Origin of the sequence: Desulfuromonas sp. KJ2020, assembly GCF_024197615.1 — a bacterium.
Taxonomy (GTDB): Bacteria; Desulfobacterota; Desulfuromonadia; order Desulfuromonadales; family SZUA-540; genus SZUA-540.
Map to the genome: position 1 here is coordinate 1323161 of NZ_JAKUKE010000001.1, position 230686 is coordinate 1553846.

At 60.6% G+C, this 230686-nt stretch carries 207 protein-coding genes, 1 other RNA gene and 1 riboswitch (2 of these 209 cut by a window edge); of the genes, 92 read left to right on the plus strand and 116 right to left on the minus strand.

Going from position 1 to position 230686, the window contains the following annotated elements:
• Both MJO47_RS06045 and MJO47_RS06050 read left to right on the plus strand, forming a co-directional pair.
• On the plus strand, window positions 1-1751 hold the 3' portion of the coding sequence (locus tag MJO47_RS06045) for an Ig-like domain-containing protein (protein ID WP_253960216.1). 508 nt of this gene lie to the left of the window's left edge; the window shows 1751 of its 2259 coding nt (coding positions 509-2259); the start codon falls outside the window, past its left edge; its stop codon occupies window positions 1749-1751.
• A gap of 14 nt (window positions 1752-1765) precedes the next feature.
• Entirely contained in the window at window positions 1766-2869 is a 1104-nt protein-coding gene (locus MJO47_RS06050) for a hypothetical protein (protein WP_253960217.1), read from the plus strand.
• A 168-nt stretch (window positions 2870-3037) separates the two neighbouring features.
• Here the strand turns inward: MJO47_RS06050 and MJO47_RS06055 are convergent, their stop codons facing one another.
• Window positions 3038-3622 carry a hypothetical protein gene (locus MJO47_RS06055; protein ID WP_253960218.1) on the minus strand — a complete coding sequence of 195 codons (585 nt, stop codon included), beginning with the start codon at window positions 3620-3622 and terminating at the stop codon, window positions 3038-3040.
• Between the two features lie 154 nt (window positions 3623-3776).
• Between MJO47_RS06055 and MJO47_RS06060 the strand changes: the two genes are divergently transcribed.
• Genes MJO47_RS06060 through nudC form a run of 3 tightly spaced genes read left to right on the plus strand, consistent with a single transcriptional unit; the run spans window position 3777 to window position 6105 of the window.
• A complete protein-coding gene (locus MJO47_RS06060; RefSeq protein ID WP_253960219.1) occupies window positions 3777-4655 on the plus strand; it encodes a diacylglycerol kinase family protein in 879 nt (292 codons plus the stop codon).
• Between the two features lie 20 nt (window positions 4656-4675).
• Window positions 4676-5188, plus strand: coding sequence for an NUDIX hydrolase (locus tag MJO47_RS06065; protein ID WP_253960220.1), 513 nt, complete (start codon window positions 4676-4678; stop codon window positions 5186-5188).
• Between the two features lie 14 nt (window positions 5189-5202).
• On the plus strand, window positions 5203-6105 hold the full coding sequence (nudC, locus tag MJO47_RS06070; RefSeq protein ID WP_253960221.1) for an NAD(+) diphosphatase: 903 nt from the start codon (window positions 5203-5205) through the stop codon (window positions 6103-6105).
• Here the strand turns inward: nudC and ald are convergent.
• Window positions 6084-7190: an alanine dehydrogenase gene (ald, locus tag MJO47_RS06075; RefSeq protein WP_253960222.1), complete on the minus strand. Its 1107-nt coding sequence runs from the start codon at window positions 7188-7190 to the stop codon at window positions 6084-6086. The genes nudC and ald overlap by 22 nt on opposite strands.
• An 80-nt stretch (window positions 7191-7270) precedes the next feature.
• Between ald and MJO47_RS06080 the strand changes: the two genes are divergently transcribed.
• Window positions 7271-7519: a DUF4911 domain-containing protein gene (locus tag MJO47_RS06080; RefSeq protein ID WP_253960223.1), complete on the plus strand. Its 249-nt coding sequence runs from the start codon at window positions 7271-7273 to the stop codon at window positions 7517-7519.
• An 11-nt stretch (window positions 7520-7530) separates the two neighbouring features.
• Here MJO47_RS06080 and MJO47_RS06085 read toward each other — a convergent pair whose 3' ends face one another.
• The gene (locus tag MJO47_RS06085) at window positions 7531-7920 is read right to left on the minus strand and encodes an OsmC family protein (RefSeq protein ID WP_253960224.1); all 390 of its coding nucleotides are present in this window, start codon (window positions 7918-7920) and stop codon (window positions 7531-7533) included.
• A 34-nt stretch (window positions 7921-7954) separates the two neighbouring features.
• Window positions 7955-9079, minus strand: coding sequence for a DUF362 domain-containing protein (locus tag MJO47_RS06090; RefSeq protein WP_253960225.1), 1125 nt, complete (start codon window positions 9077-9079; stop codon window positions 7955-7957).
• A 300-nt stretch (window positions 9080-9379) separates the two neighbouring features.
• On the opposite strand from MJO47_RS06090, the gene MJO47_RS06095 reads away from it, so the two are divergent.
• From MJO47_RS06095 to MJO47_RS06110, 4 genes are all read left to right on the plus strand, one after another.
• Window positions 9380-10390, plus strand: coding sequence for an SPFH domain-containing protein (locus MJO47_RS06095; RefSeq protein ID WP_253960226.1), 1011 nt, complete (start codon window positions 9380-9382; stop codon window positions 10388-10390).
• Entirely contained in the window at window positions 10320-13655 is a 3336-nt protein-coding gene (locus MJO47_RS06100; protein WP_253960227.1) for an AAA family ATPase, read from the plus strand. The genes MJO47_RS06095 and MJO47_RS06100 overlap by 71 nt, the downstream gene beginning before the upstream one ends.
• Window positions 13656-13765: 110 nt before the next feature.
• Window positions 13766-14209 (plus strand): Hsp20/alpha crystallin family protein, encoded by a 444-nt coding sequence (locus MJO47_RS06105; RefSeq protein WP_253960228.1) that lies wholly within the window; start codon window positions 13766-13768, stop codon window positions 14207-14209.
• A 225-nt stretch (window positions 14210-14434) separates the two neighbouring features.
• Window positions 14435-15787, plus strand: a complete 1353-nt coding sequence (locus tag MJO47_RS06110; protein WP_253960229.1) for an acyl-CoA dehydrogenase family protein — start codon at window positions 14435-14437, stop codon at window positions 15785-15787.
• A gap of 110 nt (window positions 15788-15897) precedes the next feature.
• Here the strand turns inward: MJO47_RS06110 and MJO47_RS06115 are convergent, their stop codons facing one another.
• The 7 genes from MJO47_RS06115 to MJO47_RS06145 form a co-directional block, all read right to left on the minus strand.
• The gene (locus tag MJO47_RS06115; RefSeq protein ID WP_253960230.1) at window positions 15898-16764 is read right to left on the minus strand and encodes a mechanosensitive ion channel family protein; all 867 of its coding nucleotides are present in this window, start codon (window positions 16762-16764) and stop codon (window positions 15898-15900) included.
• Between the two features lie 435 nt (window positions 16765-17199).
• Window positions 17200-18318 carry a mechanosensitive ion channel family protein gene (locus MJO47_RS06120; RefSeq protein WP_253960231.1) on the minus strand — a complete coding sequence of 373 codons (1119 nt, stop codon included), beginning with the start codon at window positions 18316-18318 and terminating at the stop codon, window positions 17200-17202.
• A 67-nt stretch (window positions 18319-18385) separates the two neighbouring features.
• On the minus strand, window positions 18386-18916 hold the full coding sequence (locus MJO47_RS06125; RefSeq protein WP_253960232.1) for a thermonuclease family protein: 531 nt from the start codon (window positions 18914-18916) through the stop codon (window positions 18386-18388).
• Entirely contained in the window at window positions 18913-19338 is a 426-nt protein-coding gene (locus MJO47_RS06130) for a hypothetical protein (protein WP_253960233.1), read from the minus strand. The genes MJO47_RS06125 and MJO47_RS06130 overlap by 4 nt, the downstream gene beginning before the upstream one ends.
• Before the next feature lie 19 nt (window positions 19339-19357).
• A complete protein-coding gene (gene larE / locus MJO47_RS06135) occupies window positions 19358-20179 on the minus strand; it encodes an ATP-dependent sacrificial sulfur transferase LarE (protein ID WP_253960234.1) in 822 nt (273 codons plus the stop codon).
• 127 nt (window positions 20180-20306) lie between these two features.
• Window positions 20307-21227: a cysteine synthase A gene (gene cysK, locus MJO47_RS06140; protein WP_253960235.1), complete on the minus strand. Its 921-nt coding sequence runs from the start codon at window positions 21225-21227 to the stop codon at window positions 20307-20309.
• A gap of 41 nt (window positions 21228-21268) precedes the next feature.
• Window positions 21269-21736 (minus strand): Rrf2 family transcriptional regulator, encoded by a 468-nt coding sequence (locus MJO47_RS06145; RefSeq protein WP_253960236.1) that lies wholly within the window; start codon window positions 21734-21736, stop codon window positions 21269-21271.
• Between the two features lie 143 nt (window positions 21737-21879).
• Here MJO47_RS06145 and MJO47_RS06150 point away from each other — a divergent pair, with 143 nt between their 5' ends.
• Window positions 21880-22374, plus strand: a complete 495-nt coding sequence (locus MJO47_RS06150; protein ID WP_253960237.1) for a flavin reductase family protein — start codon at window positions 21880-21882, stop codon at window positions 22372-22374.
• Between the two features lie 82 nt (window positions 22375-22456).
• Here the strand turns inward: MJO47_RS06150 and MJO47_RS06155 are convergent, their stop codons facing one another.
• Window positions 22457-23797 carry an NAD-dependent malic enzyme gene (locus tag MJO47_RS06155; RefSeq protein ID WP_253960238.1) on the minus strand — a complete coding sequence of 447 codons (1341 nt, stop codon included), beginning with the start codon at window positions 23795-23797 and terminating at the stop codon, window positions 22457-22459.
• Window positions 23798-24055: 258 nt separating this feature from the next.
• Here MJO47_RS06155 and MJO47_RS06160 point away from each other — a divergent pair, with 258 nt between their 5' ends.
• Window positions 24056-24907 (plus strand): response regulator, encoded by an 852-nt coding sequence (locus tag MJO47_RS06160; protein WP_253960239.1) that lies wholly within the window; start codon window positions 24056-24058, stop codon window positions 24905-24907.
• A 268-nt stretch (window positions 24908-25175) separates the two neighbouring features.
• On the opposite strand, the gene ssrS is transcribed toward MJO47_RS06160, so the two are convergent.
• Together ssrS and MJO47_RS15610 are read right to left on the minus strand one after the other, a co-directional pair.
• Window positions 25176-25355, minus strand: a non-coding RNA gene (gene ssrS / locus MJO47_RS06165) — 6S RNA.
• Between the two features lie 212 nt (window positions 25356-25567).
• Window positions 25568-25966 carry an RCKP-type rubredoxin-like domain-containing protein gene (locus tag MJO47_RS15610; protein ID WP_371926632.1) on the minus strand — a complete coding sequence of 133 codons (399 nt, stop codon included), beginning with the start codon at window positions 25964-25966 and terminating at the stop codon, window positions 25568-25570.
• Here MJO47_RS15610 and MJO47_RS06170 point away from each other — a divergent pair.
• Together MJO47_RS06170 and MJO47_RS06175 are read left to right on the plus strand one after the other, a co-directional pair.
• Window positions 25871-26788, plus strand: a complete 918-nt coding sequence (locus tag MJO47_RS06170) for a DMT family transporter (protein ID WP_253960240.1) — start codon at window positions 25871-25873, stop codon at window positions 26786-26788. The two genes, MJO47_RS15610 and MJO47_RS06170, sit on opposite strands and share 96 nt — an antisense overlap.
• Window positions 26789-26877: 89 nt before the next feature.
• Window positions 26878-27024, plus strand: a complete 147-nt coding sequence (locus MJO47_RS06175) for a hypothetical protein (protein ID WP_253960241.1) — start codon at window positions 26878-26880, stop codon at window positions 27022-27024.
• A 44-nt stretch (window positions 27025-27068) separates the two neighbouring features.
• Here the strand turns inward: MJO47_RS06175 and MJO47_RS06180 are convergent, their stop codons facing one another.
• The 8 genes from MJO47_RS06180 to MJO47_RS06215 all read right to left on the minus strand — a co-directional run bounded on the left by MJO47_RS06180 (window position 27069) and on the right by MJO47_RS06215 (window position 34864).
• Window positions 27069-27815: a TIGR02266 family protein gene (locus MJO47_RS06180; RefSeq protein WP_253960242.1), complete on the minus strand. Its 747-nt coding sequence runs from the start codon at window positions 27813-27815 to the stop codon at window positions 27069-27071.
• 167 nt (window positions 27816-27982) lie between these two features.
• Complete coding sequence (gene lysA / locus MJO47_RS06185) at window positions 27983-29251, minus strand: diaminopimelate decarboxylase (protein WP_253960243.1); 1269 nt, start codon at window positions 29249-29251, stop codon at window positions 27983-27985.
• A gap of 87 nt (window positions 29252-29338) precedes the next feature.
• A complete protein-coding gene (locus MJO47_RS06190) occupies window positions 29339-29803 on the minus strand; it encodes an Lrp/AsnC family transcriptional regulator (RefSeq protein WP_253960244.1) in 465 nt (154 codons plus the stop codon).
• 126 nt (window positions 29804-29929) lie between these two features.
• On the minus strand, window positions 29930-30664 hold the full coding sequence (locus tag MJO47_RS06195) for a DUF1847 domain-containing protein (protein ID WP_253960245.1): 735 nt from the start codon (window positions 30662-30664) through the stop codon (window positions 29930-29932).
• A 42-nt stretch (window positions 30665-30706) separates the two neighbouring features.
• Complete coding sequence (locus MJO47_RS06200; protein WP_253960246.1) at window positions 30707-30952, minus strand: GSU3529 family protein; 246 nt, start codon at window positions 30950-30952, stop codon at window positions 30707-30709.
• A gap of 96 nt (window positions 30953-31048) precedes the next feature.
• Window positions 31049-32179, minus strand: a complete 1131-nt coding sequence (locus MJO47_RS06205) for a metallophosphoesterase (protein WP_253960247.1) — start codon at window positions 32177-32179, stop codon at window positions 31049-31051.
• Between the two features lie 2 nt (window positions 32180-32181).
• A complete protein-coding gene (locus tag MJO47_RS06210; RefSeq protein WP_253960248.1) occupies window positions 32182-33984 on the minus strand; it encodes a chorismate-binding protein in 1803 nt (600 codons plus the stop codon).
• Between the two features lies 1 nt (window position 33985).
• Complete coding sequence (locus tag MJO47_RS06215) at window positions 33986-34864, minus strand: 4Fe-4S ferredoxin (protein ID WP_253960249.1); 879 nt, start codon at window positions 34862-34864, stop codon at window positions 33986-33988.
• Window positions 34865-35035: 171 nt separating this feature from the next.
• Here MJO47_RS06215 and MJO47_RS06220 point away from each other — a divergent pair, with 171 nt between their 5' ends.
• The 3 genes from MJO47_RS06220 to MJO47_RS06230 all read left to right on the plus strand — a co-directional run bounded on the left by MJO47_RS06220 (window position 35036) and on the right by MJO47_RS06230 (window position 38529).
• Window positions 35036-36670, plus strand: a complete 1635-nt coding sequence (locus tag MJO47_RS06220) for an ABC-F family ATP-binding cassette domain-containing protein (protein ID WP_253960250.1) — start codon at window positions 35036-35038, stop codon at window positions 36668-36670.
• Window positions 36671-36726: 56 nt separating this feature from the next.
• Window positions 36727-37221, plus strand: a complete 495-nt coding sequence (locus tag MJO47_RS06225) for a peptidylprolyl isomerase (RefSeq protein WP_253960251.1) — start codon at window positions 36727-36729, stop codon at window positions 37219-37221.
• A 75-nt stretch (window positions 37222-37296) separates the two neighbouring features.
• Entirely contained in the window at window positions 37297-38529 is a 1233-nt protein-coding gene (locus tag MJO47_RS06230) for a YbfB/YjiJ family MFS transporter (protein ID WP_253960252.1), read from the plus strand.
• 4 nt (window positions 38530-38533) lie between these two features.
• On the opposite strand, the gene MJO47_RS06235 is transcribed toward MJO47_RS06230, so the two are convergent.
• On the minus strand, window positions 38534-39517 hold the full coding sequence (locus tag MJO47_RS06235; RefSeq protein ID WP_253960253.1) for a serine/threonine protein kinase: 984 nt from the start codon (window positions 39515-39517) through the stop codon (window positions 38534-38536).
• Window positions 39518-39673: 156 nt separating this feature from the next.
• Between MJO47_RS06235 and queF the strand changes: the two genes are divergently transcribed.
• The 6 genes from queF (at window position 39674) to MJO47_RS06265 (ending at window position 45714) form a co-directional block, all read left to right on the plus strand.
• Window positions 39674-40504, plus strand: a complete 831-nt coding sequence (gene queF / locus MJO47_RS06240) for an NADPH-dependent 7-cyano-7-deazaguanine reductase QueF (RefSeq protein WP_253960254.1) — start codon at window positions 39674-39676, stop codon at window positions 40502-40504.
• 39 nt (window positions 40505-40543) lie between these two features.
• Entirely contained in the window at window positions 40544-41287 is a 744-nt protein-coding gene (locus MJO47_RS06245) for an SDR family oxidoreductase (protein ID WP_253960255.1), read from the plus strand.
• A gap of 87 nt (window positions 41288-41374) precedes the next feature.
• A complete protein-coding gene (locus tag MJO47_RS06250; RefSeq protein ID WP_253960256.1) occupies window positions 41375-41704 on the plus strand; it encodes a pyrimidine/purine nucleoside phosphorylase in 330 nt (109 codons plus the stop codon).
• 88 nt (window positions 41705-41792) lie between these two features.
• Window positions 41793-42620 carry a S1 RNA-binding domain-containing protein gene (locus MJO47_RS06255; RefSeq protein WP_253960257.1) on the plus strand — a complete coding sequence of 276 codons (828 nt, stop codon included), beginning with the start codon at window positions 41793-41795 and terminating at the stop codon, window positions 42618-42620.
• Between the two features lie 10 nt (window positions 42621-42630).
• The gene (locus tag MJO47_RS06260; protein WP_253960258.1) at window positions 42631-44658 is read left to right on the plus strand and encodes a molybdopterin oxidoreductase family protein; all 2028 of its coding nucleotides are present in this window, start codon (window positions 42631-42633) and stop codon (window positions 44656-44658) included.
• A 15-nt stretch (window positions 44659-44673) separates the two neighbouring features.
• Window positions 44674-45714 (plus strand): GMP reductase, encoded by a 1041-nt coding sequence (locus MJO47_RS06265; RefSeq protein ID WP_253960259.1) that lies wholly within the window; start codon window positions 44674-44676, stop codon window positions 45712-45714.
• A gap of 75 nt (window positions 45715-45789) precedes the next feature.
• Here MJO47_RS06265 and MJO47_RS06270 read toward each other — a convergent pair whose 3' ends face one another.
• Window positions 45790-47187, minus strand: coding sequence for an MATE family efflux transporter (locus tag MJO47_RS06270; RefSeq protein WP_253960260.1), 1398 nt, complete (start codon window positions 47185-47187; stop codon window positions 45790-45792).
• A 72-nt stretch (window positions 47188-47259) separates the two neighbouring features.
• Complete coding sequence (locus tag MJO47_RS06275) at window positions 47260-47871, minus strand: arylesterase (protein ID WP_253960261.1); 612 nt, start codon at window positions 47869-47871, stop codon at window positions 47260-47262.
• 202 nt (window positions 47872-48073) lie between these two features.
• Here MJO47_RS06275 and MJO47_RS06280 point away from each other — a divergent pair, with 202 nt between their 5' ends.
• The gene (locus MJO47_RS06280) at window positions 48074-48457 is read left to right on the plus strand and encodes a hypothetical protein (RefSeq protein ID WP_253960262.1); all 384 of its coding nucleotides are present in this window, start codon (window positions 48074-48076) and stop codon (window positions 48455-48457) included.
• Between the two features lie 73 nt (window positions 48458-48530).
• Here the strand turns inward: MJO47_RS06280 and MJO47_RS06285 are convergent, their stop codons facing one another.
• Complete coding sequence (locus MJO47_RS06285; protein WP_253960263.1) at window positions 48531-50429, minus strand: long-chain fatty acid--CoA ligase; 1899 nt, start codon at window positions 50427-50429, stop codon at window positions 48531-48533.
• Window positions 50430-50607: 178 nt separating this feature from the next.
• Here MJO47_RS06285 and MJO47_RS06290 point away from each other — a divergent pair, with 178 nt between their 5' ends.
• From MJO47_RS06290 to MJO47_RS06300, 3 genes are read left to right on the plus strand one after another with little or no spacing between them, the layout of a single operon-like run.
• A complete protein-coding gene (locus MJO47_RS06290; RefSeq protein ID WP_253960264.1) occupies window positions 50608-52365 on the plus strand; it encodes a DUF4388 domain-containing protein in 1758 nt (585 codons plus the stop codon).
• A 46-nt stretch (window positions 52366-52411) separates the two neighbouring features.
• Window positions 52412-53482, plus strand: coding sequence for a type IV pilus twitching motility protein PilT (locus MJO47_RS06295; RefSeq protein WP_253960265.1), 1071 nt, complete (start codon window positions 52412-52414; stop codon window positions 53480-53482).
• Window positions 53483-53498: 16 nt separating this feature from the next.
• The gene (locus MJO47_RS06300; RefSeq protein WP_253960266.1) at window positions 53499-54281 is read left to right on the plus strand and encodes a 4Fe-4S binding protein; all 783 of its coding nucleotides are present in this window, start codon (window positions 53499-53501) and stop codon (window positions 54279-54281) included.
• Between the two features lie 60 nt (window positions 54282-54341).
• On the opposite strand, the gene MJO47_RS06305 is transcribed toward MJO47_RS06300, so the two are convergent.
• The gene (locus tag MJO47_RS06305; RefSeq protein ID WP_253960267.1) at window positions 54342-54758 is read right to left on the minus strand and encodes a GreA/GreB family elongation factor; all 417 of its coding nucleotides are present in this window, start codon (window positions 54756-54758) and stop codon (window positions 54342-54344) included.
• A gap of 37 nt (window positions 54759-54795) precedes the next feature.
• Window positions 54796-55392, minus strand: a complete 597-nt coding sequence (locus MJO47_RS06310) for a DUF2179 domain-containing protein (protein WP_253960268.1) — start codon at window positions 55390-55392, stop codon at window positions 54796-54798.
• 426 nt (window positions 55393-55818) lie between these two features.
• Between MJO47_RS06310 and MJO47_RS06315 the strand changes: the two genes are divergently transcribed.
• Entirely contained in the window at window positions 55819-56670 is an 852-nt protein-coding gene (locus tag MJO47_RS06315) for an MBL fold metallo-hydrolase (RefSeq protein WP_253960269.1), read from the plus strand.
• A 108-nt stretch (window positions 56671-56778) separates the two neighbouring features.
• On the opposite strand, the gene MJO47_RS06320 is transcribed toward MJO47_RS06315, so the two are convergent.
• The 3 genes from MJO47_RS06320 to MJO47_RS06330 all read right to left on the minus strand — a co-directional run bounded on the left by MJO47_RS06320 (window position 56779) and on the right by MJO47_RS06330 (window position 58904).
• Complete coding sequence (locus tag MJO47_RS06320) at window positions 56779-57078, minus strand: type II toxin-antitoxin system RelE/ParE family toxin (RefSeq protein ID WP_253960270.1); 300 nt, start codon at window positions 57076-57078, stop codon at window positions 56779-56781.
• Window positions 57078-57320 carry a type II toxin-antitoxin system ParD family antitoxin gene (locus MJO47_RS06325; protein WP_253960271.1) on the minus strand — a complete coding sequence of 81 codons (243 nt, stop codon included), beginning with the start codon at window positions 57318-57320 and terminating at the stop codon, window positions 57078-57080. The genes MJO47_RS06320 and MJO47_RS06325 overlap by 1 nt, the downstream gene beginning before the upstream one ends.
• A 99-nt stretch (window positions 57321-57419) precedes the next feature.
• Complete coding sequence (locus tag MJO47_RS06330; RefSeq protein WP_253960272.1) at window positions 57420-58904, minus strand: YdiU family protein; 1485 nt, start codon at window positions 58902-58904, stop codon at window positions 57420-57422.
• Window positions 58905-59338: 434 nt separating this feature from the next.
• Here MJO47_RS06330 and MJO47_RS06335 point away from each other — a divergent pair, with 434 nt between their 5' ends.
• The 5 genes from MJO47_RS06335 to MJO47_RS06355 all read left to right on the plus strand — a co-directional run bounded on the left by MJO47_RS06335 (window position 59339) and on the right by MJO47_RS06355 (window position 64681).
• The gene (locus MJO47_RS06335; RefSeq protein ID WP_253960273.1) at window positions 59339-60076 is read left to right on the plus strand and encodes a hypothetical protein; all 738 of its coding nucleotides are present in this window, start codon (window positions 59339-59341) and stop codon (window positions 60074-60076) included.
• 60 nt (window positions 60077-60136) lie between these two features.
• The gene (locus MJO47_RS06340) at window positions 60137-61588 is read left to right on the plus strand and encodes a DUF3466 family protein (RefSeq protein WP_253960274.1); all 1452 of its coding nucleotides are present in this window, start codon (window positions 60137-60139) and stop codon (window positions 61586-61588) included.
• A 587-nt stretch (window positions 61589-62175) separates the two neighbouring features.
• A riboswitch (cyclic di-GMP riboswitch) is annotated at window positions 62176-62254 on the plus strand.
• Window positions 62255-62532: 278 nt separating this feature from the next.
• A complete protein-coding gene (gene traT, locus MJO47_RS06345) occupies window positions 62533-63282 on the plus strand; it encodes a complement resistance protein TraT (protein WP_253960275.1) in 750 nt (249 codons plus the stop codon).
• 209 nt (window positions 63283-63491) lie between these two features.
• Complete coding sequence (locus MJO47_RS06350; RefSeq protein ID WP_253960276.1) at window positions 63492-63746, plus strand: DUF4282 domain-containing protein; 255 nt, start codon at window positions 63492-63494, stop codon at window positions 63744-63746.
• Between the two features lie 245 nt (window positions 63747-63991).
• Window positions 63992-64681 carry a hypothetical protein gene (locus MJO47_RS06355; protein WP_253960277.1) on the plus strand — a complete coding sequence of 230 codons (690 nt, stop codon included), beginning with the start codon at window positions 63992-63994 and terminating at the stop codon, window positions 64679-64681.
• 181 nt (window positions 64682-64862) lie between these two features.
• Here MJO47_RS06355 and msrA read toward each other — a convergent pair whose 3' ends face one another.
• From msrA to msrB, 6 genes are all read right to left on the minus strand, one after another.
• Complete coding sequence (msrA, locus tag MJO47_RS06360; RefSeq protein WP_253960278.1) at window positions 64863-65453, minus strand: peptide-methionine (S)-S-oxide reductase MsrA; 591 nt, start codon at window positions 65451-65453, stop codon at window positions 64863-64865.
• A gap of 46 nt (window positions 65454-65499) precedes the next feature.
• Window positions 65500-66603: an ABC transporter permease gene (locus MJO47_RS06365; RefSeq protein WP_253960279.1), complete on the minus strand. Its 1104-nt coding sequence runs from the start codon at window positions 66601-66603 to the stop codon at window positions 65500-65502.
• 3 nt (window positions 66604-66606) lie between these two features.
• Window positions 66607-67731 carry an ABC transporter permease gene (locus MJO47_RS06370; protein WP_253960280.1) on the minus strand — a complete coding sequence of 375 codons (1125 nt, stop codon included), beginning with the start codon at window positions 67729-67731 and terminating at the stop codon, window positions 66607-66609.
• Window positions 67728-69464, minus strand: a complete 1737-nt coding sequence (locus MJO47_RS06375; protein ID WP_253960281.1) for an ATP-binding cassette domain-containing protein — start codon at window positions 69462-69464, stop codon at window positions 67728-67730. Before MJO47_RS06375 ends, MJO47_RS06370 begins: the two co-directional genes overlap by 4 nt.
• Before the next feature lie 4 nt (window positions 69465-69468).
• Complete coding sequence (gene hlyD / locus MJO47_RS06380; protein WP_253960282.1) at window positions 69469-70476, minus strand: secretion protein HlyD; 1008 nt, start codon at window positions 70474-70476, stop codon at window positions 69469-69471.
• A 314-nt stretch (window positions 70477-70790) separates the two neighbouring features.
• Entirely contained in the window at window positions 70791-71291 is a 501-nt protein-coding gene (gene msrB / locus MJO47_RS06385; RefSeq protein WP_253960283.1) for a peptide-methionine (R)-S-oxide reductase MsrB, read from the minus strand.
• 223 nt (window positions 71292-71514) lie between these two features.
• On the opposite strand from msrB, the gene MJO47_RS06390 reads away from it, so the two are divergent.
• Window positions 71515-71991, plus strand: coding sequence for a DUF4112 domain-containing protein (locus MJO47_RS06390; RefSeq protein ID WP_253960284.1), 477 nt, complete (start codon window positions 71515-71517; stop codon window positions 71989-71991).
• A 22-nt stretch (window positions 71992-72013) separates the two neighbouring features.
• Here the strand turns inward: MJO47_RS06390 and MJO47_RS06395 are convergent, their stop codons facing one another.
• Complete coding sequence (locus MJO47_RS06395) at window positions 72014-72904, minus strand: LysR substrate-binding domain-containing protein (protein ID WP_253960285.1); 891 nt, start codon at window positions 72902-72904, stop codon at window positions 72014-72016.
• Between the two features lie 105 nt (window positions 72905-73009).
• Here MJO47_RS06395 and MJO47_RS06400 point away from each other — a divergent pair, with 105 nt between their 5' ends.
• On the plus strand, window positions 73010-73936 hold the full coding sequence (locus MJO47_RS06400; protein WP_253960286.1) for a YeiH family protein: 927 nt from the start codon (window positions 73010-73012) through the stop codon (window positions 73934-73936).
• Window positions 73937-74061: 125 nt separating this feature from the next.
• On the plus strand, window positions 74062-76353 hold the full coding sequence (locus MJO47_RS06405; RefSeq protein WP_253960287.1) for a cation:proton antiporter: 2292 nt from the start codon (window positions 74062-74064) through the stop codon (window positions 76351-76353).
• A gap of 122 nt (window positions 76354-76475) precedes the next feature.
• Here the strand turns inward: MJO47_RS06405 and MJO47_RS06410 are convergent, their stop codons facing one another.
• Window positions 76476-78110 carry an ABC-F family ATP-binding cassette domain-containing protein gene (locus MJO47_RS06410; protein ID WP_253960288.1) on the minus strand — a complete coding sequence of 545 codons (1635 nt, stop codon included), beginning with the start codon at window positions 78108-78110 and terminating at the stop codon, window positions 76476-76478.
• A gap of 224 nt (window positions 78111-78334) precedes the next feature.
• On the opposite strand from MJO47_RS06410, the gene MJO47_RS06415 reads away from it, so the two are divergent.
• From MJO47_RS06415 to MJO47_RS06430, 4 genes are all read left to right on the plus strand, one after another.
• A complete protein-coding gene (locus MJO47_RS06415; protein ID WP_253960289.1) occupies window positions 78335-78991 on the plus strand; it encodes a methyltransferase in 657 nt (218 codons plus the stop codon).
• 24 nt (window positions 78992-79015) lie between these two features.
• Entirely contained in the window at window positions 79016-79261 is a 246-nt protein-coding gene (locus MJO47_RS06420; RefSeq protein ID WP_253960290.1) for a YheU family protein, read from the plus strand.
• Between the two features lie 62 nt (window positions 79262-79323).
• Entirely contained in the window at window positions 79324-80169 is an 846-nt protein-coding gene (locus MJO47_RS06425; RefSeq protein WP_253960291.1) for a methyltransferase domain-containing protein, read from the plus strand.
• 117 nt (window positions 80170-80286) lie between these two features.
• The gene (locus tag MJO47_RS06430) at window positions 80287-81615 is read left to right on the plus strand and encodes a hemolysin family protein (RefSeq protein ID WP_253960292.1); all 1329 of its coding nucleotides are present in this window, start codon (window positions 80287-80289) and stop codon (window positions 81613-81615) included.
• Window positions 81616-81675: 60 nt separating this feature from the next.
• Here the strand turns inward: MJO47_RS06430 and MJO47_RS06435 are convergent, their stop codons facing one another.
• Together MJO47_RS06435 and MJO47_RS06440 are read right to left on the minus strand one after the other, a co-directional pair.
• Window positions 81676-83946, minus strand: a complete 2271-nt coding sequence (locus MJO47_RS06435; protein ID WP_253960293.1) for an ATPase, T2SS/T4P/T4SS family — start codon at window positions 83944-83946, stop codon at window positions 81676-81678.
• A 103-nt stretch (window positions 83947-84049) separates the two neighbouring features.
• Window positions 84050-86800 (minus strand): HAD-IC family P-type ATPase, encoded by a 2751-nt coding sequence (locus MJO47_RS06440; protein ID WP_253960294.1) that lies wholly within the window; start codon window positions 86798-86800, stop codon window positions 84050-84052.
• Window positions 86801-86990: 190 nt separating this feature from the next.
• Between MJO47_RS06440 and MJO47_RS06445 the strand changes: the two genes are divergently transcribed.
• On the plus strand, window positions 86991-88031 hold the full coding sequence (locus tag MJO47_RS06445; RefSeq protein WP_305882402.1) for a cytochrome-c peroxidase: 1041 nt from the start codon (window positions 86991-86993) through the stop codon (window positions 88029-88031).
• Between the two features lie 85 nt (window positions 88032-88116).
• Here the strand turns inward: MJO47_RS06445 and MJO47_RS06450 are convergent, their stop codons facing one another.
• Window positions 88117-88737 carry a cytochrome c3 family protein gene (locus MJO47_RS06450; protein WP_253960295.1) on the minus strand — a complete coding sequence of 207 codons (621 nt, stop codon included), beginning with the start codon at window positions 88735-88737 and terminating at the stop codon, window positions 88117-88119.
• Between the two features lie 197 nt (window positions 88738-88934).
• Here MJO47_RS06450 and MJO47_RS06455 point away from each other — a divergent pair, with 197 nt between their 5' ends.
• Window positions 88935-89270, plus strand: coding sequence for a YegP family protein (locus tag MJO47_RS06455; RefSeq protein ID WP_253960296.1), 336 nt, complete (start codon window positions 88935-88937; stop codon window positions 89268-89270).
• 69 nt (window positions 89271-89339) lie between these two features.
• On the opposite strand, the gene MJO47_RS06460 is transcribed toward MJO47_RS06455, so the two are convergent.
• The 30 genes from MJO47_RS06460 to MJO47_RS06605 form a co-directional block, all read right to left on the minus strand.
• A complete protein-coding gene (locus tag MJO47_RS06460; RefSeq protein WP_253960297.1) occupies window positions 89340-90575 on the minus strand; it encodes an LL-diaminopimelate aminotransferase in 1236 nt (411 codons plus the stop codon).
• Between the two features lie 101 nt (window positions 90576-90676).
• The gene (dapB, locus tag MJO47_RS06465; protein WP_253960298.1) at window positions 90677-91480 is read right to left on the minus strand and encodes a 4-hydroxy-tetrahydrodipicolinate reductase; all 804 of its coding nucleotides are present in this window, start codon (window positions 91478-91480) and stop codon (window positions 90677-90679) included.
• A gap of 41 nt (window positions 91481-91521) precedes the next feature.
• A complete protein-coding gene (dapA, locus tag MJO47_RS06470; protein ID WP_253960299.1) occupies window positions 91522-92397 on the minus strand; it encodes a 4-hydroxy-tetrahydrodipicolinate synthase in 876 nt (291 codons plus the stop codon).
• A gap of 156 nt (window positions 92398-92553) precedes the next feature.
• Entirely contained in the window at window positions 92554-93321 is a 768-nt protein-coding gene (locus MJO47_RS06475) for a hypothetical protein (RefSeq protein WP_253960300.1), read from the minus strand.
• Window positions 93322-93326: 5 nt separating this feature from the next.
• Window positions 93327-94706, minus strand: coding sequence for an argininosuccinate lyase (gene argH, locus MJO47_RS06480; RefSeq protein ID WP_253960544.1), 1380 nt, complete (start codon window positions 94704-94706; stop codon window positions 93327-93329).
• Window positions 94707-94765: 59 nt separating this feature from the next.
• Window positions 94766-95893, minus strand: coding sequence for a hypothetical protein (locus MJO47_RS06485; RefSeq protein ID WP_253960301.1), 1128 nt, complete (start codon window positions 95891-95893; stop codon window positions 94766-94768).
• 14 nt (window positions 95894-95907) lie between these two features.
• Window positions 95908-96450, minus strand: a complete 543-nt coding sequence (locus MJO47_RS06490; RefSeq protein WP_305882404.1) for an NUDIX domain-containing protein — start codon at window positions 96448-96450, stop codon at window positions 95908-95910.
• Window positions 96451-96476: 26 nt separating this feature from the next.
• A complete protein-coding gene (locus MJO47_RS06495; protein ID WP_253960302.1) occupies window positions 96477-97697 on the minus strand; it encodes an argininosuccinate synthase in 1221 nt (406 codons plus the stop codon).
• Between the two features lie 74 nt (window positions 97698-97771).
• Complete coding sequence (locus tag MJO47_RS06500; protein WP_253960303.1) at window positions 97772-98509, minus strand: RDD family protein; 738 nt, start codon at window positions 98507-98509, stop codon at window positions 97772-97774.
• A 20-nt stretch (window positions 98510-98529) separates the two neighbouring features.
• The gene (argF, locus tag MJO47_RS06505; RefSeq protein ID WP_253960304.1) at window positions 98530-99438 is read right to left on the minus strand and encodes an ornithine carbamoyltransferase; all 909 of its coding nucleotides are present in this window, start codon (window positions 99436-99438) and stop codon (window positions 98530-98532) included.
• 55 nt (window positions 99439-99493) lie between these two features.
• Complete coding sequence (locus MJO47_RS06510; protein WP_253960305.1) at window positions 99494-100687, minus strand: acetylornithine transaminase; 1194 nt, start codon at window positions 100685-100687, stop codon at window positions 99494-99496.
• Window positions 100684-101574, minus strand: coding sequence for an acetylglutamate kinase (gene argB / locus MJO47_RS06515; RefSeq protein ID WP_253960546.1), 891 nt, complete (start codon window positions 101572-101574; stop codon window positions 100684-100686). Before argB ends, MJO47_RS06510 begins: the two co-directional genes overlap by 4 nt.
• 45 nt (window positions 101575-101619) lie before the next feature.
• Window positions 101620-102945, minus strand: coding sequence for an ATP-dependent protease ATPase subunit HslU (hslU, locus tag MJO47_RS06520; protein ID WP_256502283.1), 1326 nt, complete (start codon window positions 102943-102945; stop codon window positions 101620-101622).
• Window positions 102942-103472 (minus strand): ATP-dependent protease subunit HslV, encoded by a 531-nt coding sequence (gene hslV, locus MJO47_RS06525; RefSeq protein WP_253960306.1) that lies wholly within the window; start codon window positions 103470-103472, stop codon window positions 102942-102944. The genes hslU and hslV overlap by 4 nt, the downstream gene beginning before the upstream one ends.
• Before the next feature lie 154 nt (window positions 103473-103626).
• The gene (locus MJO47_RS06530; protein ID WP_371926634.1) at window positions 103627-104748 is read right to left on the minus strand and encodes a response regulator; all 1122 of its coding nucleotides are present in this window, start codon (window positions 104746-104748) and stop codon (window positions 103627-103629) included.
• Between the two features lie 12 nt (window positions 104749-104760).
• Window positions 104761-105105: a cupin domain-containing protein gene (locus MJO47_RS06535; RefSeq protein WP_253960308.1), complete on the minus strand. Its 345-nt coding sequence runs from the start codon at window positions 105103-105105 to the stop codon at window positions 104761-104763.
• Window positions 105106-105134: 29 nt separating this feature from the next.
• Complete coding sequence (gene alaS / locus MJO47_RS06540) at window positions 105135-107777, minus strand: alanine--tRNA ligase (protein WP_253960548.1); 2643 nt, start codon at window positions 107775-107777, stop codon at window positions 105135-105137.
• Window positions 107778-107790: 13 nt separating this feature from the next.
• Window positions 107791-108249, minus strand: a complete 459-nt coding sequence (locus MJO47_RS06545) for a regulatory protein RecX (protein WP_253960309.1) — start codon at window positions 108247-108249, stop codon at window positions 107791-107793.
• On the minus strand, window positions 108236-109399 hold the full coding sequence (locus MJO47_RS06550; protein WP_253960310.1) for a type IV pilus twitching motility protein PilT: 1164 nt from the start codon (window positions 109397-109399) through the stop codon (window positions 108236-108238). Before MJO47_RS06550 ends, MJO47_RS06545 begins: the two co-directional genes overlap by 14 nt.
• 3 nt (window positions 109400-109402) lie before the next feature.
• A complete protein-coding gene (recA, locus tag MJO47_RS06555; RefSeq protein ID WP_253960311.1) occupies window positions 109403-110425 on the minus strand; it encodes a recombinase RecA in 1023 nt (340 codons plus the stop codon).
• A 78-nt stretch (window positions 110426-110503) separates the two neighbouring features.
• Window positions 110504-111079: an RNA 2',3'-cyclic phosphodiesterase gene (gene thpR, locus MJO47_RS06560; protein WP_253960312.1), complete on the minus strand. Its 576-nt coding sequence runs from the start codon at window positions 111077-111079 to the stop codon at window positions 110504-110506.
• An 8-nt stretch (window positions 111080-111087) separates the two neighbouring features.
• A complete protein-coding gene (locus tag MJO47_RS06565) occupies window positions 111088-113157 on the minus strand; it encodes an ATP-binding protein (protein ID WP_253960313.1) in 2070 nt (689 codons plus the stop codon).
• A 54-nt stretch (window positions 113158-113211) separates the two neighbouring features.
• The gene (locus tag MJO47_RS06570; protein WP_253960314.1) at window positions 113212-114450 is read right to left on the minus strand and encodes a CinA family nicotinamide mononucleotide deamidase-related protein; all 1239 of its coding nucleotides are present in this window, start codon (window positions 114448-114450) and stop codon (window positions 113212-113214) included.
• 12 nt (window positions 114451-114462) lie between these two features.
• A complete protein-coding gene (locus tag MJO47_RS06575) occupies window positions 114463-114930 on the minus strand; it encodes a phosphatidylglycerophosphatase A (RefSeq protein WP_253960315.1) in 468 nt (155 codons plus the stop codon).
• A 3-nt stretch (window positions 114931-114933) separates the two neighbouring features.
• Window positions 114934-116121, minus strand: coding sequence for a nickel pincer cofactor biosynthesis protein LarC (gene larC, locus MJO47_RS06580; protein WP_253960316.1), 1188 nt, complete (start codon window positions 116119-116121; stop codon window positions 114934-114936).
• Window positions 116118-116876 (minus strand): nickel pincer cofactor biosynthesis protein LarB, encoded by a 759-nt coding sequence (larB, locus tag MJO47_RS06585; RefSeq protein WP_253960317.1) that lies wholly within the window; start codon window positions 116874-116876, stop codon window positions 116118-116120. The genes larC and larB overlap by 4 nt, the downstream gene beginning before the upstream one ends.
• Before the next feature lie 86 nt (window positions 116877-116962).
• Window positions 116963-119242, minus strand: coding sequence for a DNA translocase FtsK (locus MJO47_RS06590; protein WP_253960318.1), 2280 nt, complete (start codon window positions 119240-119242; stop codon window positions 116963-116965).
• A 15-nt stretch (window positions 119243-119257) separates the two neighbouring features.
• On the minus strand, window positions 119258-120049 hold the full coding sequence (locus MJO47_RS06595; protein ID WP_253960319.1) for an undecaprenyl-diphosphate phosphatase: 792 nt from the start codon (window positions 120047-120049) through the stop codon (window positions 119258-119260).
• A 69-nt stretch (window positions 120050-120118) separates the two neighbouring features.
• On the minus strand, window positions 120119-121801 hold the full coding sequence (locus MJO47_RS06600) for a ribonuclease J (protein WP_253960320.1): 1683 nt from the start codon (window positions 121799-121801) through the stop codon (window positions 120119-120121).
• A complete protein-coding gene (locus tag MJO47_RS06605; RefSeq protein WP_253960321.1) occupies window positions 121798-122514 on the minus strand; it encodes a 1-acyl-sn-glycerol-3-phosphate acyltransferase in 717 nt (238 codons plus the stop codon). Before MJO47_RS06605 ends, MJO47_RS06600 begins: the two co-directional genes overlap by 4 nt.
• Window positions 122515-122655: 141 nt before the next feature.
• Here MJO47_RS06605 and MJO47_RS06610 point away from each other — a divergent pair, with 141 nt between their 5' ends.
• Window positions 122656-123129: a single-stranded DNA-binding protein gene (locus MJO47_RS06610; protein ID WP_253960322.1), complete on the plus strand. Its 474-nt coding sequence runs from the start codon at window positions 122656-122658 to the stop codon at window positions 123127-123129.
• 71 nt (window positions 123130-123200) lie between these two features.
• Complete coding sequence (locus tag MJO47_RS06615) at window positions 123201-123776, plus strand: HEAT repeat domain-containing protein (protein WP_253960323.1); 576 nt, start codon at window positions 123201-123203, stop codon at window positions 123774-123776.
• A 67-nt stretch (window positions 123777-123843) separates the two neighbouring features.
• Here the strand turns inward: MJO47_RS06615 and MJO47_RS06620 are convergent, their stop codons facing one another.
• The 4 genes from MJO47_RS06620 to MJO47_RS06635 all read right to left on the minus strand — a co-directional run bounded on the left by MJO47_RS06620 (window position 123844) and on the right by MJO47_RS06635 (window position 129250).
• The gene (locus tag MJO47_RS06620; protein WP_253960324.1) at window positions 123844-125178 is read right to left on the minus strand and encodes an HD-GYP domain-containing protein; all 1335 of its coding nucleotides are present in this window, start codon (window positions 125176-125178) and stop codon (window positions 123844-123846) included.
• Between the two features lie 4 nt (window positions 125179-125182).
• Window positions 125183-126766, minus strand: a complete 1584-nt coding sequence (locus MJO47_RS06625; RefSeq protein ID WP_253960325.1) for a HEAT repeat domain-containing protein — start codon at window positions 126764-126766, stop codon at window positions 125183-125185.
• Between the two features lie 68 nt (window positions 126767-126834).
• Complete coding sequence (locus MJO47_RS06630) at window positions 126835-127404, minus strand: hydrolase (protein ID WP_253960326.1); 570 nt, start codon at window positions 127402-127404, stop codon at window positions 126835-126837.
• 1 nt (window position 127405) lies between these two features.
• On the minus strand, window positions 127406-129250 hold the full coding sequence (locus tag MJO47_RS06635) for a long-chain fatty acid--CoA ligase (protein WP_253960327.1): 1845 nt from the start codon (window positions 129248-129250) through the stop codon (window positions 127406-127408).
• A gap of 110 nt (window positions 129251-129360) precedes the next feature.
• On the opposite strand from MJO47_RS06635, the gene coaE reads away from it, so the two are divergent.
• Window positions 129361-129996 carry a dephospho-CoA kinase gene (gene coaE / locus MJO47_RS06640; RefSeq protein WP_253960328.1) on the plus strand — a complete coding sequence of 212 codons (636 nt, stop codon included), beginning with the start codon at window positions 129361-129363 and terminating at the stop codon, window positions 129994-129996.
• Here coaE and MJO47_RS06645 read toward each other — a convergent pair.
• Window positions 129923-130645, minus strand: coding sequence for an alpha/beta fold hydrolase (locus tag MJO47_RS06645; RefSeq protein WP_253960329.1), 723 nt, complete (start codon window positions 130643-130645; stop codon window positions 129923-129925). The two genes, coaE and MJO47_RS06645, sit on opposite strands and share 74 nt — an antisense overlap.
• A 230-nt stretch (window positions 130646-130875) precedes the next feature.
• A complete protein-coding gene (locus MJO47_RS06650; protein WP_253960330.1) occupies window positions 130876-131658 on the minus strand; it encodes an IclR family transcriptional regulator in 783 nt (260 codons plus the stop codon).
• A gap of 301 nt (window positions 131659-131959) precedes the next feature.
• On the opposite strand from MJO47_RS06650, the gene MJO47_RS06655 reads away from it, so the two are divergent.
• A complete protein-coding gene (locus MJO47_RS06655) occupies window positions 131960-132412 on the plus strand; it encodes a universal stress protein (RefSeq protein ID WP_253960331.1) in 453 nt (150 codons plus the stop codon).
• A gap of 44 nt (window positions 132413-132456) precedes the next feature.
• Here the strand turns inward: MJO47_RS06655 and MJO47_RS06660 are convergent, their stop codons facing one another.
• The 6 genes from MJO47_RS06660 to MJO47_RS06685 form a co-directional block, all read right to left on the minus strand.
• On the minus strand, window positions 132457-133365 hold the full coding sequence (locus MJO47_RS06660) for a sugar phosphate isomerase/epimerase (RefSeq protein WP_253960332.1): 909 nt from the start codon (window positions 133363-133365) through the stop codon (window positions 132457-132459).
• 63 nt (window positions 133366-133428) lie between these two features.
• Window positions 133429-134952, minus strand: coding sequence for a cation acetate symporter (locus tag MJO47_RS06665; RefSeq protein ID WP_253960333.1), 1524 nt, complete (start codon window positions 134950-134952; stop codon window positions 133429-133431).
• Between the two features lie 10 nt (window positions 134953-134962).
• Window positions 134963-135295, minus strand: a complete 333-nt coding sequence (locus tag MJO47_RS06670) for a sodium/substrate symporter small subunit (protein ID WP_253960334.1) — start codon at window positions 135293-135295, stop codon at window positions 134963-134965.
• Window positions 135296-135344: 49 nt separating this feature from the next.
• Window positions 135345-136580, minus strand: a complete 1236-nt coding sequence (gene truD, locus MJO47_RS06675) for a tRNA pseudouridine(13) synthase TruD (protein WP_253960335.1) — start codon at window positions 136578-136580, stop codon at window positions 135345-135347.
• Window positions 136573-137271, minus strand: coding sequence for a tRNA (guanosine(46)-N7)-methyltransferase TrmB (gene trmB, locus MJO47_RS06680; protein WP_253960336.1), 699 nt, complete (start codon window positions 137269-137271; stop codon window positions 136573-136575). Before trmB ends, truD begins: the two co-directional genes overlap by 8 nt.
• Before the next feature lie 87 nt (window positions 137272-137358).
• The gene (locus tag MJO47_RS06685) at window positions 137359-137682 is read right to left on the minus strand and encodes a c-type cytochrome (protein WP_253960337.1); all 324 of its coding nucleotides are present in this window, start codon (window positions 137680-137682) and stop codon (window positions 137359-137361) included.
• A 225-nt stretch (window positions 137683-137907) separates the two neighbouring features.
• Here MJO47_RS06685 and aroF point away from each other — a divergent pair, with 225 nt between their 5' ends.
• The gene (aroF, locus tag MJO47_RS06690; RefSeq protein WP_253960338.1) at window positions 137908-138918 is read left to right on the plus strand and encodes a 3-deoxy-7-phosphoheptulonate synthase; all 1011 of its coding nucleotides are present in this window, start codon (window positions 137908-137910) and stop codon (window positions 138916-138918) included.
• Here aroF and MJO47_RS06695 read toward each other — a convergent pair.
• Window positions 138915-139778, minus strand: a complete 864-nt coding sequence (locus MJO47_RS06695; RefSeq protein WP_253960339.1) for a metallophosphoesterase — start codon at window positions 139776-139778, stop codon at window positions 138915-138917. The two genes, aroF and MJO47_RS06695, sit on opposite strands and share 4 nt — an antisense overlap.
• Before the next feature lie 190 nt (window positions 139779-139968).
• On the opposite strand from MJO47_RS06695, the gene MJO47_RS06700 reads away from it, so the two are divergent.
• The 13 genes from MJO47_RS06700 to MJO47_RS06760 all read left to right on the plus strand — a co-directional run bounded on the left by MJO47_RS06700 (window position 139969) and on the right by MJO47_RS06760 (window position 159369).
• Complete coding sequence (locus MJO47_RS06700; RefSeq protein ID WP_253960340.1) at window positions 139969-141171, plus strand: FprA family A-type flavoprotein; 1203 nt, start codon at window positions 139969-139971, stop codon at window positions 141169-141171.
• 115 nt (window positions 141172-141286) lie between these two features.
• A complete protein-coding gene (locus MJO47_RS06705; RefSeq protein WP_371926649.1) occupies window positions 141287-142612 on the plus strand; it encodes an alanine/glycine:cation symporter family protein in 1326 nt (441 codons plus the stop codon).
• A gap of 47 nt (window positions 142613-142659) precedes the next feature.
• Window positions 142660-144825 (plus strand): primosomal protein N', encoded by a 2166-nt coding sequence (gene priA, locus MJO47_RS06710; RefSeq protein ID WP_253960342.1) that lies wholly within the window; start codon window positions 142660-142662, stop codon window positions 144823-144825.
• Between the two features lie 309 nt (window positions 144826-145134).
• Entirely contained in the window at window positions 145135-146481 is a 1347-nt protein-coding gene (gene gdhA / locus MJO47_RS06715; protein ID WP_253960343.1) for an NADP-specific glutamate dehydrogenase, read from the plus strand.
• A 394-nt stretch (window positions 146482-146875) separates the two neighbouring features.
• Complete coding sequence (locus MJO47_RS06720; RefSeq protein ID WP_253960344.1) at window positions 146876-149614, plus strand: bifunctional glycoside hydrolase 114/ polysaccharide deacetylase family protein; 2739 nt, start codon at window positions 146876-146878, stop codon at window positions 149612-149614.
• On the plus strand, window positions 149589-150320 hold the full coding sequence (locus MJO47_RS06725; protein ID WP_253960345.1) for a tetratricopeptide repeat protein: 732 nt from the start codon (window positions 149589-149591) through the stop codon (window positions 150318-150320). Before MJO47_RS06720 ends, MJO47_RS06725 begins: the two co-directional genes overlap by 26 nt.
• Window positions 150317-153109, plus strand: a complete 2793-nt coding sequence (locus MJO47_RS06730; RefSeq protein WP_253960346.1) for a tetratricopeptide repeat protein — start codon at window positions 150317-150319, stop codon at window positions 153107-153109. The genes MJO47_RS06725 and MJO47_RS06730 overlap by 4 nt, the downstream gene beginning before the upstream one ends.
• A 27-nt stretch (window positions 153110-153136) precedes the next feature.
• Complete coding sequence (locus MJO47_RS06735) at window positions 153137-153661, plus strand: penicillin-binding protein activator LpoB (protein WP_253960347.1); 525 nt, start codon at window positions 153137-153139, stop codon at window positions 153659-153661.
• Between the two features lie 3 nt (window positions 153662-153664).
• Window positions 153665-154978 carry a PelD GGDEF domain-containing protein gene (locus MJO47_RS06740; protein ID WP_253960348.1) on the plus strand — a complete coding sequence of 438 codons (1314 nt, stop codon included), beginning with the start codon at window positions 153665-153667 and terminating at the stop codon, window positions 154976-154978.
• Entirely contained in the window at window positions 154975-155982 is a 1008-nt protein-coding gene (locus MJO47_RS06745; protein WP_253960349.1) for a lipopolysaccharide assembly protein LapB, read from the plus strand. The genes MJO47_RS06740 and MJO47_RS06745 overlap by 4 nt, the downstream gene beginning before the upstream one ends.
• Window positions 155970-157499, plus strand: coding sequence for a GT4 family glycosyltransferase PelF (gene pelF, locus MJO47_RS06750; protein ID WP_253960350.1), 1530 nt, complete (start codon window positions 155970-155972; stop codon window positions 157497-157499). Before MJO47_RS06745 ends, pelF begins: the two co-directional genes overlap by 13 nt.
• Window positions 157487-158857: an exopolysaccharide Pel transporter PelG gene (gene pelG / locus MJO47_RS06755; protein ID WP_253960351.1), complete on the plus strand. Its 1371-nt coding sequence runs from the start codon at window positions 157487-157489 to the stop codon at window positions 158855-158857. The genes pelF and pelG overlap by 13 nt, the downstream gene beginning before the upstream one ends.
• A 104-nt stretch (window positions 158858-158961) precedes the next feature.
• Window positions 158962-159369, plus strand: coding sequence for a hypothetical protein (locus MJO47_RS06760; protein WP_253960352.1), 408 nt, complete (start codon window positions 158962-158964; stop codon window positions 159367-159369).
• Between the two features lie 49 nt (window positions 159370-159418).
• Here the strand turns inward: MJO47_RS06760 and MJO47_RS06765 are convergent, their stop codons facing one another.
• Window positions 159419-162001, minus strand: coding sequence for a PEP/pyruvate-binding domain-containing protein (locus MJO47_RS06765; RefSeq protein WP_253960353.1), 2583 nt, complete (start codon window positions 161999-162001; stop codon window positions 159419-159421).
• A gap of 209 nt (window positions 162002-162210) precedes the next feature.
• Between MJO47_RS06765 and MJO47_RS06770 the strand changes: the two genes are divergently transcribed.
• The gene (locus MJO47_RS06770) at window positions 162211-163401 is read left to right on the plus strand and encodes a murein transglycosylase A (protein ID WP_253960354.1); all 1191 of its coding nucleotides are present in this window, start codon (window positions 162211-162213) and stop codon (window positions 163399-163401) included.
• Here the strand turns inward: MJO47_RS06770 and MJO47_RS06775 are convergent.
• Both MJO47_RS06775 and MJO47_RS06780 read right to left on the minus strand, forming a co-directional pair.
• Window positions 163396-163926, minus strand: a complete 531-nt coding sequence (locus tag MJO47_RS06775) for a shikimate kinase (RefSeq protein WP_253960355.1) — start codon at window positions 163924-163926, stop codon at window positions 163396-163398. The genes MJO47_RS06770 and MJO47_RS06775 overlap by 6 nt on opposite strands.
• 76 nt (window positions 163927-164002) lie before the next feature.
• Window positions 164003-164995: an NAD(P)H-quinone oxidoreductase gene (locus MJO47_RS06780; RefSeq protein WP_253960356.1), complete on the minus strand. Its 993-nt coding sequence runs from the start codon at window positions 164993-164995 to the stop codon at window positions 164003-164005.
• 420 nt (window positions 164996-165415) lie between these two features.
• Between MJO47_RS06780 and MJO47_RS06785 the strand changes: the two genes are divergently transcribed.
• Window positions 165416-165682 carry a type II toxin-antitoxin system Phd/YefM family antitoxin gene (locus MJO47_RS06785; RefSeq protein ID WP_253960357.1) on the plus strand — a complete coding sequence of 89 codons (267 nt, stop codon included), beginning with the start codon at window positions 165416-165418 and terminating at the stop codon, window positions 165680-165682.
• A 77-nt stretch (window positions 165683-165759) separates the two neighbouring features.
• Entirely contained in the window at window positions 165760-165987 is a 228-nt protein-coding gene (locus MJO47_RS15615; RefSeq protein ID WP_371926635.1) for a type II toxin-antitoxin system RelE/ParE family toxin, read from the plus strand.
• Window positions 165988-166095: 108 nt separating this feature from the next.
• Here MJO47_RS15615 and MJO47_RS06795 read toward each other — a convergent pair whose 3' ends face one another.
• Window positions 166096-166470, minus strand: a complete 375-nt coding sequence (locus MJO47_RS06795) for a c-type cytochrome (RefSeq protein WP_253960359.1) — start codon at window positions 166468-166470, stop codon at window positions 166096-166098.
• Between the two features lie 1046 nt (window positions 166471-167516).
• Here MJO47_RS06795 and MJO47_RS06800 point away from each other — a divergent pair.
• Window positions 167517-168191, plus strand: a complete 675-nt coding sequence (locus MJO47_RS06800; RefSeq protein WP_253960360.1) for an NAD(P)/FAD-dependent oxidoreductase — start codon at window positions 167517-167519, stop codon at window positions 168189-168191.
• Window positions 168192-168230: 39 nt separating this feature from the next.
• On the opposite strand, the gene MJO47_RS06805 is transcribed toward MJO47_RS06800, so the two are convergent.
• Together MJO47_RS06805 and MJO47_RS06810 are read right to left on the minus strand one after the other, a co-directional pair.
• Window positions 168231-168932 (minus strand): response regulator transcription factor, encoded by a 702-nt coding sequence (locus MJO47_RS06805; RefSeq protein WP_371926650.1) that lies wholly within the window; start codon window positions 168930-168932, stop codon window positions 168231-168233.
• A complete protein-coding gene (locus MJO47_RS06810; protein WP_253960362.1) occupies window positions 168932-169888 on the minus strand; it encodes a sensor histidine kinase KdpD in 957 nt (318 codons plus the stop codon). The genes MJO47_RS06805 and MJO47_RS06810 overlap by 1 nt, the downstream gene beginning before the upstream one ends.
• A gap of 147 nt (window positions 169889-170035) precedes the next feature.
• Here MJO47_RS06810 and MJO47_RS06815 point away from each other — a divergent pair, with 147 nt between their 5' ends.
• From MJO47_RS06815 to MJO47_RS06835, 5 genes are all read left to right on the plus strand, one after another.
• On the plus strand, window positions 170036-171133 hold the full coding sequence (locus MJO47_RS06815; RefSeq protein WP_253960363.1) for a nitronate monooxygenase family protein: 1098 nt from the start codon (window positions 170036-170038) through the stop codon (window positions 171131-171133).
• Window positions 171134-171295: 162 nt separating this feature from the next.
• A complete protein-coding gene (locus MJO47_RS06820) occupies window positions 171296-172402 on the plus strand; it encodes a radical SAM/SPASM domain-containing protein (RefSeq protein WP_253960364.1) in 1107 nt (368 codons plus the stop codon).
• A gap of 86 nt (window positions 172403-172488) precedes the next feature.
• Window positions 172489-173517 carry a uroporphyrinogen decarboxylase gene (hemE, locus tag MJO47_RS06825; RefSeq protein ID WP_253960365.1) on the plus strand — a complete coding sequence of 343 codons (1029 nt, stop codon included), beginning with the start codon at window positions 172489-172491 and terminating at the stop codon, window positions 173515-173517.
• A gap of 55 nt (window positions 173518-173572) precedes the next feature.
• The gene (hemH, locus tag MJO47_RS06830; protein WP_253960366.1) at window positions 173573-174550 is read left to right on the plus strand and encodes a ferrochelatase; all 978 of its coding nucleotides are present in this window, start codon (window positions 173573-173575) and stop codon (window positions 174548-174550) included.
• Window positions 174547-174729: a hypothetical protein gene (locus MJO47_RS06835; protein ID WP_253960367.1), complete on the plus strand. Its 183-nt coding sequence runs from the start codon at window positions 174547-174549 to the stop codon at window positions 174727-174729. The genes hemH and MJO47_RS06835 overlap by 4 nt, the downstream gene beginning before the upstream one ends.
• Window positions 174730-174785: 56 nt before the next feature.
• Here the strand turns inward: MJO47_RS06835 and MJO47_RS06840 are convergent, their stop codons facing one another.
• The gene (locus MJO47_RS06840; RefSeq protein WP_253960368.1) at window positions 174786-175676 is read right to left on the minus strand and encodes a DnaJ C-terminal domain-containing protein; all 891 of its coding nucleotides are present in this window, start codon (window positions 175674-175676) and stop codon (window positions 174786-174788) included.
• Between the two features lie 302 nt (window positions 175677-175978).
• Here MJO47_RS06840 and hemG point away from each other — a divergent pair, with 302 nt between their 5' ends.
• Together hemG and MJO47_RS06850 are read left to right on the plus strand one after the other, a co-directional pair.
• Window positions 175979-177388 (plus strand): protoporphyrinogen oxidase, encoded by a 1410-nt coding sequence (hemG, locus tag MJO47_RS06845; RefSeq protein WP_253960369.1) that lies wholly within the window; start codon window positions 175979-175981, stop codon window positions 177386-177388.
• A 12-nt stretch (window positions 177389-177400) separates the two neighbouring features.
• Window positions 177401-178351 (plus strand): hypothetical protein, encoded by a 951-nt coding sequence (locus tag MJO47_RS06850; protein WP_253960370.1) that lies wholly within the window; start codon window positions 177401-177403, stop codon window positions 178349-178351.
• Between the two features lie 60 nt (window positions 178352-178411).
• Here MJO47_RS06850 and MJO47_RS06855 read toward each other — a convergent pair whose 3' ends face one another.
• The 16 genes from MJO47_RS06855 to MJO47_RS06930 all read right to left on the minus strand — a co-directional run bounded on the left by MJO47_RS06855 (window position 178412) and on the right by MJO47_RS06930 (window position 195751).
• Complete coding sequence (locus MJO47_RS06855; protein ID WP_253960371.1) at window positions 178412-179344, minus strand: universal stress protein; 933 nt, start codon at window positions 179342-179344, stop codon at window positions 178412-178414.
• A 23-nt stretch (window positions 179345-179367) separates the two neighbouring features.
• Complete coding sequence (locus MJO47_RS06860) at window positions 179368-181524, minus strand: cation:proton antiporter (RefSeq protein WP_253960372.1); 2157 nt, start codon at window positions 181522-181524, stop codon at window positions 179368-179370.
• Between the two features lie 187 nt (window positions 181525-181711).
• On the minus strand, window positions 181712-182353 hold the full coding sequence (locus MJO47_RS06865; protein ID WP_253960373.1) for a formate dehydrogenase subunit gamma: 642 nt from the start codon (window positions 182351-182353) through the stop codon (window positions 181712-181714).
• Entirely contained in the window at window positions 182343-183317 is a 975-nt protein-coding gene (locus MJO47_RS06870) for a 4Fe-4S dicluster domain-containing protein (protein WP_253960374.1), read from the minus strand. Before MJO47_RS06870 ends, MJO47_RS06865 begins: the two co-directional genes overlap by 11 nt.
• 91 nt (window positions 183318-183408) lie before the next feature.
• A complete protein-coding gene (locus MJO47_RS06875) occupies window positions 183409-184005 on the minus strand; it encodes a TetR/AcrR family transcriptional regulator (protein ID WP_253960375.1) in 597 nt (198 codons plus the stop codon).
• Between the two features lie 122 nt (window positions 184006-184127).
• Window positions 184128-184961, minus strand: a complete 834-nt coding sequence (gene extS, locus MJO47_RS06880) for a selenite/tellurite reduction operon c-type cytochrome lipoprotein ExtS (protein ID WP_253960376.1) — start codon at window positions 184959-184961, stop codon at window positions 184128-184130.
• Window positions 184937-185350, minus strand: coding sequence for a selenite/tellurite reduction operon b-type cytochrome membrane protein ExtQ (gene extQ, locus MJO47_RS06885; protein ID WP_253960377.1), 414 nt, complete (start codon window positions 185348-185350; stop codon window positions 184937-184939). The genes extS and extQ overlap by 25 nt, the downstream gene beginning before the upstream one ends.
• A complete protein-coding gene (locus MJO47_RS06890) occupies window positions 185347-185967 on the minus strand; it encodes a cytochrome b N-terminal domain-containing protein (protein ID WP_253960549.1) in 621 nt (206 codons plus the stop codon). The genes extQ and MJO47_RS06890 overlap by 4 nt, the downstream gene beginning before the upstream one ends.
• A gap of 6 nt (window positions 185968-185973) precedes the next feature.
• Window positions 185974-186372 carry a ubiquinol-cytochrome c reductase iron-sulfur subunit gene (locus MJO47_RS06895; protein WP_253960378.1) on the minus strand — a complete coding sequence of 133 codons (399 nt, stop codon included), beginning with the start codon at window positions 186370-186372 and terminating at the stop codon, window positions 185974-185976.
• Window positions 186327-187559 carry a selenite/tellurite reduction operon b-type cytochrome iron-sulfur cluster-binding subunit ExtO gene (gene extO, locus MJO47_RS06900; RefSeq protein ID WP_253960379.1) on the minus strand — a complete coding sequence of 411 codons (1233 nt, stop codon included), beginning with the start codon at window positions 187557-187559 and terminating at the stop codon, window positions 186327-186329. The genes MJO47_RS06895 and extO overlap by 46 nt, the downstream gene beginning before the upstream one ends.
• On the minus strand, window positions 187510-189360 hold the full coding sequence (gene extM / locus MJO47_RS06905; protein WP_253960550.1) for a selenite/tellurite reduction operon c-type cytochrome ExtM: 1851 nt from the start codon (window positions 189358-189360) through the stop codon (window positions 187510-187512). The genes extO and extM overlap by 50 nt, the downstream gene beginning before the upstream one ends.
• Before the next feature lie 211 nt (window positions 189361-189571).
• Window positions 189572-190888, minus strand: a complete 1317-nt coding sequence (extKL, locus tag MJO47_RS06910; RefSeq protein WP_253960380.1) for a multiheme c-type cytochrome (seleno)protein ExtKL — start codon at window positions 190886-190888, stop codon at window positions 189572-189574.
• 87 nt (window positions 190889-190975) lie between these two features.
• The gene (extJ, locus tag MJO47_RS06915) at window positions 190976-191212 is read right to left on the minus strand and encodes a selenite/tellurite reduction operon protein ExtJ (RefSeq protein ID WP_253960381.1); all 237 of its coding nucleotides are present in this window, start codon (window positions 191210-191212) and stop codon (window positions 190976-190978) included.
• A 27-nt stretch (window positions 191213-191239) separates the two neighbouring features.
• The gene (gene extI / locus MJO47_RS06920; RefSeq protein ID WP_253960382.1) at window positions 191240-192433 is read right to left on the minus strand and encodes a selenite/tellurite reduction operon porin ExtI; all 1194 of its coding nucleotides are present in this window, start codon (window positions 192431-192433) and stop codon (window positions 191240-191242) included.
• A gap of 67 nt (window positions 192434-192500) precedes the next feature.
• Window positions 192501-194993, minus strand: coding sequence for a selenite/tellurite reduction operon rhodanese-like protein ExtH (gene extH / locus MJO47_RS06925; RefSeq protein ID WP_253960383.1), 2493 nt, complete (start codon window positions 194991-194993; stop codon window positions 192501-192503).
• Window positions 194994-195085: 92 nt separating this feature from the next.
• Complete coding sequence (locus MJO47_RS06930) at window positions 195086-195751, minus strand: TetR family transcriptional regulator (protein WP_253960384.1); 666 nt, start codon at window positions 195749-195751, stop codon at window positions 195086-195088.
• A gap of 457 nt (window positions 195752-196208) precedes the next feature.
• Between MJO47_RS06930 and MJO47_RS06935 the strand changes: the two genes are divergently transcribed.
• From MJO47_RS06935 to MJO47_RS06970, 8 genes are all read left to right on the plus strand, one after another.
• Window positions 196209-196793 carry a molybdenum cofactor guanylyltransferase gene (locus MJO47_RS06935; RefSeq protein ID WP_253960385.1) on the plus strand — a complete coding sequence of 195 codons (585 nt, stop codon included), beginning with the start codon at window positions 196209-196211 and terminating at the stop codon, window positions 196791-196793.
• Complete coding sequence (mobB, locus tag MJO47_RS06940) at window positions 196790-197299, plus strand: molybdopterin-guanine dinucleotide biosynthesis protein B (RefSeq protein WP_253960386.1); 510 nt, start codon at window positions 196790-196792, stop codon at window positions 197297-197299. Before MJO47_RS06935 ends, mobB begins: the two co-directional genes overlap by 4 nt.
• A complete protein-coding gene (locus MJO47_RS06945) occupies window positions 197296-197631 on the plus strand; it encodes a LysR family transcriptional regulator (protein WP_253960387.1) in 336 nt (111 codons plus the stop codon). The genes mobB and MJO47_RS06945 overlap by 4 nt, the downstream gene beginning before the upstream one ends.
• On the plus strand, window positions 197631-198410 hold the full coding sequence (gene modA, locus MJO47_RS06950) for a molybdate ABC transporter substrate-binding protein (protein WP_253960388.1): 780 nt from the start codon (window positions 197631-197633) through the stop codon (window positions 198408-198410). The genes MJO47_RS06945 and modA overlap by 1 nt, the downstream gene beginning before the upstream one ends.
• A 3-nt stretch (window positions 198411-198413) precedes the next feature.
• Window positions 198414-199283, plus strand: a complete 870-nt coding sequence (gene modB / locus MJO47_RS06955; RefSeq protein WP_253960389.1) for a molybdate ABC transporter permease subunit — start codon at window positions 198414-198416, stop codon at window positions 199281-199283.
• A gap of 1 nt (window position 199284) precedes the next feature.
• Complete coding sequence (locus tag MJO47_RS06960) at window positions 199285-200358, plus strand: ABC transporter ATP-binding protein (protein WP_253960390.1); 1074 nt, start codon at window positions 199285-199287, stop codon at window positions 200356-200358.
• A gap of 13 nt (window positions 200359-200371) precedes the next feature.
• Entirely contained in the window at window positions 200372-201580 is a 1209-nt protein-coding gene (glp, locus tag MJO47_RS06965) for a gephyrin-like molybdotransferase Glp (RefSeq protein WP_253960391.1), read from the plus strand.
• A gap of 246 nt (window positions 201581-201826) precedes the next feature.
• The gene (locus MJO47_RS06970) at window positions 201827-204538 is read left to right on the plus strand and encodes an ATP-binding protein (protein WP_253960392.1); all 2712 of its coding nucleotides are present in this window, start codon (window positions 201827-201829) and stop codon (window positions 204536-204538) included.
• Between the two features lie 15 nt (window positions 204539-204553).
• Here MJO47_RS06970 and def read toward each other — a convergent pair whose 3' ends face one another.
• The 6 genes from def to MJO47_RS07000 form a co-directional block, all read right to left on the minus strand.
• A complete protein-coding gene (def, locus tag MJO47_RS06975; protein WP_253960393.1) occupies window positions 204554-205054 on the minus strand; it encodes a peptide deformylase in 501 nt (166 codons plus the stop codon).
• Window positions 205055-205057: 3 nt separating this feature from the next.
• The gene (locus MJO47_RS06980) at window positions 205058-205597 is read right to left on the minus strand and encodes a glycine cleavage system protein R (RefSeq protein ID WP_253960394.1); all 540 of its coding nucleotides are present in this window, start codon (window positions 205595-205597) and stop codon (window positions 205058-205060) included.
• A gap of 148 nt (window positions 205598-205745) precedes the next feature.
• Entirely contained in the window at window positions 205746-206903 is a 1158-nt protein-coding gene (locus tag MJO47_RS06985; protein ID WP_253960395.1) for a choice-of-anchor F family protein, read from the minus strand.
• Between the two features lie 716 nt (window positions 206904-207619).
• Window positions 207620-208972: a hypothetical protein gene (locus tag MJO47_RS06990; RefSeq protein ID WP_253960396.1), complete on the minus strand. Its 1353-nt coding sequence runs from the start codon at window positions 208970-208972 to the stop codon at window positions 207620-207622.
• A 145-nt stretch (window positions 208973-209117) separates the two neighbouring features.
• A complete protein-coding gene (locus tag MJO47_RS06995) occupies window positions 209118-209525 on the minus strand; it encodes a hypothetical protein (protein WP_253960397.1) in 408 nt (135 codons plus the stop codon).
• Between the two features lie 53 nt (window positions 209526-209578).
• Window positions 209579-210784, minus strand: a complete 1206-nt coding sequence (locus tag MJO47_RS07000; RefSeq protein ID WP_253960398.1) for a choice-of-anchor F family protein — start codon at window positions 210782-210784, stop codon at window positions 209579-209581.
• Between the two features lie 827 nt (window positions 210785-211611).
• Between MJO47_RS07000 and MJO47_RS07005 the strand changes: the two genes are divergently transcribed.
• From MJO47_RS07005 to MJO47_RS07030, 6 genes are all read left to right on the plus strand, one after another.
• On the plus strand, window positions 211612-211815 hold the full coding sequence (locus tag MJO47_RS07005) for a SlyX family protein (RefSeq protein ID WP_253960399.1): 204 nt from the start codon (window positions 211612-211614) through the stop codon (window positions 211813-211815).
• Window positions 211812-213425 (plus strand): radical SAM protein, encoded by a 1614-nt coding sequence (locus MJO47_RS07010; protein ID WP_253960400.1) that lies wholly within the window; start codon window positions 211812-211814, stop codon window positions 213423-213425. The genes MJO47_RS07005 and MJO47_RS07010 overlap by 4 nt, the downstream gene beginning before the upstream one ends.
• A gap of 81 nt (window positions 213426-213506) precedes the next feature.
• Entirely contained in the window at window positions 213507-214862 is a 1356-nt protein-coding gene (gene mgtE, locus MJO47_RS07015) for a magnesium transporter (RefSeq protein ID WP_253960401.1), read from the plus strand.
• 13 nt (window positions 214863-214875) lie between these two features.
• Entirely contained in the window at window positions 214876-216987 is a 2112-nt protein-coding gene (locus tag MJO47_RS07020) for a bifunctional diguanylate cyclase/phosphodiesterase (RefSeq protein WP_253960402.1), read from the plus strand.
• A gap of 74 nt (window positions 216988-217061) precedes the next feature.
• A complete protein-coding gene (locus tag MJO47_RS07025; protein ID WP_253960403.1) occupies window positions 217062-219038 on the plus strand; it encodes a cation:proton antiporter in 1977 nt (658 codons plus the stop codon).
• A 22-nt stretch (window positions 219039-219060) separates the two neighbouring features.
• On the plus strand, window positions 219061-219471 hold the full coding sequence (locus MJO47_RS07030; RefSeq protein ID WP_253960404.1) for a YbaN family protein: 411 nt from the start codon (window positions 219061-219063) through the stop codon (window positions 219469-219471).
• 3 nt (window positions 219472-219474) lie between these two features.
• Here MJO47_RS07030 and MJO47_RS07035 read toward each other — a convergent pair whose 3' ends face one another.
• Entirely contained in the window at window positions 219475-220578 is a 1104-nt protein-coding gene (locus MJO47_RS07035) for an LbtU family siderophore porin (protein ID WP_253960405.1), read from the minus strand.
• Window positions 220579-220624: 46 nt separating this feature from the next.
• On the minus strand, window positions 220625-221311 hold the full coding sequence (locus MJO47_RS07040) for a DUF3793 family protein (protein WP_253960406.1): 687 nt from the start codon (window positions 221309-221311) through the stop codon (window positions 220625-220627).
• A 261-nt stretch (window positions 221312-221572) separates the two neighbouring features.
• Between MJO47_RS07040 and MJO47_RS07045 the strand changes: the two genes are divergently transcribed.
• The 7 genes from MJO47_RS07045 to MJO47_RS07075 all read left to right on the plus strand — a co-directional run.
• Complete coding sequence (locus MJO47_RS07045) at window positions 221573-222889, plus strand: ferric reductase-like transmembrane domain-containing protein (RefSeq protein ID WP_253960407.1); 1317 nt, start codon at window positions 221573-221575, stop codon at window positions 222887-222889.
• A 255-nt stretch (window positions 222890-223144) separates the two neighbouring features.
• Window positions 223145-223903 (plus strand): DNA repair protein RecO, encoded by a 759-nt coding sequence (recO, locus tag MJO47_RS07050; RefSeq protein ID WP_253960408.1) that lies wholly within the window; start codon window positions 223145-223147, stop codon window positions 223901-223903.
• 154 nt (window positions 223904-224057) lie between these two features.
• Window positions 224058-224927, plus strand: coding sequence for a glycine--tRNA ligase subunit alpha (gene glyQ, locus MJO47_RS07055; RefSeq protein ID WP_253960409.1), 870 nt, complete (start codon window positions 224058-224060; stop codon window positions 224925-224927).
• A 48-nt stretch (window positions 224928-224975) separates the two neighbouring features.
• A complete protein-coding gene (gene glyS, locus MJO47_RS07060) occupies window positions 224976-227042 on the plus strand; it encodes a glycine--tRNA ligase subunit beta (protein WP_253960410.1) in 2067 nt (688 codons plus the stop codon).
• Window positions 227043-227132: 90 nt separating this feature from the next.
• Window positions 227133-229796 (plus strand): pyruvate, phosphate dikinase, encoded by a 2664-nt coding sequence (gene ppdK, locus MJO47_RS07065; RefSeq protein ID WP_253960411.1) that lies wholly within the window; start codon window positions 227133-227135, stop codon window positions 229794-229796.
• Between the two features lie 158 nt (window positions 229797-229954).
• Window positions 229955-230491: a YeeE/YedE thiosulfate transporter family protein gene (locus MJO47_RS07070; RefSeq protein ID WP_253960412.1), complete on the plus strand. Its 537-nt coding sequence runs from the start codon at window positions 229955-229957 to the stop codon at window positions 230489-230491.
• Window positions 230488-230686: the start of a DUF6691 family protein gene (locus tag MJO47_RS07075; RefSeq protein ID WP_253960413.1), read on the plus strand. It continues 329 nt past the right edge of the window; only the first 199 of its 528 coding nucleotides appear in the window; its start codon is at window positions 230488-230490; its stop codon lies beyond the right edge, outside the window. The genes MJO47_RS07070 and MJO47_RS07075 overlap by 4 nt, the downstream gene beginning before the upstream one ends.

Genomic DNA, 230686 nt, shown 5'->3' on the forward strand with positions numbered 1-230686 from the left:
CCGATATTGGCGCTGCTAATTTCCTGTTTCCCGCCGTTGGTTTCCGCGGGACCCTGAGCGCTCCTATCGGGCCGTTTCTGACCTGGCCGAACTACGAGACGAATGAGTCCCTGCAGGTGCTGGAGCTGGATCCCGACACCGGAGAGCCGACCGGGGTGATCCTTGAGCAGTATGTCGGCAATCCCAATGTGGCCAGTACGGTTGTCGGTGGCCCCAACGGCAATATCTTCCGCGTGCAAGGCCCCGGAGGCATCGATGTTCAGACGGACCAATTCTTTGTTATGGGTAAAGTATTCGACCCAACCAAAGCCCTGGTACCTTACGAATACGCCAACTTCCCCGAACAGAAATTGCTGGATCTCGGCCCCGTGAATCGCGTCACTCCTTTCGCCGATCCTTCCCTGGGGGAAGTCACCGGAGTTGATCATGACTACGCGGTGGGCTACCCCATCTGGTATCAGGAAAACCTGGGGACGGCGTTGGAGCCGGTTGCAGGGGTTCAGCTCACCCTCTGTACCCCTGGCGACGCCATGTGCATTTCTGATCCCATAGATCCTACCAACACCACTCAGACCACTCTGCGCACCGGCGGCGAGGGTTTCTGGTGGTCGGCGGATGCCCGCTTTGATGTGCCGGCAGGACGAGCCGCCCTGGTCTTGGGACTTGAGGCAACGTTCGGCGGCGCCGAAGCACTGATAGACGGCCAGCAGATTGCTTTCGGTCGAGTACGCATCCGGGTCGATACGGCGGAAGCCGGAACATACCGGGTGACCCACCCTTATGGCCAGATCGTTTTTGAAGATGTGCCGGTCGATGACAGCGGCATCAACTACACCGCCGATATCGGTATCGCCGATCCCTCCGACCCGGATTTCGCTTTCGTCGGGGCCATGTACAGCGATATCGGCCCGACGTTCCTCAAGTGGGACACCTTCGATCCGAATCCCGCCAATTCGGACCCCCTTCTGCGGACCCCCAGCGCGGCTGGTGAAGGGCTGTTCAATTATTATGTCGGAAATCCTGGTGTGGAACACACCGTCGTGGGCAGTCCCTTTGGCACGAACTATTTCCGTGTTGAAATTCTGGACGACAGCGACTGGCGTCTCATCGGTGAAACCGACCAGTTTGCCGTATCCGGGAAGATTTACGATCCGGCGACCTTTGAGTTCGCCATCGACCCTGCCGCACCGGTAGCGACCAATGATGCGGCGACCCTTGATCTGGCTGTTGCCAGCGAGGTGACGGTCAATGTCCTGGGGAATGACGTTTTTGCGGATGGCGCGCCGGTCACGGTCGGCGTTCTCCCCGTCGGGGAGGCATTCGGTCCTGAAAACGGTACCGCCGTGGCCAACAATCCGGCCGGGACGGTGACCTACACGCCCAGTGCCGACTTTGCCCAAACCGGTGGGGTTGATACCTTTGCCTACAATATTGTCGATGGCTCAGGTCTGACATCGAATACCGCCATTGTGACGATCACTGTCATCCCGATCGAAATAATCACTATTGACCGGGCCCGCCTGAATAATCGCAATCTCCGCTTGGATCTGCGCGGCACCAGCAACTTCCCCGGCACCAGTCTCACGATCCATGCCGGTGCGGCGGATGGTCCAGTTGTCGGCAGCGTGGTTGTTGGCGACAACGGTCGCTGGAGCTTCCGTGGAACGGCGACAGCCAATCTTACCAGTGTGACCCTCGTTTCAAGCTCTAACGGTGGGACCACGGTCACCCAGGCGCTGCAGGTGCGCTAATCAAGGAGGCAACTATGAACGCATTTATAAAACAGTTGATCCCATTCTCTCTTGTCACCTTGTTGGTGGCAGGCTGTGGTGGCGGTGGAAGTTCCTCTCCTCCCGGCGCTCTTGAAGCCGGAGGAACCGGCGTCACTCTGGAACAGATTGACGACGGTACGGGAACGGCCGTGACAGTCAATTATTCGGCTGCTCTGGACGTCAACGGCCTTAACCAGGTCATCGGGTTCGCCGAAGTGACAGCGGGCAATCCCTTCGCCGCTTCGTTGTGGACCGTAGACACCAGCGGGGACGCCGTCGTCCAGCCTGTCGCTCTGGCTCCCCTTGTTGATGGTCAATTCGCCGCGGCCTTCGCCATCGATGAAGACGGCCGTTCCGTTGGCCAGGCTGATGATGGCACCCGCCTGGTAGCCGTCCTCTGGGCAAACCCTGCCGCCCCGGTGACTTTGCCGCAGTTGGCCGCGACCGGCAACTATGCGGCTTACGCCATCAGCGCCGATGGTACTCTTGTTGTGGGTTCCGCCATGGACGCGACGGGCGCAACGCGCGCCGTTATCTGGCAAGCTGACGGTAATGGTGACTTTGTCGATTCCCCCGTGGTGCTGCCGGTAAACATTTTTGCCAGCAGCGGCGTTGTAAGCCATTTCAGTGCGGCAAATGGCGTCGCCCGGGTTGACGCTCTCGAAATCCTGGTTGTCGGTGAAGCCATTGCCGGCAATGGTGATATCCACGCGGCTCTCTGGCGGTCAACCGACGGTGGGGCCGGATTTGTTCCCGTGAACCTTGGGGTGGATTATGTCGCTAACGCCGTAAACAGTGCCCGTCAGGTGGCGGGTGAAGCCGATGCGACGCTCTCTCCCGTTACCTGGACAATCAGCGAGCTGGGTGTGGCTTCCGCACCTGTTGACCTGGCGGCGGCCGGAAGTGCCGTTGCGATCAATGAAAATGGTCGAGTTGCCGGCTGGAGCGAGGTTGCCGAACTGGCTACGGTTTGGGACGGATTGACCGCTAAAACACTCTTCAATACGGCGAGTCAGGCATACGGCCTGAACAATGACACCCAACCCCTGGTCGTGGGTCAGGAGGGGGGACAGGGTTTTATCAAACGCGCCAATTAGATCCCACGTCAAGTGGTGACATCCAAGCGGCTGTTCCAGATTCGGGACAGCCGCTTTTATTTTTCCTCATGGATATTTTCCAGATTTGCTTGGAATGGCAACGAAGCACTGTACGTTAGTCTTTGAGGACCAACCGCTGACTAAGAAATACCCGCAGGAGAAGACGAGTCAGATATCCTCGCCCTGTTCCCAACGGGCCGGCACCACGTGGCAGCAGGCGCCTTTGCCCGCTCTTTCCCGGTAGAGGCGGGCAAAAAAACGCAAGGTGACCACCTTGTGGATCGCGGCCTGGGTGAAGCGATAGAGGAATTTTCGCCCCAGGGATGGCTTGCTGCTGCCGAGCAGCAGGGGGCAGAAGTCGGCAAGGCGCAGGGTCAGGCGCACCGTCTCCGCCAAGGGTTCGCAGGAAAAGGTCAGTTCGCCCCGGTCGCAGCTCTGCGGCTGCACCAGCAGGCCGCCGCTGATGGCCAGGGTCAGGCTCTGGGCCTTTCCATCCGATGCCGCCCTGGGGCCGTCGAAGGCCAGCAGCGAGAGGCGGGTGCCCAGCAGGCGGAAATGGACCTGGCCTTGCGCGCAGGTGGGGCGGATGAGGCCGAGGGTAAAACGGCGGATGTGCTGCAGGTAGCGTTCGAAAAGACTCGCGGCGCTCAGGCCGGCGGCCAGTTCGGCCGGCAGGTCCATCTGCTGCATGGAGAAGACGGAAGCGTCCTGCCGCAGGATCTGCTGACAGGCGATGCGGGAATCATGATCCATAATTTCTTCCGAGAAAAGAATTCGCTAACGGAGGCAGCATAGCACTCCGAGGGCATCCTGTCAGCCCGCAGGGCGTCGACGGGATTTTTTTCCCTGGTCATTCTGCAATCCCCCTTTTGCCAATGTTCCGGCTTCTGCTATGATGCGCCCTGCTATGAATAACACCATCAAACTCATCGCCAATCCCGTGGCCGGACGCAATGCCGGTCAGAAAATCGAACAGGCCCGCGCCTATTTCGAGGCCCGGGGCTATGCTGTCGACCTGACCTTGACCCAGGCCAGGGGGGATGCCGCCCTGGCGGCCTGTCAGGCCCGTGACGGCGGCTATTTTCGAGTGGTCGCTGCCGGTGGCGACGGTACTCTCAACGAGGTTGTCAACGGCCTGGTTCCTGCCGAGGTCCCGCTCGGGTTTCTCCCGCTGGGAACCACCAACGTCTTTGCGCTGGAGGTGGGAATCCCTTTCGAGGTCGAACAGGCCTGCGCTGCCGTCCTTGAGGGGGAGGCGCGTCCCGTCTGCCTGGGCAAGGCCGGCGACAGCCGCTTCCTGCTTATGGCGGGGGTCGGTTTCGACGCCGAGGCGGTTTGCCGGGTCAGTCAGCCGCTCAAACGGCGGCTGGGCAAGCTCGCCTATGTCATCAGCGCCCTGCAGGTCTGGCTGACCTCTCCCCCCCGTGAAATTCTGATCGAAATGGAAGACGGCAGCCGGCAGACCTGTTATGGCCTTATCCTCTGCAATGCCCGCTGCTACGGCGGACGCTTCGTGCTGACGCCGGAGGCCTGCCTGGAGTCGGATGACCTGGAAGCCTGCCTGTTCCTCCGAAAGGGCCGCCTGGCCCAGCTGCTCTACGGTCTGCGCATTGGGCTGCATCGGCCGCTAATGCCGCCGGGGGTGCGTATCGTCAAGGCGCGCCGCCTTGTCTTGTCCGGTGACGGGGTGGCCGTGCAGCTCGATGGCGACTGCGCCGGCCGTCTGCCGGTGACGGTCGAGGCCGTGCCGGGGGAACTGACCCTGATGTTCCCCCGCCTCCCCTGATTCTGCCAGGAGCTTTGCTTATGAAAAAACAGGAGATTTTCAATGGTCGGGTGATTTCCCTGGCCATCGAGGAACACGAGCTGCCCGACGGCCGCCGCGCCGACTTCGAGATCGTGCATCATGCCGGCGGCGCTGCCGTCCTGCCCATCCTCGACGACGGCCGCGTGCTGCTCATCCGCCAGTACCGGCCCGCCGGCGGCGGCATGATCTGGGAAATTCCCGCCGGCCGTCTCGAAGGGGGCGAAGCGCCGGAGACGTGCATCCACCGTGAACTGCAGGAGGAGGTCGGCTACCGGGCCGACCGGATCGAGCGCCTGGGAGAGATGCTCACGGCCGTCGGTTTCTGCGACGAGGTGGTCCATCTCTTTGTGGCCCGCGACCTCACACTGGTGCCAGCGGCGCCGGAGCCCGACGAATATATCGAGGCGGTGCCCATGCCCCTCGCTGAGGCGCTGCGGCTACTGCGTGCCGGTGAAATCCCCGACGGCAAAACGCAGCTGGCCCTCCTTCTCCATCTGCAGAATCAGCCTTAAAAGAGCTATATCCGATGCCACCCTTACCTTCATTCTACGAGTCGACCCTGCATCTCCCCTTTAACCGGGCCGCCCTGGACGGCCGTCTGCTGCTGTCCACCCCCGACCAGGCGGTAGGGATGGATGGTGCCCATTGGGTGCTGCTGCGCGGCACGGACGTGCTCATGACCGCGCCGTCCGCAGGCGAGCCGGTCTGGCCGCGAACCGGGGATCCTGCTTTTGCCGAGCTGCCTTGCCAGCATGCCGTCTTTCTGGGGAGCTGGGACGGCCAGCCCCTCTACGCGGCGCGTCTGCCCCGGCAGTTTGAGGCGCCGGCGGGATTTTCCCTGCATAATCTGCTGGCGACGACGCCCAGCCTCGATGGAGCGCAGCTCTCCCTGGGGGGGCTGGCGCACCAGATTCTGCACTGGGAGAGGAATAGCCGCTTCTGCTCGGGTTGTGGCGGCGAGCTGCGGCATCTGCCCGGCGAATGGGGCAAGACGTGTGTCGCCTGCCAGTATGCCCATTTCCCCCATATCCACCCGTGCATCATCGTGCTGGTGCGGCGCGCGGGTGAAGTACTGCTGACCCGCAAGCGGGAATGGCCCGCCGGGCGTTACAGTCTGGTGGCCGGCTTCGTCGAGTTCGGCGAATGTCTGGAGGAGACGGTGGCTCGCGAGGTGTTGGAGGAGACGGGGGTGCGGGTGAAAAACGTTCGCTACGTGGGGAGCCAGAGTTGGCCCTTCCCCAGCCAGCTGATGGCCGGGTTCGTCGCCGACTATGACGGCGGCGAGGTGCGGGTGGAAGAGAAGGAGCTGGAGGATGCGCGCTGGTTTCCCCTGACGGACCTGCCCACCCTGCCGCCCCAGCGCAGCATCGCCCGCTATCTGCTGGATCACTTTATTGACCTGCGGACTCAGCCCGCAAACGGGGTATAAACTTTGCCCTGGGCCCTGGCCACCGCTTCGTTGCAGAGGCGGCCGGCGTAGGTATTGAGGCCGCCGGCCAGCGCCGCATTGCTGCGCACGGCCTCGGCCAGCCCCTTGCCGGCCAAGGCGCGCACGTAAGGCAGGGTGCGGTTGGTCAGGGCGAAGGTGCTGGTCCGGCTCACCGCCCCCGGCATGTTGGCGACGCCGTAGTGGATGACGCCGTCGACCACATAGGTCGGCTCGTCATGGGTGGTGGGATGGGTGGTGGCGACGCAGCCCCCCTGATCGACGGCCACGTCGACAATAACGCTGCCCGCCTCCATGCCCCCGACCATCTCGCGGCTCACCAGCTGGGGTGCCCGGGCGCCGGCGATAAGGACGGCCCCGACGAGCAGATCGGCGCGGTGGATTTCTTCCTCGATATGCTGCGAGTTGGACATCAGGGTCTGCAGACGGTTGCCGTACTGCTGGTCGAGAGCGGCCAGCCGGGCGGCGTCGATATCGAGTACCGTGACGTCGGCGCCCATGCCCACGGCGATGCGGGCCGCGTTGCTTCCCACCGTGCCGGCCCCCAGGATCACCACTTTGCCCCGGCGCACACCGGGGGCTCCCGCCAGCAGCACCCCCTTGCCCCCCTGCTCCTTCTCGAGAAAATGGGCTCCCACCTGCACGGCCATGCGGCCGGCAATCTCGCTCATGGGGTGCAGCAGCGGCAAGCTACCGTCCGCCTGTTGCACCGTCTCATAGGCGATGCCGGTGACCTGGCGGTCGAGCAGGGCCGCCGTCAGTTCCGGGGCCGGGGCCAGATGAAGATAGGTGAAGAGGAGTTGTTTCGGCCGCAACAGGGGGTATTCCACCGGTAGCGGCTCCTTCACCTTGACGATCAGCTCCCCCCTGCGGTAGATTTCCGCTGCCGTCGGGACGATTTCCGCCCCCGCCCGCGCATACTGGTCGTCGTCGAGGCCGCTACCATAGCCGGCCCGGCACTCCACCAGCACCTGGTGGCCGTCCTCGACGAGGGTGCGCACCCCGGCCGGGGTCAGGCCGACGCGGTATTCGCGGGTCTTGATTTCCTTGGGCACGGCGACGATCATGGCGGCGGTCCTCCCTTTCACCTGTTTTATTGTCGTGTCGCGAACGAGCTGTCGGGCCGGTCCGCGGCCAGGAGCATCTTATGGACACCCCCTTTGTCAAACGTGTTTACCGCACCCCCCGTCAGCATATCGCCTACCTGCGCTTCGTGCTGGAGAGCTATGACGGTCTCGCCTTTATCCGCACCCTCGACAGCCGGCAGGCCCTGGTGGAGATCGCTTACCCGCCTTCGCGTCGCCTCGACGCCGAAGCCTTGCTGAGCGCCCTCGCCCAAGAACTCCCCCTGGAAGAACAGGATCCGGCTATTGCCGCCGATTATCCCCCTCTGTAAGTCACAGGTTTTCAGGCAATACGCATGTCGAACTCGGGCGGGTCGAGGATAGCGCGTTTAACTGAGCACTGTCCTGCCGCTCGCAAAATAGCCTTGCCATACTTTTCCGGAAAATCCGCCGGCAGTTCAAAGGTCAGCATCACCCGGGTGAGGCGACGGCTGTCCGGGTCCCGTTCCCAATCCAGATGCAGCTTCAACCCTTCCACGGAGAGCTGTCGCTGCTGGCAGAAGCGCAGGGCGTAGTAGCCGGCGCAGGTGCCGATGGAGGACAGAAAGAACTCGAAGGGGGCCGGGGCGCTGTTGCCGCCGCCATCCTCTTCGGGTTGGTCGGTGTGGATGGTGAAGCCCCGCACGCTGGCATTGACCGCCGCGCCGCCGGGAAAGGTAATCTCCATGGGCATGCTCTGTCTCCTTCTTTTTCAGTGAATTATCCGCCTACCAGCTCTTCCCCTGCGGCTCCAGCCGGATCAGCTCATATTGCCGACTCCCCAGGCCGATGACCTCGGCGTGCTCCAGGGTGATCTCCCAGTCGATAGCGGGATGAACCCCCTTGAACTTGTCGCCGCCCGGCTCGTGTCCCTGCTGCAGAGCCGTGTTCGGCAGCCCCTGGGTCTGGTTGACCAGGTCGGCGCAGGCCTGGTCGAGCGCCACCGGGTCGGTGGCGGCCAGAATGCCGATATCCGGCACGATAGGAGCGTCCGAGTGGCCGTAGCAGTCGCAGGCGGGAGAGACCTGGGTGATGAAGTTGACGAAGAGGGTCTGGCCGTCCTTGCCCTGCACGGCTCCTTTGGCGTACTCGGCCATCTTCTTCATGACCCGAGGGGCTTCCTCGTTCCACTGGATCTGGATGGCCTTTTCCTCGCACACGGTAATGCAGCGGCCGCAGCCGGTACATTTGGCGGCGGTGATAAAAGCCTTGCCTTCGACGAAGGCGATGGCCTCGTGGGCGCAGGCTTTCAGACAGGCGGCGCAGAACTTCTCCGCCACCTTCGGGGCGACGTTGGAGTGCTGCTCCAGTTTCCCTTCGCGGCTCGAACAGCCCATGCCCAGATTCTTGAGAGCGCCGCCGAAACCGGTGAGCTCATGGCACTTGAAGTGAGAGACGGCGATGAGCACGTCCGCTTCGAGGATTTCCTGGGCGATGGAAACCGAGGCGAGCAAGCCGCCCTCGATGGGGACGCGCGTGGCCGACTGGCCGCGCAGGCCGTCGCACATGACAAGGGGAGCGCCGGCCACGGCATAGGCGAAGCCGTTTTCAATGCCGCAGGTCAGGGCGGAGACCGCCTCTTTGCGTTCGCCGGGGTAGAGGGTGCAGGAATCGGTGAGAAAAGGCTTGCCGCCCAGGGCCTTGACCCGGTCAACCACGCGGCGCAGAAAGGTGGGGCGGATGTAGGCATGGCCGCCCTTTTCACCGAAATGGATCTTGACGGCGGTCAGGTCGCCGCGCTGGACAACTCGCTCAATGCCGGCGGCGTCCAGCAGGCGGGTCAGCTTATTGAAGAGGTTTTCTCGGTGGCCGGCACGCATGTCGGCGAAATAGACGGGAACCTGGGAACTCATGATGGTCTCCTTTGTCGGGATAAGAGCGGTGCAGGATCGGCAGCGCTTGCTACCAAATTATGGCCGCTCGACCCCGAGAGGTCAACCGTTCCCCTGGGCATATTGATATTTTCAGGGAAGGGTGGCGTAGTGGCTGTTGGGCTCTCAATGATTGAAAGTAAACAATGTTTTAAAACAAAAATAGTGGTCCGGATCAGCAGCATTTGACGATATGTGTTTGCCACCTGTGGAACAAAAAAGCTGTCGAGAAAAACTTTAAAATAGTGTTATAGTTTATGGCATATCACAGGAGAGGTGACTATGGAAGCCGACCAGCGTTTTCGACTTTTGCATCGAGCCCGCATGAAAGCCCTGCTCAAGCGGGGAGCGTTGACTCTTCTGGTGGGCGTCATGGTCTACTACGGGGTGGCCCTGGTCTACGCGACCAAGACCATTTATAAAGTGCGCAAGAATTACGCCGTGGTCCTGGAAGACCTTTCGGGCGAGCGGCGGGTGGTCCACAGCATCGGCTGGCATATGCGACTCCCCTTTTTCACCCGCATCGAGCTGGAGGTGCCCCTGATGAACCAGGAACTTCATCTCGGCGGCAAATCTCAGGAGGAACGCATCATGTCACGGGGGAACGTGGCCCTGTGGACCAGCGCCATGATGACCTATCGCATCGGCGACCTGGAGACCTGGGGCATCGAGAACAAATCACCCCAGACCCTGCTGCAGAACGATTTCGACGGCATCGTCAAGGACGTCATGCAGGGGCACAGCGTCGATGAGCTCATCTCCGACCGCGAGAAGATCAAGGAACAGATCTACCAGGCCCTCAAGCAGCGCCCCATCAACGAAGGGGGGCCCAACCTGGAGCAGAAGTACGGCATCGAGGTGGTCTCCTTCGTTCTGCGGGATACCCGCTTTGGCGATAAACTGGCCGAGGCCAGCGAGGAAAAGAAGCGGCGGGAGCTCATTGCCGAGGCCGAAAACTACGCCGCCGACCTCGAGGCCAGCCGAACCCGCAAGCTTTACGCCGCCTACAGCGATTCGATCCGCGAATTCCGCACGGCCGTTGGTCTGCAGGAAGGGGAGGAGCGTTTTCTGTTCGAATTTCTCAATCAGCAGAAATGGGCCACCGCCTACGAAAAAAACCAGCAGGGCCAGAATACCTTCGTATTGAACAACACCGCCGGCGCGACGCCGGTCGTCCTGCCGGCGCCGCCCGAGCCGGCCAGAAAGGAAGAGCTTTCTCCCCATGAGCAGGCCGCGAAAAACACGGTCTCCAGTATACGTCCGGCTCTCCGAGAAGCGCATCAGGCAGATTGAGGCGCTGGTTGAGCAATGGAACTACGAGACCCGCCTCTTCGTACTGCGCCGACTGCGGCAGTATGACCCGACGCCGACCCTCTTCGGCCGCCTGCGGGCCTGGCTGCGGCGGCTGCTGAAGCCATCCGAGCGCAATTTCCAGAACCTGCGCAACCCGGAGCTGCTCAGCGACTGGCGGCGACGGTTCGAGGTGTCCGGCTCGCAGAGTGCCTCGGCCGCCTGGGAAAAGATTCTCGAGCGTGAGCTCGACTGGCACGACTACCAGTACCTCACCTTTCTGCTGGCCCACAAGACCACCGACATCTTCGTGCCGCCGCCCCTGCTGGAGACCTTCCGCAAGCTCTATCACGCCCACATTCTCAAAGAGTACACCGAAGATCCGCTGGTGCCGCGAGCGCCCCTCGTGCTGGTGGTGGGCAGCAGCGGCAGCGGCAAGAGCGCCACGGTCAAGCAGGCCATCGAGGAGGCCGTCTTTGCCAACGAGGTGCGCCCCGTCATCGATTTGGAGGTCAAGCGCGAGGAGGTGCTCTCCGATCAGCCTTTCTGGCGTCACCTGGAGGATGTCGACCCCGAACTGGCGGTGCGCATCGAGCGGCGCCGCAAGGTGGAGCGCCTGCGCTTCTGGTCCCGCGTCCCCCTGATCCGCTACCTCTTTCGCGAGCGCATCGGTCAGGCCCTCTCCTCCCTCGAAGAGCAGGGGGTCTGGGTCGACTATGCCATGATCACCCCCAACGACTACCAGACGGCCTGGGCGGGGGAGCCGGGCAACTATCTGCGCAAGGCCATGGGGGACGAGCGGCGCACCTGCATCCGCCATCTGGAAGAAGCCCACTCGGCCTTTGGCCGCCCCGATCAGATGAGCACCGTCAAGGGGCAGCAGGCCAGCCTGGTCGATACGGCCAACATCCTGCTGGACGAGATCGCCTATGGCCGTCGCGACTGCCTGCTGATCGCCACCACCGACCAGCCAGAGCAGTTCGATCCCGCCATCTACCGGCGTTTTGTCGAGCGCGGCCTGGTCATCGATATCGGCGAATTCTGGCAGGACCGCCACCACCTGCGTGAGGTGGTCCGCCAGGAGCTCAAGCGCAAAAACTTCAATGCCGGTCACCCGGGGCAGGAAGACAGGATCCTTCCCGAAGAGCAGCTGGAGCGGGTGGTCGACCATCTCTATCCCATCTTCCACGAGCGCAGCCTGCGCATCACCCCGGCCTACGTGCGCCGCCTCATCGACTCCATCATCTCTCTCAAGGGTGATTTCCACGACCGCTATCTCGATGATCAGTTTCTGGTACGCGACGCCCTCAAAGAGGTGGCCCGCAACGTCTATGGCTCCCTCTACAAGAAGCTGGTGGGGCATATCGACCGGGGCGTCCGCTGGAGCGACTATATCGGCGGCATCAAGAACGAGTTTTCCGAGATGGCCAACAACGCTCTCTTCTACAACGTCAACGAAGAGAAGGGGGTGGTGCTGGCCGGGCCACCGGGTTCGGGCAAGACCTACATGGTGCGGGCCTGGCTGGGGGATAATCGCGAGGTGCAGGACCTGGTGGTCAACCTCAACGATCTGGCCGATCCGGTCAATCCGTTTGAGGGCATGGTGGAGAATCTCGAACGGGTCTACGACATCGCCAAGATGCTCTCGCCCGCCATGGTCTTCTTCGACGAGGGGGACTCGGTGGCGCCGCGCCGCAGTGCCCAGGGGGGCAGCCCCTACGACAAGGTCACCAACAAGTTCCTCTCCATCATCGACGGGGAATCCCCCCTGAACCGGGTCTTTACCGTGCTGACCACCAATCGTCTCGACATTCTCGACCCGGCCCTGATCCGCTCCAAGCGCCTGAAGGTGCTCAACGTCACCGGGCACATGCGGGACGAGGATGCCCTGCGCATCATGCACAAGGAGTTGCGGGACCTCAGCCTGGACGAGGGACTCAGCTTCGAGGAGATCGTGCGGGTGGCCCGCGCCCTCTGCGACACGCCTGCTGATTTTACCGCCTTTGTCGAAAAGGTGCGCAGTCTGCGCTCGACGGAGATCGAGGTGCTGGGCAAGCTCATGGAGGCGGTCAAGGGGGACGAGGAAGAACGCATGCGTTTCGTGCGCTTCAACTACAAGACCCTGGTCGGCCTGCTGGAGGGGGCGGCCGGTGAGCCGAGTCTGGCCCTGCGCGCCCGGCACGGCGAGGAATCCCTGCTAGGCTGTCTCGATGAAGCCGCCTCGCGCCTGGGCAGGATCTACCGGCAGGGGATTTTCCCCATCACCCGCTGGCATCTGCTCAGCGCCCGCACCCAGCTGGCGGGCAGTCCCCTGCGCAAGGGGAAGCAGCAGCTCGATGAATTTCTGGAGACGGAACTGTCGAAAGAACCCCAGGTCGGCTTCGTTGTCGGCGTCGGGGCCAATGACACCAGCGGTATTCTGCTGCCCATCGCCTCGTCCCTGGTCTACCGGGTCTTCCCCGAGAAGATCGTGGTGACCGGGGCCGTCTCCACTTCGGCGCCGGGCGCGGCCGAGATGGACCTGGCCGTGCAGATGACTCGCCAGAGCGCCTGCGAGGCGGTGACCCTGGTCGAGAATTATCTGCAGGCTCTCTGCCCTGACTTCAACCTGCCCCGCCTGCTCGGGCGTTTTCTGGAGGGCTATACCCTGCATCATCAACTGCTGTCGGCCTCCTACAGCGTTGGCGGTCCCTCCGCCGGTTTCGCGCTGGCCATCAACACCCTGTCGGTGTTGTTGAATCTGCCGGTGCTCAACGATTTCGGCATCACCGGTGCCCCCTGGATCAAGGGAGCCCAGCGCGGCGAAGTCGGCGCCTCCGTCATCATTGGCGGCCACCGCAAAAAAGCCGAAAAGGTGCTGCAGTATCTGCCGCGCATGTACATGCCCCAGCAGAACTATCTCGACTTCGAGCCGGAGGTGTTGGAAGCCTACCGCATGGAAGGCAAGGATATCTGCGGGGTGCGCAGCTTTTCCGGGCTGGTGCCGGAGGTGCTCGATTTCGGGGCGGAGGTGCGCAATCTGCAGAAATGTTTCTTTGAGCTGCGTCTGCAGGCCGATCTGGCCGAAGGCAAGCGCGACACCGCCCGCCAGCGCGAGGAGATCAAAAAGCTGGGCAGCCAGATCCGCGAACGGGCCGAAGAGGAGGTCCGTCGTCGGGTTGTGGCCATGCGCCGCTATGTGCAAAACGGCGCCGACGACGAAGCCAGCCTGCAGGAGATCTTCGCGCCCGACTCTGCCGCGTCTTCCTCGCGGGAGGTCTTCCAATAGAATCCCGGACGGGGAATTTCCCATTGCAAGCGGCCGGCTTTTTGTTAATCTAGCGCAAAAAGCCGGCCGCAGCCTTTTGTGACCGGGCAAACACGAGGGAGGAGAGAGTCATGGCCACGGGCAAATGGAATCCGCTGCAGGAACTGCAGTTGATGCAGGAGCAGATGAATCGCCTGTTCGACCTGAGCCGCCAGCGCAGTCTGGGAGAACCGGCAGAGAGCAGCAGCTGGCATCCCGCCGTCGACATCTACGAGGACGAAGCAGAAGTGGTGGTCAAGATGGAAGTCCCCGAGATCGATCAGAAGGACATCGATGTCACCCTCGAAGAAGGCACCCTGGTCATCAGCGGCTGCCGCGAACTCGAACGCAAGGAGAAACAGCAGAACTACCACCGCATCGAGCGCAGCTACGGCAGCTTTCGCCGCAGCTTCTCCCTGCCCGCCACCATTGACCAGGAGCGCATCAGCGCCCGTTGCGACAAAGGCGTTCTCAAGGTTGTCCTCCCCAAAAAATCAAGCGACCACCCCCGCCAGATCGAGGTGGAGGTGAAGTAGAAAACGCTGTGTTGACTGCAAACGAAGTGGAGCGGAGGCCTTGCCGGCTGCCGCTCCGTTTTTGTGTGGCCGGTTTAGCGGTAGCAGGGTCTAGTGCAAGGTGAATCTACCCGTGAGGTGGTTTGGAATCACGTTGGGAGCGTCTCGCACGCTCTGTAGAAGTCACTCTTTGGGTTGATAGGCGGTTGAACCTGGCCCTTCTGACCCATCTTCGAAGGAGTTTGCATGATGAATTTTTCGCTGTCTGCCGCCCAGGAGGAGCTCCGGACCAGGGCCAGGGAATTTGCCCGCACGGAGGTTCTGCCGGCTTCCTGGCATTACGATGAGCGTGACGAGATCCCCCTCTTTCTGCTTGAAAGGGCACGGGAGGAAGGTTTTTTAAACCACGACATTCCGGTTGAGTACGGCGGCCTGGGGCTTGGCATCCTGGACAGTGTTCTGATCTCCGAGGAGATTGCCGCGGCTTGCCCGGGCGTGGCCACGTCCGTTTTCGACAACTCCCTCGGGTTCGAGCCTCTTCTTCTTTGCCGGAACGAGGCGCTGAAAAAGGATTATTTCAGGCGGATACGTGAAGAGGGCAAGTACATCTGCTTTGCCACTTCAGAGCCGACCATGGGTTCCAATGTGGCGGGCATGCGCTGTCAGGCCAAACCCGATGGCGACGACTTTCTTTTGAACGGTACCAAGTTCTGGATCACCAATGGCGGCATCGCGGATTATATGACCGTGTTCGCCACCGTCGACCCCCAGGCGGGACACAAGGGCATCGGCGCTTTTCTGGTGGAAAAATCCTGGGAGGGGGTTGAGGTCGGAGAACACATCCCCAAACTGGGACAGCGCTGCTCCAATACGGCGGGACTTCATTTCCGCAATGTCCGCGTACCCCGGCACAATGTCATCGCCCCGCCTGGCGAGGGGTTTGCCCTGGCTATGAAGACCTTCGCCCGGACGCGACCCGTTATCGGCGCCTTTGCCGTAGGGGCGGCCCGTTCGGCCATGGAATACGCCATCGACTACGCCAAAAAACGCCAGGCTTTCGGAGCGCCGCTGGCCAACTTTCAGGCCATCCAGTTCAAAATCGCCGAGATGTACCAAAAGGTTGAGACGGCCCGCCTGCTGGTCTGGAAAGCGGCCTGGGAGGCCGATGCCGGGCACGACCCGACCATTTCGGCCTCAATAGCCAAGATGGTGGCGACGGAAACGGCCATGGAGGTGGTGAACGAGGCTCTGCAGATCTTTGGCGGCTACGGGTATACCCGGATGTTCCCCCTCGAGAAACTGCTGCGGGATGTGCGGCTTTTCACCATTTACGAGGGGACCAGCGAAATTCAGCGGATGGTCCTCGCCGGCCATGCTCTGGAGAAGTACGTCCCGGCCATGCCGGCCCTCGATCAGTTCCCCTTGATGCGAGGGATGGATCTGAACCCGAAGGACTCTACGCAAGGCTCGTCTGGGGCCTGGCGTTGCCGGATGTGCGGGCATATCCATTATGGCGACGAGGCGCCGGCGCAGTGCCCCCTCTGTTTTTTTCCGCAGACGGCCTTTAAACGCGTCTGGCCGGCAGACGGGGAAGAGTGAAAAGGTTGGTGGGGAAGGTGAAAGCGACCCTGTGAGTGCAGCGAAGCAGAGCGGAGGCCGTGCTGGATTCCGCTCTGCTTTGGCGACCAGGCAGGATGTTTCGCAATGGTTCAGGATTTGGAATCCATCAGCGTGACCTCCAGCGGCTGGAGCTTGAGGGTTTCAAAGGGCAACTCCACCCCCGCCTGATTCAGGGTCTTGAAAGCCTTTTCCCGTAGCTCGAAACGTTTTTCAACATGCCTTTTTTCATCATCGAGCCAGGCCTGCAGTTCCACCGCCACATTGTAATCGTTCAGTTCTGTGACCACCACGCGCGGCGCGGGACTGGTCATATATGCCGGATCGTCCTGTACCAGTGCCAGTAACAGCCCGCGGATGTGGTCTAAATCCTCCAGGACCCCGACCGTAACTTTTACATCAATGCGCAGGTGTGGAAAGTTGGTATAGGAGGCAACGGTCTGGTTGATGACCTGGGTGTTCGGCACAGCCAGCATGCGGCCGTCGGAAGTCACCACCCGGGTTGAGCGCAGGGTGATTCGTTCGATCCGGCCATACACCCCTTCGATCTCAACCAGATCCCCAAGAACGAAGGGGCGGTCGATAAAAATCAGGATCCCCGAGATGAGGTTGGACAAGGCATCGCGGGCGGCAAAGCCGATGGTCAACCCGACGATGCCCAGGGAGGTCAGCAGGGCGGAGGTTTTGATGCCTGCAGAGTCCAGGGCCGTAATGAAACCGATTGTCAGCAGGGCGAATTTAACGATTGTTTCAAGAAAGGAAAAGCTCGTTTCATCCATCTTGCGCCGAAAGGTAGCACGCATCAGTCCCTGTACAATGCGCCACAGGGTATAAAAAGCGATAAGTATGACCAGGGCCACCACGAGGTTGATCGTCCATTCAGTGAGCAGTTGGCCCACCACCTGGGGCCCTAGAAAATCTTCCAGCCTTTCCGAAATAGCGGAAGTATATGACGTCATGAAATCCTCCCGGTTTGATGTCGATTTAAAGCACATATCATAATGAAAACAGGCCAAAAGACAGGGCTATGGAAATCGAGGACGAAAGAGGCTGAAATGCATCCTCTGGCGGGAAAAAGATACTCGGTCATTACTTTGTTTCGCCCGAGGGATCTCCCTTTCGGAGTTGTTTTAGAAGGGCGACGGTAAAGTAATGAACCCAAGCGGAGGCGGCGAGGATTTCTTGTGCGCAGGCTTGAAACTCCAAAAAGTGTTGGGAAACTCCCGATAAATAGAGGGAATATGTCTGTAGCGATCCCGCCTTATGTTGATAATATCAGGTGGTAAGGGTATTTCAATGCCAGGGTCATGCGCAGGTGGGTGAGGGCGAAAGCAGGAAATCCATTCAATGCCAAGAGAGCGGAAGGCCTGGCTGGCCCCCCGCTCTTTTGTGTCTCAGGCCTCGGCGTCGGCCGGGGCGGGCAGGCCGTCCTCTTCCTTGCCGCGCAGATAGATGCTGCGGCTGGGGAAGGCGATCTCCAAACCCAGGTCTTCGAGAATGTCCATGACCTGCAGGCAGACGTCCTGGCGGGCGTCGAGGTAATCGGCCCAGACCGTGGTGGTGGTGAAGCAGTAGACCATGATGTCGAGGGAGGAGGCGCCGAAGTCGGTGAAGTTGACGAGGAAGAACTCCTGGTCAATGGCCGGATGACGGCGCAACAGGGCGCGGATGCGTTCTACCGCCTCGCGCATCTGGGCGGGGGTGGTTTCATAGGTGACGCCGACGGTCATTTTGATGCGGCGCTTGGGCATGCGGCTGAAGTTGTCCAGGGGCATGTTGGCGATGACGTTGTTGGGGACGGAGATCAGGGTCTGGGCGAAGGTGCGGATTTTGGTGGAGCGGAAGCCGACCTCTTCGACGGTCCCCTCCATGTCTCCCGCCTTGATCCAGTCGCCGACGCCGAAGGGGCGGTCGAGGATGATCATGAAGGAACCGAAGATATTGGAGAGGGTGTCTTTGGCGGCCAGGGCCACGGCGACGCCGCCGATGCCGAGGGAGGCGAGCAGCCCCGAGATGGAGTAGCCGAGGTTTTGCACAGCCATGAGGAAGGCCATGAAAACGATAAAGACCCGCAGGCTCTTGCGCACGAAGGGAAGCAGGTTGTCGTCGAGGGTCGAGTCGGTGCGGTGAGCCCACTTGGCCAGATAGGCCTCGAGCACGCAGATCAGATTGAACAGGGCCCAGGCGATGTCGAAGGTGATGAGCACCTTGAGCAAAGCGTGGGCGAAGCGGCGGATATCCACTGGTTCCACTGGCAGTTGCAGAACCTGAACGGCCAGAAAGAGGCCGACCAGCGTGACGAGAAAGGTGCCGGGCTTGCGCAGGCTCTGCAGGGTCAGGTCATCGTAGGGGTTGGCGGATTTGGCGGCCAGCGGCACGAGAAAGCGGTTGAACAGGTGGTCGGCGACCCGCCGCAGAATCAGGGCCGCCAGCAGAATGCCGAAGGCCGTGGCGTAACGGCCGAAGCCGATGCCGAAGACATGCTGATCAAAAAGGGTGTGCAGGGTTTCCATGAGTCACTCCCGAAGTGTGGTTAGGGGCTTTTCTTAGCAGATACACCGGGGGAATGCAAGGGCAGGACTAGGGCGCCCAGAGGCCACGTTCGGCCTGACGGGCGGTCTTTTCGGCCTGCAGAAAATCCTGTTTGTGGGCGAAACTGAAGCGCCTATAGACCACGGCCAGCCCCTTTTCGAGCAGGAGGCGGTTGAGCTGAGTGCCATCCTCCAGGTAGACGTAGGCCAGCAGACGGCCGTAGCGGTCGCGTTCTTCCTCTTCGGTCATCAGGCGCACAGTGCGGTTCTTGACGAGGGCGATGTTATGCTGCAGGGCGGCCTTGGCCATGGGGCGCAGGTTTTTGGCGGGGACGCCGAGACGGGTGAAGCCGCGGTCGCGGGAGGAATCCTCATGTTCCGGCGTGTCGATACCGAGGAGGCGCACCTTGCCGATGCCGGCTACCTTCAGGGTGTCGCCGTCGTAAACCCACTCGACGGTGCCGCTGAGGCCGGTGGCGGTGGGCGGAGGGTCTGGCCGCTTCTGCATCCCCAACAGCAGGCTGGTCAGCAGAAAGATGAAGAAGACTCCGTATTTCAGAGGGAGGCGGGAAAACCTCATGGTCGCCCCCATAGCAGGCGGGCGAATAGACCGCTTAAGAAGCCCCAGATCAGGTGGATCAGCAGCACGAAAAAGGGGGCGGTGATGCCGAGCTGGAGGCCGAACAGACCGTAAGGGGTGAGCTGGGGAAAGACGTACAGCAGCTGCCAGGCGGCGGGAACCAGGCTGACCCAGAGTGCCTTGCGAATCCACTGCCGGCGCCGGCGTGGCGAGGCGACGGTGACGAAAAAGAGCAAGGCCCAGGCGCCGCCCCGAAAGAGGCGGGGGTAGAGCCATTCCGGGGAGAGGGGATCATGCAGGAGGAATTCTGCCGTGGGGATCAGCTCTCCCCTGGGTAAAACCCCCAACAGAAGGCTGACGACAAAGGCGCCGATCAGGCCGGCACAGGCGCAGACAGCTAACAGGGCACGGGTTCGAGGCACGGAGACTCTCCTGTGAAAATCATGGGTTGGCTGATAAATCGGCCGGGTTCAGGCTCCCCTGGCGGTAGCCCTCCAGATCGAGGGACACGTAGGTAAAGCCGGCCTGTCGACAAATGGCGACAATCTCGCCGCGCAGGGCCGGGTCAAGCAGGCGGCGAAAATCGTCCGGATTGACTTCAAGGCGCGCCACCTCGCCATGGTAGCGTACCCTGAAGCCACTGAAGCCGCGGCTGGCCAGGAATTCCTCACAGCGGCGCACCTGCTGGAGACGCTCTGCGGTAATGGTCGTGCCGTAGGGGAAGCGGGTGAGGTAGCAGGTCAGCGGCGGCTTGTCCCAGCCCGGCAAGCCTGCTTGGCGGCTTAAGTTGCGGATATCCTCTTTACCCAGCCCAGCTTCCTCCAGAGGAGAGCGCACACCCAGCTCGCGGGCAGCCTGGGTCCCCGGTCGATAGTCGAGAGAGTCGTCGGCATTGGTGCCATCAACCAGCAGGTCGAAGCCGGCATCCCGCGCAGCCTGAAGGCAAAGGGCGAAGATAAACTGCTTGCAGAAATAACAGCGCCGGGGATCGTTGGTTCTGACCTCCTCTCGCACCAGCGGATCAAGGTGGATCAAGTGATGCCGGATGCCCCTGGCGGCTGTGAAAGCCTGGCAAAAGCCCAGTTCTTCTTGGGGGAAAGCGTCCGCAGAGGCGGTTATCGCCAACACGTTTTCCACGCCCAGGGCTTCAACGGCGGCGTACAGCAGCAGGGTCGAATCGACTCCCCCCGAAAAAGCGACCGCCACGCGGCCCAGGGGAGTCAGTCGGGCCAGTAAACGGGTGTAGAGTGCCGGTTGAGACATCTGCCATCCTTTTAACCACCTTCCCGAACCGGAAAAGGCGGAAAGTTAATAAAAAGGCCGGGGGGACCCGGCCTGGTGGTATGACGATGCTCTGCCTGCCCTTGCCGGCAGACAGGGGCAGGCGTTGCTAGTCGAAGATGCCGGTGGAGAGGTAGCGTTCGCCCGTGTCGCAGAGAATGGTTACCACGTTCTTGCCCGCTCCCAGGCGGCGCGCCACCTGCATGGCGGCATAGACGTTGGCCCCGGCCGAGATGCCGGCAAAAAGACCTTCCTCCCGGGCCAGGCGGCGGGCCGTGTTCATGGCCTCTTCGTTGCTGACCGGCAGAATTTCGTTGTAGATCGCGGTGTCAAGGGTGTCGGGAATGAAGCCGGCGCCGATGCCCTGGATCATGTGGGGGCCGGGGTCACCGCCGGAAAGCACGGGGGAATCCGCCGGTTCCACAGCGACAATGTGTACGCCCGGGTTGTGCCGGCGCAGAACGCGGCCGACGCCGGTGATGGTGCCGCCGGTGCCGACGCCGGCCACAAAGGCATCGACCTTTCCGGCCAGGGCCTCAACGATTTCGGGACCGGTCGTCTGCTCGTGGACGCGGGGATTGGCCGGGTTTTTAAACTGCTGCAGCATGAAGGTACCCTGGTTCGCGGCCAACTCTTCCGCTTTGTCAATGGCGCCGCGCATGCCAAGGTTGCCCGGGGTCAGGACGAGCTCGGCCCCGTAGGCGCTCAACAGACGGCGGCGCTCCACGCTCATGGTTTCGGGCATGGTTAAAACCAGTCGGTAGCCCTTGACGGCGCAGACCAGCGACAGGCCGATGCCCGTGTTGCCGCTGGTCGGTTCGATCAGGGTGTCGCCGGGGCGGATTTCGCCCGACGTCTCAGCCGCTTCGACCATGGCCAGGGCGATGCGGTCCTTGACGCTGCCACCCGGGTTGAGTCCTTCCATTTTGCCCCAGATGGTGGCGCTCTTGGCATCCGTCATTTTGGTCAGGCGCACCAGGGGCGTGTTGCCGATCTGTCCCAGTGAATTTTCGCTCAAAGCGGTGGGCATGATAAATTCCTTGGCCGTGAAGGTGGTGAAGAGGGGGCAAATCAGATAAAATACATGAACCGATGATCGAGTTCTTTTTCCATCCCCATGTCTTTGGCCTTTTCGCAGAGGTCCTTGAGGGTCAGGGAGGCAAAATACTCGTTGAGGCGGCGGTTGGCTTCCGACCAGATACTCTGGGTTACGCACTGGCCGTCGAAATCGCATTTGCCATGGCAGTCATCGGTTTCCTTGGTGCAGGAGACCAGAAAGAGCTCCCCTTCAGTAGCCAGGATGATATCGCTGACGCGGATCTCTTCCGGCTTGCGTGAGAGCACATACCCCCCCTGGGGGCCGCGCTTGCTTTTGAGCAAGCCCGCTTTTTTAAGGTCCTGGAAAATCTGTTCGAGGTAGCGAGGCGAAATGTCCTGCCGCCGGGAAATATCCTTGATCTGGGTGGGCAGGGCGCCGGAATGATAGGCCATGTCGAAAAGGGCTCTGACTCCATAACGTCCTTTGGTCGAAAGCTTCACGGGAAATCTCCTTGTAAAGTGTGATGCCTGATTATCGTAAAGCTTATAATCAGTGTCAAGAATTAAGCGACATTCTCCCTTGAATAAGGTGATTTTTTGATTTCCCATTACATAGAACTTTTGGCGTCTTTTGGAGTCCACCTATGTCCAGCATCTCATCTCTTGACCCTGCCTTCTATCCGACCCCGGCGGCCCTGGTCACGTTCAATGGTCCCCAGGGTAAAACCTGCCTGCTTCCCTCCCCCTGGATGGGGATTGTCTGGTGCGATCCGCCGCTGTTGACCCTGGCTTTCCGGCACGGCTGTGCGGCCCGGCCTCTGATGCAGAAGGCCTCCCGGTTCGTGGTCAATCTTCCCCCCGATTCTCTCCTTGATTCGTCGCCGCTGATCCACTGGCTGATGACGAAGAATCCCGACATGGAGAGTGCGCCGGGACTGACGCCCTGGCAGGACCGGTTTATGGCGGTGGCGGCTATCGAAGAGTGTCCGGTGCAGCTGGTATGTGACCAGACCGAGGTGAACAGCCGTTACGGGCAGGATGTGCTCAGCGGCAGGGTGACAGCCCTGTATGCCAACAAGTCTCCCCTTCCTCTGGCCGAGCCGCTGGATTTTGGCCGCTACACGGTGGCTCGGCGTTAACCGGCCGGCGCGCGCCGGCTCGCTAAAAAGAAAAGGGGCGCAACGCCCCTTTTCCTGCCCCCATTCAGTTGTCTCAATCCGATCACTCCCAAGGTTTGATGATGCCCGACTCCAGAGCGGCCCGCTCCACGGCCTCGGCCACCTTGGCGTGCACTTCTTTGTGCAGGATGGAAGGCACCAGTTCCCCCTCTTCGGCGCAGGCCGCGATGGCTTTGGCCGCGGCGATCTTCATCTTGTTGTTGATACGGGTGGCCCGCACGTTGAGGGCACCCCGGAAAATGCCGGGAAAGCCCAGGGCGTTGTTGACGCTCTTGCCGTCAGCGGCGAAGGAGGCTCCGGCCGCCATGGCGTCTTCCGGGGTGATTTCCGGGTTGGGATTGGACAGGGCCAGAATCACCTGGCCCTTGCGCACCATGGACGGTTTGATCAGGCCGGGACAGCCGGTGGTGGCGATGACGATGTTCGATTCGGCCATGACATCGGCCAGGGTACCGGCTTCTCCACCGGCCTGTTCGAGCATGTCGCGTGATTCGGCCTTCAGGTCGGTACCCATGACCTTCTTGACGCCGTAGGAGAGGAGCAACTTGGAAATGCCCATGCCCGCCGCCCCCAGGCCAATGACACCGATGGTCGACTTGCTCAGCATAAGGCCGGAAAAATGGGTGGTGTTGAGCAGGGCCGCCAGTACCACGACCGCCGTACCGTGCTGGTCGTCATGCATGACCGGGATGTCCAGGGCCTCGTCCAGGGCATCCTCAATGGCGAAACACTCGGGGGCGGCGATATCTTCCAGCTTGATGGCGCCAAAGGTGGGAGCGATGTTTTTGACCGTGTCGATGATGACCTGCGGATCCAGGCTCTCGATAAGGATGGGGATGCCGCTGACATTGACGAGGCGGTCGAAGAGGGCGGCCTTGCCTTCCATGACCGGCATGCCCGCCACCGCGCCGATATTGCCCAGGCCCAGAATGGCTGTGCCGTTGGTGACGATGGCCACCTGGTTGGGGATAGCTGTGTAGCGATAGGCCAGCTCGGGTTTCTTCTGGATGTCCCGGCAGATGGAAGCCACCCCCGGCGTGTAGAGCTTGCGGATGTCGCCGATGCTGTTGATGGGCAGCCGGCTCTTCATGGCGATCTTGCCCCCCTCATGCAACTGGTGCACGAGGTCGATAACCTCCTCGACGATAATGCCTTCGACCTTGGCGATATCGTCGAGAATCTTTTCCAGCTGCTCTTCCGAATCGACGTAGATCGTCATCTCTCGGGTGTTGTGGGTCCGGCCCATGCGCACAAGCCGGATATCGCCGATATTGCTGCCGGCCATACCGATGGCCGACGTCAGTTTGCCGAGATAGCCCGGCTTGTCCTGGATCATGACCCTGAGGGTCTTGGCGATTTTGCCGGCGCCTTTTTCAATTTCCATGGAAGTGAACTCCCCTTGTTTGGTGGTGGCCGCTTTTCTGTTTTCCTTATTTTTACCCGATCATCCGGGGCTGGCAATGGCCGGTGTTGAAAATGGAAGCGATTTTATGCCCGGGCCCGATTCCGTGCAATGAAAAAGCGCGGCAGGCGTAATGGATTAAAATCATAAAACTTGATTGGTGTGCTGGTCCTATTGTAGCTTGAGGCGTCGCAGTCATCCCGGCGCCGCAGGGCGCCTTGGTTCGGGGAGAGTTGATCCGTGGAGCGCAAACGATTTGGCGAGATTCTGGTGGAAGCGGGGGTGCTGACCCAGCCCAACCTGGAAAGGGCGCTGGCCCTGCAGGCCAAAAAAGGGGAGAGGCTGGGAAAGATTCTGGAAGAGCTGGAGCTGATCAGCGAAAAGGACATCACGCTGGTTCTTGCGCATCAATATGGCCTGCAGGCGGTGTCCAAACTGGCCGAACGTCCCGTTTCCGAAAGCACCCTGCACCTGCTCGATGCGCAAACGGCCCTCGACCGGTTGGTCTTCCCGTTGCGCCGCACGGAAAAGGACCTGTTTCTGGCGGTCGTCAACCCGGCTGATCAGGACGTCTTCGAGAGTCTGAGTCATCAACTCAATCTGCGGATTGTCCCCTTTCTGACCACGCCGACCGAAATCCAGAGCGCGGTCAGACGTCACTATTTTGGCGAAACGGTCGGAGCGCTCAATGAACGCTGGCGGATCCTGCTGGTGGGGCCGGACAATATGCTGGCACAAGAGATTCGGCAGGCGCTGACGGCGGAAGGGTACGAGCTTTTTGTCGGCGAGGACCTGGCCGAAGGCCTCAGGGCGGTCCTTCGTCACTCGCCCCACCTGGTCCTGGTCGACACGGCCATGACTCAGATGGACGGCTTTGAAATGGTTCAGATTCTGCAATCCAACGATGTGACCCGCAAGATTCCCCTCATCGCCGTGACCGGGACCCCCAGTCTGGAGGAAGAGGTCGATCTTCTGGATGGCGGCTATTTCGACTACCTTGGCGCTCCGCTGCCGACGGCGCGTCTGCTCGCCCGTACGAAAAGGGCTTTGGTTGTTACCTACGGCAAAGTGGATGAAACGCTCGACGTCTGACGCCTTGAGCTCGGCGCCAATTACCAAAAGAGGCCCTATCCGGTCAGGGATAGGGCCTCTTTTCACTAAGAACGAAGTCGATGTGCATGGGGCCCGCTTTATCCGATCCGCTGAGCTAAAGCCTTCATCGCTTCAGCCGACCAAGCCGTTTTACCTGGCCAACTGATCACGTTCAGACTGCGCTTCTTTACGGGGGTTGGTACGCCCCTGGCGGAGGGATGGACGGCGTCCGGCGTCAGGCCGCGTCACACCGACTTCGTTTGCTGTCAGTTTCTCCGGGATGTCGACCTCGTCCTGAGTTTCCGCAAACGGTCCAACAACCTTCCCCTGAAAAAGGCTTCAGGCGTCCCGCTCAAGGGCGGGCTGGCACACCGCCTTTTTACCGGGGAAGAAATACTCCTGGTGTTGAGGATAAACCAAAGTCCAGTATCGAACATCCCAGAGATTTCAAAGATCAATGCCGCTTTTAAATTTAGTCTAGCATGATATTTCCTGATGGAAAGTCCCCAGGTAAAAAAAATCGGCGGTAAGTCTAACCGCTTGTTTTTCCAGGCTGAAACAATCAAAGGCCCCTCGTGAGGGCCTTTGATTGTACCGCAGGGGAAGGAAGAAGCGGGCGCTCCGAGGAGGGGGAACGGAAGCGCCCGCCAGGGAAGACGGTTATTTTTTGACGAAATTCGTCTGCTCGTTACAGGTCGGACACTTCTTGGGCTTGCAGCGCCCTTCTTTTTCATATCCGCATTTTTCACAACTCCACAGTGCCATGAGCTTTCTCCTTGGTGTTGGGATTAATGTTACTAAATTGGTCATAATTCTAGCGTCTAAACACATTTTGTCAAGAAGAAATTCACGCTCAAGCGGACAGTCGTCGACAAGAGCTCTTGACTTCACGAGGTCGCGGGGGTATCTTCCGCGCCGAAAAGAGAGCCTTTTTGTCCGTTTGTTTCTGAAAGTTCGGGTCTTATGAAAAGTGCGGCACTCAAATCCGATGTGCTTTTGTTGCTGACCGCGGCGATCTGGGGATTTGCCTTTGTCGCCCAGCGCCTGGGCATGGACCATGTGGGGCCTTTCACCTTTAACGGGGTGCGTTTCGCCCTGGGCAGCCTCTCGCTGCTTCCCCTGTGGCTTTTGAGCCGTCGCCGAATTAACCGGGCTTCCGTTGTTTCACCGGCCGCTTCTACCAAGTTGCTGCTGTGGGGTGGGGTGGCCGCGGGCATGGCGCTCTTTACCGGCGCCTCCCTGCAGCAGGTTGGTCTGGTCTACACCACGGCCGGCAAGGCGGGCTTCATCACGGGACTCTACGTGATTCTCGTGCCCATTCTGGGGCTGCTTTGGCGCCAGCGTCCTCATGCCGGCACCTGGGGAGGAGCCACATTGGCCGTCTTCGGCCTCTACCTGCTTTGCGTGACGGAAGAGTTCACTATCTCTTTCGGAGATCTGTTGGAGCTGCTGGGCGCCTTTTTCTGGGCCGGGCATGTTCTGCTCATCGGCTGGCTGTCCCCTCGGGTAGACGCCATCCGGCTGTCGTGCATCCAGTTTGCCGTTTGCTCCCTGCTGAGTCTGGCCGTGGCAGTCGCCCTCGAGGTCATCAGCCTTCATGGCCTGCTGTCAGCGGCTTTGCCCATCCTCTATGGTGGCCTGATGTCCGTCGGGGTCGCCTACACGCTGCAGGTTGTCGCCCAGCGCGAGGCCCATCCCGCCCATACGGCGATCATTCTCAGTCTGGAGGGGGCCTTCGCCGCGCTGGGGGGCTGGTTGATTCTGGGGGAAACCCTGTCGGCCCGCGGGCTGCTCGGCTGCCTGCTCATGCTGGCGGGCATGTTGTTTTCGGAGTTGTCCGGTTTTTTCGTGCGACGCCGGCAGGTGGCCGGGGCGGCTTGAACAGATTTTTTAGGCCGGCCGATGGTTGACAGGCGGCCGCGTGGGGCGCTAGTATCTGGCCGCTGAGGTTTTTTTAGAAGGAATAGATTATGAATCTGTACGAAGTATCTTACGAAATTGACGGCGAAGTCCGCGAACAGCTGGTCGAAGCCAATACGCCGGTAGAAGCCCAGATGAAATTCATGCAGAACAAGCCCGAAGGCAATGTCATCGTGCTCTGTGTGGTCCGTCAGTAGGACCCACGCCCCCACGCTTTTCTTTTTCTTTCCTTTCCCTCCTTTTACACATCACCCCGCTGAGTCCGGTCTCCGCCCAGGTGGGGTGCGCATTCGGCATGGATGAATTCGCGGATGCGCTGGCTGTCGGCAGCCGGGATGTCCTCAAAAGCGATGCCGATGCCCGCCGGCAAGTCCGCCTTGGTTTTGCTTAGAGCGGCGTTCAGCCAGGTGACCCGCCCTTTACAGCGGATCGTCTCCTCGGCGCCGGGGACGAAAAACTCCAGCGTCACCGGGGTGTCGACCGGCATGGGGTGAGGTGTCTCCAGAAAGAGGCCGCCGGCGCTGATATTGACGGAATAGTCATGCAGGGTCTTTTCATGCTCGACGCCGTAATGCACCAGCATCCGGGTTTTGACCCGGGGGGTAGCGCGCTCGGCGATCTGGAGGAATTCTCTCGCCATCTGGCGCAGGCGATGGCGGTTCAGGGGGCGCGAAATGACATCATCACAGCCGGCCTTCCGACAGAACCTCTTTTCGTCCTCGTCTTCGTCGTCGATGATAAGGATGACCGGCGTGGTGAAGAGCTCCGGATCGCTTTTAATCTGCCGGCAGCAGGCGGCGCCGTCCATTTCCGGCATGTGGAGATCCATAATGACCAGATCCGGCCGCAGCGCGCGCATGAGCGGAAGCACCTTGCAGGCGCTCTGCGAGGTAGTAATCTGAATGTTCTCCCGGGCAAAAAACGATTTTTCCATATCCAGAAAAAACTTCACGTCATCGACCAGCAGGATTTTTTTCGCTGCTCGCACCCTCGACCTCCTTCTCTTGAAACATCGAAATAAGCGCATCAAAAAGCAATTTCCGGGCCAGTCTCTCTTTTGGAAGTTTTTCCGGTGAAGGAGGGGTGACGCCGGCCCCCATGAAAAAAGGCTGCCGGAGTCGGCAGCCTTTTGACGTGTGCAGGAAGCGGTCTTTATCACCCCTTTGGCGGCACGAAGGTGTCCGGAGTGAAGTTGTAGGTAGCGAAGTAGTCCTCCACCGTCTCGGCCCGGCGGATCAGCTCAACGCGGCCGTCGCCGTGCAGTAGCAGCTCCTTGGGACGCAGGCGGCCGTTGTACTGGAAGCCCATGGCGTGCCCGTGGGCGCCGGTGTCGTGAATGATGACGAGGTCATCTTCGACGATGGGGGGGAGTTCGCGCTGGATGGCGAACTTGTCATTGTTTTCGCACAGAGAACCGACCACGTCGTAGACCTCGCTGCGGGGCTGGTTTTCTTTGCCGAGGACGTCGATGTGGTGATAGGAACCATACAGGGCCGGGCGCATCAGCGAGGACATGCAGGCGTCGACGCCGATGTACTTACGGTAGGTGTCCTTGTGGTTGATGGCGGTGGTCACCAGGGCGCCGTGGGGACCGGTCATGTAGCGGCCGCTTTCCATGTACATACGCGGGGCGTAGCCGTGCTTGGTCTTGAAGGCGTCGAACTGGGTGGTGATCTCCTTGGACATGGCCGCCAGGTCCAAGGGCTGCTGCTCGGGCTTGTAGGGGATACCGAAACCGCCGCCGATGTTGACGAACTCGAAGCGGATGCCGAGCTCTTTTTCCACCAGTTCGGCGATGTCGAGCACCATGCGGGTCGTCTCCACCATATAGGTGTAGTCGAGCTCGTTGGAGGCGACCATGGTGTGCAGACCGAAGCGCTTGGCGCCGCGCTCCTGGGCCATACGGTAGGCCTCGACAACCTGCTCGTGGGTGACGCCATACTTGGCTTCCACCGGGTTGCCGATGATGACGTTGCCGGTGCGGCGGGGGCCGGGGTTGTAGCGGAAGCAGATGAGCTCAGGGAAGACGGGCACTTTGCTGATGAGGCTGATGTCATCGAGATTGAGGACGCAGCCGCCGTCCTGAGCGGCGAAGAGGAATTCCTCCTCGCTGGTGTTGTTGGAGGTGAACATGATGTCTTCGGGCTTGGTGCCAACTTCCCGGGCCAGAATAAGCTCGGGGATGGAGCTGCAGTCAAAGCCGAAGCCCATCTCCTTCATCAGGCGCAGGATGGCCTTGTTGGGCAGGGCCTTGACGGCGAAGAATTCCTGAAAGCCATCAATGCCGGCAAAGGCCTTTTTCAGGTTCTCGCCGGTCTCGCGGATGCCGGTCTCGTCGTAGATGTGAAAGGGGGTGCCGTAGTGGAAGGCGATGTCCTTCGCCACGGGAAAGAGACGGTTCTTGAAATCTTGTGACATAGGCATGATGGGATTCTCCTCGTTTCGGGTTAGCGCAAAAGGTAAAAAGGTCAGTCGTTTCGTAAGCCTTGTGGTCGATCGGTCGTGGCCGCCTCAAGGGCCCGCCGCTGGTTCGAGATCAATACGCCGGGTCTCCTTGATAGTCGAGAGCACTACCTGGGTTCGGGTCGCGATGACACCCTGGATGGCCATGAAGTCGTCGCGCAGGATACGGCCGAGGTCCTCGGTGCCCGCCACGCGGATCTTGACCAGATAGCCATCCTCGCCGGCGACCTGGTGGACTTCCTGCACGCCGGTGATGGCGGCGAGTTCGCCAGCCAGCCGACCGTTGCCGGCCCGGCTGGCTTCAACCAGGATGAAGGCGGTGAGTTTCTGCCCGAAATGGCGCGGATTGAGGCGCACCTCGTAGCCTTCGATGATGCCTCGCTCCTCCAGCTTGCGGATTCGCTCCAGTACGGCCGAGGGGGCCATGCCGACCTGTCGGGCGACCTCGGCGTTGGGGATTCGGGCCTTTTCCTGAAGGATGTGCAGAATCTGCAAGTCAATATCGTCAAACATTCTCTATGGTCTCCATATTGGAGAATATTATTCGCTTAGCCCCTCTTTGTCAAGGGGGCGGTACGCAAAAAGCCCCGGTTTCAGGTGAAAACCGGGGCTTTGCAGAGGATGGGCCCGAGCCGTCCCCTATTTTTCGAAGGCCTCTTGGGGAATGGCGACCGGCTGCTTCTGCAGGCGCTTGTAGTAGAAGTTCTGACCGTAGAGCACGGCCGCCGGGTTGTGGCCGGTGACCCGGTCCTTGACGACCAGGGTGGTGACGGGAACTTCGGAGTATTTGGCGAAGAGCATGTCGTGGCCGACGCAGAGGCCGACGATGATGTTCATGTCGCAGCCCGCCTGGTTGAGGAGCCTGGCCTGGGCGATGGGGTTACAGGCCGGTTCAAAGGTGCCGGGCCGTACCTTGTACTTCTCGTCGATGTCGAGTTCGAGCTTGTCGATGCTGCCGGCTTTGCAGCAGACGGAGATGGGCTCGAAGCCCTGGGCCGTGAGGATATCGGCCAGACGCTTGGTCTCTTCGAGCAGGCCGATGCAGGTGCCGATGCCGATTTTTTGGTAGCCCATGAGTTTGGCGAGGGCGATGGTGTCCTCCACCCGCGTCCAGCGGGCGTTGACGGCGTCGGAGCCCGGCACGGGCTGGTAGCAGAGTCCTTCGACAATCGCCGCCACCCGGGCCAGCTTGGCATCGGCATCGTCGCCGCGGTACTTCAGGAAGGAGTCGTCGATGACCTCCTTCTCGCGCTGCGAGGGGCAGTAGCCGGGCTGTCCCGGACGGCTCTGGGGGTCGCTCCAGCAGTTGGTGGTGCCCAGCTTGTTCCAGACGGCGCTGCAGTTGGCGCACGAAAGGGTGGTCTTGTCGCTCATCGTGGTTGTCTCCTTGTCAAAGGCCAAACGGATTGGGGAAGACTAGCCGAGGCGTTGCAGGGTGCGGCGGATATCCTCGACGCTGGCGCTGTCGCAGAAACAGCCGGAACCGGCGTAGGGGTCGAAGTGGCGGAGCTGTTCCAGCAGCTGGCGCAGCAGGTCTCCCCGGTCACAGTACTTACCCGGATCGGTCAGGATCGCAGCCAAAGGCGGTAGCAGGAAATCGGGCAGTTCGCCATCGCGGCTCTGCTGGTCGACGGCCTGCCGCAAAGCCTCGAAAATATCCATGCAAGCTTCCCCCTCCATACATTGAGTTTGCTGAATATAGCAGAAGGGAAAACCCATGGCCAGAAAAGAATCAAACGCTGTTTCTTTTTTGATCCGTCAAGGCCTGTCGGGGGCTGGACTGATTTCCACCAGGGTGATTTCCGGCGGCGACAGCACCCGCATGGGCGGCCCCCAGGTGCCCGTTCCCCGACTGGTATAGAGATGACCGCCGCGGTCGGTGCGGTGGAGGCCGTCCTGCAGGGGGAATTCAAGGCGGGTGAGCAGGTTGAAGGGGAAAATCTGGCCCCGGTGGGCATGGCCGGAGAGCTGCAGGTCGAAGAGGCCATCGGCGCCGGCGCCAAGGCGCGGGCGATGTTTGAGCAGGATGATGAGGTGGTCTGTCGGTAGCGCCTGGAGCAGTTCCGTTTCGTTGATGGCTTGTCGGGTGGCCGGATCGTCGACGCCGACCAGGGTGATATTCGTCCCGATAGTCTGGGTCCGGTTGCGCAGAACCTGGAACCCGCTGCGTTGCAGAAAGTCGAGTCCCTGCTCCAGGCCGGCGTAAACCTCATGGTTGCCGATGATGGCTAATTTGCCCAGGGGGGGATCGATGCGGCTCCACAGCTCGGAGAGACCGTCGAGGTGATTGATCTGGGCGTCGACGATATCCCCGGTGGCGACCACCAGGTCGGGTTGCAACTGCTGCAGTTCAGAGATGATGGGGGCCAGGGCCTCGTCGCGCAGGATCAGGCCCAGGTGCAGGTCAGAAATCTGGGCGATGCGCAGAGGGGGGCTGCCGACGGGGAGTTTGGCGCTGGTCAGCCGCACCTGTTCGACGCGCAGGTCCGTGGCTTCCCGCAGACCGTAGAGGCCGGTGGCCAGGGTCACCAGCAGGATGACGCCAGCGCTGACGGCGCCGTGCAGGGAGAGGCGAGGAGCGCTGGCGGCCACCTTGGGCAGCAGCCAGGCGGCCAGTTCCCAGAGGGCGAGGGGGAGACAGAGACTGAAGGCGAGAAAGGCGAAGCCCATCCAACTGTAGCCGACCCAGGCGAGGGCGCGGGCGGCGAGTTCGTGGCCGGTATGGTCGAGCAGGCGCACCAGCACCGGGGCGACGATCATGGCGCCCATCCATACCCAGGCCAGGCTGGGCAGGGCCGGGTGGCCGGCTAACAGCGGGTGCATCCCCCAGAAGACCAGGGCATGCATGGCGGTATAGATGAGCAGAAAGGTCAGCACGAACAGGATCATTCTCAGGTCTCCTTGGCGGAAAGCTCAGACCGGGGATCGGAGGCCCGGCTGAAGAGGGCCGGTCGCCAGCCGCGTACAGAGTTTATCAGAAAAATACTGCGGCAGCAGGACAACTTTTGGAGCGGCACGATGCCTTCCTCGATAGTGCCCCGGGCCAGCAGGGAGGCCCGGAAGGTGCCGGGCAGCAGGCCGCAGTCGAGCGCGGGGGTGATCAGGCGACCGTCCTCCTGCTCCACCACGAGGTTGGCGATGGTCGTTTCGGTTACTTCCCCCCGTTCGTTCCACAGGATGACATCGTCGCAGTCGGGGCAGGCCTGCCGGGCCTCGTCGTAGAGGCGTCGCTGCGTCGTCTTGTGATAGAGACGGGGATCGGTAGAGTCGACGGGGAAGGGGGCGAGTCCCAGGCGCGCGGGCCCTGGCGCCGAGGGAGGCAGGGGGAGCGCCTCGCCTTGGTAGTGGCCTTCGGCATCGAGGAGCAGACGGACTTTATGAGGAGAAGGCGGCAGGGTGGCGGTGAGGCGGTCGAGCTGGCGGATGGCCTCCTCCCGCGACCAGGGGAGGTCGAAGTAGGCGGCGGAATCGGCCAGGCGCCGCAGGTGTTCCTTCCGCAGAAAGAGCCCTTCCGCAGGCGTCCAGCGCAGGGACTCGAGCAGGGTCGGTGGGGGAGCCGATTGGCGCAGAATGCGGCCTTTCTGCAGGCACTCCCGGTATTCCGCCCCGGCCTCGGAGCCCCAGGTGATACCGGCACCGACGCCGTATTCGCCGCGCTGGCGCTGGCGATCGATGAGGGCGGTGCGGATGGCGACGCTGAAGCGGGCCCGGCGTTGCGGGGCGACATAGCCGAGGGCGCCGGTGTAGAGGCGGCGGGGGCGCTGCTCAAGGTCGGCGATGATCTGCATGGTGCGGTACTTGGGGGCGCCGGTGATGGACGCGCAGGGAAAGAGGGCGGCGAAGACCTCATCGAGAGAGGCGTCCGTCTCTGTCTCGGCCACGGAAGTGAGCTGCCAGACCGTCGGATATTTTTCCAGGGTAAAGAGCGCCGGCACCCGCACGGGGCCGCCGAGGCGGCCTAGGTCGTTGCGGATCATGTCAAGGATCATGAGGTTTTCGGCGCGGTCTTTCTCCGATGTGCGCAGTCCTTCTCCCCGAGCCCGATCTTCCTCCAACGTGCGGCCGCGAGGGGCCGTCCCTTTCATGGGCCGGGACCAGAGCTGTTGTCCACGGCGCGCGAAAAAGAGCTCGGGGGAAGCCGAGGCGATGGCATAGCGGCCGGTGTCGAGGTAGGCGGCGCCGCCGGCCTTTTGGCCCTGCACCAGGTCGAGGAAGAAGAGCCAGGGATCCTGGTGAAAGTCGCTGTGCAGGGAGAAAGTGAAATTGACCTGGTAGGTTTCGCCGGCGGCGATGCGGTCGCGGATGGTGGCCACGGCTCCGGCGAAAGCCGCCTCATCGCCGGCGGCTTTCCAGAGCGGCCGGGGCAGGTCGGCGGGAGGGGGCGGCAGCTCCACCACCTGGGGCTCGTCGTAGAGCCCGAACCACAGCAGGGGAAAGTCGTGGTCCGCCAGCACGGAGCAGGCCGTATCGAAAGCGGCGGCGGCCTCGTAGCTCAGAAAACCGGCGGCCCAGAGGCCGCTGCGTTCCACCTCCTCCTCCAGTTGGCGCAGGGTCGGGCGGATGGCCGCTACCTCATGGACTTCCAGCAGGCGCAGAGGGCGGGAGAAGTAGAGCCAGTGGCCGCTGGCGGGATCGAAAAGCAGCGCTTCGCCGCGCTGCGGAGACCAGGTGGAAGGTATCGGTGCGCCTCCCATGCTATTTCAGGTTTTCCGTCGGATTGCGCGACTCACAGGGGACGGCGACCTGGCACAGGCCACAGGGGGTGGCCTCGACGCCATAATGCTGACGGGCGTGAGGCGCGGTCACGGCGCGGATGTAGTCGTGGCATCGATCCTTGTCGTGCCCTTCACTGCCGATGGCGTCGGCCGGACAGCGCTTGATGCAGACCCCGCAGGTTCCCTTGGCGTACCACAGACACCACTGCTGGTGACTCTGGTAGGGGCGAGGTGTCGCCGGCAGGTTGAGGCGGGCGACGACGCTGCCGATGCGCACCGCCTTGCCGCGCGGGGTGATGAGGCCGTCGCTGAGACCGAAGGTGCCCAGCCCGGCGATGAAGGCGGCGTGGCGCTCTGACCAGTTGGAGGCCAGGCCGAAGGTTTTGGAGCGGCGGTAGCCGAATTCCGGCAGGCGCTCGGGGGCGACGGCGGCAATGCCGGCTTCCGTCAGTCGGCCGGCCAGATGCAGGCGCAGTTCGCAGTTGAACTGTTCCCCGTAAAAACGCGAGCGCGACCAGCGCCGACCGGGGAGGGTTGTTTCCCGGCGCTGCTCCTGTTTGGTGGCAGCCGTCTGCGGCAGCACCCAGGTGATCACCGTCAGCTCGTCGGCCGGGGCCGGTTCGGCGGGGAAGGCCAGCCGGAAAGCGTCCGCCGGCGTCCAGTAGAAATTGCCGAGATCCGCCTTTATTTGGTCATAGAAGGAGTCGTCGCCGCGGGAAAAGGCCAGCAGCGGTTCGTCCCAGGCTTTCTCACCGCTGTCCGGGCCCAGGGTGTTGTGCGGGCTGACCGCCCAGAAGTCCCTAACCGCCTGCGTGATCCAGGCCAGACGCTCACCGGTGCCCTGATCGTGACTTTCCATATCCGCCTCCTCGGGAATGTCTTATCTTGCCATGAAGCGGACAGCGCTTCAAACAGTTTTCCCGATACCCCTGACCCATGGCGGGTTGAAGGCGAATTTCGGTTATTTGTCTTGCCGTTAGGGGGTCGGTCGTGCTAACAAGGCGGGACTTTTTCCGTGGAGCTTTGATTCATGATTCACCTGACCAACATCAACAAACAGCATGGCACCCAGATCCTCTTCCAGAACGCCAGCTTTCAGATCCTGCCCGGCACCCGCAGCGGCCTCGTCGGCCCCAACGGCGCCGGCAAATCCACCATCTTTCGCCTCATCACCGGGGAGGAGGAGGCCGACAGCGGCGAGATTTCCTGCTCGAAAAAGACGGTGATCGGCTATTTCTCCCAGGATGTCGGCGAGATGTCCGGCCGCAGTGCCCTGGCCGAGGTCATGGCGGCTTCCGCCCGCACCGTGGCCCTCGGCGAGGAGATCAAGGCCATGGAGGCCGCCATGTGCGAGCCCATGGCCGACGACGCTCTGGCCGAGCTGTTGGAACGCTACGGGGATGCCCAGGAAGAGTTCGAACATCGCGGCGGCTACGACCTGGAAGCCCGCGCCCAGGCGGTGCTCACCGGCCTCGGCATCGGGCCCGACGACTACAACCGCCCGGTGGAGGACTTCAGCGGCGGCTGGAAGATGCGCATCGCCCTGGCCCGCATCCTCACCCTCAACCCCGACGTGCTACTGCTCGACGAGCCGACCAACCATCTTGACGTCGAGTCCATTGTCTGGCTGGAGAACTGGCTGTCCACCGACTTCACGGGGGCGGTGCTCATGACCAGCCACGACCGCGACTTCATGAATCGCCTGGTGACCCGTATCATCGAGGTGGCCAACCGCACGGTGACGACTTACGGCGGCAATTACGATTTTTACCTGCGTGAGCGCGAAATCCGCCGCGAGCAGCTGCTGGCCAGCCACCGCCGTCAGCAGGAAATGTTGGCCAAAGAGGAGGAGTTCATCGCCCGCTTCGCCGCCCGCGCCTCCCACGCTGCCCAGGTGCAGTCGCGCGTGAAGAAACTGGAGAAGATCGAGCGCATCGAGCTGCCGCCCGAACAGCGCACCGTGCGCTTCGAGTTCGCCGAGCCACCGCGCAGCGGTGACGACGTGGTGAAGATCGACGGTCTGGCCAAACGCTGGCCGCGGCCCGACGGCGGCGAAAAGTCGGTCTTCGGCGGTGTTTCCGGGCTCATCCGCCGCCAGGAGAAGATCGCCGTGGTCGGGGTCAACGGCGCCGGCAAGTCGACCTTCCTCAAGGTGCTGGCCGGTCAGACGGAGCCGAGCGAGGGGAGCGTCACCCTGGGGGCCAACGTCCACCTGGGCTACTTCAGCCAGCACGCCATGGATGTCCTCGACCCCAGGCGCACCGTCTTCGAAACGGTGCAGGAAGCCATCCCCATGGCCTCCATCGGTGTGGTGCGCAATCTCTGCGCCGCCTTTCTCTTCAGCGGCGACGACGTCGACAAGCGCATCGACAAGCTCTCCGGCGGCGAGAAGAGCCGCGTGGTGCTGGCCACCCTGCTGGCGCGGCCCATTAATTTCCTCATCCTTGACGAACCGACCAACCACCTCGACATCCAGTCCCGCGAGGTGCTGCTGGAAGCTCTGCAGAACTTTGCCGGCACCGTGGTGCTGGTCAGCCACGACCGCCACTTCCTGCGCAGCCTCGTCAATAGGGTCTTCGAGGTCGATCACGGCGACATGCGGGTGTACGAGGGCGATTACGCCTATTACCTGCGCAAGAGCGGGCAGGAGAACCGCGCGGCCTGAGCGGCCGGGCACATACAGGCAACATCATTTCACACAGCATAGGAAGGACAGACATCATGGCACAGGCCAAAAAAGGCGATCGGGTCCGCATCGATTTTACCGGCACCCTGGAAGACGGCACCATTTTCGACAGCACTCTGGATAGCGGCGACTGCGAATCCGGTCACTGCGATACCGATGACTGCGGCGACGAGGGCTGCGGCTGCGAGACCGGACCCATGGAGCTGGTCATCGGCGAAGGGGAGTTCTTCGAGCAGATCGAAGAGGCTCTCATCGGCATGGCGCCGGGAGAGAAGAAGACCCTGACCATCCCTTCGGATGACGCTTTCGGTGACTACGACGAGAGCAAGGTCTTTGCCGTCCCCCGCGAGCAGATCCCTGATGATCTGCAGCCCGAGGTCGGCGAAGAGCTGGTGCTCACCGACGAGGAAGACGAGGCCATCGGGGTGACGGTGGTCGAGGTGGCGGACGACAGCATCACCTTCGACGCCAACCACCCTCTGGCTGGCGAAGATCTCACCTACGAATTCACCCTGGTCGAGATCCTCTAGTCCAACTGTTCCATCTGGCCGCGCCCCGCATCGTAAGGGGCGCGGCTTTTTACGCTTTCTCGCGCCGGGCCCCTCATGAGCCAACCCAAGACATCCCTGCCTTTTCACTACGCCTGGGTCATCGTCCTCTGCGGCGGCCTGACCATCTTCTCCTGCCTGGGGCTGGCCCGCTTTGCCTTCGGCATGCTGCTGCCCGCCATGAAGGCGGGTCTGGCCCTCGGCTACGACCAGATGGGCTACGTCAGCACCGGCAACTTTGCCGGCTACCTGGTCTCGGTGGCCCTGGCGCCCCTGCTGCTGCGCCGGGCCCGGCCCCGCCTGCTCATCGCCGGCAGCCTGCTGCTGATCGCCCTGTGCATGGTCGGCATCAGTCAGACCGACAGTTTCTGGCCCCTGCTGGTCTTCTATACCCTGGTCGGCATGGGGGGCGGCTTCGCCAATATCCCGGCGGTTCTGCTCATCTCCCATTGGTTCCGCCGCGAACGGCGCGGCCGCGCCGCCGGTCTCATGATCATGGGCAACGGCGCCGCCATCATCTTCTCCGGCTTCCTGATCCCCACCCTCAACGCCAGCCTGGGGATGCAGGGCTGGCGCACGGGCTGGCTCATGCTGGCGGCGATTACCCTGGGGGCGGCGGTCTGCACGGCGCTTCTGGTGCGCAACGATCCGGCCGAACTGGGGCTAACGCCGCTGGGAGCCAGAACCTCCCTCGAACCCGCCGCCGTCGCTGAACATTCGCCAGCCGGGAGCGGCCGCAGCCTGCTGCTGCTCGGCCTGCTCTATTTCATCTTCGGCGCCACCTACATGGTCTACGGCACCTTTATCGTCACGGCCATGGTCAGTGAATTCGGTCTTGCCGAGGCCCGCGCCGGCCTGTTCTGGTCCTGGGTCGGCTTTTTCAGCCTCTTCTCCGGCGTTGGTTTCGGAGCGCTCTCCGACCGCCTCGGCCGCAAGGCGGGGCTCATGGTCGTCTTCGTCATTCAGAGTCTGGCCTATCTGCTGGCCGGCTCTTCCCTGGGGGAAGGGGCCCTGGTGGCTTCCGTCGTCCTCTACGGAATCTCCACCTTTGCCATCCCGACCATCATGGCCGCCGCCGTCGGCGACCTCCTGGGCCTGTCCCGGGCAGCCGCCGGCTTCTCCCTGATCACCGTCTTTTTCGCCGTCGGCCAGACCCTCGGCCCGGCCAGCGCCGGTGTACTGGCCGAAACCAGCGGCACCTTCACCACCGCTTTTCTGCTATCGGGAGGATTGACGGGCCTGGCCGTGCTGCTGGCCTCGTTTCTGTCGATGCGGGACCGGGAGCGTTGAGGGCTCAGGGTGCCTGCAGAGGCGGTTCGGCCAGGGCGGCGATCTGCTCGCGCAGCTGCAGGATGTGCTCGCCCCAGTAGCGAGGGGTGTTGAACCAGGAGAAGTGACGGGGAAAGGTAGGGTCGTCCCAGCGGCGGGCCAGCCAGGCGGTGAAGTGGAGGATGCGCAGACTGCGTAAAGCCTCGATCAGGCGCAGTTCGGCCGGGTGAAAATCGTAGAACTCCTGGTAGCCGTCGAGGATCTCGGCCAGCTGCACCTGCTGGCGGGAGCGGTCGCCTGAGAGCATCATCCAGATATCCTGTACGGCCGGGGCCATGCGGGCATCGTCCAGATCGACGAGATGAGGGGCGTCTTGCCGCCAGAGGATATTGCCGGCATGGCAGTCGCCATGCACGCGGATGGCGCGGGCTATCACCGCCGCCGTCACTTCGTCGACGGCCTGCAGCAGGTCGGTGGTGAGGGCGTCGTAGTTGGCCTTGTACTCGGCCGGGATGAAGTGCTCGCTGATGAGGGCGACGCTGTCGCGGCCGAAGCTCTGGCCGTCGAGGTGAGGCCGGTGAACAAAGGGACGGATGGCGCCGATGCGGTGGAGGCGCCCGAGCAGACGTCCCATGATGAGCAGGTTGTCGAGATCGTCGAACTCGGGGGCGTGACCCCCCTGGCGGGCATAGAGGGCGAAGCGGAAGCCGCCGTAATGAAAGAGGCTCTCCCCTGCCTCATTGCACAGGGGGGCGACGACGGGCAGTTCGTGCTCCCGCAGCTCGAAGCAGAACTGGTGTTCTTCGCCAATCTGGGCATCGGTCCAGCGCCCGGGGCGGTAAAACTTGGCGATGAGGGGCTGGCCTTCCTCGATGCCCACCTGGTAGACGCGGTTCTCGTAGCTGTTCAGGGCCAGGGTGCGGCAGTCGCAGACGTAGCCCTGGCTTTCGACGGCGTCCATGATGAAGCTGGGGGTCAGGCTCTGGAAGGGGGGCTGGTTCTCGGTCATCGTCTCGCAATCCTTTTGATTCAGCTTTTTCAGGAAGTGGCGGCAGTATAAGGCAATTGTCCTTTTTGTGCCCGAAAACTTTCGACGGCTCGCCAAATCATTGTTATTATGCCGGTATCCTTGACATCATCCCCATGCTGACGGACAATTAATCCCATGACTGACTTTGACGCTTCTCTGCCCCTGGGTAAAACCACCGAGTACAAATCCGCATACGATGCCGGCCTGCTCTGTGCCGTGCCGCGCAGCCTTAAGCGCCTGGAGCTGGGGCTGGAGCGGGCCCTCCCCTTTCAGGGGGTAGATATCTGGAATGCTTTCGAGCTCTCCTGGCTGCTGCCCGGCGGCAAGCCGGTAGTGGCCATGGGGGAGTTCCGTTTCCCCTGTCATTCGCCCAACATCGTCGAATCCAAGTCCTTCAAGCTCTACCTCAATTCCTTCAACCAGACCCGTTTCGCCAGCTTCGCCGAGGTGGAGCAGGTGCTGGCCGAGGATCTCGGCCGCGTGGCCGGGGCGCCGGTGCAGGTGCGCCTCATCGGCAGCGAGTGCTTTGGCGCGGAACGCCTCTTTGCCCTGCCGGGGCGCTGCATCGATGGGATCGATATCGCGGTCAGCCAGTACCAGCTGGAGGCCGAGCTGCTGGCGGGGGCGGCCGACCCGGCGGATATCGTCGAGGAAGAGCTGCACAGCCATCTGCTTAAGAGCAACTGTCTCGTCACCTGGCAGCCTGACTGGGCCAGCGTCTTGGTCCGCTATCGCGGCGGGCGTATCGACCCGGCCGCCCTGCTGCGCTACCTCATCTCCTTCCGCCAGCACAACGAATTCCACGAGCAGTGCGTCGAGCGCATCTTCGCCGACCTCATGCGCTTCTGCCGGCCGGAGCGACTTACCGTCTACGCGCGCTACACCCGCCGTGGCGGTCTCGATATTAATCCCTTCCGCAGCAATTTCGAAAACACGGTGGAGAACCTGCGGCTGGCCCGTCAGTAGGTCCCCTCTTTTTTTCAGGTTCTGAAAGGAGATTGCCACATGGCCAAGACGATTCTCATTACCGGCGCCACCTCGGGATTCGGGGAGGCCTGCGCCCGTCGCTTCGCCGCCGAAGGCTGGCAGCTCATTCTCACCGGCCGCCGCCGCGACCGCCTGCAGGCGCTGGAGCAGGAGCTGGGCACCGCCGTCAGCCGCACCCTGGTGCTCGACGTGCGTCAGCGCCAGGCCGTGCAGGAGGCCCTGGGGGATTTGCCCGCCGTGGACGTGCTGCTCAACAACGCCGGCCTTGCCCTCGGTCTGGAGCCGGCCTGGGAAGTTGATCTCGACGACTGGGAGACCATGGTGGACACCAACGTCAAGGGAGTCATGTACTGCACCCGCACGGTGCTGCCGGCCATGGTTGCCCGCAATGGCGGCCACGTCATCAATATCGGCTCCACCGCCGGCAGTTGGCCCTATCCCGGCGGCAACGTCTACGGGTCGACCAAGGCCTTTGTCGAGCAGTTCAGCCGCAACCTGCGCGCCGACCTGCTCGGCAGCCGGGTCCGTGTCACCTATCTGGCCCCCGGCATGGCGGAGACGGAGTTCTCCCAGGTCCGCTTCAAGGGGGACGACGAGCGCGCCGCCGGCGTCTATGCCGACACGGAGCCCCTGCGGCCGGAGGATATCGCCGACATTATCTGGTATGTGGCCAACGTCCCTGCCCACGTCAACATCAACGCTCTCGAGGTCATGTCGGTCTACCAGTCCTGGGGGCACCTGGCGGTGCATCGCCAGCGCTGAGGCGGCGGCCGGGAATTCCCTTGCGGAAGCCGCGTCCTTGTGATACTAGACCGGCTCAGCAACCCATTTTCGCGCAGGAGAAATCCCATGAGTTACCAGGCACCCGAACGCTTTACCGAAGTCACCGTCACCTGCAAGGCCAACATTTACTTTGATGGCAAGGTGGTCAGCCACAGCCTGCTGCTGGCCGACGGCCGCAAAAAGAGCCTGGGGCTGATTTATCCCGGCCAGTTCACCTTCAACACCGAGGCCCCCGAGAAGATGGAAATCATCGCCGGCAACTGCCGCGTCCGTATCGGCGGGCAGGGCGACTGGATCGGCTTCAGCGCCGGGACCTGGTTCGATGTGCCAGGCCAGTCGTCCTTTGATATCGAAGTCACCGAAGGGATCACGGAATACGTCTGCTCCTTCGGCTAGGAAAACTCGTGTATAATGGAAACTCTGGCAGACGCCGGGCCCGCTGCCCGGCGTTGTCTTTTTTGGGGCCAGCCCGCAGGAGGATCTGATGTTTGAAATCGGCCGCATTCAAAACCTGAAAGTCCATCGTCTCGATGAACAGGGGGCCTGGCTGGGGGAGGAGTCCCAACCGGTCCTGCTGCCCATCCGTGAAGTTCCGGCCGACGCCAGGGTCGGGGCCGTCTACCCCGTTTTCGTTACCCTCGACGCCGCGGAAAAACCCGTCGCTACCCTCCATCTGCCCAAGGCCCAGGTCGGCGAATTCGCCGTGCTCAAGGTCAAGGACGTCACCCGGCACGGCGCCTTTCTCGACTGGGGGATGCCCAAGGATCTGCTCGTCCCCTACAGCGAGCAGCCCGAACGCATGCGGGCCGGACACAAGTACCTGGTCAAGGTCTGCCTCGACAACCGGGGCCGCGTGGTGGGTACGGCCCGCCTCGACGAATGTCTGGAGCCGGAGATCAGGGATCTCAAGGAGGGGGACAGGGTCGAGCTCATCCTCTGGCAATACACCGACCTCGGCGCCAAGGTGATCGTCAACGGCCTTTACGGGGCCCTGCTCTACAAGGACGAACTGCGCAGCGGCCTTAAGCGCGGCGATCGCCTGCCGGGCTACGTCAAGACCCTGCGCCCCGACGGCAAGCTGGACGTCACCCTGCGTCAGAGCGGTGTGGAGGGGATCGAGGAAGCCCGGAATACCCTGCTGGCCGCCCTGCAGAAGGAGGGTTTTCTCCCCCTGCATGACAAGAGTCCCTCCTGGGAGATCCAGAAGCGCCTGGGGATGAGCAAGAAAGTGTTCAAAAAGGCGGTGGGTGGGCTCTACAAGGAGAAACGGGTGGAGCTCAGCGACGACGGGGTGCGGCTGAAATCGAACTGAAGGTGAGGCTATGAACCGAAGGATTCGGCGTTCCGTCTGTCCCTACGATTGCCCCGACACCTGCGGGCTGCTGGTGGCGGTCGAGGGGGAGCGGGTCGTGCAGGTGAGCGGCGATCCCGAACACCCCTTCACCCGCGGCTTTCTCTGCCCGAAGATGCAGCACTACGAACGCACGGTGCACTCCCCCCGCCGCCTGACCACCCCCCTGCGGCGCCGCGGTGCCAAGGGGAGCGGCGATTTTCAGCCCATCACCTGGGATGAGGCCATCGAGCGCATCGCCGCCCGCTGGCAGAGCATCATCGCCGCGCACGGCGGCGAGGCGATTCTGCCCTATTCCTACGGGGGGACCATGGGGCTGGTGCAGCGCAACGCCGGCCATCCCTTTTTTCACGCGCTCGGTGCCTCCCGGCTGGCCCGCACTATCTGTTCGCCCGCCAAGGGCGCGGGCTGGCAGGCGATCATGGGGGATACGGTGGTGCCGCCTCCCGACGAGGTGGCGCAGAGCGATCTGGTCATTCTCTGGGGAGTAAACGCCGCCGCCACCAACATCCACTATCTTCCCTTTGTGCAACAGGCCCGTCGTCGGGGCGCGCCCGTGTGGCTTATCGATACCTATCGCACGCCGACAGCCGCCGGGGCCGACCGCGTCATGCTGCTGCGCCCCGGCAGCGATGGGGCCCTGGCCTTGGGGATGATGCACGTTCTTGCTCGCGAAGGCCTGGTCGATCAGCCCTTTGTCTCGGCTCAGGTGCAGGGCTACGAAGCTTTTGCTGCCGAGGTGCTGCCCGCCTGCACACCGATCTGGGCCAGCGGGCGCACCGGACTGCCGGCCTCCCTCATCGAGGAACTGGCCCGAGCCTACGCCGGAGCCCAGGCGCCCTGCATCCGTCTCGGCAGCGGCCTCTCCCGCTACGGCAACGGCGCCATGACCGTGCGCACCATCGCCGCCCTGCCGGCCCTGGTCGGCGCCTACGGCAAGATCGGCGGTGGCTGCTTTCCCAGCACCTCCACCAGTGCGGCCTTTGCCGCGGCCGAATTGACGCGAGAAGACCTGTTGGCCGCGCCCACCCGTCTCATCAACATGAACCAGCTCGGCCACGCCCTCACTGAGCTGCAGACGCCGCCCATCCAGTCCCTCTACGTCTATCACGCCAATCCCGCTGCCGTGACCCCCGATCAGAACGCCGTGCTGCGGGGTTTGAGCCGGGACGATCTCTTCACCGTCGTGCATGAGCGTTTTATGACCGATACCGCGCGCTACGCCGACATCGTGCTGCCGGCGACCTCTTCCGTCGAGCACAGCGACCTCTATCGCAGCTACGGCACCTACTTCATCCAGCGGGCCCGCCCCTGCATTCCGCCGGTGGGAGAGAGCCGCTCCAACCGCGAGGTCTTTACCCTGCTGGCCCGGGCCATGGGGCTGGACGAGGAGATTTATCGGCACAGCGCCGAGGAGACGATCGACCATCTGCTCGCCATTCCCAGCCCCCTGCGCGAGGGGATCGACGCGGCGGCCTTGCTGGAGGGCAGGGCGGTTCATCTGCGTCTGCCCGACGACTACCGCCGCCGTTTTCTCACCCCTTCGGGCCGGATTGAACTGTACAACCCGCGCGAGCTTGACCCATTGCCCCGCTATCGTCCCAGCTACGAGGAAGAAGGGCTGTATCCCCTGCGCCTGCTGACGGCGCCCAGCCTCTTTGGGCTTAACAGTACTTTCGGCGAGCAGGATGCCCTGCGAAGGCGGCAGCAGGACATGCGTCTGCGGCTGCATCCCGATGAGGCGGCGGTCCGGGGATTGGCCGACGGGGAGAAGGTTACGGCCTGGAACGATCTCGGCGAGGTCGTCTTTTTCCTGCAGGCCGACGACCAGGTACCACCGGGGGTGGCCGTGGCCGAAGGGGTCTGGTGGGGTGAATTCGCCCCCGGCTCCCGCACCGTCAACGCTTTGACCTCGCAGCGCTTGACCGATCGGGGCGAGGGGAGCACCTTTTATGACAATCGCATCGAGGTTCGACGGTTCACACCGGGACCGTCCTAGCCACAGGGAGGAAGCATGCGCGTAGAGACCGATATCAAGCTGGGCTTCAAGGATGTACTCATCCGCCCCAAACGCTCCAACCTCAAGAGCCGCGCCCAGGTGGAGCTGAACCGCACCTACACCTTTCTGCACAGCGGCAGAACCTGGACGGGAATCCCCGTCATCGCCGCCAACATGGACACGGTGGGCACCTTCGAGGCCGCCGAGGTGCTGGCCGGCTTCGGTCTGCTCACCGCCATCCACAAGCATTACAGTCTGGAGGAGTGGGCGGCCTGGCTGCAGGGGAAGGCCGACGACATCTATGAGCGCATTCTGGTGAGCACCGGCACCTCCGAGGAGGATTTCACCAAGCTGACGCAGATTCTGACCGACCACCCCAAGCTCGCCTTCATCTGCATCGATGTGGCCAACGGCTACGCGGAGGCCTTCGTTGAGTTCGTCCGTCGCGTCCGCGAAGACTGGCCCGACAAGACCATCGTCGCCGGCAACGTGGTGACGGGGGAGATGGTGGAAGAGCTGCTGCTGTCGGGCGCCGATATCGTCAAGGTCGGCATCGGGCCCGGCTCGGTCTGCACCACCCGGGTCAAGACCGGCGTCGGCTATCCCCAGCTCTCCGCCGTCATCGAATGTGCCGACGCCGCTCACGGCCTCGGTGGGCGCATCATCTCCGACGGCGGCTGCGTCTGTGCCGGCGATGTGGCCAAGGCCTTCGGCGGTGGGGCCGACTTCGTCATGCTCGGCGGCATGTTCGCCGGCCACGACGAGAGTGGCGGCCAAATCGTCGAGCGCGGCGGCCAGGCCTACAAACTCTTCTACGGCATGAGCTCGGCCACCGCCATGGAGAAGCACGCCGGCGGCGTCGCCCACTACCGCGCTTCCGAAGGCAAGACGGTGGAGGTTCCCTATCGGGGCCCGCTCGCCGAGACGGTCAAGGACGTGCTCGGCGGCGTGCGTTCGGCCTGCACCTACGTCGGCGCTGCCGCCCTCAAGGAGCTCACCAAGCGCACCACCTTCATCCGGGTGCTGGAACAGGAGAACCAGACCTTTTCCGGCTAGATCAGATTATATTGCAGAGAGTACGATGCCAGGGGCGGCCCACAAGGTCGCCCCTGCTTTTTTTGGGGGGGGGGATCAGGCGGATGACGGTGAAGTCAGGCCAGCGCGGCGATGGCGGCGGATGACCCGCACCAGGCGGCCGCTCAGCAGCAGCGCTGCCGTAGTGAGACCGGCGATGAGGCCGATCCAGAAGCCGGCCGCTCCCATCGGTTCGCCCCACAGGGAGGTGAGGCCCAGGCTGTAGCCGATGGGCAGGCCGACGCCCCAGTAGGCGAAGATGAGCAGGAACATGGGAACCCGGGTGTCCTTGTAGCCGCGCAGGGCGCCGGAGGTGCTGACCTGGATGGCGTCGGAAACTTGGAAGAGGGCGCCGAGGATGAGCAGCTCGACAGCGAGGCGGCGCACCTCGGGGTTGGTGGTGTAGATGGCTGCCACCGGTTCGGGGAAGAGCAGGCAGAGGGTCGAGGTGCACAGGGCGATGACGCCGGTGAGGGCGATGCCGGTATAGCCGGCGCGGCGGGCGAGGGCGAGGTCGCGGCTGCCCAGGGCCCAGCCCACCCGGATGGAGATGGCGCTGGAGATGCTCATGGGGATCATGAAGACGAGGGTCGAGAAGCTCAGGCAGATCTGGTGGGCGGCGACGATGTCAGCGCCGAGGGAGCCGATGAGCAGGGCGATGACGGCGAAGATACTGGCTTCGACGAAAAGGGAGAAGCCGATGGGAACCCCCAGGCGAAGAATCTGGCCGATCTCCTGCCAGTCGGGGCGCGGCCAGGCGTCAAAGAGCTGCGCCGGTCGATAGATCTGTCCCCGGCGCACGATCACCAGCATGCCCAGCAGCATGAACCACATGGTCAGCGAGGTGGCCCAGCCGCAGCCCGGGCCGCCGAGGGCAGGCAGGCCGAGCTTGCCGTAGATGAGCACATAGTTGGCGGTGGCGTTGAAGGGCAGGGCCAGCAGGCTGATGATCATGCTCGGCTTAGAGCAGGAGAGCCCCTCGCTGAAGTGACGCAGGACGAAAAAGCCGGCAATGGCCGGCATCCCCCAGGAAATGGCTTCCAGGTAGGCCAGGGTTTTGGGCGCGGCCACGGGGTCGACCTCCATCCAGACAAGCACGGGGCCGGCGTGGCGCAGCAGGGGGATGACCAGCAGACTCAGGACCAGGCCCAGGAGCAGGGCCTGGCGCACGTGGTGGCCAATCTCCCGGCGGAAGCCGCCGCCGTGCAGCTGGGCAACAGAAGGGGTGACGGCCATGAGGATGCCGAGCATGAAGAGAAAGAGGGGGTGCCAGATGCTCGCACCCATCGCCACCGCCGCCAGGTCGACGGAGCCGACCCGCCCGGCCATGACCGTGTCGATGAATCCCATGGCGGACTGGGAGACCTGGGCGGCGACGAGGGGGCCGGAGAGAATGGCCAGGGTTTTAAGCTCCCGCAGGGAGCGCTGGCGTTTGGTGGAGGGAATGGTATCCATGATGGAGCGGAATCTTATGCCTGTGTCGTTCCCGGGTCAAGCTCGGAATGGGCGGGTGGCGGAAACACCCCGTCAGGACCGCTGCGCCCGGTCGATGAGGCGAAAGAGGGCCTCGGCCAGCTGTCGGTAACCGGCGGCATTGGGGTGTACGGTGTCGCTCTTGAGGTCGCGGTCGCCCAGCAGATCGGTGATGATATCCCCTTCGTAAGGCAGGTGGTAGGTCTCGGCGAGCTGATCGTAGAGTGGAGCGGTCTTCAAAAGCAGGCCGAACTGGGGAACGCCGACCACAACGACCTCGGCGCCGCTGTCGTGGATGAGGGCGACCATGGCTTCCAGGTTGGCGGCCAGCTGCTGCCGGTCAAGGCGGCGCAGAAAGTCGTTGCCGCCATGGCAGAGAATGACCAGATCGGGCTCGTATTCGGCCAGCACGTCCGGGAGGCGCCGCAGACCCTGAGCGGAGGTCTCCCCGGGCACGCCTGCGTTGATGACGGTGCGGCCCAGCAGGGCGGCCAGCACTTCGGGGTAAGATTCACCCGAGCCGGCGCCGGTACCGTACGTGAGACTGTCGCCAAAAGCCAGCACGATGGCGTCCTCGGGCAAGGGAGCGATGGCCGGTCCGCGGTCACAACCCCCGGCCAGCAGCAAAAAAAGAGCGATGGCTAAGAAATGAAGAAGGCGAAACATGAAAAATCTCCTGCGACGGGGTGATAAAGCAGAGCTCTGTCACCCGATGTGGTCTTTGCTAACTGGTTGAAATGATATTGAATCGACTAGACATCAGGGGGCATTCGCCGCGATATCGGCTTTTTATTGTGGTCGGGGCGGGGTAGGCTTGACCACAAAGAAGCCGTTTATACGATGTCTTGCCAAAGGAAAGGAGCGTGCCATGAAAACCATGAAAACTCTGTTGGTGCTGTTGATTGGCAGTCTGTTCGCCCTCGGGGCTCCCCTGGCCGCCGAAGCCCACGACGCCAGGAAAAAGGTCGTGGTGGTCAAGGAAGTGTCGCATCATCAGCGGGGCCATCAGCAGGGCTATGGAGCGAAGCACTATCGCAACAACCAGGGCAAAGGACAGAGCTATGGCCAGCACCGAAAAAACCAGCCGCCGCGCTGGGGCCACCAGCAGGCGAAGCATGGGCACAAAAAACACGGGCACTACCGTCCCGCCGCCCATCATCGCCAGGGGCCTGACGGCGTGCTGCGGGTGATCTACGGGGCGGTTATCCCTCCTTCGGGGTATGGAGCCATCGACCTGCGCATCCCCTGGTAACGCAACCGGATTCTCTCTCCCCATCGCGGGGGCGCCATAACGGCGTCCCCACCTTCTCTCGCCCGTCGCCGACTTATTTCAGCAGCTTATTGATGATCTCCTTGTACTTTTGCTCAATGACGTGACGCTTTTTCTTCAGCGTGTTGGTCAGCTCTTCCCCCGCCTTGAATTCCTTATCCAGAAAACGGATACCGCTCAAGCGCTCATAGGGCTTGAAGCCCTTCTTGGGGTGCAGCAGCTTGTTGATTTCATTCTTGACCTTGGCCATCACCTGCTTGTCGTTGAGGAAGTCCTCCGTTTCCCCTACCAGGTGACTGAACTTGTCGGTCACGTATTCCTTCAGTTTGTCCATGTCGGGGACGATGAGGGCGCCCAGGCCTTTCTTGTCCTGCCCGACCAGCACGGCGTCGGCCACGAAGGGGAGCATGGTGATGGTGGCCTCGATGTGGGTGGGGTCGATGTTCTCGCCGCTGGCCAGCACGATGATCTCCTTGGAGCGGCCACACAGCACCAGTTCGCCAGTGAGAGTGAACTTGCCTAGGTCGCCGGTTTTGAAAAAGCCGTCGGCCGTGAAGGATTTCTCGTTCTCTTCAGGGTTGTTGTAGTAGCCGGGGGTGACCTGCTGGCCGCGCACCTGCACCTCGCCCTCGCAACCGGCCGGCAGCACCTGGCCGTGCTCGTCGACGATGCGCACCTCCGTTCCGGCAATCGGCTTGCCCAGGGTGCCAAAAATGGGACAGTCGAGGGCGCGGCCGGCGATGCCGGGGGCGCACTCCGTCATGCCGTAGGCGTTGGCGATGCGGATGCCGACGGCGTCAAGCCAGGCGTCCAGATAGTCGGGGAGACTGCCGCCGCCACTGATGGCCACCCGCAGGCGGCCGCCGAATTTTTCCTGCACCAGGGCCAGCTTCTTGCGGGCCAGCAGGTACAGGGGGAAGAGCAGGACGACGACGCCCAGCGCCCGCAGTTTCTGCAGCCAGCGGCGCAGAAAAAAGACCTTCTCGTAGCGGGGGAGATGATCCTTGAGCAGACGGCTGTTGCGCCGGAAGGTGGCCGAGATCCACACCAGGGAGCGGAAGAGTTTGGCCTTCTTCTTGCTTTGCTTCTCAAGGGCGGCATTGATTTTGCTGTAGAGGGATTCCCACAGGCGCGGCACGGTGGCCACCAGGGTCGGCTGATAGGTGATCAGGTCATCGGCAAAGGTCTTCAGGGTCGAATAGACGATGCAGCTGCCCGCCGCCAGGGCGATATATTCGGCCGTGCGCTCGAAGATGTGCCAGGACGGCAGAATGGAGAGCCAGCGATCCTCTTCCGTCAGGGCAATGATGGGCGGCAGGCTGGCGATCTGGTGCATGAGATTGCGATGGGTCAGTACCACCCCTTTGGGCATCCCCGTGGTGCCCGAAGTGTAGACCAGGGTGACGGTATCTTCCGGTCGCCGTTGGGCGCTGCTGAGGATAAACTCCTGCAGTTCCTCGGGGGTTATGGTGCGGTCCTGCAGCAGATCCTGGTAGGCGTAGATGGGCTGGAAAAGCTTGTGCCGGCTCTCGGATTCGATGATGAAGGTCACCTTGAGCTGAGGCAGTTTGTCCGTCATTTCACGGTGTTGTTCGTACAGTTCCTCGTTTTCCACCACCAGGAATTCGCAGTCCGCGTGGCTCATGATGAATTCCAGCTCCCGCGTCGGCGTGTCGCTGCCGCGCGGCACGCTGATGGCGCCCAGGGAGATGAGGGCCAGGTCGGTAACCATCCAGCCGTACCGGTTGTCCGAGAGGAGCATGACCTTGGAGCCGTGACCGATCTTCTTCTCCCCAAAGGCGCGGGCCAGCAGCAGCACATCGTCGAAGAGCTTTTCGTAGGTGACGGCGAACTCTTCGCCGGCCGCCCGGTAGATAAAAGCCGTCCGCTGGGGAAACTGCCGATAGCTTTGGATTAAAACGTCGAAAAGCGTTGTAGGGCTGGTGGTTATCATGGTTTGTTGACCCTTTCCCTGTCTTTTTCGGTACTCTACCGTGAGAGGCGGGTTTTGCACAAGACTCTTTTGTGCGGCCGCCAGATCGACAGCGGCCTTGAATCCTGCCCGTTTTTTGGGTTTAATTATGGCTCGCACCGGGATCTTTCCATCCCATTCTTCCCAGAGAGGTAACGTCATGTCCTTTACCGGAGACCTGGAACACCTGCCGATCGTCGATATTGTCCAGCTCATCCACGCGGCCCGCAAATCGGGAACCCTGACGGTGCAAAGCCGCCGGGGAACCTGCCAGCTGGTCTTCAAGGATGGCTTTATCGGCAGCGCCAGCAACCTGCAAAGCCGGGGGCGCATCGGGGAGATTCTGCTGGAGATGAAGGCCATCGGCGAGGAGGACCTGACAGCCGCGCTCGACGAACAGAAGCAGGCCGGTGAAAACCGCAAGCCCCTCATCGCCACCCTCATGGCCCGGGGGCTCATCAACAAGGACCTGGCCTTCAAGGGACTGCAACTGCTCATCGAAATGACTATCGTCGAAATACTGACCTGGAAAGCCGGTACCTTCTCCCTCGACGTGGAGAATGTGGTTATTGCCGACGAATACCGGTATTTTCCCGAGAAGCTCAATGAGGAATTTCTGCTTAACAGCCAGAACGTGCTCATGGATGCGCTGCGCATTTACGATGAAAAGAAGCGCGACGGAGAATTGAGTGAGGAGGACGAACAGCCGTCGGCGGAGGCGATGGAGGACGAAGAGAGCGGCTGGAGCATTTCCGAAGACGATCTGGGGCTCGCCGATCTGCACAAGCTGGAGACGCGTATACCCGGCGTCTTTTCGGTGCTCGAGGAAAGAGACCCTGTCGCCATCCATCGGTCGCGAATCGCCGCCCTGGCGCCGGCCTGGCCCGATTCGGAAAAGGAAAAGGTTCTCGCCTATCTCGGCGACGCCGCCGATCGGGCCAAAGAAGCATCAAGTCCCGCAGGGGGAGCACGGGCCGTGATCGTTTTCAGCTCCGACGAGTTTCTCACCTATCTGCTCACCACCCTCGGCAAAAGTGATGGTTCCCTGATCTTTTCCACCAACGACGATCAGGATCTCGACCTCATCATCGACCAGTCCCTGCACAAGGGCATTCGGCCGCTGCTGGTGATGGACTGCCCCCAAAAAGCCCGGATCGGCTATTCCGCCGACAAGATTCACCGCCTGCGTCGCGAAAAGAAATTCAAATATCCCCACGTGGAGACGCTGCAACTGGCCCTTTCCCTTGAGCGTGATTTTATCCTGCAGTCCTACCGGGAGGGGGCCCGCGCAGTCTTTCCGCGGCCCTTCGTCGATGGGCGCCAGGAGACCACCGCCGTGGAACTTCTCACTTTTATCGAGACCCTGCGCCTTTACCTGCACAACTTTTTCGAACAGAAAGTTGCCGGAGTCGAAGATGTCCTGGCCCGGGGGGTGCTCGATCTCATCGCCTGTCGCTCCATTCCGGCGGTTCATCAGTCTCTGCTTAAAATCCTGGCCGACATTTTCCCCCGGGTACTCACCCTGGCGGCCCGCCAGGACGACTTCGTGGCGGAAAAAGGGATCGGCTTCGGCGGGAACGACCGCGAAACCGAAACCCTGCCCTCCCTTCGCATCCCCCTGGAAACATCCAGTCTTCTGCGCAAGGTGACGGAAGAGAGGCATCCCTTCTTCGGATTGCTCTACGACGGCGGCCTCAGCACTCCTCTCTATGAGGCTCTGGGGGCGGCGGCCACGCCCAAGGCTCTCCTCTTCCCTCTGCATGTCCGGGGCCGGACGCTGGCCGTCCTTTACGCCGATTTCGGCGAGGCCGAGGCGCAAGCGGTGCCGGTGGAACAGCTGGAGCGCCTGGCCGCCCAGGCCGCCCTGGTGGCGGAAAACGCCCTGTACCGTAAAAAACTGGAAAAAACCTCGCGGTAGGTGATATTCTCGGCCAAGTTTTACATCTTTTTAAGAGGATATGTGCATGGACGCCAAAGTAATGAACCAGATTCTGGAAATCGCTTTTGAGAAGAGGGTGTCGGACGTTCACTTCGAGGTGGATAACCCGCCTTTCTTCCGGGGCCGCGGCCAGCTGATCCGCTCCAAGCTGCCCAAGCTCAAGCCTGAAGATACGGAATTTATCGCCAAAACCATCCTTGAAGCCAATAAGCGCAAGCTCGATCCGAATCTGCGCGAGCAGGACGCCTCCTATTCCCTCCCCAATGGCGGGCGCTTTCGCGTCAGCATTTTCCGGCAGAAAGGGGTGATCGGCATCGTCATGCGCGTCATCCCCCCGCAAATCGGCTCTTTTCAGGAGCTCAACCTGCCGACGGTTCTCTCCGAAATCGTCAAGGCACCCAACGGCCTCATTCTGGTTACCGGCCCCACGGGCAACGGCAAGTCGACGACGCTGGCCTCGATGCTGCGCTTTCTCAACGAGAACTACAGCTACAACATCATCACCATCGAAGACCCCATCGAGTTTCTCTTCACCTCCAGCAAGAGCTGCATCATCCAGCGCGAGGTAGGGATCGACACCGAGGGGTTCGGGGCGGCGTTGAAAGCGGCGCTGCGCATGGATCCCGACGTCATCATGGTCGGCGAAATGCGCGACATGGAGACCATCGACGCCTGCATCAAGGCGGCCGAAACCGGGCACCTGGTCTTCTCCACCCTGCACACCCAGAGCGCCTCCTCCACCATCAACCGCCTCATCGGCAACTTTCCCCCCGAGGTGCAGGAAGTCATGCGCCAGCGCCTGGCCGATATCCTGGTGGCCACCGTTTCTCTGCGCCTGGTCAAGGACAAGAGCGGTGAGAACATCATCCCCGTCGTCGAGGTGATGCGCTCCACCACGACCATCCAGGCCTGCATCCGTGACGGCCGCCTCGACGAAATCGAAAAGCACATCGAAAACGGCGTCGCCCAATACGGCATGCAGACGCTCGACCAGCACCTCATCCAGCTCTGCCAGCAGAAGATCATCGCCGTCGACGAAGCCAAGCGCATCACCCGCTCCATGGACCTGGAGCGCAAGCTGATGTTCACCAGTTGAATCGCCCGGGGCCGCCATGCAGACCACCGTCCATCTAATCTATTTTTCGCCGACAAGCACCACCCGCAAAATCGTCGAGGAGATCGCCGCCGGCATGCCGGCTGACGAGGTCAGACACTACGACCTGACCCGTCTGGAAGAAGGGCTCGACCTGCAGCTCACCGACGGGCTGGCCATCATCGGCGTGCCGGTCTACGCCGGGCGGGTGCCGGAAGTCTGTCTGCAGAGGATGGAGGGATTGTCGGCCACGGGCGTGCCGGTGGTGCTGGTGGCGCTTTACGGCAACCGGGCTTTTGAGGATGCGCTGGTCGAGCTGCGGGATGGCGCCGTCGCCAAGGGATTCTCGGTGCTCGCCGCCGGCGCCTTCATCGGTGAGCATTCCTATTCCACCCCGACCCAGCCCATCGCGCCCGGCCGCCCCGATGCGGCGGATCGGCAAAAGGCCCGCGCATTCGGCGCCCAGATCGCCGAAAAACTGCAGAGGTGTTCCATGCCGGCTACTCTGCGAATTCCGGGCGACACCCCCTACAAGGAGAGGGTTCCCCTCGGCGGCATCGCCCCCGCCACCGACAAGGCCTTGTGCACGCTGTGCGGCGCCTGCGCCAAGGTCTGCCCGACCCTGGTCATCCGGGTGGAGGATAAGGTGACGACCGCGGCCGAGAACTGCGTCATGTGCTGCGCCTGTGTCAAGGTGTGTCCCGTTGTAGCGCGCTCGTTCCATCATCCCATGATCGAGGCCAGACGGCAGCTGTTGGTGACCAACTTCAGCGAGCGCCGCGAGCCCGAATTGTTTCTGTAGCTGCAAAAAGGGCCGGCATCGCTCTGGCGAATGACCGGCCCTCGGGTTTTAATGCCTCCTCTACAGATGGTAATGACCAGCCGCCTCCGGCTGGTAAAGAACCGCCTCGATGCGGGCCTTTCTGCGGCCCGCCTGCCCCGGCCATTCAATCACCGAACCCGTTGTATAGCCGAGCAGGGCGATCCCCAAAGGCGAGGTCACCGACAGACGCCCCTCGGAAAAATTGGCCCCCATCGGCAACACCAGAGTGACCTCCATTTCCTTGTCGCTGGCCATATCGCGCAGCCTGACCCGCGAGTTCAGGGTAACCACATCAGCGCCAATCTCCCTTGACGAGACGATGTCCCCTTTTTCCAGCTCTTCGGCCAGCGCTTCCAGGTGGCTTTTTTGGAGGGAGGCCGAGCGTTGCGCCCCCTCGAGAATGATTTCCAGGCGTTCCACGTCATAGTCCGTGAAGGTAAGCGTTTGCTGATTCATGAGGATAACTCCTTTCGTGATGGCTCAGAAGCCAGAGTCAACGGGATTTGAGGGCCCGCAGACGGAAAAATCTTTTGGGCAGCTTGCTTTTGGGCAAAGGGACGTGGGTCTCATTGAAAAAACGCACATCCTCGATGGTGTAGAAAGCATTCTCGTTAAAGGTTTTGATCAGTTGCAGCGCCTTGTGCAGATCGCGTCGCCGCACCACGGTAAAGATGATTTTGACCGGGCCCGACTCGCCCCGGGCGTTGACATTGGTCACGCCGAAGCCCGCGTTCCAGAGGGCGGCACTTAAGCGGGGATCCTCGTCGGGAGTGATGACCCGGATGATCAGGTTGCCAAAGGCCAGGCGCTCCTCGATGAGCAGACCGACGTAATTGCCGGCGCCAAAGCCGAGGGCAAAAGCCAGGTAGGTGGCCCAGTTGTCGATGTGCTGCATGACCTGGGAGATGGCCAGAATCCACACCAGCGCTTCCAGAAAACCGAGCGGCGCCGCCAGATGCTTGAGTCCCCGGTAGACCATGGAGATCCGCAGCGTGCCCAGGCTGACATCCAGAATGCGGGCCAGAAAGACCAGCAGGGGCACCAGCCACACCTGAAAAACATCTGATTGACTGCCAAGTTCCGTAAGCATCGAAAACTCCTTCGCTAAAAAGATGACCAATCGTCGGGTCGGTCACAGGGGTAAAGTGGTTATCGGGATCCCAAATGCAAAAAGGCCACAGACGGGAGAGTCTGTGGCCTGGCGAAGCGGGATTGGAAACGGGGCTGGATTCGGGTCAGAATCCGCCATAACGTCCCCAGGTGCCCGCCGCCGGCTGACGCACCAAGGGTGTATTAACAACAAGGGGGTTGAGTTTGGTCGAGAGATAAGGTGTCATAGTGAGGCCACCCTAGCAGAAAGCCATCAGAGAAGCAAGCTGCGGGTAGACAACAGCTGCGGGTTGAGATGGGGGCGCTCATGTATATTCTGATTTCGGCTGATTTTCAAATAAGATAGGATGATGGCGTTTTGAGCAGCAGGTCCTTGTCGGTAAAAGTTCAATGGAGAGGAAAACCCATGCAGATCACACCCCAGATACACGCGCTGAAAATCCCCTTTACGGTGCCTCTTTCCGCCGAGAAATCACTCGACCGTTTTGCTTTTGTCTATCTGCTCTTTGGCGACAGCATTCACCTCATTGACAGCGGCGTGGCCGGCGCCGCCGGGACGATTGGGGACTATATAAAACAGCAGGGCCGTGATCCGCAGGAGATTTCCTCCTTAATTCTCACCCATTCGCACCCGGACCACCTCGGTGCCGCCAAAAGCATTAAAGCGCAGACGGGTTGTACGGTTTTTGCCCACCAGGGCGAACAGGCGTGGATTGAAGATACCGAAAAACAATTCCAGGACAGACCCGTTCCCGGTTTTCATACTCTGGTCGAAGGGGCGGTCGAGGTCGACGTGTTGGTGGCAGACGGCGAGCTGCTGGAACTGGAAAAAGACCTCCGCTGCCAGATTATTCACACGCCCGGGCATTCCCGGGGTTCCATTTCATTGTTCTTTGAAGAGGAAAGCGCCCTCTTCACCGGGGATACGTTGATTCTCCCTGGCGATCTGCCCATTTACGAAGATATTTCGCAATGCCTTGCTTCGCTCAAAAGGCTGCAGAAAATCCAAAATCTCAACACCCTGTTTTCCTCCTGGGAGCCCCCCATGCAGGGGCGCCAACAGATTCGGCAGCGGATGGAAGAGAGCCTGTCCTATCTCCACCGCATTCATGCCGCCGTAATCAACAGCAGCCAGGGGGCAGAGGGGCAAAGCGGCATGGAGCTCTGCCAAAAAGCCGTTGCCGAACTCGGTCTGCCGCCTTTTGCGGCCATGCCTCTCGTGGCGAGAGCCTTTGAGTCGAGCCTGAAGATGCGGTAGGGGTTGAGACTAGGAGAAAGCGACTTTCAAGGGGTCGAACATGCGTGCCGGATTGCCTCACTGCCGGGTTTGAAAATTAATAGCTGTAGGTGTGTCAGAATTTAAAGATCACGTCTCGTTGATGCGGTTTTCAGTGTCCATGTTTTGGTGGAGGATACGGATGATCTCTACCCTGCCCGCCACCAACCTGTAAAAAACAACATGGCTGCCAACCGGCCATTTTTGGTAACCGTCCCGTATCTCGCCGCAATCTTCGCCCTTATGCGGGTTCTCGGCCAGAGTCCAGAAACAGGCGTCCAGGGTCTTGAGGTATTTCAGCCGTTGCTCACGCCCCCAGCGTGCCTGGGTGTAGCGAGCAATCTCTTTCAGGTCTGCCTCCGCTTTTCTTGTGAGCAGAAACCGTGGCATTACGCCTGACCTTCGCCGTCAAGGTCGCGATTGATTTTTTCGAGCGAATATTCAGCGAAACCACTTTCTTCACCTTCGATAAGCGCCCGGCGCAACGCGGCAAGTTTGATTTCCCGATCCTCCAGAAGACGCAGTCCTGCCCTGATGACTTCGCTGGCTGACCCAAACCGCCCTTCAGAGACTTTATGTGCAACGAACTCTTCGAAATGGCGCCCAAGGGTGACGCTGGTGTTTTTTGACATGTGAACCTCCGTCGGTTTTGTTGTTCTGATATTGAATTATAATATTTATTGGTACTGAATCAACCCTGTTTTTGTTTTTGAGTTTTGTCACGCACCGTTCTAGGTGCCACAGAACGTCTGATAAACCCGGTTGCTCGGCTCCGGCGGCTGCCGATAGGCCTGGTCGGCCTCGGTCGGTTCCGCATAGGGCGTCGCCAGCACCCCCAGCAGTTTTTCCAGTGGTTTGATATCCTCCTCCTCGGCGGCAGCGGCCAGCGCCTCTTCGACGCGGTGGTTGCGTGGAATCACGGCCGGATTGTGGGCATCCATGCTTGCCCTGACTTCTGCCAGCGGTTTGCCCTGCTGGTCCAGCCGGGTCTGCCAGCGCTGCTGCCAGCTTTGAAACTCCCCGTCCTGAAAGAGCGCGTTATCCGGTGAGGCCTCACGGGCGAGGTCACGAAAACTGTTGGTGTAGTCGGCACCCAGTCGCTGCATGATTTTCAGCAGCTCTTCGATCAGGCCCGCATCCCCTTCCTGCGCATCCGCCAGTCCCAGCTTGGCCCGCATCCCCTTCAGCCAGTAAGCCTGAAACCTGTCCTCAAAACCTTTCAGCGCCGTGTGGGCTAGGTCGATGGCCTTTTCCTGCCCGTCGGCGAAGAGCGGCAGCAGGGTTTCAGCGAACCGGGCGAGGTTCCACTGGGCGATGTGGGCCTGGTTGGCAAAGGCGTAGCGGCCGTGCTGATCAATGGAGCTGAAGACGGTGGCCGGGTTGTAGATGTCCATAAAAGCGCAGGGGCCGTAGTCGATGGTTTCACCCGAGATCGCCATGTTGTCCGTGTTCATCACCCCGTGAATAAAACCGACCAGCAGCCATTGGACAATCAGGGCGGCCTGTCGCTCCATGACGGCCTCGAAGAAGGCGAGGTAGGGGTTCTCCTGCTGTGCCGCCTCGGGATAATGACGGCGGATGCTGTAATCGGCCAGCATCCTCACCTGCTCGGGCGTACCCTGCCAGGCCGCATACTCGAAGGTGCCCACGCGCAAGTGACTGGCGGCCACCCGCGTGAGCACAGCGCCCGGCAGCAGCGTCTCGCGCCGCACCGGCTCGCCGCTGGCCACCACCGCCAGACTGCGGGTGGTGGGGATGCCGAGGGCGTACATGGCTTCGCTGATGACATACTCTCGCAGCATCGGCCCCAGCGCCGCCCGTCCATCTCCCTGCCGGGAAAAGGGCGTACGGCCCGAGCCTTTGAGCTGAATGTCCCGCCGCTTGCCGGTTGGGGTGATCTGTTCCCCCAGTAGGATGGCGCGGCCGTCACCCAGGGTGGTGAAGTGGCCGAACTGGTGCCCGGCATAGGCCTGGGCCAGGGGCTGTGCTCCAGTCGGCAGCACATTGCCGGCAAGAATAGATACTCCTTCGCCGCTTTGCAGCCGCTCCGGGTCAAGGCCAAGTTCTGCGGCCAGCGCACGATTGAAAATCATCAGCTTCGGCGCCCGGACCGGCACCGGGGCCAACCGCCGGTAAAAGAATTCGGGCAGCGCAGCGTAGCTGTTGTCGAATTTCCAGCCCATGGGGGGTGGGGTGGTGGTGTTGTCGAGAGGCATAGAAGAGCCTTTCTGAAAAAGGGGCGAAACACGCAGTTGTTTTTATTGTAACGCCCTGGTTGCTAGAAGGGGAGAGAGGAGACCGTTTTACAGATATAAAAATCCGGAAGTCAGGTACATGCCTTCAGGGCAAAAAAATCACCATTTTTGCGCAGCTTAGCTTTCCATCTGCCGAGTATTTCGGGTTCAGGTAATTATTTCAAGGTGTTGCAAGATGCAACTCAGGGATTTTCTGAGTTGACATGATGATTTAATTTCAATATAGCAATTAAAATTTTCATAAAATATGAGTAGCGTTTACCCAAAAGTGTCAAACTGGCTCGCTTGGTTTGGTAAGGCATCAGGCAGGCCTTTGGGGCCGTGTATTGACCGAAAATGGACGACTTGGAACATCCATGTTTTTACAATTTTATTTTATTTCTCAGGAGTGGTGAATGACAAGGTTTTGTATTTTGATGGTCGTGGCTTTTGTTTTGATTGGAGGATCAGCTTTTGCGGAACATTTCGGGCCGATTGCCTCCCCGCTACGCGCTGGGCAAAGCGAGCTCAGTTTGGGCTATTCCTATGGCTCCTCCGATTGGGAGACGGATGTATCCAGTGAAACACTCTCTTTAAAGCAGAATGCGTTCTACGCCCAGCTGGGCGTGGGGCTTGGGGGGCGCTGGGGGGCTTATATCCGGGGGGGGGTCGCTGACTTTTACGCCGACGAGGCCTTTCGCTTTAGCAGCGATGATGCTACAGACACCTTCCTCCCCTACGGCTCTTTTGGGCTTGGTGGACCCCTGTTCCACTGGGGTGAAGTCGCCGTAGGGCCCTTTCTACAAGGTAGTTACTATTCCACCTATGAAGACGTTTCTACGATAGGAACCGTTCGGGAGAAAGTTTCCCTGGAGAAAATGTGGGAGGCCAATCTCGGCCTGGCCTTTCAGGGCGAGGTGGAGGGCGCCTATCTGTACGGCGGGCCTTTCTACTATCTCGCGGAGGCCGAATATCGTAGCGTCGCAACCGATGGTTTAGTTACGGATGTTGCCGAGATCGATCTGGAAAAAGAGGGGACTGTTGGGGGCTTCATTGGTATTCGCTGGCCCCTTTCTCATGGATTCAGCGTAGACCTGGAGGCACAGTTGAAAAACTCTGCATCCATTGGCGCGGCGATTTATTTTGCTTTTTAGAAAAGAGACACATGCCCTGAAAATCACGTCCATAGAATGAAGCATTTACTGGAGGGAATTATGAAGAGAATTTTGGCTTTTTACATCGCCCTGTTTGTTGCCATGCTCCTGGTGCTTGGCGGTTGCGGCGGGAGCAACGACGGAACCGATAGTGGCACTATAGATACCGGAACCGATACCGTACCGGATTCAGGGTCTGGCACCATTATCGACGTCCCAACAATCAGCGCTCCCGTTGGTGAACTGGGGGACCTTACGGATACGGGCGATCTTCTCGGGAGCGCGGGCGACAACTGGTACTATACCAAAACCATTGCCATCAACGACGCCGGACAGATTGTGGGCCAATCCAATGCTGGAATCCCTGTGAAAGCAGCTTTTTTGTGGGACCCGGTCGGCGGAATGACCCTGATTCCCATGCATCTTGGTTATTTTGATGATTACTATGGTGGTGCAGGCCAAGCACGCTTTATCTACAGCGAGCCCGTAGACATCAACAACAGTGGCGTGGTTATTGGACACTCGACGACAGGGACAGGCTGGCCGGAAGAGAGTGAAAAACGCGGCTTTGTCTACTACAGCGCGACGGATACTTTTGTCGATCTCGCCCCGATAAGTTGGGACTCGGATGCCGATGCATGGACGCTTGATAAGTCTTACTCCGAAGTTGTAGATATCAATGACAAGGGCGAAGTCATTCTCACTGTTGATGATGCGGAAGGGACTCATGCCTATTATTGGGATGGTATCACCATGGTGACGCCTGGGGCGCCTGTCTCCGGCGATGTCCCGGGTCTTTTTAGGCTGGGCGGCATTATTGGCCAAAATAGTGAAGCCGTCGCCATCAATGAGATTGATCAGGTGGTGGTCAATTCAGGCGGGACGGCTGTCTTTATCGACCTGGCAGTTGGGGTCATTGAAAGCCTGAACCACCTTCCTGGGCAGACTTCCACTGTCGCAGTGGATATCAACAATACCGTCACCGTACCTCTTGACCGGGGGCATGTCGTCGGAAATTCGGGTAACAAGGCTTTCTTCTGGGATGGCGGCGCCATGAAAGTGGTCGGAGATCTCGGCGGGGGCTTCAGCGAAGCGATTGACCTTAACGACAGGGATCAGCTGGTAGGCAATTCAAAAACATCTTCGGGTGCTACCCATGCTTTCCTCTGGGCTCTCAACGCCGAGAAAGAGGGCGTCATGAGGGATCTCGGAACCCTCGGGGGCAGTAACAGCTATGCAACTGGCATCAATGATGCCGGACAGATTGTCGGCTACAGCGAAACAGGGGAAGTGCATCCGGAGACCGGCGAGCAAATAATCCATGCCTTCCTGTGGGATGACGGCGTTATGTATGACTTGGGAACCCATAGTGATTTCTACGATTATGCGTTCCTTTTTCCTTACCCCTTTAGTGAAGCCGTCGCCATCAATACCCACGGCCAGGTGGCTGGCAATTCCAACACCATAAACGCCCATTATCGCGGGTTCTATCTGAACCCCACCTTTCCTTAAGGTTTTTCTCCTAACAACGGCGGGGTCGAAAGATCCCGCCGTTGCCTGATGCCGTAAAAACTCAAAAGAGACTCACTGTCAGGTTGTTTTATTAATATTCGCTTTGCGGCTTCGAGTCCTAGGTTGAGTCGGGCGCACTTTGGGGGCTCCCCATCAATCCTGATCCTATCTACATCGGTGGCCAGTACCTGACGTTGACTTGAGACAGTGGAAAGAGCGCTTGGGCAACGAGGCGAACCTGTTATGGCAATCCTTGCCAAGGGGTGTTGGTGCTTTGCTATCAAGGGGTAGCATGAGAGAGCTTTTATGGAAACGGTGCGAAACGCTCAGATACTTTATTGCAATGACAAAGTTGCTCGAAAATGTGAAATCTGCTTGGGGATGAAAAAGGTTTGAAAACCGAAAAAATCTTTTGGTGTAAAAAATCCCCTATTTGTTAGTGTCCTAGCGTGTTCTTGACTTGGAGTTTTGGATGAGTAAGTTATTTCAGTATGTTGCAGGCTGCAACTCAGGGATTTCCTGAGTTGATTTATTGAAGTGGCTTGTTGTATAGAAGCAAAACTTTTCACCAAAACATCTGTAGCGTTTTCCGATAAGAGCAAAGTCAGGGTGATCTGGCGACGCAAAGCTTCAGGCCCTCATATTGAGGGTGGCTGAGCTACCGAAGAAAGCGTCAGGGAATGTTTATCATTCTCTTTGGCCCTTCTTCGTTTTGAGAAGGGTCTTTTTTTTGCGCGACAGGCATTGCGTACAACGCATTTTATATAACTTCATGGGCCACACCATATGGCCATGCCTGCTTGGCTTATTGTCAATTTGGTGTTTGGCTGTCCTGAATGACGAGCATTTGGGGTAAAGGACTTTTGAAAATATTAGGTCAAACTCGGGATCGGCCCGAAATAGTCCAAAACCACACTAACGAAAGCAAAAGGAGAGCAAAACGCATGGGAATGAGAAGTATGGCGGCAATGGTAGTGCTGATAGCGATGGTAGCCTTGACAGGTTGTTCTTCCACGATGAATGCCGTCAAACACAGGGAGTTGTCGGTCGATGCAAAAATGTCAGAGTCCATCTTTCTGGATGCTGAGACATTGACCGAAACGCCTAAAATCTTTGTTCGGGTAGCCAATACCAGTGACTTTCAGGATGTCGATTTTTCCCAACTGATCCGTGAGAAGCTCGGTAGCATGGGGTACGATGTGACCATGAAGGCAAAAGAGGCTCAATATCACGTTACGGCTAACCTGCTTTACATGGGCGAGGAAAAAGAAGGGCTTAACGGTGAATCGATCCTCAAGTCGGGATTTGGTGGGGTCATCGCCGGGGCCGCAGTAGCAGGGGCCTCCGGGTCCAGCTATCGCGGGGCTGGGGCCGCAGGTCTAATCACCGGTGCCGTTCTTGCCGGTGGAGACGCCTTGGCCGGTTCCATTTGGCACGTCGATACCTATCTGGGTGTTGTCGACCTCCAGATTAAAGAAGAGGTAGAGGGTGGAGTGACAGGCATTCAGGAGGCGACTGTCTCGGATGGTTCCACCACGGTCAAGAACACCACCCGCGAAGTTTCGGAGAAGCGGCAGGAGTATCGCACCCGCATTGTTGTAAGCGCCAAGCAAACTCGAATGGACCGCGCCGAGGCGGTTGCTGTGGTAAGCCAGAGGCTTGCCGATCAGGTCAGCGGTATGTTCCGCATGTAAGCAGGATGTAAAAAGGCAAATCCATAAATCTGGTTGACCTGGGATTTGTGGGTTTGCCTGCCATACCTATTGTTGTGAGATGGCTTGTTCAGTTGAACATTCGATGGTCAACGACTTTATTTGGAGTTCGATTTGACTCGTTAACTAAAAGCCAGGCTTTTCTAGGGGCACATCGGACTCTGTAAGATAATAATAAAAGGAGGAACCAAATGAAGGATTTGTTGTATTTTGACAACATGCTGACGCCGAAGTTAATTACTTTTGTCTATTGGGTTATGTTGTTCGGCTCATTTGTTGGTGGTCTTGGAACGATGTTTGGTGGGTTTGAGGGTTTCACAATCGGTAAGTTTTTTTTGGGCATGCTCTATGCGCTTGGCGGTGCCCTCGCATCAAGGATTTGGTGTGAATTATTGATTGTCCTGTTTAAGATGAATGAAGCACTTCAAGCTTTGCGACAAAAGTAAACAGATTCTCTCGAATTCTCTTTTCAAGATATAGAACACCTAGCTCTTCATTATGGCAGGTGTATCTATTGTAATGAGAGTGAATCTATACCCTTTCAAGTGGCGCAAAGAGAAAGTATATCTGCCCCTAGTTTACCTCTTTGTTATGAAAAGTTGTTTCCTACTCCAAGGTAGGGTTTGACCTGCAATCCGGGTGATTACTCATCGCCTTCATTTTTATTGCTTTCCATGAAATGAGATGAATTATGAAAAAACTTTTACTCGTGTCGATGCTGTTTGTCTTAGTCCTTTCTGGTTGCACTGTCGTCCAAGTCGATGATGTTGGCAAACTCGGTATTCAAACTGCTGCCCGGCCTGTGCCCGTCTTCGTCACAGCTAATAACTTCATCAAGAGTGACGATGGGGAACTGTTGAACGCCGAGACGCTACGCCTGATTAAGGCTACCCTCCCCGGGGGCTATGTGCTGACTGAGGATCGAAGACACGCTAGGGTCATGGTGGGCGTGATAACTACCTACTTTGGAAAGGACCGCCTGCAGGCGACCAAGTTGCTCCCAGGTGGGGAGAAGGACATCGCCGAAACCGTTGCTGCGGTCTCGGGTGCCGGCGGAGCGGCCATCCTGCTTGGGGCTGGCAAAGGTCTACTATGGCTTAACCCAGGGACCGGGTTAGCCTTTGCCGCCGGAAACCAGATTTTAGACTATGCCAGTAAATCGACCCGCACTGCTACTTCTGAGAACTACTACAGTTCTGCCCGGATCAGTATCCGGGTCGAAGACAACTTTTATCACACAATCACTTTCTCGGAAACTTCCATCTCAGAAGGAAAACAGCCAGCAATAGCCATCAGTACTCATGCAACTGCTACCACTGTGACCCAGTTGCTAGCTTTAGCTTTGCAACCCCCCATGTTCACTTCGAATGTTCGACAGTAGGGCATTGAAGGTTTTTGGGGTCGGATCAGCTCTCCCGCTTGATATTTCAAAGATTAATGCTCGAAAATCGTTGTTTTTGGATGCTATGGCGCGATTTTCGGGGTTAAAATTGGCTCAATAGATTTCTTCCGCATCTCAAAGTTCTAAGGCCTCACCGATATCAACCCGCCCCATCGACTCCTCAATGGGGCGCTTTTTCGCCCCAGATTTCCTGCAGTCGTTGATCGCGCCCGCAATTCCAGCGGTAAAATTTGTATCGAACGGGGCTCTTCTTGTAATAGTCCTGATGGAAGCTTTCATTCCCCTTGATCGGATAGAAGATCGAAGCACCCAGGATGGGCGTGACGATTTCTTTGCCGGGGAACATCTTGGCGATCTCCTTTTTTGACTCCTCAGCGATTTTCCGTTCTTTTGCATCGGCGACAAAAATGGCGCTCAGATAGCTGGGGCCCCGGTCGCAGAACTGCCCGCCAGCGTCGAAGGGGTCAATGTTGACCCAGTAATAATCGAGCAGTTTCGGGTAGCTGATCCGCTTCGGGTCATAGGTGATCTCCACCGCTTCGTAGTGCCCGGTGTGGTCGCCCTCGTAGGTGGGATTATCGACAGTACCACCGGTGAATCCCGAGACAACGTCGGAGACGCCCTCGAGTTTTTCGAAATCGGCTTCCATGCACCAGAAACATCCGCCGGCCAAAACCGTTTTGGCTGCCCAGGACTCAGTGGAAAACAGGAACGGGATGATAAGTAGAAGCAGGATTCTTAGGCTTTTCATATGACCTCCCGTGAAAGGTGAAGGGTTGTATTTTCTCTTTCTCCTTTTATTCCATCCGTTTTTTAAAAAGCCAGGTGGCGGCGCTCAAAGTACCGCAGGCGATGAGGGCCATTGGCCAGGTCTGGGTCCAGATGATCTCTCCTGAAACGTTCTTGAGAAAGACGCCGCGAACGATGGTCATGAAGTAACGCAGCGGGTTGCCGTAGGAGATGGTTTGCAGCCAGTCCGGCATATTCTCGATGGGACTGGCGAAACCGGAGAGAATAACCGCCGGTACCAGAAACATGAACGCCCCGAGTACCGCCTGCTGTTGGGTCATGGAGAGGGAGGAGACAAACAGGCCGATGCCGATGATGGCGAGGAGAAAAACGGCCATGCTGGCAAACAGCAGCGACAGAGAGCCGTTGAAGGGGACCTGCAGTATGAAAACGCCGACCACGACGATGAGCGCACCTTCGATCATGGCGATCAGCAAGGCCGGCAGCGCCTTGCCGATCAGGATCTCCAACGGATGCAGGGGCGAAACCAGCAACTGCTCGAAAGTCCCCATCTCCCGTTCCCGCGCTATGGAGAGCCCGGTGACCAGCAGACCGATGACCGTCGTCAGGATACAGACCAGGCTCGGCACGGTGTACCAACGAAAATCGAGGTTGGGGTTGAACCAGTTGCGGGTGGCCAGGCTGACCCCGCCGGGCTGGCGGGCGGCGGTAAGCTGCGATCGGTAGGTGGTGAGGATACGCAGCGCGTAGCCCTGCACGATCTGCGCGGAGTTGGTCTTGCGGCCGTCCAGAATGAAACTGGCCTGGGCTGCTCGTCCCGCTTCCAGATTGCGGGAGAAATCTTCCGGTATCCACAACACGGCGATGGCCTGTTCCCGATCGATGATATCGGGGATGTCTTCGGCCCGCTGCAGGTAAATCAGGTCTCTGAAGGTGGCGGCAGCGGCAAAATCCTGCACCAGGGTCAAGGCCGGCCGGCCCCGATCGAGATTGAGCACCGCCAGGGTCTGGTTCTTGACCTCCTGGGTGGCGGCAAAGGAAAAGATGAACAACTGAATCACCGGTGGCACAATCAGGATGACGCGACTCTTCCGGTCGCGCAGGTTGGCCAGCAGTTCTTTGATGATCAGGGCGCGGAGGCGTCTGAACATGGCTCACCTCAAACGCTTGACGGTTTTTCGTGCCGTGAGAAAAAACAGGATGGCGGACAGAATTAACAAAATTCCCACATTGGGCAGAAGCAGCGACCAGACATCACCCACCAGAAACAGCGTCTGCAGGTTGGTGACCAGATAACGCGCCGGAATGATGCGGGTCAGCAGGCGCACCGGCGCCGGCATGGAAGCGATCTCGAAGATGAACCCCGAGAGAAGAAAAGCCGGCAGAAAGCCTGTGATCAAAGCGACCATGGCGGCGATGAACTGATTCCTGGCGGCGGAGGAGATCAGCAGCCCCTGCCCCAGCGCTGCCAGCAAGAAGGCCCCGGCGCTCAGAAGAAGGGCCGGCACCGAACCACGGAACGGCAAATCGAACAGGACGACCGAAATCCCGACGCTCCCCAGCATGGCCACCAGTCCAAGAAGGAAATAAGGAATGAGTTTTCCGGCGATCAACTCGGTGATCGCCACCGGCGTGGCCATTAAGGCTTCCATGGTGCCGCGCTCCCATTCTCGCGCCACGACCAGGGCGGTCAATAAGGTGCCGATGATGGCCATGATGATCGCCAGGGCTCCTGGAATCAGGGAGTTGCGACTTTCTACCTCCGGGTTGAACCAGATGCGGGTCACCAGCTGCGGCCCGCTTTCGTTGACGACGCCCTTTTCCAGCAGCCGCTTCGCCCACCAGGAGGCCACGACACCCTGGCTGTAGTTCTGCACATAATTGGCGGTATTGGTTTCACTGCCGTCGGCGATGACCTGTACGTTGGCCGGCTCCCGGCCGGCCTCGACCCGGCGCGAAAAATCCGCCGGGATAACCACCAACCCTCGCAGTTGACCAGCCATCAACTGGTGTTCCAGCGCTTGTTCGTTGCGGCTGACATGCGCGGTGAAATAGGGGCTGGAGAGAAAGGCGGCAGTCAGGCCGTCGCCTTCTTGGCCGGTATCCTGCAGCGCCACTCCCAGTTGGATATCCTTGGCGTCGAGGGAGACGCCGTAACCGTACAGGAACAACAGGATCACCGGCAGGACGAAGGCGATCATCAAACTGCTCGGATCACGCCAAACCTGGACGAATTCCTTGCCCATCAGCGCCATCAGGCGGCGCAGGTGATCTCTCATGCCACCTCTCCGTTCCTGGCATCCCACTGCTGCAGGAGAGCGATAAAAGCATCCTCCAGGGTCGGATCGGGTCTTTCTGATGTGCTGACCTCTTTTTTCAATTCATCGGGCGGGCCGCTGGCGATCATCTGGCCCCGATAAATGAGGCCGATGCGGTCGCAATACTCCGCCTCGTCCATAAAGTGTGTCGTCACCAGGATGGTTACGCCCCGTTCCACCAGACCGTTGATATGGGTCCAGAACTCTCGCCGGGTCAGAGGGTCGACCCCCGAGGTCGGTTCGTCGAGAAACAGCACTGCCGGTTCGTGCATAACCGCACAGGCCAGCGCCAGCCGCTGTTTGAAGCCGAGGGGGAGATCTTTGGCCGAGTCCTGCAGATGCGGCTGCAGGCCAAAGATATCGATCATGCGGGTAACCGCCTCTTTCTGACTGGTGCCGGCCAGACCGTAAACCCCGGAGAAAAATTCCAGGTTCTGCCGGGTGGATAAATCACCATAGAGAGAAAACTTCTGTGCCATGTAGCCCAGGCGGGAGCGGGCTTTGCCCGGCGCCTTCTGCAGATCGAGGCCGACCACCTTGCCGCTGCCGGCGGACGGCCGCAACAGACCGCACATCATTTTGAAGGTGGTCGATTTGCCGGCGCCGTTGGGACCGAGCAGGCCGAAAATCTCGCCGGGACGGATGGAAAAGGAGATATCCTGTACAGCGGTAAAATTGCCGAAACGTTTCGTCAGGCCAGCCGCCGCGACGGTCACTTCGCGCCCTTCCCCCAAGGGCGCCATCGCTTCGGCCAGCACCGAAACCCCACCGGGTCCGCCGCCAAGGGCATCCACGTAAGCATCCTCGAATCGCGGCGGAACCTCCACCAGGCGGGCTTCATTCCCGGCTTTCAACCCCGGCAGCTCAGGCCGATCACGACCTTCCCGCAGGACGATGCGCACGTTCTGGCCCTGCACGATGCCGTCCTGGATCCCCTCCTGTTGCAGGGCGCGCGACAAAACCTGCCGGCGGTTGGCGGTTATCCCCTGAATCTGAAAGCAGCGACTCGCCACCCGCGAGGTCATCTGATCGGGTTGCCCGGCAAACATCAGCCGGCCACTATCGAGAAGCAGCACTTCTTCGCACAACTCGGCCTCGTCAAGGTACGCGGTAGACCAGATGACGGCGGTCTCCTCATCCACCAGTTCCTGCACCATGCGCCAGAGTTCGCGCCGGCTGATCGGATCGACCCCGACGCTCGGTTCATCGAGCAGAAGCAGGCGGGGCTTGCGTATCAGCGCGCAGGCCAGGCCAAGTTTCTGTTTCATTCCCCCGGACAGACGCCCTGCCAGGCGAGCCTGAAACGGCTCCAGTCCCGTGAAGGTCAGCAGACGCTTAAAGACCTGCTGGCGATTTTCGCCAGTCACATTCTGCAAGTCGGCATAGAGGCGCAGGTTCTGCAGCACCGAAAGGTCCTCGTAGAGACCGAACTTCTGCGGCATGTAGCCGATGATCCGGTGCAGTTTCTCGGCATCGTGGCGGGTATCGAACCCGAACACCTCAAGTTGCCCCGACAGCGGCAGCAGCAGGGCCGCCATCAGGCGCATCAACGTCGTCTTGCCGGCGCCGTCGGGACCGACCAGACCAGTCACGATGCCGGGACGGATGGTTGCCGACAGGTCGGATAGGGACGGGGGAAGATTTTTACCGTATGAGAAGGTTACCCCTTCGATGACCAGCGCGGTATCGGACATGGCGTCACTCGGAGCGGCTTGGCTGCTCGTCTTCCAGCAACTTCACCGTTACCGGCATTCCCTGGCGCAGCCCGTGATCAGGATTGTCGGCAATAATGCGCACCTGGTAAACCAGTCGGGTGCGTAATTTTTCCGTTTGCACCGTCTTTGGCGTGAACTCCGCCTCGGGGGAGATATATCCCACCTGGCCGGAATAGGGGTGATCGGGACGGGAATCGGTTAAAATCTGGGCCTTCATGCCGGGATAAACCCGGCCTAAATCGGGCTCCTCCACATAGGCCCGTATCCATACCGGGGTGTCGAGGGAGAGGGTCAGCACGGTCTGGCCGGCGCCGACAATGGCGCCCGGCTCTTCCACGCGGGTCAGGATAATGCCCGTGTCTGGTGCTGGGCAGGACGTATCTCCCAGGCGAGTGCGGGCGCTCGCCACCCGCGCCTTGGCCGCTTGCAGATCGGCCCGTCCTGCGTCGATATCTTCTTGGCGGAACCCCTCACGGGCCAGTTTCAAACCCTCTTGGGCCGTGGCCAAACGCGCCTTGGCCTCCGTCAGGCTGGCATCGACATTGTCGAACTGCTGTTTGGCCACCGCCCCGCTGTCCAGCAGGTTGTTAAGCCGCCGATATTCGATGTCCAGATTGTTAACCGTGGCCTGGCGTTCACGCACCAAAGCTGCGGCCTGGGCAATCTCTTGCGGTCGGTTGCCGGCCTCCAACTTGGCCAGATAGGCGGTGGCCTGTTGCTGCTGCGCGAGCGCCAGGTTCAGTTCATCCTGATACGGCGTATCCTCCAGTTTGGCGACAACCTGTCCCGGCTGCACCCGATCGCCTTCTTCAAAGTTAACCGAGACGATTTTTCCACCGACCCGAAAACCGAGATCAACCTTGCGAATATCGACGTTGCCGAACAGGGTCAACGAATTTATTTCTTCAGGCTCCTTAGGTGACAGCCAGAAGTAGCCAGCCCCTGTAACAAGGACGAGTAGGATGATCAAAACTGGGAGTTTATTTTGCATATCTGCTCCTCATGTCCGCTTTTTTCCAGCCAGCGAATAAAATCCCCGGGCCGGCCAGGGCCTAATTCAGGCTAATGTGGCATATTCCCAGGGGTTCCTCGGGGGATTGCCCTCAGGGTTCCAGTATATATCTGTTTGAAAGTATTGCAGGGCGACTGCTTTTATGCAGGAATAGAAAAGAAGGCAAATCTATTTTGATGGGCCCGGTCGAAAGGTTTAAGTCTCCCGCCCTGCACCGCAACCTGTTGAAATTCAACGGAAGCGGTATCCGTTGCACGTTTGGCTGCTTCGGTTCGCCGTGGCAAGCCGGAGACTTACTCTGCTGGCGCGAAATCCAGCGCCGCTGAGTTGATGCAGTAGCGTTTGCCCGTCGGTGCGGGACCGTCGCCGAAGACGTGTCCCAGATGCCCCCGGCAGCGGGCGCAGTGTACCTCTGTACGCACCATGAAAAGGAATTTTCGGTCCTCTTCGGTACCGATATTTTCCACGGCCACAGGCTCATAAAAGCTCGGCCAGCCGGTCCCTGAATCGTACTTGGCTTTCGAGCTGAAAAGATCCAGCCCGCAGCCGGCGCAGCGATAGGTGCCCTTGCCTTTGTAATTGTGGTATTTGCCTGTGAAGGCCGGCTCGGTGCCGCTTTCGCGCAGGACACGAAACTGTTCCGGGGTGAGTTCCCGCCGCCATTCCTCGGCTGTTTTTTTGACCTTCTCTACCATGACATACTCCTCTTTCTCCACGGAATAGACGCGGATCTTTTCTGCTGCCGGGGCTCCCATGGCGATGAAAGGCGCCAAGGCAAACATCAGTGCTGCCATAATCCATATCCTCTTGTTCATTTCACCGTTCCTTTTTACGCCGCCGTTAGACCTCTTCAACGCAACCGCGTCATCAATAGAAAGCCTCAACGGACGACCATCTGATAGAATTTGGTAAAGATGGCGGCAATCCAGACTTGACACCGTGATAAATAGCGGTTTTCCTGGATAACCAGCGAAGGCTGCTTCCAGTATAAGTCAAAACTGGCCGAAAGGAAGTTGAGTGAAAAAAACGAAAGATGAAAAATCCCGCCAGCGACTGGAGCGCCTGGCCTGGTATCTGGACAGCTCCATCAAGGTTCCGGGCTTCAAGGCGCGTTTTGGGCTGGATGCCTTGCTTGGCCTTATCCCCGGGGTAGGCGACACTGTGGGGGCGCTGGTTTCCGGGGTGGTTATCACGGAGGCGGCCCGACTGGGTGTGCCGAAATCCCTACTGGTGAAAATGGCCTTCAATGTAGCTCTGGACGCGGTGGTCGGGGCGGTGCCGGTGCTGGGCGACCTGTTCGACTTTGTCTGGAAGGCCAATCAGCGCAATGTGCAGCTGTTGAATGCCTATCTGGACAAGCCGCGCGAAACCGTGGTCGCCAGTCGGCTGTTTGCCTGGGGCCTGGGCGCCGGGCTGGTGGGCTTTGTGTTTCTGGTCGGCGCCCTGGGGTTTTTGCTGGTGCGCGCTTTGCTGACCGTGGTCGCTGGTAGCTGAGGGTTGCCGCGCGGATCGCTGATCAATAATCGCCTTCTTGCTGCAGCAGGGCAAGAAAGGCCTGCAGCAGTTTGGTCGACTGCTCGCTGCGGCGCCGCAGGATGACCAAGGTTCTGTGCAGATCGAGGGGGCTGGCGATCTCGACCAGCCAGCCATGCTCCAGTTCACGCTGAACCGCCATCTTCGATAGACAGCCCACCCCCAGACCGGCCTCGGCCGCTTTCTTTATCGCCTCGGTGTGACCTAATTCGAGGGCCACGCGGCAATCTACCCCTTTTTTAGCCAGCGCCGCTTCAAAGATTTCCCGCGTCCCCGAACCTCGTTCACGCATGATCCAGGCTGCCCCGGCCAGCATGTCGAGGGTGGCTTTCCGCCTGCTGGCCCATGCATGGGTCGGCCCGACCACCAGCACCAGCTCATCGTGCCGCCAGGGTTCCGCCTGCAGGCTTCGTAAGTGGGGGAGGCCTTCACTGAGGCCGATATCCAGCTCGCCGCGCTCCAGAGCCTCTTCAATCTGCTGGGCGTTGCCTACCTTGAGCAGGGCCGTGGCTGCCGGGTAGAGGTGGGAAAAATGACCGACCAGGGCGGGGAGCAGGTAGTTGCCGATGGTGGTGCTCGCCCCCACCTGCAGAATGCCCTTGGGCTGGGCGGCGGATTCGTCGAGAAACTGCTCGATCTTGCGGATGTTCTGCAGCACCTCCCGGGCCTGCGGCAGGATGAGGCGACCGCGATCGTTCAGCAGCAGCCGACGTCCCTGCCGCTCAAAGAGGGGCGCTCCGGCCAGGCGTTCGAACTCGGCGATGGCCATGCTGACCGCCGACTGGGTCAGCAGCAGCTGGCGGCTCGCCTGAGTGACATGACCGCAGGCGGCCACCTTGTCAAAAATCTCCAGCTGTCGCAAGGTAATGGGCATGGGATAATCCATCAAATAGGTTGATGAATAAGATCAAAATTTTCAATTTTTATTTATACCAGAAAAGGTCTAGGCTGAAAAACACTTTCAGTCGGGGAGGGAGGTATGGACCAGGACAGCAGGCGTCGAGCACTCTTTATCGCCGCTCTAGCGATTTGCGCCACCCCCTGGGTGGGGGCGGCCACGGCGCTGGTGCTGGGCATCGCTTTCAGCCTGGGTCTGGGCAACCCCTGGCCGGTGGGCTCTGCCCGCGCCAGTAAAATCATCCTGCAGCTTTCGGTGGTCGGTCTGGGCTTTGGTCTCCATCTTGAGGAGGTGCTGCAGACCGGCCGGAGTTCCTTCACCTATACTCTCGTCGGGATCGCCGGGACGCTGGCGCTGGGTTTTGTGTTGGGGCGGCTGTTCAGGACGGACCAGAACACCTCTGCTCTGATTTCCTTCGGCACGGCTATTTGCGGCGGTAGTGCCATCGCCGCCCTGGCGCCGGTTTTAAAGGCGAAAACCGAAGAAACCGCCGTGGCCCTGGCCACCGTCTTTACCCTGAACGCCGTCGCGCTGCTGCTCTTCCCGGCGATCGCCCATCTGCTGCAACTTGACCAGGGCACCTTCGGAATCTGGGCCGGCCTGGCTATCCACGATACGAGCAGCGTTGTTGGCGCGGCTTCCGTCTATGGCGATGAGGCGCTGGCCATCGGCACCACGGTGAAACTGACGAGGGCGCTGTGGATAACGCCGGTGGTCCTCGGCCTGGCCTGTATGAAGAAGTCGGAGCAGAAAGCCCGGGTGCCCCTGTTCATTGTCGGCTTCCTGCTGGCGGCGGGCCTCAGCAGCATTTTTCCGCAATATGCCGAAAGTTGGGGAGCCCTGGCCGCCCTGGCCCGGCAATGCCTGGTGGTCACCCTTTTTCTGATCGGGGCGGGACTGAGCCGGGAGGTGCTGAGAAAAGTCGGCATACGGCCTTTGCTACAGGGGATAACGCTCTGGATTCTGGTCAGTGGCTTGACTCTGGCGGCGCTGCTGGGTCTGCCGTAGACAGTCTCTGAAATACCGGTTGAGAATGCTGAAAAAGGGGTGCTTTGTGTTTGACAGGGTCGCTCACGACAAGGTAGTTATATAAGGATTTTTTCAGCTTATCCCTGTCCCCATTCTGAGAATTCATGGACGGTATTCAATTCATACAAGACCTGGCTGTCGTTCTGCTCGGAGCCGGCATTGCCGGTGTGCTCTGCAAGCGCATCGGTCTTTCGGTCATTGTCGGCTACCTTTTGGCCGGCATTGTTATTGGCCCCTATACACCACCTTTTGCCTATGTTCACAATGTGGGACGAATCGACACGCTCGCCCAGGTCGGTCTGGTTTTTCTCATGTTTGCCATCGGACTGGGCCTGAGCCTCACCAAACTGCAGAAAATGGGTATTGCGACCCTCTTTGCCACGGCATTGGGTGCTTTTCTCGTCTTTAATGCGACCCAGTTGCTCGGTACCGCTCTCGATTGGAGTTCACTGCAGAGCCTGTTTATTGCAGGCATGTTCATGGTGTCGAGTTCGGCGGTCATTGCCAAGGTGATCAAGGATATGAACCTGGGTCACGCTCGCGCCGGTCAACTGGCTTTGGGTGTTACGGTCCTTGAAGACGTAGTGGCGGTGGTGATGCTGGCTATTCTGGGGGCCCAGATTGCGAGCTCGGGGGCGCCGCAGGCTGGGATGGGCAGTCTGCTCACCAGCCTGACGACCTTTGTTGTGCTGGTCGTTATCCTCGGTCTCCTGCTGCTGCCGCGTCTGCTACGCCGCCTGGAAACCAGAGCCGATCCCGAGTTGCAGACCATTGTCGTCGCCGGACTGCTTTTTTTGATGGCTTTGCTCTCCGTCAAAGCCGGCTACTCCCTGGCGCTTGGCGCCTTTCTTTTGGGCGCCACCGTTGCCGATATGCCCCAGAAAAACGGGGTCGAAAAAGCATTTACCGGGATGCGGGACATGTTCAGCAGCGTTTTTTTCGTCGCCATCGGCATGATGATCGACGTGAGCCTGCTGTTCAAGGTCTGGCCGTGGGTGTTGGGGCTTGGCATCTTCACCTTGCTGGTGCGGGCGATCGGAACGGGTTTGGCCCTCATGATTGTCGGCACTCCACCCCACGAGGCGCGGCGCGCTGGACTGCTGCTCATGCCTCTTGGCGAATTTACCTTTGTTATCGCCCAGCTGGGTGTCGGCGCCCATATCCTGGGGCCGGAAATGTATCCCATTGCCGTGGGCGTTTCCATCTTTACCGTGTTGCTCGCACCGATCATCAACCGCCATGCCGAGCCGGTGCTGGCGGTTATTGACCGAGCCGAGCCCCGATGGCTTACACGTTTTCTAGAAACTTACCACCATTGGCTGGTTCAACTTGGCAACAGTCAGGGGGGACGTCTGTGGTGGAACCTGAGCAGGAAGCGTTTGGCCCATATTTCCCTTGAAATTTTGTTCATCACGGGGGTGCTGATATTCTCGGACCGGGTGCTGGCCGTTTTGCAGGAAAGCACTGTGGTCGAGACGATTGCCCCGGGCGTATTGACGCTAGTCTTTTGGTTGCTTGTCGGGATTCTGGTTCTCGTGCCGCTAGTGGCGATCTGGCTTAATCTGGCGGCACTGGCCCGGATCTTCGCCGAAGCAGTCGGGCCAAAGCCGCGCTTTCTTGCGCCGATGGTGGAAAACGGCTTCAAGATATTCAGTGTGATCGCCATTGCCCACTGGCTTTTTTATATCCTGCCCACCGAGTCGCTGCCCAAATGGGCCTGGCTGGTTATAGGCAGCATTCTGGCCATCGGGCTGATTATTTTTTCGCGCCGCTTGCTCTTTTGGCACGTTCAGTGGAAAACCTCCCTTGACGAGGCCTTCAGCGAAAACCTGCCAGACGATCATGGGCAGCAGCGGCAATGGCTGCAAAGCAGCAGCGGCTGGGACATCCAGTTGCAGGATGTGGTGCTGCCGGAACGGGCTGTCTGCTCTGGCCAAAGTATTGCCGTGCTTAATGTGCGAACGCGTTTCGGCTGCTCGATTGTCGAGATAAGCCGTGGCGGGCACACCATCATTTCTCCCGAGTCCACCCAAACCATTTTTAGCGGTGATCGCCTGTTGTTAATGGGGACAGCCGCGCAGCTTGCCGCCGCTCGCGAAGGGTTGGAACAGACCACATCGGCCGAGCTCCAGCCCGATTTTGAGGATGCCCGGCTCGAAACGGTGGTCGTGCCGGCCGGATCCCGGGTCGGTATGACCTTGGCCGAGCTTGAGATTCTTAGGAAAACGGGGGTGCTGGTTGCCGGTATCCGGCGTGATAATGAAGAAATCATCAACCCGACTGGCGGGGATCGGCTGCAGGAGGGAGACGAGCTCCTGATACTGGGGGCGCCGCAGCAGATTCGTCATTTCAACGGGTGGTTGAGATTTTTCTGTGCCGATCAGGACTCTGAATAGATTCAGACCTGCTGTTGTACCACCTGATTTCATCCGTCTAGGTAAAGAGGCCGGCAGCATGCTTTTTCAGCGCGTTCTGCCGGCCTCCTGGTGTGTAAAATCCCCTGCGGTCTGTCGACCTCTTACAGGGTCAGCATGGCCTCACCCTGGAAGTGCTGGTTGCGGATGTGGCTGACCTCCGGACTCTCCAGGTACTCGTCAAAGGTCATGGAGCGCTCGATAAAGCCGCCGGGGGTGAATTCGACGATGCGATTGGCCACGGTCGAGAGGATCTTGTGGTCGTGGGAGGCGAAGAGGATGACCTCGGGATAGGCGATCAGGCCGTTGTTCAGGGAGGTGATCGATTCGAGGTCGAGGTGGTTGGTCGGCTCGTCGAAAATGAGGACGTTGGCGCCGGTGAGCATCATCTTGGCGAGCATGCAGCGGACCTTCTCGCCGCCGGAGAGGACGTTGGCCTTTTTGGTGGCCTCTTCGCCGGAGAAGAGCATGCGGCCCAAAAAGCCGCGGGCAAAACTCTCCCCTTCGTTGGGGGCGAACTGACCCAGCCACTCGATGAGGTTGAGGTCGTTGTCGAAGTAGCGGCGGTTTTCCTTGGGGAAGTAGGCGGAGGTGATGGTCACGCCCCAGCGGAAGCTGCCGCTGTCGGGTTTGAGCTCGCCGGCCAGAATCTGGAAGAGGGTGGTCTTGGTCTGGCTGTCGCCGCCGACAAAAGCGATCTTGTCTCCCTTGTTGACGTTGAGGCTGAAGTTGTTCAGCACCTGCACGCCGTCGACGGTTTTGCACAGGTCTTTGATTTCGAGGATGATGTCGCCACAGGACCGCTCGGGCTTGAAGGCGATGAAGGGATACTTGCGGGAAGAGACGGGCATATCCTCCAGGGTGAGCTTGTCCAGCAGCTTCTTGCGCGAGGTGGCCTGTTTGGCCTTGGAGGCGTTGGAGCTGAAACGCTGGATGAACTCTTTGAGCTCGTTGGCCTTTTCGGTGACCTTGCGGTTTTCTTCCTGCTTCTGTTTCAGGGTCAGCTGGCTGGCCTCGTACCAGAAGTCGTAGTTGCCGACGTAGACGGTGATCTTGCCGAAGTCGATGTCGGCCACGTGGGTGCAGACCTGGTTGAGGAAGTGGCGGTCGTGGGAGACGACGATGACCGTGTTCTGAAAACGGGAGAGAAAGTCTTCGAGCCAGCCGATGGATTTGAGGTCGAGGTGGTTGGTCGGCTCGTCAAGGAGCAGGATGTCCGGGTTGCCGAAAAGAGCCTGCGCCAGCAGCACCCGCACCTTTTCGCCCCCTTCGAGTTCCTTCATCTTCTTGTGGCGCAGCTCTTCCGGGATGCCGAGACCGTTGAGCAGCACGGCCGCTTCCGATTCGGCCTCGTAGCCGTTCATTTCGGCGAACTCGGCTTCGAGCTCGCCGGAACGGATGCCATCCGCCTCGGTGAAATCTCCCTTGGCATAGATCGCCTCGCGCTCGGCCATGACCTGGTAGAGCTGGGCGTGCCCCATCATGACGGTGTTGAAGACCGTCTCTTCGTCAAAGGCGAAGTGGTCCTGGCGCAGCATGGCGAGGCGTTCGCCGGCCCCGACGGAAATTTTCCCCTTGTCCGGATCGAGCTCCCCGGCCAGAATCTTCAGAAAGGTGGATTTGCCGGCCCCGTTGGCGCCGATGAGACCGTAGCAGTTGCCCGGTACGAACTTGATGTTGACATCTTTGAAGATGACCCTCTTGCCATAGGCGAGGGCGACATTGTGTGCGCTGATCATGATAACGACTGTCCTTTGCGAAAAAATAAAAACCACAGGGGTGACCCCTGTGGTTCACATGCCGGCCCCTTATACCACTGGCGACCGGCCGGCGGCAATCAATTTTATGTGGACACCTTGTCGCAGACGGTGATTTCTGCAAGATTTTTGCTAGGCCTGTAGCCGCTTTGAGGGTATCCTGCCGGCACCATCGCCACGCTGCTAACCGCTTTCAGGATTTCGCCATGGATCGCTCTTCGCGCAATCGTCTTACCCGGCACCAGCTCCCCCTCTTTACCACCGATACCCTCTTCGACCGTCTGGCGCGGGCGGCCTGTGAGGCCGGCTGCCTGCCGCGCAAAGAGCTGTTCGAGGCCTGGGAGGTGGCCCGGCGGGTGCGCCGCCGTTTTCGGGGCGGCCGCGTGGTCGATCTGGCCTGCGGTCACGGTCTGCTGGCTTATATCCTGCTGCTGCTGGATGATACCTCGCCGCAGGCCCTGGCCGTCGACCGCCAGCTGCCCCAGAGCGCCAGGACGCTGGCGACAGTGCTGGAGGCTGCCTGGCCCCGCCTGGGCGGGCGGGTGACCTTTGCGTCCACCGACATCGACAGGGTGCCCCTTGATCCCGGCGACCTGGTGGTTTCCGTCCATGCCTGCGGCGGCTTGACCGATCTGGTCCTGCAACGGGCGGTGGAGGCTGGCGCCCGGGTGGCGGTGCTCCCCTGCTGTCACGACCTCGATAGCGGCGATACGGGCGGCCTGCAGGGGTGGATGGACGGCGCCCTGGCCATGGACGCCACGCGGGCGGCGCGCCTGAGCTGTCAGGGTTACCGGGTGCATACCCAGACCATCCCGGCGGATATCACGCCGAAGAACCGTCTGCTGCTGGCGGAGCCGCTGTAAACCTGAGCTCACGAGGATGAGAAGATGACGTCAGAACAAAACGGAGAGAGGCAGGAGGAGGGGGTCGAAGTCCCCTACGAGGAGCTCAGCCCCGGGGCGCTGCGGAACCTCATCCAGGAATTCGTCAGCCGGGACGGGGCGGACTGGGGGGAGGCCGGCTGTACGCTGGATGACAAAGTCGAGGAGGTGCTGGGACAACTCCGACAGAAAAAAGCCAGGGTGGTCTTCGATCTGCAGACCCAGACTGCCAATATTGTCGTGCGGCGCTGAAGGCAGTTTAATCCCTAATCGGAAGCAAAGGCTCGTCAGCAGTCTTTGGGAAAGCAGTAGGCATGCATCACCACAGATATTGGTTCGAGGCCGAGGTCGCCCGGCAGGTGCTGACAGCGCTGGACAGGGGCGATGCCCGGGTGGAGATTTCCGCCGATCTGAATCTCTCCCGCGCCACGTTCACGCTGCAGGGCGACGCCCTGGTGCTCGATGACGACAACCTTTTGCAGCGGGAGGATCTGCAGCGGATTGCAGGCAAAAAGAACCGGATCTTTTTGCTCGAAGGCGGCGAGCTGGTGGTGCTGGAGAGCCGGGACGAGGGCTATTACAAACTCGTGCCGACGGCGCAGGCCCCGCTTCTGGAGATCAGTGGCGTGAAGATGCACATCTCCAAGGGGATCAACCCCTTCGAGAGCGCCGGTCAGATGGCGGCGCAGGTGGTGAAAAAAGGGGATCGGGTGCTCGATACCTGCAGCGGCCTCGGCTATGCGGCGCTGGCGGCGCTTCGGCTTGGAGCCCGTCAGGTGGTGACGGTGGAGCGGAGCGCAACGGTCATGGCCCTGCGACGGCAGAACCCCTGGTCGCAGGGTCTGTCCGCCCCCGGCATCCAGTCGGTGCAGGCAGATGTCGGCACCTACATCTGCGAGTTTGGCGCGGCCTCCTTTGAGGCGGTGATTCACGATCCGCCGCGCTTTTCCCTGGCCGGCGAGCTCTATGGCGTCGAATTTTATCGCGAAATTTACCGTGTCCTCACCCGACGCGGCGGGCTCTTTCACTACACCGGCAATCCCCAGCTGGTGCGGCGCGGCAGCAGTTTTGTCGACCAGGCGGTGCAGCGCCTGAAAAAGGCCGGCTTCACCCGGGTGGAGAAGGTGCCGACCCTGATGGGCGTGAGGGCGTGGAAGTAGGTCGTCAGGCAGCCTTTCCTCTTTTTGATATAGTGTCTTATATTCACGTTGAGCCGCGACTCGGCTAACGACGGATCGCCGGCGATCGCGGGGCATCAGGACGGAAGGGAGTTTTTCATGGAGAGCATCTGGCTGGAACTGGTCATTGTCCTGGTCCTCATTTTGGCCAATGGCTTTTTTGCGGGAGCGGAACTCGCCATCGTCTCTGTCCGTCGGGGGCGTATTGCCCAGCTCGCCAGCGACGGGAACAAAAAGGCCAAAGTGGTGGAACAGCTCCACGCCGACCCGCACCGATTTCTGGCTACGGTACAGATCGGCGTCACCCTCGTCGGCACCATGGCTTCGGCGGTCGGCGGCGCGGCGGCCATTGAACTGATCAAGCCGGTGCTGCAGCAGTCGTCGCTTTCTCTGCTCCGTGATGCGGCTGAACCCCTGGCTCTCTTTGTGGTGGTCGGCTGTATCGCCTATCTCTCTCTGGTTTTGGGCGAACTGGTTCCCAAAGCGCTGGCCCTGGAATATTCGGAACGAATTGCCCTGTTTGTCGCGGGGCCCATTCGAACTCTTGCCCGCCTTGGGGGGGCGGCGGTTTACGTTCTGACTCTTTCGAGCCGGATGGTTCTGCGTCTGTTGGGGATCAGGGCCTCAGGGGAACGGGCGTTTATCACGAAAGAGGAAATACAACAGGTGGTCGCCGAGGGGCATGCCTCTGGCGTTGTTTCTGGCAGTGAGCAGACCTTTATCCGCAATGTGTTCGACTTCTCCATCCTGCGTGTTCGCGAAGTCATGGTGCCGCGTCCACGGGTCATGGCCCTGAATCTGGATCAGGACTGCAAAGAGATTCTGAAAACCGTGCTGAGCAGTCAGTATTCACGCTTCCCGGTTTACCGGGGTGATGTCGACAATGTGATCGGGTTCGTTCATGCCAAGGATTTGCTCGGTTTGGCCGTGCAGACTTCTGATTTCAACTTGGAAAACATCCTGCGCCCCGTATTTTTTGTGCCGGAATCCAAGAGGATCAACGGGCTGCTGCGAGAGATGCAGCATCGTCATATACACATGGCGGTGGTGGTCGACGAATACGGGGGAATGAGCGGCATCGCCACCACGGAGGATCTGTTGGAAGAACTGGTGGGCGAAATTGAGGACGAACACGATGCGGGATTGCAGCGTTTTCGTCGTCTGGCGGACGGCAGTTACTTGGTGGACGGCCTTTTGCCTCTAAACGATCTGGCGGATTTTCTGGACATACGTCTGCCCGAACAAAGGCCTTTCGACACGTTGGCCGGCCTGATCCTGTTCGCGCTGGGCCATCTTCCCGTCGAGGGGGAAAAGGTGGTGTGGGAAAATTACCTGCTGACCTGCGTGAAGGTGACGCCGACGGCTATTCTCAAGGTTAAAATGGAGCCGATGAAACAGGAGGGCGATGCGGGGCAAGAATCTGCCTAGGGTGTTTTTTGGCAGAGGATAGTGTGCCGGGCGGCACTCATCTCCTATTTCCTTTCCTGCTCAGAGGCAGACCATGTTCACCTGACTCAGGTCGGTGATCCCCTGGAAGATCTTTTCAATGCCGTCCTGGCGCAAGGTTTTCATCCCCTCCTGGCGGGCAACTTCCTCCAATTCCCCGGCCCCGGCGCGCTGCCGGATGGCCTGCTTGATCGCGGGTGAGTTGACCAGCAGTTCCTGAATGGCGATGCGGCCGCTGTAGCCGAAGCCTTCACAGACCGGGCAGCCCTGAGAGTGCATGAGCGTGAGTTCGTCTGTATACGCAGGCATGTTGTGGGTGCCGAAGTACTCCTCGCCATAGGATACGACCAGCTGCTCGTATTCTTCCGGGCTGGGTTGATAGGGCACCTTGCACTGGTTGCACAGGCGGCGGACCAGGCGCTGCGCGATGATGCCGAGCATGGCTTCGGAAAAGTTGATGGGGTCTTCGCCCATTTCGATCAGGCGTACGATGGTCTCCGGCGCGTTGTTGGTATGCAGGGTGGAGAAGACCAGGTGCCCCGTCAAAGAGGCGGCGATGGCAGCCTTGGCAGTGACCCGGTCGCGCATTTCGCCGATCATGATGACGTCGGGGTCGGCGCGCAGGAAGGAGCGCAGGGCCTCCTCGAAGGTGAAGCCGATCTTGGCGTTGACCTGTACCTGGCGCAGGCCGCGCTGGGTGATTTCGACGGGATCCTCGGCGGTCCAGATCTTGCGGTTGCCGGTGTTGATTTCCGAGATGGCCGAATGCAGGGTGGTGGTCTTGCCTGAGCCGGTGGGGCCGACGCAGAGGATGATGCCGTAGGGCTTTTTCAGCAGGGCTTTAAAGCGTTCATGATTATGTTCCGAGACGCCCAGCTGTTCCAGGGAGAGGATGCGGGCGGCGTTGAGCACACGCAACACGGCGTCTTCCTGGCCGCCGATAGTGGGGGTGATTTCCACCCGGTACTCGATGCGTTCACGCCCGTGCTTGAGCAGAATCTTGCCGGACTGAGGTCGGCGGCGCTCGGCGATATCGAGCTTTGAGACGATCTTGAGGCGCGAAATAATCGCCTTCTTGTATTGGGAACCGATCCGGTGGGCCGTGTAGCACTGGCCGTCCTTGCGGTAGCGGACGACGAGGGGCAGGGTACCCATCTCCGGTTCGAAGTGGATATCCGAGACGCCGCGACGATGAGCGTCGAGCAGGATTTTATTGACCAGCGTGATGACTTTGGAGTCCGACTCGGTGACGCGTTCGACTTCCTTTTCCTCGACGACTTCAAGGTTGACGTCCCCCAGGTTGTCGATCAGCTCTTCGATCTCGTCTTCAGAATCGTAGAAGAGGCGGTTGATGTGCTCCTCGATCTTGCGGGCGCTGGCCACAACCAGTTCGATACGGCGGTTGGTGGCAAAGCTGAGGTTGTCGCCGATGGTCGGGTCGGTGGGGGTCGAGGTAGCCACGACGAGGCGGTTGCTGGTGACCTCGATGGGCAGGACCTGCATCCGTTCAATGAGAGAGCGGGAGATCATGCGGACGGCCTCCGGGTCGATGCTGGTCTCGTCGAGATCGATGACCCGCAGGCCGAATTTCTGCGCCAGGGCATCCAGCAGCTGATCTTCCGTGATCCAGCCCTTTTCCACCAGAATCACCCCGAGCTTTTTGTGGCGGTTATTTTCCTGCTTGGCGCGGGCCTCGTCCACCTGTCGCCGGGTGACCAGCCCCGCCTCGATGAGAATGTCGCCCACGCGGAACTGCGCGGCACGATGACCCGATTTTTTGGCGGCGGCGGCGATGACCGCTTCCCCCTTTGTCGGGCTGAGGTGCCCGTCTTCGATGAGGATGTCCCCCAGTTTCTGCTTCCGCAATTTTTCCTGCAGCTCCAGCGCGAGCTTCAGCTTGTCCCCCTGGATGGCGCCCTGTTTGGTCAGTACCTTGCCGAGCGGCAGGTTGAGTTTCTTGATGTCCAGGCCGATGCGCGTGAAGAAGATCCGCGTAAACCCTTTTTCCGTCGGCTTTTCAGGGTAGCCGAAAACGCCCCGGAAATAGCGCTCCCCTTTGTTGAGAAGAAGTCGAAATCGATCCCCCGTGGCTGTGTAGATATCTTCCGCCACCGCATCTTTGGGAAAGGACGGCGGGCAAAAACCTTTCTCATACAGGCGGACAAAGCAGATCGCCTCGAAGGGGTAGGTAGCCGGTTCGGAATCGCCAACCTCCACAATCTCGATTCCCGCCTCTTCAGGGTTGATTGGCCGGGTGAGGAATCCCTCGCAGTGATTCCCGTTGAGAAATTTTATGGTCGCCTTGCAGGACACGAGACCTCCGTGGATGTGGGGCTTTGGATTGAGTTTTTAAATTTACCAGAAAAATCATCAGAGTTCACGAAAAGACCCGTTTTGGCACATTTTTGCTGTCGTACTATGGCGTGGCTGAAAGATCTTTTGATCCAGCGGAACTGTGCCTGACCAATTTATACAATTCCATGACCGCGATCAGCACCAGGGACATAAGGATCAGCCGCCCCCAATGGGACAGGCTGACCGGTTGAACCCCCAGAACGTTCTGCATCAGCGGGATGTTCATGCTCAGAATGTGCAGGCCCTGGGCAACGCCCACACCGCCGACCAGAAGCCAGTTGCGGCTTAAGGGAACGCGGAAAACTGACTGCCTTTCCGAGCGACAGTTGAAGGCATGTGCGTTTTCCAGCAGGACCATGAGCAGCAAGGTGCTGTTACGGGCCGCCTGCTCATCCCAGCCCAGTGCGAGCAGACTGTACCAGTTGGCAAAGGCAAGCAGGCCCATGGTGATGCCGGCGATGACGACCTGCTCGATCATCAGCCGGTTGAAAACCCCTTCGGTGGGCGGCCTCGGCGCCCGTGCCATGGCGCCGGGTTCGCCCCCCTCAAAGGCCAGGGCCACATCCTGAATGCCGTTGGTGACCAGATTGAGCCACAACAGCTGTACGGCCAGCAGCGGAAGGGGAACGCCCAGCAGCAGCGCCAGAGTGAAAAGGACGAGTTCGGCGCCGCCGGTGGAGATGAGCAGGGCGACGACCTTGCGGATGTTGTCGTAGGCAAAACGGCCTTCTTCCACCCCGCCTTCGATGGAAGCGAAGTTGTCGTCGGTGACGATGATGGCGGCCGTATCCTTGGCGACGTCGGTTCCTGACCCCATGGCGACGCCGATGTGGGCGCGGCGCAGGGCAGGCGCGTCGTTGACGCCATCGCCAGTGACGGCGACGAAATGGCCGAGGGTGCCGAGGGCGGCGACGATATCGAGTTTTTGCAGGGGGGCGACCCGACTGAAGACGGCGGCGCGCTGCACGGCCTCCAGGTAGCGCGGGTCTTCAGGCGATCCCAGGTCCTCCAGGTCGGCGCCGACGATCTGGTCCTCGGCGCTGCGGGCGATGTGCAGTTCCCGGGCGATGCTCAGGGCGGTGGCCGGATGGTCGCCGGTGATCATGACGACGCGGATTCCCGCCTTCCGGCAGCGTTCCACCGACGCCGCCACCTCCGGACGCAGCGGGTCAATGAGCCCCACCAGTCCCAGAAAGGTGAGGGGTGGCAGATTCTCCGCCGTAAGTTCTTCCTCGGGCAATCGGGAGCTGTGCGCCACGGCGATGACCCGGTAGCCCCCTTCGGCCAGGGCCAGGGCCTGTTCCCGGATATCCTGGGCGTTCACCTCACAGTCACTCTCCCCCTGAAAATCGGCGCAAAAAGGCAGAACGGCCTCGACGGCGCCCTTGACGGCCACGCCCGCTTCCTGGCCGTGCCGGTAGGCGACAGCGGCGTAGCGCTGGGCCGACTCAAAGGGGATTTCGCTCATCTTGTCCACTTCGCGGGCCAGGCGACGGGGATCGAGTCCGGCTTTGTAGGCCAGGGCCAGCAGGGCGACATCCACGGCATCCCCCTGGTGTTCCCAGTCGCCGTCTATCTCCGCCAGGCTTCCTTCGTTGCAGATGGCCGCCGTCTTGGCGAGACGGGTGAGAAAAGCCTGATCCTGCGCGTTTGGGGGCTGGCCGTTGGCCTCGAGCAGGATCCCGGTACCCTGGTACCCTTCGCCGGTGACATCGAAAAGTTTGCCGCAGGGCAGGCCGAGAACTTTAGCCGTCTGTTTGTTGACAGTCAGGGTGCCGGTCTTGTCGCTGGCGATGCAGGTGCAGCTTCCCAGCGCTTCCACCGCCGTCAGTTTGCGGACAATGACGTTGCGCCGGGCCATGCGACTGGCGGCGATGGACAAGGCCACGGTCATGGCGACGGGCAGGCCCTCGGGGATGGCAGATACGGCCAGGGCGACAGCCATGAAGAATACCTCCATGACAGCCACCCCGCGCGCCAGGGAGATGAGCGCCAGCAGAGCCACGAAGCCGAGGACAAGGTAACTGATCTGCCGGGCAAAGCGCTCCATGCGAATAATCAGGGGAGGCTTGGTCAATTCCGAAGCGGAGACGGCCAGGGCGATTTTGCCCAATTCGGTGTGGAGCCCTGTGGCGACCACGACGGCCGTGGCCCGTCCGCTGGCGACCGTCGAGCCGGCGAAGACCAGGTTGGAACGATCACTCAAAGGTAGATCTCCCTGAAGGGCCGCCGTCTCCTTGCCGACCAGCTGCGACTCGCCGGTCAACAGCGATTCGTCGACGGCAAGATTACGGGTGCGCAGCAGGCGCATATCCGCGGGAATTCGGTTGCCCGATTCGAGCAGGACGATATCCCCAGGCACCAAAAACTCGGCTGCGAGCTGGAATTCCCGCCCCTGCCGGCGGACATGGGCTTTTATGCCCAGCAGGCGCTGGAGAGCAGCGGCGCTCTTCTCGGCCTTCCATTCCTGAAAGGTGCCGAGCCCGGCGTTGAGCAGAATGACGGCGAAGATGAAGAAGGCATCGGTGTGTTCGTTGATAAGCAGGGAGACGGCACCGGCCGCCAGGAGAATATAGATGAGAGGGCTGAGAAACTGGTGCAGGAAGATGACGGCCAGGCCAGGGGGCTTCCGTTCGGGGAGACGGTTGGGGCCGAACTCCCGCAGCCGTCGGTCAGCCTCGTCCGGCTGGAGTCCTGCCTGGGTCGAGCCGATTTTTTCCAGCGTCTCGTCGGAGGACAGCTGATACCAGGCGCTCAGGTTCGGGTGAGGCTGGTCAGGGAATTGCTCTCTTTCGGGAGTGCCAATCGCCATCGAAAACTCCAGTCAGGAACACGTATCGTCTGTAAATATAGCAAAAGATCCCAAGGGTGCTTCCGGACCCGTCCGTCTTTTCTCGAAGTTGTTCGGGCCACAAGTGCAAAATTGCCGGCACCTGCTATATTGGTGCAGAGAACCGGGGAAAACCGATTTGTGAAAACCTTATTTGCAAAGGAGAGAAACCATGTTCCGATTGATTGCCTTAGGTGCTGCTGTCACCCTGATGTCCCTTGGCCCGGCCTATGCCGCTGCCAATGAACTTCTGAGCCTTAGTCAGACAATTTTCAAGCCACTGCCCGCCGAGCCGCCGGTCATTGAAGGTAACCCGGCGACTCCGGCCAAGCTGGATCTGGGCAAGATGCTGTTTTTCGATCCGCGGCTGTCCTCCTCTCAACTGATCAGTTGCAACACCTGTCACAATGTCGGTCTGGCCGGTGGTGATCTGCAGGAGACCTCCGTCGGGCACAACTGGCAGAAAGGGCCTCGCAACGCCCCCACCGTCATGAACGCCGTCTTCAATTCAGCCCAGTTTTGGGACGGCCGGGCCAAGGATCTGGCCGAACAGGCCAAAGGGCCGGTGCAGGCCTCCGTGGAAATGAACAACACCCCTGAACGCGTACTGGAAACGCTGAGTAGCATCCCCGAGTACGTCGACCTCTTCACCAAGGCTTTTCCGGGCGAGGAAAAAGCTTTGACCTTTGACAACGTCGCCAAAGCCATTGAGGTTTTTGAGGCCGTGCTGCTGACCCCGGCCCCCTTTGACAGCTATCTGCGCGGAGATGCTGATACGTTGACGGACAGGGAGAAAGCGGGCCTGGAACTGTTCATCAACAAGGGCTGCGCCGGCTGCCATGACGGCGTCAACGTGGGCGGCAGCGGCTACTTCCCCTTCGGGGTCGTGGAGAAGCCCGGCAGCGAGGTCATGTCTGCCGATGACAAGGGCCGCTTCCAGGTCACCAACACGGCCAGCGATGAGTACGTTTTCCGTGCTCCTTCCCTGCGCAATGTGGCCCTGACGGCACCGTATTTCCATTCGGGCAAGGTCTGGAGCCTGCAGGAAGCCACCAGCATCATGGGGTCTTCCCAACTGGGGATTTCTCTTACTCCCGAGGATGAAAAGCTGCTGGTGACCTTCATGAAAACCCTCAATGGCATCCAGCCGCAGATCGTCTATCCGCTGCTGCCGGTGAGTACCGACAAAACCCCGCGGCCGATCCTGCAATAAATCCAGGTCGGTGAATTATTGACCATTGCAAAAAGGCCCGCTCCTTCATCGAAAGGGCGGGCCTTTTTGCTGCCGTTAAAGTGGATTATTTGACGTGGCAGGCGGTGCAGGAGGTGGGGGCGTTGCCGCCGCTGGCCTTGTGGCAGCCAGTGCACAGCGTGTGGGCGATATCCTTGTCGATCTTCACCATCCGGGGCGGGTCGGTGGGATGACATTTGTCGCAGCTCAGACGACTGCCATGGTCCGCATGGTTGAAGGTGACCTTACCCATGCTGGCTTCGTAAACGACCACGCCGGGTGGTTCGGGTGTGGCGGCTTTCTCTACGGCGGCGGCCGTTTCCGCAACCTTGGCCTTGGCGGCGCTGACCGCCACGTCAGCGGCCTCTTTCGTCTCTTCCGCCACGTCTGCTGTCTGCTCTTTGACGGCATCTACCGCCTGGGCGGTCGTGGTCTTGGCCTCATCCACCATCTCTGCGGTGGCTTCCTTGGTGGCCTGAACCTGTTGCTCGGCCTCCGTCTTGGCTGCGTCGACCGCGACGGCGGCAGCCTCTTTCACTTCAGCCGCCGCCTCTTTGGCTTCCTCGCTGACCGTACCGGTTTCAGCGGCGGGCTTGGCTGTTTCTTCCGGCGGTGTCGATTCCTTGGAGCAGGCGCTCAACAGGGTTGCCATTAAAAATACCATACACCAGGTGGCTACAGTTTTCATTTCTCTCTCCTTTTCTAAGGTTAAAATGCGACAAGCCTTTAAACCATATCACGGTGGATGCTGTATTCAACTGGGGCAGAAATTGCTTTCTCTTTGACTTGGTCCGCTTGCAATTGCTGGATATGGCGACATACTTTTTGCATCGCTTTTTGCGGTGCTTGTTTTTTTCACTGCAACCCACCAGAGAGGAGATTGTTATGGCCGGGAAGTTCGAACTGAAGAAAGCAAAGGACGGACAGTTCATGTTCAACCTGAAGGCGAGCAACGGGCAGGTGATTTTAACGAGTGAACTGTACAAGACCAAAGCCAGCGCCGAGAACGGCATCGAGTCGGTGCGCAAGAACGCCGTGCGTGAGGGGGCTTTTGAGGTGCGGGAGAACGCCAAGGGCGAGCCCTATTTCATCCTCAAGGCGACCAACGGCCAGGAGGTCGGGCGCAGCGAATATTATTCCTCCAAGGCGGCCATGGAGAACGGTATTGCCTCGGTAACCAAAAATGCTCCCGACGCTAAGGTCGACGACATTACCGCATAATTTTAGTCATACCTTCATGGCACCAGTCTGAACGAAGAAGGGCGGCTTGATCAGCCGCCCTTCTTCGTTTTATTTACCCCACTTCTTTTTGATCCGCTCCACGGCTTCGATGACCTTTTCCTTGTCGCCGAAGGCACTGAGGCGGAAGTAGCCCTCTCCGCTCGGTCCGAAGCCGGAGCCGGGGGTGCCGACCACGTGGCATTCCTGCAAAAGCTTGTCGAAGAAGTCCCAGGAGGACAGCCCGGCCGGCGTCTTCAGCCAGATATAGGGGGCGTCGACGCCGCCGTAGCAGGTGATGCCGGCGGCCTGGAGACCTTCGCGGATGATGCGGGCGTTATCCATGTAATAGTCGATGATTTCCTTGGTCTGCTGCCAGCCTTCATCCGAGTAGACGGCGGCGGCGGCACGCTGCACCGGGTAGGAGGCGCCGTTGAACTTGGTGCTGGTGCGGCGGTTCCACAATTTGTTGAAGGAATATTTCTCCCCCTTCTCGGTGGTGCCCATGACCTCTTCGGGAACGATGACCAGGCCGCAGCGCACGCCGGTGAAACCGGCGGTCTTGGAGAAGGAGCGGAATTCGATGGCGCACTTTTTGGCCCCCTCTATTTCATAGATGGAATGAGGGATGCCGGGCGTGGTGATGAAGGCCTCATAGGCGGCGTCGTAGAAGATGACGGCATCGTTGGCGTTGGCGTAGTCGACCCATTTCTGCAGCTCTTCCTTGCTGGCGACGGTGCCCGTGGGGTTGTTGGGGAAGCAGAGATAGATGATGTCGACCTTCTCTTTGGGCAGGTCGGGGATGAAGTTGTTGGCCTCGGTGAAGGGCATGTAGACGATGCCCTTGTAGTAGCCCTTTTCATCGGCTTCGCCGGTGCGGCCGACCATGACGTTGGTGTCGTTGTAGACCGGATAGACGGGATCGCCAATGGCCACCTTGTTGTCGAGGGCGAAAATGTCAAGGATGTTGGCGCAGTCACACTTGGAGCCGTCGGAGATGAACATCTCGGAGGTCTTCAGCTCGACGCCAAGGGGCTTGTAGCTCTTGTCGATGATGGTGTTGATGAGCCAGTCGTAGCCCTGCTCGGGACCGTAGCCATGGAAATTTTCAGTGGTGCCGAGATCGTCGATGGCCTCGTGAAAGGCCTTGAGCACGGCGGGAGCCAGGGGGCGGGTGACGTCGCCGATGCCGAGGCGGATGACTTTGGCCTCGGGATTGGCGGCGGTGAATTCACGCACGCGGCGACCAATCTCGGGAAAGAGATAGCCGGCTTTGAGTTTCAGATAATGATCGTTGATATGAGCCATTGCATTCCTCCAAAAATGGTAGGGGCGCGATTGATCGCGCCCTGAATGATGAGTTAAAGAGCAAGCCAGCGTCGCCAGACATGGCGCCCCTGCCCAAAAGCTTATTTCAGTTCCAGCACATCCTGCATGTCATACAGGCCGGCCGGCTTGTCGCCGAGCCAGCCGGCGGCGCGCACGGCCCCACGGGCGAACATGTCCCGGCTCATGGCCCGGTGGGTGATCTCGATGCGCTCTCCCATGCCGATGAAATAGACGGTATGCTCGCCGACGATGTCGCCGCCGCGAACCGTCTGCATGCCAATCTCTTCCTTGGTGCGCTCGCCGCACATCCCCTCACGGTGGTAGTTGGCGACCTGGTTGTAGTCACGCCCCAAGGCCTCGGCCACCACCTCGCCCATGCGCACGGCGGTGCCGGAAGGGGAGTCTTTTTTCTTGTTGTGATGCAGTTCGACTATTTCGACGTCGAAGCCGTCGCCGAGAATTTTGGCCGTCTCCTTGAGCAGCTTGAAGCAGGCGTTGACCCCCACGCTCATGTTCGGGGCCAGCACCACCGGGATGGTCGCCGCCAGCTTCTGCACTTCAGCGCGCTGTTCGGGGGTAAAGCCGGTGGAGCCGATGACGATGCTTTTGCCCAGGCGGGCGCAGACGGCAATGTTCTCCAGGGTGACTTCGGGAAAGGTGAAGTCGATGAGCACATCGGCGTCGGCCAGGGCGGCCTCCAGGCTGTCGGCGATGGCCACGCCCAGTTCGCCGCAGCCGCTGACCAGACCGGCATCGTGGCCGACCATAGGGTGTCCCGTACGTTCGGCGGCGCCGGCCAGTTCCATGCCAGCCGCCTCTTTGATGGCGGTGATGATGCGGCCTCCCATGCGCCCGGCCGCTCCGGTAACAGCAACTTTGGTCATTTCGTCCTCGTGGGGGGCTCGGTGGCGCCCGGTTGAAAGGTTCAAATCAGCCCGTAGCCCTTCATCACCGCCTTCAGCTTGTCGAGGGTGGTCGGCTGCATGGGCACCAGCGGCAGGCGGACGTCGGCGCCGCATTTGCCCATGAGGCTGGCGGCGGTCTTGACCGGCACCGGGTTGGATTCGATGAACATGGCGTTGTGGATGTCGAGCATCTTCAGGTGCATCTTGCGGGCTTCGTCCCACCGACCCTGCTGTACGGCAGTAACCATGGCCTTGACTTCCTTCGGCATGATGTTGGCGGTGACCGAGATAACGCCCTTGGCGCCGCAGGCCATCAGCGGCAGGGTGAGGAAGTCGTCGCCGGAGAGGACGTCAATCTTGTCGCCGGCCTTGTCGAGGATTTCGCTGGCCTGTGTCACGTTGCCGGAAGCTTCCTTGATGGCGACGATGTTGGCGAACTCGGCCAGGCGGATGGTGGTCTTCGCCTCCATGTTCATGCCGGTGCGGCCGGGCACGTTGTAGAGCACCTGGGGCAGGCTGACGGCTTCGGCGATGGCCTTGTAGTGCTGAAAGAGGCCTTCCTGCGAGGGCTTGTTGTAGTAGGGGGAGACGAGAAGAACGCCGTCGGCGCCCATCTCCTTGGCGTGCCGGGAGAGTTCGATGGCCTCGGCGGTGGAGTTGGAGCCGGTACCGGCGATGACGGGGACACGCTTGGCGACCTGCTCGATGCAGATCTGGATGACGCGGTCATGTTCCTTGTAGTCGAGGGTGGCCGATTCGCCGGTGGTGCCGCAGGGCACGATGACGTCGGTGCCGTTCTCGATCTGGAATTCGATAAGCTGACGGTATTTCTCTTCGTCGACCTGCCCCTTCGCATCGAAAGGGGTGATGATGGCGACCATGGAGCCTTTGAACATAGATTTCTCCTTCATGTAAGCGGATTCAAAAGGATGATGGGGGCGGGTTCACAGCCTGTCTGTATGGCGGAACACGACGCCCAAGGCTTTATAATGCTGTTCTGAAAAGCAGTCAATATCCTTAACATACCTGCCTGTCAAAGTCAAAGAGCCCTTCTAAAACCCAGCTTTCGGCGTGACGGTCACTCTTTCCGAGAGCGCGCTTTCCACTTCGGTGTCCTGCTGCCGGACAATGAGACTGATGGCATAGGTCAAAGGCGTGCCGTTGTCGCGGCCGAAGTCTTCGAACCGAGGCTCGGTCAGGGGCTGCCGGTTAACCGGGGAGGCCGCGACCTGAGTGGGGTCGGCGTGACGATAAAGGCGATAACCGACCACCTGCCCCTGGCTGCCGTCGAGAACCGGCGCTTCCCACTGCAGGCGCACGAGGCGGTCCAGCCCTTCGGCCGTCAATCCGGCGGGAGACGGCGGCGCCGGGTAGACGATGGCGCTCAGGCTGGCCGGGGCCCCTTCGTGATCGCGCGCGGTAAAAGGCACGATGCGGTAGCGGTAGCCGGTTCCCGCCTGGACCGCGTCATCCACATAGGTCAGGCGACTGCCGTCCCGAATGGTCCCCTGCGGATAGTCGAGGTCGATCTCCGTCAGCAGCACGGACAGGTCGCGGCATTCAGGACATTCCTGCCCGGGGACGAAGGGGAGGCGGAAGAGGCGGAAACCCTGCAGGTCGGTAAGGGGTGTGCCGTTCTGGTTCGCCGTCGGCACCTCCCAGGACAGTCGCAGGGCTTCCCCCCGCTGCTGCAGACTGAGGTCGGACGGGGCGGCCGGCAGGGGCAGCTCGAGGGGCCGCACCGGTCCCTTCTTGCCGCAGCCGGTCAGCAGGGTGGTCAGCATCAGGGCGGCCAGGCCCAGGAAACGCAGCGTCCTCATCGGCTTCAGACCAGTTCCTGGCGGGCGCGGGTGATCTCGCGTTCCACCGCTTCGCGGGCGGTGCCGCCGGTGGCGCGGCGGGCGTTGACGGAGGCCTCCAGGGTGACGTAGTCGTAGATGTCCTCAGCGATCAGCTCCGAGAACTGGCGGAATTCCTCGAGGGAAAGCTCGGGGATGTCCTTGCCGTGCTCGATGCAGTAGCGCACCGTCTTGCCTACCACCTCGTGGGCCTGACGGAAGGGCAGCCCCTTGCGCACGACGTAGTCGGCCACATCGGTAGCGGTGGAGAAGCCGCGGGCGGCAGCCACCCGCATGTTCTCGGCCTGCACCTTCATCTCGGCGATCATGTCGGCGAAGATCTTCAGGCTCCCCTTGACGGTGTCGATGGTGTCGAACAAGGGCTCCTTGTCTTCCTGCATATCCTTGTTGTAAGCCAGCGGCAGGGACTTCATCAGAGTCAGCAGGCTGATGAGGTTGCCGTAGACGCGACCGGTCTTGCCGCGCACCAGCTCGGGAACGTCGGGGTTCTTCTTCTGCGGCATTATGCTGCTGCCGGTGCAGAAAGCGTCGGTGAGCTCGATGAAATGGAAGTCGGCGGAAGACCAGAGGATGAGCTCTTCCGACAGGCGGGAGAGGTGCATCATCAGGATAGCGCTGGCGCCGCAGAACTCCAGGGCGAAATCGCGGTCGGAGACCGAATCGAGGCTGTTGCGCGTGACGCCGTCGAAGCCGAGCTGCTCGGCGACGAATTCGCGGTCGATGGGGAAGGTGGTGCCGGCCAGGGCCCCGGCCCCCAGGGGGAGCACGTTGAGGCGCTTGAGCACGTCGGCGAAGCGGCCGGCATCGCGCTTGATCATCTCGTAATAGGCGAGCATGTGGTGGGAAAAGAGCACCGGCTGCGCTGTCTGCAGATGGGTATAGCCGGGCATGATGACCGCCAGGTTCTGCTCGGCCTGCTGCAGCAGCGACTCCTGCAGGCGGCGCAGGTAGCCCAGGATCTCCTTGAGCTCGTCACGCAGGTAGAGGCGCACATCCAGAGCCACCTGGTCATTGCGAGAGCGGGCCGTGTGCAGCTTGCCGCCGACGGCGCCGATGCGCTCGATCAGGCGGGCCTCGATGTTCATGTGGATGTCTTCTAACGAGACCTTAAAGACGAAATTGCCGGCTTCGATGTCGGTCAGGATGCCCTCCAGGCCGCCGATGATCTGCTCGGCGTCCTCGGCGCCGATGATGCCCTGGCGGGCCAGCATGCGGGCATGGGCGATGGAGCCCTGGATATCGTAGCGGTACATGCGTTTGTCGAAATCGATGGAGGCGGTGAACTCTTCCACAAATTTGTCGGTGGGCTGGGTAAAGCGCCCGGCCCAGGGTTTTTCACTCATGATGTCTGTGCTCCATTTCAAGGTTTCATGGCGGCCCATAAGGACCGTCTCAGGTTGAACCGTTATTCGCTGAAAACGCGCTGCCAGCCCTGGCTGCCGTCGGGCTCGAAAATGCTGTGCACCCGCAGCGGCACCCGGGTGGTGCGCGGATCGAGCTCATGGAAAACCGGCAGGTTGAAGTAGTAGAGGCGGGTGCCGGTGCCGAAGCGCATGCGGCAGACGGGGAGACCGCCGAAGTCGTCGGTCTCGAACTCGGCGAACTGCTTCTGCTTCATCTTGTGATTCTCGTGGATGATGACCGCGGAGCGCCCGAAGGTGGCCTCGGGGGTGCTGCCACTGCCCGTGGTCTCGTCCGACGTGTTGCAGAAGACGGTAATCGAGTCGCGCACGCCGGGATGCTGCGACAGGTACTCGCCATAGTAGCCGTTGACCACGTCGCGAAAGGCGCGGTGTTCGGGTTTGGGGTTGCACTCCAGGACCGCCAGCAGGTCGAGGCGCTGGCGCGTCTGGAAAAAGAGTTCGTTGGCTTTATCGATCAGGACGCTGATGTTCGACTGGTAGATGGTGCGGTAGATGTAATCGAAGCAGATCAGAGCCATGAAGTTGAAGGGGTTGGGGTGACAGTGGAACAGGGGAAAGACCTTGCCCCGATAGAGATCGTGAAGGGCGTCGGGGTTCTCCTCGGCGAAGTAGGGGTGGCTTTTGGCTTCGAGAAAGACCCGGACCTGGCCATCGGCCTCCTTGACGGCGATGACCGCCCAGTTGGCGGGCAGCTGTTCTACGTCGCCCGCATCAATATCTTCGAGCACCTGGGCCAGCGCCTCGGCGTTGTCGTCCCGGTAGCGTTCGAGCACCTCGCGATAATGGGCCAACGTCGTGTGTTCGACCCCGAACAGGGTCACCGTGTTGTTGTGAAAGCGGTGGCGGATGAGATCCAGTGCTTCTTCCACCCGTTCGGCCGGTACCGTGGATTCGGGAAAGAGCAGAAAATGGAGCTTCTTGAGGTTGCCTTCACCCGCGGCCACCATCTCCAGCACCGAGCGGACCATTTCCCAGCTGGTCGTGGGTTCGGTCAGCCGGCACAGGTGCTCCTTGCGCGACAGCCAGGTGGGAAGCTGGCAGACCATGCAGTGCAGGTGGTGCCCCCAGGGGAATTCGACCGACAGATTTTTCTCGACGATGCGGAACATGGCCGGCTTTCGGGTCAGGGCGAAGGGAAGGAACCGCCGGGAATCTCGGTTTCGATGGCGCCGATCGGTGGCGCCTCCGCCTCGGGAAAGAGGCCGGGATAGATCTTGCCCAGAATGTGCCGGGTGCCGGCTGGAATGCTCAGCGCCGACATCTCCCCCCGCCCGACCCAGCGGGCTTCCGTGCACTCACTGCCGTTGGGTTGCAGCTCGAAGGTCAGCGGCGCACAACGATAGTAGAGGATGATGAAATGATCGTTGCGCTCCCCGATGCCCAGACGTTCGAAGACATCAATAAGCCCCTCGACGCGCACCTCAATGCCGACTTCTTCCTGCACCTCCCGGTGCAGGGCCTCCAGGATCGGTTCGCCATGGTCGATCTTTCCCCCGGGCATCACCCACTGACTGCAAAACGGCTCAATGCAGCGGCGGGTCAGCAGAATGCGCTCCTGCTCATCGATGATGCAGGCGACCACCGAGGTCTTGATCTGGGGTTGTTTGGCGAATTCCATCTGGCGTCCGTAAGGGGTGAGGGGGTAGGCGTGAGGAGCAAGGCCCATTTGCCTCGCCCCTCACGCCTGACACCTTACTTTTTGTTCGCGCGCTGAATGGCGGCGATGCGCAGGCGCAGGGCGTTGAGCTTGATGAAGCCCTCGGCGTCAGCCTGGTTGTAGACATCGTCCGCCTCGAAAGTGGCGAAATCGACGTTGAACAGACTGTCGCTGGCCGAATCCCGGCCGACCGTGCGGCAGTGCCCCTTGTAGAGCTTGACGCGGGCCTTGCCGTTAACGGTCTGCTGGGTCTGGTCGATCATCGTCTGCAGGGCGATGCGCTCCGGGGCAAACCAGAAGCCGTTGTAGATCATGCTGGCATACTGCGGAACCATGGAGTCACGCAGGTGCATGACTTCGCGGTCCATGGTGATGGACTCGACGGCGCGATGGGCCTCCTCCAGGATGGTGCCGCCGGGGGTCTCGTAGACGCCGCGGCTCTTCATGCCGACGAAACGGTTCTCCATGAGGTCGACGCGGCCGATGCCGTGCTTGCCGCCGAGCTCGTTGAGCTTGGCCATCAGCTTGGCAGGGGAAAGGCGCTCGCCATTGACGGCGACGGCGTCGCCCTTTTCGAACTCGATCTCGACGTATTCAGGCTGGTCGGGAGCGTCTTCGGGGCGCTTGGTCAGCACGTACATCTCTTCGGGCGCCTCGGCCCAGGGGTTCTCCAGGATGTCCCCTTCAAAGGATATGTGCAGCAGGTTGCGGTCGGAGCTCCAGGGGAACTTCTTGCTGGTGGGGACGGGAATGCCGTGCTTCTTGGCGTAGTTCTCCAAAGCGGTGCGGCTCTTCATGTCCCACTCGCGCCAGGGGGCGATGACCTTGATGGCGGGATCGAAATGGTAGTAGGCGATCTCGAAGCGCACCTGGTCGTTGCCCTTGCCGGTGGCGCCGTGGGAAACGGCGTCAGCGCCTTCCTTGGCGGCGACCTCCATCTGGGCCTTGGCGATCAGCGGCCGGGCGATGGAGGTACCGAGGAAGTAGCGTCCTTCGTAGATGGCGTTGGCGCGGAACATGGGGAAGACGAAGTCGCGGGCGAATTCTTCCTTGAGGTCAAGGATGTGGCAGCTGCTGGCGCCGGTCTTCTTGGCTTTCTCGGGGATATGGTCAAGCTCTTCGCCCTGGCCGAGATCGGCGGAGTAGGCCACGACTTCGCAGTCATACTCCTCGGTGAGCCATTTGAGGATGATGGAGGTGTCCAGACCGCCGGAATAGGCGAGGACGACTTTTTTGACGCTGCTTTTCTTGGACATATGGATCTCCTGGTTCGATGAATGGGAGGCGAGGCACGGCGCGAAGAAGGTTGCCGTGCCTTATCTCCTGGTTTCTACAACTTTATAACATAGGTGCCGGCGATTTTATCGTGCAGGCCCTGTTTTTGCGAATCAAAGGCCACCATGAGGTAGCCGATGCCCAGCAGGATACTGGAGACGAACTTGCCGATGGTCTCCCGCAGGAAGGCCGAACCGTAGCCGATGTCGGCGCCATCGGTGCGGATGACCTTGATGCGCACGGCCATCTTGCCAGGCGTCTGGCCGCAGTAGCCGGTAAAAAAGACATAGTAGGCCACGGCCAGAACCATGCCGAACAGCCCGGTGGTCAAACCCAGCATCATGTGCCCTTCGCCGGAGAGATCTCCGCCGGACAGGCCGGCCGTCAGCCCGAGGATGAAGCCGAGCACCATCTGCACGACAGTCACCAGAATCGAATCGACCACGGAGGCGATGACGCGCACCCAGAAGCCGGCTTTGGGGAGCTCTGCCGCCGTAGGCGCGGCTGCCGGTGTCGTCGCGGGCAATTCCTGAGCCAGTTCGTGCTGACGGCGTTGCCATTTCTCGTAGACGATGCCGCAGCCCTGGCAGGAATCGCCGGCCGGCTGCTGCAGTCCGCAGGCCGGGCAGGTGATCTGCTCCGGCTGGGGCGCCGACTGGGGGGATCTCTCCGTGGTGGCGTTGAAGGTAAAGACCTGACGGCACTTCGGGCAGGTCACCCGCGTGGGGACGGCGGGAACTTTGGCCGGTTCGACGTCGCGAGAAAAATCGCAGTGGGGGCAGCGGATGTTCATACTATCTCCGGAATACGGCTTCAGGCCATGAGGGTCGCCATGATGGCCTTCTGCACATGCAGGCGGTTCTCGGCTTCGTCAAAGACCACCGAGTGGGGTCCTTCGATGACAGCGTCGGTGATCTCCTCGCCGCGATGCGCCGGCAGGCAGTGCAGCACGATGCAGTCGGGCGCGGCGGCAGCCACCACCTCGTCGTTGAGCTGAAAGCCGACAAAGGCTCGCTCCCGCTCTTTCTGCTCGGCCTCCTGGCCCATGCTGGCCCAGACATCGGTATTGAGCACCTGGGCGCCGCGGGCAGCCTCCAGGGGATCATGGGTGTAAAGGACGTTGGCCCCGAGTTCTTGGGCCCGGGCGACGACGGCGGCATCGGGTTCGTAGCCTTTGGGCGTGGCGACCCGCAGCTCGAAACCGAAGACGGCGGCGGCGTTGATCCAGCTGTGCGCCATGTTATTGCCGTCGCCAATCCAGCAGTAAGTCAAATCCTGGTACCCCCCCTTGTGTTCGATGACGGTGAAGAGGTCGGCCATGATCTGGCAGGGGTGATAGCTGTCGGTCAGGCCGTTGATAATGGGGATATCCGACCAGCGGGCCAGCTCTTCGACGCCGGCTTGGGAGAACGTTCGGATCATGATTCCGTCGACGTAGCGGGACATGACGCGGGCGGTATCCTTGATCGGTTCGCCGCGGCCGAGCTGGGTGGTGCCCGAGTGCAGAAAAAGGGCATGGCCGCCGAGCTGGTACATGCCGACTTCGAAGGAAACCCGGGTGCGGGTGGAACTCTTCTCAAAAATCATCCCCAGAGTCTTGCCCTTGAGGAGGTGATGTTCTTCGCCGCGCCGTTGCTTGGCCTTGAGATCGCGGGTCAGGTCGAAGATCTGGTCCAGTTCGTCGCGGCTCCAGTCGGTGAGAGCCAGAAAGTCTTTTTTCACGATGCTACTCCTGGGGTAAATGAATCAGGGACAGCGGCTGCGGCGGGCCGTCCCCCTACAATTCCACGAAGATGGCGGCCAGAATGTCGATGGCCTCGTCGATTTCCGCCTGGGTGACAATCAAGGGGGGCACGAAGCGCAGCACCTTGCCGACGGTGCAGTTGATGAGCAGTCCCTTGGCCATGGCGCGGTTGACGATGTCGGCCCCGTCGATGGTCAGCTCCATGCCGAGAATCAGGCCGCGCCCGCGCACCTCGGTGACAAAGTCGAAGCGCTCTTTCAGGTCGGCCAGGCGCTGGTAGAGGTACTGTCCCATGACCTGGCAGTTGTCGAGGACGCCGTCTTCCAGAATGGCGCGCATGGCGGCGACCCCGGCGGCCGTCATGAGGGGATTGCCGCCGAAGGTGGAGCCGTGGGTGCCAGGCCCGAAGGAGTCGGCCACCTCTTCCCGCGCCACCATGGCGCCGATAGGGGGGCCGCCAGCCAGCGCTTTGGCCAGGGTCATGATGTCGGGCTCGATGCCATCGTGTTCATAGGCGAAGAGGGTGCCGGTGCGGCCGCAGCCGACCTGGACCTCATCGAAAATCAGCAGCAGACCCATGGCGTCGCAGAGGGCGCGGACGGCTTTGAGATAGCCCGGCGGCGGTACGTTGACGCCACCTTCCCCCTGGACCGGCTCCAGCATGATGGCGCAGGTCTGGGGGGATACCGCCGCACGCAGGGCGTCGATATCGCCAAAGGGGACATACTTGAAGCCGGGCAGGATGGGGGCAAAGCCGGCCTTGATCTTGTCCTGTCCCGTGGCGCTGATGGTGCCGAGGGTGCGCCCGTGAAAGGAGGCGAGGGCGGTAATGACCTCGAAACGGTTCTCGCCGGAGCGGTCGGCGCTGTACTTGCGGGCCAGCTTGATGGCCGCCTCGTTGGCCTCGGCCCCTGAATTGCAGAAAAAGACGCGGTCTCCGAAGGAGTGCATGCACAGCAGTTCCGCCAGTTCGATCTGCTGGGGGATGTGGTAGTAGTTGGAGCAGTGCAGCAGTCGTTTGGCCTGCTCGGTGAGGGCTTCCACCACCTTGGGATGACAGTGGCCAAGATTGTTGACAGCCACGCCGGCGACGAAGTCGAGATAGGTCTTGCCGTCGGCGTCAAACAGCCGGCAGCCTTCGCCGCGGACGGCGACGATGGGATAGCGGCCGTAGGTCTTGGCAACGTGAACATTGCCGCGGTCGATCCAGTGCTGTGAAATGCTCATGAGTTGAACCTCGCGATAGCAGTGCCGATCCCCTTGTCGGTGAAGATCTCCAGCAGGCAGGCGTGCTCCATGCGGCCGTCGATGATGTGGGTCTTGGTCACCCCTTCCTCGACGGCGTCGATGCAGCAGTTGACCTTGGGGATCATGCCGCCGGAGATGGTGCCGTCATTGATGAGGTCGGGCACGCGGTCAACATCAATGGTCGAGATGAGCCGTCCCTGCTTGTCCTTGACCCCCTCGACATCGGTGAGCAGGATAAGCTTTTCGGCGCGCAGGGCGCCCGCCACCTTGCCGGCGACCAGGTCGGCGTTGATGTTGTAGGTCTCGCCGCCCAGACCGACGCCGATAGGGGCGATGACGGGGATGAAGTTGTTGTCCTCCAGAGCCGTGATAATGGCCGGATTGACCTGTTCGACCTCGCCAACCAGGCCGACATCGATGATCTCCGGCGTCAGGGTGTCGGGATTGACGGTCTTCATTTCCAGCTTGCGGGCGCGGATGAAGTGGCCGTCCTTGCCGGAGAGGCCGACGGCCTGGCCGCCGTGCCGGTTGATGTTGCCGACGATCTCCTTGTTGACCTTGCCGCCCAGCACCATCTCCACCACGTCCATGGTGGCCGCATCGGTTACCCGCATGCCCTGCACGAAGCGGGTCTCCCGTCCCATCTCCTTGAGAACCTGGCCGATCTGCGGGCCGCCGCCATGGACAACGACGGGGTTGAGTCCAATGTATTTCATGAGGATGACGTCGCGGGCGAAGCCCTCCTTCAGGCGTTCCTCCACCATGGCGTTGCCGCCGTACTTGATGACGATGGTCTTGTTGCGGAATCGCTTGATGTAGGGCAACGCCTCCATCAGCACGTTGGCCTTGTCGATGATCTCCTGCATGGTCGCTTCTCCCGGCATCCGTCGATGCCTCCCTAAAAGGCGGAACTAGAGTATGTATCTGGAGAGGTCTTCGTCCTCGACGATGTCGGACAAAACGCGGCGGACGTAGGCGGCGTCGATCTCCACCCGTTTGTCCGAGCGCTCCGGCGCATCAAAGGAGAGTTCCTCCAGCAGTTTCTCCATGATGGTGTGCAGGCGTCTGGCGCCGATGTTCTCCGTGCGTTCGTTGACCTGGCGCGCGGTGCGGGCGATCTCACGCACGGCATCCTCATGGATGACCAGGTCGATGCTCTCCGTGGCCATCAGCGCGCAGTACTGGCGGGTCAGGGCGTTTTTCGGCTCGGTGAGGATCTGGACGAACTCCTCTTCGCCGAGGCTGTCGAGTTCGACGCGGATGGGAAAACGTCCCTGCAGTTCGGGAATGAGATCCGAGGGCTTGGCGACGTGAAAGGCGCCGGCGGCGATAAAGAGGATGTGGTCAGTCTTGACCGGGCCGTACTTGGTGTTGATGCTGCTCCCCTCGACAATGGGCAGGATGTCCCGCTGTACGCCCTCACGGGAGATTTCCGGGCCCTGCCCTCCTTCGCGGCTGGCGATCTTGTCGATCTCGTCGATGAAGATAATGCCGCTCTGCTCGGTGCGTTCGCGGGCCAGGGTCTGCACCTTGTCCATATCCACCAGCTTTTCGGCCTCGGTCTCGATGAGGATCTCGCGGGCGTCGGCCACCTTCATGCGGGTGCGCTTGGTCTTTTTGGGGAAGAGATTGCCGAACATCTCCTTGAGATTCAGGCCCATATCCTCGGCGCCGGGGGGCGTGAGGACGTTCATGGCCGGCATCTTGGCTTCCTGGGTCTCCAGTTCGACGTAGCGCTCGTTGAGGGCCCCTTTGCGCAGCAATTTGCGTAGCTTGTCCCGGGTTGACTCTTTGCTCTCGCCCGCTTCGGTCGGAACGGGTTCGCCGGGCAGGAGCAGGTCGAGCAGGCGCTCTTCGGCGAGGTCCTCGGCCTTGACACGGACCTTCTGGGCTTCTTCCTCCTTGACCATGATGATAGCCAGATCGAGCAGGTCGCGTACCATGCTTTCGACGTCACGGCCGACGTAGCCCACCTCGGTGAATTTGCTGGCTTCCACTTTGACGAAAGGGGCCTGGGCCAGCCTGGCCAGGCGGCGGGCGATCTCGGTCTTGCCGACGCCGGTGGGGCCGATCATGATGATGTTCTTGGGGGTGATCTCCTCACGCAGATCGGTGGCGACCTGCTGACGACGCCAGCGGTTACGCAGGGCCACGGCCACGGCACGCTTGGCGTTTTTCTGGCCGACGATGTAGCGGTCCAGTTCGGAGACGATTTCTCGGGGCGTGAAGTTGGTCATGATAAAGACTCGATGAGGATGTGGTCGTTGGTGTAAATACAGATGCCCGCGGCAATTTTCATGGCTTCCTCGACGATCTGCCCGGCGGCAAGGGGCGAGTGGGCCACCAGGGCGCGGGCTGCCGCCTGGGCAAAGGCGCCGCCGGAACCGATGGCGGCCACGCCGTCGTCGGGCTCGATCACATCGCCGGCTCCGGAGAGCACCAGGGTAGTCTCTTTGTCCGCCACGATGAGCAGGGCCTCAAGGCGGCGCAGCACCCGGTCGGTGCGCCAGTCCTTGGCCAGGGAGACGGCGGCGCGCGGCAGGTTGCCGCGGTACTCCTGCAGTTTGGCTTCAAACTTTTCAAAGAGGGTGAAGGCGTCGGCCGTACTGCCGGCAAAGCCGGCCAGTACCTGGTCGTTATACATGCGGCGGATCTTGCGGGCGCCGTGCTTCATGACGGTATTGCCCAGGGTCACCTGTCCGTCCCCGGCCAGGGCGACATCCCCGTCTTTTCTGACACAGACAATGGTTGTTCCGCGAAACATAGCCTCTCCTTTTCACCAGGATCCCGGCAAGGTTTTGTCACCGAAGAAAATAGCGCGAATATAGCACAGAGACCAGGGCAAAAAAAGAAAAATGCCGTCGCAGACCCCATCCCAAAGGCGGTTGGAATCCGAGGCGGCAGTCGCTTTGTCGCGATCAACGTGGAAAGCTCAGCGTGACCGTCGTGCCGATGCCCGGCTGACTCTCGATCTGGATCGTCCCCTGATGGGCCTGGATGAATTCCCGCGCATAGTGAAGGCCCAGGCCGAAACCCCGGATCTGCCCGGTATGGGCGGGGTCGACCTGGTAGAACTTTTCGAAAATCTTGGGCAGGTTTTCCTTGGCGATCCCCTCGCCGTTATCCTCAATTTTCAGGACCAGCCGGTCGCTCTCTACTTTGCCGCTTAACTGAATGGTCCCTCCCGCCGGGGTGAATTTCACGGCATTATCCAGCAGGGCTCGGAGGGCGAAAATCAGACGCTCCCGATCCAGGTCCATGTCGGGAAAGTCACCCTGAATATTCTCACTCAGAGTGATCCCTTTGCGTTGGGAGGCGTACTTGAGCTGCTGAAAAACGCCCAGCGCCAGATCCTTGAGGTTGCACGGCGTCAGCGTCGGCGGGCCGTCCTGCAGGATAACGTCGCTGTAGTAGAGCAGGTCCTGGATGAGGGTGGCCAGGTATTCCGACTCTTCCAGGATGAGATGAAGAGTTTGGGCGAAGTCGGGATCCGATTTGTCCAGAGAACCATAGGCGAGATTCTGGATAAACAGGGAGATGGCCGTGGCCGGTGTCTTGAGCTTGTGGGAGACCAGGCCGAGAAAATCGGATTTGAGCCGGTCCATGCGCTGAAGATGGAGCAGCTCTTCCTTGAGGGCCTTCTTCTCCAGAACATTGTCCAGGGTGGTCTTGAGCTGCAGCATGTTGATCGGCTTGCTGATGAAGTCATCGGCGTTGGCCTTTAGGGCCCGTAGGATGACGTTCTTCTCGCTGTAGCCGGTCATGACCACCACGGCCTTGTTGGGGTCCTCCCGTTTGATGGTCTCCAGCAGATCGAGGCCATTCATGTTCGGCATCATGACATCGGTGAGAACGACATCGATGTTTTCTTTTTTCAGGACCTCCAGAGCCCCAAGGCCGTCGGCTGCCAGGAAAACCCGGTAGCCGTCCAGAACCATGGCGCACATGTCGCGGATGACGCGTTCGTCATCAACGATCAGGATGCCGCGCCCTGAAAATTCAGGGTGGAAAAAGGGTTGTTTGCCTGAATTCACGGCCATCTCCGCCAGGGGTTACTTCAAGGGAGGGGTGAAGAGGGCCAGCAGTTCCACCGGCTTGCTGCCGTTGTTTTTGAGGCCGTGGGTGACACCGGAAGGTGCCACGCAGCAGCTGCCGGCGCCGACGACGGTCTTTTCAGCGCCCATGGTGCACACCGCCTCGCCGGAGAGGATATAAAAGGTTTCCGTCTGTCCGTCGTGAGTGTGGGGAAAGATTTGGCCACCGGGGGCGATTTGGCCCCGGTGGACCGACAGGGCCGGGTTGAGCGCGGCCGTGACCACATCCCGCAGGGTAAAGCCATCGTGCTTGGGGTGGGGGTAGCTGGCCTGTTCTTCGGTCTGGACAATGGTGCCTGGCATGGGGCTCTCCTGTTAAATGAGCGGGTGGATTATTTCAAGGCTGCAGCGACCAGGGCCTCGACGTCTTTTAAAGCCGCCGCCAGTTTTTCCGGCTGACTGCCGCCGGCCTGGGCCAGGTCGGGGCGCCCGCCCCCCTTGCCGCCGACCTTCTCGGCCAGTTCCTTGATGAGCTGCCCCGCATGGAGGCGCCCGCTCAGATCCTTGGTTACCGCCACCAGCAGATTGACCTTGCCTTCGTAGTCGCAGCCGAGCGCCAGCACGCCCGACTGCAGGCGGTCGCGCAGCTGGTCAGCCAGCTCCCGCAGGGACTTGCCGTCCATGGCGGCGACGCGGGCCGCCAGCAGCTTGACGCCGGCCACCTCCTTGACCTGCTCCAGCAGCTGGTCCGCCTGGCCCGACTGCAGACGGCCCTGGAGGGATTCGAGCTCGCGCTCCAGCATTTTCTGCTGCTCCAGCAGCTTCTGCACCCGTTTGGCCAGCTGGTCGCGGTTGCTTTTGACCAGGGCGGCCAGGTTGTCGAGATATTCCTCCTGCTCCTGAACCGCCTCCAGAGCCTTGGGGCCGGTGACGGCCTCGATGCGCCGGACCCCGGCGGCAATGCCGCTCTCCTGCAGAATCTTGAAGAGGCCGATGTCGCCGGCGGACTGGGTGTGGGTGCCGCCGCAGAGTTCCAGGCTGAACTCGCCGACGCGAACCACGCGCACGGTGTCGCCGTATTTTTCGCCGAAGAGCGCCGTGGCCCCGGCGGAGACGGCCTCCTGGTGAGCCATTTCCCGGGTTTCGACCTTCTGGTTCTCGCGGATGCGGCAATTGACCTCGCGCTCGACCCGCAGGAGCTCTTCCTTGCTCAACGGGGAGAAGTGAATGAAGTCGAAGCGCAGCCGTTCGGGGGTGACGAGGGAGCCGGCCTGCTTGACGTGGTCGCCGAGAAGGTCGACCAGTACGGCCTGCAGGATGTGGGTGGCCGTGTGGTTGAGGGCCGTGGCCTGACGTATTCCACCGTCAACCTTGAGATCGGCGGCGTCGCCCTGACGCAGGGATCCCGAGAGAACGCGCACCTGATGAACGGTCAGTTCCGGTATCGGCTTGCGGGCGTCAAGGATCTGGCCATGGCCCAGGCCGGTGCTGATCTCGCCGCGGTCGCCCACCTGGCCGCCGGACTCGCCGTAGAAGGGGGTGACGCTGGTGATGACTTCCACCTCTTCCCCTTCCCGGGCTTCTTCGAGGCGTTGGCCGTCCTTGAGGATGGCCAGGATGGTGCCGTAATCGGTGAGGGCGCCGTAACCGGTGAATTCGCAGCGCATCCCCTCTTCGACCAGTTGACGGTAAATGGCGGCGATGGCCTCCTCACCCGAGCCTTTCCAGTGCTCCCGCGCCTTCTGCCGCTGCTTTTCCATGCAGGCTTCAAAGCCCGCTTCGTCCAGGGTGAAGTGTTCGGCTTCGACGATATCGGCGGTCAGATCGACGGGGAAGCCGAAGGTGTCGTAGAGTTGGAAGACGACGTCGCCGGGGACGACGGTCTCTCCCTGTTTCTTCAGCTTTTCCACCGCCTCGTTGAGGATGCGCAGGCCGTTGTCGAGGGTCTGCATGAAGCGCTCCTCCTCGTTGAGGACGACCTTGGCGACATAGTCACGGCGCTCGGCCAGTTCGGGGTAGGCCCCCTGCATCTGCTCCATGACCCGCTGGGCGGTGCGATAGAGCATCGGTTCCTGAAAGCCGAGCATCTTGGCATGGCGCATGGCCCGACGCATGATGCGGCGCAGCACATAGCCGCGCCCCTCGTTGCTGGGCAACACGCCGTCGGCGATGAGGAAAGCGGTGGCCCGGCTGTGGTCGGCGATGACCCGCATGGAGACAGCGTCGCTCTCGGCGGCGCCGTAAGTCTTGCCGGCGAGTTCCTCCACATAGGCGATGAGCGTGCGCAGCAGATCGGTGTCGTAGTTGGATTTGACCCCCTGCATGACCGTGGTGATGCGTTCCAGTCCCATGCCGGTATCGACGGAAGGCTTCGGCAGTGGGGTGAGGGTGCCGTCGGCGCTGCGGTCGAACTGCATGAAGACGTTGTTCCAGATCTCCATGTAGCGGTCGCAGTCGCAGCCGACGGCGCAGTCGGGACTGCCGCAGCCGACCTCGGAGCCGTTGTCCCAGAAGATCTCGCTGCAGGGGCCGCAGGGGCCGGTGTCCCCCATGGACCAGAAGTTGTCTTTTTCGCCGAAGCGGTAGATGCGCTCGCGGGGGACGCCTTCCTGTTCGTGCCAGATGTCGGCCGCCTCATCGTCGTCCGTGAAGACGGTGACAAAAAGACGGCTCTTGTCCAGCTTGAGGTCGACGGTGAGGAATTCCCAGGCGAAGGCGATGGCCTCCTTCTTGAAGTAGTCACCGAAGGAGAAGTTGCCGAGCATCTCGAAGAAGGTGTGATGGCGGGCGGTGCGGCCGACATTCTCGAGGTCGTTGTGCTTGCCGCCGGCGCGCACGCACTTTTGCGAGGAGGCGGCCCGCACGTAGGGGCGCTTCTCGCGGCCCAGAAAGAGATCCTTGAACTGGTTCATCCCGGCGTTGGTGAAGAGCAGGGTCGGGTCGTTGTGAGGAACCAGTGAGGAAGAGGAAACCACCGTGTGGCCACGGTCCTCGAAAAATTTGAGAAAGCGGGCTCGAATGTCGTTGCCGGTCATCATGGAATCTGTCTTACCCTTTCTTTTGGACCGCGTCCATCACGTCGGTGAAGGTGAAGCCGCGGCGCATGAAATAATGAATCACCCGGCGGCGTTGCCGGTCATCTGCGCTCTGATAGTCAAACTGGGGGAACCGCCGGTCGAGCAGATCGTCCAGCAGCGCTGTTTCGTCCTGTTCGGCCCGGGCCGCCTCAAGAGCCCGGTGGGCCAGACTTTCGTCGATGCCGAGGCGCTGCAGTTCAAGGAGCAGCCGCTTTCCCGTCGCCCGCCCCTGGCTCAGCAGCTGACGGGCCCGCTCTTCGGCGAAGCGTTCGTCGTCGATGTAGCCCAGCTGCCGGCAGCGCTCCAGGCTGGCGGCAATGTCCTGGTCGGAAAGCCCTTTGCGCCGCAGTTTACCGCGCAGCTCTTCTTCGCTGTGTCCGCGTCGGGCCAGGAGCCGCAGGGCGGCGCCCATGGCCTCAGAAGCGCTCAATTTCGATATTGTCCCCGGATTCCTCGGCCGGCTTTTCGCCCCCTTCTTTCTCGAAGGCATCCCAGGTCAGATCCGACGTGCTGGAAATGCCCGAAAGCTTGAGCTTGAAATCGTCCGGGTTGGAGCTCTGCCGCAGCGCTTCGTCGTAGGTGATGAGCTTGCGCTGCAGCAGTCCCATGAGGGACTGGTCAAAGGTCTGCATGCCGTAGGAGACATAGCCCTGCTGGATGGTGTCGCGCAGCAGCTTGGTCTTTTCCTTGTCGTCAATCAGTTCACGGACGCGGGCGGTGGAGACCATGACTTCGACAGCCGGGACCCGCCCCTTGCCATCGGCGCGGGGAACCAGGCGCTGGGAGACGACCCCTTTGAGGATGGCGGCGAGCTGCAGGCGGATCTGGCGCTGCTGGTAGGGGGGGAAGGCGCCGACGATGCGGTTGATCGACTCGGAGGCATCGAGGGTGTGCAGGGTCGACAGCACCAGGTGTCCCGTCTCGGCGGCGGTCAGGGCTGTTTCAATCGTCTCGTAGTCGCGCATCTCGCCGACCAGGATGACGTCGGGATCCTGACGCAGGGCGCTCTTGAGGGCCACGTCGAAGCTCACGGTGTCGAGACCGATTTCCCGCTGGTTGATGATGCTCTTCTTGTCGCGGTGCAGGTACTCGATGGGATCTTCAATGGTGATGATGTGCGCCGTCCGGTGGGCGTTGATGTGGTCGATCATCGAAGCCAGGGTGGTCGACTTGCCCGAGCCGGTGGTACCGGTGACGAGGACGAGGCCGCGGGGCTCCATGGCCAGCTTTTTAAGGACCGGCGGCAGCAGCAGTTCGTCCATGTCTTTGACGTCGAAGGGGATCGAGCGCAGAACCATGGAGACAGAACCGCGCTGGGCAAAGACATTGACGCGGAAACGTCCCAGACCCGGCACGCCGTAGGACAGGTCGAGCTCGTGGGTCTCTTCAAAGTGGGCCCGCTGGCGCTCGTTCATGATCGCCAGCGCCATCTTCTTGGTGGCCTCCGGCTCAATGCGCGGCACCTTCGGGTGCGGACGCAGGGCACCGTCGATGCGGTAGATGGGAGGCAGCCCCGCCTTGATGTGGATGTCCGAGGCTCTGGCCTTCATGGCCACGGCCAGGATTTCATTCAGTTCCATACTCTAAGCCTTTTCTGCGGCCTCATCCGGTTTGTTCAGGCCGTAATGGGTGAGTATCTTCTCTTCGATCGCGGCCGCCGTTTCCGGGTGATCTTTGAGGAACTGCTTGGCGTTCTCCCGGCCCTGGCCGATACGCTCATCGCCGTAGGAGAACCAGGCGCCGCTCTTGTCGATAACGCCGGCCTCGACGCCGAGATCGACGATATCCCCCTCGCGGGAAATGCCGGCGCCGTACATGATGTCGAACTCGGCTTCCTTGAAGGGTGGGGCCACCTTGTTCTTGACGACCTTGACCCGGGTGCGGTTGCCGACGACGTCCTGCCCCTGCTTCAGGGAGGCCACGCGGCGGATGTCCATGCGCACGGAGGCGTAGAACTTGAGAGCGTTGCCGCCCGTGGTCGTTTCGGGGTTGCCGAACATGACGCCGATCTTCATGCGGATCTGGTTGATGAAGATGACGCAGCAGTTGGATTTGCTGATGGTGCCGGTGAGCTTGCGCAGGGCCTGGGACATGAGGCGGGCCTGCAGTCCCATGTGAGAGTCGCCCATCTCGCCCTCGATTTCGGCCCGGGGCACCAGGGCCGCGACCGAGTCGACTACCAGCACGTCGATGGCGCCGCTACGGACCAGCACCTCGGCGATTTCCAGGGCCTGTTCGCCCGTATCCGGCTGGGATACCAGCAGATCGTCGGTCTTGACGCCCAGCTTGCGGGCGTAATGGATGTCGAGAGCGTGTTCGGCGTCGACAAAGGCGGCGATGCCCCCTTTCTTCTGGGCTTCGGCGACAATGTGCAGGGCCAGGGTGGTCTTGCCCGAAGACTCGGGTCCGAAGATCTCAATGATGCGGCCCTTGGGGACGCCGCCGACACCCAGGGCGATATCCAGACCCAGGGCGCCGGTGGAGATGGCCTGGACGTCGGGGAGGACGGCGTCCTCACCCAGACGCATGATGCTGCCCTTGCCGAACTGCTTTTCAATATGGCTCATGGCCAGGTCGATAGCCTGTGCGCGGTTTTTGTCCGCCATGTCTTTCCCTTTCCATCGTTAAAGATGTTGAAGCGGCCCTTCGCCGGGCCGGTATTGTTGCGGAGATGAATAGTTCCGTCAGCCCAGCGTGACGTCTTTTCGGGGTGTATGAACGGCGCCGTCCGGGCCCAACTGGCTTTCGTACAGAATCAATCGGTCTGCCTTGAGACTGCCGAAATCCGCCGAGCGATAGCGGTTCAGCACGTTTGCGGCCCCGCCAAAAGGGGTCCGGCAGCGACCCAGGGTCAGGTGCGGGGTAAAGGGTCTCTCCTCTGGGGGGAGACCGATGCCGGACAGGCCGTTTTCCAGCTGGGCATAGAGCGACGCCAGGGGTTTCCCCCCGTGAACGCCCGCCCAGATTACCCGCGGCCGCGTCGTGGACGGAAAGGCGCCGATGCCGCGGACGGGGGCCGAAAACGGCGCAGTGAAAGATTTAACCGATAGCATAACTTCCCCTATTTTTTCAAGGCATTCTTCAGGGAGAGCGCCGAAAAACCGGAGGGTCAGATGCAGGCTTTCAGGCCTTGTCCAGCGCACGCCAGGCCAGTCCGCGGCCAGCTTTCTCTGCAGTTCGGTCAGGGCCTCGCGGACTTCCTCATTCAGAGGGATGGCCAGAAAGGCCCGCACCAGGGGAACGGCGATCTCGGTCGACATGGCCGCCTCTATCCCGAGAGGAGGGCGCTGCCCTCTTCCAGCGGCAGCAGCACATGGAAAGCGCTGCCCTTCTTCATGGTGCCGTCACTTTCCACCCAGACCATGCCGCCATGGGCCTCCACCATCCCCTTGACCAGGGTCAGTCCCAGGCCGACCCCCTTGCCGCCGAAACGGGTATTGGAGGTGAAATGTTCGGTGATATCCCCCACCTCGTAGAACTTGTCGAAAACCCGGACATGTTCCTCGGGGGCGATACCGACGCCGCTGTCTTCGACGCAGACGCGAATCATCGGTTTCTGTCCGGCCTGTTCAAAGAAGGAGGTGGTGAACTTGCGCAGCTCTTCCTCCCGGTGGCGCAACTCTTCCGGGGTAATGAGTCCGCCGCTGATCCGCACCTGGCCCCCGGACGGGGTGAATTTTACCGCGTTTTCGACCAGGCGCTGGAAGGCTTTTTTCAGGTGGTGGCTGTCGCCGCAGACGCAGGCCACCTCCGGCAGGTCATCCAGCTGGTAGCACAGGTTCCGCTCGGCCATCACCGGAGCGAAAGCAGCGCCGACCTCCTGCAGCAGGGTGGGCAAGTGTATCGGCTCCTGGGCCAGATAGATGCTCTGGGATTCGATGCGGGCAACTTCCAGCAGGTCTTCGACGATGCTCTCCAGGCGACGGGCCCCCTGGTGAATGATGCTGAGGATCTGTTCACCTTCCTGATCCACGCAGCGCTGCAGACGTCCTTCCAGCATTTCCGCCCCGGAAAGGACACAGGTCAGGGGGGTGCGCAGCTCGTGGGAGGCCAGGGCCAGAAAGTTGCTCTTCATGCGGTCGATGCGCGCCAGCGTACGGTTGGATTCCTCCACCCGGCTCAGATTTTCGCGCAGCAACTGACGGGATCTTTCCAGCTCACGACTGCTGGCCTCGGTCAGGCGGACCTGCCAGCGCAGGGCCTCGAGCAATTCGGCCCCTTCCACCGCCGTCCCGAGATGGCGGCCGATGGTCATCAGCAGCTGGACTTGGTCACGGCTGAAGACGCGCTTGGATCGTGTGAAGACGAAGAGGATGCCCAGAGTTCTTCCCTGGGCAGTCAGGGGGATCGCCTGAAAGCCGTGCCACCCGGCTTCGCGCACCGCCTGAGAGGACAGCCGACAGTCTTTCTGGAGATTGGCCGAGGCGCGGGGGTGGCCGCTGACAGCCACCCGCCCGGCCAGCCCCTGTCCGGGCGCGAGGGCGCGAAGTTCGGCGAGCACTGATTCTTCGATGCCCTGATGGACCCGCAGGTCCATATCCGTGCCTTCGTGGCGAAGCAGGTAGATGCCCCCTCCGTCCGCCACCATGGCCTGGGTTACCTCGTTCAGGATGACCGTCAGCATTGCGTCCAGATCACGGCTGGAGGCCGCGCGCCCGGCAATCTGGTTGATCAGGAGCAGATCCTGGTTTTTCTGGCGCAGTTCCTTTTCGATGCGCTTGACTTCGGTGACGTCCCTGAGCACCCCGTGGACGAGAGTTTCCTCCCCCATTTCGCCCAGACGGGCGTGCACGGCGCCGATGAATTCGCTGCCGTCCTGGCGGCGGAAGACCAGGTTGGATTCCTCGCCATAGCCGTGCTTGAGCACCCGCTTGACCAGGCGCAGGTAGCGGCGTTGGTGGACGCCGGGGAAGAGCGTGGACAAAGAGAGGTGCCGGGCCTGCTCCGCGCTGTAGCCCAGCAAGTTTTCGGCCTGGCGATTGACCTCAACCAGGGTGCCGTCTTCGGGGTGAATGAAGAAAATGGCGTCGCCGGCGTGATCGAGAATCTGCTGATAGCGTTTCCGGGCGATGCGGGCGCTTTTTTCCTGGTGGTCGGCCTGCTCACGCCAGTGCGTCGCCTCCTGTTCCAGGGTTCTGTGGTGCCGCTCGAGCCGGGTGGTGAGGCGGGCACAGTGAAAGAGGAGGGCCGGGCTCAGGCCAAGGAGAAGCGCCGCCGCCAGCCAGACAGACGGGTCCGGTTGGGCCAGCCAAAGAAGAACCAGGGCGGACAGCATGGCGCCCACGGTCAGGCCGGTCAGGATTTTCGTGGAACGGGTGTTGGCGTTGTGTCTGTCCATGCCGGTTTCCCCTGTCAGCCCCTGCGCCGGGCAGCGTCAGCGGCTATTTCCTGGCTATAGGGGGTGTCTGATCAGCAGGTAGCGACGAATCCAGTCAAGGGCCATGCAGGCGGCCAGGGTGCGTATCTGGTGGCGGTCGCCGCGAAAACGGTAGCCCTTAGCCCGCTCCTCGTCCGCGGCGCTCAGAGCGATGAAGACGGTGCCGACAGGCTTCTGGGCCGTGCCGCCGTCGGGACCGGCGATGCCGGTGACGGCGATGCCCAGACGGGTGCCAGCGGCGCGGCGGATGCCGGTGGCCATGGCCAGGGCGCAGGCCTCGCTGACGGCTCCCTGTTCGACGAGGATCTGTTCCGGCACCTGCAGCCAGTCCTGCTTGGCCGAGTTGGCATAGGTGACCGCGCCGCGCTCCAGAAAAGCCGAAGCTCCCGGCCGGTCGGTCAGCCAGGTAGCGATAAGGCCGCCGGTGCAGGATTCGGCCACGGCCAGCGTGGAGCCTGAGTCGATGAGCCGACGAGCGACGTTTTCGGCCAGGGTCTGGCTGCCGGTGGCGATCACGAAGTCGCCGAGGGCCTGTCGCGCCTGCGCTTCGCCTCGGTCAAGCAGTTCGGCCGCCTCAGGGCGGGCGCAACGCAATTTGACGATGACCAGCGGAAAGTCGACGCCGAAGGCCAGCTGGACGCTGTCGGGCAGGGTCTGCCGGCTCAGCAGTTCCTCGACCCGCGGTTCGGACAGGCCGAAGACCTTGAGCAGTCTCTCCTGGCGGGGGGGCTGGCCGCCCTGGCGCTGCCACAGTGCCGGCAGCACGGACTCTTCCAGCATCGACGCCATCTCCGCCGGTACGCCGGGGAGAAAGAACAGGGTGGCGTTTTGGTATTTCAGGCTGAATCCCGGTGCCGTGCCTTTCGGATTGGGCATGAGGGCGGCGCCTTGGGGGAGCAGAGCCTGTTTATCGTTGCGCGGATGCATATCGACACCCAGACGGGTAAAGTGCTGGCGGATCAGGCGCAGAGCCTCATCGCTGGTTTCCAGCGGCAGGCCGAAGGCGTGGGCGGCGGCAGCGGCCGTGAGATCGTCGGCCGTGGGTCCGAGTCCGCCGGTGACGATGACGACGTCTCTTCTGGCGGTCAGGGCGACCAGGGCCTCTTCGATATCCCCTTTTTGATCACCGACGCAGAGAGCTTCCCGCAGCCCGTAGCCGTGTGGGCTCAGCAGGCGGGCGATGCGCCGGGTGTTTGTGTCGGCCAATTCGCCGCTGAGCAGCTCATCGCCGATGGTCAGTACCGCGATATCCATGGCCAGTCGCTCTTACCCCGTGATAGTGGTTTCGAACAGGTGGAGAAAAACCCGCAGGGCGATGGCGCCGTAAATGCCGGCGACGACGTCGTCGAGCACGACCCCATAGCCATTCTTCATCTTCCGGTCGAACCAGGAGGCCGGCGGAATTTTGCTGATGTCGAAGAGGCGGAAAAACAGGAAGCCGGCGATGGCAGCTGTCCAGGAGAAAGGGAGAAAGGCCACCGTGGCCAGATACCCGACCAGTTCGTCGATAACGATGCGACCGTCGTCCACCACGCCATAGTGTTTGCCCGCCTCACCGGCGGCCCAGAAGGAGAGAAAGAGCAGGGCCGTCCAGGTCAGGGCGTAGAGCCCCGGGGGTAGCGAAGCCAGCAGCCAGAAGGCGGGGATGCCGGCCAGGGTGCCGACGGTGCCGGGGGCAAAGGGCGAGTAGCCGAGGCCGGCGTTGCTGGAGAGAAAAAGGACAAAAGGTCGCACGGCTTATCGCGCCTCCACGGAAAAAAGGGGGTCGGCAGCGCGCTCCACCAGCCGATAGACTTCCGGTAGGGGTAAGCCGCTGCTCTGGGCCAGGCGCCGGCAGCTGTCGAACTCGGGGGTGACGCGCAGCAGCCGGCCGTCCTGGTAAAAAAGTTTGACTTCGGCCGGCCCCAGCGGCGTGTCGAGACGGCGCTGCTCGCGGGGGAGCTTGAGGCGGCGAGCCTGCTGCAGGCGCACGCCGCTGGCGCTGCTTTCGCGCAGGATCAGGGCGGCCAGTTCTTCACTCTGCGCTGCCGGTACGACGACGGTGAGGCCGATGCCAGGACGGTTTTTCTTCATCTGCAGGGGGGAAAAGGCGACGTCCAGGGCTCCCGCGGCGAGCAGACGCTCCATAAGGGCGCCGAGCCATTCCGGGTTGGTGTCATCGAGATGGCTCTCCAGCACGCCCACACAATCGCTTTCGGCGCTGGTCTCTGCAGCCGTGCGGCCAAGGATCCCCCGCAGCAGGTTGGGACGGTCCGCCAGGTCGCGGCTGCCGACCCCATAGCCGGTGCGGTCCACCGTCATGGCCTCCAGGGGCGCAAAACGGGCGATTTCGGCGGCGATGGCGGCGCCGGTAGGCGTCACCAGTTCCTGGTCGCAGCGGCCGTCGACAACGGGCAAGCCCTGGAGGATTTCGAGGGTGGCCGGCGCCGGCAGGGGGATGGCGCCGTGGGCGCAGTGGACGGTGCCGTGACTCAGAGGCAGGGAACCGCAGAGGATTTGGTCGATGTGCAGCTGCTCCAGGGCAAGGGCGGCGCCGACGATGTCGACGATGGAGTCGATGGCACCCACTTCGTGGAAATGGACCTCGGCCAGGTCGACGCCATGGACTTTGGCCTCGGCCACACCCACTCGGCGGAAGATGCGTCGGGCCAACTCCCGGGTCGCGACCGGCAGCGGACTTTCCGCCAGCAGGCGATCGATGTCGGCCCAGGTCCGGTGATGGTGCGACTCGTTGTAGAGGACCTCGACCTTGGTGCCAGTGATGCCCCGGCGCGACTGGCGGCTGCTGCGCAGTTGCCAGCCTTCGATGGGCAGCGTGGCCAGGCCCGTCTCGATGGCCTGCAGCTCGACGCCGAGATCGACCATCAGGCCGAGAAACATGTCGCCGGAAATGCCGGAAAAAGGGTCGAGATAGAGTGTCTTCATCGGGGTGTCGTTTTGATGATGCGGCTGGCGGCAAAGGCGGCGCCGAAGCCGTTGTCGATGTTGACCACCGTGACGCCGCTGGCGCAGGAATTGAGCATGCCGAGCAGGGCCGCCACCCCGCCGAAGGCGGCCCCGTAACCGACGGAGGTGGGTACGGCGATGACCGGCACGCGCACGAGGCCGCCAACCACCGAGGGCAGGGCGCCTTCCATGCCGGCGACGACGATGATCACGGCGGCCTTCTGCAGCTGGTCGGTGCGCGCCAGCAGGCGGTGGATGCCAGCCACGCCCACGTCAACCACCTCCTCGACCTGCAGGCCGAGCATACGGGCCGTCACGCTGGCTTCGCGGGCCACGGGCAGGTCGGAGGTGCCGGCGCAGACCACCAGGACCGCTCCGGTCGGCAGGGAGGTCTGCGGGTTCTGTACCAGGGTGAAGGTGCGGGCGAGGTCGTCGTATTCCCCCTGCGGGAAGGCGGTTCGCAACGGTTCGGCACGATCCGGCGGCAGGCGTGTCACCAGCACGTTGCTCCCCCGCTCCACCATCTTGCCGACGATGGCCACCAACTGCTCTGCCGTCTTGCGCTCGCCCAGGATGATCTCGGGGGCGCCCTGACGGAGCTCGCGGTGATGGTCGATCTGGGCGATGCCGATATCCTCGAAGGGGAGAGCGCGCAGCCGCGCCATCCCTTCGTCGATGGAAAGGTGCTGGTCGCGGATGGCGCTGAGCAGTTTATGGAGTTCGTCCTGGTTCACGTCTTAACGGCCTTTGCGGACTGCGGAAGATTGAGCTGTAAAGAATAGCAAGGAACGGATGCTTTTCAACGCGGGGCTTGGGGATGTCAGCTGCCGATCTTGTTGATGAAAACCTCGCGCGGCTTGCTGGTCCCGTCGGAGGGGCCGACAATCCCCTCCTGCTCCATTTTCTCGATCATGCGAGCGGCGCGGTTGTAGCCGACCCGCAGGCGGCGCTGCAGCATGGAGATGGAGGCCTGCCGGGTTTCGGCCACCATGGCCAGCGCTTCGTCCCACTTCTCGTCGTAGCCGTCCTCGTCGTCGCTGCCTCCCCCTTCCGAGGCGGGGGGCGCTTCGAGAATCGATTTATCGTATTCGGGCAAGCCTTGCTTCTTGAGGAAATCGACTACCCGCTGCACTTCCAGTTCCGAGACGAAGGCGCCGTGCACCCGTTGCAGGGCGCCGGTGCCGGGGGGGAGAAAGAGCATATCCCCCATGCCGAGCAGGGTTTCGGCCCCCATGGAGTCGAGGATGGTGCGCGAGTCGATGCGGGAGAAGACCTTGAAGGAGATGCGCGTGGGGAAGTTGGCCTTGATGAGGCCGGTGATGACGTCGACGCTGGGGCGCTGGGTGGCGAGGATGAGGTGGATGCCCGAGGCGCGGGCCATCTGGGCCAGGCGGGCCACCGACTCCTCGATCTCGCGGCCGGCGACCATCATCAGGTCGGCCAGTTCGTCGACGATAACCACGATATAGGGGAGGTGGCCATGGTCGAGTTCCTCCCCCTCGAGCATTTCGATCTCCGGCAGCGCCTCCTCATCGGCGTCGACCGTCTCGACGACCAGTTTTTCCTGGCTCTTCTGCAGTTCTTTCTCCCTTTCCTCCTTGGCGATCTTCTTATTGTAGCCGTCGATGTTGCGCACCCCCTTGTCGGACATGAGCTTGTAGCGCCGCTCCATCTCGCGTACCGCCCAGGCCAGGGCCAGCGCCGCCTTCTTGGGGTTGGTCACCACGGGGAGCAGCAGATGGGGGATGCCCTCGTAGATGGAGAGTTCCAGCATCTTGGGGTCGACCATGATGATGCGCACGTCGTCGGGGGTGGCGCGGTAGAGCAGGGAGAGGATCATGGTGTTGATAGACACCGACTTGCCGCTGCCGGTGGAACCGGCCACCAGCAGATGGGGCATCTTGGCCAGGTCGGCGACGACGGTGCGGCCAAAGATGTCCTTGCCCAGGGCCATGGGCAGGCGTCCGCCGGACTTCTGGAATTCTTCCGAGTCGATGATCTCTTTGAGGTAGACGGTCTCCCGCTCCTTGTTGGGAATTTCGATACCGACCACGCCGCGGCCGGGGATGGGGGCGACGATGCGGATGGAGAGGGCTTTGAGCGCCATGGTCAGGTCGTCGGAGAGACCGGCGATCTTGTTGACCTTGACGCCGGGGGCCGGGGCGAACTCGTACATGGTGACCACGGGGCCGGGCTTGACCTCCACCACCTCGCCGTCGACGTTGAAGTCCTTCAGCTTGGTTTCGAGGATACGCGCGTTCATCATGAGCGCTTCCTTGTCCACCGGCTTCGGCGGCTCGCCCTCGTGGTCCAGCAGGGAGAGGGTCGGCTTGTGGTAGGTTCCCGAAGGCTCCAGGAAATCAAAGGCCTCCTGCGGGTTTTCCTTAATCTCCTTCGTCTTCTTTTTGACGGGCTTGGGGGGTGGCACCGGCCGGACAGTCGGCGGCGAGATGCGGGGAGCCGACTCCACTTTTTCTCTCTTGACCGCATCGCGCTGCTGCCGGCGGGCCTGCCGGGCCTCCCGATTTTTTTCCAGACGGGCCGCAAAGCGTTCGAGCATCCCTTCGAGAAAGAGGACCATGGAGAACCGGGCCGCCAGCATAAGGGAGACCAGGAAGAAGACGCTCAGAAAGATGGCAGCTCCGGCCGGGTTGAGATAGCTCGACAAGGTGTCGGCGAGGACACGCCCGGCGGCGCCGCCAGCTTCGTTGACCGGCTGGCCGAAGAAGGACACCTTGGAAAAACGCAGGGCGATAAGAGCGCACAGGGACAGCAGGAGCACCAGAAAGGCGGTCCCCTTGTAAAGGCGCACCTTGACGTCGCGGAACTTGAGAAGGCGCCAGGCAAAGAGCAGGCAGGCCAGGGGCAGCAGCAGGGAGATCAGTCCGAAGGCCTGCAGCAGCAGGTCGGACAGGTGGGCGCCGACCACACCGCCGTAGTTGCGGACCAGGGCCGGGTCGAGGTTGTTGTTGAAGGACGGGTCGCGGCTGTCGAAGGAGATCAGGCACAGGGTCAGGAAGATGCCGGCGGCCAGCCAGAAGACGCCGGCGATTTCCTTCTTGAGATGCTCCCGAAAGAGGGTTTTGGTTTCCGTGCTCATAGGGGTGAAACCTCGCTAAAGGGAGAGGGTCAAGACCAGGCTCCCGACCAGCCAGCAGTAGATGGCGAAATAGAAGAGTCGGCGCCGGCGGATGATGGCCATCAGAAAATGGATGGACAGCAACCCCGTAATAAATGCAATTCCTGCGCCAGCCAGGTAGAGGGGGAGGCTGCCGGCGGGCACTGCCGCGAGGTCTCGCAGGGAGAGCAGGGCGGCGCCGAATATGGCAGGCAGGGCCATGAGAAAAGAGAAGCGGGCCGCCGTTTCGCCGTCGACCCCCTTGAAGAGCAGGGTGGCGATGGTCGAGCCGGAGCGTGAAATGCCCGGAATAATGGCCAGTCCCTGTACGGCCCCGACGACCAGGGCGTCAGACAGGGTGAGGGCCTCTTCCTTGCGCCCCTGACGGCGAAAGCGTTCGGCCAGAAAGAGGAGCAGGCCCGAGACCAGTAGCATCGAGCCGACGACAATAATGTTTTCAAAGAGTCCCTCGAAAAAGTCTTTAAAGGTCAGGCCGATGATGGCCGTCGGCACGCTGGCCGCGATCAGGAGCAGCAGCAGGCGGCGATAGATGGCCGCCTCTTCGTCGCGGCGGAAGGGCGAAGTGGCCAGCAGGATGATTTCACGGCGGAAATAGAAGATGACGGCGACCATGGTGCCGACATGCAGCAGCACGTCGAAGAGAACGCCCGGTTGATGAAAGTCTGTCATATAATGCTGGGCGATGGCCAGGTGCCCCGAGGAGGAGATGGGGAGAAATTCGCTGAGGCCCTGAATGAAGCCGAGGAAGATGGCCTGAAGTAGAGTCATGAAGAAGTCCCTTTATCTGTTCACTTGAAATCTGCCGCTGTGACGGTGGGAAATGGCGATGGCCGCCTGTCAAAGTTCGAGGATAACCGGCAGAATGAGGGGCCGACGCTCGATGGTCTTATTGAAAAAGCGGCGCAGAGTCTTGCGCACTTCGACGCGCAACTCCTCCCAGTCGGTAATGGTTTCGAGATTGTGTTCAGCCAGCATGGCGCTGACCGCCTGGGCGGCTTCGTCCAGGTAGGGGCGGCTCTCCTCTTCCGGCACAAAGCCGCGACTGAAGAGTTCGGGACCGTAGAGAATGCGGCCGCTGGACTGGTTGAGGGCCAGCAGAACCACTACCAGGCCATGGTTGGCCAGGTGACTGCGGTCGCGCAGTTCCATGGTCCCCACATCGCCGACCCCCTTGCCGTCGATAAAGACCCGGCCCGTCTCCACCTTTTCTTCCAGGGTGACGCCGTTGCGGGAAAGGGCCAGCGGGGTACCGTTCTCCAGTACCAGGGTGTTCGCCGGGGCCATCCCCATAGACTGGGCGAGCTGGGCATGCTTGACCAGGTGACGATATTCGCCATGGACGGGCACGAAATAGCGGGGCCGAATCAGGGAATGCACCAGCTTGAGTTCTTCGCGGCTGGCGTGACCGGAGACGTGGATTTCGCTGGTGCTTTCGTAGAAGACCTCGGCGCCGCGCCGGTAAAGGTGGTTGATCACCTCGCTGATGGCCTTTTCGTTGCCCGGGATGAATTTGGAGGAGAGGATGACCGTATCCCCCGGCTCCAGTTTGATCTGCCTGTGATCGTCCATGGCGATGCGGGAGAGGGCGCTGCGGGGTTCCCCCTGGCTGCCGGTGGCGATAATGAGCAGCTTGTCCGCCGGCAGGTAGCGGGCCTGACCGGGGTCGACGAGGATGTCGTCCGGCATTTGCAGGTAGCCGAGCTGGCGGGCGATGGCGATGTTGGCCACCATGCTGCGACCGATGACCAGAATCTGGCGTCCCGCGGCCACGGCGGCGTCGGCCACCTGCTGGATGCGGTGGATGTTGGAGGAAAAGGTGGAGACCAGCACCTTGCCCGGGCATTTTGGCACGATCTCCTGCAGGGCCTCGCCCACGGAGCGCTCCGACAGGGTGTATCCTTCTCTTTCCACGTTGGTGGAGTCGGCCAGCAGCAGCAGGACGCCCTCCTGCCCATAGGCAGCCAGGCGGCCCAGATCGGTAGGCTGGTTGTCGACGGGGGTCAGATCCAGCTTGAAATCACCCGTATGGACGAGAAGGCCGGCCGGCGTGCGGATGGCGAAGCCGACGCCATCGACGATGGAGTGGGCGACCCGGAAGGGTTCGATGTCGAAACAGCCCAGGGTGAATGCCACGCCGGGTTCGATGGGGTTCAGGCTTGCCTTTTCCAGCAGATGGTGTTCATCGAGCTTGTTCTGCAGCAGCCCGAGGGTAAGGGGCGTCCCGAAGATGGGCGGATTGCCCAGGGTGTCGAGCAGAAAAGGGATGGCGCCGATGTGGTCCTCGTGGCCGTGGGTCAGCACCAGCCCGCGGATGTCTTTCACCCGCTCCAGCAGGGGGCTGACGTCGGGGATAACCAGGTCGATCCCCATCATGTAGGCTTCCGGGAACATCAGGCCGCAGTCGATGAGCAGCAGGTCGCCGCGACATTCGACGGCCATCATGTTCAGACCGATTTCGCCCAGGCCACCCAGGGGGAGCAGGCGTACGGCATCGGGATGCAGGGGGCTGTGGAGGCTCATGCCGCGGAGTCCTCGACCGGTTGTCCGAGGGCGGCGGCGATGGGCTGTCGCACCTCTTCGATCAGGCGGTCCCGGTCGGCCGTCTGCCGTCCTGCCGTAGCCACCGCGGGAAAGAAGCGGATGCGGATGTCGCCGGGTCTGAACGCCAGCCGACCTTTGCGCATGACGTCGCGACTGCCGTCGATGGCGACGGGAACGATGGGGGTCTGGGCCGACAGGGCGAGCAGAAAGCCGCCTTTTTTGAAAGGCAACAGACGACCGTCCGTAGAGCGCGTTCCTTCGGGGAAGATGACCACCGAGGTGCCGGCGGCGATACGCTGCGCTGCCACGGCCATGCTTTTGGCGGCTTGGCGCCGGTCAGAGCGATTGATGGAGATATAGCCGGTACGGGCCATGGCATAACCGAAAAGAGGGATGCGGAAGAGCTCCTCCTTGGCCATCCAGCGGAATTGCCCGGGAATGCCGGCAAACAGGGCCAGAATATCGACGTTGCTTTGATGGTTGGGCATATAGACGACGGGTCGGGAGGCGTCGAGATGCTCCGTTCCCTCTACGATGAGCCTCGCTCCGATGAGAGCCAGACCGAAGCGGGCCCAGATCTTGGCGTAGGCGTGGAGCCAGTCCGGATTGATGAAGGAGAGGGGAACTCCGGTAAGGATGACGAAAAGGGTCCAGGGGATGAAAACGATCCAGGCGACCAGGGTGCGAAACATGCTGCCAAGCTCCTAACTTATTGAATAGGTGAGTGTACGAGAGATGGCGGCAGGGAGTCAAACCTTTTTCGGCAAAGGCCTTTACACCCCTGGGTATTTTGGGTAAACTCGCCCCATTCCCCTTTTTGGAGGTCTTTTTTTATGTCTGTGAACAAAGTTATTCTTGTCGGCAACCTGGGTAAAGATCCTGAGTTGCGTTACACTCCCTCCGGGGCGGCCGTGGCCAATTTTACCATCGCCACCACCGAACGCTACAAAGACCGCGACGGCCAGACGCAGGAAAAGACCGAGTGGCACAACATCGTGGCCTGGCGTCAGCTCGCCGAGATCTGCGGTAAATATCTGCACAAAGGCAAACAGGTCTACATCGAAGGAAAGATTCAGACGCGCTCCTACGACGATCGCGACGGCAACAAGCGTTACATCACCGAGATTGTCGCCGACCAGATGCAGATGCTCGGCCGGGCCGGCGACGACAACAACGCCAATCAGGGGCAGCAGCGCAATGCCGCGCCCCGCTCCAGTCGCCCCAGCCCTGCGGCCTCTTCCGGTCCCCCGGCCTACGAGGATTACGCCGATCCCCCCTTCAATCCGGACGACGATATTCCGTTCTGAGGGTTACGTTTTTTCAGCACGCGTCAGCCAGGCAAGAGAGAGTGGACATTCCTTGAGGCGGGAGCCCGACTGTGGAAGCAGGTGAGTTGAGAAAAAAGGTGTTGCTGCAGGCTCTGAGTGATCCTGAGGACGCCGTGCGCCAAGCTGCTTCACAGGCTCTGGAAAAGATCGAAGCGTCCTGGTCGCTGTCCCGCATCACCGCCCTGCTCAAAGAAGGGAGTCGGGGCCAGCAGGTCAAGGCGCTCATTGCCCTGGAGCGTATCGACAGTCTGCAGATCTTTCCCCTGCTGCTGGCTGCTCTCAAAAATCCTGATGCCGATATCCGGGCCGCCGCTGTGCAGGTGCTGGGTCACAAGGCGCACCCCAAGACCCTGGGCGCCCTGGTTAAACACCTCAAAGATCCGCATCCGGCGGTGCGGGTCCACTGCGCCGACGCCTTGGGAAACTTCACAGATGCCCGGCTGGTTCCCCTTTTGGCGGCATGTCTGCAGGATGCCGATGATGCCCTGGCGGTCAGCGCGGCGTGCTCCCTGGGTAAAATCGGCGCTCCGCAGGCGGAAGAAGCCCTGGCGGCTGCCGCGGCCGATCCCCGTGCCGCAGTGCGGGCAGCGGCACTCCTGGCTCTGGCCGAACTGAAGACCGTGTAGCATCTAGATGGACAAGGTGGGATTCAATCCAAAGAGGCCGACACAGTAATGTGTCGGCCTCTTTACTTCAATCAAGATAGTCGGCGATTTCGACGCCCTTGCTGAAGGGGTCCACTTCGCCGACGATTTGCAGTTCGTCGGCGGAACCCGGACAGAAGAGTCGCGGCGGGTCGAGCTTATTGCCTTCGGCGTCGAAGAGGATTTTCAGCCGGGTGGCAGAACTGGAGTCACCACCGACGGCGGTGACCAGCCCGATTTCATTGTTTTGCAGGCGCACGAGACTGCCGACGGGGTAGGGTCCCAGGGCCTGGATGAAAAGTTCGACGAACTGGGGGTGCAGTCTGGTGCCGGCATTGTCCCGCAGCAGCTTGATCGCCTGGCGCGGCGTCACCGGCCGCTGGTAGGAGCGCAAGGTGGTGATGGCGTCGTAGGCGTCAGCGATGGACGCCATGTCCACCAGGGGTGACAGGGGTTTGCCGCGGCTGTCGGCCGGGTAGCCCTTGCGGTCGTACTGAAGATGGTGGCACAGGGCAATGTCGATAACTTCCGGAGGGATGTCCTCCATCTGCTGCAGAATGTCGGCGCCGTCGCGGGGATGTTTTTTGATCTGTTCGAATTCCCCCTCGGTCAGACGGCCAGGTTTGGTGATGATGCCGACATCCACCTTGAGCTTGCCTAAATCGTGCAGCATGCCGCCGAGGCCGATAACGCGCAGTTCTTCTTCCGAAAGGCCGCAGGCACGACCGACCGCCAGGGCGATGACCGAGACATTGACCGAATGGGTGAAGGTGTAGTTGTCGTAGTCTTTGATGAGGGAGAGCGCGAAAAGGGCGTGGGGGTCTGACAGGGTGACTTCGACCATCCCCTTGACGGCCTGCATCGCGCCTTCCGACGACGGGATTTTGCCCAGGCGCACGTCGTGGAAGATATCTTCCATGACGCGCAGGGCCCGGTCGTAGACCTTGCGGGGCTTGCGGGCGAACTCGTCATCGTCCGTTCTTTCGACCGAGGCGGGGCGGATGTGATGAACCCCCATCTTGAGTAGAGCCGCTTCCAGATCTTCTCCTTTGATGTCTCCTCCCCGAACGATTTCCAGTAAGGATAAAATTTCCCCTCCCGTCAGGCCGGAGATAAATTCCAAACCTTCCACCTCCAGGGTTCGCAGCACCTGGGCCACGTCCTCTTCCGCCGGGGTAGGGTAGGCAAAGAGTTCTTCCTCAAAAAAAAGCGTATCGTCCATCAAACCGAGTTTCAGGCGGGATTTGTGGAGAAACAGTCCGGCCAGGGTGGCCATGAGATCCTGGACCTGCTTCTGGATGGTCGGGTGTGCCGGCGAGTAAAGGCGCATGCCCTGAAAAGTGCGAGAAATTTTCTGAATGACGTCTTTGTAAATCGTCTGCATGCCTTCAGCCTTTTTTAAGTTGCTTGAGCGACAGGACTGCCGCCCGGGCGACCTGCTGGGCCGGATCTTCCGTGGCCGCCTCCAAGGCTTCAAGGACCTCCGGAACGGGAAAGCTGGCCAATGCCCCCGCCGCGGCGGCACGCAGGTCGTTATAGCGAGAGCGCTTCCAGAATTTTTTGCGGTGCAGTACTTCCAACAGATGGGGCCAGGAACCGGGGGCGGCAATTTCTCCAAGGGCGCGGATAGCCTCTTTCTTCTCATCCAGTTTTTTGACCAGAAAATCTTTTGACTGAACTACTTTCAGCAGAAAAGGGACGGCCGCCGGTTCTTTCATGGCCCCGAGCGAAAGAAAGGCCAGGCGTCGCAGGTCCGGATCCTCGTCTTCGGCAACCTGCAGCAGAATGTCCAGGGCCTCGGGACCGCCGATGCGGGAGAGGGCACGGATCGCTTCGCGCCCAACGCGCACATCCTCGTGCTTAAGCAGCGGAATGAGGGCGGGGACAGCGGCGGGGTGGCGGATCTCACCGAGAATGAAGACGACATTGCGCTTGACATACCATCGCTCATCCTTGAGATAGGAATTCAAAATGGGGATTGCTTCCGCCCCCTGCCGGGATAAGAGTTCGGTAAGGCAGCGCCTCGCCTGGCCGCCTTTTTCGGAGCAGAGCCGGTCCATGATGCGGGTGACAACCCGGGTGCCGTAAAACAGCAGAATGGTGATGATAGCGTCCTGTTCCTGGCGGGTGGTCAGGGGCATGCAGAGCAGGTCGACGAGATAATTCAGTACGTCGTCCATTCCCAGCGCGTCCAGTGCCTGGTGAGCGGCTTGTCTGCGTGCGGCCGAAAGCCGTTCCGATTGCGCGTGGGTCAAAAGCAGGGCGAGAGCCTCGATGGCGAGGAAGCGGCCTTCGTCATTGAGAACCCGGCGAAGCTTGGTCGGAAATTCCTGCAGCAGAAGGCGGTAGCGATCATCGGAGATGTCCTGCTGCTGCAGATTACGCAGCAGTTCCTCCAGTTCCTGCAGTTCCTTCGGTTTTTCTTCGGCCTGTTTGGCGGCTTCTTCAAGCAGGGGTTCGTCCCATTGATTCGCATCGCCGGCTTTTCCCGAATCGACGGCAAAGGCCTTTTCGGCCTCCTCTTTGCGTCTGATGATGCGGTCAAGCTGTAGTTCATTGAACCAGAGAGTCGTTACCCTGGCCTGCAGGAGCAATTCCTCGATGCCGCCTTTCTGCGCGACAAGCTCGGGGCGAATCGCCAGGGCGCGAGCCACTCCCAGCAGGTCTCGGTCTGAGAAGTCCGGCATCACGAGTACTCGCTGGACGCGACGGGCGAAAAAGGCTGTGGCCAACTGAGGGAGAAACGCCGCATCCTTGCCGACCCGTGCTTCGTCAACGAGGAAGTGGTCTTTGCGTACGGAAAAGGTCAGGTTGCCCTCTGCCAGCAGAGGCCGCCAGGCCTTCAGCCCCTCCAGAACCTGGGCTCTGAGAGCGGGGTGTCCGGGAGGATAGAAACTGGCCGCTTTGATGATCCGGGCCAGGGATCGAAGGGCGTTTTCCAGAAGAATGGGTTTAGACTGGGGGATGTCCATTCAAAGGTTTTCCTTCACTTTGTTCATTTAAGGCTTCCGCGACAATTAATCGCGGATGACCTGTTGTATTAACGATCCTTGATCAGCGCCGATACCGCCTTGAACTCCGCGGTGCCCGCTTTTTGCAGCAGTTGGAAAAGTGCCATTTCCGTGGTTGTCACTGTTGCCCCGGCCAGCCGGGCGCTGTCGAGGGCGGTGAGGAAATCCGTCTTGCGGCGGGAGCAGATGGCGTCCCGTACCAGATGCACCTGGTAGCCCCGGCCCTGCAGATCGAGCAGGGTCTGAAAGACGCAGACGTGCGCTTCCATGCCGACCAGCAGGATCTGGCGCGCTTTTTTCCCTTCCAGTGCGTCAAGAAAACTCTCTTCGCCACAGCAGCTGAAACTGCTTTTCTGGATAATCGGACCTTCGGCGTAGGAGGCCAGTTCCGGCACGGTGCCGCCCAGCCCTTTCGGGTACTGCTCGGTGGCCAGCACGGGCAGGCCGATGATGCGGGCGGCCTCGGCGATGGCCCTGATGTTGGTGATCACCTGCTGACGAACGTGTTCATCCATGGCTGGCACCAGGCGCTCCTGCACATCGACAATGACCAGAACCGTACCGTCTTTTTTCAGCCAGAGTTTCTTGATAATGTCCATATCAGTCATCCTTCTCCGCGTCCGTGAGGTTTTCGACAATACAGAAACCGGCATCGTGAATGCCTTTATCCTTGGCAATATACATGCCTTCCAGGATTTTGTTAAAGTTTTTTGCCACCACCTTCCGCTTTATCTTGAGGGTAGGGGTGATTTCGTTCTCTTCTTTGCTGAAATCCCGCGAGAGAAGGGTAAAGCGTTTGACCCGCTGAAAAGAGGCCAGATTTTCCTGTAGCCGATCGATGCGCCGGCGGATGAGGTTGAGAACCTTGGGGTGGTTGACCAGGTCGCAGGGGGTCAGAAAGTCGATATTCTTGTAGCGGGCGTATTTCTCCAGGTTTTCGAAATTGGGCACCAGCAGGGCGGTGAGGTAGGGCTTGCGGTCCCCGTAAACCATGGCATTGGAGAGGTATTTGTCGGTCTTGAACAAGCCTTCGATCATCTGGGGGGCGACATTTTCGCCGCCGGCTGTCACCAACAGATCCTTCTTGCGGTCGGTGATGGCGAGAAAGCCGTCCGCATCGAGCTTGCCGATGTCGCCGGTTTTGAACCAGCCGTCGCTGAAAGCTTCCCGGGTCTGCTCGGGCAAATTCCAATAGCCGGAGAAGACATTGGGTCCACGTACCAGGATCTCGTCGTCCTCTCCCAGGCGGACCTCGACGCCGTCCAGGGGACGCCCCACGGTGCCGAGGCGCAGAGCGCCAGGATAGTTGCAGGCGATGACGGGAGAGGTCTCGGTCAGGCCGTATCCCTCATAAATAGGGATGCCGGCGGCGAGGAAGAATTCGGCCACATTTTCCGTCAGGGGCGCACCGCCGGAAACAAAAAAGCGCAGGCGGCCGCCCAGGTGTTTCTTGATGGGAGCGAATACAATTTTGCGGGCCAGGGCGACGCCGCCGCGCAGCAGGGCGGAAGGATTTTCACCGGCCTGCTGCTGACGAACCAGCTTGCGGCCGGAATTCAGGGCGCTGAAAAACATCTGCTTCTTAAGCCAGGGGCCGGAGACCACGCGGTCCATGACCCGGGCAAACATCTTCTCATAGAGGCGGGGAACGCTGATGGCGACGGTCGGTGCCACCTCCACCAGGTTGGCCGGTACGGAATCGATCCCTTCAGCGTAGGCGATGACGGTTCCCTGGTAGAGCATGAAATAATAGCCCGCCATCCGTTCGAAGACATGAGAGAGGGGGAGAAAGGACAGGCACATGTCCTTGTCGCTGATGTCAAAACGCTTGCAGCATTCCTCGATATTGGAGAGAAAATTGTTGTGCGTCAGCAGCACACCCTTGGGCGGGCCGGTGGTGCCTGAGGTGTAGACGATGGTGGCCACCTCGTCGGGTTTTCCCTTCTCCAGTCGCTCGTCCAGTTGGCTCTCCGGCACTTTTTCCGCCTCCTGGAGAAAGGAAGCCAGCGAGGTGAAGCGGGGGTGGTCCAGTTCGTCGTCGATGAGGATGATTTTCTCGAGGTGAGGCACCTCGTCGAGTTTTTCCGCCAGCTCCTCGGCGATATAGAGAGAGTAAATAAAGAGAACGCGGCTGGAGGAATTCTGCAGGATATAGAGGACGGTGTCGATTCCTTCCGTATGGTAGACGGGGACGGAAAGGGCGCCGCACGCCATGGCGCCCAGGTCGGCATAGACCCATTCGGGGCAGTTGGGGGCCATGATGGCCACCCTGTCTTCAGGCTGGATGCCCAAATGGATGAGGCCGCGGCCGCAGAGCCGGACCTGGCGCGCCAGGGTTTTCCACGAAATCCCTGCGTACTGTCCGTCTTCCTTGCGGCGGAGCGCTTCCTGGTCGCCGCGGCGGGCCGCTTTATCGAGCAGGATCTGGGGCAGTGTTTTGGTCATGGGACACCTCCTGTCGCCTGGGGTGGGGGCGTTGCCTTGCAGGGAAACGATGGAATTGACAACGTCCCGGGATTGTGAAAGTTTATATCGCCAGAACCGGAAAGGACAAGATGATGGTTGTCGGAGTGACGGGCGGAATCGCCACGGGAAAAAGCGCTGTCGTCGAGCAGTTTCGCCAACTGGGGGCAGCGGTCATCAGCGCGGACGAACTGGCGCGGGAAATCGTGCGGCCGGGAGAGGAAGCCCTGGCACAACTGGTGGCGCGTTTTGGGCAGGACATTTTGCAGGCGGACGGAACCCTGGATCGCAAGGCCTTGGCAGAGATCATCTTTGCCGACCCGGCGGCCCGCCAGGATTTGAATCAGATCACCCACCCGGCGATTGCCCGGCTGGCGGCGGCCCGTTTCGCTTCTCTGCAACGTCAGGGAGAGGCGCTGGTGATCTACGAGGCCCCGCTGCTTTTCGAGGCGGGAGCCGAAAGCCGCGTGGACCGAGTCCTCGTGGTGACGGCCCCCGCCGAGGTGCAGCGCCGCCGTCTGATGGCCAGGGACGGCCTGGATGATCAGGCGGCACAGGCCAGGATCACCGCGCAGATGCCCTTGGCGGACAAGGTGCGCCGAGCCGATTTCGTCGTGGAGAATGCCGGCTCCATCGATGAACTGGCCACCCAGGTCAGGGAACTCTATGGTCGCCTGCTGATGCTGGCGCGGAATCTTCCTGAGACCTCGCCAGAAACTGCAGGCTGAGGGCCAGCACCGAACGCCATCTCGGGTTCTCTTCCGTACACAGTACATGGGGAACCTCCGGTCCGTACAGGTGGTACTCTTTGTGACGGCTGCCCAGGAGCGTAAAGAGGGCCTGCCCGCTCTCAACCCGTATGGTCTGATCACCGCTGCCGTTGATCGCCAGGGCCGGGGTGGAAATCTTGCTGAGCAGGGGGCGCAGGTGGCGGATCAGGCGGTGAATCTGGTGAACGCCATTGAGAGGGCGGCTCTCGTAATAGCGCAAGGCCGTCTCGGGGGGAAGGGGGCGGTGGTGGTAGGGCTTGATATGCCTGAGCCACCAGGCGCTGCTGGCGAGACGGTGGCGGAGCCTGAGATAGGGGGAGAGCAGGACCATCCCCGCCATCTCCACCCGGGCGGCCAGGGCCACTAGCAGCAGGGCTCCGGTGCTCAGCCCCATCCCGAAAATCTCGGTCTCTTCCTTCTTCAATTCCCGGTAGCCCTCTTCGACAGCTTTCAGCCAGTCCTCGTAGCGTTTGGTTGCCAGGTCCTGTGGTGAGGTGCCATGGCCCGGCAGTAAAATCGCCAATGTCGTGTAGCCCTGCTCACAGAGAGCCTGGCCGAACAGCCGCATTTCCTGCGGGGTGGCGGAGAATCCGTGTACCAGAAGCACGCCGGCCCCTCTTGGAGTGGAGGGGCGCAGCAAAAAAGGGGCCGCGTCATCATGGGGCTTCGGATTCCCCCGTCTTGGGCCTGCAGACATGAAAGCAGCCTTTCTCGTTGAAATCAAAGGGGAAAAGCCTTTAATGAAGTGTAGCAGCCGTCCGTTCTCTGTCAATGCAATGGCCCGAAACACAAAATCCCCCTGAAAAGGGGGATTCTGAGAATTCACTGAAGCAGGCGCTACTTGTGAAAACCGAGACGGGTGGAGAGGTCTTCGCCGGCCTTGAGGACCAGGGGGACCAGTTCCTTCTCGATCCGTTCGTCGGAAAAGCGCATGGACGGTCCTGAGATGCTGACGGCTCCGACGATCCGACGGGTATAGTCGCGGATGGGAGCGGCCAGGCAGCGCACACCAGGATCAAGTTCCTCGTTGTCGATGGCATAGCCCTGCTCGGCAATCTTTTTCAGGTCTTTTTTGAGAACCTCGCGATCCGTGTAGGTCGTCGGGGTATAGCCCTTGAGCTCGCGGTTGGGGAGAACACTGTCGATCTCCTCGTCGGACATGTAAGCCAGGTGAACTTTACCGGAGGCGGTGCAGTGTGCCGGCAGGCGGCTGCCGACCCGGGACACGACCCTGACCGTGAGATTCGTTTCAACGACGTCCAGATAAACGATGTACCCTTCCTTGAAAATGGCGACATAGGCCGTTTCGTTACAGTCGTTGACGATGTCTTCCAGGATGGGCTTGGCCTGGCGCAGCAGGCCCATCTGCTTGATGAACGTCTGCCCGAGTTCCAGGGCGTTGAGTCCGAGACGGTAGTTTTCCGTTGCCTTGTTCTGCTCGATGTATCCACGGGACTCGAGGGTCGCCAGCAGGCGGAAGACGTTGTTTTTGTGGAGTTTCAGCCTCTTGCTGAGTTCGGTGACACCCAGTTCGTCCACATCCCCGTGGAACTGCTCCAGCAGGTCCAGGGCGTGGGAAACAGCCTGGATTATATATTCTGACTTCTCTTTCTTGGCCATGGCGGTTGTGTCCTCTTTTAATGAAAACTCAAAAAGCAAATTGCGGGGATTTTATCGACCCCGATAAAAAGATGTCAAGATAAACCGGAATGATTTTTCCTGAAGAGTCCGTTTTTGGGGTCTTGCGAGGAAAAAGGTTCTTTTGCCGGCCAATCGTTGCCGAAAATAATAGAATGTTGTTTTAGTTAAGTCAATATCCCCTTGTCGATTGTCAGCGGTCGAATCAGGGAGGGAAGGCCTTTCTGTTGACAGGTGTTAGCCATTCGGCTAGATTTGACAGGCCCTTGACACGGAGGTAGCCATGCTGAATCTCAGTAAAAAAATACTCGTCGCCATTGACGGCTCACCTCAATCGGACAAGGCGGCCGAAGAGGCGGTGCGTCTAGCCATGGCTTCAGGCTCACGCTTCAAAAGCAAGGTATATGCCATTTTGGCGCTTCCCGGCATGCGAAACCCCTCCTTTACGGATTTTTTCCCTTCTTTGCCCGCCACAGAGCGTCCCGACTGGGAACAAAAGCGCCAGCGTATTTTTTACGTGGTGGAAAAAGCGGCGTCCGAGGCGGATATCCCGTTGACCAGTGAGGTCGTTTATGGTGATGCCGCTGAGGAAATTCTGTCATATGCCGATCAGCAGGAGGTCGATGTCATTGTCATCGGCTCCTCCGGTTCCGGGCGGGTCAAGCGCACCCTGATGGGCAGCGTCTCCACCAAAGTCGCCATGCACGCCCGCTGTTCCGTCTATATCGTGCGATAAAAAGGGCGAGGCGACGAACCTTTTTCTGCGCGCACCTCCTGTTTCTATTCCAACTCATCTTGCCCGTCTCTTTTTTCTCCCTGATCTTTTTTTCCCTTTTCGCCGATTCCGGTCGGGGAGGTTCCGCGCCGCTGGTCCGCTAGCGGGCAATAGGACCCGTCTGGTGGATTGAAGCGTGTCTCCTTGCACAGGTAGTTGAAAATTTCAGCCATACTTTCGCGGATGAGAGATTCCTCCTCGGGAAATTCGTGGGGGGAGAGTTCCAGCGTGAGGGCATCATTGTAGGCGGTCTGCCTCAGGTGGTTCAAAAAGCGGGTCAGGGGGAGGACGCCATGGCCGGGCAGCAGATGCTCGCGGCCATAGCCGTAGTCGGAAAAATGAATATTGCGCATTTTGCCGGAATCGTAGAAGAGATGAAAATCGTGCAGGAAGTTGGCTTTGGACGAACCCATGTGAGCAGTGTCGAAGGTCAGGTAGAGATTCTTCTCCTGCATGAAACGGATCATTTTCTCCGTCTGCCCGAGAATGTAGGGATTGGTTTTAAAAGCGCCGGTGCTGGGCATGTTTTCCATGGTGATGATCACCTGGTGCTGGCCAACCTCTTCCTGAAAATCCTTGACCTTGTTGAGCCACCGCCAGAACTTGAGCTCGAGTCCCATCCACGAGGGGGGGTGAAAGTTGATCAGGGGGATGCCCGCCTCCATGGCCAGGGTGGTGGTGCGGAAGAGCTGATCGATCTTGTTCCCCCAGCCGTCCAGGTCGAAAAAGGGCGCATGAAGAGAGGCCACCGGCAGAATCTGCTGCAGATCCCGGATGAGGGCGAGGCTGTCCTGGTACTGGAAGTCATAGCTGATGATCACTTCCATGCCGTCAAAGCCTGTATCCCGGGCGATTTCAAAAACCTTGGGGAGGGGCAGGGTGTAGAGACTGCCCGCTGAAAGTATAAGTTTCATGGCTGACTCGCAGGATGATTAAAGTGCCACATGTCTGAAGGCCTCTCTGCAGTCCTTCATGCCTCAGGGGGTATGCACCTTCTCCAGCAGGAAGCGGCGGATGCGGTCAGGTGGCGGGGGGGTGAGCAGCGAGACGCCAATCGTGACGAGAATAACCAGCGGAGCTCCGATCAGAGCCGATCCCGTCGGCGGCAGCACGGCGGTCAGCCAGGGCAGCCACTGGCCGAGGATCACCGGGGTGAACGTGATGACCAGTCCCAAAAGCATGCCGGCGATGGCTCCCTGTTTGTTGGTGCGGTCCCACCAGATACCGAGCAGGAAGATGGGAAAGAGGGTGTTGCCGGCCAGGGCGAAGGCCACGGCGGTGATTTCGGCGATGAGGCCGGGCGGGTTGGCGGCGACGATCAGAACAACCAAGGCCAAAACCAGGGTGGTGATCTTGGCGACCATCATGCGTTGGTGTTCAGTGGCCTTGGGGTTGATGAGCTGGTAGTAGATATCGTAGGAAAAAGCCCCGGCGCCGGTGATGAGCAGGCCGGTAATGGTGGAAAAGGCGGCGAGAATGGCGGCCAGAGCCACGATGCCGGTGATCCAGACCGGCAGGCCCGCCCACTCCGCCGCTTTGATGACGATGATGTCGGCGATGGCCTTGGCGGTGGCGGGGTCGGTGACCAGCCCGTGACGCAGTTCCCAGAGCTTGGCGAAGGTGGCGTAGGCCGGCGCGCTCCAGTAGAGCAGGCCGATAAAGACCAGCCCCCACATGACACTCCAGCGGGCGTCGCGGATGTTGGGGACGGTATAGAAGCGGGACAGGACATGGGGCAGGCCGGCGGTGCCGACCATGAGGGTAAAGCAGAGAGCGATCCACTGATAGGGGGTGCCATGGAGCCAGGGCGCCGTGCCGGCGTTGTCGGCATGAAAGGCGATCTCCTGCAGGGCCTCCCCGTAACCGACCTGAGGAACCAGCCAGAAAAAACCCATCTTGCGAGCCACCAGCACCAAGGGGAGGATGAAGCAGAGAATCAGTACGGTGTAGTGAAAGCGCTGGTTGCGCAGGGCGCCGAGAGTGCCGGACAGCACCAGGTAGGAGATGACCACCGCGGTGCCGAAGAGGAGACTGGGGGTGTAGTCCAGACCGAAAATCCAGGAGAAGACCAGCCCCACCCCCTTGTACTGGGCCACACAGTAGACCAGGGAGATGAGGATGGCGATGCTGGCCGACAGCACCCGCGCGATGGGCGATTCGTAGCGGGCTTCGACAAATTCAGGCGCGGTATATTTGCCGAAACGGCGAATCTGGGCGCCCATGAGGATGAGCAGGAGGACGTAGCCGCCGGTCCAGCCGATGACATAGGCAAAGGCGAAATAGCCCTGCAGGTAGAAGATGCCGGCGATGCCGAGAATGGAGGCGGCGCTCATCCAGTTGGAGGCAATGGCGGCCCCGATGCCGACACGGCCGACGGAGCGGCCGGAGACCAGGTAGTATTCGCCCTTGGCGGTCCGGCTGGCCAGACCGACGAAGATGAAGAGGGCCAGAACGGCGAAAAGAAGCAGGGCCGGCGCCAGTTTCAGGTGTTCAGCGAGCATGGTGCCTCCTTTATTTGCGCTTCCGGTACTCGTTGGTCAGTTTGTCGACGAAGAGGTTGTAGAGCAGGCAAAGCAGTATGAACCAGAGGATGAGAAACTGGCCGGAAAACCAGTAGTGAAAGGGAAAGCCGAGGAAGCGAGTCGTCGTCAGCTGGCTGCAGCCGGCCGGGCCTTCCTGCAGAAGCACGAGAATGAATTGAAAACCGAAGGTAAAAGCGGCCCAGCTGGCCAGCAGTATCCAGATGTAATGGACCTTCTTGCGCATGAAGCCGGGGAGGGGACGGAAAAAGTTGACCCTGCCCTGACCGCTGGGGTGTCTTTGTGAACTCGAATCCTGTGTCACCCTGTCCTCCTTTATCGGTTGTGGCCCAAAGGCCGGCGACAAGCCTGCTTCAATATGCCGTGGGGCGCGCCGGGGTTGTGGCGGACGGATCTTCCTCAGATTTCATGACTTCGGCCAAAACGCTGGTCGCATAACTGCCGCGCGGGAGACTAAAGGAGAGTCGTAGATCCTGTCCTTCCATGTCGACCCGGTATTCGCCGAGAGGAACACGCAGGGGGCGTCTTTCCCCCTCCATACCCAGACCTTCCGACAGCCGGAAATCCTGCAGGGACAGCTTTTCCTTGGCCAGCAGGCCTTCCTCCAGGATGCCGGCCTGTCCCCGCGCCAGGGAGACCTTGTACCCGTAGAGAGGGGCGGAGGGGCTGATTTCCAGGCTGTCGGCGCGCGGCTGTTCTTTGGCGGGGTCTTCCACGATAAAACAGGCCCCGTTTTCGTGTTTACAGGCGTAGTCCCCGGCCCAGAGGGTGTCGAGGGTGTCGAGGCGCATATCGACCAGGCGGTCGAACAGGCTCGATTGATAAGCCGACAGGTAGAGGCGCAGGCGGTTGCGGGGCATCGTGAACACCGCCTCTCTGGCGGGATGGCCTTTGCCCAGGGCGGCCACCAGGTTGCGCTCGTCGCGGAAGCGAGCCGGCAAGGCGGCCAGCGTACCGTCGAGGTCGCCCCGTTCAAAGCGTTCCGCGGCCTCGCGCCAACGTTCCTGGGTGATGCTCTGCGGATCGCCGATGATCAGCCGGCCGGCCAGTTCGTAGTCCTGGCGCAGCAGGGCGCGGCCGATCAGGTGTGAATTGCCCAGTACACCGTAGCGCTGCTGGCCGAAACGGTTGGGCACGCCGACGGTCTTGAGCACGTGCAGGATGTCTTCGGCCTTTTCCAGTGCGCCCGGTTTGACCGCGCGGATACGGATCGTGAAACGGTTTCCCGCCAGGTGGCCCAGACGCAGCTTGTTGCGGTGCCAGGCGCAGGACAACACCCGAATGCCTGGCAGCTGCAGGCTTTCGACCTGGGCCGGTGTCACCCTCTGCAGAGACAGACGCTGTCGGGTGGTGGCCCGGGCATCCTTGAGGCCGGCGTAGCCGATATCGCGGCTGCGAATCTTCAGCGCACCGGCGACCTTCTGAATCAGGTCGAAGGTCGTCAGACCGGTCTTTTCCACCTCGACGTAGAGATGTTCACCCTCGCCGCAGGGGAGATAGAGAGGGATCTCCTCGACCAGAAAGTCCTCGGAACTCTCCTTGATCTGTCCTCCTGTTCCCTCCAGGGAGGCGCTGAGATATCTAGCCATTCTCCACCTGCTCCCACTTCAGGCGAAATCCCTGCGAAAGGCGCACCTCCGTGTCGGCGATGGTCCAATCGGGCCGCTTGCGGTAATGCACGAAATAGATGGGAAGGCCCTGATCGAGGAAGCGGCGCATGTATTTGGAAACGGGATAGCCGGGGCGCGCCGTGCTCAAAGATTCGGTCTGGCAGTTGGTATAGCCGTCCATCGCGGCGATGGTGGCGGCGACATCCTCGGCGTAATCCTGAAAGTCGGTGGCAAAGTTCAGCTCCCCGCCAGGGCGAAGATAAAGGAGGACCATCTGCAGAAAAGCTTCGTTCAGCAGTCGACGGGAGCGGTGGCGTTTTTTGGGCCAGGGGTCGGGGCAGTTGATGTAGATGGCCTCAAGGCTCTCTTTGGGGATGAAATTGGCCAGCAGGTAGCGGGCCTCGGACCGCATGACGCGGACGTTTTTGAGGCCGGCCTGGTCGATTTTTTTGCAGGTTTTGTAGCAGCCCTTGTTGTAGATGTCGATGGCCAGGTAGTTGCGCTCCGGGTGGCGGGCAGCCAGCTGCGTGATGAAATCGCCGATGCCGCAGCCGATTTCCAGACAGAGGGGCTGGGCGTTGTCAAAAAAAGAAGAGATGTCCTCCCCCCTGGCGAGCATCGGCTCGGTGAGGAAGGATTCGGAGGTGATCTCGATTACGCGCTGCGTCATGTGGTGCCTTTCTGAATGTCCTGTTTTGACGCAGAAAACTAGCACAGGCCGCGGCATTTTTCAATAATGGCGGACCTGGCCTGATCGTTATTTGCGGCTGGACAGGAAATCGACCAGGGCTTTGAGATTCTCCGCCGAGAGATGTGTCATTCTCGGCATGATGGAGTCGGGGTTGCGGGCTTTGGGATTGAGGAGCTGCCGCTCGATCTGGTCGGCCGTCAGGCGTCTGCCCACCCCGTCGAGGGCCGGTCCCCTGTTGCCGCCGCTCCCTTCCAGGCTGTGGCACCCTTTGCAGCCCTGGGCGTTGATGAGCCGGCGGGCGGTGCCCTCGTCAGCCCCAGTCAGGGCCGGCAGCAAAAGCAGGCATAGTAGCAGGACGAACCCGCGCTTGGTCGGGGCGAAGTCTCTCATGACAATAATTCCTCCTTGGGGAACGGTGTCGTGGAAAAAGGCGGCGATCTGGTCAGGATACTCGACGATACCCGAATTGCAACCAGGCTTTGGCTGTCATTCTGACAAAAAAGTTGAATTCTTTCCGGGGGGTGGCTAATCTAAGCCGTTGTCGCCACGGTTTTGTGCCAGGAAGGCGGAAAACTGTTTCAGGGGAAGAAGGCGCTTTGCCAAGGAGTCTGGATTATGCTTATCGTCATGGACCACAATGCCACCGACCAACAGATCGACGCCGTCAAAAAAGCCATCGAGGCGATGGGCCTGCGGGCCGAACCCATTCCCGGCAGTCTGCGCACCGCGATCGGCGTGCTGGGAAACCAGGGTTATGTAGACGATACCTCCATCCGCGAACTTCCCGGCGTACGCGAAACCATCCATGTCAGCAAACCATACAAGATGGTCTCCCGCGATTTTCATCCTGTTTCGACGGTCGTCAAGGTCGGTGACATCGCCATTGGTGATGGGCATCCGCCCGTCATCATCGCCGGCCCTTGTTCCATCGAGACCGAGGAACAGATGCTGGCCGCCGCCCACCTGGTTAAAGCTGCCGGTGCCCACATCCTGCGCGGTGGGGCGTTCAAGCCGCGTACCGGTCCCCACTCCTTTCAGGGGCTGGGCGTCGACGGGCTCAAATATCTGCGCCAGGCGGGTGATGCGGCCGGACTGCCGGTCATCACCGAGGTCATGCGGATCGAGCAGCTCGAACCCGTCTGTCGCTATGCCGATGTCCTGCAGATCGGCGCCCGCAACATGCAGAACTTTGACCTGCTTAAAGAGGTCGGCAAGCTCAAGTGCCCCGTGCTGCTCAAGCGCGGCATGAGCGCCACTCTGGAGGAGTTCCTCGCCGCCGCCGAGTACATCGTGGCCGAGGGGAACGATCAGGTCATCCTCTGCGAACGCGGTATCCGCACCTTTGAGCGAGCCACCCGCAACACCCTGGATCTTTCCGTTGTTCCCCTCATTCGGGAGATGAGCCACCTGCCGATCATCGTCGATCCCAGTCACGCCACGGGAAAACGCTCGCTAGTGCCGGTCATGGCCAAGGCCGCCTTGGTGGCTGGCGCCCACGGTCTGATGATCGAGGTGCATCCCGAACCGGAAAAAGCCCTGTGCGACGGGGCCCAGAGCCTGGCCGGGCCGGGTTTCAGCCAGTTGATGGAGGAAATCCGTCGCCTGCAGCAGTTCCTTGACGCCTAGTTTCTGGCCGTACCGACCAGGTCAAAGAGGGTGATTTCCGGCCGGCAGAGAAAGCGGACAGGAAGCAGGCTGGTGCCGATGCCTCGATTGACGTAAAGGGGGGTGGCGGTGGGGCCGACGCGGTACAGGCCGCTGACAAAGCCGCCCGTATAGCGGGGGAGGTAGAGGGGGGAGAGGAACGGCAGACGAACCTGACCGCCGTGGGTATGGCCGCAGCAGATCAGGTCGAGGCGGCCATCCAGTTTTTCGTGGTTGAAGGCCGGCACATGAGAGAGGAGCAGGTTGGCCCGTCGGGGGTCTGCCTGCTCCTGCAAGGCCAGGAAATCGCTCTCGCGGGAAGGGTAGTCAAGTCCCAGCAGCGACAGCTCAATCCCCCCGGCTTGCACATCCTCCCGCTGATTGATGAGCAGGGTGATGTCGATTTTTTTGAACTGGCGGCGCAGGGGCTCTCCTTCGATGCGCGCCCAGTACTCCCAGTTTCCCTGTACGGCGAAGATGCCGGCCGGTGCTTGCAGAAGTTGGAGAAACTCCAGCGCCCCAGGCAGGTTTCGGCTTTCCTCGATATAGTCGCCGGTGAGCAGGATGATATCCGGCTGCAGGGCGTTGGCGGCCTCGGCCACCCGGCGGAAGTAGGGGCGAAACGGGCCGATGTGGGTGTCGGAGAGTTGGACGATCCGCACTCGGGTGCCGGCGGGCGCCTTGGGCAGAGGGATGTCCACCCGCTCGATCTGCAGGGCTGTCGGTTCGCGCACAAAGGCGTTGCCCAGGGCTGCTCCTCCCAGACCCAGCCCTGTCCACTGCAAAAACCGTCGCCGGGACAGCCCCTTTGTCGGACTTTTGGGTGTTTTTTTTCTCTTCACGCGCGCTCCGAGGTGAGGTCAACTTGCAGGGTGTCACGGCGGCCGCCGCCGATGAAGGCCCAGTATAATTCAGTTGCCGGTCGATGGCCAGCGCCACCCTGTCTTGCCCCTGTCGGTGGTCTGATATATAGTTGTAATTCCCGCCGGGATTAAATTGACAGAAACCCCTTTCCGCAAGGGAGAGAAGACTATGAACCAAGCACGTGAGATCTGCCCGGGCGTCTACTGGACCGGCGTGAAAAATCCTGACCTGCAGGTGTTCGACGAACTTTTTCCCACCCGCCAGGGGACGACCTACAACGCCTACCTGGTCAAGGGCAAGGACAAGACCGCCCTGATCGATACAGTCAAGGAAGAATTTTCCGACGAATATTTCGATATCCTTTCCAGCCTTATCGGTACGGAAAAGATCGACCTGGTGGTGGTCAATCACACCGAACCCGATCACACCGGCGCGCTGGAAGAGTTGGTGCGGCGGCATCCCGAGATCGAGATCTACTGCACTCGCGCTGCCGATAATTTTCTCAAGCAGCTCATCGATATTCCCCTCAAGACCCAGGTGGTGGCCGAGGGGGACGAGATCGATCTGGGCGGGCGCACGCTGCGCTTCATCCTCGCCCCGAATCTGCACTGGCCCGACACCATGTTTACCTATCTGCCCGAAGAAGAAATCCTTTTCAGCTGCGATGCCTTTGGCGCCCATTTCTGCGGCGACGGCCTCTATGACGATGAGGTCGGGGATTTCTCGGGCGAATATCGCTTCTACTTCGACACCATCATGCGCCCCTTCAAGGAGAAGATCCGCGAGGCGGTCAGCAAGGTGGTTTCCCTGCCCATCCGTCTGGTCTGCCCGTCCCATGGCCCCTTGCGCCGGCAGGGAGCCAAAGAGTCTATCGACGGTTACGCCCGCATGGCGGCTCCCCCGGCAGACGAGGGACTGCGCGCGCTGACCCTGACCCTGTCTCCCCACGGCAACACCCGTACCATGGCCGCCGCGGTACGTCGAGGGCTGGAAGAGTTCGGGATCAAGGTGGTGGAGTTGGCCCTCTATGAGGCCGAGGAGGGCGAAATCCGCGATGAACTGGAGCAGGCCGATGCCCTGCTGATGGCGACGCCGACCATCAATCGCGATGCGCCGCCGCCGGTTTGGAAGGCCCTCTCCCTGCTTTCCACCGTAACCCCAAGGGGGAAGGTCGCCGGTGTTTTCGGTTCCTACGGCTGGAGCGGAGAAGCGGTCAAGTTGGTGGAGGATCGTCTGGCCGGTCTTAAATACACGCTGCCCGAAGAGGGGATTCACTTCCGCTTCAAGCCGACGGAGGCCGACGTGCAGGCCTGTCAGGAATTCGGCCGCAAAATCGGGCGCTATCTGATCGAGCACCATAAGACCGATTGAGGCTGACGCTCTGTTGCCCATGCCATGCCCCGACGAGGGATTCCCCTCCGCCGGGGTTTCTGTGTCCATCTCATTGTGATTAAAGGAAAGGTGACTCGTTTTGCTCTCTCACATCATGTCCACCGTCAATGGATTTGTCTGGGGCCCGGTGATGCTGGCTTTTCTGGTCGGCACCGGCGTCTATCTGAGTTTCCGTCTCGGATTTCTGCAGTTTCGTCAGTTGCCCCGGGCACTGCGGCTGGTCTTCAAAAAGCCGGACGGCGAGGCCCTCGAGGGGGACATCTCGCCCTTTCAGGCGCTGACCACCGCCCTGTCGGCGACAATCGGCACCGGCAACATCGCCGGGGTGGCCACCGCCATCTTTCTCGGCGGTCCCGGCGCCATCTTCTGGATGTGGGTCTGCGCGCTGTTCGGTATGGCCACCAAATACGCCGAGGCGGTACTGGCCGTCAAATACCGCGAACATCTGCCCGACGGCACCATGCAGGGCGGCCCCATGCGGTATATCGCCGAAGGGTTGGGTCTGAAGTGGCTCGGCTGGATTTTTGCCCTTTTCGGCAGCATCGCCGCCTTCGGCATCGGCAGCATGGTGCAGTCGAACTCGGTGGCCCTGGCCCTTGAGGATGCCTGGGGGGTCTCGCCCCTGGCCAGCGGCATCGTCCTGGCTGTGCTGACCGGTATCGTCATCATCGGCGGTATCCGCCGCATCGGCAAGGTGACGGAAAAACTGGTGCCGATCATGGGCGTTTTCTACGTGGCCGGCGCTCTGCTTATCCTCGTTCTCAATGCCGACAAGGTTCCCGGGGCTTTCGCTCTGATTTTCAGTCACGCCTTCGCCCCGGCCTCGGCGGCGGGAGGTTTTGCCGGCGCCGCTGTCTCCGCCGCCATCCGCTTTGGCGTGGCCCGGGGGGTTTTCTCCAACGAGGCGGGCCTGGGCAGCGCCCCCATCGCCCACGCCGCCGCCAAGACCAAAAGCCCGGTCCGGCAGGGACTCATCGCCATGACGGGGGTCTTTTTCGATACCATCGTCGTCTGCTCCATGACCGCCCTGGTCATTCTGTCTACGGGCGTCTGGACCAGCGGCGCCACCTCCAGCGCTCTGACCCAGGCCGCCTTTAACGCCGGCATGCCCGGCCCCGGCGGGCTCATTGTCACCATCGGCATCGCCGTTTTCGCCTATTCGACCATGATCGGCTGGGCCTACTACGGCGAGGAGTGCATCGAATATATTTTCGGCATGAAGGCTCGCACCCCCTACCGTTACATCTTCTGCCTGGTCATCGCCCTCGGCGCCGTGCAGAAGGTCGGCTTCGTCTGGGACTTCAGCGACACCATGAACGGCGCCATGGCCATCCCCAACCTGATCGGTTTGATCGGTCTCTCCGGGGTGGTGGTGAAGGTGACCCGTGAGGCTCTGAGCGAACCGGAGAAATACCTCTGATCACCACGGATGACCAAGGGGCGACTTGCCTGATTGCCACCGTCGCCGTGGCCGCCCCCCTCGATAAAACGCTCGCCTATCGGGTGCCGGCGGCACTGGCGCCGGCGATCCGGGTCGGGGTGCGGGTGCGGGTGCCACTGGGACGGCGGCAGGCCACCGGCTATCTGCTGGCGGTGCAGGAAGGGAAGGATGACGGGCTCAAAGAGATCGCCGAAATCCTCGATCGCGAGCCCCTGTTCAGCCAGGAGTTGGCGGCCTTTTACCTGCGGGCGGCGGACTACTACCTCTACCCGCCGGGCGAGGCCGTGCGCACGGCGCTGCCGGCCGGGTTGTCCGGGCGTGGGACCGATGTGGCCGTGCTGCGCGAGCGGATCTATCTCCCTCTCGAACAGGAGGGGCAGCCTGCGGGCGGACGCCAGCGGGAGATTCTCGATTATGTTCGTCGGCAGGGGAGGGCGACTCTGACGGGTATCCGGGGGCAGTTCCCTTCCCCCTATGCGCCTCTGGCCCGCCTGGTCGCACTGGGCTTTGTCCGGGAAGACGAGGCGGAGAAGGTGCGCGACCCTTTCCTCGCCGCCCCTGTCCCCGCCGACGTGCCCGTAGAGCCTTCCTCCGATCAGGCCGAAGCCCTGGAGGCGATCGAGGGCGCCCTTGAGGCCGGCGGATTCGCGCCCTTTCTGCTGCACGGCGTCACCGGCAGCGGCAAAACGGAAGTCTACCTGCGGGCCATCGCCCGGGCCGTGGCGCTCGACCGCACCGCCCTGGTACTGGTGCCGGAAATCGCTCTGACTCCCCAGCTGGTCGGCCGTTTTCGGGCCCGTTTCCGCGACGGCGGTCCGGTCATTGCCGTGCTGCACAGCGGCCTCTCGGACGGCGAGCGCTACGATGCCTGGCGGGCCATCGCCCGTGGGGAGGTGTCGATCGTCATTGGCGCCCGCTCCGCCCTCTTTGCCCCCCTGGCGAACCTCGGCATCATCGTGGTGGACGAGGAACACGAGGCCAGCTACAAGCAGGGGGAAGGGTTTCGCTACAACGCCCGCGATCTTGCGCTCATGCGGGCGCAGATGAGCCAGGCGACCATCGTGCTGGGCAGCGCCACCCCGGCCGTCACCACCTGTCACCGTGCTCTGGAAGGTCAGATGGGGTATCTGCGCCTGACGGGGCGGGTGTCGGAGCGCTCGCTGCCGGCCGTCGAGCTGGTGGACATGCGCGGCGAAGCCCTGACCGGCGCCCTCTCGTCGTCTCTCGCCAGCGCCCTCGAGGGCAATCTGGAAAAGGGGGAGCAGTCCCTGCTGCTGCTGAACCGGCGCGGGTTTTCCCCCTACCTGCTCTGCGCCGATTGCGGCGCCACCTTCCGCTGCCCCAACTGCGAAATCACCCTTACCTATCACCAGGGTGCTCGCCAGCTGCGCTGCCACTATTGCGACTATCACCTGACGCCCCCCGATCTCTGCCCCTCCTGCCGGGGCGGTGCCATCCTGCCCGAGGGGACAGGTACCGAGCGGCTGGAAGAGGAATTGCGCGGCCTCTTTCCGCAGGCTCGCATCGCCCGCATGGATCGGGACACCATGGGTCGCAAAGGAGCCCATGGGCAGCTGGTGTCCCGCATGGAGGCCGGCGAAGTCGATATTCTGGTCGGCACCCAGATGGTCGCCAAGGGTCTCGATTTTCCCGGCGTGACCCTGGTGGGGGTGGTCAACGCCGATTCAACCCTCAATTTTCCCGACTTTCGCTGCGCCGAGCGCACCTTCTCTCTGCTCACCCAGGTGGCGGGGCGGGCCGGGCGGGGTGAGAAGGCGGGGCGCGTTCTCATCCAGACCTATTCTCCCGAGCACTATGCCCTGGCCTGCGCCGCCAACCACGATTATGGCGACTTTTTCGAACAGGAAATCGGCTTTCGTCAGGAGCTGGGCTATCCCCCTTTCGGCTATCTGGCCAACCTGGTTCTCGCCGGCAACGAGGCGGGCAAAGTGCAGAGCGCGGCGGATACCCTGGCTTTGGCTCTATCCGAAATGGCCGGGCCGGTCGAGGTTCTCGGTCCGGCTCCCTGCCCGTTGTCCCGTCTTCGCGGCAAAACTCGCGTTCAGATTCTGCTCAAATCCCCCCAGCGTCCCCCCCTGCGCCGCCTTCTGCACCGACTCGCCGTTATGCGGCATAAAGTCGGGGCGGGCGTCCTTCTCTCCATTGATGTCGATCCTCTCGATATGCTGTGATTGAAAAAGAGGCAACACGCCCTTTCCTCTCCCTCCTTAGACGATTTTTTTGCGCAATCATTGTGCAGAGAGCGGATTTTTTGAGTAATTGCTGAGCAGCCAATGTACTCAGTGATTAAGATAGGGGCAGCTTGCCCCCGGTTGGGGGAAAGGAAATTGTTCTTTATGATTAATGTGTTAGCAGTGATGTGCTAATAAAGAGGCATTGTGGCACGGAATGTGGATTCGATTGATCGGTTACCGAAAGCAAGTCAGCCGTCGATCCCCGTGAAAAACGGATTTAACCCATATCCCAATACAGGAGGCAGTATGACCAAGCTGGACGAAAAAGTAGAGCCTATGTTTCAGGAAGTCCTCAAGCGCAACCCCGGCGAGACCGAGTTTCACCAGGCTGTGCGGGAAGTCATCGAATCCCTCGGCCCCGTGCTGGTCAAGCACCCCGAATTCGGCCACCACAAGATCATCGAGCGTATCTGCGAGCCCGAGCGTCAGATTATCTTCCGGGTGCCCTGGCAGGACGACAAGGGCGAGGTTCACATCAACCGTGGCTTCCGCGTCGAGTTCAACAGTGCTCTGGGCCCCTACAAGGGCGGCCTGCGCTTTCATCCTTCCGTTTATCTCGGCATCGTCAAATTCCTCGGCTTCGAGCAGATTTTTAAGAACGCCCTGACCGGCATGCCCATTGGCGGCGGCAAGGGCGGCTCCGATTTCGATCCCAAGGGCAAGTCGGATGATGAAGTCATGCGTTTCTGCCAGAGCTTCATGACCGAACTCTACCGCCACCTTGGCGAGTACACAGACGTGCCCGCTGGTGATATCGGTGTCGGTGGCCGCGAAATCGGCTACATGTTCGGCCAGTACAAGCGCATCACCAACCGCTATGAGTCCGGCGTGCTCACCGGCAAGGGTCTTGATTGGGGCGGCTCCCTGGTGCGTCCCGAGGCTACCGGCTACGGCGCCACTTTCTTCGTCAACGAGATGCTGAAGGCCCGCAAGGATTCCTTTGACGGCAAAATCTGCTCGGTTTCCGGTTCCGGTAACGTCGCCATCTACACCATCGAGAAGATCACGGAGCTTGGCGGCAAGGTCGTTTCCTGCTCCGACTCCAACGGCTATATCTACCACGAGGCCGGCATCGACCTCGATCTGGTCAAGCAGCTCAAGGAAGTCGAGCGTCGCCGCATCAAGGATTACACCAATTATCACAAGGACGCCAAGTACGTCGCTGGCGGCAACATCTGGCAAATCCCCTGCCAGGTGGCCATGCCCAGCGCCACCCAGAACGAGATCAACGGCAAGGATGCTGCCCTGCTGGTCAAAAACGGCTGCATTGCTGTCGGCGAAGGCGCCAACATGCCCACCACGCCGGAAGGGGTCAAGGTCTTCCTCGACGCCAAGATCGCCTACGGTCCCGGCAAGGCGGCCAATGCTGGCGGTGTGGCCACCTCTGCTCTGGAGATGCAGCAGAACGCCAGCCGCGATGCCTGGTCCTTCGAGTTCACCGAGAAGAAGCTCGAGGACATCATGGTCAACATTCACCGCCTCTGCTACGAGACGGCCGAAGAGTATGGCGAGCCCGGCAACTACGTGGTCGGCGCCAATATCGCCGGCTTCATCAAGGTGGCCAAAGCCATGGTCGCCATGGGTCTCATCTAAGAGATCCATTCTGTATACCGTACCTTCGAGGGCCCGGCTTGCCGGGCCCTTTTTTTATAACTGCAGCCGTCTTTCTTGTTGTGTGCCATGGCGCACATGTGGCACTTTTTTCTGAAGCGGAGAACCATCAGATATGGTATCCAGCTTGGCGATCCGAAGGTTTTTCTGTTCTGCAGAAGCGTTTATGTCCATAGCCCTGCCTCTACGGCCTGAGATTTGTTTAATTGGCCTGGACTGAAATGAAAAAAAGCCTATAATCTGGCCCGATTGTCGAACCGGCATGACTTTTGGATGGAGATATGGCGGGTGTTTCAAATATGCCCTCTTTTTGGTGATATGACCGATATCTGTTTTGGGTGATGCGAGTCTTTTGGCCCCCTGCCAAGGTTTCCCCATGCTGCGAATTGTACTGTTTCTGTCGCTGTTGCTTTATGCCGCCCTCGCCTTTGCCGAGCCGTTCACGGTGGCGTTCTACTACGCCGATAGGCCCCCGGTCGAGGAATTACAGGCTTTTGATATCGCCGTCGTCGACCCCGGCGCCGGTTTGTCTCCCTCAGAATATCGGTCCAATCACAGTGAACTTTTTGCCTACGTCAGTGTCGGTGAGGCGGAACCCTTCCGTTCCTATTATGCCGAGATGGAGTCCGCCTGGCTCCTGGCTGACAATCCGGCCTGGAAGACCAAGGTACTCGATGTTGCCAATCCCGAGTATCAGGCTTTTTTCCTAGAGCGGATCATCGATCCTCTATGGGCTGCCGGTTACCGTGGCTTTTTTTTAGACACTCTCGATTCCTACCTTCTCCTGAATGATGATCAACGTCAAAAGGCCTTGCAAAAGGGCCTTATCACCATGGTTCGTGGAATTAAAGAGCGTTACCCGGAGGCCCAGCTGATACTGAACCGCGGCTTTGAAATTCTGGATGAGGTCCGGGATGTGACCTTGGCCGTGGCTGCCGAATCTCTCTTTCGCCGCTTCGATCCCCTGACCGGTATTTACGGTGAAGTGACTGAGGCGGATCGGCGCTGGCTGCTGCAACGGTTGAACGAGGTTCGTCGGGCCGGACTCCCGGTCATCGGCATCGATTATGTGCCCCCGGGCCAAAGGGAGCTGGCTCGTGCCACCGCCGGTCAAATCCAGGAACTTGGTTTTATCCCCTGGGTGACGGACAAGGATCTGGCTTCTCTGGGGGTCGGTGCGGTGGAGGTGATACCACGACGCATCCTCGGCCTCTACGACGGCAGCGAGGGGCCGGATCCGGTTTACAGCAATCTGCAGCGCTACGCGGTGATGCCCTTAAACCACCTGGGCTATCAGGTCGAACTCCACGATCTGCGGCAGCCTCTGCCGTCAGGGACTCTGGCTGGGCGCTATGCGGGGGTCGTGGTCTGGCCCAATTCCGACAGTTCCGGTGGCAGGCAGGGCCTGGCTCCCTGGCTGGAGCGAATCATGGCGGAAGGAATCAAGGTGGTTTTTCTCGACCGCTTTGGTCTGCCGATTCCGGCCATGACCCGTTTCGGTCTGGACGTTCTGACGCCGACCGGTCCTGCTGGGGAGGTGCGGATAGCGCACCGCGATCCGTTGGTCGGCTATGAAATAGCGCCTCGCCCCCGGTCCTCCAGCCTTATGCCGGTTCGTGTCGGTTTGCAGGATCGTTCTCTGCTGGCTCTGAAAGACGACAACGGAACCCTGTCGGATGCCGTGGCCATCACCTCGTGGGGGGGCTACGCGCTGGAGCCCTTCGTCATCAGGGAGACGGTGGGCGATCGCGCGCACTGGGTCATTGATCCGTTTGCCTTTTTCCAGCAGGCCCTTCGCCTGCCCCTGGTGGCGGCTCCCGATGTCACCACAGAAAACGGGGTACGGATGCTGCTGACCCACATCGATGCCGATGGCTTTGAAAGCCGGGTAGAGCGTCCCGGCACCCCCCTGGCCGCTACCGAGTTACGGAAGCGTATTCTGGAGCGGTATCGTCTGCCGACCACTTTTTCCGTCATCACCAGCACCCTGGGGGATCGTGGTGACGTCTCCGATGAGGCGGCCCAATGGCGAGAAGAGGCTCGCCGGATCTTTGCTCTCCCCTTCATCGAGGCAGGCAGTCACACCTATTCACACCCCTTTTACTGGCAAGACTCTCCCGAGGCCAAGGAAGGCTATACGGAGAAATACCTGCCCATTCCCGGCTATTCCTTCAACCTGGAAACGGAGATTGCCGGCTCCATCCGGTTTATGGAGGAAAATCTGCTGCCGCCCGGGAAAACCGTCAAGCTTCTGCAGTGGTCCGGCGACTGCATGCCGGGCGCCGAGGCCCTGGCCGCGGCCTATGCCGCCGGCGTCGGCAATATCAACGGTGGCAACACCACCATCACCGAATCGGACCGCAGCCTGACCTCCGTCGCGCCCCTGGGCGTGGCCCGTGACGGCTATTACCAGGTCTTTGCTCCCAATCAAAATGAGAACGTCTATACCAATTTGTGGACCGGCCCCTTTTACGGCTACCGGCGCGTCATTGAAACCTTCCGCCTCACCGACTCCCCCCGGCGGCTTAAGCCCATCAATATCTATTACCATATCTATTCCGCCACCAAAGAGGCCTCCCGCCAGGCCTTGGAAGATGTCTATGACTGGGCCCTGTCGCAGCGTCCCCATGCCATTTATACCTCGTCCTATGTAGACAAGGTGCTGGATTTCAACCGCACGGTGGTCGCTCGCCAGCAAGGCGGCTGGCTCATTCGCAATGCCGGTGCATTACGGCAGCTGCGTCTGCCCAAGACTGCCGGTTATCCGGATCTGGCCCAAAGCCGCCATGTCCTGGGGTGGTCCGACCAAGGAGATAGCCGCTACGTCCATCTCGGTCCCGGGGGGGAGGCCTTGCTGGTGCTTTCGGCCGCTCCATCCCGCCTGCCGTATCTGCAATCGATAGGGGCGGAAATTCTGGCCTGGGACCGTCATGACAGGGGCATCCGCCTTGAGGTCGAGGCCCATCTGCCGACTACCGCGACCTTTGTCGCGCCCAAAGGGTGCCGCTTGAGAGAGGGGACCGACCAGCCGCCTTTTTCGATCACGGCCAAGGGATCCTTGCATACCATTGACCTGCCGGAGGGTAGACATGTTCTTGAACTTCTCTGCCCTTGAAAATCCTTCACGGCGGGAGCGCTTTTCCCGGCCGCTCGCCGTTATTGGCACGGCTGTCGCTTTTATGGGGGTGCTGGCGCTCTTCTACCCGGAGCAGGAACTGTTGAACCTGGTGCGGCAGGACAACACCAAAGGTCCGGCCACCCGGGTTTATCTGCAGGCGCTGTTGCGGACACGACCGCAGGATCATGACCTCCGCCTGCGGCTGGCGGCCCAATATATGGATATGGAACAGTATCGTCAGGCCCTGCGGGTGCTGGACGCTGCGGTCGGAGAAGTCTCCGCCGCCGAGCGCGCACGCTATGCCGAGCTGCTCGTGACCAGCCTCGAACGTCTCTTCGCCCTGGACCAGGCCGAAGTCTGGCGTCAGCGATTGGTGGCGCTGGGGCGAAACGTCGATGTCACCGATCCGACAGAACCAGATGCTTATCGCCGTCGCGCCCAACAGGTTTTTAACCAGATGAGCACCGCCACCAGTCTGGAGCAGCGACGCACCCTGTTTTTCAGGGCGCTGAGGATTTTGCAGGAGGGCAACCTTCTGCTGGAGGCACTGGCGGCCGCCGATGCCCATATCGGTCGACTTGCCGGCGACCGCGAGACGCTGATCTTCCTCACCCGGCTGGCCCTGTCCGCCAATCGGCCAGACCTGGCTCAAATCTATATCCGCCAGGCTCTTGGCCTGTCGACCCAGGGAGGGAACCCATGAGATGGCTCGCGGTTCTGACTCTGGGCGGCCTGCTGGTTATCTCAACCCTCTTTGCCGGGGAAGGACGGGCCGAGGACGGGATCACCGCCCCCTATGACCAGGAACTGTATGAGCTGAGCTACGAGGTTTTTCTGGCCAACAGCAAACCGGACGAGGCCCTCGGGGTGGCGGAAAGGGCTCTGGCCCGGCAGCCGCGCCACCGGGGTTGGCTGCGGCGGGCGGCTCAGGCGGCCGACTGGTCCAATGCGCCGGAAAAGGCGCTTCGCTACTGGTTTGCCCTGGCTCCTCGCGATGAGGCCGCCACCTCCCGTGCCACCCAGCTTGCCCGCAGCCTGAACGATCTGCCCCGTCTCAAGGTGCTGATCGGTTATCAGCTCGACCGCCACGACGATCCTGCTCTCCTGCTGGAGTACATTCGTCTGGCGGAGGAAACCGGCCGGCCGGATGAAGCCCTTCGCCGGCTGCAAAGACCGGCCGCAAGCTGGCCCCAGACCCTTGTTCTGGAACAGCAATTCCGCCTGCTGGATCATAGCGGCTATCCCCTTGAAGCGCTGGCGGTCCTGGACAAACTTGCCGCTTTGCGCCCCTTGACTGCCGCTGAAGCCTTACGGGGGGCCGGTCTTTGGGCAGGTGTAGGTCAGCCCGAGCAGGCCTGGGAACTGCTGCAACGAACCGCACCCCATGTAGATTTTCTGGAAAACTTCTTCTGGGAAGGCGTCAGTGATCTGGGTTGGGGGCTAGGTCATGAGGATACGGCCGGCAACGCCTCGAAAATACTGGTAGACAATGGGGTCGGGCGGTTTCAGGATTATCAGCGTCTGGTCGAACTGTGGCGGGAAGAAAATCCCGAAGCCGGTTACGAGACGGCCCTGGCAGGCTGGCAGAGGCACCGTCATCCCTATCTTCTGCTGGTGGCTCTGGATACCGGCATCTCCCTGGGTCGGTGGGAGCAGCTTGAGCGCACCCTCAATGGTCTCTCTCCGGAAGAGCGTGCTTCGGTGGAAGAACTGGCCATCTATTGGCAATATCGCGCCCAGATTGCCCGCCAGCAAGGCGACATAGAGAGCGCTCGGCGCTACAGTCTGGAAGCCCTGCGCCGTGAGCCCGCCAACGAAGCCATTATGGCTTCTCATCTCTGGCTCCTTCTTGACTTAGGAGCGGTAGGCGAGGCGACGCGCCTGGCCGATGAATGGGGTACCTCCGCTGAATCCTCCTCCTTTCTGCAGGAGACCCTGGGCGCCGTTTATCTGGCGGCGGGCGAACCGCTGCGAGCCCTCGATTTTTATGGCGCGGCGCTGGCTCGCCAGCGCGACAACCCCTTCTGGCTGGCTTCCTACGCCGATGTGCTGGAACAGGCCGGATACCATAGAGCATCCACCCAGGCCAGGCTGACGGCCATGCGCATCCTGCACCGTCAGGGGGAACAGCCCTGGAACGTCGCCGAGCAGAAAGAGCGTGAGCGGTTGCTCGCCCAGCTGGGTTTGCTGATGAAGCCCGGGGATGCCCATGACGCGCTGATGCGTCACCTGGTCGAGGACCGCCATGCGGCCGACCGCGATCTGGTGACCGGCTGGCTTCTGTCCCGGGGCTGGCCTGATCAGGCGCGGCTGTGGTTCCTGCGGGCCTATGTTCGTTCCACGAAAAAACCCGGCTGGGCCGAACTGGAACTCGCCCTGCAGAACAACGATCGTCCCGCCATGGCCAGCCTGTTGTCGCGGACGCCGGAAGGACTTCCGGTGCCAGCGGCTGTGGAGGCCAACCGTCGTCTCGGCCAGTTGCCGCAGGCGGAGACGCTGGCGTTCGAACACTTCCAACGGCATGAGCAGGATTCTCTCTTCGATGCCCAGGTGCGGGATATGTTCGATGCCCGTCGCTCTGAGGTCTCCTACGGTCTGAGTATTCTTGAGCAGGATGGCGCCGTTTTTGTGGAAAATCGCCTGGCGGCTGCCGCGCGTGTCAAGGAACGCTGGACCGCCCTGGCAGAGGCCTTCCGGATTGAACAGCCCGCCGCCGAAGCCGGCAAACTGGCTAATCCCCCGGATGCGGCAACAGGCTTTCGGCTGGGGACTTCGCGCCGCCACCGGGATGGAAAATGGACCCTGCTCGGCGGGCGGACCGACGCAGTCTATGCTTTCTGGACCCTGGCCTTTTCCGCCGAACAGACGGTCTCTTCCCGTCTGACCCTGAATGTGAACCTGGCCCTCGGGACACAGGCCGAAGAGAATGTTCCCTTACGGGTCGGGGGGCTTAAAGACGAGGCGACGCTGGAAGCCTTTTGGAGCCTGGCTTCGCGTACTGGCCTGGGCGGGCGTCTTAGCCTGCTGTCTCTTCGCGATCAGGATCGACGGTCCCTGGCGGAAGGGTCCGGGGTGGATATCGAGTTGACCCATCGTCTGGCCGTAGCCTGGCCTGACCTGGGTCTGCGCCTGTTCGGAGGCTACCACGACTACGGCCGCGCCGGTCTGCCCCAGGGCCGCACCCTTGCCCTGGTTCCAGTGGGGGCAGACCCCGGGAGCTTTTTCGTACCGGAAAGTTATGCTCAGTTCGGCGCCGGTCTCTTCTTCGGCCAGGACTGGAAGTTGTCCTATACAAGGGACTGGAAGACCTTTGGCGCGGCAGATAGCCGTTGGAACAGCGTGTCAGGAATGGGCTATCGCTATGAACTGGGCGCGGTCGGCCCCCTGTTCGGTCTCGATGCCCTGCAGATTGATTTCTCACAGGATAGCGGCTCCTTTGGGCGCAGCGATGTGACGACGCAGTTCATGTTGAGTTATCGGTTGTATTTTTAACGGATTGCAAGGATAGGGAGGTAATGTATGAAGAGACTCATGTTTCTGGTTATCATGATGGCGATGCTGGCCGCCGGCTGCACCACTATTCACCAGTCAGCCCGAGGAACCGTTCCTCTGGAGGCGGAATGGGTGGTGCTGCCCTTTATCAACAACACCGAGACACCTTATGCGGCTGAACGGGCCGAAGCTATCACCACGGCGTTGCTCTACGCCAAGGGTGTGCAGCGCTTGACGCCCGTACCGGCGGATGTCCTCAAGGACGACCTGCTTCTGCCTGCCCGTGGAGAAAAGAACCTGCAGGCGGCTTTGCAGTGGGCCCAGAATCGGGGTGCTGCCTATGCCGTTTCCGGCACGGTCACCGAATGGCGCTACAAGGTCGGTCTCGATGGCGAGCCGGTCGCCGGCGTGACTCTGCAGGTCCTGGCCTTGCCTGGCGGGGAGGTCGTCTGGTCGGGTAGCGCCAGCAAAAGCGGCTGGAGCCGGGCTTCGGTCAGCGCCGTGGGCCAACAGATACTGGAGAAACTCATTTCATCCATTGAGGTTCGCTGACCTATGCGCTGGTTTCCCGAACGGGGTTCACAGTTGACGGCTTCGGCCTGGGTGGAGAGCCTGGTCATCGTGCTCGTCGTTCTGGGGCTGGGGTTTTTTCTCCGTCCGCAGGATCCCTTCTTTTTTCAGGCGGACTTCCCCTGGCTCTGGTTCGCTCCTCTTCTGGTGGCTCTGCGCTACGGCATGGCGCCGGCGATGATGTCGATAGTCCTGTTGGCAGCGGCTTGGCTGCTTGCACGCTGGGCTGGGCATGTCGCTGGCGACTTTCCGTTACTTCCCATAGCTGGCGGAGCTCTGTTGACCCTGGTGAGCGCCCAGTTCAGTACCGTCTGGAACCAGAGGCTGCGGCGGGCCAAACAGGTGGCCAGCCACGCCGAGGAGCGCTTTGAGCAGCTTTCCCGCGCTTATTTTATGGTGCGTCAATCCCATGATCGACTGGAGCAGAACCTGATCAGCAAGCCGGTCACCTTGCGTCAGGCCATGATGGACCTGCGGCAGTTGCTGAGCCGAACAGGCGGTGGCCTACAACGGGAAACGGCTACTGAGCTTCTGGGCATTTTGTCTACCTACTGTTCGCTCGAAAGTGCCGCTATTCACGAAGTGGTCAACGAAAAGGTCACGGCTGAACCCCTGGCTTTTTGCGGCCGAGGGGGACTTTTCGTGGAGGACGACCAATTACTCAAGGCCGCCATGGAATCGGGTAATATGGCCTACCAGGCTGCGAACCGCCTTCGCCGTGAAGAGCGCAGTCACTACCTGGTCACCGCACCTGTACGCAGTAGTTCAGGTAACCTCTACGGCATGCTGACGGTTACCGAGATGCCTTTTATGGAACTGCACCGGGAAACTCTTCAGGTTCTCGCCGTGCTGATTGCTTACGTAGCTGATCATGCCGAAGCTGTAAGCGCAGCCAAACCCATACTCGATGTTTACCCGGATTGTTCCGGGCCCTTCGCGGCCGAACTACTCAAGATGGTGCGCCTGCACCGTGAATTGGGGGTGCCCAGTACTTTGGTCAGAGTATCCATTCCCACGATGCCTCAGCTTGAAAATATCTGCACGGTGCTCAAGGATCAGCAGCGGGGACTGGATCACACCTGGCAGCGCCATACCCCCGCAGGAGTCCAGTTCATTACCCTCATGCCCTTTGCGGGAATGGGCGCCGCCGAGGGGTACCGGACCCGGATCAGTGAAATCCTGGTACGGCGATTTCGGTTTTCCCTGCAGGACGAACCAGCGTCTTTCCATTCCGTCATTATCGCCGACGCCGAACCGCTCACGCAATTGGAGGATCTTCTCGAGGAGGTCAAGGTATGAGCTGGAGCCATCTGCTCCTCTATGCCCTGTTGAGTCAAGCGGCGGCAGTGCTGGCGCTCTTCAGCCCCTATCCTCCTGAAATACAGCTTTGGCTCTTTGTTGCCGCTCACCTGATCGCCTCCCTGCTGCTTTCCGCTCTGCTGCTGGCGGTTATGCCCCACCGTTTTGTCAGGCGGCGCAGTTGGGTTCTGCTGCTTTTTTTCACGATTTCCTTCTTTATCCCGGTCTTGGGCGGGCTGGGGCTTGTCGGGGATATGATTTATTTCCGGGTGACCCGCAAGGCGGCCAATCGACCTGAGTATCACAGTCTGAAACTTCCACCCTTCTTGCAGGAAGGCTCTCTCATCGCGCAGGGCATGGGAGAGGGAGGAGCCTGGTCCCGACTGCGCACCCTCGATTTACCACGCCCTCAGCGGTTAAAGGCCCTGCTGGCCGTGAGTGCGGTAGGCGGCCGGAAAATCAACCAGCTGCTTCGTCTTGCGACCGGGGATACGGATGACGAGATCCGCCTGCTGGCCTTCAATCTTTTTGACCGGCAGGAAAAAGTCATCAGTCAGACCATCAGCGATAACCTCGGGAAGCTGAGGACGGCGACGAATCCGCTGCAAAAGGCGGAAGTCTGCCGCACTCTGGCCCTCTCCTACTGGGAGATGGTCTACAATGACCTTGCCCAGGCTGAATTGCAGAATTTTTTCGTCGAGCAGTCGTTGCAGTACGCCCGCCAGGCCTGTGAACTGGGGGGGGAGGAACCAGCCATGAGTCTGCTGATCGGCCGCATTTACCTGCGGCGGGGTCAGGTTGAAGAGGCTGAGAAGATGATCCGGAAAGCGTTGGCTCTTGGTGCACTTCCGGCCCGAACGCTGCCTTATCTGGCCGAAATAGCTTACTCTCGGCGTGATTTTCAGGCCCTGTCGGAGTATCTGCGGCAGGAGCCGTCATTGAGACACAAGCCCGGAATCGGGCCCGTTGCGCAGTTTTGGGGGGATTCATCGTGGCAAGAGTAAGATTTCCCAGGGCCGCCGAGGTCGACATCATGCTGCTGTTGGAGGGGACCTTTCCCTTCGTCAGCGGCGGCGTCTCCAGTTGGGTGAACCAGATGATACGCGGATTCCCACAATGGCGCTTCGGTGCGGTCTTCCTTGGCAGCCGGCGGGAAGATTACGAAGATTTCAAATACGAACTGCCGGACAACCTGATCCACCTTGAAGAGCATTATCTCCACGGTGACAAGCTTAAGCCCGTTGTCACACCCTGTCGTGGAGATGCTCAGGGTTTCGAGGTTATTCGAGAACTGCACGAGTGGTTTCTCAACCCTCAACAAGGCTCCCTGCCGGAGGGGATGAAAAACCTGGCCTTTTATCGCGATTCTCGGCACGGCGTCGATTTCTTCCAGTTTCTCCATGCGGAAAGATCCTGGGATTTTATCGCCGAAAAGTATCGGACACGCTGCACCGACCCTTCCTTTGTCGATTATTTCTGGACCGTCCGCAATATGCACATGCCCGTATGGCAACTGGCGGAGATCGCCGCCAATTTGATTCCAGCCCGCCTTTACCACACGGTCTCCACGGGTTATGCCGGTTTTCTTGGTGCCCTTCTCCATCATGCGACCGGGCGCAAACTGCTGCTGTCGGAGCATGGCATCTATACCAAGGAGCGGCGCATCGACATTCTGCACAACGAGTGGATTCTGGATCGCCGCAACCCCCTGCAGAAAGACCTGACCGAGGTCAGTTACTACCGGGAGCTGTGGATCCGCTTTTTCGAGACACTGGGCCGATTCTGCTACGATGCGGCCGGCACGACGATCTCTCTCTTTGAAGGGGCACGCCAGCGGGAGATTGCCGATGGCGCGACGGCAGAGCGCACCCGGGTGATCCCCAACGGTATCGAGCTGTCGCACTTTTCTCCCTTGCGCCGACTGCGGCCCATGGCCCCGCCGCCCATCATCGCTCTGCTCGGTCGCGTTGTGCCCATCAAGGACGTCAAGACCTTCATTCGAAGCCTCCGCATTTTGTCTGCCCGCCTTCCCGAGGTGCAGGGGTGGATTGTCGGACCGACGGACGAGGCGCCCCACTATGTGGAGGAGTGCCGCCGCTTGGCCGAGAGCCTCGCGGTGGACGACCGGGTTCATTTTAAGGGATTCATGGACCCGCGAGAGCTTTTCCCCCAGATCGGCCTGCTGGCCTTGACCTCCATCAGCGAGGGCTTGCCCCTGGTGGCTCTGGAGGGCTATGCTGCCGGCATCCCGCTGGTGGCTACCGATGTCGGCTCCTGTCGCCAGTTGGTGGAAGGATTGGGCGTGGAGGACGAAGCCCTGGGACACGCCGGAGCGGTGGTCCCCATCAACAATCCCCAAGCCGTGGCCGAGGCCTGCCTGGGGCTGCTGTGCGATCCGGGCGCCTGGCAGAGGGCGCAGGCAGCGGCCGTGGCCAGGGTGGAGCGTTTCTACACTCAGGAGAGGATGTTCACCGAATATCGGCAACTTTACGAGGAAGGACTGGCACCATGGCAGGCATAGGGTTCGAACTGCGCAAACTCCTGCGCCGGGATACCTTCTCCGGACTGATGATGGCCTATGCCTATGCCGGCGTCATCAGTTCCGGCCCCTGGGTTCTGTCCATCGTGGCGGTGCTGATCATTGGCGTCTTTTCCGTGCCGGTGGTGATCCCCCCTGACCTGGTCCGTCAGTTTCAGACCATTCTGACGACGATCATCGCGGCCAGCCTCATTCTCAGCGGCTTGGTGCAGCTGTCCTTTACCCGCTATTGCGCCGACCGTATTTTCAAAAAAGAACACGGGCTGCTGCTGCCCAACCTCAACGGCCTGCTGCTGCTGGTGAATATCACCGCCGCTGCTCTGGCCATTCCCCTGGTCATCTTCATCTTTCCGGGATTGAGCCTGCTGCTGCGCCTGCTCATCGTGGCCAGTTTTGTGACGGTGTGCAACGTCTGGATCGGCACGATCCTGCTGTCGGGGCTCAAGGCCTACAAGGCCATCCTGTTCAACTTCCTGCTGGGGTACGGAATCGCCCTGGTTTTGGCCTGGGGCCTTCGTTACTGGGATCTGGAAGGGTTGCTGCTGGCATTTCTTGTCGGCCAGTTTGCCCTGTTCAAGGGGATGCTCTACGTCGTCTATCAGGGATATCCTTCCCGGCATTTCATTCAATTCGATTTCCTGCGCTCCGGTCGCATGTATCTTTCCCTGGTCTTTACCGGCTTTTTTTACAACATCGGCATCTGGATCGACAAAATCGTCTTCTGGTACCATCCCTGGACCAGCGAGTCGGTGGTTGGCCTGTTGCGCGGTTCGCCCATCTATGACCTGCCCGTCTTCATCGCCTATCTCGCCATCATCCCCGGGATGGCGGTTTTCCTTATGCGCATCGAGACCGATTTTGTCGAATACTACGACCATTTTTACGATGCCGTTCGCGAAGGAGGCTCCCTGGGCTACATCCACGAAATGAAGGATGAGATGGTCCGTATCACCCGCGACGGCATCTATGACATCATGAAAATCCAGGGGATCGTCATTCTGCTGGTGGTAGTGGCTGGCGGCACGTTGCTGCAATGGGCCGGGATCTCCCGGATTCATTTGCCCCTGCTGCAGATCCAGGTGGTGGCTACCGGCTTCCAGGTGGTGTTTTTGGGGCTGCTCAATGTCTTCTTTTACCTTGACCGCCGTAACCGGGTGCTGCTGCTCACCGGCCTTTTCATGGTGCTTAACGGTCTGCTGTCCTGGCTCTCCATTCAACTCGGCCCCTTCTTTTACGGCTATGGTTTCGCCCTCTCTCTCGTCATCGCCGTCAGCGTCGGCATGGTACTGCTCGATCGGGATCTCGAACGGCTGGAGTACGAGACCTTCATGCTGCAATAAGATCTGCAGAGGTGGAATATTTGCACTCTCGTCCGGCGGTGCTAGTATGAAACTAACCACGGATTCCCCGTGGGGGAAAACAAATGAACAAGAGGGAGGCGAAGATGAAACGTCGGTCTATTGTGGGAGCGGTGCTGGCGGCGGCGATCCTGGTTCCAGGTTCCGCCGTTTTAGCGCAGGAGCAGATGCAGACGCAGGAACAGATGCAGACGCAGGAACAGATGCAGACACAGGAGCAGATGCAGACACAGGAGCAGATGCAGACACAGGAGCAGGCTCGTGAGCAGGTTTATGGCTGGGAGCTGATGACAGAAGAAGAGCGTCTGCAGCATCGGGAAAAAATGCGCACCCTGACCACGGAGGAGGAGCGCAACCGTTACCGTCAGGAGCATCACGAGAAAATGCGGGAAAGGGCGAAGCAGCAGGGGGTGGAACTCCCCGCCGGCCCGATGCCCCATGGCAAGGGGATGGGGCCGATGGGTCCCGGCCCGAAGGGTGGCGGTAAATATTGATGCATAAGAAAAGGCCCGGAGCACCGGGCCTTTTCTCGTGGGGCCAGGCTCAGCGGTAGCAGAGGAGTTTTTGCGAAACCACGTCGGCCAGCAGGTGCAGGCCGTCGCCGGGAAGCTGGCAGACGCGGACGACCCGGCGATATTTGCTGCTGGCCGGCATGAGGGCTTCCAGGCTGTTGGGCTGGGCGTCAAGCCAGGCCCGGTCGAAGGTACAGGTTTTGTTTTCGGGAAAAATGGCCAGGTAGAAGATATCCGTTTCCACCAGGTCCTGGAAGAAGTGGGAGCCGAAGGAAAGCTCGGGCATGAGCCCGCCGCTGCTGAAGGCGACTTCGCCCAGCACTGCAAAGTTATTGATCTCGGAAAATTTCACCGGGACTCCGAGGGCCGGCGTGGAGGTGCCCCAGCGCCCCGGACCCAGCAGCAGGGTGGGGCTCTCGAAGCGGTCGTTGATGCGTTTGTTGAGGCGGCCGATCAGGCGGGCGACGTCGTATTTTTCCGTCAGGGCGAGCCGGGAGTATTCCTCCGCATCGACGGAGATGACGCGGGTGATCTTCTGGGAGAGATTGCCCCCCATGAAGTTCCCCTCGCTCTGGATGAAGATCCGCTCGGCCGGAATGCTCTCGGGGATCTCCACCTTAAGCTCCTGCCCCTTGGTCTGCAGCGGTCGGCATTGCACCACATTGATTTTCGGCGTCCCTTCCGGCGTGAAGTTGACCGTAAATTCAGCGTCGACGGGGTAGTCGTAGGCCTTCTCCAGGGTTTTTAGCAGGCGCTGCATCATGGGGGTGAAGTCGCCGTCTGCCAGCAGCCGGTCGAAGGTCAGCAGCCAGTATTCTTCCCCCTTACGGCCCCGCTCGGCCAATCTTTTCATGGTCTCCTCGTCCCGCACACCGTAGCGCTGGATGGTCAGGTCGGGGTTCTCCCGCAGCAGGGCGGCCAGATTGACCGTTTGCAGACTGTTGTCGTTGACGTTGAGCAGATCGACATCCCGCTGGGAGAACTTGCGGGTGTCCTCAAAACCGGCGTGGGGGCGCTTGAGGGGGGAGTCGAGGGCGACAATGCGGGGATAGTCTCCCTCCACCCGATCCACGGCCCGGGTACCGAGGCCGAGCACGAGCCGCAGCATGCCGGCCTGCGGGTCCATCCCCTTGTCCCACACGAAGGTGTTGTAGGAGACGCCGACCCCGGCCAGTTCGGGGTAATAGAAGTGCCGGTGGTAGGAGCCGGAGACACGTTGGATCAGCAGGGCCATCTGCTCGTCGAGATGGTCGAGGCCCCGCTGCTTGCGGTAGCTCAGGGCGTCCTCGCTCATGGCGCTGGCGAAGATCTGGCGGATGGCTTCTTCGAGTTTTTCGTAGCGCTGTTCCGGGGTGCCCTGATTGACGCAGAAAAAACTGTCGTACTTGCCGGCGAAGGCGTTGCCGAAGCCATCTTCGAGCAGGGAGCTGGAGCGGACGATGATGGGATACTGGCCGTAGTATTCCAGCATCTTGCGCAGACTTTCCCGCACATACTCGGGCAGCTTGCCGTGCAGCATCTTCTGGCGCAGCTCCTCGGCGGCGCTGAAGTAGCCTTCTTCGGTTTTCTGCTCCATGTAGAGCTTCCACCAGCCGTTATGGACGATGTAGGAGTAGTAGACGTTGCTGCCGACGAAAAAGGAATCGTGGGATTCGAGGACATCGGACCAGTCGAACTCCGTGTCCCGGCGGAGAATGTCGCGGGCCAGCAGCATGCCGACGGTTTTGCCGCCGATGAAGCCGGTGCCGATCAGGCGCTTTTTGATGTGGAGCAGGTCCTGCAGAGAAAAGGTGCGCCGGGCCAGGGACAGCATGCGATCCTCTCGGCCGATGAGGTGGTGGCAGAGATGGTCGACCATTTTGGCCTGTTCCTCGTGAGCGTCCGGCTGGCGCGCGCATTCTTCGGCCTGGAGGAAGAGACGATGCCAGTGGTCCAGTTGGCGGGTGGCGCTGCTGCCGTCGGGGTCGGCCAGGCGCGACAGCATATTGGTGGCCTCATAGCTGTTGGCCAGAGGCATGAAGCGCTCCCCGTCCAGCCGGTGCGGCAGAAACATGGTGGGGGAGTGGCGTTCCCACACCTTGAGGGGATGAATATGGATGCGGCCGTCGAAATTGTAGACATCGAGCAGAACCTGGGTCGTCTCGCGGATGCGGGCGATGGTCTGCAGCGAGTGGCGGTCGCGGATGAGGGCGAAGTAGGCGACGGTGTCGAGTTCAAAGAGGTAGGGGCAGGTCACCTGGAAAAAGTTGCCGATCATGTGGTCGGTAGCCCAGGCCGACAGCAGGTCTGAGAGACAGTCAAAGACATAGAACGCCCCGATCCCTTCTGCGGTGATGATGGCGTGAATGCGGCTGGCAAAGGGCTCGAAACCCCGCCGGGCATCGAGCTCGTGAATCATGACGTCGTCACCGGGCGGGACCAGCGGAGGGTGCTGGCCGAAGCGCATATAGATAATGCGCCGCCCCTTTTTTCTGGCCGCTTCCACGTAAGGGGTGACAAACTGGCGGTAATCGTCGATATCGTCGACCTTCCACACCACGTTGTCACCGATGCGCAGATCGTCGAGAATTTCATCCAGTCCCTTGAATCCGGTGGTCACCCGTTGTGTTTTCATGCCGACTCCTTTTTATGCAGGTCAGATGTGATTGAAAAATCATGCCGAAGAGTGCCTGTTTTTATAGCATGACAGACCCCTTCTGGTCACGGTTTTCCTGATGTCGTGGGCGTTTGACCACGACTGGAAAAAAGCTTATGGTACATTCCTGCCAAGAAAAGGTTGTCGAAATGAATAAGAAGGATCGGAACAGATCAGGAAGGGGTGCCATGATGAGGAATTTTCGTCGCCGCCTGGCGGGCCTGGCGGCCTGCCTGTTGCTGGGGAGCCTATTTGCCTGTGCGCCGCCCCCCAGGGTCGAGCTTCCCGTGGAGGAGGCACCGGAGGAGGCGCCACCGGTGCCGGTCCCTGTTCCTCCCCTGGCCCCCGTGGACTGGAATGCGGTCGATGGCTGGGAACAGGACGCCATGTCGCCCGCCCTGGAAGTGTTTATGAAAAGCTGCCGAAGCCTGCGCTGGCGGGACGGCTGGCAGGAGGTCTGCCGCGAGGCGGCAGAACTTAATCCCTATGACCAGGCCGCCGCCCGTCTCTTTTTCGAGACGCGTTTTCAGGCCTATCAGGTGCGCAATGCCGACGGCAGCGATACGGGCATGATCACGGGATACTACGCGCCCGATCTGCGGGGGAGCCGCCAGCAGACCGCCCGTTTCCGCTATCCCCTCTACGCCGTGCCCGATGACCTGCTGGTGGTCGATCTGAGCGCCATCTACCCCGAACTGGGCAATTACCGCCTGCGGGGCCGGGTGGAGGGGCGCCGGGTGGTTCCCTACTGGACGCGGGAGGAAATCGATAGTGGCAAGCAGCCCCTGGCCGGTCAGGAAATCTTCTGGGTGGAAGATCCCGTCGAACTCTTTTTCCTGCATATCCAGGGGTCCGGCCGTATCGTGCTCGAAGGCGAGGACCCGGTCATGGTGAATTACGGCGACCAGAACGGCCATCCCTATCGTTCCATCGGCAAGCTCCTGCTGGAGCGGGGGGCGATGACCCGCGACCAGATGTCCATGCAGAACATCGCCGCCTGGGCCCGCCAGAATCCCGATCAGGTCAACAGTCTCCTCGGCGAGAACCCCAGCTACATCTTCTTTCGCGAGCTGACCGACGTGCAGAGCCCGCCGGGGGCCATGGGGATTCCCCTGACGGCGGGGCTCAGCCTGGCCGTTGACCCGCGTACCATTCCGCTCGGCGCACCGGTCTTTCTGCAGACGACCTGGCCTAGCAGTGATTTGCCTTTGCAGCGCCTCATGGTGGCTCAGGATACGGGCGGCGCCATCAAGGGAGCGGTGCGGGCTGATTTTTTCTGGGGGATGGGGGATGACGCCGGCGCCTACGCCGGACGCATGAAGCAGCAGGGTCGCCTCTGGGTGCTCTTGCCGAAGGATATGACGCCCCCCGGTCTATGAGACTGATGGCGCCAGCAGCGGTCGGACCGCCGCCACCGTCTCCAAGGCAACCTGGCCGGCGCTCTTGCCGCCGCAGTCGAGGCGCAGGTCGGCATGGCGCCGGTAGAGGGGGAGTCTTTTGCGGTAGAGGTCGTTCAGGGATTCTCCCGGCTCCATAACGACGCCGCGGGCGTCCAGGTCGTTGAGGCGCTCGACCAGTTCGGGGAGGGGGACATCAAGGAACACGGCGATCCCCCGGCGCTTCAGGGCCGCCATGGCCGCGTCGCTGTAGACCGCCGAGCCGCCGGTGGCGATGACGGTCTGTTCGGCCGCCAGCTCGAGCAGGGTCTGTTCTTCCACCTGTTTCAGGGCGCTCAAGCCCTCGGCCCGAATGATGGCCTGCAGCGTCCTCTTTTCTCGCGCCTGAATCAGCACATCCGTATCGACAAAGTCCATGGCCAGCAGCTTGGCCACCACCACGCCGACGGTGCTCTTGCCCGCGCCGGGCATGCCGATGAGCACGATATTGCTTCGCGACCCTTCCATCCTCTGCCCTTTCTCGCGGTTTCTGAAAATCGGGAACTCGGGCGCCCCCAGCTGGCGGCGCCCGAGACAAACCTTCTTACTCGGCGGCGATCTGCAGCACGATTTTGCCGAAGTGACGGTCTTCATCCATCATGCGGTGAGCTTCCACCACGTCATCGATGGAGAAGGTCTTTTCGATGATGGGCACAATGCTGCGATCGGCGAATTTGGGCAGGGCCCGACGGGTGAATTCGGCCACGATGTCGCCTTTTTCCGAAACGGGGCGCGAACGCAGCACGCTGCCAATGATCTGCTGACGCTTGACCATCATGAGGGCGAGATTGAGTTCCGCCTTGATGCCGCTGATGACGCCGATAATGACCAGCCGGCCCTTGTAGCCGAGGGAGTTCATGTTGGGGGCGAGGTACTTGGCCCCAACATGATCGAGGATGACATCGACCCCCTTCTTGTGGGTGAACTCCTTGACCACCTCGGTGAAGTCGGGGGTCTGGGTGTAGTCGATGACCAAGTCGGCGCCGAGCTCTTTCACCCGCTCCATCTTGCTGGGGTGGGCCGTGACGATGAGCTTGGCGTTGGGGGTCAGCGCTTTGGCCAGCTGCAGCGCCGCCGTGTTGACGCCACCGCCGCCGCCATGCAGGATGGCGGTCTGGCCGTCCTGCAGATCGCCGATCATGAAGACGTTGAGAAAGGCGGTGATGTACGACTCGCACACGCAGGCTGCCTCGGCAAAGCTCATGCTCTCGGGGATGGGCATCAGGTGGTTGGCGTAGGCCACCGCGTATTCGGCGTAGCCGCCGCCGCCCACCAGGCTCATGACCCGGTCGCCCGCTTTCCACTGGCTGACCTTGGGCCCCACTTCGGCCACCACGCCGGCCACTTCCAGACCGAGAATCTCCGAATCGCCGGGAGGGGGCGGATACTTGCCCTCACGCTGCACCAGGTCGGGCCGGTTGATGGAAGTGGCCATCACCTTGATCAGAACCTGGTTTTCACCGGGCACCGGCCGCTCTGCCTCACCCACACGCAAGACCTCCACACCACCAAAACCGTCGAGTTGAACTGCTTTCATAATCCCTGCCTCCTTTGGGAAAGATGTCTGTCAAAAAAAGAATAAAACAGCGTGTTGATTATAAGGAATCCCTGTGAGGTTGCAACCCCAAATCCGGTGGGGAGATTTCTGAACGGCTTGCTGCCCCCCTTTACCCCGGTCCCGGCCCATGGGCAATATCCCACCCCAGCGGGATGGTCAGGCCTATCACATTAATGCCAAGACGAAAGGGGCGTGTTATTGATAGAGCAACTCAAGGCGATCATTAAGTGTGCAATGGCGACCACTTGGACTTGCTCCTGGTTGCCTTTCTTGCACATTCCATGAACGGAAATGAGGGTCATCCCCTATTTTTCATAATTCTCCATTCTTCGAGCATCTTGGGTGTTCTTGGCGTACCATTACTTAGGTGCTATTAAGTGGTCAAAAGGAGGTGTGGTCATGGCCATCAAGTTTTCAGAAGATATAGTCCCACTGGCAGATGTAAAGGTGAATCTTGGAAAGGTTATCCGCCGAACCAGGGAGTCCCATCGACCAATTCTATTGACCAGTCGAGGCCGGGGTGTTGCCGTTGTGCAATCGCTGGAGGATTTCGAGTTGGCAGAGGAGGAAAAGGCTTTTATGCGGGCAGTTGTCGATGGTCTTGACGATTTGGACAACAATCGTCAGGTCGACCTTGATACGGCAAAAAAACGGTTGGGCCTGTAAGCGCCATGTCCAAGGTTCTGCAGGTTATATTTGCCGAATCAGCGGTCAGGGATTTGGAAGAAATCCGCGAGTATTAGGTGGAGCAACAGGTCCCGGATGTCGGAGATCGTGTCGTGCACGAGGTCATCGCCTTCATTGAAGACCTATCATCGCATCCAGACAGAGGTAGAATGGTTCCTGAGTTCAACCAATCCAGACTCCGAGAGCTGATTCATCCCCCGTTCCGAATCGTTTACCGCCGCGACCCACAAAGTCTCCGCATTGTTCGTATCTGGCGAAGTGAACGGTTGATGCGCCTTCCGTAGTGCAATAACCCCTCGTAGGCCCTGATCTAGTAATCAAGCTTTTTGCATGACCCAGGGAATCCAGGACAAATGTCCTCAGGCAGGGGTGGACAAGGGGCTGATCAGGCGTCAACTGCTGGTGGTCTGAAGGGACTTCAGATATGTGGTCAGTTCATCGATCTGGGCAGGGGAGAACCGCTCGCCAAAAGCGGGCATCCCGTTTGGACGACCTTCGCGGATGCTCGTGCGCAGGGAGTCGGGGTCGCCACCGTAAATGAAGTCTGGTCCTTGCAGGGACGGGCCTTTGGAGGCCCACCCGCCCTTGCCTCGTTCACCGTGGCAGGGGGAACACCACGTGGCAAACTGTTGCGCGGCCGTTTTTTCGCCTCTTGCTTCAGGCCCAGAGGATTCCTGGCAGCCCAGAAGCAGGAACAGGAAGAGGCCCCCGCTCACGGCACGCCACAGGCAAAGGCGGTGGTGGGAGAGGATGTTATTTGGATTCATGATCACCGGGGCTCCTAGGATAAAAGTCGTCTCTCGGAAGAGTGAACAATAAAAACAGGCCAAAAAGCATGTTTTTTTCTCGCTCTTTGTGGAACAGGAATGATGATGGAACCCTATCACGGCCTCCACTAAAGTCAATATGGGGGGTGTTCTGGGGACATCCTACTAGGCAAGGTGTCGTGGGAGTTTCCAGAAGTTTGCCGGTCATGTCCGCCCGCTTCTCCGCCATCCATTTTTGCGCTCATTTATTCAGACTTACCTTTTTTCTGCGACGGAGATCCCACCAGATCCAAGCCCCGCTGAGGGTCATCCAGAGCAGGCCTATACCAATGAGAGAGTGGTAGATCCATCCGAATAGGCCAGGCCCGTGATGCATTTTAGCTATAATCAGACTCCATGCGGTTTGCACCGCCTCCGGTGAGTTTTCGGCAAGGGTTGAAGCCACTTGAGTAAAAACTCCATAGGTCAGAATCAGACCGCTAAGTCCCTGAAGAAAAAGGAAGGGTGCGAGGAGAATGCCCATGCGCCTATGCCAGCGTCGAATGTCACGTATCTCCATGTTCACTACAACAACTCCTTTCATCGATAGTTATTGAATGGCCTTTCATGTGGCTCATCTATGTTTGTTTGTATCAGTCACAAGGCGTCTGTCAAACACGGAAAGGCCAATTTCCCCAGCGGCGGTTCGAACTAGCGGGAACCCTTCTGGCCGACATGTCTGACCGGTTCTTTGGATGAAAAAAGGGTCAACGTGATCAGAAGGCATGAGCGCATCGGCAGGTTTTTTGGCGCAGAGCAGTTTGGCGTCAGGCTGGAGACAGTGCCGGGACGTTTGCTTGAAAGGGGCTAGCCAGAGCAAAGGTGGAAGGTAATTAAGTAAGGCGCCTCCTGCGGTGGGCCGTGGGGGCTGTCAATCCAGCTTTTTGTCAGGATACTGAGGACCCCTGACAACGTGTCGGGGTTGACAAATGCCTGACTTGACGTTAAAAAAGCGTGTTTATAAATACAATTTTCACAGATGCTATTATCTGACAGGGGGAGTTTTTATGAAAAAGGATATCCAGGAAAAAGGGGCCATTATTCAGCGCGACAAGGAGACTTATGCGGTGGCTCCGCATATTCCCGGCGGCATTACCAATCCGGCGACCCTGCGCAAGATCGCCGATGTGGCGGAGAAATACGGAGCTCAGGCGCTGAAGCTGACGAGTGCCCAGCGCATCGCCATTGTCGGGCTGCCCGAAGAGAAGCTGGATGAGATCTGGGAGGAGCTGGGGGAGAAGCCCGGTGCCGCCATTGGGCTCTGCGTGCGCAGCGTCAAGATCTGCCCCGGCACCACCTTCTGCAAGCGCGGCCAGCAGGATTCCGTGACCGTGGGGCTGGAGATGGATGAGAAGTACCACGGGCTGCAGCTCCCCTGGAAGTTCAAGATGGGGGTCTCCGGCTGCATCAACGACTGCGCCGAAGGGTGCATCAAGGATGTTGCCCTTATCGGCACGCCCAAGGGCTGGAACGTGATGGTCGGCGGCAACGGGGGCGGGCAGGCGCGTCTCTCCTACAAGCTGCTCGAGCATGTGCCTACCGACGAAGAGGCTTTGGCCGTGGTCGATCACATCATCCAGTGGTTCAAGGCCAAGGATCGCAAGTGCCGCCTCGGCAAGTTCATCGACGAAATGGGCATCGACGCCTTCCGCGACGAACTGTTGCAGGACTTCAAACCCTGAGGCATTAAAAAGGGGAGCCCAATCGGCTCCCCTTTGTTGTCAGGGCTGGGCGACGAAGCGGTAGCCGCGGCCGCGCACGGTGAGAAAGTGAACGGGGTTGGCCGGGTCCGGTTCGAAGTAGCGGCGCAGGCGGACGATGAAGTTGTCCAGCGTGCGGGTCTCCGTATCCGGCGCCATGCCCCACACCAGCTTCAGCAGTTCGGCGCGGCTGAGAATTTCTCCTTCGCGATCGAAAAAGATGCGCAGCATCTTGATTTCCAGCTCGGTCAGGCTGACCTCCCCACGGGGGGTGGTGGCCGTCTGTTCCCGCAGATTCACTTCATTGCCGCCAAAGGCGTAGAAATCGCTCGGCGGCAACTCTTCCTTGTACCATCCTGAACGCCGCAGCATCCCCTTGATCCGCAATAGGAATTCGTCCAGACTGAAAGGCTTGGTCAGGTAATCGTCGGCCCCGGCGGCGAGTCCTTTGACGCGATCCCGCTCCTGGGAGCGGGCGGTGAGGATGAGGATGGGCAGGCGCGGGCTCTTTTCACGGATCTGCCGGCACACCTCCAGGCCGTCGATCCCCGGCAGGGAGAGATCGAGCACCAGCAGGGAGAAGGGGTCCCGGTTAAAGGCCTCCAGGGCCTTCTCGCCGCTATCGGCGTGAGTGACCACATAGCCTTCGGCTTCGAGGTTGAAGAGGAGCCCTCGGGCAAGGCTCGGTTCGTCTTCCACCAGCAGAATGCGGGCTTGGGGCATCATTCGTTCTCCTTGCCCGGCGAAATCAGGGGGAGGGTGATGTGCACGGTGACTCCCCGGTTTAATCCCTCACTTTCGATCCAGACCTTGCCGCGATGCAGCAGAATCACAGCCCGGATGATGAAGAGGCCCAGGCCGCTCCCCCGGATCGTCTCCCCGCTGGGCTTGACCCGGTAAAACATGCGAAAGACTTTCTTCAGCTCCTTTTTCTCCAGGCCCCGCCCCTGATCGGCGAAGGTCAGGTGAGCCTGCCCTCCTTCGGCTTTAAGGGACAGTGTGAGGACAGGGGGACCATTGCTGTAGAGCAGGGCATTCTCCAGTAGATTGCGAAAGACGGCCTTGAGCCAGTCGGTGTCGGCGCGCACATGGATTTCGGGCGCGATGTCGAGGGCCATGGTGCCGGCCTTGGGCAGGGCGTATTGTTGGGGACGGAAGTAATTCGTGACCAGTTCCGACAGGTTGCAGGGGGTCAGGTTAAGCTTGAGTCCCCGCTGTTCCAGGCGGTTGGCGGATAAAAGATTGTTCACCAGGGTGTTCAGCCGGTCGGTGTCGGCCAGCATGGTGTCGAGAAAGGTGTCCATCTGCTCCGGGTCGGGCTGGCGGCGGCGGATGGTTTCCAGATGCAGCTGGATGGAGGCGATGGGAGATTTGAGTTCGTGGGTCACCTGGGCGATGAACTGGTGCTGGGCCCGATAGAGGGAAACCTGGCGGCGCCAGTAGAGAAAGATGACGTAGACCCCGGCCAGAATGGCTCCGAGCAGCAGCAGCCCTTCGATCAGGATGAGCCAGTCCCAGCCCTTTTGCAGCAGGTCGGGGCTGTATTGTTCGGCCAGGGCGCGCAGGCGCCGGTGGCTGCCCATGAACCAGGAAACCCAGGAGATGACGATGATCACCCAGATCAGCTGGACGGCGACAAAGGCGAAGAGCGGATTGATAACGCGTCGAAAGAGCTTCATGAGCCATCTTTATCATTTCGCGAGGCGGTGAACAAGACCTATGTCACAAAGGTTTTACATAACTATTACAATCGCCTTGGTCATCTTCTGCTAGGCTGTTTTCAGTTCAGAAACCGCCAGCGATGGCTGCAGCCAAGGAGATTGACCATGACAAAGCCTTTGACCATTGGTAAACATACGGCCCGCTTCCCCGTTATTCAGGGTGGAATGGGAGTGCGCGTTTCCGCCGGCCGTCTGGCTGGAGCCGTGGCCCGCAGCGGCGGCATCGGCCTGGTTGCTGCCGCCGGCATGGCCTTGAACAGCAGCCGTTACGACGGCAAAAACTATTTTACCGCCGATCCGCTGGCGCTGAAGGATGAAATCGCCAAGGCCTACGCCATGGCTCCCGACGGCATCGTCGGCACCAACTGCATGGTCGCCGTCACCAATTTCGATGAAATGGTGCGGGCTTCCTGCGAGGGTGGCGCCAAGGTCATCGTCTGCGGCGCCGGCCTGCCCTTGAACCTTCCCGGCCTCACCACCGATTATCCCGACGTGGCCCTGATCCCCATTGTTTCGTCCGTCAAGGCGGCCGAGCTCATCGCCCGCAAATGGAAGAAGGGGTATGACCGTCTTCCCGACGCGGTGGTTGTGGAAGATCCGGACACGGCCGGTGGCCACCTGGGAGAGAAGCTGGAAAAAATCGGTGACGGCACCTACGATCAGTATGAGACGGTGCGCGGCGTCAAAGCCTATTTCCGCGAGGAATGGAATCTGGATATCCCCATCATCGCCGCCGGCGGTATCTGGGACCGCCAGGATCTTCTCCACGCCCTGGAGCAGGGCGCCGACGGCGTGCAGATGGCCAGCCGTTTTGTCTGCACCGAAGAGTGCGACGCTTCCGACGCCTTCAAAGAGGCCTATCTGAACTGCCGTCAGGAAGATATCGGACTGATCATGAGTCCGGCGGGACTTCCCGGCCGGGCCATCAAGGCCAATATCGACAAGGTGCGCCAGCGGGACGTGGATCTGAATGTGCGCTGTCCTTCCGGTTGCCTGAAGAAATGCGCCTACAAGACCGACCAGGAGCGCTTCTGTATCGTCCACGCCCTCGATCGGGCTCAGCGCGGTGACGTCGAGACGGGTCTGGTCTTTTGCGGCACCAACGCCTGGAAGGCCGACCGCATCACCACGGTGCAGGCCATCTTCGACGAACTCTTCGACCTGGCGAAACCGGAGGCGGTACCCCAGGCGGTCAATCACTGAAAAGATCGAGTGAAAGCAAGATGATGAGAAGGCAGGAGCGATCCTGCCTTTTCCTTTTTTGAAAAGGGGCAGCACCCTGTATCCTAAGAGCTTGTCATTGCTGAGGGATATGGTGTAAGATCTGGCGGAGTTTTTAATCCGCACAACCGATAAGGAGTCGGCATGGCCAAGACGGAAGAGTTTATCCCCAAGTGGATCGCTTGGGAAAGCACCCAGCGCTGCAATCTCAACTGTGTACATTGCCGCTGCTCTTCGGATCTGCAGTCCTCCGAGGGGGATTTCACCACCGAAGAGGCCTTCAAGCTGATTGATGACATCTGCGAGGTGTCCAAGCCGGTTATGGTACTTTCCGGCGGCGAGCCTCTCATGCGCAAGGATATCTTCGAGATCGCCCGCTACGGCACCGACAAGGGGCTGCGCATGTGCATGGCCACCAATGGCACCCTCATCACCGACGAGGTCTGCCGGCAGATGAAGGCGGCGGACATCAAGATGGTCTCCCTCTCGCTGGACGGCTCCACCGCGGCCATCCACGACGATTTCCGCAACTGCCCCGGCGCCTTCGAGGGGACGATCCGCGGCGCCGAGACCCTCAAACGCAACGGCATCAAGTTTCTCATCAATTCCTCCTTTACCAAGCGCAACCAGCAGGACATCGCCGCCACCTTCAAACTGGCCAAGAGCCTGGGGGCGACGGCCTGGTACATGTTCATGATCGTGCCCACCGGCCGCGGTGAGGAGATCATGAACGAGCTCATCTCCAAGGAGGACTACGAGGAGATTCTCGCCTGGCACTACGAGCAGGAGAAGCACGAGGACGACATCCTCATGCGTCCCACCTGCGCGCCGCACTACTACCGCATCGTGCCGCAGATGGCCAAGGCCGAAGGGGTCGACTTTCAGCGGCGCAGCCTGACCTTTTCCACCGGCGGCGGCAAGGGCTGCATCGCGGCCCAGACTATCTGCCTTATCGACTGCTTCGGCAACCTCAAGCCCTGCTCCTACTTCCACTCCTCCGTTGGCAACGTCAAGCAGATCCCCTTCAAGGAGCTCTGGTTCAGTTCCAAGGTGTTCAACGATCTGCGTGATTTCAAGAAGTATCAGGGCAAGTGCGGCGAGTGCGAGTTCATCAACGTCTGCGGCGGCTGCCGGGCCCGGGCCGATGCCGTGTACGGTGACTACATGGCCGAGGAGCCTTTCTGCAACTACATCCCCAACCGCACGCGCAAGCGCATGGAGAAGGAAGCGGCGGAGAACGCGGCAAAATAATGACGTCGGGGCGCAATTCATGGCGTCCAGGGCGTGATGAATCACGCCCCTACGAATCACACATCCCATAGGAGGATCCAAGCGATATGACCACGGAATACAATTTCATCAAGGCCTGCTGGGGCCAGCCCGTTGACCGCACTCCCGTCTGGCTCATGCGTCAGGCCGGTCGCTATCTTCCCCAGTACATGGAGGTCCGCAAGAAGGTCTCCTTCCTCGAACTGTGCAAGACGCCGGAGTTGGCCGCCGAGGTCACTATCCAGCCCATCGATTATCTGGGGGCCGACGCCGCTATCCTCTTTTCCGACATCCTGACGCCGGTGGAGCCCATGGGGCTCAAACTCGACTTCGTCCCCGGTCCGGTCTTTGAAAATCCGGTGCGCACCAAGGCCGACATCGACGCCCTGCGCATCCCGGTGATGGAAGAGGACGTCCCCTATGTGCTGGAGACCATCAAAATCCTGCGCCGCGAGTTCGAAGGCCGCGTGCCCCTCATCGGTTTCGGCGGCGCGCCCTTCACCCTGGCCTGCTACATGGTGGAAGGCAAGGGAAGCAAGGACTTCGCCCAGATCAAGCGCATGATGTACGGGGCGCCCGAGCTCTATGCCGCGCTCATGGACAAGGTCACCGAGATGGACCGCCAGTACCTCAATGCCCAGATCGCTGCTGGGGCCCAGGCCATCCAGATCTTCGACACCTGGGGCGGCATTGTCTCCCCCCTCGATTACGAAAAGTACATCCTGCCGTACACTACCAAGCTCATCAACGGCCTCAACCGCCAGGACATCCCCATCATCCACTTTGTCAAGGGATCGGGGACCATGCTGGACAGCGTCAAGAAGGCCGGCTCTGACGTGGTCGGGCTTGACTGGCATCTCGGCCTCGGCAAGGCCCGGGACATTCTCGGCGCCGAAATCGCCGTACAGGGGAACCTTGATCCCACCGTCCTCTACGCGCCCAAGGCGCACATCGAGACGGAGGTCAAGCGCATTCTCGATGAAAATGCCGGCCGGCCGGGCCATATTTTCAACCTCGGCCACGGCATCCTGCCCACGGTCGATCCCGAGCACGCCAAGTTCATGGTCGACTGCGTACACCGGCTCAGCCAGAAGTAACGCGTAAGGGGTGAGAAGAAATTCTCACCCCTTACTTCTCACGGGTATAGCCATCATGGAATCTGACAAGCCGATCGGCATCGTCCTGCTCAACATGGGAGGGCCCGACTCGCTGGAGGCGGTAGAGCCCTTTCTCTACAACCTCTTTTCCGATCGGGAGTTGATCCGCCTGCCGCTGGGGGCTTTGCTGCAGCGTCCTTTCGCCCGGCTGATCTCTTTTTTTCGGGCCAAAAAGGTTCGGCTGAACTATCGCGCCATCGGCGGCAAAACGCCCCTGCTCATGTGGACTCAGCGGCAGGCCGAGGGCGTGGCCAGGGCTCTGGGCACCTCCTTCAAGCCTTATGTGGCCATGCGCTACTGGCATCCTTTCGCCCAGGAGACCCTGCGCCAGATGCGGGCCGATGGGGTGGAACGGGCTGTGGTGCTCTCCATGTATCCCCATTACACCGGCGCGACGGGAGGGAGCAGCATTAACGACTTTCGCCGCGCCGCCCGCGAGCATCATCCCGACCTGCAGTTTACCGTCATTGACCAATGGTACGACTGGCCCGGCTACCTCGACGCCCTGGCCCAGCGCGTGCGGGAGGGTCTGGAGCAGTTCCATGAGCTGCGGCGGGACGAAGTGCAGATCCTCTTTTCGGCCCACGCGCTGCCGCAGAAGTTCATCGACCGCGGCGATCCTTATCTCGAACATATCCTGGCGACGGTCAAGGGAGTGATGGAGCGGGTGGGTGAGCGGCCCTGGCATCTCGGCTTCCAGAGCCGTAGCGGTCCCGTCAAGTGGATGGAGCCGGACACCGTCGAGGTTATCGACACCTTGGCGGCGGAGGGGCACAAGGCCGTCCTCATGGTGCCGATCTCCTTTGTTTCTGACCACATCGAAACCCTGCACGAGATCGACATCGAGTATGCCGAACACGCCTACAAGGCCGGCATCCCTTCCTTCCAGCGGGTGCCCTCTTTAAACGACCACGACGATTTTATCCAGGCCCTGGCCGGCCTGGTGCGCGACTCTCTGGAGAAACCGGCATGAAAACCTGCGCCATCTGCGGCAAGACCTTCGACCCTGCGGCCCCGCTCGATAATCCCAGTGAACAGGCCGGTCTGCACATGGCCCGCGAGCTCTATGACGATGCCGATCAGCTCTGCCCTCAGTGCCTGGCCAATCGCGGCACCCTGGGGATGATGTACTGCACTGAGTTCTACGGTTGAGAATCGTTTCAGCGCCCCACGCAAAAAGGGCCTCCCGCGGTGGAGAGGCCCTTTTTTCATAGTCCGTTCTTTTGCAGCTCTTCCAGTAGTTTTCGCTGCCTGTCGGTAAGTTTCTGCGGCACGTCCACCTCGACGATGGCGTAGAGGTCGCCTTTTTCCTGCTTGCCGCTGCCGGGCACCCCGAAGCCCTTGAGGCGGATCTTCTTGCCGGCCGAGGTGCCGGCGGGCACCTTCACACGTTTGGGGCCTTCCAGGGTAGGAACCTCCACCGAGGTGCCGAGGCAGGCGCCGCTGAAGGGCACCTGTATGCGGGCATAGAGGTCCTGGCCCTCGCGGGTAAGGGTGGGGTCCGGGTCCACCTTGATCTCCAGGTAGAGATCGCCGGGCGGGCCTCCCATGGGGCTGGGGCCGCCCTTGCCGGCGACACGCAGCTTCTTGCCCGGCTCGACCCCGGCGGGGATGCGGACCTGCAGGTGCTCCACCTGATCGCCCTGTTTGTAGTCAACCCGGCGCTCGCCGCCGAGGACCGCCTGGCGAAAGGGGATGGTAAGGGACATCAGGTAGTCCTGCCCCTTGACCGCCTGTCGGCGGGTGGAGCCCGTGAAGGGGGCTTTGCGGCCGCCGCCGAACAGATGGCTGAAGATGTCGTCGGTGCCGAAACCGAACTCGCGGAAGATATCCCCCACATCGAAGTCGCGGTAAATGTCTTCCTGGCTGTAGCGCTGGTGGAAGCCGGTCGAGCCGAACTGGTCGTACTGCTTCTTTTTGTCGGGATTCGACAGCACGGCGTAGGCCTCGGTGATTTCCTTGAAGCGCTCTTCCGCCTTCTTGTCACCCGGATTTTTGTCGGGATGGTATTTCAGGGCCAGCTTGCGGTAGGCCTTCTTGATCTCTTCGGCCGAGGCCTCCTTGGCCACGCCGAGCACATCATAGTAATTCTTGGTCATGCGGTCTCCTGCCTGTGTAGAGCCTGTGTCGGAACTTACTATAATTACGCCGGCCCGCTGCGTCAAGCGCGCGCCGGTCAAAATGCAGGGGTAAAGGCATATTCCTTGCTTTATATGGAGCCTGAAAGTGACGCCGGGCGGTCCGCCGAGACAGAGAGTGCAGGTTCCGCTTGACCCCGCCGGTGGGCTGTTCTATGTTTTTTCGTGCGGGTGTGGGTTGAAAATACCCATCTTCCCGGTTATTTGACCAGGTCGGTCTAGGTCCTTTGAATCCATTCCATCCTCCAACCCAAGGAGCTACGATGCGCGTCGCCATTATCGGAGCCGGTATTTCCGGTCTGTCCACGGCTTTTGCCATTGAACGCCTGGCCCGCGAGGCCGGCCTCGACCTGCAGACGGTCATTTTTGAAAAGAAAGAGCGCACCGGCGGCAAAATTCACAGTATCCAGGAAGAGGGCTATTTGTGCGAATGGGGCCCCAACGGCTTTCTCGACAACAAGCCCATGACCCTTGAACTCTGCGATCGGCTAAATATCCGCGGCCAGCTGGCCCGCTCCAACGACAATGCCCGCAAGCGCTTCATCTATTCGGAAGGGCAGTTGCACCGTCTGCCCGAAAACGGACCTTCCTTCCTGAAATCCCCGCTGATCTCCTGGCCGGGCAAGCTGCGCCTCGCCTGTGAGACGCTGATTCCCGCCTACCGGGGTGAAGAGGATGAGACCCTCGCGCATTTTGCCCGCCGCCGCCTGGGCGAGGAAGCTCTCGACAAGCTTATCGCCCCCATGGTTTCCGGTATTTTTGCCGGCGACCCAGAGACCATGAGCCTCAAGAGCTGTTTCCCCCGCATCCATCAACTTGAGCAGGAATACGGCGGCCTGATCAAGGCCATGGTCAAGCTGGCCAAAAAGAAGAAGGCCGAGCGCAAGGCCGGCAAGGTCGTCGCCAGTGCCGCTGGCCCCGGCGGAGTCCTCACGTCCTTTGTCGGCGGCATCCAGGAATTGACGGACCGTCTGCAGGAGGCCGTCACCGGGGAACTGCGCACGGGGGTGGGCGTCAACGGCGTCCTGCCCAAGCAAGGGGGGTTCGAGCTGCATCTGGAAGACGGCTCTATCGAAGAGGCGGAGGTGGTGGTCAGCGCCGCGCCCGCCTACGCCCTGGCCGGCATGCTGGAAGAGTCGCTGCCCGAGGTAGCGCAGACGCTCAAGGAGATCCCCTATGCCTCCATGAACGTGGTCTGCTTCGGCTATGCGCGGGAGCAGATTGCCCGGGATCTGGACGGTTTTGGCTATCTCATCCCTCGCAAGGAAGGGCGCCACACTCTCGGAACCCTGTGGGATTCCAGTATCTTTCCGAACCGCGCCCCCGAGGGGCATGTCCTTTTGCGATCCATGATGGGCGGCGCGACCAATCCCGGCGCCTTTGACCTGGCGGAAACGGAGGTTAAGTCGCGGGTGATGGAGGACCTGGCCACCATCATGGGGATCAAGGCCGAGCCGCAGTTCGTGCGCATCTTCCGTCACCGTCGCGCCATCCCTCAGTATGTGGCGGGACACGCCAATAAATTGCTGGCTCTGGATGAAAGGCTCAAGGCTTGTCCCGGATTGTTCTTCACGGGCAACGCCTATTTCGGCGTCGGGCTCAACGACTGCGTCAACGCCTCCAATCAGATGGCAGAAAAAGTGCTGGCCCATGTTCGGGCCACCAAGGTCTGAGAATTCTCCCGATTGATGCGTCGAATCCGCACTTCAGCCGCTCCCGCTTCCGCGGGTCGGGATATCGGCCGGATCGTCGGCCTGGTGGTCGTCTTCTACCTGGCCTGGGTGGGATTTTCTCTGGGTGTGCAACACCTGCCGGCCCCCGCCATGCTCAGGGAGCTGCTCCCCCTGCTGACCCTGGGGTTGCATCTGGGCTTTGCCGCTCTGGCCTTGGCCCTCTTTCACCGCACTTTCAGCCGGATATTCAAGGCCCATCCTCGCTTGCGCCTGGCGTTGATTGCCTTTTGCGTCCTGGTGGCCCTGGCTCTGTACGGTGGCAGTCGCTGGCTGGTGCTGTCACCGTCGGTTTTTGTCGACCTGTTCGGCACGGCCAACCTGCTGCTGCTGGCCATGGTGGTGGGGAGCTGGATGACGACCGCCTTGAGCCGTCCGGCCGAATTGGTCCCCGTTTGCCTGGTGATGTCGCTGGTCGATATTTTCAGTGTGAGCCGCGGCCCCAGTCGCTTTATCGCCGGTCGCATTGAGGAGTTCTATCTGAAGGGGAGGGAGGGGCTGCCCCCTGTCGGCGACTTTCTGCTCATCAAGATGACGCTCCCCGGCGGCACGGCTGCCTTTCCGGTCTTTGGCGTATCCGACTGGATCATAGTCGCCTTTCTGGCCCTGGCGTCCGCCCGGTTCGAGTATAACGACAATCTGTTGGGACCTGGCCTCGCCACCCTTGGTGAGACAAAACGACCGGCTCTCTACTTCCCGCTGCCGGCGGCCGCCCTGCTGCTTGCCGTCCTGCTGGCCCAATTTACGGGCGTCTTCCTGCCGGCCCTCCCCTTTATTTCCGTCCTTTTCCTAACCTTCCTCTTTGTGCGTTATCCGGCCAGCCGTCAGCTGCTGCGGACTGACTGGATGCTGGTGCTGACCGCCTTTGGGGTCATGGCCGCGCTCATGCTCCTTCCCCCACGTTAGTCCAGGGCCAGGTCTCTGAAAAATTATCACCAGTGTGACAAAAGGAGTGATGCTTTCTGGTCATTCGTCAAGTTTTACCGGCGATACAAAGCCGGGTGGCTTGATGGCAAGGACCGAGCAGGGGAGCTGTTCCAGAATCGCTTCCGCCGTGTTGCCGATGAAGAGGCCCGAAACCCCGGTGCGGGCGAGCGTTCCCATGACCACTAGATCGGCCTGTAGCTTTTCGGCCATAGCGGAGATTTCACGCTGGGGGGAGCCTTTTTGTAAATGGTAACGTGGCCGCAGTTGGCCGTAGAGCTCTTCACCGACCTGCTTCCGCAGGCTGTCTTCGATTCTGGATAGGGCACCTTGATGACGCAGGCGCTCCATTTCCACGTAGGTCGCAACCTCATCAGGCGACTTGTCGCTCCACCGCCGCACAATCCCCTCGGCGAAGCCCTCCCAGGCGTGGACCAGATGCAGGGCGGCGCCGTCGGAGACGGCCAGGGCACTGGCCAGGGCGAGGATTTCGCTGTTGAGGGTTGTTTCCGTCTCGTCCGACCGCACGGGATTGACGTCGACGGCGGCCAGGATACGGCTGTAATGGGGAGTCTCCGGTACCTTCATCAACCAGACGGGGCAGGGACATTTGCGCAGCAGATGCATGTCGGTGCTGCCAAAGAGGCGTTGGATGAAACCGGGATTTTCGGCCGCCTTAATAACCAGGTCGTAACCGTGGCGCAGGACGGCACGGATAATTTCCCGAAAGGCCGAACCCACCAGAACGTCGGTCCGGATGTTCGGATTCTGACCATAAGGGACGGCCAGTTCCTGCAGCGCCTGCCGCTGGAAGGCGACCTCCTCGTCCTGGTACTCCGGTTCGATCTTGGTAAGGGTGGAGACGATCGTAAGTTTCGCCTCGTGGCGGGCAGCCAGGGAAACAGCGCGAGTCAGGGCGGAAGCCTGGTCCACCAAAGGTTCGCTGACATAGAGAATGTTTCTGAAACGTTTCATGGTGTCGATCCCTCTCCCGTGCCTTAAAGGGGCTCCTGTCCCCTCAACTGCTGAATAGCGGTAACCTTGCCGATCACAATAAGATTGTCGCCGCCTTGCAGACGCTCCTCCGACTGGAGGCTCATGATGGATTCCTGCCCGCGACGGATACCGACCAGGGTGACGCCGTAGGTCTGCCGAAAGCGCAACTCGGCCAGCGACTTGCCGGAAAGGCTCGAATCGGAGGCCACGCGGATTTCTGCCAGTTCGAAATGGTCTCCTTCCTGTGCCTTTTCCGGCGCCGCCAGCTGGTTCAGGGTCATCTCCGCTTCCTTGAGTTCGGCCGGCGATCCCATGATGAGAAGACGATCGGCCGGGTAGATACGAAAATCCGGAGTTGGTTCATAGTGGACGCGCCCGCCGCGGCTGACCGCCAGAATCGAAATCCCCGTGGTCGAAGTCAGGGGAAGGTCGCGGATCGTCTCTCCGGCTACGGCCGCATCTGACTTGATCCGCACCTCCAGAAAGGAAACCGGCCAGTCGATGCTGGATGGCAGCAACTCCATGGCGTAAGTCAGGGCGTCGGCAGCCTGCTCGGTGGCGTCGACAAAGGGGCGGAAAATCAGATGCGCGCCGACTTTTTCAAACTCACGTACTTCTGCTGCCGTCGTGGCGGTAAGGGCCACCTTGCCCGCATACCCCTCTTTTTTGAGATTGTGGATCAGGGCCAGATTCATCGCCTTGTCCCGCACGGCGCTGATGACCCAGCGTGCTTTGTGCAGTGGCAGATACTCGTGGATGTCCGGGTCGGCCATATCGCCATAGATAACCGGCAGTCCCCGTTGGCGCCAGCTGTCCAGAGCGCCAGGATCAAAGTCGATCCCCATCACCGCCTTCTGGCGACGCAGCAGGTATTCGGCCAGGCCGCTGCCATAGTTGCCCAGGCCGAAGAGGATGACATCGACCGGAATGCTCTCCTTGAGGGTGTCGATGGCCGACTCCCGGTACGGGTTGCGCCGTTCGAAGATCGTCAAAGGAGCCGACAGGACATTATAGAGGGGAGCAGAATAGAGGATCATGTAGGTGGAGATGAAAATGGTGACCACGCCGACCAGGGTGATCAGACCGACGGTTTCGTTGCTGATATGGCCGAGACTCAAGCCCAGGGCGGCCACGATAAGGGAAAATTCACTGATCTGGGCCACCGTGAGTCCGGCCAGGAAACTGGTGCGGCGTCGGTAACCCATCCAGCCCATGATGATAAGGACGATCAGGGGGTTGCCGATGAGGACGAAGAGGGAGAAGACCACGGACGATCCCAGCTGGGAGCCGACCGTGGACCATTCCAGGCGGGAGCCGAGGTCGATAAAAAAGAAGAGTAGCAGAAAATCACGCAGCCCAGTGAGGCGCCCGCCGATGGCGTCGCGGTAGTCGGTGGAGGCCAGGGACACGCCGGCGAGGAAAGCGCCTACCTCTTTGCTGAAGCCAAGCAGTTCGCTGCCGGCCCCGAGAAAGACCGCCCAGGCGATGGCGAAGAGGGTCAGCAGTTCAAGGGAGTGGGCCAGACGTCGGGTCAGGCCAGGGAGGACGAACTTCATGAGCAGGGCGACGACCCCCAGTAACCCCAGGCCCTTGGCGACGATCTCCAGCGCGGTGAGAAAAGGAGAGCCCTCGCCGGCGACCGAGGAACCCAGGGTGGTGAGGCCGACCAGGGCCAGGATGGCGGCGATATCCTGCACGATAAGAAAACCGATAGCGATCTGGCCGTGCAGGGAGTCGATCTCCTTTTTGTCGGAGAGCAGTTTGACGATGATGATGGTGCTGGAAAAGGTCAGGGCTACGGCCACGTAGGTGGCGCTCAGCCAGGAGAGATCCAGGGCCAGGGCGATGGCAAAACCGATGATGGAGGTGAAGATGATCTGACCCAGTCCCGTGGCCAGCGCGACGGGGCCGGTCGTGCGGATCAGGTGCAGATCGAGCTTGAGGCCAACGATGAAGAGCAGCAGAGCGATGCCGATGTGGGCCAGCAGTTCGATCTGGTGATAGCTCTGAATGATGCCGAGACCGGAAGGCCCGGCCAGGATGCCGGTGGCCAGAAACATGATGATGAGAGGCTGGCGCAGCTTTTGGCCGATAATGCCAAGAAGAGTGGCTAAGCCAAGGATCGAGGCGATTTCGAGAAAAGAGCTTCCTTCTGTCATGCGGCGTAACTCCAGGGTGCTACCCGGTGGATATGGTTGTTCTCAGGCCAAGTCGATCTGGTAAGTGTACCTGACTTTGCCCTTTTTTTGCAGCACAATGAGCAGCCCTTCTGTCGTAGATGATCACAAAAAAAGGCCGACATAAGCCGGCCTCTTCCTTCCGATCAAGCATCACGTTGCTGACGCCTCAGATATCCCACTCCCTGTGGCGATGCTCGGCGTAGTCGCGGCGCACCTTTCCCGTAAACATGGAGGGGAGAAGGGGACGGTTGGCCTTGATCAGAAATGCGCCAAGGTGGGCGACGAACAGGCCGAGAAAGGCCATGGTTGCCAGCGTGTGAGTCAGGGTCACCACCTGCAGAAAGGTTGGATCCAGCGTGATAACGCCGGTGTTTTTGTAGACCTTGATCAGGCCGGTGGTGATGAGCAGCAGCGAAGTGAGGCCCATGGCCGCGTAAGCCAGGCGCTGTTCGGCTAGAAACTTGCCGTTCGGCGGCTCTTCCTGGTCTGTCACCATGGCCTTGATGATCTCGATGCTCTCTTTGACATCCCCCTTTCGCGGGACGGCGGCAAATTCACGGCGACGCAGATGAAAGACCAGGTGGAAAAAGACGGCGGCGGTGAAGATCATGGCGGCCATATAGTGGATGACCTGTTGAATAAGGAAGTTGGTGGACCAGCTCAGCCCCGGCAATTCGTTGACATAGAAGCGGCCGTACAGAGGCATGGTGCCGAAGCCGGAAAAGATCAGAACCAGGCCGCTGATGGCCACGGCCCAGTGGGTCAGGCGCACGGCCCCGTCATGACGCGATACGAAACTATTTTTCATCGTTCTTCTCCCTTTTTGATACCGTGGCGGCAAAGGCGCCGACGACGCCGGCCACCGGGGCGAGCAGGGCCGCCTTGGCCAGGGTACTCTGCTTCTCCAGGGCGTTTTCGGGGCTATGCAAGCGCATGACCTTGGCGGAATCAGTTCCTTGCCGCAGGGCGGCATCGATCTGGTCAAAGGGCACTTTAGAGACATACAGGGTCGCGGTGCCGCCGTGCTCCGTTTTGCCGTAAAGGTGACCGGAGTAAGAAACGGCCAACGCCTCTGCCTGTCGCAGAATATCCTGGCGATGGCCGATGTGCATGGCGCCCTGCGGACAGGCCGTCATGCAGGCGGGCTTTTCGCCCCGGGCCAGATCGTCGCGGCAGAGGTCGCATTTGTACATGACGCCGCCGCCGACGGGAGCGGGGTCGAGATAGGTGTAGACCCCAACGCCGGCCTGACGCTGAGGGACATCCCAGGGGCAGACGGTGCGACACTTGGCGCCGCCGAAGCAGAGGGAGGGATCGATGTGCACCGGTCCGTCCTTGTCCTTCTTGGCGGTGCCAAAGGGGCAGAGCTTGACGCAGGGCGGATTGTCGCAGTGCATGCAGCGGCGCGGGATGGTCAGTTCCTGTGGCTGGCCATCGACTTCGACGGTGACCTTCTGCACAAAGAGCCAGTTGTAGGGAGTCAGGCGTTCCGTCAACTCGCGACGGCCACTCCAGTCCTCGTGGGATTTCTGGGGCCAGTAATCCTTGAGCATGGCCGGATCGGGCTCGGGAAAGCGGGAGGCGTTATGCCGGCGGCAGGCCGACACACAGGCTGGCGTGTCCTTGCCGGGACAGCCGTCGCAGCGGGTCAGATCGATCAGGGTGGCGTAGGAATCGTCGGCAAGAGCCGCCTGTGCCCGGCCCTTGGGAACGACCGTGGCCGCGGTGGCCGCAGCCACGCCGGCCAGAAAACTTCTGCGGGAAAATTTCATAGACACCTCTTTTTCATTTCTTGCGGAAAGTTCAATGGGGCTTTTGTTTGGGGTGAAACGAACGTTCGTTCGGTGTAAGCAGGTAAAAAATTTATCTGCTGACCGATTTCCAGGAGCATTGCCAAACCGGTTCGAAATAAAGCGATACCTTGTCTTGGATAAGGCCGTCCAAGTAGAGATAGACCATGCGCATGGGGCCTCCAAACAGGCTGGTGACCGCCACGATGGGATCCATGATCGCGATTTCCCCATTATCCATCCCTTCCTGAACCATCTGTTTCATCAGGGCGAAAGGGCTGGACGAACAGATGGGGACGCCGTCCGACATGAAGTCGCGGTGGCGGGCGTTCAGGATGAATTCCATGGCCGCCGGCTGGCTATCCGCCATGGAGAACAGCAGAGCGACTGCGGCCCGGCAGCGCTCATAGGCGCTGGTGTGCGCAGCCAGAATGTTGCGCATGGCCTCTTCCATTTGTGTCAGCAGATCGTGGTGGATCGCCTTGGCGATGGCTTCTTTGCTGGCAAAATGGTGATAGATGGAGCCGATACTGATATCCGCTTCTTTGCGGATATCCTGTACGGAGGTATTGAAATAGCCGTTACGGGAAAAGAGCCCCAAGGCCGTATCGAGAATCAGACTCCGGGTCGTCTCGGGTGTGGATGTTTTTGTTCTAGGCTCTGTCGTCATAAAAGTCAGCGGCGTTTGGCGGGCTGGCCTACCAGTGGTTAAACGTATTTATAGCCCTCGGTTAATATATTGAAAAGTGAATATATAGAAAGGGCTATCCCAGGTCAAGCTTTTAATGAGACTCAGGGCGAGACCGCTTCCAGCGGTGATAGGGGGGGGATGTCCAGGGTCTGCACGAGTTGGGAAAACTCGCCGTCTTTGAAGACGATGGGCAGCATGCGGGTGAGGGGGCGAAGTTTGCGGGGATTTTTGAGCCATTTTTCCAGGTCTTGTTCAGACCAAGGGGCCTCCTTGCCGGGTTTTTCCAGGCTGCGCGGATAATAGGGGGTGAGCAGGCCCGAGAGGTTGGGGGCCGTTTCCCCCTCGCCGAGTCCACCCTCTTTTACGGTGAGGGCGCGGTGACAACCGCCACAGCGTTTGGCGAAGATGTTTTCCGAGGCGGCGCCTGCTTTCTCAAAGTGAATGACCAGCGGCGTCTCGGCGACCGATGGCGGGACCGCTGTCCCCTCTTTGAGCAGCAGCGTCACCAGGGCGGCAAGATCCTCCGGCCCGAAACGGAAGTTCGGCATCAGGGCCACGGGCTGGCGGATGCTCTCTTCCAGCTCCAGCGGCGGTGTGACGGCGGCGGTGCGGTCGAGATTGCTGGCCAGGGTGGTGCCCTTGCCACCCAAGGTGTGGCAGCGCCGGCAACCGGCCTGGTCGGCCAGGGTAGCGCCGCGCTTCACCACGGCAGAGTCGGTCAGGCTGAAGGTGGCATGGCGGCCGGGCACGAAGCGGTCGTGGGCGATCTCTCTGCGCATGGTGCCGGGGTGCCCGCGATGGCAGTCGGTACAGGTGCCCTGGCTGTCGTAGTGAGTCTCATGACAGCGCAGGCACAGGGGTTGACCGGCTGCGTTGGAGGCGCCGATGGGCAGAGCCAGCAGACAAAGAATCAGAACGGCAGCACGAAAGCCCAATTTTCACCTCGAAAAAACATGGCAATCAGCGTCAGGGTCAAAATGCCGAAAAAGGCGACCAGGCAGAGGGTGGTGGCCAGAAACTGATCCCGGCCAAACCAGCGCGCGCGGGAGGCCGGCGGCGATCCCGGCAGGAAAGGCAGCAGCAGAAAGGCCAGGGCACCGGCGATGATGAGATAGACCAGATACTTGGAATAGCTCACCAGCTCCTGGGTCCACAGCAGGAACCAGGCGGATTTGACGGGATTGGGCACGGTGGCGATGTCGGCCGGCCCCTGCAGGGGAGCGGGGAGGAGCAGGGCCAGCCCCATGAGAACGAGACAGGTGACCCAGGCCGCGCGTTTGATGAGAGGGAAGAAACCCTCGGCGCTGAAGACGTATTTTTTCATAGGTAGGGCAATACTCCCTTGTCCCGCCGGATGCGGTAAAAGTGCAGCAGGCAGAGTGCGAGCATGCAGGCCGGCACAAAGACGATATGCAGGGCGTAAAAGCGCAGCAGCGACAGCTCGCCGCCGACCTCATCGGGCACCAGAATCCGTTTCAGCGCCGGGCCGCCGGGCACCGTGGCCAGCAGCTCCATCCCCGTCTGCGTGGCCCACAGGGCGAGCTGATCCATGGGCAGCAGGTAGCCGGTATAGGCGGCGAAGACGGCCAGACAGAGCAGAGCGAAACCGATAATCCAGTTCAGCTCCCGCGGTTGGCGGTAGGCTCCGGTGAGAATCACGCGCAAGGTATGGAGGAAGATAAAAATCAGCAGGGCGTGGGAGCAGATGCGGTGCAGGCTGCGGATATAGCCGCCCAGAAAGACGCTGCGCTCCAGGGCCAGAATCGACTCGAAGGCCTTCTCCGGAGTCGGCTGATAGTAGAAGATGAGCAGCAGACCGGTGGCGATGAGGAGCAAAAAGGCGGTAAAAGCCAGTCCCCCCAGGCAGAAGGTATAGGTGAGCCGCAGGTTGCGTCGCAACACCACACGGGGAAAGAGGTGGGCAATGAAGTCTCTATACACGCGCAATCAGGCCTTTCTGCTGTAGATCGTCAACAGGTCGCCGTGCTCCTCCAGAGCCAGCCGCCGCAGGGGCTGGTCGGCCGGGCCGGAGAGCACGGCGCCATCGCGGGCAAAGAGACTGCCGTGACAGGGACAGACCAGGTTCGTGGGGGTGACCGACACCGTACAGCCCAGATGGGTGCAGGTCATGTCCAGGGCGAACACCTCTTCGCCCTGACGGATGACGGCCACCCGGGCCTGGCGAAAAACCAGGGCGCCATCGGGGGGGATGTCAGCCCGGGGGACCTCCAGTAATACCTGCTGCGGAGCGGCCTTGGGAAAGAGAAACTTGCCGACCAGCAGGGCCAGACCCGAAAAGGTCAGGGCTTTGAGGAGGTATCGACGCTTTCGACCAAATTTTTCCATTTTTCGACATAAGCCTTGGTGTAGGTGGACGTCGGCGTGCTCAGCCGCTCGTAGCGCTCTTTCGGCATGAACTGACCGTTGACCAGGGTCTGCCCTTCCTGGCTCCAGAAGGAGGGCAGGGGCAGGCCGTCGCGCTGCAGTTCGTAGATGCGATCGCGGGGATCCTCCAGCAGAAAGCGGCGAGGATTGTCGTGGCAGGCCTCGCAGGTCGCCGTGCCGCGCCGGATTGTGTGGGGAAAAAAGGCTTTCCACTGGGCGGCGACCAGGGCGTTTTCCACCCGGGTCGGGTCATCCTTTTGGCGCAGATCCGAGTAAAAGGCGATGAACTGGGGCCGGATGGGACTGATCTTGCCGCGACGGTTCAGCCCCAAAGGGGGTGCGTTCTGCTGGCGCAGATAGGCGCTCTGCACATATTCGGCGGCCGGGTTCTGCTTGAGATTGAAGTATTCGCGGTTGGGGTTGTCCCCCAGTCGCAGGAAAAAACTGCCGTATTCCTGGGGCGCCCAGCTGGCGTGGCAGGCAGTGCACTCAAGCTGCTCCCGGTGGGCGGCGATGCGGTGCTCGACGATGGCCGGGTCGGGCTCATGGCAGTCCGTGCATCCCTTGGCGCTGAGACGGCCGTCCACCAGGCTTTGCATGCTGTGGCAGTCGCCGCAGCTCAGCCCTGCCTCCTCGTGCACGTCGGGTCGCATTTTAAGATAGGCCTGGCCGTCGACGATCTCGCCCCGCTGGTAGCGGTTGTGATTCTCGCGCGGGGCCCGTCCGAAAAAGTCGGCGCCGACAAAGTAGCCCTGGTGGCAGCGGTGGCAGGTATCCGAGGTCGGGCGGGCGAGGGTGTGGATGTCCCCTCCGTGGCAGTCGGCGCAGGAACTCACGTGGCAGTCGGCGCAGTTCTTCTGGAAAAAGTCGGTGTCATGGCCGCCGAACGCCCCGTGCACGAAGGCCTTTTCGGCACTGCGGGTGGTCATGGCCTGGGCGAAGATGCCCTGATAGCCGTCGTGGCAGTCGGCGCATTCCCTTGCCCCGTCGCGCACGGAGGCGCTCTCCCCCGGTTCGTGGCAGTCGGCGCAGCGCAGACCGGCGTGGGCGCCGCTGAGGCGTATTGTCGTGGGGTCGGCCACGGCCGCCCCGCCGGGGCTAAGGCCGAGCAGGCACAGAGCGCTCAAGGCAGCGATCCAGCGCGCCATAGTCGAGTTCCTTCTGGTAAATAGGGTCCTTGGGATTGTCGTGGCAGACCAGGCACAGGTTGACGGCCAGCACTTTCTTCACTTCCGCCCCGTTCAAGGGCCGGGAATTCTCGCGGGTGATGGCGGAAAAAGCCTTTACCTTGCCGTCCTCCATCGTCAGGTAACCGTCCAGGGGCTTGCTGTCCGATTTTTCGCACAGCAGGGTTCCTTCGATGGTGGCACCCTCGATGACATGCTGGCCGAAGCCGAGGAAGGACGGATTGCCGTGACACTCGGCACAGCCGACGGCGCGGGTGCCCGTGTTGTGGCTGTAAAAGGGGGCGAAACGCAGCTGTTGGCGATCACCGAAGCGGGCCACGTACTCGTCCTTGCTCTTGCGGCCGTCCCGTTCGATGACGGTGACAAAGGTCTGGCAGCCTGGCGTCACCGGCGAGATCTTCCCGCGCTGGTTCAGGGCCAGAGGGAAGGGGTAGAGCATGCGGAAATCCTCCGTCTCCGTGAAGGCGCCGGGGGTGTCGTATCCTTTCACAAAATCGCGGGCGTTGCGGGTGAGGTCGTACTCGGTGTGGCAGCCGTAGCACTGCACCACCGTGCGCGAATGGCAGCTGTAGCATTCGAGGCGTTCGTGGCCGACGATGGTGTGCTCCGGCGTATCGGTGATGACCTTCGACTCGTGCAGTTTGCCGCTGCGTTTGCCCTGCAGCCAGATCTTGCCCTCCTGCTCGAAGACGTTGGCGTACTTGCGGCCCTTGGTTGTCAGTACCATGTTGGCGCCATAGGTCATGGGCAGCTTGTAGTTGCGCGATTCCACCAGGGCGCTGTCGTTCTCGCGGCTGATGGCTTCCAGCCGGGGATGCTCGTGGGCGCTGCCATGACAGTCTTCGCAGGCCGTCTCCGTCTGCAGATACATGTTTTCGTAGGCGTAGCCATCCCCCATGACATCGCGGGAGGTGTGGCAGTCGATGCAGTCCATGCCTTTGGCATGGTGGATGTCGGGAGCGATGCTGGTGACGTTGCGCACGCCACCGATGAGTTCAGGACCGGGAATGGCGTCGCGGGTGGGGACCAGGCTGTTGTTGCCGTCATTCTGCCCCTGGTAGGAGAGGGCGATGCGGCCACTGCGGTTATGGCAGCGGGCGCAGACTTTATTGTCGGGCAGGGAGGCCATTTCATGGCTGGCCGAATAGGGCCACTTGCCATGCACCGTCTCGTCGCCGCCCTGGTAGGTGGCGTTGTCGTTGTAGGGGAAATGACAGGCGGCGCAGCCCGAGCCATGGCTGCCGCTCCACACCTGGTTGGATTCTTGGCCGACATGGCAGAGGGAACAGAACTTGCGATAGAGTTCGCCAGAAAGATTGTCGAGTTCCCTCACCGAGCGCAGAGTCTGGGGTTCGCCCTTGGCGTCAAAAACCTCCTCCTGGCGGGTAGCGTACAACTGACCATCTACCCCTTCCCAGGTGAGCTGGGCGTTTTTGATGATGCCGGTGTTTGTATACATCAGGTTGGAGCGGACCCGCTTCAGTTGCCCCTCATGGCAGCCGCCGCAGCCCTTGTCCCAGACTTCCGGTGCGGCCGGATTCTTTTTGCCGAACATGCCCCGGTGGGCGGCATCCTTGTTGTCGGTGCCGGGGTCGCCGCCGTGACAGGTCGTGCAGGCGCCGTGGGTGGGTGAGGCGAGTTCCAGTCCCTGGTGGCAACTTTCGCAGCGGGACTCCTCTTCCTGGCTGGTGGTGCAGCCGGCGGCGAAGTATAGCAGGAGGGTGGCGAGAATCCAGTATGACAGACGACAGCGCAACGGCATAGGTTCAGAGATGATGGATGATGGTGATTTCAAAGGATGAAAGACTCCCGGTATCTTAACCGAAGTCGCTTTGGACAACCAGTAAAAAGGGCGGGGTAGAGGCGACGAATTTTATCGGAAAAAAAGCGGCTGACCGGATGTCTCAGCGGGAAGAATCCGGCCAGCCGCACATGGCAAGAGGTACCATTGTCAGGAGGGCTAAAGCCAGCGATTAGATGTCACTGACCTTCACCGTTTTGACCTCTTCCTTCCACAGGAAGGGATCGCTTTGCTTGTTGCCGTAAGGCAGATACCAGAGCTGTACTTTCAGCTCCATTTCCGTTTGCCCTGCGGGGAAGCGGATTTCAAAGTGTTCCTTGACTTTCTTGCCCGGGTGCAGCCCGGTGTCGGCAATGATGCCGCTCTTTTCGTAGGGGCCGCGGCCCATTTCGTCACCCCGCGCGAATTTCTGCGGGATAGGCATGTAGATCTTGTCCTGATTGAAAACTTCCTGACCATCCTTTGCTGTAGCGATTACCGACAGAACCAGTCGGTTGGGGGTCGGTCAGCCATCAGGGATGGCGTGGCCGGTGCGGTTGGTCATGGCTACGTCGAGCATGACCTGAGGCACTACATTACGGCCGTCACGCCAGTTCATGGGGATGGCATGTACTTCGAACTCCACGGCCCGATCGGCCATGCCTTTATCGCGGTAGCTCTGCATGTTGTGGCCGAGCCCGCTCTCTTCCATGTGACACTCCTGGCAGGTCTGGTCGCCGCCGCCGGCCACGTAGGACCAGAGATAGCTACCATAGGCCGTGGCGCACTGGGTGGGGTTGTCCAGTTCGAGGTTGGGGCCGAGACCGTGACACTGGCCACAGAGGATCGACTCCTTCATGATGGGGCTGGCCTTCATGACCGGAAAGTCGGCATCCATGTGCTCGCCGTCCACGTTGCCGTAGACCACCCCGGCCTGCGGATAGCCGTCGGCCCATTTGTGGGTGATGGCCATGCGGTTGTGGCAGACCAGGCAGTTGATGTTGAGTTTGAGCAGGGTTTCCTTCTTGGCCTCGAAGGTCTTCATGTCGTCTTCGGCGTAGGCGTTCATGAAGTCGTAGATGGTGCCGACGAATTCCTTGGCCACGGCGTCGGTGGCATCAGCCAGCTGGGGCAGGTGGCACTTGGCGCAGCCCATCAGGTGTTCGACCTCGACATCCTTGGGATCGGTGACGCCCGAATAGGCCCAGGACATGAAGCCGTTGGTAAAGGCCGTCTTGAAGGTGGCGGCGGTGCGGCCGGTGCCGTACACCGAGCGGGAGTGTGCCGACTGGGCCCACTCGTCGTGCGCCTCCTGGTGGCAGTCGACGCAGGAGCTCGAATCGTACATGTCGATCAGCTCCTGCAGGGTGTTCGCTTTGCCTTTTTTGGCGGCGATGGTGCCGTCCTTGCCGATGCCCGCTGCCTCGCTGGGGGAGGGGGCCAGGCCAAAGGTGGCAGCCGCCAGGAAAGCGAGACCCCAGATACTAAGGGTCCTTCCTGTCGCGTTCATATCCGTTCCATTTCATATTTATGGGGTTGATTGAAAAAACGGGGCAGGTCGGACTCTTTGAAGTCCAACCTGCCCTCAGGGTGGGAATTAGCAGCCCATCAGCATGTCTTTGCCTTTTTTAGGGGCGGCTTTCTTTTCACCTTTTTTCACTTCCACTTTGACGGCGTCGCCGACGCTTACGTCAGCCGCATCGCCTTTTTCCACTTCAATCGTGACAGTCTTGCCGCTGACGGCAGTGACTTTGCCTTTGAGTTCGGCTTCGCTGGCGAAGGCCACGCTGGCGGACATCAGAGCGATGACGGTCAGGGTCAAAAGTTTTTTCATGATGTTTCTCCTTTTCTCGCTTGGTGGTTAGAAGATTAATTGGAGCTGGGCGGTGAGGGTGTTGATATCCTCGGTTTTAACCCCGTTGATGGTGCCCTCAGTGTCAAAGTCAACCATAGAATACTCAACCGTCAACTTCAGGTCCTGGCCGCGCAGGTAGTAGTTGAAACCACCGGCGTAAGCGGTGACTTCCTGGTCGATGACGTAGTTCAGGGTGGCAAAAGACCAGTCTTCATAGCGGGCAAAGAGCTGCAGGGGCAGGTTGGGCAGCATGTAGCCGGCTTTGTAGTAAGAGCCGTTCTTTTCACCGTTAAGCCCGGTCAGGTTAGGATCGACGGGGTTGGTCTGGTAGGCGTCGTCGAGGTCATAGTCGACATAGGCGGCAGACAGGGTGAAAGTGCCGACATCCTCGACGGGATACTCGAAGAAGCCGTCCACGGTCCAGGCGGCGTAATCGACGGAACCAGTATTGGTACTGGCAACCTCGTACTCGACGTCCGGTTCAAACTGATAGGCGGCTCCCACAGTGAGCACCTTCTTCTCGCCCATGTAGGTGCCCTTGTAGCCGTAGCCTGTCTCCTTGTCGAACAGGGTCACGTGACCGCGAGCGCTGTAGCGCAGGTTCGACTTGGGAGAAGAATCGGAATCGTTGCGGCCGTTCATGGCGTCCAAACGGTACTGGAACATGCCATCAGCCAGGTTGCCCCACACGGCCACCCCTTTGTCGCGGGTGCTGACATAGGGGGCGCGGATAAAGTGGGAACGGTCGAGAGTCAGGGGGGCTTCGCAGGCTTCGAGGTTTTCACGAGTCAGGTTGTACTTGAATTTACCAACCCAGACATTGACCTGGTCGGTGAGCTTGAAGCGCATGACGGCGTCGAGAATCTGGAAGTTGGAGTTGCCGCCATCAGTGACATACAGCGGGCTGATGTTGTTGTCTTCGTTGAACTCGGTCTGCACATAGAGCCCGAAGTTGGAGCCGTAGGCCCCCATGAGAGCGAGGCGATTGCGGCGGAAGTTGAACTCGTTAGCCGACTCGTCATCCGCTTCGCCGGCGCCGGTGTCACGGTGGTTGAACTGAAACTGCCCTTTGTATTCAAGTTTCAGAAGGCCCTGCTCTTCCGGCCCAAAGGTCCAGACCGGTCCGGCAAATGCCGAACTGGCCAAGAGGGTCAGGCCCGAAACCAGCGCCGCGATAGTGCCAGTCTTTTTGAATATCATGCCGTTGCTCTCCTTTTGTAGGATGGCATCCCCCACCCCGGGTGGGGGATGAGTTCAGTTGTGAAATTTAGCAGCCGCCGCCCACCGGTGTGAACTGGTCGGGTGCACTGCCGCCTGTGCCGCCAGATGTAGGTGTACGATAGAGCTCGTCCGCATTCTCCACCTGGTTGGCGTCGGCAGAGCTGGGCAGCAGGTCGAGGGCTTCCTCGTCAGGGTTGAGTTTCTCCACGACCTTGATGTGATCCGCGTTGTAGTTGATGACATCCATATACGTGGCGTTGTCAACGGCCCAAAGGGAGCCAGACGGAAGTTCCCCGCCTTTGTCTGTATCAACCGTGGACAGTTTGCCCCACTGGCTCCAGGAGCCATCGTAGGTCATGACATCGACGTCCAGAATGGCGTCGAGGACGAAGAAACCAACGGAGGCGATATAGCCGGTGCGGCAGTAGGAGTAGATGGGGTTGCTGCCATCCGTAGAAGTGGTGATTCCCGCTTCGGTGAGCATGGCATCGATGACCTCTTTTGACCGGAAACGCAGATCGCCACCAGCGTAGTCGACGTTGAACTGGGTATAATTGAACGATTCGCCCCCATTGAGGGTGCCCTCGAAGACCACATAGTCGCCAGCAACGTCAGAGAAAACGCCAGCGGTCGACATGGTAGCGCTCTTGTCACCCCGCATGTCAACGGCGGTACCGCGGCCATCACGTAGGGCATCCATCAATTCGGCCAGGGAAACTCGGGTGTCATCCTGGAGATTAGCCAAGGCGGCAACACTCAGCGTGGAATCCGGCAGATCCATTGTCACATCGGTCAAGTCCGCCGCTGGCCAGGCGCCGTTAAAGCCGTTGAGGACCTTAATGCGCTCTTTAGGGAAACCCCAGTAACGGAAGAGAAAATACGCCCGGCTGGGGAAGTAGGTGGCGGTTTGGGACGAGGTGATGACAATGGTCGTGTTCTCGTCAATGCCGGTGGCCTGAATCATGGCGTCCATGCTGGCGCCATCAAGGACCATGTTGACTGCTGGTGCTGGGCCTTCCGTACGCGTCATGACGTGCTGAGCGGTGTCCCAAAGCTGTGCGCCAGGGATGTGGGCCTTTGCATAGTTGGCAGCGCTGGTGACATCCAGAAGGACAACACGCTCTGAACCAGCCGCCTTGTTGACAAGACCGGCGTCCATCCATCCGGCCAGTGTATCGGCGCTGATGAGGACCTCGTTCGTCGCGGTCAGAACCGGTGTGGTGAAGGTCACTGTGGCGGGTCCGGCAGCATAGAGGGCGTCAGCCTCTTCTACCTGGTTGGCCAAAGGGTTGACGTCGCTATCGTCGGTGTTGACGTCAGCGGTAAAGGGCGCATTGGCTTCAGCCGTCGCATCGAGCTGCAGGGTTTCAATTGTAAGAGGGGCGGGAATGTCGTTGTTGTAACTGTAGGCCCCTTCGCTAATGTCGAGATATTTGTCCGCTGCCCAAGGGGAGCCGTAGGGTAGTTCCCCGCCCACACTTTGAAGATCAGAGTATTTGCCAAGTTGGCTCCAAGATCCGTCATAGAGTTGGGCATCGGCGCCGAGCAGCGCGTCAACTGCGAAGAAAAGAGGGGTAGCCGAATAGCCGGTGGTGCAGTAAGCGGTGGTCTTCTTGTCGGCAGTCCAGCCTTTGGTGGCAAAGAGCGCCTTGATATCCTCAACCCCTTTAAATTTGCCACTCGCAAAGAGGTCCGCCTGGTTCAGGTATTGGCCGCCTTCAGGATGACCATCAAAAAGCACAACTGCACCGGAAGTAAGCTGCCCTCCGGTGGGTGCCGTGCCGAAGTAACCAGATGCCCCGTCGGCCGGAGCTTTGCCACGGGCGTCCAGCACCAGATTGGTGGTGGAAGTGGGTAGATCGGACAGAATGGTAATCAATTCACCTACCGAGGCACGAAGATCGGCATTGAAGCTTGGCAAATCCTTAACACTGTAAGTCGAGGCTACGGGAGTGGGGGCCTCGGTTGTCATCAATTCGGGGTAGGCCGTGGCAAAAGCGGTGTTGCCGCCATTAAGGAATTTGAGGCGTTCCTTGGGGAAGCCCCAGTAGCGGAAAACCCAGTAAGCGCGAGTGGCATAAAATGCTGGCGAAGAGGTCGTGAAAACAATGGTGCTATTTTCATTGATGCCAAGTTTTTGCATCAATGCATCCATTTGTGCCCCGGGCGGAGCAAGAGGGAAGGCATTGCTCACGCCTTCGAAGCGTAAAGCGTCCAGTTCCGCTTTGGCGACACGGCAGGCACCTTTGATGCGGTCGGGATCAGTGTTATCCATTTTGTACCCGCCGAAATCAAAGATAACGACGTTGGTGTCAAAGGTGCTGTCACTGTTGACCAGACCTTGATCCATCCAGCCTTTCAGGGTGACCGGTTCGATGAGTACGCTGGTAGCAGCCCCAGCGACAGGCGCATTGTCAGCCGTCTTGGGGGTGTCGTAGCTGTCGGAGCTGCAGCCACCCAGGCTCAGCGCCAGGGTCAGCAGCAGCGAGATGATCACACAGGCTTTGGTTTGAGTCTTCCTTAAGCTGTACCTAATCATTTTGCCTCCGATAAAAAATGTGTAGTGATTTGTTACTTGAATCACTTACGTTCGATGTCGGTCTGGCTGTCCTCCTTTCTTTGACCGGTCTGCTACGTTGATAGACGTCTGTTGTCCAGGTCGTTTTGTTTGGGGAATACTCCCTTTGCTGGGGTGACTTCCCCGTCTTTTGGAAAGTTTCGGATCGCCGCCCAGGCGTTCTCGATAATCAGGTCGCCGATTTGGGTCAGCGGTTGTTCCAGTACGCAGATCAGGCGCAATTCGGCGGCGCGCAGAATGACGCCAGTGTAGGCCGCGCCCAGAATGTAAACCTCGCCCGGTTTGATCTCGCCATCTTCAATCCCTTTTCGCACGATGGCCTGCACCCGCCGGAAGGGATCGGTGAAGCAGAGGGGCGGTTCGACCGATTTGAGATCGCCCTGGTTGATGAAGAGCATGTAGCCCATCATGTCGGGGTCGTTCTCGGTGATTTCGAAAATCAGCTGGGCAAAGACCGCGAGTTTTTCCTGGGCGGTCTCCTTGCCTGCCAGTCGGTGGTCGAATTCCTGGTAAAAGTCGTCCAGGGTCTTCTTGCGTATAAAACTGACCAGGTTTTCCTTACTGCCGAAGTGGTGATAGATCGCTCCCGTGCTGGTGCCCGAGGCCTTGACGATCATGGGTATGGAAACATGGTGAACGCCATTCTTGACAAAAAGACTGCGGGCTACCTTAACGATATGGTCATGCTTGACTTGTGGTTTGGGAAGGGTTGTAGCCACCTAAATAACTCCAGAAAGAATGTTCGTTCTGTTTTTCTCTGAGAGCACAATTTATGCCTAAGTCATGGTCAGCGGATAGGGGTGTGGGAGGTTAAAATATTTAAATATCCGCAAAATCAGCATGTTGCAGTGTTTTAATGTCTTGGCGTTTTTATCCCGGAATGGGCGGGATCGTGGTGCCGTCCCTACCGCGACTTCTCTGGGAAAGTGACGTTGGGGAAAGGTCGGCAGGGAGTGTGAGGTAAGCTTCCTCGCGGCTGGCCTTTTGGCTGAATTATACAGGTTAAATGACGTAGTCAAGTGTTGCTAACGTATCGAAATATAGGCATTTTTATTTATATGTGTATTTGTATTTAATGGATTTTCAGGCTCTGCTCGGGCCGAATTGGCGCTTGACAGGTTGGGCGGAAAAGGTATGATTTTGCCGTTGTGCAAAAAACGCATATCGGGGGTTGTCTTGACTGAATTCGAGGATGTAACCGGTGTCTTGCTGGCTGGTGGGCAAAGCCAGCGCATGGGGCGTGACAAGGCGACTCTGCCTGTTGGCGGGGTACCGCTTTACCGGCGCGCCCTGACGGTGCTGCGGGGCCTTTTCGCCCAAGTTCTGATCGCCGGCGATCGCCCTGATTTGGCCGACGAGGGCGTGACCTGCCACCGCGACATCTATCCCGGCAGCTCCCTCGGCGGTCTTTATACGGGGCTGCTGCGGGCCACCACACCCCACATTTTCGTGGCGGCCTGTGACATGCCCTCACCTGATCCGGCCCTTATCCGCACCCTGCTGTCCTGGCGCCGCGACTTCGACGTGGTGGTGCCGCGCACGCCGGCGGGGCTGGAACCCCTCTTCGCCTGCTACGGCAAAGGCTGCCTGGCGCCCATGGAAGAACTGCTGCGGCAGGGCCGTTACCGCATTTACGATTTTTACGATCAGGTGCGCGTCCGCTACGTGGAAGCGGACGAACTGCCGCCCGGCTGGCAGCAGGCCCTACGCAACGTCAATACCCCCGCCGACATGGCGACCATCAAGGAGGAACTCTCATGAACGTACCCGTTGTTTCGGTTGTGGCCAAAAGCGGAACCGGCAAGACAACCCTGCTGGAAAAACTCATCGCCGGCCTGAAGGGGCGCGGCTACCGGGTGGGGGCGCTCAAACACGATGCCCACCGCTTCGAGATGGACCACGAGGGCAAGGATTCCTGGCGCCTGACCCAGGCCGGCGCCGCTACCACCGTGATCACCTCGCCGGCCAAGATCGCCATGATCAAGATGAACCGCGATGCCCAGGAGCCGCCGCTGGAGGAGACGATTCAGCGGCTGTTCGCCGATGTGGACATCGTGCTGACCGAGGGCTTCAAGAAGAGCGCCATGCCCAAGATCGAGGTGCACCGCACCGCCCGCAGCGAACGTCTGCTCTGTCGGGATGAAGAGCACGATCCCACCCTGATCGCCGTGGCCTCCGACGCCGGACTGCAGCTGGATGTACCGGTCTTTCATATCGATGACGCCGAAGCGATCTGCGATTTCATCGAAGCGCGGTTTTTGCAGTGACCACGGTGCAGGCCCGTTCGAAAGTCTGGCTGGAAGTCGATGGCCAACCGCTTTTGGGAGATGGCCGCGAACGCCTGCTGCGCCTGGTGCATGAAACGGGTTCCATCAGTGCGGCGGCCCGGGCGATGGGCGTCTCTTACCGCAAAGCCTGGACCCAGCTGCAATGCATGGAGGACTTGCTGACCTGGCCGTTGCTGGTGCGGCAGAAGGGCGGGGCGCAGAAGGGGAAAACGTCCTTGACGCCCGCAGCCCTGGAGCTGCTGCAGCAGTTCGACGACCTCAAGCAAGGGGTGCGCGAGTTTGTCGATGCCCGCTACCGGGAGGTCTTCTGATGGGTCGTCTTCTGCTGCGGGTGCTGCTTGGCCTCGTCTTGATTCTGCCGGGGCGGCCGGCGGGGGCCGACGAACTGATGGTCTTTGCCGCCTCGTCCTTGACCGAGGCCTTTACGGACCTTGGCCGGCAGTATGCGCAGGCGCATCCTGGCACCCGGCTGGTCTTTCATTTCGCCGGCAGCCAGGCTTTGGCCGCCCAGATCAGCCAGGGGGCGGCCGTCGATGTCTTCGCCGCCGCGGACGACCAGGTCATGACACGCCTGCTGAAGCAGGGGCTGATCGAAACGCCCGCTTTCTTTGCCGGCAATAGTCTGGCGCTCATCGTCTCCCGGCAGGCCGTTCAACCGATACCGGACCTCAACTCGCTGGCCCGACCCGGCAATCTGCTCATCCTTGGTGCCCCTTCGGTACCCGTCGGCCGTTACACCCAGCGGCTGTTGGACCGCCTGGGGTCTGACCCGGCCTATGGGCCGGCCTTCGTGGAGGGAGTGCGCGGTAATCTGGTCAGCGAAGAGGCGAGCGTCAAAGGGGTGGCCACCAAGGTGGCGCTGGGTGAGGCCGATGCGGGGGTGGTCTATGTCTCGGACCTGACCCCCTATCTGCGGGAGCGGGTGCGGGTCATCCCCCTTCCTGAAGTTCATGTCCCCCCGGTGCGCTATCCCGTCGCCCTGGTGACTGATTCCTCCCGGAAGGTGTCGGCCCGGCGTTTCATCGATTATCTGCTCTCCCCCCAGGGGCAGCGGATTCTGGCCGCCCACGGCTTTTTACCGGCGAGGTAGGGGATGAAGGCATCCGAACCCAAGCAGGCGGGACCCTGGCAGCCGCTGGATTTTCCCCCTGAACACCCTGGACGAGGGCGTCGCACCGCCTGGCTGTTCAACGCGGTACTTTTTGTGGCGACGGCGCTGCTGGTGCTGCTGCTCCTTCTTCCCGTCGCTGCTCTGCTGCTGCACGTCACGCCGGCCCGCCTGCTGGCGCTGATGACCGCCGCCGACGTGGTCGCCGCCCTGCGGGTGACGCTGCTTTCTTCGGCTGCCTCGACGCTCCTGATCTTTCTGCTGGGGCTGCCGGTGGCCTACGCCATCTCCCGGTATTTCGGCCGGGGGCGTTTTCTGCTCGACAGCCTGCTGGAGCTGCCCATGGTCATGCCGCCCGTGGTAGCCGGTCTCGCCCTGCTGCTGGCTTTCGGCCGCCGGGGACTGGTCGGCGTCTGGCTGGCGGAGTTGGGCATTCAACTCCCCTTCACGCTGGCGGCGGTGGTGCTGGCCCAGGTCTTTTTGCTCACCCCCTATTTCGTCAAGCGGGCCGTCGTACTCTTCGACGGGGTCGACCGGCGCCTCGAAGAGGTCGCCACCCTGTTGGGGGCCGGTCCCTTCCGCACCTTCTTTGCCGTCAGCCTGCCTCTCTGTCGCCGTGGTCTGCTGGCCGAAGCGATTATGGCCCTGGCCCAGGGGATCGGCATGTTCGGGGCCGTCATCCTCTTTGCCGGCAATCTGCCGGGACGGACGCAGACCCTGTCCCTGGCTATCTACAGCACCTACGAGGGGAACCCGGAGAAGGCTTTTGCCCTCTCCGCCCTGCTGCTGGTCCTGTCCTGCCTCCTGTTGCTGGGCTTCCGTCTGCTGTCCCGGCCCTTGGCGCAGGAGGGCTGAGATGGCGATGCTGCGTTTCGATCTGACTTGCCCCTTGCGGGACTTCACCCTGCAGGCCGCCCTTGAGGTTCCCAGCGGCGTGACAGTGCTGATCGGCCCCAACGGCAGCGGCAAGAGCACCCTGCTTCGGCTGCTGGCTGGCCTGACGACGCCGGCCGCCGGGCAGGTACGCCTCGACGATCTCCTCCTTTACGATGCCGGACGCCGCCTCAATCTGCCCCCTCAGGATCGCGGGCTGGGCATGGTCTTTCAGGATCTCGCCCTCTTCCCGCATCTGAACGTGGCCCAGAACCTGGCTTTCGGCTTGCGCGCCCGCCGTCTACCGCGCCGGGAGCAGGACAGCCGCGTGGCCGCCATGCTCGAACGTCTGGGGCTGCGGGAACTGGCGGCGGAGCCGGTCGGGGCCCTGTCGGGCGGTCAGCGGCAGAAGGTGGCCCTGGCCCGCACCCTCATGGTCGCGCCCCGAGCGCTGCTGCTTGATGAGCCGACGGCGGCGCTGGATCAGGGGAGTCGTTGGGAGATGAGACGTTGGCTGGGGGAGATTCTGACCCAGCTGCCCATCCCGACGGTGCTGGTCAGCCACGATCCGGCCGACGCCTCCTATTTTCGCAAGCGTCTCGCTGTGCTCGAGCAGGGGCGCATCAGCCAGCAGGGGAGCTACCATCAGCTGCTCCATTCGCCCACCACCCCTTTTGTCGCCCAGTTCGCCGGGGTTAATTTTATCCCCGGCCGGGTGGTGGAGCGCGGCGGGCAGACCGCTTTTCACAGTGACGGCGGCGTCAGTTTTCTGGCTCCCTTCGAGCAGGTTCGCCCCGGCCCGGCCTGTCTGACCATCTTTCCCTGGGAGGTCGCTCTCTATCGGGCGGTGCCTGAGGGCAGCCCCCGCAATATTCTGCCGGGGAAAGTGACCGAAATCATCACTGTGGGCGATACGGTGCGTGTCACCGTGAGCGGCGCCGAGAAGCTGGTCGCGGAGATCAGCTATCGGGGATTTCTCGGTATCGGCCCCCTGCAGGTGGGGGAGACCGTCTATGCCATCTTCAAGGCGCGGGAGACGCGCGTGGAAAATACCTGAAACGAGGGAAAAGATGCTGAGCTATACGGAAGCCCTTCAGATTGTCGGAAAAACGGTCACCCCCCTGCCGCCGCGCCTGCTGCCGCTGGCTGAAGCCGCCGGGCTGGTTCTGGCCGAAGAAACCCGTTCCCGCCTCGACCTGCCGCCGGCGGATAATTCCGCCATGGATGGCTACGCCTACGGGTTCGCCGGTCAGCCGGCCGGGGACCGGCTGACCGTCACCGGTTTTATCCCGGCGGGGGCGTTACGGACGGAGACGGTGCCGGCCGGACACTGCGTGAAAATTATGACTGGGGCGCCGCTGCCGCCGGGCTGCGATACCGTGGTGCCGATCGAGGAGACGGAAGAGAGTGACGGCCAGGTTCGTCTGCGCAAGGCCGGCCAAAAAGGGGTGCATGTGCGCTATCGCGGCGAAGAAATCCGCAAGGGCGAAATCCTGCTTGCGGCGGCTACCCGCTTGGGACCGGGGGAGATCGGCTTGCTGGCGGCGGCCGGCGTGGCGCAGGTGCGCGTTTACCCGCGGCCGCGGGTGGCGGTTCTCTCCACCGGTGACGAACTGGTGGAACTGGGCGCCGCCATGCGGCCGGGACAGATCGTCAATTCCAACAGCTATCTGCTGACCGCCCGTCTGCGGGAACTCGGCTGCGAGGTGGTCCCGCTCGGCATCGGCGGCGACGAGCCGGAGGCCTTGCGTGCTCTCCTGCAGGAAGGGCTGAAAGCCGACCTGCTGGTCACCTCCGGCGGCGTCTCCATGGGGGACCGCGACCTGGTGCAGGAGGTGCTGCGGGGGCTGGGTTTCGACCTCGGATTCTGGAAAGTGGCGATCAAACCGGGCAAGCCGGTGCTTTTTGGCACAGTGGCGACTGTGCCGGTCTTCGGTCTGCCCGGCAATCCCGCCGCTTCGGCCGCTACCCTCGAGATTTTTGTCGCCCCGGCCGTACGGCTGCTCGCCGGTGCCGCTGACCCTCTGCCGCCCCGGCTGCCGGCGCGGCTGGGCGGGGATATTCCCGCTGGCGGTAAGCGCGAGACCTTCCTGTGGGGGCGTCTGCGCTGGGCGGAGGGAGGATATTGTTTCGACCCCAGCCTCCGGCAGGGGTCCGGGCAGAACCGCAGCCTGCAGGGAGCGCATGCCCTGCTGGCGGTGCCGGCCGGGGCGGCACCGCCAGCAGGGGAGGTCGTCGAGGTGCTGCTCCTGCGTCTGCCGCCCGGCGGCGCCCTCTGAGATTCTCCTGTCTGTCTGGTCAAATCACTGGATACCCCACCGATTCTCGCGATATTGCCATCCGTGGAGCCTGGGCGGGGTGACTTCAGAAGACCCGCTTTGTCTTAAAAACTCGCTCCGAACGGTAAAGTTACTATCCAGACCTTCAGCTGGTGTGGTATTTGCTAGTTTTAATTTGCTTTTCGTCACTGTCGCCCCTTGAATTGTCGGCGGGGTGACGGTCTTGGTCTCATGGCAGGGGGGGCAATGGGCCTCAGCATCCGAAGCAAGCTTTTTCTCGGTTTTCTGGCGGTGGCTGCCCTGGCGGCGACTTCAGGCTTCTTTGCCCTGAGCGCCAACCGGCAGATCGTTGGTTATTTTGAGGGAGGGGAGAGCCATTTTCGCTCCAACGTGGCCGCCGCTACCGAGGTGGCCAGCCATGCCAAGCGCCTCGAAAGCCATCTGCTCCTCTACCTGTCGCTCCATGACTTCGAGGACCGCGCCGCCGTTCTCTCCTTGTATGAGGCGATGGGGAGGGAGCTGTCCACTCTGGACGCCCAGGTGGAGAATCCCGAAGCCCGCCGTTTTCTGGAAACCCTCCAGCGCACCCGGGAAGCGGTCAAACACTGGGCGCTGACCGTCATCCTGGCCCATGACGAAGAGCTGGATGACGCCAGCGAATTTGTGCTGGCCCGCCACAACACCGCCTTGCGCAACCTGAGCGATGGCGTCGATCATCTGGCGGCCAGCGCCCTGCGTATCGCCCACCTCGAAACCAATTTCCTCAACAAACAGGAAGCCATCACGGCGGCAACGGCTATAGCCAGTCTGGCCAAAAAGGCGGAGAGCAGTCTACTGTTCTTCCTTTCTCTCGGCTGTGAGGAGGACCGGGCCGATTTTTTCGATTTCAATCTGGAATTGACCCGGAACATCAATATTTTACGAGATCGGGTCAAGGAGCCCTATGGACAGGCCCTCCTCGACCGGATCGCGGCGGGTGAGCGGGACATGTTTCTGGCCGGGCGGCATTTGGTGGAAATCCGGGACGCCGGGGTGGTCGGGGGGCAGTTCGATTACCACAAAAACGACGCGCTGCTGCGTGATCTGCAAGGGGCGGCGGCCAGCATCCGCGCCTTGGGCATCCAGATGGCGGACTATGAAGTCGGCCTGGAAAGTCAGCTCAAAGCCGGTGCCGTCGAGCAGGCGCAACGCACCATTTTTCTGGTGTCGCTGGTCATGGCGGCCGGAGTGGCCCTGGCGCTGGGGCTGGGCTATGCCATCTCCCATTCCCTGTCCCGGCGTCTGCAGAGACTGAAAACGGCGGTCAGCGATATCGGTCGTGGCCATCTGGAAACGGCCGTCCCCGTCGACAAAAAAGACGAAATCGGCGAGGTCGGCACCGCCATCAATCTGATGGCGCGCGACCTGCACCACACGCTGGTGTCGCGGCGCTACGTCGAAAACATCCTCCATTCCATGATGGATATGCTGTTGGTCTTCTCCTCCGACCTGAGTATCCAGGTGGTCAACCGCTCGACCCTGCATCTGCTCGGCTATCGTGAAGAAGAACTGATCGGCCGTTCTTTTGTTGACATCGTTGGTACCGGTTTTAATGACATGATCCGCCGGAATCTTTTCCATGCCGGCTTTGTCTCCAATATCGAACTGCACTTTCTGAGCAAGAGCGGCGAGCGGATTCCGGTGCTCTTCTCCGCCTCGGTCATGCGGGATGAGGGCCGCAGCGTAGAGGGCGTGGTCTGCGCCGCCCGGGATATGACCGAGATCAAGCGGGGGGAAGAAGAGCGCGCCCGTTTGCAGGCCCAGCTTATTCAAGCCCAGAAAATGGAGACTGTCGGGACGCTGGCTGGCGGCATCGCCCATGACTTCAACAACATTCTGACGCCCATTCTGGGCTTCAGCGAACTGTGCAAAGGGGAGGTGTCGGGTGACAGCCGGGCGAGCCAGTGTCTTGACCATGTCATCAACGCTGCCCGCCGCGCTCGCAATCTGGTGCAGCAGGTGTTGACCTTCAGTCGGCGCACCGAGGGCCGCCGCCGTCCTGTCGACCTGCAGCAGGTGGTGGTCGAGGCGATGGAATTTCTGCAGGCCTCCCTGCCCAAAAAGATCGGTCTTCGTCAACGGCTGGGCGGCGATCTGCCCCTGGTCATGGCCGACCCGACCCAGATCCACCAGGTGCTGATGAACCTGGGGACCAACGCCCTGCAGGCCATGCCCAGCGGCGACGGCGACATCGAGGTCATTCTCGAAAAGGCCCATGTCGATGCCGCCCAGGCCAGAATCTATCCCGAACTCAAGCCGGGTGACTACCTGCGCCTGAAGTTCCGCGACAACGGGCAGGGGATGAGTGAGGAGACCTGCAAGCGGGTTTTCGAACCGTTCTTCACCACCAAGGATGTGGGACAGGGGACAGGGCTGGGTCTGTCGGTGGTCCACGGGATCATTAAAAGTCACGGCGGCCATATCGCCGTGCAGAGTGCCCCAGGCAAGGGGACCACCTTCACCATTTTGTTGCCGGTCGCCGTGGGCCCTGAGGAGTCAGGAACGCTTGCCGGCGCCAGTGCGGCGGCCGGGCAGGGGCACATTCTGCTGCTGGACGACGAGGAGGTCGTGCTTTTGCTGGTGGAGGAGATGCTGACGGCGCAGGGGTACCAGGTGTCAGCCTTTGTCGGGGCCGACGCGGCCCTGGAGGCCTTTGGCCGACGCCCGCAGGATTTCGACCTGGTCATCACCGATCTCTCCATGCCGGATCGAGACGGTCTGGAGGTGGCCCGTCAGCTGAAACGGATCCGTCCCGAGCTGCCCATTGTGCTGCTGAGTGGATTTGTGGGAACGATATCCCCGGAGGAGAGTGCCGCGGCCGGCATCGACCGCTTGCTCATGAAGCCGATTGTGGCCGCCGAACTCCATGAAACGGTCGGCGACCTTCTGGCCGGCGGTGGGGTGGCCGTCAAGGAATAGCCGGAACCCCCAGGCTTATTTCTTGCGGCGGAAGACGTCTGTCTTGAGGCTGGAGACGCGGTCGAGAAAGAGGAACCCGTCAAGATGGTCCAGCTCGTGCTGGATCGCCACCGCTTCGAACCCGCTGGCCTGGATCACCGTTTCACGCCCCTGGCGATCAAGAAACTGTACCACCACCTGCTCGGCTCGGCTGACATTGCCAGTATAGTCCGGCACGCTCATGCACCCCTCGCGCATGGTGCCGCATCCCGCCTTTTCCAGAATCACCGGATTGACCATGACCAGCAGACCGTGATTGTTCTCACGGCCCAGTTTCGACTTGGAGACATCGACGACGACGGCGCGGCGGGTGACGCCGATTTGCGGCGCCGCCACGCCTACGGAGTGCCCGGCGGCAACCATGGTATCGATCAGATCCTGGATGAGCGTGTCCACCGAAGCGTCGAAAGCCTCGATCGGGGCGCAGGCGGTTTTAAGAATCGGGTCGGGGTAAAGGCGGATTTCCTGTACGGCCATAATCTAGAGCTCGACGGGGGTGATGGAGCGGACGTTGATGTCCACCTGCAGTTCGTCCTTGAGGCCGGCCATGATCGCTTTCAGACTGTCCTCGTCCTGCCCTTCGGGGAGCATCGCTTCGAGCATCATGACATAGACCGGACGCTCCTCGCTGCCCACCAGCTTGGTATTGAGGTCGGTAATGTTGATCTGGCGGCGGGCCAGTTCCTGGGTGACGCGGTAGACGATACCGGGTCTGTCTGAACCATATACCGAAATCATGCAGATTTCACCGCGCAGGTCCGGGCGCAGTTCACCGCCCGGTTTGAGTACACGCACAAAGACGGAGAGGCCGCTCTCTTCAATGCCGGTGAAGGCATCGAGGAAAGGCTGCTTTCCGTCGATGTCGGGGCTGGAGACGATGAGAATCATGGCAAACTGCCCGCCGAGCAGGGTGCAGCTCGAATCGGCGATATTGCAGCCGAGGCGGTAGAGAACTTCGGTGACGTCGGCGACGATGCCGGGCCGGTCGCGGCCGATGATGGTCAGGGCGAAATAGTGCATGGCGGGCTCCACGGACAGGGGTGAATAGCATTAAGGCTTTTTCTAGCATGAACCGTCCCGCTTGCCAAGGTGAACAATGCCCATTTCAGAGAAAAAGCCCCTGCCGGTTCGACAGGGGCCATGACATCACAACGCAACAGATCCTGTCTTATTCCGTTCTGGGGATCAGGCGAATGGCAAAGGAGTCCGGGGTGGGCCAGTTGGCCGAATTGCCCAGGGTGATGTACCAGTTGAGGCTAAGGTTGGCGAAGTCATCGATGGGGCCGGGGGCCACCCAGGGATCGGCCTCCCACTGAGCCAGCAGCTCTTCAGAAACCGGTTTGGCGACGCCATCGGAAATGTAGGCTTTCTCCAGACCGTCAGCCGGGTCAATGTAGGTACCTTCCTGGGAGCGGTAGGTTACCCAGGTGCCGTTGCAGACGCCGGCGGCTTCGTCAAAGGTTCCCTGGCAGTTGGCCATGAGGATATTGTCGGTGTAGTACAGCTGATCGCTATCCCAGTACATGCCGTAAATGGTGATGGGGGCGCTGTTCCACAGACCGAACAGATTGTAGTGGTTATCCGAGATACCGTTGGACTCAAAGCGGTCCTCAGCGGCCTGCAGGGCAAAGTCACCACGCTCGTTGGGATCAAAATAGCCGGGCTCGGGGTGATGTTTGTCAGGGGCACCGAAGAGGCCATGGGCGAAGAGGGCGACCATGTCCTTGTCGCGGGCTTCCCCGATGACGACCGGTGTGCCTTTGCTGGTGGTGATGGCGAGTCCGTCGCCGGCAGTGGAGGGAATCCAGTTGCCGTTGGCATCGACAAAGCCCAGCTCGATGGCGAAGTCGGTCAGGTCCACGCCCGTCCAGTTGGAGAGTTTCTGCATCATGCTGTAGGTTTTCACCGAACCGTCATTGGCCACCTTGAACTTAATAACGGTGGGCTGTGCGAGGTTGTTCATGAGGGATTTGAAGCGTTTGCTCGACTGGAAGGGGTCGGAGCACTGCTTGATGCTGAAGTCATAGGGATTGTAGCCGGAAGTCATCACGCAGTTGGTACCGTCCTGGTCGTCGCCGTTGACGATGCTGATACCGGGGGCCTGGGAGTCACTCTCCTTCCAGCTGATGCCGCCGATGGTGGTGGTGAAGCTGGCGTCAGTGTAGATAAGGTTGACGTACGACTCATACAGAGTGTAGGGCCCCGGGTTGAGATCGACGTCAGTGGTGTCCCAGGCCGTGATGGTGGCGGCCGGCGCCGTACCGGCGAAGGCTAGCAGGCAGAGCGTGGTGGTGAGTTTTTGCAACAGTCTTTTGGGGTTTTTCATTTGCGTTCTTCCTTTCTCCATGTGCATTGGGCCAGAGGCATCCCCTCTGGCATGTTGTTGTTCTCCAGCGCCGGGAAGACAGATCCCGTCGCCGGAAACCTTCGATACACCCTCCAGGATGTCACTCCGAAACGGTGACGGAGTTCCGTCGGCTACATAGCATCGGCTGTGCCAGCTTTTTTAATGAGAATTGGCGAGCTTTGATGAGGGAAGATTTATTGGCAAAATATCATCGGAGAGGCTGGTGGCGATCTCTGTTCATTGTGTGGAGGTCAGTACCCTGAAAATACAAAGGTTTTTCCTCAGGCGAACCCATTTTTTGAATGGGGAAGATCTGGGGGCTTTTTGGGGGTTTTCCCTTATTTGACATTAATTACCGTTAAGTATTTAAATACGGGAGAAATAAGGGAATCTGTGCTGGTGATTTCACCTTCAGTAGGGGGGAAACACCATTGGTTTTTGTTAATTTCGGGTTTTGCCCATTAAAATAGGCGACCGGCTGTCGGTCTACGGTGGGAAAAGCCTGCGATTTCAGACCCTGAAATGCCTGCAAGTTGTCTTATATAAATGAGCTTGGCAAATTGCCGGAACCTGAATAGCACCACAGATTCTGCTGGCGAGCCGCAAAAAAAGCCCCCGCCAGGCGGGAGCCGATTACAGCCGGTGGGTATGTAGGGGATAGTATGTCTGTCGACTTCCTGTTGCTTATATTCCGGTTACCGGGTGAATGCCGTTGTTATCCTTGTCGCCGTGAGTTCTTGAGCGGTCGCTGTCAACTTGCGCTTCACACTCTGGATCGCCTTCTGATACCTGAGAACCTCTGGTGCCAGCTGTGCTGCCCGTTGATATTCCTGTAAGGCTTTATGCAGATTGCCGTTTTTCTCGTCCGATCTGCCAAGCCAATAGATCGCTGAAGCGTTGTTCGGAAATTTCCTGACGTTTAGATTGGCGATTTCCGCGCTGCCCTGTAAATGATCCGCCGCCCGTCTTTCATTTCCCATCAACTCGTAAGTTTCCACCAGGGAAAGATGTGACGCAACGCTGAGCGGCTGCCTGGCGAGAGTATCAAGGTCCACCTGTTCTGCCTTTTCAAGGAAATTGCGGGCCAACTGTGGATCGTTCAATTTGGTGTAGCAAACAAACAGATTGCGTAACGCCGAAGCGTTATTCGGTTCCTCTTTATGCACCAGCAGATATAATTGCGCGGCGCTGTCCCATTGTTCAAAACGCTTGTAGCGATCGGCAAACTTCTCCACACCATTATAGAATCGGGCTTGCATTTTCGGTTTCATGGTGGGTGCGTAATAGCCTGCGGTGGTGGCAAAAAAGGCGAGAAGAGTTACACCCAGGACCAATGAAACGGTTTGCCAGGCCAGCTGCTTCGAATCCGCCGCAGGCCATTCGGGAATATTCCTAAGTTCCTGCTGTTGACGCGTGGCAAGCAAAAAATTGAAGGACATGATGGCCAGCGCCAGCGGGATCAGTACTTCAGCAATTTCAGCCTCGTTGAACTGAAGAAGTCCAAGCTCAAGCCCGGCGCTGAACACAAAAAAGGGCCAGAGGTAAAGCGGCGGGTGTGGCAAGCCTTTATTGCTGAACCAGAGAGCCAATCTCCAGCGTAAACCCAAAAGAAGAGGGAACAGTAACCCATAAAAGACCAACCCCAGTGCAATCAAATATTCCATCGATTGCTTCAATGAGGTCTCGATGGGACCGGTAAAAAAATTATGCAGGTTGGTTTCATTTTGCAGATTGTGTGTTCGAAAAAAATCGGGCGTTGTCAGGTTGAAGATTCTTTGTCCCCAGGAAATCTCTTCACCGACAACATAGAAGCAGGCCAATGCCAAAATCGCAAAGAAGGGACGGTAATTCGACTTGCCGCAGGCAATCCGGACCGAGAGCAGCATGGTTGTGACAAAAAGAAAGACTTGGGCCCACTCGCCGACCAGATCCTCGTAAGTCGCAACGATATAGGCCAGGGGAAACCTTGCTGCCATGAGAAAATAACCACCGGCAATAACGACAAACAATCCCCAGGCAACAAGTTTGTGTGGTTTTGTCAGTTTCATGGTGGTTCTCCCGAAATGAGTATCCTGTCACCACCTCTACGATGGTCTTGCCGATGCCGAATGGCCCGGGGGAGCGCTGGTCTGTGCCGTCTTTTCTGGCGGCTGCCGGACAGTTCCGGCAGCCGCCCAGAATCAGCTCGAACTGTTAGCGGTGATCGCTGTCGGCGTCACTATCGCTATCACTGTCACTGTCGTGATGGTGATCTACGAAATCATAAGTCGGAACTTCAGAATTCGGGCAATCGCCATTCACTTCAACCTTGGCCTGCCAGTAGACACCTGTCGCGTAACCGGGGGCATTCCAGGTGTACTCTACCGCGGTGGTACGCCCTTCACTCAACCAGGCTTCTTTGCAGAGCTGGCCGATCTTGACCCCGGCATTGTCGAAACCTGTCATTTTGACAGCGGCCCGAACACTTTGAGACGTCGTATTCTTTACCGAAGCCTTGACGGTTGCAGCCTGGTTGAGTTTCACCTGGGTTCCGGCGTGAGCCAGAGGGATGCTTACGAAGGCGATGAGCATCGCCAGTAAAATCAGTTTTGCTGTTTTCATCTTTTCCTCCAGATAGTTCGTATCGCGTTACAGGATTCGTTGATTCAACCCACTTACTGAACAACCGCCGTCGGGGCCTCGATGAAGACAATAAAGTCTTCCGGAGCCGCGGTGCCCGGCTCAGTCGAAGCGGTTGCGGCGTCGAAGGTCGGGGTGATGCGAATGGTGAAACTCGCGTTGCCGTTGCCATCAGCAGTCGGCCAGTTGTCAGCATTGCCCAGTGAGATAAAGGTGTTGATATTCACGTTGGCAAAATCGTCGATATCGCCGGGAATCCAGAGGGGATTGCTGTCCCAGGAAGCGACAACATCAGCTGGAATCACCGTACGGTTCAGGGCCGGATTCAACGGGTCGATGCCGGCAGAGGGAGCAATGGTCCACGTGCCGTCACCGTTGTCAACCGGGACCAGCGACGAACGATAGGTGACCCATTCACCCTGGCAACCTTCTGCGGCATTAACCTGGGCTACTTCCTCGTTAAAGGCGCCATCGCAATGCCCCATGAGGGCATTATCCGTGTAAACGATGCCGTCCATATCAAAGTAGATTGCACCTTTGAGATTGTTCGAAGGCATCCACTCACCGAACAGGTCCTGATGCACCGGATGCATGCCGACCGTGCGGATAAAGGTTTCGCCGGCCTCAAGAGCAAAGTTGGCGCGAACGTAAGGGTTGAAGTAGCCGGCCGAGGTGTGGTGTTTGTCCGGTGCGCCGAACAGGCCGTGCGCCAGCAGTGAATCGAGTTCGCCCTGATTGGCCATGCTGCTCGCAGTCGGAATGTCGTTGCTGTGTTTGGTCCCGTTCTTCAAAGCGAAGGCCAGTCCCTGTCCCGGCTGGGCTTCAGTGAAGACCCCGTTGATCAGGAAGCCGAGCTGCTGGGTGTAACCGGAGACACGCTGTCCGGTCTGATTGCCATACTTCTGCAGGATACGGTAGAGATCTTCCTGGCCGTTGGCGCTGACGTTGAAAGTCAAATCTACGGGAGCGTCGAGAACATAACTGACAACCTTGAAGCGCTTGCTTGACTGCCAGGGGTCAGAACATTGCTTGAGATCAACCCCCCACCAATCGCTCATCTGGGTTGCACTGGGTGTTGAGTCGGGGTTCCAACCGGCAGACATGATGCAGTTGTCGCCCGTCACATCATCGCCGGTCACGATGCTGAGACCGGGACCCTGGGTGTCGCGCTCCTTCCAGGTCATGGCCCCGTTTGGTAACAGAGTTGTTCCGCCGGCATACTTGGAGTAACCACTCGGCATAAAACCGCCCTCAGCGACGGCACCTGTGTTCGGGTCAAGCAGGGACCCGGGTTCAACATAGTTGTACTGGTCAAAAACAAAACCGGGATCAGTAACATTGGTCGGGGCTCCTGGGGTTGCATTAGCCATGTCCCAACTGGTAATCACTGCGGCCTGAGAAAAACCGGCCGTTCCAAAGAGGGCTATTAAAGCCCAGGCAAACGTAAAGAACCTCTTTCTGCATTTCATTGGATGTGCCTCCTGTGCTGTGTTGCTCCATTTGAAGTCTGTTCGGGCTGACCATTAGCCCTTGAATGTCGAATGCTCCGGTGCCGGGAAACCAGATCCCGTCCCCAGAAACGTTCGATACACCCTGCAGGATGTTTCTACATAACGTTGACGGTGTTTCGGCCGATACATAGCATCGGCTATGCCAGCCTTTTGATGGATAACGAATGCGCGTCGATGGACGGAGTTTTGTTGAGAAATGTCATCGGAAAAGCGGTTGGTGAAAGCTGGGTGATGTGTTGCGGTAAGTGTTTAGAAAATGAAGAGGTTTTTTTTCCGCCGAAATCCATGTTGAGAGGGGAGCCGCTGGGGGTTTTGTGGGGAATTCCCCTTATGTGACATTAATTATCGTTAAATGTTTACACGCAGGACTCACAGAGGTATCAGCGCTGGTGAATTCCCCTGAGGTAGGGTGAAAACACCATTGGGTTTGATTAATTTTGAATTTTGCCCATAAAAAGGAAGGGTGATGTGGCAGATGGGTTGTCCGTCTTTCTTGCGCCGGCATGTCGCCTCTGCTAGCATGCAGCGTCCTTGAACGAAAAGGGAGGTGAAACGGCATGAGGCACGATGTGGAGAACATTCAGGAGCGTCTGGTTGAACTGGAAATACGCTATACCCACCTGTCGCAACAAGCAGAAGAGCTCAATGAGGAGGTGATTCTCTGTCACCGGCGTCTCGATGGGCTGGAGCGTGAAAATCGCCGTCTACGGGACGCCCTGAAATCCCTGGCGCCCGACACTCCCGAATCGCCGGACGAATGAGTCGGGGGGCCGGGCAGGATCTGCTGCTCATCCACCCACCGGCCGCCAAGCCGGCCGAGCCTCCTCTAGGGCTGGCGGCCCTGCTGGGTCATCTGCGCGGTCACGGTTTTATGGTGGCCGCGCTGGACGCCAACCTGGAGGCGTACCTCTATCTGCTTGAAACCTCCCGGCTGGAAGGGGCGCTGGGGCCTGCGCCTTGCCGCGCCCTGCAGCGGGCCGTCCGCCATGCCCGTACCTCCCTCGACCTGCTGCGTTCCCCTCAGTCCCTGCAGAACTTTGCCCGTTACTCCACGGCGGTGCATCATCTCAACCAGGCTCTGTCCGTCTACACCGGGGAGGGGGGGCGGGAGCGCCTGACCCTGGGGGATTACCAGCACGGGGACCTTTCCGAGTTCTCTCCTGATGACCTCGAACGGGTGGCCGCGGGTGAAGTATCTACGCTCTTTGCTTCGTACTTCCGTGAGCAGGTGCTGCCGCAGCTCGAAGTGCAGCGGCCGCGCTGGGTGGCCCTCTCCGTCAATTATCGCCACCAGGTGCTGCCCGCCTTCGAACTGGCGGGTATGATCCGCCGGCGGCTTCCCGACATCGGCCTGGTGGGTGGGGGAGGGATGTTCACCTCCTGGAAGCCGTTTCTGCAGCAGAACCGGCGGCACTTTACCTGCTTCGACCACATTGGCTTCGGCCCCGGCGAGGCGGTGCTGGGCCGGCTGCTGGACGGTCCGAACCCGGCTGGCGCCTATGACCTGGAGGATCCGTCCTCAATCGCCTTCACGCCGGATTACAGCTTCGCTCCCCTCGTCCGCTACCTCTCTCCCGTGCCGGTACTGCCTCTAGCCGCCTCTCGCGGCTGTTACTGGCAGAAATGTCTGTTCTGCCCCGAGGCCACCTCTCCGACCCATCCCTGGGCGACGGTGGGGGACGCCGACTTTGTGCCCTGGCTGCTGGAATTGAGTGCCCGCTACGGCACGAAGCATCTTCATCTCTCCGACAACGCCATCCCGCCGCGCCTGCTCAGGGCGATGGCCGCACGAGCGGCCGAGATGGCCGCGCTGCGCTGGCATGGCTTTGTGCGCTTCGAGAAAGCCCTCCTCGACCCTCACCTCGTGCAGGCTTTGGCCGCCGGCGGCTGCCGTATGCTGCAGCTGGGGCTTGAAAGCGGCTCCCAGGCCGTACTCGACCGTCTGGGTAAGGGGACTCGCCTGGCCGATGTCTCGGTGATTTTGCGCAACCTGCAGCGCGCCGGCATCGCCACCTATGTCTATATCATGCTCGGCACCCCCGGCGAGACCGAAGCCGATGCCGAAGCGACCCGACGTTTTCTCGAAGAGCACGCCGAGGCCGTGACCTTTCTCAATATCGCCATCATGAACTTGCCGCGCCAGTCGGAGATGCTGATCCGTCCCGACGACTTCGGCATCGAAGGCACCAGCCTCCCCACGGACAGCGAATCCCTGGGGCTTTACGAGACCTTTGAGGCGACTTCCGGCTGGGGGCGCCGGGAGGCCCGCCGGTTTCTGCAGCAGCGCCTGCTGGCCTCGCCAGCGGTGCGGGCCATGGTCAACCGGGTGCCCCCCCTCTTTACCTCCAGTCATGCCTTCCTGTTTTGCTGAACGGGCCATTGACAGGGCGTTTTTGGGGGTGTTAGTCTTAACCGCTTAGGTTCCCGACACCCGACGAGGAGGAAAAAGATCATGGATAAAAAGCTGGAGATGCTCCTCGATACGGTAAGAAAACTGATTCGCCGGGGGGCCTACCCCAATCTCACCAAGGTGATCGCCAAGACCCATCCCGTCGATATCGCCCACCTGTTCCGCTATCTCGACCTGAAGGAACAACGCATCCTCTTCAATCTCATCGAGGAGGCCGAGACCGCGGCCTACGTCCTCTCCGAGCTGGAACACAGCGTCGGCGCCCAACTGCTTGAGCAGATCGAGACGGAGACGATCACCGAAGTTCTGCAGGAGATGCCCTACGACGACGCCGTCGACATCATCCGCAATATGCCCGAGGAGCTGGCCGAAGAGATCCTCAACATCATGCAGGATGAGCACTCGGAGGAGATCGAGCAGCTCCTGCGCTACGACGAGGACACGGCCGGCGGCATCATGTCGACGGAGATCTTCTCTCTCAGCCAGGATCTCACCGTCAAGAAAGCCGTCGAGTCGCTGCAGCAGGCCGAGGACGTGGAGATGGTCTTCTACCTTTACGTCACGGACGAACACAATCACCTGGTCGGGGTGCTTTCTTTGCGTCAACTGCTGACCGTGCCGCCGTCGACCCTGCTCAAGGACATCATGATCCGCGACGTTATCAGCGTTCGTACTGACATGGACCAGGAAGAGGTTGCCCTGCTTGTCGCCAAGTACAACATTCTGGCCATCCCCGTCGTGGATGACGGCAACAAGCTCATGGGGATTATCACTGTCGATGACGTGATCGACGTCATGCGGCAGGAGGCCACCGAGGACATCTACAAGATGGCCGGCGCCAGTGAGGAAGAGCTGCTGTACGGGTACAAGTCGTTCAAGATCGCCCGCCTGCGCCTACCCTGGCTGGTGACCAACCTCTTCGGCGGCGTCGTCACCGGCTATCTGATGTGGCGCTTCAAGGCCACCCTCGAACAGGTCATCGCCCTCATCTCCTTCATCCCGGTCATCACCGGTATGGGCGGCAACGTTGGCGGGCAGTCCGCGACCATCGTCGTGCGCGGCTTTGCCACGGGGCGCATCGATTTCTCGACCCTGCGCCAGGTTTTTTTCAAGGAACTGCGCGTGGGCATGATCATGGGGGCCGTCTGCGGCCTGGTCGTCGGCCTGGTCGCTTTTATCTGGCACCACAATGTCTATCTGGGCCTGGTCGTCGGTCTGGCCATGGTCACCGCCATGACCGTGGCGGCTACCATGGGGGTGATTGCAACCTCCTTCTTCAAGAAAATCGGCATCGATCCGGCCATCGCCTCCAGCCCCTTCGTGCAGACCGCCAACGACATCACCGGCATCCTGATCTATTTCGGCACCGCCACCATGTTTCTCCGTTATCTCGCCTAGGACTGCTATCGCCATGACGGACTCCCTCTTTTTTGCGGACTCCGCCCGCCAACTACCCACGGGGCAGGATTTGCACCAATGGTGGGACAATCTGCGGACGATCCTCAACAACGTGCAGGAAGCCATTTTTATTCAGGATCTGGAGGGGCGGATTGTCGACCTGAACGATCAGGCTCTTCGACTGTTCCGTTTGCAGCGGGAAGAAGCGCTGGGCCGGAAGATTCAGGATGACTTCTGCGCCACCGACTCGCCAATCGAGCAGTTGTCTGTCATCTGGCAAGAGGTGGTCGACGGCCAGGACAGGCGGCTGGAGTGGCTGGCCCGCCGTCCTGGCGATGGCGGCTCCTTTCCGGTCGAAGTTTTTCTGCGACGGTTGCGGCTGGGGGAGAACGATGCGGTGCTGGCGGTGGTTCGCGATCTTTCCGAACGTTTGTGGTCAGAGGAGAGGATGCGTTTGGCCGAGCGGGTGTTCGAAAGCAGTCTGGAGGGGATCGCCATTACGGACTGCCACGGCCTGATTGAGCGGGTGAATCCCGCCTTTACGGAGATTACCGGGTACCAGGCGAAAGAAGTGCTGGGCGCCAATCCGCGCATCCTCAAGTCCGATCGTCATCCCCCCGAGTTTTACCGGGATATGTGGCAGGCCCTGCGGGAAAAAGGCAATTGGCAAGGGGAGATCTGGAACCGCCGTAAAGGCGGCGAGGCCTATCCCGAATGGTTGAGTATTTCGGCGATTACGGACAAAAACGGCCGGTCGACTCACTATGTTTCCGTCTTTCACGATCTTACCGAGATCAAGCACAAAGATGAGCTCGTCCGTCATCAGGCCTATCACGACGCCCTGACCGGCCTGCCCAATCACCTGCTCCTGCGCGACCGCCTGACCATCGCCATCAGCCGTTCCCGGCGGGAGGGAAAGGGCCTTGCCGTCTTCTTTCTCGATCTCGACCACTTTAAAAAAGTGAATGACAGCTTCGGGCATATCGCGGGAGATATCCTGCTGCAGCAGGTGGCCGCGCGTCTGCAGGATATGGTGCGCAAGGAGGATACCCTGGCGCGTATCGGCGGGGATGAGTTCGTGTTGGTGGTGCAGAATATCCACAGTGCCGAGAATGCCGCTCAGGTCGTGCATAAGATCATGACCGATTTGGCTGGTGTGTTCCAGGTGGGCGAGCAGGAAATTTTCACGGGCGCCAGCATTGGCATCAGCCTTTTTCCCCATGACGGCGACGACCCCGAAAGCCTTATCCGCAATGCCGAAACGGCCATGTACCGGGCTAAAGACCGGGGGCGCAACAACTATCAGCTTTTTGCGGCCGAAATGAACGAACAGATCACCCGTCGGCTGTTCTTGGAGAACAATCTGCGCAAGGCCGTGCAGGAGGAGCAGTTTCAACTGTACTACCAGCCGAAGGTGGATTTGAAACGCCGAGAAATAACGGGCATGGAAGCCCTGGTCCGCTGGTTACAGCCCGATGGGACTATCGTTCCTCCAGACGCGTTCATTCCTGTGGCCGAGGAGACAGGGATGATTATCCCGCTGGGGTACTGGATTTTACGGGCCGCCTGCCGTCAGATCCGGAAATGGCGGGAGGCGGGGTATGGGACGCTACAGGTATCCGTCAATCTTTCGGCGCAGCAGTTTAAACAGGTCGATCTGGCCGAGCGCATCCTGTCGATTCTGGCGGAAACAGGGGTCCCTCCCGAAGCCCTGGAGATCGAAGTCACCGAAAGTGTGCTGATGGCCAACATGGAGGAAGCGATCCTGACGCTTGCGCAACTGACCCGTCAGGGCATCCGTGTCGCCCTCGATGATTTCGGGACAGGGTACTCCTCCCTGTATTATCTCAAGCGACTGCCTATCGCCACCGTCAAGATCGACCGCTCTTTCGTGGCGGATCTGACGACGGACCCCGATGACAACGCCATCGTGTCGGCGATTCTGTCCATGGCGGCTGGTCTCAAGCTCCGGGTCGTGGCCGAAGGAGTGGAGATACGCGAACAGCTGGATTTTCTTCGGCAGCACGGCTGCGATGAAATTCAGGGATACTTCTTCAGTCGCCCCCTGCCGGCCAAAGAGGCGGGTCGTTGGCTGGAAGAGGGGTTGTGGCGGGATAAACTGTAAGACCAGTCTGCCAACCGCCGGAGCAGTGTACGGCAACCGGGCGGCATCGGCATAAAAGGAAGGTTTCTCCGATCGTGGGCATTGCAGCAGATATCATTATCATCATCGTCGCCGGTCTGCTTGGGGCGCTGGTCGCCCACCGCCTGAAGCAGCCTTTGATGCTGGGCTATATTCTGGCTGGGGTGCTGATTGGCCCCTTTAATAATGCCATCTCCATCGGGGATGCCCATGACATCGAAAAGCTGGCCGAAATCGGCGTCGCCCTGCTGCTTTTTGCCCTGGGCCTCGAGTTTTCGCTGAAAGAGCTGCGGCCTGTCCGCACCATCGCTCTGGTGGGAACGCCCTTACAGATCCTGCTGACCCTGGGTTTTGGGTTTCTCATCGGCCGCTGGCTGGGGTGGGAGAGGGTGCCGTCCTTGTGGCTGGGGGGCGTGGTCTCCTTTTCCAGCACCATGGTCATTCTCAAGACTTTGATGAACCAGGGGGTGATGGGCACCCTCTCCAGCCGCGTCATGATCGGCATCCTCATCGTGCAGGATCTGGCCGTGGTGCCGATGATGATCATGCTCCCCCAGTTGAGCGATCCGGCCTCGGGGCTACCGACCCTCGGTTTTGCCGCCATCAAGTCGGCGGTCTTTCTGGCGCTCATGCTGCTGCTCGGCACCAAGCTGCTGCCGAAACTGCTGGCCATCATCGCCCGCTGGGACTCGCGAGAGCTCTTTCTGCTCTCCATCACCGCCATCGGTCTCGGCATCGGCTACGCCACCTATCTGGCCGGACTGTCTTTCGCCTTCGGCGCCTTCGTGGCCGGCATCGTGCTGAGCGAATCGGATTACGGCCACCAGGCCTTAAGCGACATCATCCCCCTGCGCGACCTCTTCGGCCTGCTCTTCTTTACCTCCGTCGGCATGCTGCTCAATCCGGCCTTCGTCATGGCCAACTGGTTCGAAGTGCTCGCCCTCGTCCTGATGGTGGCGCTCGGCAAGGGGGTTATCATGGGGGTCTTGGCGCGCGGCTTCGGTTATGGCAACGTCATCCCCTTGGCGACGGGGCTGGGCATGTTCCAGATTGGCGAATTTTCCTTTCTGCTCGCCCAGGAAGGCTACGGTATTGGCGCCCTGAGCCTCGATCAGTATTCCCTCATTCTGGCCGCCACCATCATCAGCATGTTCCTGACGCCCGTCGTGTCGGGACTGACGGCCCCGCTCTACGCCTTGCGTCAGCGCTTCGGCAGCAACGATACGCTGGAGGTCATCAACCTGCCAGCCGAAGAGCTCAAGGATCATATCGTCGTGGTCGGCGGCGGGCGAGTCGGTCAGCATGTGGCCCGGGTTCTGCGTCAGATCGACGTGCCCTTCGTGATTGTGGAGGTCAACCACCGGCGCTTTGAGGAATGCAAGCGGGCCAGGCTGCCGGCTATTTTCGGCGATGCCAGTCAGAACATCGTCCTTGAGGCGGCGCGGATTCACGGCGCCCAGCAGCTGCTCATCACCGCCCCGGCGGTCATCTCGGCCCAGACCATCGTCCGGCATGTGCGGCAGTTTTATCCCGATCTGAACATCGTGGTGCGCGCCGACGGGGAGGATCAGATGCGCTCCCTTTACGAGGAGGGGGTCTATATGGTCATTCTGCCGGAACTGGAGGCGGGACTGGAGATCGCCCGTCAGGCCCTGCTTCACCTGAAGATGCCCATTCCGGTCATCCAGCGCTATACCGACGCCATCCGCCGCGAGCTCTATCACCCCCTCTCCGAAGGGCGGGACGACCATCAGGAGATCCGCCAGCTGCGGTCGGCTGGTGACCTGCTGGAGTTGAGCTGGGAGCGCCTGGCCACCGGCAACCCCATGGTGGGCCGGAGCCTGCGGGAGCTGGAGATCCGGCGGCAGACCGGCGTCTCCATCGTTGGCGTCATCCGGCAGGGGGAATTTCTCCCCAACCCCGAAGCCGATTTCTGTTTCGCCGAAGGCGATCTGATCGCCACCATCGGCAATACCGCCCAGCGGCAGGCCTTCAATGCCGCCATGATGAAAAAGGCGAGTCCGACGACCTGAAGTGCCAAGGAGCTGAGGATTCATGTCTGATCGGCGCACGAAAATAATCGACAGCAGGGTGCTCAGGCTGCTCCTCACCGCGGCCGGGCTGGTCAGTACGGCGCTGGCGGTGCTCGGTATCTTTCTGCCCCTGCTACCGACGGTGCCTCTGCTTCTGCTGGCCGCCGCCTGCTTTGCCCGGGGCTCCGAACGCTTTCACCACTGGCTCCTCGACCATCCCCACCTGGGACCGATGATCCGTGGCTATCTCGATGGCCAGGGAATCCCTCTGCGCGCCAAGATCACTGCCATCACCCTCATCTGGATCAGTATTCCTGTTTCCGTTTTTTTCCTCATCCCCCTCTTCTGGGTCAAAGTCTTTCTCATCGCCATCGGCCTGTGCGTCACCGTCTATCTGCTGCGCCTGCCGGTGTGCGAAGGGGGCGAAGAATAACCGTCAGAACGCTAAAGCCAGTTGGGCGGTGACCTGATCCCGGCGATCCAGTCCGCTGCCGTCCTCGTTGAGGCCGAATCCCCGGCTGAATTCGCCGCGCAGATATTCGAGAGACAAGGTGGCGTAAGGCCAGGGGCTCCAGGACAGGTCCAGGCCATACTGCCGCCGCGGCTGCCCGAGAAATTCGTCGCTGCCTTCCCAGCGCAGGGCCAGGTCGAGATCGTCACGCATGGTCCAGAAGGCCTCCACATTCCAGGCCCTCGGCCTGTCGCCCATGCCATTTTCGTCGCCGTCGAGATCCGCGGCCGCGAAAGCTCTCGTCGCTCCCAGAATTTCTGCCGAAATCCCGCCCTTGCTGCCGGCAGCCAGCACAAAGGCGCTCCATCCCGCCACGCGGCGTTCGTAGGCCGTCACCATGGCCGCGTCGGTGTCGGCCAGGTCGGACAGGTAGCTGCCGCCAAACTCAAGGCCGTCCACGGGGGTGAAGACGAGGCTGGCGCCCCAGTCGCGGATGTGGTCTTCCTCTTCCAGTCGTTCCCTGTCACCGTTAAAGGCAAACAGGGACAGGGAGAAGAGATTCCGGCCATAGCCGAGCAGAGCTGCCGTCTCGCGGGTTTCCCCCAGTTCGAGGGTCAGCGGATCGCTGATGAAATGACTGTGGTAGACGCCGAAGGGAAGATAGATGCGGCCGATTCGCGCGAAAAACGGGTCCAGGTTGAGGTCGACCGAGGCTTCGTCCACTTCCAAATCCGTAGTATCTTCTTCATAGAGAAAGTTGATACTGCCTCGGACCCGGTCGGTGAATGTCATCCCCAGGCCGAGTTGGGTCGTGGCCAGCACCAGGTCGCTGCTGCTCTGGGTCCGGCCGTCGTCCTGACGCCTGCTGGCGGCGGTTGCCTCCACCTCCAGCAGGCCGGAAAAAGTCAGGCGTTCCCCCAGGGGAGTCGCCAGGCCGGCCGCCTTTTTTTCGGCCAGCGTGTGGTAGAGTTCGCTCTGCCGGCGTTCCAGATCCGCCAGGCGTTCTTCCAGCGTGGCTGCCGCCGCCTGGCTGAGTAGCGTGAGGGAGAGCAAGGCGGAAATCAACAGCATGATCGCAGGGTTTTTCATGTAACAGGGTCTCCTTGGTATTGGACCGCTTCCTTGAAGCTGGTGTTTAAAAACGAAAACCATTTTCAATTAAAGAGCCAAAAAAGGTGTGGCTACCGGCGGCCTGGGATTGACCGGCGGCCTGGTGGGCCAGTCGGTGGGCCATCCGGTTTCGGCAATGGGTAAAACGTTGGGCCAGTTGCAGGCTGCGGCAAGGATCACCGTAGATGCGCCAGAGACGCTGACAGCTGAAGGGGAGGGAAATCCACCCCATGAAAGCGGCGACATCCTTGAGGGGATAGCCGAGAAAGACACCGATTTCATGAGGAAAACCGTCGGCGGCTTGCAGGCGCGACTGCAACTCGGCCAGAACGCGATCCGGGTGAAAGGGCGCCTGATAACCGGCCCGGCGCAGTACGGCCATGACGTTGGGGCGGGAGAGGAGGGCCGCCAAGGCCTCGGGCTGATAGACCAGCAGGAGCAAGGACTCGCCGCGGTCAATCAGGACACTGGGGGTGAGGCCGCTGTCGGCCAGCAGGCTGTCGCCATGCTGCTTCCAGAGCTGATAGAGATTGCGGCCGCAGGGCTGGGGTCTGTTGGCCATATTGATGAGGTTGGCCGGTTTGACGCCGTCGAGGATTTCGGCCGTCTCCAGCGCCAGAAACGCTGCGCAGCACGCGCGTTCGTCCCGGAAGAGAGGAGCCAGCTGGTTCCAGCCAAGGTGCTTTGCAGGGTGAATGGCTGCCGTAGACATGAGAAACCTCCATGTATTGCTATGGGAACGGGGGCCGACCACGGGTTTGAGGCTACATGAGCCGAGGCCTTCCGGTCAAGATAAAAATGAAATCCGTTTTCAAAAAGTCGAGTTCCCAGGCCTGGCGGGGTTTGACGGCGGTGCTTTGGACGTTTTGCCCGGGAAACAGCCTGGTGACGACGGGCAATCGAGATCCCCCTTGCGCTGTCGCCGAAAAAGATTAGAATTTTATGAACTCTGAGGTGGCGAAAGGGGGAGCGCTTGAAATACGTCTTTTCCGGACTGTTCTGGATCGGGGTCTACCTGGCGCTGGTCATGGCGCCGCTGCTGGTGCTTCTGCTTGGCCCCATGCCCGCCGGCAGCGGGTTCTGGTGGGATTTCTCCCTCGCCCTGGGCTTTGCCGGCACCGCCATGATGGGCACACTTTTCCTGCAGACGGCCCGTTTCCGGCGTCCTTCAGCCCCTTTCGGCATCGATATCGTCTATTATTTTCACCGGCAGAGTGCGCTGGTGACTTTTGTGTTCATTCTGCTCCATCCCCTGTTGCTGTTGGTCCTTGAACCGACCCTGTGGGCTCTTTTTCGTCCCGGTCTGGCCCCCTGGCACTTCTGGGCCGGAGTGGCTTCTCTTCTGGGCCTTTTCCTCTTGCTGATCAGTTCGCTTTGGCGCAAACCGCTGGGGATCGATTACGACCGCTGGCGTCTGGGGCATGCCGTGCTGGCCGTGTTGACCCTCGGTCTGGCCATCGCCCATATCGTGGGGGTGGGGCACTATGTCGCCACTCCCTGGACAAAAATCCTGTGGGGGGCGATCTCCCTGTCCTGGCTGTTGCTGCTGGTGACCGTGCGCCTCATCCGGCCGGCCATGCTGCTGCGCCACCCCTACCGGGTCACGGGCGTGAGCGCCGAGCGGGGCGACGCCTGGACGCTGCAGGTCGCTCCCGAAGGACACGACGGCTTCAACTTCCTGCCCGGTCAGTTCGCCTGGATCAGCCTCGGGGCCTCTCCTTTCGCCCTCAAGGAGCACCCTTTCTCCATCGCCTCCAGTGCCGCCAAGACGGCGGAGCTGCACTTTACCATCAAGGAGTTGGGGGACTTCACCCGCCGCATCAAGGAGGTGGAAATCGGCACGCCCGTCTACGTGGATGGCCCCTACGGCTGTTTCAGCCCCGACCGGCAACCGGCCAGCCGCTACGTCTTTGTGGCCGGCGGCATCGGCATCGCCCCGATTATGAGCATGCTGCGTACGCTGGCGGATCGTGGCGACCGCCGTCCGCTGCTCCTCTTTTATGCCTACAATACCTGGGATCGCACGACCTTTCGGGAAGAACTTGAGATGCTGCGGGAACGCCTGGACCTTCAGGTTGTTTTCATCCTGAACGACCCTCCTCCCGACTGGCAGGGCGAGGTGGGGTTGCTCACGAAGGAGCTGCTTGGCCGTCATGTGCCGCCGCCTCGGGCGGCCGCGGAGTATTTTATCTGCGGTCCGGTGGCGATGATCCATCTGGTGGAAAAGTACCTGCATGAATTGGGCGTTCCGCTGGGGCAGCTTCATTCCGAGCTGTTCGATCTGGTCTGAACGAGGCCAAAAGAAGGAGGCACGCATGCGACTTTTACTCGCCAAATTGCTGGCCTGGTCAACAGGGGGGATCATTCTGGTGCTGGCCGGACTCTTTGCCCTGACGCAGAACAGCTGACCTTTTTATTAAACGCCCTGGCCGGGGACATTCTGTTTGATCTCGCCCCGCCTCCCGGCTATGATACGGCCCAAGGGCAGACGATGTTTTCCCTTGTGGTTCGCCAATCTTTTCTTACCTGAAACGGCACCTTCTTCATGCAGCTCCTGCGCAGCGAAGCGATCATTCTGCGGCACGTCGACTACGGTGAAGCGGACAGGATCGTCACCTTCTATACGCCCGAGCTCGGTCTGCTCAAAGGGTTTGCCCGCGGCGCCCGCCGCAGTCGCAAGCGCTTCGGGCCGGCCCTGGAACCCTTTGCGCGGGTGATGATGCATTGGAGCCCGCCGGGGCGGGGACAGCTGCTGTCGCTGAAGGAGGCGGAGCTGGTCGATCTGCACGCCGGCTTGCGCACCGACCTGTTGGCGCTGGCGCTGGCGGGCTATGGCTGTGAACTGGTGGAAGAGTTGCAAGGGGAGGAATCGGGGCATCCGCAGGTTTACGGACTGCTGCAGGCTTTTCTGCACCATCTGGCCGCCGCCGGCGGTTCCGCCGAAGCCCGGCTGCTCTTCGAACTGCGGCTGCTGGAGTTGGCTGGCTACATCCCCCATCTGCTGCACTGCTCCGAATGTATGGAAACCCTGAAAACGGACACCGTTTTTTTCGATGCCTCCCGCGGCGGCAGTCTGTGTCCGGCCTGTGAGGGCGGGCGCGGCAGCCTGTCGGTCAGCCTGCTGACGCTGGGAACCCTGTCCCGCATTCTGCGTGCCCCCTTAGAAAGCTTCGAGGGTTATCGTCTGAGTCCGGCGACGTTGGTGCAGGGGGAGCGGATGCTTTCAGCGGCAATCGGTCGGCACCTGCATCGCCGGCTCAAGTCGCTGGTTTTTCTGCAACAAGTTGCGGGTGGAAGTGGCTGATCTCCCGTCACCGGAGGTCCGATCGTCTCTCAGAAATTGCCTTGACAGGCCCGGGGTCAGGGGCTAAAATTCAGCTTTTCAAATTTGTATACAGTATACCAATAAGCAGGCCCTGAAGAGGGGGCGAAAACTGTTTTTACGGCCTGGAGGCATCGTGACTTTTCAAGATCTCATTCTTTCCCTGCAGAATTACTGGGCCAAACAGGGCTGCATCATTCAGCAGCCCTATGACATGGAAAAAGGGGCAGGTACGTTCAATCCCGCCACTTTCCTGCGCGTTCTGGGGCCCGAGCCCTGGAAGGTAGCCTATGTCGAGCCGTCCCGCCGTCCCACCGACGGTCGCTACGGCGAAAATCCCAATCGCCTGCAGCACTACTACCAGTTTCAGGTCATCATGAAACCCTCGCCCCTGAATATTCAGGATCTCTACCTCGATTCCCTCAAGAGCTTCGGCATCAACCCGTCGCAGCACGATATCCGTTTCGTCGAGGACGATTGGGAATCGCCGACCCTGGGAGCCTGGGGGCTGGGCTGGGAAGTGTGGCTCGACGGCATGGAAATCACCCAGTTTACCTACTTCCAGCAGGCCGGCGGTATCGACCTCAAACCCGTTTCCGGCGAAATCACCTACGGCTGCGAGCGTATCGCCATGTATCTGCAGGGCGTGGACAATGTCTACGATCTCGAGTGGGTCAAGGGGGTCAAGTACGGCGATGTGCATCATCAAAGCGAGGTGGAGTTCTCCACCTACAACTTTGAAGAGGCCGACGTCGACATGCTGCTGAACCTCTTCACCATGTACGAGAAGGAGTGCATCCGTCTGGCGCAGCGCGGCCTGGTTCTGCCGGCCTACGATTACGTCATGAAATGCTCCCACGCCTTCAATATGCTCGATGCCCGCGGCGCCATTTCCGTGACCGAACGCGCCTCCTACATCGGTCGGGTGCGCAATGTGGCCCGCCTCTGCGCCGAAGGTTACGTGGCCCAGCGAGAGAAGCTCGGCTTTCCGCTGCTGAAGAAATGATTGGCCGGGGCGCACCTCGCGCCCCGGTATCCTCTTACCGGAGATACCATGTCTGCTGAACTTTTTCTTGAAATCGGTACCGAAGAGATTCCGGCCGGCTTTCTGCCGGCGGCCATGCGCGATATGGAACGCTTGCTGCGCAAAGAACTGGAGAACGCCCGCCTCACCTTCGGCACGATCCAGACCTTCGCCACCCCCCGTCGTCTGGCCATCGCCGTGGCCGATGTGGAATCGGAGCAGCCGCGCCAGGAGTTGACCCTCTCCGGACCCTCCGTCAAGGTCGCCTTCGATGCCGACGGCAAGCCGACCAAGGCGGCCCTCGGCTTTGCCCGCGCCAACGGCGTCGATGTTTCCGAGCTGCAGCAGGTGGAGACCGACAAAGGGGCCTATCTTTTCATCTCCAAGGTCGAAGAAGGCCGCCAGACAGCCGATCTGCTGCCGGAGATGCTGCCCCGCCTGATCGGCGGCATCCCCTTTAAAAAGTCCATGCGCTGGAAGGATCTCGACATCCGCTTTGCCCGGCCCATGCACTGGATTGTCGCCCTCTACGACGGTGTTGTCGTCCCCTTCACTTTCGGCAACCTCGAGAGCGGCCACCTCTCCCGCGGTCACCGTTTCATGGCCCCGGCGACCTTCCCGGTAAAGGGTCTGGCCAACTGGATCGATGAGTGCGAGCGCCATTTCGTCACCCCCGATCCGGCCAAGCGCCGTGATCTCATCGCCCGCGAGATCGAGCGCGTCGCCCACGCGGCCGGCGGCGAGGTCAATGCGGATGAGGCCCTGCTCGACGAAGTTTCTTTCCTCGTGGAAGACGCCACCCCCATCATCGGCTCTTTCGAGGACAAATACCTGCAGCTCCCCCGCGAACTGCTGATCACTACCATGCGCGAGCACCAGCGCTACTTCACTCTGGTCGACAAAGAGGGGAAGCTGCTGCCCCGCTTCATCACCATCTCCAATACCCGGCCAGAAGACCCGGCCGTGGTCGCCCGCGGCAACGAGCGGGTCTTGCGGGCCCGTCTTTCTGACGCCATGTTCTTCTGGACCGAGGACCAGAAGGTCAAGCTGGAAACCCGTCTCGAGGCGTTGAAGAACGTGGTCTATCAGGCCAAGCTTGGCACCAGCTACGAGAAAGTCATGCGCTTTCGCGAACTGGCTGCCCTGCTCGCCGCCCAGCTGTCTCCCGCCGATAGCGTCCTGACCGACCGGGCTGCCCTGCTGGCCAAGTGTGACCTGGAAACCGGCATGGTTTACGAGTTCCCCGAGCTGCAAGGCATCATGGGGCGCGAGTATGCGCTGCTTGAAGGAGAGGACGCCCGGGTGGCCCGCGCCATCCATGAGCACTATCTTCCCGTCGAGGCCGGCGGTGAGCTCCCCTCTGATCATCTGGGGGCCTTCGTCTCCATCGCCGACAAGATTGACACCATCTGCGGCTGCTTCGGCGTCGGCCTCATTCCCACCGGTTCGGCCGACCCCTATGCCCTGCGGCGCAGCGCCATCGGCGTTCTGTCCATCCTGCTCGACCGGGGCTATCGCCTCTCCCTGACCGCGCTGGTCGGCACGGCCGTGGACCTGCTCACGGCCAAGCTCACCCGTCCGGCCGACGAGGTGAAGAAGGACGTCCTCGAATTTATCCGCCTGCGTTTCTTCAACATGCTGACCGGTCAAGGTCAGCCCCAGGACGTGGTCGACGCCGTGCTGTCGGCCTCCTTCGACGATGTCATCGATGCCCAGGAGCGCGTCAAGGCGTTGGCCGCCCTCAAGGGACGGGAAGATTTCGAGCCGCTGGCCGTGGCCTTCAAGCGGGTGGTCAACATCATCAAAGGGGGCGTGGATACGCCGGTGGACGCCGCCCGTTTTGAAGCCGCCTGCGAGAAAACTCTCTATACGGAAGTGCAGGCGACCGCTGCCCGTGTCGCCGCCGCGACCCAGGCCGGGGACTATGCCGCCGCTCTGCAGGCCATTGCCGCCCTGCGCGGGGCCGTGGACGACTTCTTCGAAGGGGTGATGGTCATGGCCGAGGATGAAGCCGTGCGAATAAACCGGCTGGCCCTGCTGACAGGGGTCGCCCGGCTCTTCGAAGACATCGCAGACTTTGCCAAGATAGCCGCCTAGGAAACTAGGCGGCTCTTTTATTTTCAGTAAAAAACGGCGCCTGAAATGGTGCAAATATTTATTTTTACTAACCTTTGAGGAGGAGTACCCATGGCAACGAAGTACGTTTATTTCTTCGGCGACGGCAAGGCCGAGGGAAAAGGGGACATGAAAAACCTGCTGGGCGGCAAGGGGGCCAACCTGGCCGAAATGACCTCGATCGGTCTGCCCGTGCCGGCCGGTTTTACCATCACCACCGAGGTATGCACCGAGTTCTACAAGAACAACCGCCAGTACCCCGCCGAACTCAAAGGGCAGGTAGAAGAGAATCTGAAGAAGGTCGAGACGCTGATGGGCAAGAAATTCGGCGACGCGAAAAACCCGCTGCTCGTCTCCGTGCGCTCCGGCGCCCGCGCTTCCATGCCGGGTATGATGGACACCGTTCTCAATCTCGGCCTCAACGACCGGACGGTGCAGGGCATCATCGAACAGAGCGGCGACGCCCGTTTCGCTTACGACTCCTACCGCCGCTTCATCCAGATGTATTCCAACGTCGTCCTTAATCTCGACGGCGATATTCTCGAACACATCCTTGAGCAGATGAAAGAGCGGCGCGGGGTCCAGCAGGATACCCAGCTGACCGCCGAAGACCTCAAGGAAATGGTCATCCTCTTCAAGAAAAAGGTCCGTGAAGAGATGGGCCGGGACTTCCCCGAAGATCCCGAGGAGCAGCTGTGGGGCGCCATCGGGGCCGTCTTCGGTTCCTGGATGAACCCCCGCGCCATCACCTACCGCAAGCTCAACGGCATCCCCGCCGAGTGGGGGACCGCCGTCAACGTCCAGTCCATGGTCTACGGCAACATGGGCGACGACTGCGCCACCGGCGTGGCTTTCACCCGCAACCCCTCCACTGGCGAGAACGTCTTCTTCGGCGAGTTCCTGGTCAACGCCCAGGGCGAGGACGTGGTGGCTGGCATCCGTACCCCCCAGCCCATCAACAAGGCAGGCGGCGACGGCACCCTGCCTTCCATGGAAGAGGTCATGCCCGTCTGCTACGACCAGCTCATGAAGGTGCAGCAGACCCTGGAGAAGCACTACCGCGACATGCAGGACATCGAGTTCACCATCGAGAAGGGTAAGCTCTATATGCTGCAGACCCGCAATGGCAAGCGCACCGCCAAGGCGGCGGTAAAGATCGCCGTCGACATGGTGCGCGAAGGGGTGCTCAGCGAGAAGGAGGCGGTTCTGCGCGTGCAGCCCGAACAGCTCGACCAGCTGCTGCATCCTTCCCTCGATCCCAAGGCACCCAAAACCATTATCGCCAAGGGTCTGCCCGCTTCTCCCGGCGCTGCCAGCGGTGAGGTGGTCTTCTCGGCCGATGAGGCGGAAGAAGCGGCCAAGATCGGCCTCAAGGTCATTCTCGTCCGCGTGGAGACCAGCCCGGAAGACATTCACGGCATGCACGCCGCCCAGGGCATCCTCACCGCCCGCGGCGGCATGACCTCCCACGCCGCCGTTGTCGCCCGCGGCATGGGCAAGTGCTGCGTGGCCGGCTGCGGGGATATCAAGGTCGACTACAAGACGCAGCAGTTCGTTGCCCGCGACGGCGTCGTCATCAAGAAGGGGGATGTCATTACCCTCGACGGGTCCACCGGTGAAGTCATGAAGGGTGAAGTCCCCACCGTTCAGCCTGAGCTGACCGGCGATTTCGGCGCCCTCATGGAGTGGGTCGATTCCTTCCGTCGCCTCAAGGTGCGCACCAACGCCGATACCCCCAACGACTCCAAGGTGGCTCGCAACTTCGGCGCCGAGGGCATCGGTCTGTGCCGCACTGAGCATATGTTCTTTGAGGCCGAGCGCATCATGGCCGTCCGCGAGATGATCCTGTCCGAAGACCTCTCCGGCCGCAAGAGCGCCCTGGCCAAGATTCTGCCCATGCAGAAAGGGGACTTCCTCGGCATCTTCCGCGAGATGAAGGGCCTGCCGGTGACCATCCGCCTGCTCGACCCGCCCCTGCACGAGTTCCTCCCCCACACGGACAAGGACATCGAGGAGTTGGCTGCCGTCATGAAGGTGCAGCCCCAGGTGCTGCGCAACAAGGTCGATTTCCTGCACGAATTCAACCCCATGCTCGGCCACCGCGGCTGTCGCCTGGGCATCACCTTCCCCGAAATCTACGACATGCAGGTGCAGGCCATCATGGAAGCGGCCTGTGAACTGGTCAAGAACGAGGGCTTCGACATCGTGCCCGAGATCATGATTCCCCTGGTCGGGCACGTCAAGGAGCTGGCTATCCTGCGGGCCAACGCCATCCGCGTCGCCGACGAAGTCGTGGCCCGCTACGGCGTCAAGGTCGAGTATCTCATCGGCACCATGATCGAGCTGCCCCGCGCCGCCCTGACCGCCGACGAGATCGCCAAGGAAGCCGAGTTCTTCTCTTTCGGCACCAATGACCTCACCCAGACGACCTATGGCCTGTCCCGTGATGACGCCGGCAAGTTCCTGCCCTTCTATGTCGAGCGCGAGATCTACCCCAACGATCCCTTCGTCGCCCTCGACCAGAGCGGTGTCGGACAGTTGGTGGAGATGGGTTGCGTTAAGGGGCGCCAGGCCCGCGCCAACATCAAACTCGGCATTTGCGGCGAGCACGGCGGTGAGCCTTCCAGTGTCATCTTTTGCCACAAGATTGGCCTCGATTACGTCTCCTGCTCTCCCTTCCGCGTCCCCATCGCCCGCCTGGCGGCCGCCCACGCCGCCCTGATGGACGAGAAATAAGACTTTCGATTTTTTGTCCGCTGCGATCCCCCGGGAATCCTTTCCCGGGGGATTTTTTTATTCCTTTGGTTCGCTTGCGAGGCCGTCAGAATCTGCTAAATTATCAGTTATGCCAATGGCTTAAAGAATTTTGCTTCTCATCAAAGAAAGGATTTTTCATGTCTTCACGATTTACCCCCGGACGCGCCGGCGCCTGGAATCCCTATCTGGCCGGAGCTCTTTCCGGGCTGGTCTCTGTCTTCTCCGTGTGGATCGCCGGAAAATATCTCGGCGCTTCCACTACCTTTGTTCGCGCCGCCGGCATGATCGAGAAGGTCTTCTCGCCGGAGCGAGTGGAAAAACTCGATTACTTCATCAAGACGGCGCCCAAAATCGATTGGCAGTGGATGTTCGTGGTCGGCATCTTCATCGGTGCCCTCATTGCTTCCGTCACCGGAGGCACCTTCCGGCTGCAGGGTCTGCCCGATATGTGGCGCCAGCGTTTCGGCGGCGCCAGTTGCGGTCGGCGTGCCCTCTTTGCCTTCAGCGGCGGCGCCGTGGCCATGTTCGGAGCGCGTCTGGCCGATGGCTGACCGAGCGGTCATGGGCTGAGCGGTTCGCTCCAGCTGGCTGTCAGTGGTCTCATTTCCCTTGCCTGTTTCTTTATCGGCGGCATCCTCGTCGCCCGCCTCATTTACGGGAGGAAGTCCTCATGAACATGCTCATTTACGGGCTGCTCACCGGTGTGGCCTTCGGTTTTATCCTGCAGAAAGGCGGCGTGCTGCGCTACGACAAGCAGCTCGGCGTGCTGCGGCTGATCGACATGACTATCATCAAGTTCATGCTGACCAGCGTTCTGGTCGGCATGGTTGGTATCTATCTGCTGGTTGATCTGGAATTGGCCAAACTCA

Coding starts and splice junctions, on each gene's coding strand:
- MJO47_RS06310 (WP_253960268.1), bottom strand. CDS start 55,392: ATGCTTACGGAACTTGGCAGTCAATCAGATGTTTTTCAGGTGTGGCTG.
- MJO47_RS06530 (WP_371926634.1), bottom strand. CDS start 104,748: ATGGCCGTGAATTCAGGCAAACAACCCTTTTTCCACCCTGAATTTTCA.
- modA (WP_253960388.1), top strand. CDS start 197,631: ATGGGTCGTCTTCTGCTGCGGGTGCTGCTTGGCCTCGTCTTGATTCTG.
- MJO47_RS06620 (WP_253960324.1), bottom strand. CDS start 125,178: ATGCAGACGATTTACAAAGACGTCATTCAGAAAATTTCTCGCACTTTT.
- MJO47_RS06400 (WP_253960286.1), top strand. CDS start 73,010: ATGGACCAGGACAGCAGGCGTCGAGCACTCTTTATCGCCGCTCTAGCG.
- MJO47_RS06325 (WP_253960271.1), bottom strand. CDS start 57,320: ATGTCAAAAAACACCAGCGTCACCCTTGGGCGCCATTTCGAAGAGTTC.
- hemG (WP_253960369.1), top strand. CDS start 175,979: ATGCGCGTCGCCATTATCGGAGCCGGTATTTCCGGTCTGTCCACGGCT.
- MJO47_RS06785 (WP_253960357.1), top strand. CDS start 165,416: ATGGCCATCAAGTTTTCAGAAGATATAGTCCCACTGGCAGATGTAAAG.
- MJO47_RS06855 (WP_253960371.1), bottom strand. CDS start 179,344: ATGAAACGTTTCAGAAACATTCTCTATGTCAGCGAACCTTTGGTGGAC.
- extQ (WP_253960377.1), bottom strand. CDS start 185,350: ATGAAAAAATACGTCTTCAGCGCCGAGGGTTTCTTCCCTCTCATCAAA.
- MJO47_RS06350 (WP_253960276.1), top strand. CDS start 63,492: ATGAAGGATTTGTTGTATTTTGACAACATGCTGACGCCGAAGTTAATT.
- mobB (WP_253960386.1), top strand. CDS start 196,790: ATGAACGTACCCGTTGTTTCGGTTGTGGCCAAAAGCGGAACCGGCAAG.
- truD (WP_253960335.1), bottom strand. CDS start 136,580: ATGGCTAGATATCTCAGCGCCTCCCTGGAGGGAACAGGAGGACAGATC.
- MJO47_RS06050 (WP_253960217.1), top strand. CDS start 1,766: ATGAACGCATTTATAAAACAGTTGATCCCATTCTCTCTTGTCACCTTG.
- MJO47_RS06235 (WP_253960253.1), bottom strand. CDS start 39,517: ATGACCGAGAACCAGCCCCCCTTCCAGAGCCTGACCCCCAGCTTCATC.
- MJO47_RS06650 (WP_253960330.1), bottom strand. CDS start 131,658: ATGGCCAAGAAAGAGAAGTCAGAATATATAATCCAGGCTGTTTCCCAC.
- traT (WP_253960275.1), top strand. CDS start 62,533: ATGGGAATGAGAAGTATGGCGGCAATGGTAGTGCTGATAGCGATGGTA.
- MJO47_RS06285 (WP_253960263.1), bottom strand. CDS start 50,429: ATGATAACCACCAGCCCTACAACGCTTTTCGACGTTTTAATCCAAAGC.
- MJO47_RS06810 (WP_253960362.1), bottom strand. CDS start 169,888: ATGAAGCTCTTTCGACGCGTTATCAATCCGCTCTTCGCCTTTGTCGCC.
- MJO47_RS06290 (WP_253960264.1), top strand. CDS start 50,608: ATGTCCTTTACCGGAGACCTGGAACACCTGCCGATCGTCGATATTGTC.
- MJO47_RS06430 (WP_253960292.1), top strand. CDS start 80,287: ATGGAGAGCATCTGGCTGGAACTGGTCATTGTCCTGGTCCTCATTTTG.
- MJO47_RS06860 (WP_253960372.1), bottom strand. CDS start 181,524: ATGACAGAAGGAAGCTCTTTTCTCGAAATCGCCTCGATCCTTGGCTTA.
- MJO47_RS06410 (WP_253960288.1), bottom strand. CDS start 78,110: ATGATCAGCGCACACAATGTCGCCCTCGCCTATGGCAAGAGGGTCATC.
- hslV (WP_253960306.1), bottom strand. CDS start 103,472: ATGTTTCGCGGAACAACCATTGTCTGTGTCAGAAAAGACGGGGATGTC.
- MJO47_RS06775 (WP_253960355.1), bottom strand. CDS start 163,926: ATGGAAGGGTCGCGAAGCAATATCGTGCTCATCGGCATGCCCGGCGCG.
- MJO47_RS06220 (WP_253960250.1), top strand. CDS start 35,036: ATGATTCACCTGACCAACATCAACAAACAGCATGGCACCCAGATCCTC.
- MJO47_RS06550 (WP_253960310.1), bottom strand. CDS start 109,399: ATGGAACTGAATGAAATCCTGGCCGTGGCCATGAAGGCCAGAGCCTCG.
- hemE (WP_253960365.1), top strand. CDS start 172,489: ATGACCACGGAATACAATTTCATCAAGGCCTGCTGGGGCCAGCCCGTT.
- MJO47_RS06660 (WP_253960332.1), bottom strand. CDS start 133,365: ATGAAACTTATACTTTCAGCGGGCAGTCTCTACACCCTGCCCCTCCCC.
- MJO47_RS06610 (WP_253960322.1), top strand. CDS start 122,656: ATGTCTGTGAACAAAGTTATTCTTGTCGGCAACCTGGGTAAAGATCCT.
- MJO47_RS06110 (WP_253960229.1), top strand. CDS start 14,435: ATGATGAATTTTTCGCTGTCTGCCGCCCAGGAGGAGCTCCGGACCAGG.
- extH (WP_253960383.1), bottom strand. CDS start 194,993: ATGATTAGGTACAGCTTAAGGAAGACTCAAACCAAAGCCTGTGTGATC.
- MJO47_RS06355 (WP_253960277.1), top strand. CDS start 63,992: ATGAAAAAACTTTTACTCGTGTCGATGCTGTTTGTCTTAGTCCTTTCT.
- MJO47_RS06395 (WP_253960285.1), bottom strand. CDS start 72,904: ATGCCCATTACCTTGCGACAGCTGGAGATTTTTGACAAGGTGGCCGCC.
- MJO47_RS06150 (WP_253960237.1), top strand. CDS start 21,880: ATGTCCAGCATCTCATCTCTTGACCCTGCCTTCTATCCGACCCCGGCG.
- MJO47_RS06780 (WP_253960356.1), bottom strand. CDS start 164,995: ATGAAAGCAGTTCAACTCGACGGTTTTGGTGGTGTGGAGGTCTTGCGT.
- MJO47_RS06055 (WP_253960218.1), bottom strand. CDS start 3,622: ATGGATCATGATTCCCGCATCGCCTGTCAGCAGATCCTGCGGCAGGAC.
- MJO47_RS07000 (WP_253960398.1), bottom strand. CDS start 210,784: ATGCCGAGTGGTTACTCCAAGTATGCCGGCGGAACAACTCTGTTACCA.
- MJO47_RS06980 (WP_253960394.1), bottom strand. CDS start 205,597: ATGCACTATTTCGCCCTGACCATCATCGGCCGCGACCGGCCCGGCATC.
- MJO47_RS06315 (WP_253960269.1), top strand. CDS start 55,819: ATGCAGATCACACCCCAGATACACGCGCTGAAAATCCCCTTTACGGTG.
- MJO47_RS06280 (WP_253960262.1), top strand. CDS start 48,074: ATGAAAACCATGAAAACTCTGTTGGTGCTGTTGATTGGCAGTCTGTTC.
- extM (WP_253960550.1), bottom strand. CDS start 189,360: ATGCCGTTGCGCTGTCGTCTGTCATACTGGATTCTCGCCACCCTCCTG.
- MJO47_RS07040 (WP_253960406.1), bottom strand. CDS start 221,311: ATGTCTACGGCAGCCATTCACCCTGCAAAGCACCTTGGCTGGAACCAG.
- aroF (WP_253960338.1), top strand. CDS start 137,908: ATGCTTATCGTCATGGACCACAATGCCACCGACCAACAGATCGACGCC.
- MJO47_RS06455 (WP_253960296.1), top strand. CDS start 88,935: ATGGCCGGGAAGTTCGAACTGAAGAAAGCAAAGGACGGACAGTTCATG.
- MJO47_RS06335 (WP_253960273.1), top strand. CDS start 59,339: ATGACAAGGTTTTGTATTTTGATGGTCGTGGCTTTTGTTTTGATTGGA.
- MJO47_RS06215 (WP_253960249.1), bottom strand. CDS start 34,864: ATGGAAAGTCACGATCAGGGCACCGGTGAGCGTCTGGCCTGGATCACG.
- MJO47_RS06765 (WP_253960353.1), bottom strand. CDS start 162,001: ATGAAAACACAACGGGTGACCACCGGATTCAAGGGACTGGATGAAATT.
- ald (WP_253960222.1), bottom strand. CDS start 7,190: ATGATCGTCGCCGTGCCCAAGGAAATCAAGACCCGCGAATACCGCGTC.
- MJO47_RS06800 (WP_253960360.1), top strand. CDS start 167,517: ATGAAAAAGGATATCCAGGAAAAAGGGGCCATTATTCAGCGCGACAAG.
- MJO47_RS06365 (WP_253960279.1), bottom strand. CDS start 66,603: ATGTTCAGACGCCTCCGCGCCCTGATCATCAAAGAACTGCTGGCCAAC.
- MJO47_RS06735 (WP_253960347.1), top strand. CDS start 153,137: ATGAAGAGACTCATGTTTCTGGTTATCATGATGGCGATGCTGGCCGCC.
- nudC (WP_253960221.1), top strand. CDS start 5,203: ATGCCACCCTTACCTTCATTCTACGAGTCGACCCTGCATCTCCCCTTT.
- mgtE (WP_253960401.1), top strand. CDS start 213,507: ATGGATAAAAAGCTGGAGATGCTCCTCGATACGGTAAGAAAACTGATT.
- MJO47_RS06760 (WP_253960352.1), top strand. CDS start 158,962: ATGAAACGTCGGTCTATTGTGGGAGCGGTGCTGGCGGCGGCGATCCTG.
- larE (WP_253960234.1), bottom strand. CDS start 20,179: ATGTCTCAACCGGCACTCTACACCCGTTTACTGGCCCGACTGACTCCC.
- MJO47_RS06105 (WP_253960228.1), top strand. CDS start 13,766: ATGGCCACGGGCAAATGGAATCCGCTGCAGGAACTGCAGTTGATGCAG.
- MJO47_RS06255 (WP_253960257.1), top strand. CDS start 41,793: ATGTTTGAAATCGGCCGCATTCAAAACCTGAAAGTCCATCGTCTCGAT.
- hslU (WP_256502283.1), bottom strand. CDS start 102,945: ATGACCAACTTCACGCCCCGAGAAATCGTCTCCGAACTGGACCGCTAC.
- MJO47_RS06740 (WP_253960348.1), top strand. CDS start 153,665: ATGCGCTGGTTTCCCGAACGGGGTTCACAGTTGACGGCTTCGGCCTGG.
- recA (WP_253960311.1), bottom strand. CDS start 110,425: ATGGCGGACAAAAACCGCGCACAGGCTATCGACCTGGCCATGAGCCAT.
- MJO47_RS06635 (WP_253960327.1), bottom strand. CDS start 129,250: ATGACCAAAACACTGCCCCAGATCCTGCTCGATAAAGCGGCCCGCCGC.
- MJO47_RS06495 (WP_253960302.1), bottom strand. CDS start 97,697: ATGTCCAAGAAAAGCAGCGTCAAAAAAGTCGTCCTCGCCTATTCCGGC.
- hemH (WP_253960366.1), top strand. CDS start 173,573: ATGGAATCTGACAAGCCGATCGGCATCGTCCTGCTCAACATGGGAGGG.
- MJO47_RS06500 (WP_253960303.1), bottom strand. CDS start 98,509: ATGAACATCCGCTGCCCCCACTGCGATTTTTCTCGCGACGTCGAACCG.
- MJO47_RS07030 (WP_253960404.1), top strand. CDS start 219,061: ATGTCTGATCGGCGCACGAAAATAATCGACAGCAGGGTGCTCAGGCTG.
- MJO47_RS06960 (WP_253960390.1), top strand. CDS start 199,285: ATGGCGATGCTGCGTTTCGATCTGACTTGCCCCTTGCGGGACTTCACC.
- MJO47_RS06225 (WP_253960251.1), top strand. CDS start 36,727: ATGGCACAGGCCAAAAAAGGCGATCGGGTCCGCATCGATTTTACCGGC.
- MJO47_RS06655 (WP_253960331.1), top strand. CDS start 131,960: ATGCTGAATCTCAGTAAAAAAATACTCGTCGCCATTGACGGCTCACCT.
- def (WP_253960393.1), bottom strand. CDS start 205,054: ATGGCCGTACAGGAAATCCGCCTTTACCCCGACCCGATTCTTAAAACC.
- gdhA (WP_253960343.1), top strand. CDS start 145,135: ATGACCAAGCTGGACGAAAAAGTAGAGCCTATGTTTCAGGAAGTCCTC.
- MJO47_RS06705 (WP_371926649.1), top strand. CDS start 141,287: ATGTCCACCGTCAATGGATTTGTCTGGGGCCCGGTGATGCTGGCTTTT.
- MJO47_RS06840 (WP_253960368.1), bottom strand. CDS start 175,676: ATGACCAAGAATTACTATGATGTGCTCGGCGTGGCCAAGGAGGCCTCG.
- MJO47_RS06450 (WP_253960295.1), bottom strand. CDS start 88,737: ATGAAAACTGTAGCCACCTGGTGTATGGTATTTTTAATGGCAACCCTG.
- MJO47_RS06230 (WP_253960252.1), top strand. CDS start 37,297: ATGAGCCAACCCAAGACATCCCTGCCTTTTCACTACGCCTGGGTCATC.
- MJO47_RS06445 (WP_305882402.1), top strand. CDS start 86,991: ATGTTCCGATTGATTGCCTTAGGTGCTGCTGTCACCCTGATGTCCCTT.
- MJO47_RS06330 (WP_253960272.1), bottom strand. CDS start 58,904: ATGCCTCTCGACAACACCACCACCCCACCCCCCATGGGCTGGAAATTC.
- MJO47_RS06065 (WP_253960220.1), top strand. CDS start 4,676: ATGAAAAAACAGGAGATTTTCAATGGTCGGGTGATTTCCCTGGCCATC.
- extO (WP_253960379.1), bottom strand. CDS start 187,559: ATGGCGCGCTGGATCGCTGCCTTGAGCGCTCTGTGCCTGCTCGGCCTT.
- MJO47_RS06535 (WP_253960308.1), bottom strand. CDS start 105,105: ATGCCAGGCACCATTGTCCAGACCGAAGAACAGGCCAGCTACCCCCAC.
- MJO47_RS06245 (WP_253960255.1), top strand. CDS start 40,544: ATGGCCAAGACGATTCTCATTACCGGCGCCACCTCGGGATTCGGGGAG.
- MJO47_RS06260 (WP_253960258.1), top strand. CDS start 42,631: ATGAACCGAAGGATTCGGCGTTCCGTCTGTCCCTACGATTGCCCCGAC.
- MJO47_RS06835 (WP_253960367.1), top strand. CDS start 174,547: ATGAAAACCTGCGCCATCTGCGGCAAGACCTTCGACCCTGCGGCCCCG.
- MJO47_RS06250 (WP_253960256.1), top strand. CDS start 41,375: ATGAGTTACCAGGCACCCGAACGCTTTACCGAAGTCACCGTCACCTGC.
- MJO47_RS06340 (WP_253960274.1), top strand. CDS start 60,137: ATGAAGAGAATTTTGGCTTTTTACATCGCCCTGTTTGTTGCCATGCTC.
- MJO47_RS06375 (WP_253960281.1), bottom strand. CDS start 69,464: ATGTCCGATACCGCGCTGGTCATCGAAGGGGTAACCTTCTCATACGGT.
- MJO47_RS06685 (WP_253960337.1), bottom strand. CDS start 137,682: ATGAGAGACTTCGCCCCGACCAAGCGCGGGTTCGTCCTGCTACTATGC.
- MJO47_RS06490 (WP_305882404.1), bottom strand. CDS start 96,450: ATGGGCCTTGCTCCTCACGCCTACCCCCTCACCCCTTACGGACGCCAG.
- MJO47_RS06425 (WP_253960291.1), top strand. CDS start 79,324: ATGCATCACCACAGATATTGGTTCGAGGCCGAGGTCGCCCGGCAGGTG.
- MJO47_RS06795 (WP_253960359.1), bottom strand. CDS start 166,470: ATGAATCCAAATAACATCCTCTCCCACCACCGCCTTTGCCTGTGGCGT.
- MJO47_RS06125 (WP_253960232.1), bottom strand. CDS start 18,916: ATGAGGTTTTCCCGCCTCCCTCTGAAATACGGAGTCTTCTTCATCTTT.
- MJO47_RS06115 (WP_253960230.1), bottom strand. CDS start 16,764: ATGACGTCATATACTTCCGCTATTTCGGAAAGGCTGGAAGATTTTCTA.
- MJO47_RS06815 (WP_253960363.1), top strand. CDS start 170,036: ATGACAAAGCCTTTGACCATTGGTAAACATACGGCCCGCTTCCCCGTT.
- MJO47_RS06805 (WP_371926650.1), bottom strand. CDS start 168,932: ATGCCCCAAGCCCGCATTCTGCTGGTGGAAGACGAACCGAGCCTTGCC.
- MJO47_RS06995 (WP_253960397.1), bottom strand. CDS start 209,525: ATGAAAACAGCAAAACTGATTTTACTGGCGATGCTCATCGCCTTCGTA.
- MJO47_RS06370 (WP_253960280.1), bottom strand. CDS start 67,731: ATGAGAGATCACCTGCGCCGCCTGATGGCGCTGATGGGCAAGGAATTC.
- MJO47_RS06870 (WP_253960374.1), bottom strand. CDS start 183,317: ATGAAATTTTCCCGCAGAAGTTTTCTGGCCGGCGTGGCTGCGGCCACC.
- msrA (WP_253960278.1), bottom strand. CDS start 65,453: ATGAAAAGCCTAAGAATCCTGCTTCTACTTATCATCCCGTTCCTGTTT.
- MJO47_RS06725 (WP_253960345.1), top strand. CDS start 149,589: ATGTTCTTGAACTTCTCTGCCCTTGAAAATCCTTCACGGCGGGAGCGC.
- modB (WP_253960389.1), top strand. CDS start 198,414: ATGAAGGCATCCGAACCCAAGCAGGCGGGACCCTGGCAGCCGCTGGAT.
- MJO47_RS06570 (WP_253960314.1), bottom strand. CDS start 114,450: ATGGATATCGCGGTACTGACCATCGGCGATGAGCTGCTCAGCGGCGAA.
- MJO47_RS07035 (WP_253960405.1), bottom strand. CDS start 220,578: ATGAAAAACCCTGCGATCATGCTGTTGATTTCCGCCTTGCTCTCCCTC.
- MJO47_RS06720 (WP_253960344.1), top strand. CDS start 146,876: ATGCTGCGAATTGTACTGTTTCTGTCGCTGTTGCTTTATGCCGCCCTC.
- coaE (WP_253960328.1), top strand. CDS start 129,361: ATGATGGTTGTCGGAGTGACGGGCGGAATCGCCACGGGAAAAAGCGCT.
- MJO47_RS06625 (WP_253960325.1), bottom strand. CDS start 126,766: ATGGACATCCCCCAGTCTAAACCCATTCTTCTGGAAAACGCCCTTCGA.
- MJO47_RS06485 (WP_253960301.1), bottom strand. CDS start 95,893: ATGTTCCGCATCGTCGAGAAAAATCTGTCGGTCGAATTCCCCTGGGGG.
- MJO47_RS06080 (WP_253960223.1), top strand. CDS start 7,271: ATGGACACCCCCTTTGTCAAACGTGTTTACCGCACCCCCCGTCAGCAT.
- MJO47_RS06595 (WP_253960319.1), bottom strand. CDS start 120,049: ATGACTCTACTTCAGGCCATCTTCCTCGGCTTCATTCAGGGCCTCAGC.
- MJO47_RS06985 (WP_253960395.1), bottom strand. CDS start 206,903: ATGAAAAACCCCAAAAGACTGTTGCAAAAACTCACCACCACGCTCTGC.
- MJO47_RS06665 (WP_253960333.1), bottom strand. CDS start 134,952: ATGCTCGCTGAACACCTGAAACTGGCGCCGGCCCTGCTTCTTTTCGCC.
- MJO47_RS06630 (WP_253960326.1), bottom strand. CDS start 127,404: ATGGACATTATCAAGAAACTCTGGCTGAAAAAAGACGGTACGGTTCTG.
- MJO47_RS06155 (WP_253960238.1), bottom strand. CDS start 23,797: ATGGAAATTGAAAAAGGCGCCGGCAAAATCGCCAAGACCCTCAGGGTC.
- MJO47_RS06475 (WP_253960300.1), bottom strand. CDS start 93,321: ATGAGGACGCTGCGTTTCCTGGGCCTGGCCGCCCTGATGCTGACCACC.
- MJO47_RS06320 (WP_253960270.1), bottom strand. CDS start 57,078: ATGCCACGGTTTCTGCTCACAAGAAAAGCGGAGGCAGACCTGAAAGAG.
- MJO47_RS06990 (WP_253960396.1), bottom strand. CDS start 208,972: ATGAAACTGACAAAACCACACAAACTTGTTGCCTGGGGATTGTTTGTC.
- MJO47_RS06205 (WP_253960247.1), bottom strand. CDS start 32,179: ATGATCCTGTTCGTGCTGACCTTTCTGCTCATCTATACCGCCATGCAT.
- extI (WP_253960382.1), bottom strand. CDS start 192,433: ATGATATTCAAAAAGACTGGCACTATCGCGGCGCTGGTTTCGGGCCTG.
- glyS (WP_253960410.1), top strand. CDS start 224,976: ATGTCTGCTGAACTTTTTCTTGAAATCGGTACCGAAGAGATTCCGGCC.
- recO (WP_253960408.1), top strand. CDS start 223,145: ATGCAGCTCCTGCGCAGCGAAGCGATCATTCTGCGGCACGTCGACTAC.
- dapB (WP_253960298.1), bottom strand. CDS start 91,480: ATGACCAAAGTTGCTGTTACCGGAGCGGCCGGGCGCATGGGAGGCCGC.
- MJO47_RS07020 (WP_253960402.1), top strand. CDS start 214,876: ATGACGGACTCCCTCTTTTTTGCGGACTCCGCCCGCCAACTACCCACG.
- MJO47_RS06820 (WP_253960364.1), top strand. CDS start 171,296: ATGGCCAAGACGGAAGAGTTTATCCCCAAGTGGATCGCTTGGGAAAGC.
- MJO47_RS06600 (WP_253960320.1), bottom strand. CDS start 121,801: ATGAGCCTCCACAGCCCCCTGCATCCCGATGCCGTACGCCTGCTCCCC.
- MJO47_RS06210 (WP_253960248.1), bottom strand. CDS start 33,984: ATGGGAGGCGCACCGATACCTTCCACCTGGTCTCCGCAGCGCGGCGAA.
- MJO47_RS06100 (WP_253960227.1), top strand. CDS start 10,320: ATGAGCAGGCCGCGAAAAACACGGTCTCCAGTATACGTCCGGCTCTCC.
- MJO47_RS06300 (WP_253960266.1), top strand. CDS start 53,499: ATGCAGACCACCGTCCATCTAATCTATTTTTCGCCGACAAGCACCACC.
- MJO47_RS06085 (WP_253960224.1), bottom strand. CDS start 7,920: ATGCCCATGGAGATTACCTTTCCCGGCGGCGCGGCGGTCAATGCCAGC.
- MJO47_RS06895 (WP_253960378.1), bottom strand. CDS start 186,372: ATGGAAAAATTTGGTCGAAAGCGTCGATACCTCCTCAAAGCCCTGACC.
- MJO47_RS06120 (WP_253960231.1), bottom strand. CDS start 18,318: ATGGAAACCCTGCACACCCTTTTTGATCAGCATGTCTTCGGCATCGGC.
- MJO47_RS06875 (WP_253960375.1), bottom strand. CDS start 184,005: ATGACGACAGAGCCTAGAACAAAAACATCCACACCCGAGACGACCCGG.
- alaS (WP_253960548.1), bottom strand. CDS start 107,777: ATGACCGGCAACGACATTCGAGCCCGCTTTCTCAAATTTTTCGAGGAC.
- lysA (WP_253960243.1), bottom strand. CDS start 29,251: ATGCCTATGTCACAAGATTTCAAGAACCGTCTCTTTCCCGTGGCGAAG.
- MJO47_RS06270 (WP_253960260.1), bottom strand. CDS start 47,187: ATGGATACCATTCCCTCCACCAAACGCCAGCGCTCCCTGCGGGAGCTT.
- MJO47_RS06730 (WP_253960346.1), top strand. CDS start 150,317: ATGAGATGGCTCGCGGTTCTGACTCTGGGCGGCCTGCTGGTTATCTCA.
- MJO47_RS06190 (WP_253960244.1), bottom strand. CDS start 29,803: ATGTTTGACGATATTGACTTGCAGATTCTGCACATCCTTCAGGAAAAG.
- MJO47_RS06510 (WP_253960305.1), bottom strand. CDS start 100,687: ATGAGCATTTCACAGCACTGGATCGACCGCGGCAATGTTCACGTTGCC.
- dapA (WP_253960299.1), bottom strand. CDS start 92,397: ATGTTCAAAGGCTCCATGGTCGCCATCATCACCCCTTTCGATGCGAAG.
- MJO47_RS06265 (WP_253960259.1), top strand. CDS start 44,674: ATGCGCGTAGAGACCGATATCAAGCTGGGCTTCAAGGATGTACTCATC.
- MJO47_RS06415 (WP_253960289.1), top strand. CDS start 78,335: ATGGATCGCTCTTCGCGCAATCGTCTTACCCGGCACCAGCTCCCCCTC.
- ppdK (WP_253960411.1), top strand. CDS start 227,133: ATGGCAACGAAGTACGTTTATTTCTTCGGCGACGGCAAGGCCGAGGGA.
- MJO47_RS06275 (WP_253960261.1), bottom strand. CDS start 47,871: ATGTTTCGCCTTCTTCATTTCTTAGCCATCGCTCTTTTTTTGCTGCTG.
- MJO47_RS06460 (WP_253960297.1), bottom strand. CDS start 90,575: ATGGCTCATATCAACGATCATTATCTGAAACTCAAAGCCGGCTATCTC.
- MJO47_RS06440 (WP_253960294.1), bottom strand. CDS start 86,800: ATGGCGATTGGCACTCCCGAAAGAGAGCAATTCCCTGACCAGCCTCAC.
- hlyD (WP_253960282.1), bottom strand. CDS start 70,476: ATGCAAAATAAACTCCCAGTTTTGATCATCCTACTCGTCCTTGTTACA.
- MJO47_RS06295 (WP_253960265.1), top strand. CDS start 52,412: ATGGACGCCAAAGTAATGAACCAGATTCTGGAAATCGCTTTTGAGAAG.
- MJO47_RS06060 (WP_253960219.1), top strand. CDS start 3,777: ATGAATAACACCATCAAACTCATCGCCAATCCCGTGGCCGGACGCAAT.
- MJO47_RS06970 (WP_253960392.1), top strand. CDS start 201,827: ATGGGCCTCAGCATCCGAAGCAAGCTTTTTCTCGGTTTTCTGGCGGTG.
- MJO47_RS06095 (WP_253960226.1), top strand. CDS start 9,380: ATGGAAGCCGACCAGCGTTTTCGACTTTTGCATCGAGCCCGCATGAAA.
- MJO47_RS06700 (WP_253960340.1), top strand. CDS start 139,969: ATGAACCAAGCACGTGAGATCTGCCCGGGCGTCTACTGGACCGGCGTG.
- MJO47_RS06305 (WP_253960267.1), bottom strand. CDS start 54,758: ATGAATCAGCAAACGCTTACCTTCACGGACTATGACGTGGAACGCCTG.
- thpR (WP_253960312.1), bottom strand. CDS start 111,079: ATGTCGACCGAGATCGCCGTTCCCCTGGTGCGGGCCTTTCTGGCCATC.
- MJO47_RS06770 (WP_253960354.1), top strand. CDS start 162,211: ATGATGAGGAATTTTCGTCGCCGCCTGGCGGGCCTGGCGGCCTGCCTG.
- MJO47_RS06565 (WP_253960313.1), bottom strand. CDS start 113,157: ATGGACAGACACAACGCCAACACCCGTTCCACGAAAATCCTGACCGGC.
- MJO47_RS06200 (WP_253960246.1), bottom strand. CDS start 30,952: ATGGATATTTTCGAGGCTTTGCGGCAGGCCGTCGACCAGCAGAGCCGC.
- MJO47_RS07005 (WP_253960399.1), top strand. CDS start 211,612: ATGAGGCACGATGTGGAGAACATTCAGGAGCGTCTGGTTGAACTGGAA.
- glp (WP_253960391.1), top strand. CDS start 200,372: ATGCTGAGCTATACGGAAGCCCTTCAGATTGTCGGAAAAACGGTCACC.
- MJO47_RS06590 (WP_253960318.1), bottom strand. CDS start 119,242: ATGAGCACGGAAACCAAAACCCTCTTTCGGGAGCATCTCAAGAAGGAA.
- MJO47_RS06405 (WP_253960287.1), top strand. CDS start 74,062: ATGGACGGTATTCAATTCATACAAGACCTGGCTGTCGTTCTGCTCGGA.
- MJO47_RS15610 (WP_371926632.1), bottom strand. CDS start 25,966: ATGGTCCATGCCCAGGCGCTGGGCGACAAAGGCAAATCCCCAGATCGC.
- MJO47_RS06090 (WP_253960225.1), bottom strand. CDS start 9,079: ATGAGTTCCCAGGTTCCCGTCTATTTCGCCGACATGCGTGCCGGCCAC.
- msrB (WP_253960283.1), bottom strand. CDS start 71,291: ATGGCAGCACTGATGTTTGCCTTGGCGCCTTTCATCGCCATGGGAGCC.
- pelG (WP_253960351.1), top strand. CDS start 157,487: ATGGCAGGCATAGGGTTCGAACTGCGCAAACTCCTGCGCCGGGATACC.
- extJ (WP_253960381.1), bottom strand. CDS start 191,212: ATGAAAAAACTTTTGACCCTGACCGTCATCGCTCTGATGTCCGCCAGC.
- MJO47_RS06170 (WP_253960240.1), top strand. CDS start 25,871: ATGAAAAGTGCGGCACTCAAATCCGATGTGCTTTTGTTGCTGACCGCG.
- MJO47_RS06195 (WP_253960245.1), bottom strand. CDS start 30,664: ATGAGCGACAAGACCACCCTTTCGTGCGCCAACTGCAGCGCCGTCTGG.
- MJO47_RS07010 (WP_253960400.1), top strand. CDS start 211,812: ATGAGTCGGGGGGCCGGGCAGGATCTGCTGCTCATCCACCCACCGGCC.
- argB (WP_253960546.1), bottom strand. CDS start 101,574: ATGCAGGAGATCATCGACAAGGCCAACGTGCTGATGGAGGCGTTGCCC.
- MJO47_RS06605 (WP_253960321.1), bottom strand. CDS start 122,514: ATGTTTCGCACCCTGGTCGCCTGGATCGTTTTCATCCCCTGGACCCTT.
- MJO47_RS06745 (WP_253960349.1), top strand. CDS start 154,975: ATGAGCTGGAGCCATCTGCTCCTCTATGCCCTGTTGAGTCAAGCGGCG.
- MJO47_RS06420 (WP_253960290.1), top strand. CDS start 79,016: ATGACGTCAGAACAAAACGGAGAGAGGCAGGAGGAGGGGGTCGAAGTC.
- trmB (WP_253960336.1), bottom strand. CDS start 137,271: ATGACGCAGCGCGTAATCGAGATCACCTCCGAATCCTTCCTCACCGAG.
- cysK (WP_253960235.1), bottom strand. CDS start 21,227: ATGCCCACCGCTTTGAGCGAAAATTCACTGGGACAGATCGGCAACACG.
- larC (WP_253960316.1), bottom strand. CDS start 116,121: ATGAAGACACTCTATCTCGACCCTTTTTCCGGCATTTCCGGCGACATG.
- MJO47_RS06865 (WP_253960373.1), bottom strand. CDS start 182,353: ATGAAAAATAGTTTCGTATCGCGTCATGACGGGGCCGTGCGCCTGACC.
- MJO47_RS06175 (WP_253960241.1), top strand. CDS start 26,878: ATGAATCTGTACGAAGTATCTTACGAAATTGACGGCGAAGTCCGCGAA.
- queF (WP_253960254.1), top strand. CDS start 39,674: ATGACTGACTTTGACGCTTCTCTGCCCCTGGGTAAAACCACCGAGTAC.